At 39.9% G+C, this 230,686-nt stretch carries 204 protein-coding genes (1 of these 204 cut by a window edge); 67 read left to right on the forward strand and 137 right to left on the reverse strand.

Translation table 11 applies throughout. From position 1 onward, the window contains the following. Window positions 1-313: 313 nt before the first annotated feature. From CLV48_RS12720 to mutY, 5 genes are all read right to left on the reverse strand, one after another. Window positions 314-1,789 carry a glutamate synthase subunit beta gene (locus CLV48_RS12720; RefSeq protein ID WP_106567675.1) on the reverse strand — a complete coding sequence of 492 codons (1,476 nt, stop codon included), beginning with the start codon at window positions 1,787-1,789 and terminating at the stop codon, window positions 314-316. Window position 1,790: 1 nt separating this feature from the next. Then, entirely contained in the window at window positions 1,791-6,284 is a 4,494-nt protein-coding gene (gene gltB, locus CLV48_RS12725; RefSeq protein WP_106567676.1) for a glutamate synthase large subunit, read from the reverse strand. A gap of 405 nt (window positions 6,285-6,689) precedes the next feature. After that, the gene (gldE, locus tag CLV48_RS12730; protein ID WP_106567677.1) at window positions 6,690-8,039 is read right to left on the reverse strand and encodes a gliding motility-associated protein GldE; all 1,350 of its coding nucleotides are present in this window, start codon (window positions 8,037-8,039) and stop codon (window positions 6,690-6,692) included. Between the two features lie 62 nt (window positions 8,040-8,101). After that, entirely contained in the window at window positions 8,102-8,548 is a 447-nt protein-coding gene (locus CLV48_RS12735) for a single-stranded DNA-binding protein (RefSeq protein WP_106567678.1), read from the reverse strand. Between the two features lie 51 nt (window positions 8,549-8,599). After that, window positions 8,600-9,673, reverse strand: a complete 1,074-nt coding sequence (gene mutY / locus CLV48_RS12740; protein WP_106567679.1) for an A/G-specific adenine glycosylase — start codon at window positions 9,671-9,673, stop codon at window positions 8,600-8,602. A gap of 161 nt (window positions 9,674-9,834) precedes the next feature. Here mutY and CLV48_RS12745 point away from each other — a divergent pair, with 161 nt between their 5' ends. From CLV48_RS12745 to CLV48_RS12785, 9 genes are all read left to right on the forward strand, one after another. After that, window positions 9,835-10,143, forward strand: a complete 309-nt coding sequence (locus tag CLV48_RS12745) for an HU family DNA-binding protein (protein ID WP_106567680.1) — start codon at window positions 9,835-9,837, stop codon at window positions 10,141-10,143. Window positions 10,144-10,164: 21 nt separating this feature from the next. Further along, window positions 10,165-10,983 (forward strand): tetratricopeptide repeat protein, encoded by an 819-nt coding sequence (locus CLV48_RS12750; protein WP_106567681.1) that lies wholly within the window; start codon window positions 10,165-10,167, stop codon window positions 10,981-10,983. A 182-nt stretch (window positions 10,984-11,165) separates the two neighbouring features. After that, window positions 11,166-12,737: an Rne/Rng family ribonuclease gene (locus tag CLV48_RS12755; RefSeq protein WP_106567682.1), complete on the forward strand. Its 1,572-nt coding sequence runs from the start codon at window positions 11,166-11,168 to the stop codon at window positions 12,735-12,737. Between the two features lie 176 nt (window positions 12,738-12,913). Beyond that, a complete protein-coding gene (locus CLV48_RS12760) occupies window positions 12,914-13,522 on the forward strand; it encodes a DUF3267 domain-containing protein (protein WP_106567683.1) in 609 nt (202 codons plus the stop codon). Between the two features lie 49 nt (window positions 13,523-13,571). Continuing rightward, complete coding sequence (locus CLV48_RS12765) at window positions 13,572-13,952, forward strand: nuclear transport factor 2 family protein (RefSeq protein ID WP_106567684.1); 381 nt, start codon at window positions 13,572-13,574, stop codon at window positions 13,950-13,952. Between the two features lie 66 nt (window positions 13,953-14,018). Continuing rightward, complete coding sequence (locus CLV48_RS12770; RefSeq protein WP_106567685.1) at window positions 14,019-14,387, forward strand: iron chaperone; 369 nt, start codon at window positions 14,019-14,021, stop codon at window positions 14,385-14,387. 64 nt (window positions 14,388-14,451) lie between these two features. Beyond that, window positions 14,452-14,976, forward strand: a complete 525-nt coding sequence (locus tag CLV48_RS12775) for a GNAT family N-acetyltransferase (RefSeq protein WP_106567686.1) — start codon at window positions 14,452-14,454, stop codon at window positions 14,974-14,976. A gap of 15 nt (window positions 14,977-14,991) precedes the next feature. Further along, window positions 14,992-15,555, forward strand: a complete 564-nt coding sequence (locus tag CLV48_RS12780) for a DUF4256 domain-containing protein (protein WP_106567687.1) — start codon at window positions 14,992-14,994, stop codon at window positions 15,553-15,555. 194 nt (window positions 15,556-15,749) lie between these two features. After that, the gene (locus CLV48_RS12785; RefSeq protein WP_106567688.1) at window positions 15,750-17,675 is read left to right on the forward strand and encodes an SMP-30/gluconolactonase/LRE family protein; all 1,926 of its coding nucleotides are present in this window, start codon (window positions 15,750-15,752) and stop codon (window positions 17,673-17,675) included. A 148-nt stretch (window positions 17,676-17,823) separates the two neighbouring features. Here the strand turns inward: CLV48_RS12785 and CLV48_RS12790 are convergent, their stop codons facing one another. From CLV48_RS12790 to CLV48_RS12805, 4 genes are all read right to left on the reverse strand, one after another. Then, the gene (locus tag CLV48_RS12790; protein ID WP_106567689.1) at window positions 17,824-18,744 is read right to left on the reverse strand and encodes an RraA family protein; all 921 of its coding nucleotides are present in this window, start codon (window positions 18,742-18,744) and stop codon (window positions 17,824-17,826) included. Between the two features lie 31 nt (window positions 18,745-18,775). After that, entirely contained in the window at window positions 18,776-19,990 is a 1,215-nt protein-coding gene (locus tag CLV48_RS12795) for a cupin domain-containing protein (protein WP_106567690.1), read from the reverse strand. 99 nt (window positions 19,991-20,089) lie between these two features. Continuing rightward, the gene (locus CLV48_RS12800) at window positions 20,090-22,342 is read right to left on the reverse strand and encodes an outer membrane protein assembly factor BamB family protein (RefSeq protein ID WP_106567691.1); all 2,253 of its coding nucleotides are present in this window, start codon (window positions 22,340-22,342) and stop codon (window positions 20,090-20,092) included. A gap of 413 nt (window positions 22,343-22,755) precedes the next feature. After that, window positions 22,756-23,667 (reverse strand): lysophospholipid acyltransferase family protein, encoded by a 912-nt coding sequence (locus CLV48_RS12805; protein WP_106567893.1) that lies wholly within the window; start codon window positions 23,665-23,667, stop codon window positions 22,756-22,758. Between the two features lie 242 nt (window positions 23,668-23,909). Here CLV48_RS12805 and CLV48_RS12810 point away from each other — a divergent pair, with 242 nt between their 5' ends. Then, window positions 23,910-24,659 carry a 4'-phosphopantetheinyl transferase family protein gene (locus CLV48_RS12810; RefSeq protein ID WP_106567692.1) on the forward strand — a complete coding sequence of 250 codons (750 nt, stop codon included), beginning with the start codon at window positions 23,910-23,912 and terminating at the stop codon, window positions 24,657-24,659. A 120-nt stretch (window positions 24,660-24,779) separates the two neighbouring features. Here the strand turns inward: CLV48_RS12810 and CLV48_RS12815 are convergent, their stop codons facing one another. Together CLV48_RS12815 and CLV48_RS12820 are read right to left on the reverse strand one after the other, a co-directional pair. Further along, window positions 24,780-25,373, reverse strand: a complete 594-nt coding sequence (locus CLV48_RS12815; protein WP_106567693.1) for a gluconate 2-dehydrogenase subunit 3 family protein — start codon at window positions 25,371-25,373, stop codon at window positions 24,780-24,782. A gap of 4 nt (window positions 25,374-25,377) precedes the next feature. Continuing rightward, the gene (locus tag CLV48_RS12820) at window positions 25,378-27,084 is read right to left on the reverse strand and encodes a GMC oxidoreductase (protein ID WP_106567694.1); all 1,707 of its coding nucleotides are present in this window, start codon (window positions 27,082-27,084) and stop codon (window positions 25,378-25,380) included. Between the two features lie 68 nt (window positions 27,085-27,152). On the opposite strand from CLV48_RS12820, the gene CLV48_RS12825 reads away from it, so the two are divergent. Together CLV48_RS12825 and CLV48_RS12830 are read left to right on the forward strand one after the other, a co-directional pair. After that, a complete protein-coding gene (locus CLV48_RS12825; protein WP_245889551.1) occupies window positions 27,153-28,055 on the forward strand; it encodes a Nif3-like dinuclear metal center hexameric protein in 903 nt (300 codons plus the stop codon). Window positions 28,056-28,158: 103 nt separating this feature from the next. After that, window positions 28,159-28,761 carry a nitroreductase family protein gene (locus tag CLV48_RS12830; RefSeq protein WP_106567696.1) on the forward strand — a complete coding sequence of 201 codons (603 nt, stop codon included), beginning with the start codon at window positions 28,159-28,161 and terminating at the stop codon, window positions 28,759-28,761. Window positions 28,762-28,826: 65 nt separating this feature from the next. On the opposite strand, the gene CLV48_RS12835 is transcribed toward CLV48_RS12830, so the two are convergent. Continuing rightward, window positions 28,827-29,357, reverse strand: a complete 531-nt coding sequence (locus tag CLV48_RS12835; RefSeq protein ID WP_106567894.1) for a DinB family protein — start codon at window positions 29,355-29,357, stop codon at window positions 28,827-28,829. A gap of 79 nt (window positions 29,358-29,436) precedes the next feature. Here CLV48_RS12835 and gldD point away from each other — a divergent pair, with 79 nt between their 5' ends. Next, window positions 29,437-30,015: a gliding motility lipoprotein GldD gene (gldD, locus tag CLV48_RS12840; RefSeq protein WP_106567697.1), complete on the forward strand. Its 579-nt coding sequence runs from the start codon at window positions 29,437-29,439 to the stop codon at window positions 30,013-30,015. A 116-nt stretch (window positions 30,016-30,131) separates the two neighbouring features. Here the strand turns inward: gldD and CLV48_RS12845 are convergent, their stop codons facing one another. Beyond that, complete coding sequence (locus CLV48_RS12845; protein ID WP_106567698.1) at window positions 30,132-31,913, reverse strand: sodium:solute symporter family protein; 1,782 nt, start codon at window positions 31,911-31,913, stop codon at window positions 30,132-30,134. A gap of 213 nt (window positions 31,914-32,126) precedes the next feature. On the opposite strand from CLV48_RS12845, the gene CLV48_RS12850 reads away from it, so the two are divergent. Then, entirely contained in the window at window positions 32,127-33,152 is a 1,026-nt protein-coding gene (locus CLV48_RS12850) for a phosphotransferase enzyme family protein (protein ID WP_106567699.1), read from the forward strand. Window positions 33,153-33,426: 274 nt separating this feature from the next. Here the strand turns inward: CLV48_RS12850 and CLV48_RS12855 are convergent, their stop codons facing one another. Together CLV48_RS12855 and CLV48_RS12860 are read right to left on the reverse strand one after the other, a co-directional pair. After that, window positions 33,427-35,487, reverse strand: a complete 2,061-nt coding sequence (locus CLV48_RS12855) for a protein-disulfide reductase DsbD family protein (RefSeq protein WP_106567700.1) — start codon at window positions 35,485-35,487, stop codon at window positions 33,427-33,429. Window positions 35,488-35,617: 130 nt separating this feature from the next. Continuing rightward, entirely contained in the window at window positions 35,618-37,006 is a 1,389-nt protein-coding gene (locus CLV48_RS12860; RefSeq protein ID WP_106567701.1) for a dipeptidase, read from the reverse strand. A gap of 86 nt (window positions 37,007-37,092) precedes the next feature. Here CLV48_RS12860 and CLV48_RS12865 point away from each other — a divergent pair, with 86 nt between their 5' ends. From CLV48_RS12865 to CLV48_RS12890, 6 genes are all read left to right on the forward strand, one after another. Next, the gene (locus CLV48_RS12865) at window positions 37,093-38,607 is read left to right on the forward strand and encodes a zinc-binding dehydrogenase (protein ID WP_106567702.1); all 1,515 of its coding nucleotides are present in this window, start codon (window positions 37,093-37,095) and stop codon (window positions 38,605-38,607) included. A 22-nt stretch (window positions 38,608-38,629) separates the two neighbouring features. Continuing rightward, a complete protein-coding gene (locus CLV48_RS12870) occupies window positions 38,630-38,920 on the forward strand; it encodes a nucleotidyltransferase family protein (protein ID WP_106567703.1) in 291 nt (96 codons plus the stop codon). Further along, on the forward strand, window positions 38,913-39,158 hold the full coding sequence (locus CLV48_RS12875; protein ID WP_106567704.1) for a HepT-like ribonuclease domain-containing protein: 246 nt from the start codon (window positions 38,913-38,915) through the stop codon (window positions 39,156-39,158). The genes CLV48_RS12870 and CLV48_RS12875 overlap by 8 nt, the downstream gene beginning before the upstream one ends. Window positions 39,159-39,246: 88 nt before the next feature. Further along, a complete protein-coding gene (locus CLV48_RS12880) occupies window positions 39,247-40,341 on the forward strand; it encodes a glycoside hydrolase family 130 protein (protein ID WP_106567705.1) in 1,095 nt (364 codons plus the stop codon). A 170-nt stretch (window positions 40,342-40,511) separates the two neighbouring features. Then, window positions 40,512-42,218: a GMC oxidoreductase gene (locus tag CLV48_RS12885; RefSeq protein ID WP_106567706.1), complete on the forward strand. Its 1,707-nt coding sequence runs from the start codon at window positions 40,512-40,514 to the stop codon at window positions 42,216-42,218. 11 nt (window positions 42,219-42,229) lie between these two features. Continuing rightward, window positions 42,230-42,823, forward strand: a complete 594-nt coding sequence (locus CLV48_RS12890; RefSeq protein WP_106567707.1) for a gluconate 2-dehydrogenase subunit 3 family protein — start codon at window positions 42,230-42,232, stop codon at window positions 42,821-42,823. 104 nt (window positions 42,824-42,927) lie between these two features. On the opposite strand, the gene CLV48_RS12895 is transcribed toward CLV48_RS12890, so the two are convergent. Continuing rightward, on the reverse strand, window positions 42,928-44,133 hold the full coding sequence (locus CLV48_RS12895; protein WP_211299941.1) for a glycoside hydrolase family 18 protein: 1,206 nt from the start codon (window positions 44,131-44,133) through the stop codon (window positions 42,928-42,930). A gap of 338 nt (window positions 44,134-44,471) precedes the next feature. On the opposite strand from CLV48_RS12895, the gene CLV48_RS12900 reads away from it, so the two are divergent. Beyond that, window positions 44,472-47,060, forward strand: a complete 2,589-nt coding sequence (locus tag CLV48_RS12900; RefSeq protein ID WP_245889552.1) for a PVC-type heme-binding CxxCH protein — start codon at window positions 44,472-44,474, stop codon at window positions 47,058-47,060. A 47-nt stretch (window positions 47,061-47,107) separates the two neighbouring features. Beyond that, a complete protein-coding gene (gene solA / locus CLV48_RS12905; protein WP_106567708.1) occupies window positions 47,108-48,268 on the forward strand; it encodes an N-methyl-L-tryptophan oxidase in 1,161 nt (386 codons plus the stop codon). Between the two features lie 5 nt (window positions 48,269-48,273). On the opposite strand, the gene CLV48_RS12910 is transcribed toward solA, so the two are convergent. The 4 genes from CLV48_RS12910 to CLV48_RS12925 form a co-directional block, all read right to left on the reverse strand. Next, complete coding sequence (locus tag CLV48_RS12910) at window positions 48,274-51,600, reverse strand: VCBS repeat-containing protein (RefSeq protein WP_245889553.1); 3,327 nt, start codon at window positions 51,598-51,600, stop codon at window positions 48,274-48,276. A gap of 8 nt (window positions 51,601-51,608) precedes the next feature. Next, on the reverse strand, window positions 51,609-52,070 hold the full coding sequence (locus tag CLV48_RS12915) for a hypothetical protein (protein WP_245889554.1): 462 nt from the start codon (window positions 52,068-52,070) through the stop codon (window positions 51,609-51,611). Between the two features lie 284 nt (window positions 52,071-52,354). Further along, on the reverse strand, window positions 52,355-53,992 hold the full coding sequence (locus CLV48_RS12920) for a RagB/SusD family nutrient uptake outer membrane protein (RefSeq protein WP_106567711.1): 1,638 nt from the start codon (window positions 53,990-53,992) through the stop codon (window positions 52,355-52,357). Window positions 53,993-54,010: 18 nt separating this feature from the next. Next, the gene (locus CLV48_RS12925; protein WP_106567712.1) at window positions 54,011-56,953 is read right to left on the reverse strand and encodes a SusC/RagA family TonB-linked outer membrane protein; all 2,943 of its coding nucleotides are present in this window, start codon (window positions 56,951-56,953) and stop codon (window positions 54,011-54,013) included. A gap of 721 nt (window positions 56,954-57,674) precedes the next feature. Here CLV48_RS12925 and CLV48_RS12930 point away from each other — a divergent pair. Together CLV48_RS12930 and CLV48_RS12935 are read left to right on the forward strand one after the other, a co-directional pair. After that, window positions 57,675-59,309, forward strand: a complete 1,635-nt coding sequence (locus tag CLV48_RS12930; protein ID WP_106567713.1) for a carboxylesterase/lipase family protein — start codon at window positions 57,675-57,677, stop codon at window positions 59,307-59,309. Between the two features lie 95 nt (window positions 59,310-59,404). Then, a complete protein-coding gene (locus CLV48_RS12935) occupies window positions 59,405-59,974 on the forward strand; it encodes an ATP-binding protein (protein WP_425430712.1) in 570 nt (189 codons plus the stop codon). Between the two features lie 7 nt (window positions 59,975-59,981). Here CLV48_RS12935 and CLV48_RS12940 read toward each other — a convergent pair whose 3' ends face one another. Beyond that, window positions 59,982-60,917, reverse strand: a complete 936-nt coding sequence (locus tag CLV48_RS12940; RefSeq protein ID WP_106567715.1) for a proline iminopeptidase-family hydrolase — start codon at window positions 60,915-60,917, stop codon at window positions 59,982-59,984. Window positions 60,918-60,945: 28 nt separating this feature from the next. Then, window positions 60,946-61,842 (reverse strand): sterol desaturase family protein, encoded by an 897-nt coding sequence (locus tag CLV48_RS12945; RefSeq protein ID WP_106567716.1) that lies wholly within the window; start codon window positions 61,840-61,842, stop codon window positions 60,946-60,948. A gap of 147 nt (window positions 61,843-61,989) precedes the next feature. Here CLV48_RS12945 and CLV48_RS12950 point away from each other — a divergent pair, with 147 nt between their 5' ends. Then, on the forward strand, window positions 61,990-63,096 hold the full coding sequence (locus CLV48_RS12950) for a Gfo/Idh/MocA family protein (protein WP_106567717.1): 1,107 nt from the start codon (window positions 61,990-61,992) through the stop codon (window positions 63,094-63,096). Window positions 63,097-63,141: 45 nt separating this feature from the next. Here CLV48_RS12950 and recG read toward each other — a convergent pair whose 3' ends face one another. The 6 genes from recG to CLV48_RS20655 form a co-directional block, all read right to left on the reverse strand. Further along, on the reverse strand, window positions 63,142-65,235 hold the full coding sequence (recG, locus tag CLV48_RS12955; RefSeq protein WP_106567718.1) for an ATP-dependent DNA helicase RecG: 2,094 nt from the start codon (window positions 65,233-65,235) through the stop codon (window positions 63,142-63,144). A 101-nt stretch (window positions 65,236-65,336) separates the two neighbouring features. After that, a complete protein-coding gene (locus tag CLV48_RS12960) occupies window positions 65,337-65,783 on the reverse strand; it encodes a hypothetical protein (RefSeq protein WP_106567719.1) in 447 nt (148 codons plus the stop codon). Next, window positions 65,780-68,047, reverse strand: a complete 2,268-nt coding sequence (locus tag CLV48_RS12965) for an aminotransferase class III-fold pyridoxal phosphate-dependent enzyme (RefSeq protein WP_106567720.1) — start codon at window positions 68,045-68,047, stop codon at window positions 65,780-65,782. The genes CLV48_RS12960 and CLV48_RS12965 overlap by 4 nt, the downstream gene beginning before the upstream one ends. A gap of 188 nt (window positions 68,048-68,235) precedes the next feature. After that, window positions 68,236-68,799 (reverse strand): hypothetical protein, encoded by a 564-nt coding sequence (locus tag CLV48_RS12970; RefSeq protein ID WP_106567721.1) that lies wholly within the window; start codon window positions 68,797-68,799, stop codon window positions 68,236-68,238. A 156-nt stretch (window positions 68,800-68,955) separates the two neighbouring features. Continuing rightward, a complete protein-coding gene (locus CLV48_RS12975; RefSeq protein ID WP_106567722.1) occupies window positions 68,956-69,399 on the reverse strand; it encodes a styrene oxide isomerase in 444 nt (147 codons plus the stop codon). 164 nt (window positions 69,400-69,563) lie between these two features. Continuing rightward, window positions 69,564-69,899 (reverse strand): hypothetical protein, encoded by a 336-nt coding sequence (locus CLV48_RS20655; RefSeq protein ID WP_211299945.1) that lies wholly within the window; start codon window positions 69,897-69,899, stop codon window positions 69,564-69,566. Window positions 69,900-70,331: 432 nt separating this feature from the next. On the opposite strand from CLV48_RS20655, the gene CLV48_RS20840 reads away from it, so the two are divergent. Further along, window positions 70,332-70,457, forward strand: a complete 126-nt coding sequence (locus CLV48_RS20840; RefSeq protein WP_281261109.1) for a hypothetical protein — start codon at window positions 70,332-70,334, stop codon at window positions 70,455-70,457. A gap of 251 nt (window positions 70,458-70,708) precedes the next feature. Here the strand turns inward: CLV48_RS20840 and CLV48_RS12990 are convergent, their stop codons facing one another. The 5 genes from CLV48_RS12990 to dapF form a co-directional block, all read right to left on the reverse strand. Next, window positions 70,709-71,488, reverse strand: coding sequence for a S1/P1 nuclease (locus CLV48_RS12990; RefSeq protein WP_170069027.1), 780 nt, complete (start codon window positions 71,486-71,488; stop codon window positions 70,709-70,711). A gap of 121 nt (window positions 71,489-71,609) precedes the next feature. Next, on the reverse strand, window positions 71,610-72,797 hold the full coding sequence (locus tag CLV48_RS12995) for a M20 metallopeptidase family protein (protein WP_106567725.1): 1,188 nt from the start codon (window positions 72,795-72,797) through the stop codon (window positions 71,610-71,612). Beyond that, on the reverse strand, window positions 72,784-73,323 hold the full coding sequence (locus CLV48_RS13000) for a hypothetical protein (protein ID WP_106567726.1): 540 nt from the start codon (window positions 73,321-73,323) through the stop codon (window positions 72,784-72,786). Before CLV48_RS13000 ends, CLV48_RS12995 begins: the two co-directional genes overlap by 14 nt. Window positions 73,324-73,333: 10 nt before the next feature. Then, the gene (secA, locus tag CLV48_RS13005) at window positions 73,334-76,714 is read right to left on the reverse strand and encodes a preprotein translocase subunit SecA (RefSeq protein WP_106567727.1); all 3,381 of its coding nucleotides are present in this window, start codon (window positions 76,712-76,714) and stop codon (window positions 73,334-73,336) included. 113 nt (window positions 76,715-76,827) lie between these two features. Then, window positions 76,828-77,607: a diaminopimelate epimerase gene (gene dapF, locus CLV48_RS13010; RefSeq protein ID WP_106567728.1), complete on the reverse strand. Its 780-nt coding sequence runs from the start codon at window positions 77,605-77,607 to the stop codon at window positions 76,828-76,830. Between the two features lie 191 nt (window positions 77,608-77,798). On the opposite strand from dapF, the gene CLV48_RS13015 reads away from it, so the two are divergent. The 4 genes from CLV48_RS13015 to CLV48_RS13030 all read left to right on the forward strand — a co-directional run bounded on the left by CLV48_RS13015 (window position 77,799) and on the right by CLV48_RS13030 (window position 80,792). Continuing rightward, the gene (locus CLV48_RS13015; RefSeq protein WP_106567729.1) at window positions 77,799-78,584 is read left to right on the forward strand and encodes a superoxide dismutase; all 786 of its coding nucleotides are present in this window, start codon (window positions 77,799-77,801) and stop codon (window positions 78,582-78,584) included. Between the two features lie 103 nt (window positions 78,585-78,687). Continuing rightward, window positions 78,688-79,593, forward strand: coding sequence for a DUF4382 domain-containing protein (locus tag CLV48_RS13020; RefSeq protein ID WP_106567730.1), 906 nt, complete (start codon window positions 78,688-78,690; stop codon window positions 79,591-79,593). A gap of 134 nt (window positions 79,594-79,727) precedes the next feature. Beyond that, complete coding sequence (locus CLV48_RS13025; protein ID WP_106567731.1) at window positions 79,728-80,195, forward strand: pyrophosphohydrolase domain-containing protein; 468 nt, start codon at window positions 79,728-79,730, stop codon at window positions 80,193-80,195. 12 nt (window positions 80,196-80,207) lie between these two features. Then, window positions 80,208-80,792, forward strand: a complete 585-nt coding sequence (locus tag CLV48_RS13030; protein ID WP_106567732.1) for a DJ-1/PfpI family protein — start codon at window positions 80,208-80,210, stop codon at window positions 80,790-80,792. A 169-nt stretch (window positions 80,793-80,961) separates the two neighbouring features. On the opposite strand, the gene CLV48_RS13035 is transcribed toward CLV48_RS13030, so the two are convergent. The 70 genes from CLV48_RS13035 to CLV48_RS13385 all read right to left on the reverse strand — a co-directional run bounded on the left by CLV48_RS13035 (window position 80,962) and on the right by CLV48_RS13385 (window position 144,646). Further along, window positions 80,962-82,128 carry a lycopene cyclase family protein gene (locus CLV48_RS13035; RefSeq protein ID WP_106567733.1) on the reverse strand — a complete coding sequence of 389 codons (1,167 nt, stop codon included), beginning with the start codon at window positions 82,126-82,128 and terminating at the stop codon, window positions 80,962-80,964. 234 nt (window positions 82,129-82,362) lie between these two features. Next, a complete protein-coding gene (locus CLV48_RS13040) occupies window positions 82,363-82,563 on the reverse strand; it encodes a helix-turn-helix transcriptional regulator (RefSeq protein WP_106567734.1) in 201 nt (66 codons plus the stop codon). After that, window positions 82,560-83,003 (reverse strand): hypothetical protein, encoded by a 444-nt coding sequence (locus tag CLV48_RS13045; RefSeq protein ID WP_106567735.1) that lies wholly within the window; start codon window positions 83,001-83,003, stop codon window positions 82,560-82,562. The genes CLV48_RS13040 and CLV48_RS13045 overlap by 4 nt, the downstream gene beginning before the upstream one ends. Before the next feature lie 319 nt (window positions 83,004-83,322). After that, on the reverse strand, window positions 83,323-84,210 hold the full coding sequence (locus CLV48_RS13050) for an NAD-dependent epimerase/dehydratase family protein (protein ID WP_106567736.1): 888 nt from the start codon (window positions 84,208-84,210) through the stop codon (window positions 83,323-83,325). A 106-nt stretch (window positions 84,211-84,316) separates the two neighbouring features. After that, on the reverse strand, window positions 84,317-85,219 hold the full coding sequence (locus tag CLV48_RS13055) for an OmpA family protein (protein WP_106567737.1): 903 nt from the start codon (window positions 85,217-85,219) through the stop codon (window positions 84,317-84,319). Between the two features lie 249 nt (window positions 85,220-85,468). Continuing rightward, on the reverse strand, window positions 85,469-86,296 hold the full coding sequence (ygiD, locus tag CLV48_RS13060; RefSeq protein WP_106567738.1) for a 4,5-DOPA-extradiol-dioxygenase: 828 nt from the start codon (window positions 86,294-86,296) through the stop codon (window positions 85,469-85,471). A 498-nt stretch (window positions 86,297-86,794) separates the two neighbouring features. Continuing rightward, complete coding sequence (locus tag CLV48_RS13070; protein WP_245889555.1) at window positions 86,795-87,577, reverse strand: glucose 1-dehydrogenase; 783 nt, start codon at window positions 87,575-87,577, stop codon at window positions 86,795-86,797. A gap of 97 nt (window positions 87,578-87,674) precedes the next feature. Next, window positions 87,675-88,505: a helix-turn-helix transcriptional regulator gene (locus CLV48_RS13075; protein ID WP_106567741.1), complete on the reverse strand. Its 831-nt coding sequence runs from the start codon at window positions 88,503-88,505 to the stop codon at window positions 87,675-87,677. Window positions 88,506-88,589: 84 nt separating this feature from the next. Then, window positions 88,590-90,869 (reverse strand): cation:proton antiporter domain-containing protein, encoded by a 2,280-nt coding sequence (locus CLV48_RS13080; RefSeq protein WP_245889556.1) that lies wholly within the window; start codon window positions 90,867-90,869, stop codon window positions 88,590-88,592. Between the two features lie 206 nt (window positions 90,870-91,075). Then, entirely contained in the window at window positions 91,076-91,801 is a 726-nt protein-coding gene (locus CLV48_RS13085; RefSeq protein ID WP_106567743.1) for a LytR/AlgR family response regulator transcription factor, read from the reverse strand. Continuing rightward, window positions 91,767-92,531 (reverse strand): sensor histidine kinase, encoded by a 765-nt coding sequence (locus CLV48_RS13090; protein WP_106567744.1) that lies wholly within the window; start codon window positions 92,529-92,531, stop codon window positions 91,767-91,769. Before CLV48_RS13090 ends, CLV48_RS13085 begins: the two co-directional genes overlap by 35 nt. After that, window positions 92,528-93,610, reverse strand: coding sequence for a hypothetical protein (locus tag CLV48_RS13095; protein WP_146140096.1), 1,083 nt, complete (start codon window positions 93,608-93,610; stop codon window positions 92,528-92,530). Before CLV48_RS13095 ends, CLV48_RS13090 begins: the two co-directional genes overlap by 4 nt. Before the next feature lie 416 nt (window positions 93,611-94,026). Continuing rightward, entirely contained in the window at window positions 94,027-94,305 is a 279-nt protein-coding gene (locus CLV48_RS13100) for a GNAT family N-acetyltransferase (RefSeq protein WP_106567746.1), read from the reverse strand. Window position 94,306: 1 nt separating this feature from the next. Next, window positions 94,307-95,179, reverse strand: coding sequence for a pirin family protein (locus tag CLV48_RS13105; protein WP_106567747.1), 873 nt, complete (start codon window positions 95,177-95,179; stop codon window positions 94,307-94,309). A 40-nt stretch (window positions 95,180-95,219) separates the two neighbouring features. Then, window positions 95,220-96,098 carry a pirin family protein gene (locus CLV48_RS13110; protein ID WP_106567748.1) on the reverse strand — a complete coding sequence of 293 codons (879 nt, stop codon included), beginning with the start codon at window positions 96,096-96,098 and terminating at the stop codon, window positions 95,220-95,222. 81 nt (window positions 96,099-96,179) lie between these two features. Then, on the reverse strand, window positions 96,180-96,767 hold the full coding sequence (locus tag CLV48_RS13115; protein WP_106567749.1) for a Crp/Fnr family transcriptional regulator: 588 nt from the start codon (window positions 96,765-96,767) through the stop codon (window positions 96,180-96,182). A 400-nt stretch (window positions 96,768-97,167) separates the two neighbouring features. Further along, on the reverse strand, window positions 97,168-98,094 hold the full coding sequence (locus CLV48_RS13120) for an alpha/beta fold hydrolase (RefSeq protein ID WP_106567750.1): 927 nt from the start codon (window positions 98,092-98,094) through the stop codon (window positions 97,168-97,170). 380 nt (window positions 98,095-98,474) lie between these two features. Then, on the reverse strand, window positions 98,475-98,999 hold the full coding sequence (locus CLV48_RS13125; RefSeq protein ID WP_146140097.1) for a hypothetical protein: 525 nt from the start codon (window positions 98,997-98,999) through the stop codon (window positions 98,475-98,477). A 562-nt stretch (window positions 99,000-99,561) separates the two neighbouring features. Further along, a complete protein-coding gene (locus CLV48_RS13130; RefSeq protein WP_106567752.1) occupies window positions 99,562-100,431 on the reverse strand; it encodes a DUF5777 family beta-barrel protein in 870 nt (289 codons plus the stop codon). Beyond that, on the reverse strand, window positions 100,418-100,996 hold the full coding sequence (locus CLV48_RS13135) for a YceI family protein (protein WP_106567753.1): 579 nt from the start codon (window positions 100,994-100,996) through the stop codon (window positions 100,418-100,420). Before CLV48_RS13135 ends, CLV48_RS13130 begins: the two co-directional genes overlap by 14 nt. Next, window positions 100,974-101,462 (reverse strand): QcrA and Rieske domain-containing protein, encoded by a 489-nt coding sequence (locus CLV48_RS13140; protein WP_106567754.1) that lies wholly within the window; start codon window positions 101,460-101,462, stop codon window positions 100,974-100,976. The genes CLV48_RS13135 and CLV48_RS13140 overlap by 23 nt, the downstream gene beginning before the upstream one ends. A 117-nt stretch (window positions 101,463-101,579) precedes the next feature. Next, window positions 101,580-102,410, reverse strand: a complete 831-nt coding sequence (locus CLV48_RS13145) for an anti-sigma factor (protein WP_211299946.1) — start codon at window positions 102,408-102,410, stop codon at window positions 101,580-101,582. Next, window positions 102,410-102,943 carry an RNA polymerase sigma factor gene (locus CLV48_RS13150; RefSeq protein ID WP_106567755.1) on the reverse strand — a complete coding sequence of 178 codons (534 nt, stop codon included), beginning with the start codon at window positions 102,941-102,943 and terminating at the stop codon, window positions 102,410-102,412. Before CLV48_RS13150 ends, CLV48_RS13145 begins: the two co-directional genes overlap by 1 nt. 329 nt (window positions 102,944-103,272) lie before the next feature. Continuing rightward, complete coding sequence (locus CLV48_RS13160) at window positions 103,273-104,214, reverse strand: alpha/beta fold hydrolase (protein ID WP_106567757.1); 942 nt, start codon at window positions 104,212-104,214, stop codon at window positions 103,273-103,275. Window positions 104,215-104,485: 271 nt separating this feature from the next. Then, entirely contained in the window at window positions 104,486-105,064 is a 579-nt protein-coding gene (locus tag CLV48_RS13165; protein WP_106567898.1) for a dihydrofolate reductase family protein, read from the reverse strand. A gap of 353 nt (window positions 105,065-105,417) precedes the next feature. Next, a complete protein-coding gene (locus CLV48_RS13170; protein ID WP_106567758.1) occupies window positions 105,418-106,860 on the reverse strand; it encodes an alpha/beta hydrolase in 1,443 nt (480 codons plus the stop codon). Between the two features lie 202 nt (window positions 106,861-107,062). Next, window positions 107,063-107,596: a hypothetical protein gene (locus tag CLV48_RS13175; RefSeq protein WP_106567759.1), complete on the reverse strand. Its 534-nt coding sequence runs from the start codon at window positions 107,594-107,596 to the stop codon at window positions 107,063-107,065. A 182-nt stretch (window positions 107,597-107,778) separates the two neighbouring features. Then, window positions 107,779-108,759 (reverse strand): hypothetical protein, encoded by a 981-nt coding sequence (locus CLV48_RS13180; RefSeq protein WP_146140098.1) that lies wholly within the window; start codon window positions 108,757-108,759, stop codon window positions 107,779-107,781. Between the two features lie 178 nt (window positions 108,760-108,937). Then, window positions 108,938-109,345 (reverse strand): putative toxin-antitoxin system toxin component, PIN family, encoded by a 408-nt coding sequence (locus CLV48_RS13185; RefSeq protein ID WP_106567761.1) that lies wholly within the window; start codon window positions 109,343-109,345, stop codon window positions 108,938-108,940. Continuing rightward, window positions 109,335-109,550, reverse strand: a complete 216-nt coding sequence (locus CLV48_RS13190) for a hypothetical protein (RefSeq protein ID WP_106567762.1) — start codon at window positions 109,548-109,550, stop codon at window positions 109,335-109,337. Before CLV48_RS13190 ends, CLV48_RS13185 begins: the two co-directional genes overlap by 11 nt. Before the next feature lie 191 nt (window positions 109,551-109,741). Continuing rightward, entirely contained in the window at window positions 109,742-110,752 is a 1,011-nt protein-coding gene (locus CLV48_RS13195) for a virulence RhuM family protein/type II toxin-antitoxin system death-on-curing family toxin (RefSeq protein WP_106567763.1), read from the reverse strand. 35 nt (window positions 110,753-110,787) lie between these two features. After that, entirely contained in the window at window positions 110,788-111,120 is a 333-nt protein-coding gene (locus CLV48_RS13200; RefSeq protein ID WP_106567764.1) for a hypothetical protein, read from the reverse strand. Between the two features lie 137 nt (window positions 111,121-111,257). After that, window positions 111,258-111,533, reverse strand: coding sequence for a hypothetical protein (locus CLV48_RS13205; protein WP_146140099.1), 276 nt, complete (start codon window positions 111,531-111,533; stop codon window positions 111,258-111,260). An 84-nt stretch (window positions 111,534-111,617) separates the two neighbouring features. Next, window positions 111,618-111,752 (reverse strand): hypothetical protein, encoded by a 135-nt coding sequence (locus CLV48_RS20845; protein WP_281261110.1) that lies wholly within the window; start codon window positions 111,750-111,752, stop codon window positions 111,618-111,620. After that, complete coding sequence (locus CLV48_RS13210) at window positions 111,749-112,075, reverse strand: hypothetical protein (RefSeq protein ID WP_146140100.1); 327 nt, start codon at window positions 112,073-112,075, stop codon at window positions 111,749-111,751. Before CLV48_RS13210 ends, CLV48_RS20845 begins: the two co-directional genes overlap by 4 nt. A 159-nt stretch (window positions 112,076-112,234) precedes the next feature. After that, window positions 112,235-112,894: a DNA alkylation repair protein gene (locus tag CLV48_RS13215; RefSeq protein WP_106567899.1), complete on the reverse strand. Its 660-nt coding sequence runs from the start codon at window positions 112,892-112,894 to the stop codon at window positions 112,235-112,237. Between the two features lie 67 nt (window positions 112,895-112,961). Then, a complete protein-coding gene (locus CLV48_RS13220) occupies window positions 112,962-113,387 on the reverse strand; it encodes a VOC family protein (protein ID WP_106567767.1) in 426 nt (141 codons plus the stop codon). A gap of 95 nt (window positions 113,388-113,482) precedes the next feature. Next, a complete protein-coding gene (locus tag CLV48_RS13225; protein WP_106567900.1) occupies window positions 113,483-114,253 on the reverse strand; it encodes a helix-turn-helix domain-containing protein in 771 nt (256 codons plus the stop codon). A 166-nt stretch (window positions 114,254-114,419) separates the two neighbouring features. After that, complete coding sequence (locus CLV48_RS13230) at window positions 114,420-114,818, reverse strand: type II toxin-antitoxin system VapC family toxin (protein ID WP_106567768.1); 399 nt, start codon at window positions 114,816-114,818, stop codon at window positions 114,420-114,422. Then, on the reverse strand, window positions 114,815-115,057 hold the full coding sequence (locus CLV48_RS13235) for a hypothetical protein (protein ID WP_106567769.1): 243 nt from the start codon (window positions 115,055-115,057) through the stop codon (window positions 114,815-114,817). The genes CLV48_RS13230 and CLV48_RS13235 overlap by 4 nt, the downstream gene beginning before the upstream one ends. A 56-nt stretch (window positions 115,058-115,113) precedes the next feature. Continuing rightward, entirely contained in the window at window positions 115,114-115,458 is a 345-nt protein-coding gene (locus CLV48_RS13240) for a hypothetical protein (protein WP_146140101.1), read from the reverse strand. Between the two features lie 336 nt (window positions 115,459-115,794). Then, window positions 115,795-116,631, reverse strand: a complete 837-nt coding sequence (locus CLV48_RS13245; RefSeq protein WP_106567771.1) for a DUF6671 family protein — start codon at window positions 116,629-116,631, stop codon at window positions 115,795-115,797. Between the two features lie 11 nt (window positions 116,632-116,642). Continuing rightward, on the reverse strand, window positions 116,643-118,019 hold the full coding sequence (locus CLV48_RS13250) for a dihydroorotase (RefSeq protein WP_341272826.1): 1,377 nt from the start codon (window positions 118,017-118,019) through the stop codon (window positions 116,643-116,645). Window positions 118,020-118,448: 429 nt separating this feature from the next. Further along, the gene (locus tag CLV48_RS13255) at window positions 118,449-119,315 is read right to left on the reverse strand and encodes a hypothetical protein (RefSeq protein WP_106567773.1); all 867 of its coding nucleotides are present in this window, start codon (window positions 119,313-119,315) and stop codon (window positions 118,449-118,451) included. Window positions 119,316-119,336: 21 nt separating this feature from the next. Beyond that, window positions 119,337-123,293, reverse strand: a complete 3,957-nt coding sequence (locus tag CLV48_RS13260; protein WP_106567774.1) for an Eco57I restriction-modification methylase domain-containing protein — start codon at window positions 123,291-123,293, stop codon at window positions 119,337-119,339. Between the two features lie 3 nt (window positions 123,294-123,296). Continuing rightward, entirely contained in the window at window positions 123,297-124,277 is a 981-nt protein-coding gene (locus tag CLV48_RS13265; RefSeq protein WP_106567775.1) for a restriction endonuclease subunit M, read from the reverse strand. Beyond that, window positions 124,268-124,477, reverse strand: a complete 210-nt coding sequence (locus CLV48_RS13270; RefSeq protein ID WP_106567776.1) for a helix-turn-helix domain-containing protein — start codon at window positions 124,475-124,477, stop codon at window positions 124,268-124,270. Before CLV48_RS13270 ends, CLV48_RS13265 begins: the two co-directional genes overlap by 10 nt. 627 nt (window positions 124,478-125,104) lie before the next feature. After that, window positions 125,105-125,623 carry a luciferase domain-containing protein gene (locus CLV48_RS13275; RefSeq protein WP_201767568.1) on the reverse strand — a complete coding sequence of 173 codons (519 nt, stop codon included), beginning with the start codon at window positions 125,621-125,623 and terminating at the stop codon, window positions 125,105-125,107. 59 nt (window positions 125,624-125,682) lie between these two features. Beyond that, window positions 125,683-126,573: a dioxygenase family protein gene (locus tag CLV48_RS13280; protein WP_106567777.1), complete on the reverse strand. Its 891-nt coding sequence runs from the start codon at window positions 126,571-126,573 to the stop codon at window positions 125,683-125,685. A gap of 4 nt (window positions 126,574-126,577) precedes the next feature. Continuing rightward, window positions 126,578-126,961, reverse strand: coding sequence for a DoxX family protein (locus CLV48_RS13285; protein WP_106567778.1), 384 nt, complete (start codon window positions 126,959-126,961; stop codon window positions 126,578-126,580). Window positions 126,962-126,989: 28 nt separating this feature from the next. Beyond that, complete coding sequence (locus CLV48_RS13290; RefSeq protein WP_106567779.1) at window positions 126,990-127,445, reverse strand: hypothetical protein; 456 nt, start codon at window positions 127,443-127,445, stop codon at window positions 126,990-126,992. An 8-nt stretch (window positions 127,446-127,453) separates the two neighbouring features. Next, complete coding sequence (locus CLV48_RS13295; RefSeq protein WP_106567780.1) at window positions 127,454-127,822, reverse strand: nuclear transport factor 2 family protein; 369 nt, start codon at window positions 127,820-127,822, stop codon at window positions 127,454-127,456. Window positions 127,823-127,913: 91 nt separating this feature from the next. Then, window positions 127,914-128,180: an ArsR/SmtB family transcription factor gene (locus CLV48_RS13300; RefSeq protein WP_106567781.1), complete on the reverse strand. Its 267-nt coding sequence runs from the start codon at window positions 128,178-128,180 to the stop codon at window positions 127,914-127,916. Window positions 128,181-128,568: 388 nt separating this feature from the next. Beyond that, window positions 128,569-128,787, reverse strand: coding sequence for a hypothetical protein (locus tag CLV48_RS13305; protein ID WP_106567782.1), 219 nt, complete (start codon window positions 128,785-128,787; stop codon window positions 128,569-128,571). Between the two features lie 47 nt (window positions 128,788-128,834). Further along, complete coding sequence (locus CLV48_RS13310; protein ID WP_106567783.1) at window positions 128,835-129,038, reverse strand: dodecin family protein; 204 nt, start codon at window positions 129,036-129,038, stop codon at window positions 128,835-128,837. Between the two features lie 29 nt (window positions 129,039-129,067). Continuing rightward, window positions 129,068-129,841 (reverse strand): hypothetical protein, encoded by a 774-nt coding sequence (locus tag CLV48_RS13315; protein WP_106567784.1) that lies wholly within the window; start codon window positions 129,839-129,841, stop codon window positions 129,068-129,070. Between the two features lie 17 nt (window positions 129,842-129,858). After that, window positions 129,859-130,269 (reverse strand): DUF4332 domain-containing protein, encoded by a 411-nt coding sequence (locus tag CLV48_RS13320; RefSeq protein WP_106567785.1) that lies wholly within the window; start codon window positions 130,267-130,269, stop codon window positions 129,859-129,861. Between the two features lie 334 nt (window positions 130,270-130,603). Beyond that, entirely contained in the window at window positions 130,604-131,401 is a 798-nt protein-coding gene (locus CLV48_RS13325) for a hypothetical protein (protein WP_211299947.1), read from the reverse strand. Window positions 131,402-131,564: 163 nt separating this feature from the next. Next, window positions 131,565-132,710, reverse strand: a complete 1,146-nt coding sequence (locus CLV48_RS13330; protein ID WP_146140102.1) for a hypothetical protein — start codon at window positions 132,708-132,710, stop codon at window positions 131,565-131,567. 140 nt (window positions 132,711-132,850) lie between these two features. After that, window positions 132,851-133,672 (reverse strand): hypothetical protein, encoded by an 822-nt coding sequence (locus tag CLV48_RS13335; RefSeq protein WP_106567787.1) that lies wholly within the window; start codon window positions 133,670-133,672, stop codon window positions 132,851-132,853. Continuing rightward, a complete protein-coding gene (locus CLV48_RS13340; RefSeq protein ID WP_106567788.1) occupies window positions 133,669-134,367 on the reverse strand; it encodes an OmpA/MotB family protein in 699 nt (232 codons plus the stop codon). The genes CLV48_RS13335 and CLV48_RS13340 overlap by 4 nt, the downstream gene beginning before the upstream one ends. 9 nt (window positions 134,368-134,376) lie before the next feature. Further along, entirely contained in the window at window positions 134,377-135,450 is a 1,074-nt protein-coding gene (locus CLV48_RS13345; RefSeq protein WP_106567789.1) for a MotA/TolQ/ExbB proton channel family protein, read from the reverse strand. Window positions 135,451-135,631: 181 nt separating this feature from the next. Further along, window positions 135,632-136,108, reverse strand: a complete 477-nt coding sequence (locus tag CLV48_RS13350) for a hypothetical protein (protein ID WP_106567790.1) — start codon at window positions 136,106-136,108, stop codon at window positions 135,632-135,634. 105 nt (window positions 136,109-136,213) lie between these two features. Continuing rightward, the gene (locus tag CLV48_RS13355; protein ID WP_106567791.1) at window positions 136,214-137,326 is read right to left on the reverse strand and encodes a tyrosine-type recombinase/integrase; all 1,113 of its coding nucleotides are present in this window, start codon (window positions 137,324-137,326) and stop codon (window positions 136,214-136,216) included. 326 nt (window positions 137,327-137,652) lie between these two features. After that, a complete protein-coding gene (locus tag CLV48_RS13360) occupies window positions 137,653-139,452 on the reverse strand; it encodes an acyl-CoA dehydrogenase family protein (protein ID WP_106567792.1) in 1,800 nt (599 codons plus the stop codon). 62 nt (window positions 139,453-139,514) lie between these two features. Then, complete coding sequence (locus CLV48_RS13365) at window positions 139,515-139,871, reverse strand: four helix bundle protein (RefSeq protein ID WP_106567793.1); 357 nt, start codon at window positions 139,869-139,871, stop codon at window positions 139,515-139,517. Window positions 139,872-140,011: 140 nt separating this feature from the next. Continuing rightward, window positions 140,012-141,187, reverse strand: a complete 1,176-nt coding sequence (locus CLV48_RS13370) for an acetyl-CoA C-acyltransferase (RefSeq protein WP_106567794.1) — start codon at window positions 141,185-141,187, stop codon at window positions 140,012-140,014. A 72-nt stretch (window positions 141,188-141,259) separates the two neighbouring features. After that, window positions 141,260-141,631, reverse strand: a complete 372-nt coding sequence (locus tag CLV48_RS13375; protein ID WP_106567795.1) for a four helix bundle protein — start codon at window positions 141,629-141,631, stop codon at window positions 141,260-141,262. A 114-nt stretch (window positions 141,632-141,745) separates the two neighbouring features. After that, window positions 141,746-144,151, reverse strand: coding sequence for a 3-hydroxyacyl-CoA dehydrogenase/enoyl-CoA hydratase family protein (locus tag CLV48_RS13380; protein ID WP_106567796.1), 2,406 nt, complete (start codon window positions 144,149-144,151; stop codon window positions 141,746-141,748). A gap of 18 nt (window positions 144,152-144,169) precedes the next feature. After that, window positions 144,170-144,646, reverse strand: a complete 477-nt coding sequence (locus tag CLV48_RS13385) for a MarR family winged helix-turn-helix transcriptional regulator (RefSeq protein ID WP_106567797.1) — start codon at window positions 144,644-144,646, stop codon at window positions 144,170-144,172. Window positions 144,647-144,937: 291 nt separating this feature from the next. Here CLV48_RS13385 and CLV48_RS13390 point away from each other — a divergent pair, with 291 nt between their 5' ends. Both CLV48_RS13390 and CLV48_RS13395 read left to right on the forward strand, forming a co-directional pair. Beyond that, the gene (locus CLV48_RS13390) at window positions 144,938-145,129 is read left to right on the forward strand and encodes a hypothetical protein (RefSeq protein ID WP_106567798.1); all 192 of its coding nucleotides are present in this window, start codon (window positions 144,938-144,940) and stop codon (window positions 145,127-145,129) included. 44 nt (window positions 145,130-145,173) lie between these two features. Further along, a complete protein-coding gene (locus CLV48_RS13395; protein ID WP_146140103.1) occupies window positions 145,174-145,905 on the forward strand; it encodes a hypothetical protein in 732 nt (243 codons plus the stop codon). Window positions 145,906-146,004: 99 nt separating this feature from the next. On the opposite strand, the gene CLV48_RS13400 is transcribed toward CLV48_RS13395, so the two are convergent. The 9 genes from CLV48_RS13400 to CLV48_RS13440 form a co-directional block, all read right to left on the reverse strand. Next, the gene (locus tag CLV48_RS13400) at window positions 146,005-147,762 is read right to left on the reverse strand and encodes an AMP-dependent synthetase/ligase (RefSeq protein ID WP_106567800.1); all 1,758 of its coding nucleotides are present in this window, start codon (window positions 147,760-147,762) and stop codon (window positions 146,005-146,007) included. 454 nt (window positions 147,763-148,216) lie between these two features. Continuing rightward, on the reverse strand, window positions 148,217-149,872 hold the full coding sequence (locus CLV48_RS13405) for an Ig-like domain-containing domain (RefSeq protein ID WP_245889557.1): 1,656 nt from the start codon (window positions 149,870-149,872) through the stop codon (window positions 148,217-148,219). Between the two features lie 71 nt (window positions 149,873-149,943). Beyond that, window positions 149,944-150,846 (reverse strand): class I SAM-dependent methyltransferase, encoded by a 903-nt coding sequence (locus CLV48_RS13410; RefSeq protein WP_106567802.1) that lies wholly within the window; start codon window positions 150,844-150,846, stop codon window positions 149,944-149,946. Then, the gene (gene mnmG, locus CLV48_RS13415; protein ID WP_106567803.1) at window positions 150,846-152,711 is read right to left on the reverse strand and encodes a tRNA uridine-5-carboxymethylaminomethyl(34) synthesis enzyme MnmG; all 1,866 of its coding nucleotides are present in this window, start codon (window positions 152,709-152,711) and stop codon (window positions 150,846-150,848) included. The genes CLV48_RS13410 and mnmG overlap by 1 nt, the downstream gene beginning before the upstream one ends. A 92-nt stretch (window positions 152,712-152,803) precedes the next feature. Further along, on the reverse strand, window positions 152,804-153,226 hold the full coding sequence (ybeY, locus tag CLV48_RS13420) for an rRNA maturation RNase YbeY (RefSeq protein WP_106567804.1): 423 nt from the start codon (window positions 153,224-153,226) through the stop codon (window positions 152,804-152,806). Between the two features lies 1 nt (window position 153,227). Continuing rightward, window positions 153,228-153,626 carry an ATP-binding protein gene (locus tag CLV48_RS13425; protein ID WP_106567805.1) on the reverse strand — a complete coding sequence of 133 codons (399 nt, stop codon included), beginning with the start codon at window positions 153,624-153,626 and terminating at the stop codon, window positions 153,228-153,230. Window positions 153,627-153,651: 25 nt separating this feature from the next. Then, window positions 153,652-154,428, reverse strand: a complete 777-nt coding sequence (locus CLV48_RS13430) for an exodeoxyribonuclease III (protein WP_106567806.1) — start codon at window positions 154,426-154,428, stop codon at window positions 153,652-153,654. A 35-nt stretch (window positions 154,429-154,463) separates the two neighbouring features. Next, window positions 154,464-154,826, reverse strand: coding sequence for a hypothetical protein (locus CLV48_RS13435; protein ID WP_106567807.1), 363 nt, complete (start codon window positions 154,824-154,826; stop codon window positions 154,464-154,466). Beyond that, window positions 154,819-155,175, reverse strand: a complete 357-nt coding sequence (locus CLV48_RS13440; RefSeq protein ID WP_106567808.1) for a carboxymuconolactone decarboxylase family protein — start codon at window positions 155,173-155,175, stop codon at window positions 154,819-154,821. The genes CLV48_RS13435 and CLV48_RS13440 overlap by 8 nt, the downstream gene beginning before the upstream one ends. A gap of 79 nt (window positions 155,176-155,254) precedes the next feature. Between CLV48_RS13440 and CLV48_RS13445 the strand changes: the two genes are divergently transcribed. Together CLV48_RS13445 and CLV48_RS13450 are read left to right on the forward strand one after the other, a co-directional pair. Next, a complete protein-coding gene (locus tag CLV48_RS13445; RefSeq protein WP_106567809.1) occupies window positions 155,255-155,950 on the forward strand; it encodes a ComF family protein in 696 nt (231 codons plus the stop codon). A gap of 134 nt (window positions 155,951-156,084) precedes the next feature. Next, the gene (locus CLV48_RS13450; protein WP_106567902.1) at window positions 156,085-157,233 is read left to right on the forward strand and encodes a glycoside hydrolase family 5 protein; all 1,149 of its coding nucleotides are present in this window, start codon (window positions 156,085-156,087) and stop codon (window positions 157,231-157,233) included. Between the two features lie 4 nt (window positions 157,234-157,237). Here the strand turns inward: CLV48_RS13450 and CLV48_RS13455 are convergent, their stop codons facing one another. The 5 genes from CLV48_RS13455 to CLV48_RS13475 form a co-directional block, all read right to left on the reverse strand. Beyond that, window positions 157,238-158,056, reverse strand: a complete 819-nt coding sequence (locus CLV48_RS13455) for a TPM domain-containing protein (protein ID WP_106567810.1) — start codon at window positions 158,054-158,056, stop codon at window positions 157,238-157,240. Window positions 158,057-158,062: 6 nt separating this feature from the next. Beyond that, on the reverse strand, window positions 158,063-158,497 hold the full coding sequence (locus CLV48_RS13460; protein WP_106567811.1) for a TPM domain-containing protein: 435 nt from the start codon (window positions 158,495-158,497) through the stop codon (window positions 158,063-158,065). Window positions 158,498-158,502: 5 nt separating this feature from the next. Further along, window positions 158,503-159,093, reverse strand: coding sequence for a LemA family protein (locus tag CLV48_RS13465; protein ID WP_106567812.1), 591 nt, complete (start codon window positions 159,091-159,093; stop codon window positions 158,503-158,505). A gap of 50 nt (window positions 159,094-159,143) precedes the next feature. Beyond that, entirely contained in the window at window positions 159,144-162,440 is a 3,297-nt protein-coding gene (locus CLV48_RS13470; protein WP_106567813.1) for a PAS domain-containing protein, read from the reverse strand. Between the two features lie 132 nt (window positions 162,441-162,572). Next, entirely contained in the window at window positions 162,573-163,829 is a 1,257-nt protein-coding gene (locus CLV48_RS13475) for an aspartyl protease family protein (protein ID WP_106567814.1), read from the reverse strand. A 208-nt stretch (window positions 163,830-164,037) separates the two neighbouring features. Here CLV48_RS13475 and CLV48_RS13480 point away from each other — a divergent pair, with 208 nt between their 5' ends. Continuing rightward, window positions 164,038-164,508 (forward strand): Fur family transcriptional regulator, encoded by a 471-nt coding sequence (locus tag CLV48_RS13480; RefSeq protein WP_106567815.1) that lies wholly within the window; start codon window positions 164,038-164,040, stop codon window positions 164,506-164,508. On the opposite strand, the gene CLV48_RS13485 is transcribed toward CLV48_RS13480, so the two are convergent. Both CLV48_RS13485 and CLV48_RS13490 read right to left on the reverse strand, forming a co-directional pair. Next, a complete protein-coding gene (locus tag CLV48_RS13485) occupies window positions 164,501-164,941 on the reverse strand; it encodes an SRPBCC family protein (RefSeq protein ID WP_106567816.1) in 441 nt (146 codons plus the stop codon). The two genes, CLV48_RS13480 and CLV48_RS13485, sit on opposite strands and share 8 nt — an antisense overlap. A gap of 24 nt (window positions 164,942-164,965) precedes the next feature. Next, a complete protein-coding gene (locus CLV48_RS13490; protein WP_106567817.1) occupies window positions 164,966-165,574 on the reverse strand; it encodes a cytochrome c oxidase subunit 3 in 609 nt (202 codons plus the stop codon). A 143-nt stretch (window positions 165,575-165,717) separates the two neighbouring features. On the opposite strand from CLV48_RS13490, the gene mfd reads away from it, so the two are divergent. The 3 genes from mfd (at window position 165,718) to CLV48_RS13505 (ending at window position 173,282) form a co-directional block, all read left to right on the forward strand. Then, a complete protein-coding gene (gene mfd / locus CLV48_RS13495) occupies window positions 165,718-169,071 on the forward strand; it encodes a transcription-repair coupling factor (protein WP_106567818.1) in 3,354 nt (1,117 codons plus the stop codon). 180 nt (window positions 169,072-169,251) lie between these two features. Continuing rightward, window positions 169,252-170,475 carry a gliding motility lipoprotein GldJ gene (gene gldJ / locus CLV48_RS13500; protein ID WP_106567819.1) on the forward strand — a complete coding sequence of 408 codons (1,224 nt, stop codon included), beginning with the start codon at window positions 169,252-169,254 and terminating at the stop codon, window positions 170,473-170,475. 356 nt (window positions 170,476-170,831) lie between these two features. After that, entirely contained in the window at window positions 170,832-173,282 is a 2,451-nt protein-coding gene (locus CLV48_RS13505) for a S9 family peptidase (protein WP_245889558.1), read from the forward strand. 500 nt (window positions 173,283-173,782) lie between these two features. On the opposite strand, the gene CLV48_RS13510 is transcribed toward CLV48_RS13505, so the two are convergent. Beyond that, entirely contained in the window at window positions 173,783-175,522 is a 1,740-nt protein-coding gene (locus CLV48_RS13510; protein WP_106567820.1) for a hypothetical protein, read from the reverse strand. A 182-nt stretch (window positions 175,523-175,704) separates the two neighbouring features. Then, window positions 175,705-176,133, reverse strand: coding sequence for an energy transducer TonB (locus tag CLV48_RS13515; protein WP_106567821.1), 429 nt, complete (start codon window positions 176,131-176,133; stop codon window positions 175,705-175,707). 464 nt (window positions 176,134-176,597) lie between these two features. On the opposite strand from CLV48_RS13515, the gene CLV48_RS13525 reads away from it, so the two are divergent. Further along, on the forward strand, window positions 176,598-177,539 hold the full coding sequence (locus CLV48_RS13525) for a histidine phosphatase family protein (protein ID WP_106567823.1): 942 nt from the start codon (window positions 176,598-176,600) through the stop codon (window positions 177,537-177,539). Between the two features lie 319 nt (window positions 177,540-177,858). Here the strand turns inward: CLV48_RS13525 and CLV48_RS13530 are convergent, their stop codons facing one another. Further along, the gene (locus CLV48_RS13530) at window positions 177,859-178,347 is read right to left on the reverse strand and encodes a GNAT family N-acetyltransferase (protein ID WP_106567824.1); all 489 of its coding nucleotides are present in this window, start codon (window positions 178,345-178,347) and stop codon (window positions 177,859-177,861) included. A 585-nt stretch (window positions 178,348-178,932) separates the two neighbouring features. Next, on the reverse strand, window positions 178,933-179,940 hold the full coding sequence (locus tag CLV48_RS13535) for an SMP-30/gluconolactonase/LRE family protein (RefSeq protein WP_170069028.1): 1,008 nt from the start codon (window positions 179,938-179,940) through the stop codon (window positions 178,933-178,935). A gap of 468 nt (window positions 179,941-180,408) precedes the next feature. Between CLV48_RS13535 and CLV48_RS13540 the strand changes: the two genes are divergently transcribed. Continuing rightward, window positions 180,409-185,226, forward strand: a complete 4,818-nt coding sequence (locus CLV48_RS13540; RefSeq protein ID WP_106567826.1) for a RecQ family ATP-dependent DNA helicase — start codon at window positions 180,409-180,411, stop codon at window positions 185,224-185,226. A gap of 107 nt (window positions 185,227-185,333) precedes the next feature. After that, window positions 185,334-187,625 (forward strand): acyl-CoA dehydrogenase family protein, encoded by a 2,292-nt coding sequence (locus CLV48_RS13545; protein ID WP_106567827.1) that lies wholly within the window; start codon window positions 185,334-185,336, stop codon window positions 187,623-187,625. Window positions 187,626-187,705: 80 nt separating this feature from the next. On the opposite strand, the gene CLV48_RS13550 is transcribed toward CLV48_RS13545, so the two are convergent. Then, window positions 187,706-187,960 (reverse strand): Kazal-type serine protease inhibitor family protein, encoded by a 255-nt coding sequence (locus CLV48_RS13550; RefSeq protein ID WP_106567828.1) that lies wholly within the window; start codon window positions 187,958-187,960, stop codon window positions 187,706-187,708. 149 nt (window positions 187,961-188,109) lie between these two features. Here CLV48_RS13550 and CLV48_RS13555 point away from each other — a divergent pair, with 149 nt between their 5' ends. The 5 genes from CLV48_RS13555 (at window position 188,110) to CLV48_RS20765 (ending at window position 191,357) form a co-directional block, all read left to right on the forward strand. Next, on the forward strand, window positions 188,110-189,171 hold the full coding sequence (locus CLV48_RS13555) for an HNH endonuclease domain-containing protein (protein ID WP_106567829.1): 1,062 nt from the start codon (window positions 188,110-188,112) through the stop codon (window positions 189,169-189,171). Then, entirely contained in the window at window positions 189,168-190,025 is an 858-nt protein-coding gene (locus CLV48_RS13560; RefSeq protein WP_106567830.1) for a bifunctional class I SAM-dependent methyltransferase/HIT family protein, read from the forward strand. Before CLV48_RS13555 ends, CLV48_RS13560 begins: the two co-directional genes overlap by 4 nt. A gap of 70 nt (window positions 190,026-190,095) precedes the next feature. Next, on the forward strand, window positions 190,096-190,704 hold the full coding sequence (locus CLV48_RS13565; RefSeq protein ID WP_106567831.1) for a hypothetical protein: 609 nt from the start codon (window positions 190,096-190,098) through the stop codon (window positions 190,702-190,704). Between the two features lie 135 nt (window positions 190,705-190,839). Next, the gene (locus CLV48_RS20760) at window positions 190,840-191,046 is read left to right on the forward strand and encodes a hypothetical protein (RefSeq protein ID WP_245889559.1); all 207 of its coding nucleotides are present in this window, start codon (window positions 190,840-190,842) and stop codon (window positions 191,044-191,046) included. A gap of 164 nt (window positions 191,047-191,210) precedes the next feature. Further along, on the forward strand, window positions 191,211-191,357 hold the full coding sequence (locus CLV48_RS20765; RefSeq protein WP_245889560.1) for a hypothetical protein: 147 nt from the start codon (window positions 191,211-191,213) through the stop codon (window positions 191,355-191,357). A 96-nt stretch (window positions 191,358-191,453) separates the two neighbouring features. Here the strand turns inward: CLV48_RS20765 and CLV48_RS13575 are convergent, their stop codons facing one another. Continuing rightward, entirely contained in the window at window positions 191,454-191,891 is a 438-nt protein-coding gene (locus CLV48_RS13575) for a MarR family winged helix-turn-helix transcriptional regulator (RefSeq protein WP_106567832.1), read from the reverse strand. Window positions 191,892-192,053: 162 nt separating this feature from the next. On the opposite strand from CLV48_RS13575, the gene CLV48_RS13580 reads away from it, so the two are divergent. Next, window positions 192,054-194,078, forward strand: a complete 2,025-nt coding sequence (locus CLV48_RS13580; RefSeq protein WP_106567833.1) for an IPT/TIG domain-containing protein — start codon at window positions 192,054-192,056, stop codon at window positions 194,076-194,078. Window positions 194,079-194,187: 109 nt separating this feature from the next. Here the strand turns inward: CLV48_RS13580 and CLV48_RS13585 are convergent, their stop codons facing one another. From CLV48_RS13585 to CLV48_RS13595, 3 genes are all read right to left on the reverse strand, one after another. Continuing rightward, window positions 194,188-195,378, reverse strand: a complete 1,191-nt coding sequence (locus CLV48_RS13585; RefSeq protein WP_106567834.1) for a redoxin domain-containing protein — start codon at window positions 195,376-195,378, stop codon at window positions 194,188-194,190. Window positions 195,379-195,539: 161 nt separating this feature from the next. Next, a complete protein-coding gene (locus CLV48_RS13590; protein WP_106567835.1) occupies window positions 195,540-196,403 on the reverse strand; it encodes a sugar phosphate isomerase/epimerase family protein in 864 nt (287 codons plus the stop codon). Window positions 196,404-196,415: 12 nt separating this feature from the next. Beyond that, on the reverse strand, window positions 196,416-197,729 hold the full coding sequence (locus CLV48_RS13595; protein WP_106567836.1) for a Gfo/Idh/MocA family protein: 1,314 nt from the start codon (window positions 197,727-197,729) through the stop codon (window positions 196,416-196,418). Window positions 197,730-197,918: 189 nt separating this feature from the next. On the opposite strand from CLV48_RS13595, the gene rbsK reads away from it, so the two are divergent. From rbsK to CLV48_RS13615, 4 genes are read left to right on the forward strand one after another with little or no spacing between them, the layout of a single operon-like run. Continuing rightward, window positions 197,919-198,833, forward strand: coding sequence for a ribokinase (rbsK, locus tag CLV48_RS13600; protein WP_106567837.1), 915 nt, complete (start codon window positions 197,919-197,921; stop codon window positions 198,831-198,833). Between the two features lie 22 nt (window positions 198,834-198,855). Then, window positions 198,856-200,424: an ADP-ribosylglycohydrolase family protein gene (locus CLV48_RS13605; protein ID WP_106567838.1), complete on the forward strand. Its 1,569-nt coding sequence runs from the start codon at window positions 198,856-198,858 to the stop codon at window positions 200,422-200,424. 7 nt (window positions 200,425-200,431) lie between these two features. Next, window positions 200,432-201,463 (forward strand): nucleoside hydrolase, encoded by a 1,032-nt coding sequence (locus tag CLV48_RS13610; protein WP_106567839.1) that lies wholly within the window; start codon window positions 200,432-200,434, stop codon window positions 201,461-201,463. Between the two features lie 8 nt (window positions 201,464-201,471). Further along, the gene (locus CLV48_RS13615) at window positions 201,472-202,470 is read left to right on the forward strand and encodes a GRP family sugar transporter (RefSeq protein ID WP_106567840.1); all 999 of its coding nucleotides are present in this window, start codon (window positions 201,472-201,474) and stop codon (window positions 202,468-202,470) included. A 274-nt stretch (window positions 202,471-202,744) separates the two neighbouring features. Here CLV48_RS13615 and CLV48_RS13620 read toward each other — a convergent pair whose 3' ends face one another. Genes CLV48_RS13620 through CLV48_RS13630 form a run of 3 tightly spaced genes read right to left on the reverse strand, consistent with a single transcriptional unit; the run spans window position 202,745 to window position 206,478 of the window. After that, window positions 202,745-203,782 (reverse strand): ABC transporter ATP-binding protein, encoded by a 1,038-nt coding sequence (locus CLV48_RS13620; protein WP_106567841.1) that lies wholly within the window; start codon window positions 203,780-203,782, stop codon window positions 202,745-202,747. A gap of 23 nt (window positions 203,783-203,805) precedes the next feature. Beyond that, window positions 203,806-205,437 carry an ABC transporter permease gene (locus tag CLV48_RS13625; RefSeq protein ID WP_106567842.1) on the reverse strand — a complete coding sequence of 544 codons (1,632 nt, stop codon included), beginning with the start codon at window positions 205,435-205,437 and terminating at the stop codon, window positions 203,806-203,808. A gap of 9 nt (window positions 205,438-205,446) precedes the next feature. Continuing rightward, on the reverse strand, window positions 205,447-206,478 hold the full coding sequence (locus tag CLV48_RS13630; protein WP_106567843.1) for a Fe(3+) ABC transporter substrate-binding protein: 1,032 nt from the start codon (window positions 206,476-206,478) through the stop codon (window positions 205,447-205,449). A 139-nt stretch (window positions 206,479-206,617) separates the two neighbouring features. Between CLV48_RS13630 and CLV48_RS13635 the strand changes: the two genes are divergently transcribed. The 3 genes from CLV48_RS13635 to CLV48_RS13645 all read left to right on the forward strand — a co-directional run bounded on the left by CLV48_RS13635 (window position 206,618) and on the right by CLV48_RS13645 (window position 210,062). Next, entirely contained in the window at window positions 206,618-207,550 is a 933-nt protein-coding gene (locus tag CLV48_RS13635) for a hydrogen peroxide-inducible genes activator (protein ID WP_106567844.1), read from the forward strand. A 67-nt stretch (window positions 207,551-207,617) separates the two neighbouring features. Next, window positions 207,618-208,742, forward strand: a complete 1,125-nt coding sequence (locus tag CLV48_RS13640) for a BamA/TamA family outer membrane protein (protein WP_106567845.1) — start codon at window positions 207,618-207,620, stop codon at window positions 208,740-208,742. Between the two features lie 141 nt (window positions 208,743-208,883). Then, window positions 208,884-210,062, forward strand: coding sequence for a DUF4221 family protein (locus tag CLV48_RS13645; protein WP_106567846.1), 1,179 nt, complete (start codon window positions 208,884-208,886; stop codon window positions 210,060-210,062). Between the two features lie 24 nt (window positions 210,063-210,086). Here CLV48_RS13645 and CLV48_RS13650 read toward each other — a convergent pair whose 3' ends face one another. Next, window positions 210,087-211,127, reverse strand: a complete 1,041-nt coding sequence (locus CLV48_RS13650) for a dipeptide epimerase (protein WP_106567847.1) — start codon at window positions 211,125-211,127, stop codon at window positions 210,087-210,089. Window positions 211,128-211,217: 90 nt separating this feature from the next. Between CLV48_RS13650 and CLV48_RS13655 the strand changes: the two genes are divergently transcribed. Together CLV48_RS13655 and CLV48_RS13660 are read left to right on the forward strand one after the other, a co-directional pair. After that, window positions 211,218-212,696 carry a M14 family metallopeptidase gene (locus tag CLV48_RS13655; RefSeq protein ID WP_106567848.1) on the forward strand — a complete coding sequence of 493 codons (1,479 nt, stop codon included), beginning with the start codon at window positions 211,218-211,220 and terminating at the stop codon, window positions 212,694-212,696. 152 nt (window positions 212,697-212,848) lie between these two features. Continuing rightward, window positions 212,849-213,580, forward strand: coding sequence for an SIMPL domain-containing protein (locus tag CLV48_RS13660; protein WP_106567849.1), 732 nt, complete (start codon window positions 212,849-212,851; stop codon window positions 213,578-213,580). Window positions 213,581-213,652: 72 nt separating this feature from the next. Here the strand turns inward: CLV48_RS13660 and CLV48_RS13665 are convergent, their stop codons facing one another. Next, window positions 213,653-214,075: a nucleoside-diphosphate kinase gene (locus tag CLV48_RS13665; protein WP_106567850.1), complete on the reverse strand. Its 423-nt coding sequence runs from the start codon at window positions 214,073-214,075 to the stop codon at window positions 213,653-213,655. A 192-nt stretch (window positions 214,076-214,267) separates the two neighbouring features. Here CLV48_RS13665 and CLV48_RS13670 point away from each other — a divergent pair, with 192 nt between their 5' ends. The 4 genes from CLV48_RS13670 to CLV48_RS13685 are packed head-to-tail and all read left to right on the forward strand — an operon-like array spanning window position 214,268 to window position 217,324. After that, complete coding sequence (locus CLV48_RS13670; RefSeq protein WP_106567904.1) at window positions 214,268-215,308, forward strand: DHH family phosphoesterase; 1,041 nt, start codon at window positions 214,268-214,270, stop codon at window positions 215,306-215,308. Then, on the forward strand, window positions 215,295-216,230 hold the full coding sequence (locus CLV48_RS13675; protein ID WP_106567851.1) for an FKBP-type peptidyl-prolyl cis-trans isomerase: 936 nt from the start codon (window positions 215,295-215,297) through the stop codon (window positions 216,228-216,230). The genes CLV48_RS13670 and CLV48_RS13675 overlap by 14 nt, the downstream gene beginning before the upstream one ends. Window positions 216,231-216,239: 9 nt before the next feature. Next, window positions 216,240-216,785, forward strand: a complete 546-nt coding sequence (locus tag CLV48_RS13680) for an FKBP-type peptidyl-prolyl cis-trans isomerase (RefSeq protein WP_106567852.1) — start codon at window positions 216,240-216,242, stop codon at window positions 216,783-216,785. Next, window positions 216,785-217,324, forward strand: coding sequence for an FKBP-type peptidyl-prolyl cis-trans isomerase (locus tag CLV48_RS13685; protein WP_106567853.1), 540 nt, complete (start codon window positions 216,785-216,787; stop codon window positions 217,322-217,324). Before CLV48_RS13680 ends, CLV48_RS13685 begins: the two co-directional genes overlap by 1 nt. Before the next feature lie 476 nt (window positions 217,325-217,800). Here the strand turns inward: CLV48_RS13685 and CLV48_RS13690 are convergent, their stop codons facing one another. Next, the gene (locus CLV48_RS13690) at window positions 217,801-218,391 is read right to left on the reverse strand and encodes a methyltransferase family protein (protein WP_106567854.1); all 591 of its coding nucleotides are present in this window, start codon (window positions 218,389-218,391) and stop codon (window positions 217,801-217,803) included. A gap of 132 nt (window positions 218,392-218,523) precedes the next feature. Between CLV48_RS13690 and CLV48_RS13695 the strand changes: the two genes are divergently transcribed. Together CLV48_RS13695 and deoC are read left to right on the forward strand one after the other, a co-directional pair. Continuing rightward, window positions 218,524-219,735, forward strand: coding sequence for an NAD(P)-dependent oxidoreductase (locus CLV48_RS13695; protein WP_106567855.1), 1,212 nt, complete (start codon window positions 218,524-218,526; stop codon window positions 219,733-219,735). Between the two features lie 2 nt (window positions 219,736-219,737). Continuing rightward, window positions 219,738-220,397, forward strand: coding sequence for a deoxyribose-phosphate aldolase (gene deoC, locus CLV48_RS13700; protein ID WP_106567856.1), 660 nt, complete (start codon window positions 219,738-219,740; stop codon window positions 220,395-220,397). A gap of 10 nt (window positions 220,398-220,407) precedes the next feature. On the opposite strand, the gene CLV48_RS13705 is transcribed toward deoC, so the two are convergent. After that, the gene (locus CLV48_RS13705) at window positions 220,408-221,577 is read right to left on the reverse strand and encodes a Na/Pi symporter (protein WP_106567857.1); all 1,170 of its coding nucleotides are present in this window, start codon (window positions 221,575-221,577) and stop codon (window positions 220,408-220,410) included. Between the two features lie 330 nt (window positions 221,578-221,907). On the opposite strand from CLV48_RS13705, the gene CLV48_RS13710 reads away from it, so the two are divergent. From CLV48_RS13710 to CLV48_RS13730, 5 genes are all read left to right on the forward strand, one after another. Beyond that, window positions 221,908-223,038: a hypothetical protein gene (locus CLV48_RS13710; protein ID WP_106567858.1), complete on the forward strand. Its 1,131-nt coding sequence runs from the start codon at window positions 221,908-221,910 to the stop codon at window positions 223,036-223,038. A gap of 301 nt (window positions 223,039-223,339) precedes the next feature. Then, the gene (locus CLV48_RS13715) at window positions 223,340-223,783 is read left to right on the forward strand and encodes a nucleoside deaminase (protein ID WP_106567859.1); all 444 of its coding nucleotides are present in this window, start codon (window positions 223,340-223,342) and stop codon (window positions 223,781-223,783) included. 108 nt (window positions 223,784-223,891) lie between these two features. Beyond that, on the forward strand, window positions 223,892-224,494 hold the full coding sequence (locus CLV48_RS13720) for a superoxide dismutase (RefSeq protein WP_106567860.1): 603 nt from the start codon (window positions 223,892-223,894) through the stop codon (window positions 224,492-224,494). Between the two features lie 222 nt (window positions 224,495-224,716). Then, window positions 224,717-227,149, forward strand: coding sequence for a TonB-dependent receptor (locus CLV48_RS13725; protein WP_106567861.1), 2,433 nt, complete (start codon window positions 224,717-224,719; stop codon window positions 227,147-227,149). 68 nt (window positions 227,150-227,217) lie between these two features. Next, window positions 227,218-228,537, forward strand: a complete 1,320-nt coding sequence (locus tag CLV48_RS13730; RefSeq protein WP_106567862.1) for a serine hydrolase domain-containing protein — start codon at window positions 227,218-227,220, stop codon at window positions 228,535-228,537. Here the strand turns inward: CLV48_RS13730 and CLV48_RS13735 are convergent, their stop codons facing one another. Both CLV48_RS13735 and CLV48_RS13740 read right to left on the reverse strand, forming a co-directional pair. Continuing rightward, the gene (locus CLV48_RS13735) at window positions 228,538-230,232 is read right to left on the reverse strand and encodes a capsule assembly Wzi family protein (RefSeq protein ID WP_106567905.1); all 1,695 of its coding nucleotides are present in this window, start codon (window positions 230,230-230,232) and stop codon (window positions 228,538-228,540) included. It abuts the gene before it with no gap. Window positions 230,233-230,240: 8 nt separating this feature from the next. Further along, window positions 230,241-230,686, reverse strand: the 3' portion of a protein-coding gene (locus CLV48_RS13740) for a hypothetical protein (RefSeq protein ID WP_106567863.1). It continues 220 nt past the right edge of the window; 446 of the gene's 666 nt are visible here — the last part of the coding sequence; the start codon falls outside the window, past its right edge; it ends in the stop codon at window positions 230,241-230,243.

A 230,686-nucleotide genomic window follows, 5' to 3' on the forward strand; every position in this document is an offset into this window, starting at 1 on the left:
CTTTTTTCATTTTTGCAATCTGTGTGTTAAAGGTAAGAAATTGTCTGCACACAGATCGGGTATTCGCCTACCGCGGGTTCCTCAAATTCCCCGTGCGATTTCTTCTAAATCACACAGAGAATTTCGAGGTATAACTTTAACTTCGTAAGTAGTGAAACCAACTTACACAGTTTTTGTCATAGTCCCTTTTTATTGAAAAAGGAACAGGTCATCAACCTGCTCCTTTAATTTGTCTGGCTGTCTGCTTTAGACAGCCCATCACTAAACTTACTATCACGCTTACTCTTTTATCTTAGGCTTATTGCTTTCTCAATTAATCCTGAAGTGTTCCTTCTTCAATTTCATAATATCCTTCATCTTTTCTAGGAAGGTTGGATTCTCCCATTAGGAATTCGTCCACTTTGACTGCTGCTTCTCTTCCTTCTGAAATAGCCCAAACTACCAATGACTGGCCTCTTCTCATGTCACCTGCCAGAAACACTTTCTTATTGGTACTTTGGTATTCTTTTGACTTGGGAAGTGAATTTTCCATTTTTTGCACCCCAAATGCTTCCAAAAGGCCATTTTGGGCAGGACCGGTATAACCAATTGCAATAAAGGCAAGGTCACAGGGAACAGTCCTTTCCGAACCAGGAACTTCTACAAATTGCATCCTTCCATTTTCTTCCTTCCACTCCAAGTCCACCAAAACCAAACCGCTTACCTCTCCATTCTTATTGCCAACAAACTCCTTGGTAAGGACAGAAAATACCCTTTCTGCTCCTTCTTCATGGGAACTGGAAGTTTTAAGCGTCATAGGCCATTCTGGCCATGGATTGAGAACAGTTCTTTGCTTTGGTGGTTTTGGTAACAATTCAAGTTGTATGATACTTTTTGCACCATGGCGGTTAGATGTTCCTATACAGTCGGAACCAGTATCCCCTCCACCGATTACAATTACATGTTTATCTTTTGCTGAAATGGGATTTTCCTTGATTTCACCACCGATTACCTGATTTTGCTTCCCAAGGAATTCCATGGCAAAATGAACACCCTTGAGGTCTGAACCCTTGATTTTAAGTTCACGAGGTTGTTGCGCACCGGTAGCCAATACTACAGCATCGAAATTCCTGAGTATATTTTCAGCCTTGATATTAAACCCAACGTCAGTTCCAGTAGTGAAAATCACTCCCTCCTGCTCCATGACTTCGATCCTTCTATCAATAACCCATTTCTCCAATTTGAAATCAGGAATTCCATATCGCAAGAGTCCTCCGGCTTTATTGTCTTTTTCAAAAACCGTCACTTCATGACCGGCCTGATTGAGTTGATCTGCTGCCGCCAAACCGGCTGGACCTGAACCAATTACCGCCACAGATTTACCGGAACGCTGCTTGGGAGCCTTGGGGACCACGAGGCCCAACTCATAGGCTTTTTCTGCTATACTTTTTTCAATCAGTTCAATCGCCACCGGATCTTTGTTGATCCCAAGTACGCAGGAAGCCTCACAGGGCGCTGGGCAAATCCTCCCGGTAAATTCAGGAAAGTTGTTAGTGCTTCGGAGAATATAAAATGCTTCCTCCCAGTCATTCCTGTATACTGCATCGTTAAACTCCGGTATGATATTGCCCAGCGGACATCCCTGGTGACAGAATGGTACGCCGCAATCCATGCAGCGGGCAGCCTGTTGGTTTAGCTTTTTAGCATCAAAAGGCTTATAAATTTCCTTGTAATCATGGATCCTTTCTTCAGGATTGCGGGAATCTGGCAATTCCCGGTTGAATTGTAAAAACCCTTCTTTCGCTCCCATATTAAGATATCAATGTTTTTGACTGTTCTACTGCTCTTTTTCTCAATACTTCCTTGTAATCTCTAGGAATTACTTTTATGAATTTATGACGGTACTCATCCCATTGCTCAAGAAACTCTCCTGCCAAGACACTATGGGTTAAGGCAACATGCTTGATAAGCTCTTCTTTGATGCATACAAAATCATCTTCATTCAATGGATCCAAATCCACCATTTCCTGATTGATCAAGTGGATATAATCCTTAAGGATGTAAGCAATACCACCACTCATTCCAGCTGCAAAATTTCTTCCTATTTCTCCAAGGTTGATCACAAGTCCACCAGTCATATATTCACAGCCATGGTCTCCAATTCCCTCTACAACGGCCTTCAAACCAGAGTTTCGGACGCAGAAGCGCTCCCCTCCTTTTCCATTGATATAGGCTGATCCGGAAGTTGCTCCATAGAAGGCCACATTGCCGATGATGATGTTTTCATGTGCGACAAACTGGGCATTGCGGCTTGGGTAAATGATCAGTTTACCTCCGGACAAACCTTTTCCAAAGTAATCATTGGATTCACCCTCCAACTCAAAGGTTACTCCTTTTGTCAGGAATCCCCCGAAAGTCTGACCTGCTGAACCACTGAATTTGTAATGTATGGTGTCTTCAGGAAGACCAGGACTGCCATAAATTTTCGAAATTTCATTCGACAGCATCGCCCCTACTGATCTATCTGTATTATTTATTTTGAACTCTTCCTTAACCGCATTTGCCTGCTCCAATGCAGGAATCGCTGATTGGATAAGCTTACGGTCCAAGACATTTTTAAGATCAAACTCCTGATCAATTTGTTTGGATATACCTACATGGTCAGGAACCTCTACTTTATGGAAAATCGGAGAAAGGTCTACCTTATCCCACTTCCAATGATCCAGGTGTCCTGATGCCTTGAGTACATCGCTTTGGCCAACCATTTCATCAATGGTAGCAAATCCCAAAGAAGCCATAATCTCCCTAAGATCCTGCGCCAAAAACATGAAATAATTTACAACGTGGTCAGGATCCCCTGTGAACAACTTCCTGAGTTCAGGATTTTGGGTAGCGATACCGACAGGACAGGTATTGAGGTGGCATTTTCTCATCATGATACAACCCTCTACCACAAGGGCACCTGTAGAAATCCCCCATTCTTCTGCACCCAAAAGGGTCGCAATGGCAATGTCCCTTCCTGTTCTCAATTGACCATCTGTCTGGAGCACTACCCTGCTTCTCAAATTATTCTTGACCAAGGTCTGATGGGCTTCTGATAATCCCAATTCCCAAGGTAAACCTGCATGCCGGATCGAACTCAATGGGGAGGCACCTGTACCTCCATCAGCACCGGATATTAAGATGACATCAGACATGGCCTTGGCCACACCAGCGGCTACAGTTCCTACTCCCGCCTGAGACACCAACTTGACATTAATCCTTGCCTTTCTGTTGGCATTTTTGAGGTCAAAAATCAATTGGGCCAAGTCTTCTATAGAATATATATCGTGATGTGGAGGAGGTGAAATCAATCCCACTCCAGGAGTAGAATGCCTTACCCTACCGATCCAATCGTCTACTTTATGACCTGGAAGTTGGCCTCCTTCCCCAGGCTTGGCACCCTGGGCCATTTTGATCTGTAATTCTTCAGCGTGGGTCAGGTAATTACTAGTCACCCCAAAACGTCCCGAAGCTACCTGCTTAATGGCAGACCTTTCCCAGTCTCCATTAGGTTTTCTTTCAAATCGGATTTCATCCTCTCCACCTTCTCCACTGTTACTTTTAGCACCAATCCTGTTCATGGCAATAGCCAAAGTGGTATGGGCCTCATGAGAAATGGATCCAAAAGACATAGCTCCCGTAGCAAAACGCTTAAGAATAGATTCTACAGGTTCTACTTCTTCAATAGGGATGGATATTCTTTTCTTGAATTCAAAAAGGCCTCTCAGCGTAAGGGCATCCCTGCTTTGATCATTGATCTTTTGGGCAAATTTCTTATAGAGCTGATAGTCGTTGAGCCTAGTGGATTTCTGAAGCAAGTGGATGGTTTCTGGGTTAAACAAGTGCTTCTCGCCTCTTCTCTTCCATTGATAGACCCCTCCAGTCTCTAATATGGGGCGCTCAGTATGGTATGCCGCCCGGTGTCGGATCAATACCTCTTCAGCAAGTTCATCAAATGAAATACCGGATATCCTGCTAATGGTACCCTTGAAACAACGGTCAATTACTTCCGGCCCCAGTCCGATGGCTTCAAATATCTGTGCGCCTTGGTAAGATTGAAGGGTACTGATCCCCATTTTGGAAAGCACCTTCAACAACCCTTTGCCTATGGCGTTTTGGTAGTTCAAAAACAACTGCTTTTGGCTGATTTCTTTTCCAAAAGCTCCTTCTTCATTCAAATGCAGCAAAGATTCCAAGGCCAGATATGGATTTATGGCTGATGCACCGTAACCGATCACTGTTGCAAAATGATGCACTTCACGGATATCTCCTGCTTCTACTACCAAACCTGCCCTGGTTCGGATTTTCTTTTTTACCAAATGGTGATGAACTGCGCCGATCGCCAAAAGGGAAGGAATGGGAGCCTTATTTTCATCACTGTTTCGGTCTGACAGGATAATGATGTTCTTTCCTGCATATACTGCCCCTTCTGCTTCCCTGCACAATTGGTTAAGGGCCTCCAAAAGGCTACCTGGTTTGTGAACCGCTTCAAAGTGTGCATATAGGGTAACTGTTCTGTAACCTTGGTCTTCCAAATGCTTTATTTTTTCCAAATCCTCATTCAACAGCACAGGCTGGGATATATGGATCTGTCGGGTATGCCTTGGGCTTTCAGCCAGAATGTTATGGCTTTCCCCAATCCTGGTAAAAAGTGACATTACCAGCCTTTCCCTTATAGGGTCAATTGGCGGATTACTTACCTGAGCAAATAACTGCTTGAAATAATTGGAAATATGTTGGCTTTGCTTGGACAGAACTGCCAATGGTGTATCTGCTCCCATTGAACCTACTGCTTCATAGCCGCTTTCTCCCATTGGAGCTAGGATAACTTTAATTTCCTCAGAGGTATATCCAAAAATTGTCTGCCTTTTTTTGATTTCCTCAGTCGAATATGGATATTCCAGTTTTTCCGGATCAGGCATCATACGCAATTTCAGCCTTTCTTCCCGGACCCATTTGTCATAAGGTTTATTATCACAAACAGCCGATTTGATCTCCTCATCAAATGAAATTTTTCCCTTTTCCAGGTCTGCCAATAACATCCTTCCGGGACTAATACGCCCTTTCTCCAAAATTGTGGCTTCCCTGATCGGTAATGCTCCTGCCTCTGAAGAGAGAATGAGGCGATCATCATTGGTAATAAAGTACCGCAATGGGCGAAGGCCGTTCCTATCCAAAGTAGCACCTATGGATTTTCCATCCGTGAATATCAGTGCTGCCGGTCCATCCCAGGGCTCCATAAGGGCTGCATGGAATTTATAAAAGGCCTTACGGTCTTTGTCCATCATGTGATTATCCTGCCAGGCTTCAGGCACTAACATCATCATCACGTGAGGAAGTGGTCTTCCACTTAATGTCAATAGCTCCACCAATGCATCCAAATTGGCTGAATCAGAATTATGCTTGTTGGTCACCGGCATTACCATGGCAAGTTCCTGATCGGTAAAATGCACAGACCGCATTAGAGTCTGCTTGGATTTCATCTTGTTAAGGTTGCCCCGGATGGTATTGATTTCTCCATTATGCGCCAAATAGCGAAATGGCTGGGCAAGTCTCCAATTTGGGAAGGTATTTGTAGAAAACCTGGAATGGACGATGGCCAATCCTGAGGTGATTTTGTTGTTCTGAAGGTCTTTGTAAAATGGAAGTACCTGATCAGTCCTTAACTGACCTTTATATATAAGTGTGAATGCTGAAAAACTGGCAAAATAAAATGCAGAATTGACACCTGGTATCGAACTGTTGATGGTTCGGGAAGCATAATTGCGTAAAACATAAAGCTTCCTTTCCAGATCGATTCCTGTAAGTCCATCCTTATGACTTACAAACACCATTTCGATATTAGGCATTACTTCCAGGGCACCGGAACCAGGCACAGTTTCATCTACAGGTACATTCCTGTAACCCAATAGCCTAAATCCCAACTCTTCTATAATAGCATTGAGCTGAGCTTTGGATTTTTTATAGAGTTGCTTGTTTCTGGGGAAAAAGGTCATGCCCACTCCATAACTTCCCTCTTCTGGTATTTCAAAACCAGCCCGCAGGGTAATTTCTTTTAGAAATAGATGGGGAATTTGAATGAGAATACCTGCTCCATCTCCTGTCTTAGGATCAGCACCACGACCACCCCTGTGCTCCATGTTGCTGAGCATGTTCAAAGCATCACTGATGGTCTCATGACTTTTTACTCCTTTGACATTTACTACGGCTCCAATCCCACAGGAATCGTGTTCAAAAGCATCACGATAAAGTCCTTGATTCATTATGAGTAAGTTTAATAGGTTTATCAATTTTGGTTGCAAAAATTACAAAAAAATTTCCTTTTTTTAAAATTGAAGCAATAAACAAGCGCTTTAGGTGAATAGTTTACATATAAAAGGATGCTATTTTGATTTTTAGAAAAATTAAGTGCTGCTTGATTTTTAAAGCATTTTTCTCAAATTGTATGAAATTATTTGAAAATGAGGTTTAGAATAAAACCAAAAATTACAAGAAATGCATGATTTGTAGATAATCCAGTTTCTGGAAAATTTTTTCTATTCTTGGTTAATTTTTTTTGAAGGTGGGGAAAAATTTTTCAAAAAATCGATTTCAGCTCTTCAATTTACAAAAATCAGTGTTTTGTAAAATGTTGCATTTACAGAATTTTATTCTGTGACAAAAAACAATCAATCTTCATTATGGCCAGGTATTTCCTCCTTGTCAGAAAGGAGGTGGACCTTCACTTTTTTGATCCTCCTGGCATCTACCGCTAGGATAGTAAATTCAAAATTCTGGTACCTGATTTTGGAGCCATTCTTTGGAAGATTGGAATTGATTTCCAAAAGCAACCCTCCAAGAGATTCACTTTCACCTTTGACTTCATCAAAAATCTGTTGGTCAATATCCAATCTTTTACAAAAATCATTCAGGGAAACCTTGCCCTCAAACACAAATGTCCTATCATCGATTTCTTTGAAAAAGTAATCATCCGCATCATCAAATTCATCATTGATTTCACCTATGATTTCTTCAATCAAATCTTCCAGTGTCACCAGACCAGAAGTCCCACCATATTCATCGACCACAATGGCCATATGCACACGCCTTTTCTGAAAATCTTTCAATAGGGTATCAATCTTTTTGTATTCAGGAACGAAGAAGCCCTTACGGATAAGATTTTGCCATTCGAAATTTTCATCCTGATCGATAAATGGCAAAAGGTCTTTGATGTAGAGTATTCCCTCTATATGATCTATAGTTTCTTTATAAACAGGGATTCTGGAATAACCACTCTTATTAATTCTGTCCATAAGTTCGTGGAAATCTGTTTCATACTCCACTGCGGTTATGTCCATTCTGGACTGCATCACTTGCCTCACCGACAAGGTTCCAAAATTTACAATTCCTTTTAGAATGTCTTTTTCTTCTTCAGTGGTATCCTCTGTAGTGATTTCCAATGCTTGGTGCAATTCATCCACTGAAAGGGAATATCCCCTTTTCTCTATCCTTTTTTCAATCACATTGCTTATAGACATCAAAAAGTAAGAAAGAGGTTTTAAAAGCAATGAAAAGAAATAGATAATAGGGGCCATCAAAAGCGAAAATTCAACCTTTGCTTTGGTGGCATAAACCTTAGGAACAATCTCTCCAAAAAAAACAATGGCAAAGGTAACTCCTATGGTCTGTGCCAAAATGATAAGGATGCCTGTAGCATTCAAACCAAAAATACTCCAGGTAAAAAATGTGGTCAGGGTGACAATGGCTATATTGATCAGGTTATTTAGGATCAACACTGTACTCAGAAGGTTCTTGGGAGATTCCACCAATTGAATAGCTTTTGCCGCCCTCTTATCTCCCCTATCATCCATTTGGGAAAGATCCTCGGCATTAAGGGAAAAAAATGCAACCTCAGAGCCTGAAACCATACCTGAGGCCAGTAGCAGGAAAACAAAAATCAATATGTTGGCAATAATATAGCCAGCCGAAACCTGATTGATTTCGGCCAGCATCATAAGGCTCGGGTAGGGATCGTCCATCAATTTTTGAGATGATGATTACAAAATTAATGAATTCCTGAGCATTTTATCAAAATTTATGATCAGAAGGGCAAATCATCCTCTTCACCAGGGCTGTCCATCACTGGAACGGCAGCAGGCTTGGGTGAGTTGCCGGAATAAGCAGATGTGCCTTGAGAAGGTGACCCTGCACCTTCAGGTCTTCCACCCAACATTGTAAAATTAATTACCCTGATTTTGACTCTTTTCCTGTTGTTACCTTGTTCGTCTTGCCAGGAATCTGATTTGATCTTTCCCTCCACATACAACTGCATACCCTTTTTCAGATACTGCTCCGCAATTTTTGCTTGTCCGTCCCAAAGCTCAAGATCATGCCATTCGGTATTTTCAACCCTATTGCCGTTTCTGTCCTTGTAAGCCTCAGTAGTTGCCAATCTCAAATTAGCGACCACCTTATCGCCTTCCAAATGCTTTACCTCAGGGTCAGCGCCCAAATTTCCTACTAATATTACCTTATTTACTCCGGCCATAATCTGTAATGTTTAAATGTTTGACAAAAAGTTTACGATTAAATTTAAGGATTATTTTTCTTCGTTCAAATATTTCAAAATCAACCGGGGTTTGGCAAGTGCTTCTAGTTTTTCAGCATCTACCAATTGATATCCTCTGCTGGAAACCCAAGCTTCCAATTCAGTTCTGGCTGACTCTTTCACTTCGAACCTTACAAATTTGGCAAAAATTCTTTGATGTGTCAGTATATGTTTAAATGTATGCTGATCTATTACGACATCAATTGTCCCAATTTTATCCAATTCCTCAAAAAACAGATGATTTCCCTCTTCCAGTTCTCTGTTTTCACTGTATTCCACTAATGGAAAATCAAATAACCCTTGCCATATATCTCCTTCTCCACGCTGTCTTATTACGGTATCTCCACCACAAATAATATGGGCATATTGAAAATACCGCTCTTTTACTTTAACCTTTTTACTTTTGAAGGGAAGTACGGCAACCATACCTTTATTAGATGCAAAGCAGGATTGGTTGAGGGGACAAGAAGCGCAATCGGGGCTTTTGGGAATACACTGCAGGGCACCAAATTCCATAATCGCCTGATTGTATTCACCTGGATTTTGTTTTGGTATCAACCCATTGGCGAAATTTTCAAAAATCTTCTTCCCGCCTGTACTGGCAATATCCTCAGCAATACCAAATACCCTGCTCAAAACCCTAAATACATTTCCGTCCACTACAGCCACGGGTTCTCCAAAAGCAAAGGAGGCGATGGCAGCAGCTGTATAATTTCCCACGCCCTTGAGCTTGACAAGCTCCTGAAAACTTTCTGGAAACACTCCTCCATAAATAAAGTGAATATCCTTTGCACAGGCATGGAGGTTTCTCGCCCTACTGTAATAACCTAGGCCTTGCCATAATCTCATGATTTCTTCTTCAGGAGCCAGGGCCATATCCTGTATGCTGGGATAATTTTCCAAATATCTTTCGAAATAAGGCAGGCCCTGGGCCACTCTGGTCTGCTGCAGAATGATTTCTGAAAGCCAAATGATATATGGGTTTTGGGTATTTCTCCAAGGCAAATCCCTTTTATGGAGGCTATACCACTCTAATATTCTATCGGAAAATACTTCAGGACTCAAAATCTACGTTAATTCTAAGGTTAAGACAATGTTAAACATTTCAATCTAATTTTGGGCATTTTGTTTTTATATTGAATTGCTTCGTATAAATTTGCAGTCCCAAAAATAGTTGGTTAATAGGTCGTTAAGCTTATTCGATAATAATTTAAATTCATCAAACAGTGACTAAAGCAGAAGTAATCACCAAGATTTCGGAAAAAACTGGAATCCAGAAAGACGATGTAACTCAAACCATTGAGGCATTCTTCAAAGTGGTAAAAGATTCCATGGCGGAGGGAGAGAATATTTATGTAAGAGGTTTTGGCAGCTTCATCAACAAAAAGAGAGCTAAGAAAATCGCTAGAAACATCTCCAAAAACACGGCTATTGTGATTGACGAGCACTATGTGCCGGCATTCAAACCATCTAAAGTGTTTATTGAGAAAATCAAAAACAGCAAAAAAATTAAAGATTTGGCGCCTCAGGATTAATCCTGAGTGCCTTTTTTTTGTATGAAAAAATCCCAGATCATCGTTCTTGTACTTGCTGTGGCCGTCATTGGCCTCCTGTATTTACTTCCACGAGTTGTCGTAGACAATGAGGAAGGAAGTTCAGGAATCGCGGATGAAGCTGTTAAGACAGCTCCTGCTGTAGAAGAAATGCATGATGCCCCAATTTCAGCTGAAGCTAGAGAAACTTTAAATTCTATTGCTTTAAGGTTGAAAAATGAGGTAGATAGGGAAAAATTCGTAGCTTTGGCAGATACCTTAGCAGCACTCTATACTCAGGCAGGTAGATTCGACTCTGCTGCCTATTTTATGGAGCAAGCTGCCTTAAAGGTTGAAACAATTGAGAGATGGGAAAAAGCGGGTATTGCTTATTATGAGGCGTATACCTTTGCCATGAGCGAACAAAAAGTAGCTTTTCTGGCCGATAAAACCAGGAGTTACCTTAACAAAGTTTTGGAAAAAGATCCAAAACGACTGGATTTGAAAACCAAAGTGGCCATGACCTATGTGTCATCTTCCAACCCCATGCAGGGAATAACGATGCTGAGGGAGATTTTGGAGGAAGACCCAACCAACGAGGATGCCTTGTTCAACATGGGCGTTTTGTCCATGCAGTCCGGTCAATACAAAAGGGCTGCAGAACGGTTCGAAGAATTGGTTCGGTATTATCCGGAAAATCTTCAAGGTCAGTTTTACTTAGGGGTAAGTTATTTCGAGTCCAAACAAAACAACAAAGCCAAAAAGCAGTTTCAGCAAGTTCAAAGCATGACAACAGACCCGATGGTTCTGGCAAGTGTAGAGAGCTATCTGGAAAGGCTGTAAATAATTGTTCCACTTTAAATCTTTAAAACTATGCCTTGCGGTAAGAAAAGAAAAAGACATAAGATCGCTACGCACAAGCGTAAAAAAAGACTTAGAAAAAACAGACATAAGAAGAAGTAATTCACTTCTTCTTTTTGAGTTTTTTCACCAAACGTTCATTTAAATAATAAAACCAGACACGATTGAGCACAGAATTAGTTATTGATTCTGCTCAAAATGGTAGCCGGATTGCCCTACTGAGAGATAAAAACCTGGTAGAACTCCATTCTGAAGGAGGAGAAAACCAGTTTAAAGTCGGTGATATTTATTTAGGTACGGTCAAGAAGATAGTCAATGGGCTCAATGCAGCATTCATTGATGTAGGCTATGAAAAGGATGCCTTCCTGCATTATCAGGACCTAGGACCCCAGATCAATAGCCTTAACAAGTACATCAAACTGATCCGTAACAATAACTATCAGAGCTTTAATCTTAAGGGCTTTGAAAAGGAAGGAGACATTGAAAAACTTGGAAAAATTTCCAATGTCCTTGCCAAAAACAACCAAGTCTTGGTGCAGGTGGTCAAAGAGCCCATCTCCACCAAAGGCCCCCGGTTATCCTGTGAGCTCTCCATAGCCGGTCGCTACCTGGTCTTGGTGCCTTTTGCAGACTCTGTAAGCGTGTCCAAAAAGATACGCAGTGCAGAAGAAAGGAAAAGGCTAGTTCGCTTAATTACCTCCATCAAGCCTGCCAATTTTGGAGTTATCATCAGAACTGTTGCTGAGGGTCAGTCCGTCACAGAACTGGACAAAGATCTACGCAATCTGATGACCTCCTGGGAAGATGGCATGAAAAAACTGAACAAAGCCAAGGGTCGCGACAAAGTTATCGGAGAAATGAGTATGGCCTCCTCGATTATCAGAGACCTACTCAATGAATCATTCGACGCAATCACCGTAGAGGATGAATTGATCTATGATCAAATCAGGTCTTACATCAGATCTATTGCCCCTGAAAAGGAAAAAATTGTTAAGCTTTACAACGGAAAAGCGAAGCTCTTTGAAAATTTTGGAATCGAAAAGCAAATCAAAAGCTTGTTTGGACAGACGATTAGTCTTCCGCAGGGAGGTTATGTGATAATTGAGCATACTGAAGCCCTCCACGTCATCGACGTAAATAGTGGAAACAAGTCCAATCAGGAAAGTGACCAGGAAAACACTGCATTGAAAACCAACCTGGTTGCAGTAAAAGAAATTGCAAGACAACTTCGCCTCCGTGACATGGGAGGTATCATCGTCATTGACTTCATCGACATGAAAAAAGCCGATAACAAAAAGGTCGTATATGATGCGATGCGAGATGCGATGAAAGATGACAGGTCCAAACATACCGTCCTGCCGTTGACCAAATTCGGTCTTATGCAGATAACGAGGCAGCGCGTGAGACCTGAGGTCAACATTGTCACGAAAGAAACCTGTCCATCCTGTGGTGGTACAGGCAAAATTCAGGCCTCCATTTTAGTGGCCGACCAGTTAGAGAAAGATCTCGACCATATTGCTACGATCCAAAACGTTTCAAAAATCCACATCGGATTACACCCTTATCTCTATGCCTACTTCACACATGGCATCATTTCAAAACGGGTAAGGTGGTTTTTCAAATACTTTAAGTGGGTAAGACTGATCAAAGATTCCTCCCTCCCGGTGACGGAGTACAAATTCCTGGACGACACAGGAGAAGAAATAGAACTTCAAGTTAAAAGCGAGACCGAATAGGTCCCGCTTTTTTTTTGGTTTAAAGGGTATATTGTTTTTAGTAAATTAGTTATATTTTTAAATAATCTCTCATCAGCCAACACTATGGAACACGTTTTTACAGATGGTAGAAATAGTGCAAAGGCCGCTCAGAGAATATTATGAACTCGATAATTATTACTTTTCCAATCTATTAAATGAACAAAATCGATAGAAATAGCAACAAATTCCCAAATGAAAATTCAAATGAAGAAGCTATTGAACAAGTAAATAAGCAATTCGAAGAATATACCATGGAAATGGGAAAAGCTAACTGGATTGCTATTCTTTTGGCTTTCCCGATTAGCCTATTGCTACTAATACCCTTTGTCCTCATTTGGGATTTTGACACCTTAAGATCAGGATGGAACATGTTTACAAGCAATTACTTCCTCTTCTTGATTAGTGGAGTAATCATCCATGAATTGTTGCATGGTTTAACATGGGCATATTTTGTTCCCAATAAATTTAGATCCATAAAATTTGGCTTCAAATGGAAATACTTAACGCCTTATTATCATTGCAAAGGAGCATTAAAAGTCAAACATTACAGAATTGGTGGCGCCATGCCCCTTATTGTAATGGGAATTATCCCCGCCATCATCGGTTTAATCATGGGTGATGGAGGTATTTTGAGTTATGGACTGTTTTTTACCTGTGCAGGAGGTGGAGATATTATCGCTCTTTATATGCTCAGGAAATTTAATGATGATGATTACCTCTATGACCATCCCGAAAAACTGGGATTTTTAAAGGAAATAGCATAACTATTGCCTATACGCTTAGGTCCTTATACCTTCGACAAAAGCCTTAACTATGAAGGAACGTGAACAACTTATCCAGAACTATATTCAGGCCTACAACAACATGGACCTTGAAGAGATGTTGGCAACATTGACTGAAGATATCGTCTTTGAAAATATCCAAAATGGTGAAATTTCCATGAAACTGGAGGGAAAGGCATCATTTCGGGAACAAGCTTTACTGGCCATTTCCTACTTTTCAGAGAGAAAACAAACCATCACTCATATTTCCCATTTGGAAGAAACAAGTGAAACTGAAATTCAATACTGGGCTGTACTGGCCATGGATTTTCCGAATGGATTGAAAAAGGGCCAGACAATCGAACTGCTGGGGAAATCAGTTTTTGAATTCAAGGAAGGAAGAATATGCCGGCTAACAGATATAAACTATTAGAAAATGGAATGTTTTTTTGATTAAAAAAGCTAACTTGTCTATCTCCCCAAGTCCTCAAATCTAGAAATGGTAAAGCCTTACAACATAGATACCTATATTCAATCCTTTCCTGAAATAGCTCAGGAAAAACTGAGTGAAATCCGGGAAATATTGAAGTCTGTTGCGCCTAATGCTACAGAAGAACTCAAATGGGGAAAGCCGGTGATGATTGAAAAAAGAATTCTTTTTTCCTATTCTGCCTATAAAAATTTCATCAGCTTTATGCCCACTGGCCCAACATTGGCACATTTCAAGGAAGAATTAAAGGATTTCAAAATCGGTAAGGACACGGTTCAGTTTCCCTATGATCAAGACTTGCCCAAAGACCTTATCCAAAAGATTGCCCGGCAGAGGTACAGGGATGTTATGGAAAATGACGCAAAATGGATGTATTGAGGCAACCCTAATAAGCTAAGCCCCTTTCATCAAGTTTTTTGCTAAAGGATTTAAATTCGGAATAATGGCTTCAATTGATATTGTAAAAGTTGACATCAAAGACCTTAATACTTTGCAAACTATTGCAAAGCAGACATTTATTGATGCCTTCGAAAAAGACAATTCACCGGAGCACTTCCAAAAATATTTGGATCGAGCTTTTTCCTTAGAAAAATTAACGACAGAGTTACTTGAACCTAGGAGTGAATTTTATTTTGCCAAAAATGGAGAACATGTTTTGGCTTACCTTAAACTCAATTTCGGGTCAGCCAAAAATGAGTTACAAGATGGGGATGCGGTAGAAATAGAAAGAATTTATGTGTCCCAAGCTTTCCAAGCTCAAAAAATCGGTGAATTACTTTTACAAAAATCTATTCAAATCGCAAAGGAAAGAATGACTGCTTATCTTTGGCTGGGGGTTTGGAGTGAAAACCCAAATGCCATCCGTTTTTACAAAAAACATGGATTTGTGCCTTTCGGTGAACATATTTTCCAATTGGGGGATGATGCCCAAACTGACATACTTATGAAGTTGGAATTGAAAGATTGATCTTTAATTTAAGCCATGAGCCAAAACAAAATGCTTACAACCGAGGAAAAGGAGGGTTTGCTGGAAATCCTTGAAAGCCGCTTTCTGAAAAACATGAACCGACATCCCAATTTGGTCTGGGAAAATATTGCTCTAAGGTTAAAGCATTCTACTCCGAAATTATTTTCCCTTTATGCTATGGAATCAACAGGTGGAGAACCCGATGTGGTAAGCTTCAATGAAGAAACAAAGGAATACCTTTTTATGGACTGCTCAGCCGAAACTCCCACCGGCCGGAGAAGCGTTTGTTATGACCAAGAAGCCCTAGATTCCAGAAAAGCCAATAAACCACATAACAGTGCCCAAGGAATGGCTGAATCCATGGGGGTAAAACTATTGACAGAAGAAGAGTATTTTAGCTTACAGACATTAGGAGACTTCGATACAAAGACCTCTTCCTGGCTGGATACCCCTGCGGACATTAGGAAAAAAGGAGGCGCTATCTTTGGGGACAAGCGCTTTGGAAGAACTTTTATCTATCATAATGGTGCGGACTCGTATTATGCCGTAAGAGGTTTTCGCTGCTATTTATGGGTTTGAGGCAACCGTTAGAGTACAATTCGGATTTAATTAAAAATCTTTTTGAATCATTTGATTCTTCTTACTGACCAAGATGGGCTGATTTTCTCAAAATCGTGCCGATTAAACAATTGATCTCTGTCTTGTCAACTTCAATGCTGATTTTTCAATTTTTATTGAGTAATTTTTACAAGATTAACCAAACCTAATAACCTATGATCCAAAGAATTTGCATCCAATTGTATGTTGGAATTTTCCTTGTTTTCCTGCTCTCAAGTTGTTCTCCTTCGGGAAATGAGTGGGAAAAGAAGAACCGCGAACTGATCAAAAAATATGGACTTTCCGAAAGAACAATTGAGGGACTTCCAGCCGAAACCGTAAAACCTAACCTAGAACCGGGCCAGATTAAAAACCTCTCCTCTTTCGAACCTGTAGCTTTACATCCTGGAGTAATGGCAAGGATTCTGTGGGCTAAAGGTGCCATGATGGCAATTCTTGAACTCCGGCCGGATGCCTCCATTCCAGAAGAGGTGCTCGGAGAAGAATGTTTTTTATTTGTTGTAGACGGCTCACTTGTATCGGAGGTTAATGGAACCGCCTTATCCATGAGCTCCAGAAAAAGAGAACCCCAGGACGGCATTCACAGCATCACTCCCAAAATGGATTTTATTTATTTGAAAAAAGGCAGCAGGATGGGTATCCAAGCTGGTGCACAAGGAGCAAAAATTTATCAGATTTTTAGCCCACAAAAGTTGGATTATATCCGCAAAACAAATTTTGACAATCCAAGCTCCGGATTAAAAGAAACCTGGCCATTACATGCTCCAAATATTGAACCGAATAAGGTTTATGATCTTTATGATATCCCATTGTCAGAACTTGCCCCTGGGGCTTTTACAAGGATAATTAGTGGCAGCAATTTGTTGTTGAGTTTTATTGCTATGCCGCCCAATTCCTCTTTTGACCTTCATATCCATCCAGAAGAACAAATTTTGCTCACACTTCGTGGATCTTTGGAAGCAATTCTTCTGGAGGATTCAAAACCTATGAAAAGCAATGATTTGGTCCTCATTCCCGGAAATTTTGTTCATGGGGTAAAAATTGGGGAATTAGGTGCTGATGCCTTGGATATATTTTGGCCTTCACGGTCTGATTATTTGGACAAGTCGGCTCAAAGTCTATCAAGATTCCATGAATTTATTCCCCAAGATGCCAAATTGGAACTGCTGATCGATGGAAAAAAAACCCAACCAGAACTCTTTTTCAGTGAGGGTCCGAAATGGATGAATGGCAAACTCTATTTTTCAAACATGTACTTTGATCAGGATTGGAATGGTGATCCTCAAAGGAGTTCAATAGTAGAAATGCTTCCTGATGGAAGTTACAGGAATATTACTCAAGGAAAAATGCAGGCCAATGGACTTTATCCTTATAAAAACAACAACCTGATTGTATGTGACATGATGGGGCATCGCGTTGTGGAAATGACAACTTCAGGTCAAGTACTTAGGGTACTAGCAGACCAGTATGAAGGAAAACCCATTGATGGACCTAATGATATCATCACTGACACAAAAGGAGGATTCTATTTTACCGACCCCCAGTTTACCATGGAGGCAGAAAAATTCCAACCGGGAAGAGCAGTCTACTATGTTTCAGCCCAAGGTAAAATCACAAGAATTACTGAACCCAATGAATTTGCCATGCCAAATGGAATACTTTTATCACCGGATGGCAAGACCCTTTATATCAACAATTGTTTTGATAAAGAAACTTGGTATCCTGTGCAGAGCAATAAGGAAAATTATATCTGGGCCTATGATGTCAATGAAGACGGTACAATCAGCAATGGGCGTCAGTTTGCCCAAGTATTGTTGACAGAGGATGTACTGGAGAGAGGGGGCCGATCTTCAGGAGCAGATGGTATGGCAATTGACAAAGAAGGGAATATCTATGTAGCCACCTATTACGGAGTACAGATATTTGACAATAAAGGAAAGTTTGTGGGAATGATCAACTTACCTTCCTTCCCGGTCAGCCTTTGTTTTGGGGATCAGGATATGAAATCCCTTTATATCGTGAGCTACAGCAAAGTCTTTAAAATTAGAACCAATAAAGAAGGCTACGTGAATTATTTGTAGCGTAAACATGTGGGTTGGTATCGGGGCGGTTTGCCCCGATACCATTCAATTCTACTTTGCCCGAGATATTCCTTAGAAATTTTACACCAAAGCCCTCATTTTTCACGAACTCAAAACACCCAACAATCAATAAACGAATCGCCTAAAACTACCAGGTCCTCTTACTCATGATCTGATCCAGTTCCTGTCTTGTCATGGTACCAAGCTCAGGATGTTTTTCCAGCCATTTGAGAAAGGCAGTTTTGATTTCATCTGTCCATTGGCTGTCAATTTCGCCGGTGCTGTAAATGTTATTTCTCACCATTTCAAAGCCAAATTTGTCTTTGCGCACCACAAATTCAGCAACTGAGATAACTTGCTCAGCCAAATGTGCCGGAACAAAAAGTACCCCTTCGATGGTAGCAATCACCAAATCACCCGGAAGCACTATCGCACCACCTATCCGGATTGGTGTATTAAGTCCCATTAGGACCATTTCTTCGGTAAAAGAAGGGTGAAAATCCCGAACAAAGGCGTTGAACCCCGGCATATTCCTGATTTCCTGTAAATCTCTGGCTGCTCCGTCGAAAACAACCCCATTTCCTGATTTGCTGAATATGGAATTGGCTAAAGTAGATCCCATGATGGGTCCTCCAGCAATTTTGCCAAAAGCATCGGCTACATACAGGTCTCCTTCCACAAGGGTATCTATGGGCCAGGAATTGGTATTGCCTTTTCGGCCTTCTTTGGCACCCCTTTCTTTAATCTTTTGCTCCACATCCGGTCTGCTGGGCAAATACATGGCAGTGACAGCACGTCCTGTCATTAAGGTTTCATTTACCATTTTCCACCCACTTTCGTATTGATTGTGATACCCCTCATTTCTAAGTGCATTCCAGGCATCATCGATCATGATGTGTTTGGCCCTCTCCAATAGATCATCAGGAATTCTAGGCCTCCCGTCAGGGAAACGCTCCCCTTTCCACTCTGAGGTCAGGAAAATCATTTCTTCCCTGGAAATGGTTTGGGCAGAAAGCCAACCTGTTAATAAAACAAGATTGAAAATCAGGACAAATACTTTAGTGTTCATGTTTTTGAAGTTCTATTTTTAAAAGTTTGGGTCAATTTTGATTATCATCCCCCATTACATCATAACCTTTCCATTTGAATTCCCTGGCAAGCCCTGAGGCGGCGGGCCAGGCTATATCATGTTGCTTGCTTGCTACCCACTTCCTTCTGTTTTCTTCAGTATCAAAAGAAATCATGATCTGATAGTTGTAGGTGGTAGGTTCAGCCTGAATTTCCTTGGACAGATTTTCAGGGAACAAGCGTAGCAACTTGGAACCCAGGTACCCTTGCTGCACCACCATTGCAGGGACATATATGGAATAATACATTTCCTCAAAAGCCTTCGCATTTTCTTTATCCACCACAAACTCCATCTGAAGCACCATAGCTTTGGGTTCTATCAAAGGCTTTGTTATGGCAAGACTTTTTTGTTGAGGTGCCGCAATCCCTATTACCAAAACTTCAAGATCCTCGTTTCCATCGGTGGAAAAGCTTAAGGTTTCTCCTAATGCTCCCCAGAAAGCATCATGGGCTTTAAAATTTAAGGTTTCCTGCCCTATACTGAGCACTCCTTTTCCTTTGGTAACGTAATAGACCTCTTCGAATCCCTCAAGTTTCCGGGTGATACCTTTCCCTCCGACGGGAATGACAACATGGTCAACATGATTCCAATCGGTTTGAAACACCTCAGGTCCCAGAATCCTGCGGTACAAAACCCCCTCTCCAGAATATGCAGGATTACCGGTCCTTAACTTTTCTTTTTCCAACCTGCCATTGACAAAGGTAGGTACAGGGTCAAGGCTAACCCCGACACGGGCATCACCCAAATCAAAAGCATCAGTTCTTCCTTTGGTGCGGCTTACCGCGAAGTTGAGCCAGGTCAGACTTGCATCTGATGGGTTGAAAATGGCATGGGAATCTCCCATTTTGCAGGGAACCACAGCAGGTCCTTTGATTTTAGCAGTACGTCCATTGACTGTAAATTCTGCCTCTCCATCCAGGATAACAAACATTTCCTCGATGGAATGGTGAAAATGATGACCTATCCCAGACTTCCCCTGAATTTGGCCGGCATGAAGGTAAAGAAAGTTGGTGGCCAAATCATTTCGTCCTATCAGTTGGGTAAAACCCATTTTACCAGCGCCTTCATGGACCGCAGATAATTCTCTATATTTTGCCGGGTCATTGGAAATGATCCTTTCCTTTATGGTTTGGGCTGTTGACTGGACTGCCAAGGCCATGATCAGTAAAATGAATAGCTTTTTCATAGGTTCTATGGGTTTGGTTTAATTTATCAAAATTCCAAGACTTATCAATGGGATTATGGAATGGGCTTCGCTTAGACTTCTTTACTTGAGAAGAACTTATTATTTACGTTCTGGCAAAGCATAAACCACATATCCTTTAGGCAAGGCTCCTGGTTTTTTGGAATGATTGTAACTGTCTCTTGCAAAATTAGATGTGGCGTTGATGACCAGGTATTGCCTGCCGTCCAATACATACATACTCGGTTGTGCATTGACCTCATGGCTAAGGGTTTCCTCCCATAATATCTCGCCATTATCCGCATCAATAGCATATAATTTCCCGCCTTTTGCAGTAGAAAATACTATTCCCGTGGAAGTAACAATCATCCCCTTCCTTAGAACACCACCTGGAGCCCCCTTGCTTTGATCTCCCTGCACATAAAGCGAATCCTGTCCAACAGGTCTTCTCCATGCAATGGTTCCTTCATTCAAGTCATAAGCGACTAGAGAAGACCATGGCGGTGCAGCCAATCCCGGCCAATCCAGCCCATAGTCAGTGGTGTATCTAACCGGAGGATGGTCCACTCCCTCAGGGTAATCGGACATGGGAGCTACCTTGCTTTCATCAGGTATAATAGTGGCACCTCCCGATGCTACAACCGGTCCATCTGGCATTCTAGGTTCCAGGTTTCTCCGGAAATTCATTGTCGCTGGATTACCGCCAATGTACCGGTACATCGCTTTCAAAATTTCTTCGTCCACATGGACAAATCCAGGCATTTGGCCCTTGCCATTGATCACTGTGTTTCTGAATTCATCATAAAACAAGTATTGTCCTGCATTTCGAAGGGCCGGTGCAGATCCACCTGCCATATCTTTACCATGACAAGTCTGACAGGTTGAATTATATAACGTGTGCACCCTTTGAAGGTCATTGGAAGACAAATCAATTTTTGGCGGCTCAACTTTATTAAGTCTGTATATAGATGCATGTTCCTGCGTCAGGATGTACATCATGCCATTTGTCGGGTTGGAAGCTGTATTTCCATAATTTGCACCTCCCAATGCCCCTGGCATGGTAATGTTTTCATGTTTATCGGATAAAGGAGTATAAAGACCTGATTTTGCTTCATCCACTCTTTTGTACCAAAACTGTTTGATGCTGTCCGGGAAATAGGGGTTCAGGGTTTCTTTGGTCACTTCGTTTCTCGTGAATGTGGGAAGTGAAGGAATGGGTTGCGTAGGCCAGGCTTCTTCTCCGGGCATTTCGCTTGGAGGGAAGGGTTTTTCTTCTATTGGGAAAAGAGGTTCTCCAGTGACCCGGTCAAATACAAAAACAAATCCATGTTTAGTGGCTACGGCCACTGCATCAATTTTCTTCCCCTTATGCTTAACCGTCAACAACTGTGGAGCAGAAGCCAGGTCATAATCCCACAAATCATGGTGAACAGTCTGAAAATGCCAAAGTCTTTTTCCCGTTCTTGCATCTACCGCAACTAAGGAGTTACCAAATAGGTTACTTCCTATCCTGTCCGCACCATAGTAATCATAAGTGGGGGAACCTACGGGCAAGTAGGCAATCCCTCTTTTACTGTCCACAGAAATTTCACTCCATACATTTACACCTCCTACATATTGATAGGCATCTTTCGGCCAAGTTTCATATCCGAATTCCCCAGGCTGGGGCAGGGTATGAAATATCCATTCCATCTTTCCCGTTACCACATTGTATGCCCTCACATGACCTGGGGCAGAGAAGTAATTCTCTCCCGGTGCAGATCCAATAATCAGAAGGTCCTCAAATATAACCCCAGGCATCATGGGCTGGATTCTACGGATGGAACTTGGTTCACGTCCAACTCCTTCCCTCAAATCTACATAGCCATTCCTTCCAAAACTTAGTATAGATTCCCCTGTTTCGGCATTGATGGCCTGAATGGTATTATTGATGGTAAAGATCAGGCGCTTGTCTTTTTTGTCTTTGCTTTCCCAGTAATTGATACCTCTTCTGGTCAATCCGTTCAAATTGGCATGAATCCAAATTTCTTTACCGTTCCGGACATTTACAGCAATCAAAGAGGAGTTTTTGCCCATCACATACATCACCGTATCTACAATAATAGGACTGAAAAAATAGGGCGTTTCGTCTTCAGTAGGATATATCCACGCTACTTCCAACTGATTTACATTCTCCTTGGTAATATAATTTGCCTCAAAATATCTAGACTGTTCGGGGGAGCCCCCATAATGTGTCCAAGTGGAAAACCCGGAATCTGGACTTCCTTTTTGGCAGGAAGTAAGCAAAAAGATAATTACTAAAGCATTTAAATTTCCAACAAAGGGTAGTTGCAATGCTTTTAAAAATAGGTTCATTAGGTAAGGGGTTTAGTAGGTTCTGGCTTCTTAATCCCAAGACCGAATGACAGCTTTTGAAATTTGGTTTCAATTCCAGGACATTCAGAATAGGCAGGTCTGGGGAAAAATCAACTGCATGAATTTATACCCATGCCCCTTTTTTTACAATAAAATCGCATGGTAAATCAACCACTCATAAATTTTTATTCTAAAACTTACCTTATTTTTAGAATAATTGTGGGGTGAAGCAGAAAAAATCTGCCATCAGAAAACAACATCAGGTCAACTGTACTGCCAAATTGGAGAATTGTAATTGTAAGGCTCAATCAAATTTTTTAACAAAACCTAGTATAAAAATATAATTATTGAGCCTATCTGTCAGCAATTGGTCCTATTCAGTGCAATCTTTATCGCTCACCAAATCCAGCCGGTCAAGCAGGCTGTGTCTTCCAACGTTCATGCATCCAAACCCATTGGGTGGGATCGGCTTCAATCAACCTTTCAGTAGCTTTGGAAAGAGTCTGTGTATTTACCAATATATCTTCCTGCTCATTACCAGTATCCAAAATAGATACCTCAGGGTAGACTCTTAACTGCTGAACATGATTTTCATCAAGATGGATTCCCACAGGCACTACCTTAGCTCCGGTGCGAAGGGCAAAAAGTGCTGCACCTATAGGAGTAGAGGCAGGAATGCCCATAAAATCCACAAAAACGCTTTTTACCTTGGTATCCTGATCAATAAGCATGGCCACTACCCCGCCGGATTTAAGGTTACGAACAACCTTAAGGGTATCCTTTCCCCTTTCAATTGCTTCAGCACCTCTTCTACGTCGGTTTTCCATCATCAATTGGTTTAATCGGGGATCTTTCTGCTGGGTTCCAATTATTTGAGGCTTATAATCCATCAAAGCCAAATATGTCCCTACCAATTCAAAGGCACCAACATGTGCAGTCAGGACAATCACGCCCTGCTGGGCCCTGAGTGCTTCTTCCAGGTGTTCCTGACCTGAGATTTGCACTACTTTTTTAAAGTCCTCTATTTCAAACATGTTCACGGATCTAAAAATATCTGCAGCATTTTTTCCGATCATGACAAATACTCTTTTGGCCATTTTTTCGATTTCCTTTTCGGAAATACTGCCTCCGTACACCAATTGAAGATGCCTAAGGGTCTTCTTTCTGGCATCTCCTACCAGGTAATAGGCCATTTTACCTAAAAATCCACAATTAGAAAGCATCAGTCTTCTAGGTGTGATGCTACAGAAAAATAGCAAAGCTTTCACCAGACGATAAAGCAAATAATACTTGATCTTTTTAAAAATTGGCCTCTTTTTGGACATCGTTAGTAAATTATTTAAACAAAAATAATGGGATTTTTGAATTTCCGGCCTGAGATATGGAAACTGCATACTTCCAGATATGGAAAATGACGCAAAATTCGGGTACAATGGAAGTATTCTTTAAAAAACATATTTTAAAATTGGGTCGGAATGAAATGAATTCTATTGAAAATAAAGCGAGAAGTTTCGAATATTCCAGTATTTAGTCAAATTCGCCTCAATGATATGAGTTATTAAAAAGTATGAAAACTCCAAATTGGAAAAATGAATTGCCTATAAAACCTATTTCTAAAAATCAGGTGGATATCTGCCGCGGGCCTTTATCATTGAGCGAAAAAGAAAGAGATTTATTTTTGGAAATACTCTCACCAGAAGAGAAAGAGAAGGCATTTAGATTCCATTTTGAAAAAGATAGAACCGCTTATATTGCCTCAAGAGGAATGTTACGGCTATTTCTCTCTCATTACATGGAAGAAAAACCTGAATCCATCCAATTTGAGTACAATGACTTTGGAAAACCTTTTTTGAAGAATGGCATTTATGACAAAAAACTTCATTTTAACCTTGCCCATGCTGGAAATCTCGTGTTATTTGCTTTTACTTCCGATCAGGAAATAGGCATAGATGTAGAATTTATAAGGGAGGATTTTTCTATAGATACAATTGTAAATAATTACTTTTGTTCCCAAGAAATACAAGAAATTCAAAAACTAGATCCCTCGGCTGCATTCACATTATTTTTTAAATTTTGGGCAAGAAAAGAAGCCATTCTCAAAGCGATGGGAAAAGGATTATCCTTCCCTTTGGAAAAATGTAATGTATCCCTTGTCCGAGGCCTTGATTTTTCAAGGGTCATCCTTACAGATACTCAAGAGGTTGATAAAGTCTGGTATGTAATGGATCTTTTATATGAAGATAAATATACAGCTGCATTGGCATTAAAAAAGCCCGAGGTGGAACTTTCATTTTGGGATTTTCCAATGGGAATGTGACAAAAAAGAGGCTGTATCATAAGCCAAATGAAGGCCCTGAAAATTGGCTATATGAAATTAGATCCAGATACTTACCAGAATAAAAAAGGGGCATATCAATCATGATGTGCCCTTTTTTAATTACAAACTCCAGGTATTACCGATTTCTGAAAGGGGAACACAGCCTCTATACTCTCCTGGAACAGGATCATAATTGAGGTGCTTCACACCGATTTCTTCTGAGGAAAAATAACCCCATAAAGTCATGGATTTCAAACTTCGGTAAAATCCAACGGGTTTTTGCTCTCCAACGGCTGTTCCCCAAACTTTGGGATTGAACTTGGGAGACTCAGCCTCCTTATTTTTAAAAACAGCCATTCTTTCTTCCATATTCAAATCTGCAAAGACTTTGCCATGGCGCTGTTTACACTCCTCATTGAATTTTTTAATCTCATTCACCACATTTTCCTGCGCTTTGGTATCATAGGTCTTGGCAAAAACCAAATCCAAAAAGATATCTGTCTTCACATCCAAAGCCCCTGGGGTTTCTGTTCTTGGCAACAAAGTATCCACAAAGGCAGAAATAAACTTAGCCTGATCTTCACTTAGAAAAACAGGCGCCCAATCCAAGCGGTTTTGTTGCTTACAGGATTGTAAAAGAGAGAAAAGTGAAGGCACTGCAATTGCAGATCCAGCTAAGAGGGCTGACTTTTTTAATGCGTTTCTCCTATTCATAGCATCAAAGGTTAAATTTTTTCAATTCAGTAACAGCATGATGAGCTGCCCTGGCAGTCAAAGCCATATAAGTCAAAGATGGATTGACACAGGAAGAGGATGTCATACAGGCGCCATCAGTAACAAATACATTTTTACAGGCATGCACCTGGTTGGTGCCATTCAAAACAGAAGTTTTGGGATCTCTTCCCATTCTGGCTGTACCCATCTCATGGATACCATATCCTGGCTCATGCTGGTTGTCGAAATCCACAATATCCTTTAAGCCGACCCTTTCCAACATTTCTTTGGCATCTTCTCTGATCTGCTTATTGAGCGCTTTTTCATTTTCCTTCCATTCACAGTCAATGGAAAGTGTGGGTTGCCCCCATTTGTCCAGAACATCTTTATTGAGATAAACCTTGTTGTCATGATAAGGTAGACATTCAGCAAAGCCTGTGATAAAAAATTCCCAAGGTCCTGGCTTCATCAAACTGTCTTTGAAGTCTCCTCCAAAGTTCTCCAAATTGGCTCCTGCACCCCATCCACTTCTTCCACCTCCTCCTTGGAATCCAAAGCCACGGACAAATTTATCCGACCTGGTTTTTTCATCCAGATTGACATAACGCGGGATATAGATACCGTTGGGTCGTCTTCCTTTGAAATATTGATCCTCAAAACCATCCACTACCCCCATGGCTCCAATACGGTAAGTATGATCCATCAGGTTATGGCCCAGCTCACCGCTGTCATTCCCTAGTCCATTTGGGAAGCGGCCAGAAGTAGAGTTAAGCAAAATTTGGGTAGAACTCAGTGCTGAAGCATTGCAAAAGATAATACGGGCAAAATATTCCATTACCTCATTGGTCTCTGCATCTATGATTCTTACACCGATAGCCTTTCCTTTTTCCTCATCGTAAATGATAGATTGTACGATTGAAAAAGGCCTGATTGTCAAATTGCCTGTGGCATTGGCTGCGGGTAAGGTAACCGCATTGCTACTGAAATAAGCCCCGTAAGGACATCCCCGGTCACAGCGGTTGCGGTATTGGCACTTCCCTCTTCCATTCAAGGGCTCGGTCAAATGTGCCACCCTACCAATAATCAGATGTCTACCGGGATATTCTTTTTCCAATCTGCCTTTGACATGTTTTTCCACACAATTCAATTCCATTGCAGGTAAGAAATGACTATCCGGCAAATGAGAGAGACCTAAAGACTCCCCACTGATTCCGGCAAATTTTTCAACATAGGTATACCAAGGCTCTATGTCTTTATATCGTATGGGCCAATCCACACCATGTCCGTCTTTGGCATTTGCCTCAAAGTCTAGGTCTGACCATCTGTAACATTGCTTTCCCCAAAGAATAGACCTTCCACCCATTTGGTGTGCCCTCACCCACATGAATGGCTTGACTTCGGTGTAGGGGTTTTCCAAGTCATTGGCATGGAAATGCTCGTTGGTTTCACCAATAAATCCGGATCTACCTCCTTTATAATGCTTCTTTTGGAGCTCAGGAGAAATGCCACCCCTCAATTCCATATCCCAAGGATCAAGGTTCATTGTGGGATAATCTTTGACATGCTCAACCAAGCGCCCTCTTTCCAGAACTAGTGTTTTTAAGCCGTTTTCACAAAGCTCTTTCGCCGCCCAGCCACCGCTGATGCCTGATCCTATGACAATGGCATCATAGGTCATATTTTGTTTTGCATCAATATTAAAATTGGCCATATTGTTTTACGTTTAAGGCAATTAATATAAGTATATAGCAGTGAAATAGCATGGGACAGTATCAAAAAATGGATGAAAATTTAGCAAGGAGAAAATTCTTGATTCAAACGGCCGTTATAATGGGAGCTGTAACTGCCCCTGTATTCCCTACTTTAGCTTCCATTAGATTGGAAAATAAAGACCTGACCATCAAAGAAGTGATTGAAATACTGATCAAGGATATTCCCGGAGCACCTTTTGAAAGAACGGTGGATCAGTTAAGATCAGGAAACATGGATCAAAAGGTCACCGGAATTGTCACTACCATGTTCCCTACCTTAGATGTAATTGAGCAGACGGCCAAAATAGGGGCTAACCTCATTGTGGCACATGAAACTCTCTACTATAATCACCAGGATGATACAGATTGGCTGGAAGAGGATGAAGTATTTCAACTCAAAAAAGCGCTTATCGAAAAAAACCAAATTGCCATCTGGCGCTTCCATGATTATTGGCATAGAAGAAGGCCTGACGGAATAGCAGAAGGTAATCTCAAAAAATTGGGCTGGGAAAAATATTACAATCCCGAATCACCAAGGCTTTTAAACTTACCGCAGCCTCAGCCTTTAAGAGACATTCTTGCGCACATCAAACAACAGTTTGAGATCCCTCAGGTACGTCTCGTGGGAGATCTGGACCAAGTTTGCAAAAGCATTTATCTGGCCTTTGGGGCAATAGACAGCAGGATGATCATTGCTGCCATACAAGAATACCAGCCTGACCTGATCCTCAGTGGTGAAACAAGGGAATGGGAAACCGTGGAAAGGGTCCGGGATGGCAGGCTGTTGGGAAAAAATACCGCCTTGATGATTTTGGGACATGAACTCAGTGAAGCCCGCGGAATGGAATTTGCAGCAGAATGGATTCAAGAGAAAATACCGAACATCAAAGTAAGTTATATTGCTTCTGGAAATCCTTTTCAGTTTGTTTGAGGCAATTTGCATTAATTCCGTCAGGTTTTTTCAGTAAATTCATTGAAACCATTTTTAGCCTTTTTGCATTTTAATAGCATTAGCTTAAACTGAAACAATCTTTATGGAAAAGCCTGATTTCAATATTGAAGAAGTCAATAAAATTATCCGTGGACGCAGGTCCATGTTTGTGGCACAATTCAAAGAAAACGACCCTGTAGATGATACCATCATTGAGGAAATATTGGAAAATGCCAACTGGGCACCTACCCATAAACTAACAGAACCTTGGAGATTTACTGTTTTCACAGGAGAAGGCCTGAAAAAACTGGGTGATTTCCAAGCTGAACTGTACAAAGAAAGGGCCACTAAAAGCGGCAACTTCATGGAGGCCACTTACCAAAAACTCAAAGAAAATCCGCTAAAAGCCTCCCATGTAATCCTGATCAAAATGAAAAGAGATCTGAAGGCCAATCTTCCGGTGATGGAAGAAATAGCAGCGGTAGCCATGGCAGTACAAAACATGTACCTGACAGCCACTGCCCACGGATTAGCCTGCTATTGGGGTACAGGAGGCATGACCTTTTGGCCTGAAGCTAAAGAATGGTTGGAATTAGGTGAAGAAGACTTGATGATGGGATATTTCTATGTGGCCAAACCTGCCACTGAAAGATGGCCCGAGGGAAGGAGAAAACCTGTTGAAGAAAAAACCCAATGGGTGAGATAACCTAAATATTAAAAAACATCAGGCATTGGGTCAAACCATTGCCTGATGTTTTCTGTTAATTACGATTACATTGCCCTGAATCTTGGAGGCTCAATACCATGAGAACGCATATAAGAAATGGCCGCACCACGGTGATGGGTAACATGGTCATCAATCAAAGCAACTACCTGTCTTCTTGTCCCTCTCATACCAAAAATATCTATAGTTTCTGCTAGCTGTTGTGCAGACAAAGCGGCAACTGTAGATCTGGTATAATCATAACAAGCAGTTACAAATGATTTCAGTTCGGCTTTGCTTACCGGTTTTGCACCCAAATCAAAGGTAGGCTGGGCTCCATTTAGAAAATTTTGGCTGATGCCTGCCGAAGCAGATGCCAAGTGAATAATTTGCTCTCTAAAACTCATTGCTGATTCATGAGGTTTAAAATCCAATAAATCATCTGGCATTTTATCCACAACTTCAAGAGTGAACTGTTTTCCGTTTTCCCATTTAGCAGAAAACTCTTCCATGGTAGTTTGGGCAGATAAATTTGCCTGAAGACCCAGACCAATCATTAACACAAAAGCTAATGTGAATACTTTTCTAATCTTTTCCATAATAAATTGATTTTGAGGTTCTTTTATAAATATCCAATTTCTAAGCCTCAATTCAAACGATTTTGATAAATTTGAGACCATGTCAATGCATTCTAACAAGTTTATTTTCATTTTGTTCCTCCTTACTTCCTGTACAGGAGACTTTCTTCCTAAACCCTTGGGATACAATAGGATTGATTTGCCGGAAAGAGTATTTGTTGATTTAGAGGAAGGCAAGCCCTATTCTTTTCAGCATTCCATTCATGCTTTGGTGGAGGCAGACTCATTCAATCTTCAGGAAACATCCTGGATCAATCTCAATTACCAAGGCCTTGGAGGAAAAGTACATTTCACCTACCTAGAACTGGACACAAAAGGGAAAGACATCAAAATTGTTGTAAATGATGCCATTAACTTAACTGCAAAACACCAAATTAAAGCATATGGCATTGAAGAATCAATACTTAGGACACCAAAAGGTTACACTGGGGTAGTGGCTGAACTGAGCGGAGAAGTTCCTACACAGTTCCAGTTTTTTGTAACAGATTCAACCAAACACTTTCTAAGGGGAGCGCTCTATTTCGACACTGCTATGAAAAACGACTCCCTGGCTCCTGTCATAGAATATATCAAAGTAGACATGGCGCACCTGATCAACACCTTAGAATTTAAAAATTAAGGGCTTTGTGGAACCTGCCTATAAAATAAAACCTACCAGAAAATTACCCAATTGGATTAATTTCCTGGTAGGCTTTGAATATATACTAAATTGGCACCTAAATACTGAATTTAACTTTAACTCATTTTAAGTTTTTTCCAGTTTCGGATAATAATCCATCCCCCTGCCAAAGCTACAAGACTGGCAATACCTGCTGAAAGTAATTGGTCATATATCCAGAATCCTACCGAAAACAAAGCGGCGTAAACCATAATCGATCCTGTCAACATCATTCCGATTTCCATTGGCAGCTGACCTTGCTCCTGTTGTTCTTCAGGATATTTGTTCAATAGATTTTTCCATCCAATAGCTGCCGGTTTGACTTTTCTGTAGAAAGACAACAGAATTTCTTCCTTCTCAGGCTTGGTCATTAGGGTCACCAAAATCCAACCCACGGTAGTAATACCTACTCCGTAAAGTAGCTTTAAATAGGATAGGTGTTCTGGAATATCGATTATGCCGAACCTTGGATTGATACTTTCAAAGAAAACTGCTACAATAAATGAAATAATCATCGCGGCGATTTCAGTATAAGCGTTGATCCTCCACCAAAACCACCTAAGAATAAATATCAGGCCCGTTCCGGCACCTATCTGTAAAAGTATATTGAAAGCTTCCAAAGCAGATGAAAGAGCCAAGGCCAATACTGCCGCAAAAACCATCAACAAGACAGTGGATATCCTTCCAACGGCCACCAATTCTTTATCACTTGCATCAGGTTTCAGAAATCTTAAATAAAAATCATTCACCACATAAGAAGATCCCCAATTCAGATGTGTGGACAAGGTAGACATTACAGCAGCTATCAGGGAAGCCAAAACTATGCCGATCAATCCGGTTGGCAAGAAAGTAAGCATGGCAGAGTATGCCAGGTCATTGCCTAATTTATCTACAGGAATATGCGGAAAGGCTTCTTGCATATCCGAAACCTGTGGAAAAATGATCAAAGAAGAAAGTGCAATGATAATCCAAGGCCAAGGCCTCATGGCATAATGTGCAATATTGAAGAACAAAGTTGCTCCCATGGCATTCTTTTCATCTTTGGCCGAAAGCATCCTTTGGGCGATATAGCCTCCACCTCCTGGCTCTGCCCCTGGATACCAAGTAGCCCACCATTGAATTGCCAAAGGCATGATCAATAAAGGAATTACCAGATTCCAATCATTGAAATCAGGAAACAGGTTGAGTTTGTCAGCAACATTGGGGTGAGTCAGCAAATTGTTCAATGAACCTATTTCCGGCATGTCTAACACATATATGGCCGCACCGATCGCACCAGCCATTGCTATAAAAAACTGAAAGAAATCCGTTAGCAAAACTCCCTTTAAACCTCCCAAGGAACTATAAATAACAGTTACCACCGAAGCCAAAAGTAAGGTTTCATAGGGCTTCAATCCCAACATCACCCCTCCGATTTTGATAGCTGCCAAGGAAACTGTTGCCATAATGACCACATTGAAAAACACCCCAAGGTAAATCGCTCTAAAGGCCCTTAAAAAGGCCGCAGGTCTGCCTCCATACCTTAATTCGTAAAATTCCAGATCTGTGGTCACCTCAGACCTCCTCCAGAGTTTGGCATAGACGAATACCGTCAACATACCAGTCAATAGGAAAGCCCACCAAACCCAGTTGCCTGATACCCCATTGGTCCTCACTATATCAGTCACCAAGTTTGGAGTATCTGCTGAGAAGGTCGTTGCAACCATAGAAACCCCTAATAACCACCAGGGCATATTGCGGCCTGAAAGAAAGAATTCCTTTGCCGAAGATCCTGCCTTTCGGGAAGTCAACACCCCTATCAGCATGGAAATCACGAAGAATGCCAAAATAATGGCCCAATCAATTAGGGAAATATGCATAGGTATTTGGGTTAGTACTAGATGTAAAGTTTTTTAAATTTTTTAATTTACTCCATGTAACTTGTTGAATAAATTTTTCTAAAGTAAATAATTATTCAAGAATTGCAAAACAGGACTTACCAAAATCAAAACATTTGCATTTAGATGAAAAAATGCTTGGGAACCTAATTCCAAGTATTATGCTAGATTTACGGGAATTTTGAGAAGGCTTTTATGCAACTATTAAATTGGTTAGAAAAAATTAAACTCCTTTATGGACTTGAAATCCAAGAGAACCAAATCAGACCGTTTGGTGATGGCCATATCCATCAAACATATCTGGTTGATTTAGGAGATAAAAAATTGATCTTGCAGCGCTTTAATTATCAGGTTTTTCAATATCCTGAAAGGATTTCTCATAATCATGACATCCTGATACGGGAAATTGATCCGCAGAAATTGCCTTTCATTTTGCCACTTCCCATACCCAATATTCATAGCGAATTATTTTCTGTGATCGAAGGGCATTATTTCAGGTTAGCCCCATATGTAGAAGGCAAATGTGTGAATGAGGTAAATTCCGCCCATCAAGCCTATTTGGCGGCAAAAGCTTTTGCTCAGTTTATCGTAGCTGGAATACATATCAAGTCCTCCTTACTGCAAGAATCCATACCCAATTTCCACGATCTTCAATTGCGTTATCAGCAACTTTTGCAAGCAGTGAGCAGCACCCAAAGACAGGTAACAGGTGAGCTAAAGGAATTGGTAGATTTTTATCTCGGTCAAAAACCTCTTGTCGAGGAATACAATTTTTGGAAAAGTCTTCTTCCTCTTAGAATGACCCATAGTGATACCAAAATCAATAATCTGATTTATTCTGATGATTTTTCCAAAGTCAATGCCGTCATTGACCTGGATACCATCATGGCCGGTTATGTGTATTACGATTTCGGGGATTTGGTACGGACTGTAGCCTGTACAGAAGGCGAATCCTCGCAAAATTGGGAAAATATCAAGGTGGACATGCCCAAATATGCAGCCTTATTACAAGGGTTTCAGGAAGTAGGAGATGGTGTTTTTACTTCAGAAGAAATACAATCCCTTCCTTTTGGCGGCCAAATGATGACCTGCATCATGGGCTTCCGTTTTTTGGCCGATTACCTTAATGGTAATATCTATTACACCATCCACTATGAAGAGCAGAACCTTCACCGGGCCAAAAATCAGATGCTGTTACTGAAAGCCTTGCAGGATATGTAATCCGGACTGTCAAATGATTTCTAGTTCTTAACGGCATTTGACAGACATTTTAGGTGTTATCTCAAGAATTTAGAAATTAACACTTACAAAGCAGGAAATGACATCTTGTGTACTGCATCATTCTGAGACGAAACCTGCGGAGTCAAAGTATCTCACATATGATAGGAGACTCCCCGAAAAAATCGGGACAGGCTTTCTCTTCACTCAGAGTGACGAACATTTCTGTCATTGCCTATTGCAAACAGGCAATTGATTCCGGATTTCTTACCAAAACTTACCTTCTTCCGAACTCTGCCTTCGCCTCTTCGAGGAAATTCACAAAGTTTTGGATATTGGTATCATAAGCTTTGGGTCTGACCAATAACTCTTCATTATGATCCAAAATCACATAGTAAGGCTGCGCATTGTTGTTGAATCTTGTAATCTGGAAATCTGCATTCTGCTTACCGATGGTAGATTTTACTTTTCCATCATAGTCAGAAGTGTACCACTCAGATTCAGGAAGTTCATGGCGCTCATCTATATATAGGGCCACCATCACAAAGTCTTCCTTCAAACGCTGCAAGACCTGTGAATCCGACCACACTCTTGCTTCCATTTCTCTACAGTTCACACAACCATGTCCAGTGAAATCAATAAATAAGGGCTTGCCAGCTCTCTTGGCTGCTGCCAAAGCCTGATCATAATCAAAGTACCCTTGAATCCCATGTGGAAAATGCAGGAAATCGGCATATTTCGGTACATCATCCAATTGGTTTTCAGAAGAAGCTACAGAATACCTGTTTTCAAAAATATTGAAATCATGTGTAGACATTGGAGGCAGGTAACCACTCAAAGCTTTCAATGGCGCTCCCCACAAACCAGGAATCAAATACACTACAAATACAAATGTGGTTATGGCCAGCATCAATCTTGGCACACCGATATGTTGCATAGGTGAATCATGGGGCAACCTGATTTTGCCCAATAAGTAGAAGCCAAGCAAGGTAAAAATCACCACCCAAATGGCGATATAAATATCCCTGTCCAACAAGCCCCAATGGTAAACCTGATCAGCTACAGATAGGAATTTGAAGGCCAATGCCAGTTCGAGGAAACCCAAGACCACTTTTACAGAATTCAGCCAGCCTCCGGACTTAGGAAGCGAATTCAGCCATTCCGGGAAAATAGCAAATAGAGTAAAGGGAATAGCAAATGCCAAAGAAAAGGCAAACATTCCCAAAATTGGTTTCACCAAAGCACCACCTGCCGAACTGATCAGAATCGATCCTACAATAGGGCCCGTACAGGAAAATGACACCAAAACCAAAGTGAAAGCCATGAAGAAAATTCCCGTCATGCCACCCTTGTCTGCTTTCGCATCCATTTTATTGACAAAGCCACTTGGCAAGGTCAGTTCAAACATTCCCAGGAAGGCAAAGGCAAAGAAGATAAAGATCAGAAAGAAAAAGACATTTGGAAGCCAATGGGTTGAAAGCCAATTGGCAAACTCAGGGCCCTGAATGGCAGCTACTGCCGTACCGGCTATGGTGTAAATACCGATAATGGAAAAACCATAAATAAATGCATTTCTAATTCCACTGATCCTCGATTTTGCCCTTCCGGTAAAAAAGGTAACGGTCATTGGGATCATAGGAAAAACACAAGGGGTCAGCAAAGCCGCCAAACCCGCAAGGAACGCAATCAGCATAAAACCGATCAGGCCCCCTTGCTCTCCCTCTTCATCCAAGCTGATATAACTTCTTTCTGAGGCGGATGCTTCTTCTGCTACTTCCTCTTCTCCGCTTTCATTTTCAATGTTTTGTATTTCTTCAGCAGGTACTTCGCCAGCTGATTCACCAGCTGCTGTGGTCCCAGGTAATGCTTGAGCTGCTAATGAAAAATCTTCCTCAAAAGGAATACATTTACCATCTATATCTGTACACATTTGATAATTTACAGATCCCTTTGCGAGGATAGTTTCAGCTGTTATCCTGATGGTCTGTTCAAAAGTACCCGTGCCCACAAAATAGGTCACTTCCCCTTCCCAAATTTCATCAAATTTCTTTTTGGAATTTATGGCTTTTAAGCCCCCTACCAGGACAAATCCTTCTTTCTCTTTCAACTCCAATTCGGTCAACATCGGACCCAAATCCGGATCAAAATCATTGGAATAAATGTACCAATCCCTGGGTACTTGTGCTTTAAAAATGATCTTAACCTCATCCCCTACCTTTAAGTTCTTTTCTGATAATTGAATAGTCCACTTGGGCGGTGCTATTATCTGAGCAAAAGTCAGATTAGAGAAAAGAATTAACAGAGAAAGGATAACACTGATTTTGAAGTATTTTGACATCTTGGTGATCGGCTTAACTAATTTGTAATAATCGAACTTTTTGAAAAATAGTTCAGTAATACCGGTTACACAAAAGAAAACCGAGGCCTAAAAACTTTTTAATCTGTTTTTGGCCTCGGCCCTTCCATGATTATTGTGCTAATTCATTTTTAAAGTGCTTGAAGAACAAAGCGATGGTCTCGATGCCCATAAGATAGTTCTTCACCCCATAATGCTCATTGGGCGAGTGGAGCGCATCCGTATCAAGTCCAAAGCCCAAGAGGATAGGATCCAATCCCAATTCCTGCTGAAACAGGGCGCAGATCGGAATGGAACCACCTTCTCTGGTTGGGATGGCTTTTTTACCGAAAGCCTCCTGAATAGCCAAATCAGCTGCTCTGTATCCCGGAGTTTCAGTAGAAACTACCGCCGCTGCACCGCCATGGTGAGGGGTCACTTTCACTTTCACGGATTTTGGTGCAATGGCTTTGAAATGATCCTCGAATAACTTAGCGATCTCCCTGTGGTCTTGATTAGGTACCAATCTCATGGATATTTTGGCGTGGGCCTTGGAAGGCAATACCGTTTTGGCACCTTCGCCGGTGTAACCTCCCCAGATGCCGTTGACATCCAAAGTCGGACGGATACCTACTCTCTCAATGGTGCTGTAACCTGCCTCTCCATGCACATCGGCAATGTCCAATTCTTTTTTGTAGGCCTCAAGGTCAAAAGGCGCTTTGTTAAGGTTGTCTCTGTATGCTTTGGAGTACTCCTCCACCTTGTCATAGAATCCCGGAATGGTGATGTGATTGTTTTCATCATGCAATGAAGCAATCATCTTGCAAAGGATATTGATCGGATTGGCCACTGCACCTCCATAGGTACCGGAATGTAGGTCTCTGTTTGGTCCGGTCACTTCAACCTCCATATAGGCCAAACCTCTCAGGCCAACAGTCACGGAAGGATGCTCCAAGGAAATCATATGGGTATCGGAAACCACCACCACGTCTGCTTTTAGCTTTTCCTTATTTTCCTTTACGAAGATGTCCAGGTTGGCAGAACCTACTTCCTCTTCCCCCTCGATCATGAACTTCACGTTGCAGGGCATGGCATTTTCAGCCATCATGGCTTCAAAAGCCTTCACATGCATGTAAAACTGTCCTTTGTCATCGGCAGAGCCACGGGCAAATATAGCCCCTTCAGGATGTCTTGGAGTCTTTTTGATCACCGGTTCAAAAGGCGGGGAGTCCCAAAGCTCATAAGGGTCCGCAGGTTGCACATCATAATGCCCATAAACCAAAACAGTTGGCAAAGAAGGATCGATGATTTTTTCACCATAGACGATGGGGTATCCAGCTGTTTGGCAAAGCTCCACTTTATCCGCTCCGGCCTTTTCCAGACTTTCCTTGACAAAGTCCGCAGCAGCAAAAACATCGTTTTTGAATTTGGGGTCCGCACTGACGGAAGGAATACGCAACAAGTCAAAAAGTTCGTTCAGGAATTTTTCCTGATTGTCCTGAATATATTGTTTTACTGACATATATGGGTTAATTCTGTTTTTTTTAAGATGGGGTTAAAATTACGTTATATCTCAAGAATTGCCTATTTTACCGAAAACTTTTATCCATGAAAGCCATTCTTTGTACCGAATACGGAGGCCCTGAACTCCTCAAATATACCGAAACCGAAGATCCTTCCCTTGGTGAAAAAGAGGTGCTCATAGAGGTGGCGGCCTGTGCTGTCAACTTCCCTGATGTGCTCATCATTCAGAACAAGTACCAGTTTAAGCCCGATCTCCCTTTTTCTCCGGGTGGTGAAGTAGCCGGTGTAATTGCCTCGGTTGGCCCTGGGGTAAAGCATCTTCAGATAGGACAACGCGTTTTAGCACTTTGTGGTTGGGGAGGATTTGCCGAAAAAGTGAAAGTATCCGCTGATCGGGTATTTCCTGTTCCCTCTTTTATGGATGATATTACCGCCGCATCTACCCTATATACGTTTGGAACGGCATACCATGCCCTTAAAGACAGGGCAGAACTCAAAGTAGGTGAAACCCTCTTGGTGCTTGGTGCCTCTGGTGGCGTGGGATTGGCAGCCGTGGAACTCGGAAAAGTGATGGGTGCCAAGGTGATCGCAGCGGCCTCGACGGCCGAAAAACTGGCCATCTGCCAAGAAAAGGGTGCTGAACACCTGATCAATTATGAAACAGAAGACCTCAAGAAGAAAATCAAGGAAATCACTGCTGGCAAAGGCGTGGATGTGATCCTGGATGTGGTGGGCGACAAATATGCCGAACCTGCCTTAAGAAGTATGGCATGGAAAGGGCGCTACCTGGTGGTAGGTTTTGCTGCAGGGGAAATTCCCAAGTTGCCCTTCAACCTGGCCCTGCTGAAAGGCTGTTCCGTGATGGGCGTATTTTGGGGCAGGTTTTCTTCTGAAGAACCTAAACTAAGTCAACAAAACCTGATGGAGTTGGTGGGCATGATCCAAGCAGGAAAAATCAAGCAGCACATCTATAAAACCTACAGTCTGGAAGAAACCTCTCAGGCCCTCAAGGACATGATGGAAAGGAAAGTGATGGGGAAAGCGGTAGTGGTAGTCAAAGAGAGGCGAGAGACGAGAGACGAGAGAGTAGAAAGAGGGATTTCGGAGGGCGGATTTCGGAAAGGGGAAGGCGGAAGTGGAAAAGTAGTATTTAGGTCAGTGGATGATTTGAAGGCCTATGTAGGGAAGAGTTTGGGAACGAGTTCCTGGACTAGGGTCAGTCAGGAGGTGATCCAAAAATTTGCAGAGACCACAGAGGATTACCAGTGGATCCATGTCGATACTGAAAAGGCCAAGGCCCTGATACCAGGAGGAAAAAACCTGGCCCATGGGTATTTGACCTTGTCTTTGGCCCCAAAACTCCTGTATGAAATTTTACCTTTGGAAGGGGTGCAAATGGCATTGAATTATGGTGTCAACAAAGTACGTTTTCCAGCTCCGGTTTTTTCAGGTGATCAGGTAAGGCTGAAAGCCCGTTTGACCAATTTAGAAGATAACCCGGATGGAAGCATTAAGTTGTATATCGAGGCAGAAATGGAATCGAATGCCAGTAACAAACCCGTATGTGTGGCCGAAATGATCTCTATGGTGAGATTTTGATGATTTTCATTAAATTTAAGGTATGAAAACGCTTCAGGAGATAAACCACATTTTAGAAAAAGAGAAAACCTTACTTTTCAAAAAGTATCCAATTAAAAGCTTGGGGATTTTTGGCTCTTTTGTCAGAAATGAGCAAACTCCTTTAAGTGATGTTGACCTTCTAGTAGAATTTAATGCAACTATTGGAAGCAAGTTTATTGATTTAGCTGACGAATTAGAAGATTGTCTTGGCATCAAGGTTGATCTTGTTTCAAAAAATGGGATAAAAGAAAAGTATTTTTTGGCCATCAAAGATGAGTTGGCCTATGTCTAAAAGAGATGACAAACTTCTCCTTGGAGATATCTTGGAGGCAGCTACCAAAATTTTGAAGTATACTCAGGGAATGAATTATGATACTTTCATAAAGGATGAGAAAACGATTGATGCCGTAATAAGGAATTTTGAAATTATTGGTGAAGCTTCATCAATGCTTAGTGATAGTCATAAACAATCAAAAAACACCATCCCTTGGAATAGACTTAAAGGATTTCGTAACAGATTGATCCATTAATACTTTGGCGTCGATTACTTGATTTTGTGGACTATTGTGCAAGATGAACTTGAGATTTTACTAAAAGCAATCAAAAGAGAAAATCCAAATGAATAAAATCCTTATTGCCCTACTTTTTATGCTTAGCCTGCCATCCTTAGCCCAACATAAGCCTTGGATGATGGGGCCTTTTGAAAGGCCAAAGGATGCAAAACCTATTATTTCTCCAACAGATCAAACTTCTTGGGAGGACCCCATGAGTGGAAGAAGCGTCTTTTGGGAATCTATGGCCACTTTCAATCCAGCGGCCATTGTCAGGGATGGAAAAATCCATGTGTTGTACAGGGCAGAAGAAAAACTGGGTGAAAAGGAAATCGGAGGGCATACCTCCCGCTTGGGTTTGGCCATCTCTGAAGAGGGGAAAACCTTTCATCGGCTTACAGAACCCATATTTTTCCCTGATCACGACAGTCAAAAAGAGTTTGAATGGCCGGGAGGGACAGAAGACCCAAGGATAGTGGAAACTGCTGATGGATTATACGTACTTACCTATACGCAATGGAACAGGGAATATCCCCGCTTGGCAGTCGCCACTTCCCGTGACCTGAAAAATTGGGAAAAGCATGGCCCAATTTTTAAGGATTTTAAAGATGGAAAATACCACAATCAGGAAACCAAATCAGGAGCAATAGTGACAGAATTTAGGGATGGGAAACTGGTGGCAGCCAAGCTCCATGGCAAATATTGGATGTATTTTGGAGTGCCCCATATCTGGTTGGCCACTTCGGATGACCTTATACACTGGGAACCCATAGAAACCATAGATGGGAATCTTGCTCCTGTACTGAGTCCCCGACCTGGTTATTTTGATTCTTGGTTGGTTGAAGCAGGACCACCGCCTTTATTGACAAAAGATGGGATTGTGGTTCTTTACAATGCCGGGAATCAGCAGCACATTGGCGTAAAAAATCTTGGTAACCGTCTCTACACTGCTGGACAGGCCTTGTTCAGTAAAGAGGAACCTTGGAAACTTTTGGACCGTACGGATGAACCTTTCTTAAAACCGGAATTGCCTTTTGAAAAATCAGGGCAATATGTGGACGGAACTACCTTCGTGGAAGGACTTGTGTTTTTTGAAGGAAACTGGTACCTATTCTATGGAACGGCAGATTCTATGGTGGGAGTAGTGGTTTGGAAACCTTAAGTGAAAAATAAATTCTGCCACAAATTCAAATCGATAAAACAAAAAGATTACCGTCTGTCAGCTAAGCTCCTGTACTTTAATAAAAGCAAGTAAGATCACTTTTTTTGGATTGCATTTTTCGCTAGCTTTTAACCTCTTAAGATCGATTAACCTAATTAAACCCAATTTCAATGAGTAACCTCAACATCAAAGCGGTCGCAGAAAATACCTATGATGCCATCGTAGTAGGTTCAGGGATTTCCGGTGGATTTGCAGCCAAGGAACTCTGCCAAAAAGGCCTCAAAACCCTAGTTCTTGAACGTGGCCGATTGGTCACCCACATTCAGGACTATCCCACCATGAACATGGATCCTTGGGATTTTGAAAACCGGGGCAAACTAACCCATTCCGAGCGGGAAGATTTTTATGTTCAGGCCCGTTCAGGATTTGTCAATGAAGACAATAAACATTTTTACCACAATGATAAAGCAGATCCCTATATCGAAGAGCAACAGTTTGACTGGATCCGTGCAGATGTAACAGGAGGTCGTTCTTTGCTTTGGGGAAGACAATGCTACCGCTGGTCAGATCTCGATTTTGAAGCCAATGCCAAGGAAGGCATAGGGATAGACTGGCCTATCAGATACAAGGATATTGCACCCTGGTATGATTATGCAGAGCGCTATGTAGGGGTTTCAGGCGAAAAAATGGGGCTCCCTCATTTACCTGATGGACAGTTTTTACCACCCATGGAAATGAACTGTTTGGAAAAACATGTCAAGAAAGAAATTGAATCCAAGTTCCCTTTCAGATACATGACCATTGGTCGTGTGGCCAACCTTACTGTTGAACATAATGGAAGAGGTGCCTGTCAGTCTCGAAACCGCTGCCATAGAGGCTGTCCTTATGGCGCATACTTCAGCTCGATTTCTGTCTCCCTTCCCGATGCTGCCAAAACAGGAAACCTAACCCTAAGACCTAACTCAGTGGTGCATTCCGTCATATATGATGAAACAAGCGGAAAGGCAAAAGGAGTAAGGGTAATCGATAGAGAAAGCAAAGAAATGATTGAATATTATGCAAGAATCATTTTCCTGAATGCCTCTGCACCGGCCACGGCCGCCATCATGTTGAATTCTATTTCCGATCGCTTTCCAACAGGAATTGGAAATGACTCGGGTGAATTGGGCCATAATATCATGGACCATCATTACCGCTTAGGTGCAATCGGAACTTATGAGGGTATGGAAGATGATTATTACAAAGGCCGTAGGCCTAATGGAATTTACATCCCAAGATTCCGAAATATAAACGAACAAACCAAGACAGATGCCTTCCTGAGAGGCTATGGATATCAAGGAGGTGCTACCCGTGCCAATTGGAGCAGAGGAGTCAACAATAAAGAATTCGGAGCTGAATTCAAGGACAGCATGATGCAGGCCGGACAATGGTCTTTTAGAATCGGTGGCTTTGGAGAAGTGCTGCCTTACCATGAGAACAGAATGTATCTACATTCCAGCGAAAAAGATGAATGGGGCATTCCCAAAATGGTCTTTGACGCAGGATATAAAGAAAACGAGTTAACCATGCGTAAGTATATAATGTCAGATGCAGCGGAAATGCTGGAAGCTGCGGGATTGAAAAACGTACAAACATTTGACAACGGTGGCGCATTGGGAATAGGCGTTCATGAAATGGGAACTGCAAGAATGGGACGTGATCCCAAAACCTCTGTCCTTAACGCATATAATCAAATCCACTCTGTGAAAAATGTATTTGTTACGGACGGGGCATGCATGACTTCTTCAGGAACACAAAATCCATCCATTACTTACATGGCTTTGACTGCCAGAGCGGTGGATCATGCCATGAAAGAAATCAACCGTGGAAATCTTTAAATCTTAGAACCATGAACAGAAGAGACGCCTTAAAAAGCACCGCTATGATATTGGGTTATGCGATTACCGGTTCTGCGGTAACTGCCCTGATGCAATCCTGTGGAAGGGGAGAAAAACTCTCCTGGACACCACAATTACTTAGTCAGGATCAGGCTAAAATACTCGCTGCTTTAGTAGATAGAATTCTTCCCCGTACGGATACGCCTGGGGCACTGGACGTGGGAACCGATGAATTTATCGATAAAATCCTTGTTTCTGCCTTTCCCGAGAAAATCCAAAAAGGTTTTGCCTCAGGTTTGGATTCCTTCAACACCACTGCCAAATCCTTGCTGGGAAAAGACTTTACCAAACTGGATAACAGCAAAAAAGATGAAGTCATCAAGCATTTTGAAGAAAAATCAGAAGCCCTTCCTGGTGCACTTTGGGCATATAACTTTGCCGAAGGAGATGAATTTCCTTTTTACCGAATGATGAAAGAACTGGCTCTGCTGGGATATTTTCATTCTGAAAAAATAGGTAAAGCTTACCTGGCTTATGATCCGATTCCCGGACCTTTCAAAGGGTGCATTGATTATAGTGATGTTGGAAAGGCTTGGACAGAGTAGGTCCTAATCCCAAAGTAAAATATTTTGATTTCAGAATTTGCTCTTTCTTCCTTTAGCCACTTCAGATAAGAAATTTGAAATCTCTTTTCTGAAGTGGCAGGGCCTTATTTCCGGGCTTCTTTGTAGATGGCATCCAAAAGACTTCCTGGTTCCTTGGTGTCGTTCCCTAATTCCCAGAACATAATTCCTCCAAGTTGCTTATTAATGGCGTATCTGGTCTTAAGAGCTACAGAAACAGTATCATCATAGGATACCAATAAACTATCTACTGCCTGATACATATAGGGGGCTTTAGCTTTCTCATCCCAAAATCTGATAAAATTGCTATCTGCTTCGTATCTATCGCGGATCTGATGGTAGGCCAACCAGCCAGTGTGGATTTCACTGCTCCGCTGATATAAACCTTGGTTGGTAGGAGGCACTCCTTTCCAAACCCTTCCATAAAAAGCCGAGCCAATTACAATTTGAGCTGGGTTTACACCTTTGCCAATAAGAAAATCTACAATCTTTTCCACAGACTCTGGATCATTATCTGGGGCAGCATTGGTTGCAAAGAGACTATCCAGATGGGATTGGAAGGGTGTGCCTTCAATGTCCTTGTTGCTCACATACCCTAAAGGTGTATGATGCCCTGTATATATGGATTCCCCTGAAACTTGGTCATAAGTCATCACATTCATATAATCTGCATATTTCATGACTTCGTCCACTTCGATAAAGTCATAATACCTTTTCCAACCTGCGGAAGCAAAGGTCAGGATTTTTGGACTATCGAAAGTATCCAACATCTCCCTAAGCCCTTTCATCAAAGCAGTAAAATTCTCCGTATCCTCTGGCCTGGCCATGGTACCTGCTCCAGAAATCCCTGGGTACTCCCAGTCCATATCCATGCCATCCAATTGATATTGCTCAATGAAGCTTTTTGCACTTTGAATGAATTTAGCACGGCCTTCCTCTGTAAGGGCCATATCAGAAAAACCATCTGCCCCCCAGCCTCCGCAGGCAATCATTACCTTCAAATTTGGATTTCTTGACTTCTGTCTGACTAATGCCTCCAACTTCGGGCCTGCCACATCAGGATTTCTAAACCTCATCTCCCCTTCAATGACTACAGTAAAGGAATAAATGATATGACTGAGTTTTTCAACTGGGATTTTCTCTGGCTGATAATCCCTTTCTGCTACGTAATAGGCCATTATGACCGGTTTTTGCTGATCATCCAATGAGGGTGAATTACAGGCCATCAAAAATGGAAAACTTATGGCGACCAATAAGAGGTGCTTTATTTTTAAAGGAATAGTAGCAAACATGTTGTTTAAATTTTTATGGAAACCAGAAATACTTATTAAAAAAAATACAAAATACCGGAAAAACAAATATTTTTATCACTTATGATGGCCAACTGATTTGATTTAACAATCAGCTGGTTATTAGGGGGCAATTAAAGAAAACACTCGTCCCAAACTAGATGACCTACCCATCTGTTAAATTACAAACGCAAATGATCAATAAAATTCTCAAAAAAAACTGTTTCGAATTTATAGGCACTTTAAAATCAACATTCATCATTTTTACATTTTTAATTTGTCTTAAGACAGCTTGTCAATCACCACAACAGTCTCCATTTGATATTTCTCCCGCAGATTCGATGGATCCGAAACGGCTTGTAGCCCCATATCCATCCATAAGCATTCCCGAAGGTGCTGACCTTGAATCCAAAATTTGGAAAGGCATAGATTTAAGTCCAAAGCCCCCCATAGTACCTGTCTCAGCAAATGAACAAAAGAAGACATTTGTACTTAAACCTGGATACAAAATGGAACCAGTGCTTTCTGAACCCCAAATCCGTGAACCGGCAGCAATTAGTTTTGATGGAAATGGGCGTATGTATGTGCTAGAACTAAGGACTTACATGCAAGATTTGGATGCAAAGGGAGAATTATTGCCCACTTCGAGAATTTCCCGTTGGGAGGATCTGGATGGGGATGGTGTCTATGAGACTGGAACTGTGTTTTTGGATAATCTGGTGTTTCCTAGGTATGTAGTACCTTTTGGCCCAAATAGCATCCTGTCCATGGAATCCAATGAGGATCATGTCTATCGATATACTGATACCAATGGTGACGGTAAAGCGGATAAGAAGGAATTGTTTGCCTCAGGTCTTGGTAGATCTGGTAATGTGGAGCATCAGACAAGTTTTTTGACCTGGACCATGGACAATTGGATGTACAGTACTTATAACAACAAACGGATACGTTGGACGCCAACAGGTGTCATACAGGAAGAAAGTGGCAACCCTTGGGGTCAATGGGGTGTTACCCAGGATAATTACGGAACCATTTTTTTCCAAGATGGAGCAGGAGGAGTGCCTCAAGGCTTCCAATTCCCAATTGTTTATGGAAATTTTCAGGTCAAAGGAGCCCTGAAAGAGGGCTTTCGTGTACCATATAGTCTTGTGAAATTAGCAGATTTTCAGCCTGGAATGCAGGAAACCAAACCTGATGGTTCCTTGTCCAATGTAACAGGAGCTGCTGGAAATGATGTATTCCGGGGAGACCGTCTTCCTCAGGATTTGGTAGGTGATTATATCTATGGGGAACCTGTAGGAAGAATTGTCAGAAGGGTGGTAACAGAAAAAATAGAAGGGTTGTCCTACCTTCAAAATAAGTATATCAACGAAGGTTCAGAATTTATTCAATCTACTGATCCCTTATTCCGTCCTGTAGATATGGCAACTGCTCCGGATGGCACTTTGTATATCGTGGACATGTATAGAGGTATTATTCAGCAGGGGGAATGGACACAGGAGGGAAGCTACCTGAGGACAAAGATCCAACAATATCAAATGGATGATATCGTAGGTAATGGTAGAATTTGGCGGCTATCTTATGAGGGTTTACCCCGAAATACCAAAAAACCAAAAATGTATGAGGAATCTGCAGAGGAATTGATCAAGCACTTGGAACATCCTAATGGCTGGTGGAGGGATATGGCCCAGCAAACCTTGATTCTTAATCAGGATAAAAGTATAGTCCCTGAACTGACCAAATTGGCAAGCAGTTCTTCCAATGAGTTGACTAGAATCCATGCACTTTGGACACTGGAAGGGCTGGGTGAACTTAAGGTTGACCTGGTCAAAAAATTCACACAAGACCCCAATCCGAACATTAAAATACAAGGATTGCGGGCTGCTGAAACCCTATATAAATACGGAGAAAAAAGTTTGACTGAGATTTATTTCGAAGCTGCCGCTGACAACAACCATGATGTGGCACTACAGGCATTGCTCAGTGCCCATGTTCTGAAAATGGATAAGATAGAAAAACTGATTTCAGATACCATGAATAAAAATCCATCTCAAGGAATTCAGGTAATTGGCAGGCAATTGTTAGATAGATTGGAGGAGGCTAAAAACTCATCTTCTAAACGGTTCGAAGAAACTGAGAGGAGGCTTTTCGTAAGGGGAAAGGCTATATTTGATAACTATTGTTCCACTTGTCATGGTCCAAAAGGCCTAGGTTCACCTACTGGGGATGGAAGGTTGATCGCCCCGGCATTTTCTGGTTCTCCTAGAATCCTAGGCCATCCGGAATATGCGGTGAAAGTGATGCTGCATGGATTGCAAGGGGCTGTTGATGCTCAGGAGTACGAAGGAATTATGATACCAATGAATGCCAATGATGATGAATATATCGCATCTGTGCTTTCCTATATCCGAAATGATTTTGGGAATAGTGGTAGCTTCATAAAACCAGATTATGTAGCCAAAATCAGGAAGGATACCGAAACGCGAAAATCCGTTTTCACCTTTGATGAGCTGATAGGTGAAGTTCCAAAAGCCCTGACTTTTCAGGACAACTGGAAAGTAAAAGCGAGCAGCACTGCCCTTCTGGGGGTAGGTTCTGAAAAGGATCCTGGATACGCTTTTTCTTATAAGGGTTGGAAATCAGACGTGTCCCAAGAACCTGGTATGTGGTTTATGGTACAATTGCCAATTCCACAAATGTTAACTGAGGTCCAATTTGATTCTGGAAAAGATGAATTTCCAAACCAATTTTCCATTTTAGTTTCTGATGATGGAAAGTCATGGAAAAAAGTAGCGAATGCTGAAGGCGTACCAGGTGTAAATACAGTGGCTTGGAAAGCCCAGAGAAAATCATCTTTTTTGAAAATAGAAATAGAATCTAAAGCTGAAAAAGCCTGGTCAATGAAAAAACTAACTCTGTTTTCAAGGTAAATCAGTCTCATCAAAGGCTTAATTCTAAGTTTGAAAAAATAAGCAGAATGCAAGGCAAGGTTTTTGATATAGCAGTCATTGGGTTGGGAGCCTTAGGTTGTTCCACACTATGGCAATTGAGCAAATCCGGAAAAAGGATTTTGGGAATTGACCAATTCGCTCCTCCACATACCATGGGATCTTCCCATGGAGAATCCCGTATCACGCGGCTTGCGGTAGGAGAAGGGATGGATTTTGTTCCTGTTGTCATGCGCTCTCATGAAATTTGGAGGGAAATTGAAAAAATAAGCGGGAAGGAAATTATGACTTCCACAGGAGGCTTACTCTTTGACTCAGGGGGAAAAAGTTGGTCCAAACATGGGTCAGAGGGTTTTTTCAAAAGAACGGTCCATTTTGCCCAAGAGGCAGGAATTCCCCACGAGCTTTTTGATGCCAATGAGCTTAGAAAAAGGCATCCTGAATTCAATTTAGAAGAAAGTGGGATGGTTTATTATGAACCGAGCGCTGGGTTTCTTAGGCCTGAACTGGCCATATCCACCCAACTCCAATTGGCTGAGCAAAATGGGGCTATCATTAAAACCCACACCAGGGTATTGGGGATTACTCCCCTTTCAAGTGGCGCTGTATTGGTCAGAACCAATCAGGGAGAATTTGAAGCTGGAAGGGCAGTCATCAGTGCAGGGGCTTGGGTTAAGGACTTTCTGCCCGGGATGGTAAAATCCCACTTTAAAATCTGCCGTCAGATTTTGCACTGGCTACCAGTTAAAAATCAAGCTTTCGCTCTGGGAAATACACCGGTATACATGTGGGGATTTGGGCCTGATGCAGAAGATTTTATTTATGGATTCCCTTCCTTGGACGGCCAATCGGTTAAAATGGCCTCTGAGTCATTTGTTGAAAGATTTCATCCGGATACTTTATCTCGGGATGTTGGCCAAGAAGAACAACTGGAGTTTATAAAAGAGAAAATTGCAGGACGTTTCAACCATTTGGAGCAACAGGTTATCCAGTCCAAAGTTTGCATCTACACTGTAACCCCTGATTCCTATTTTGTGGTAGATGAAATCCCTGATTTTCCGGAGGTGATAGTCGCTTCAGCATGCAGTGGCCATGGATTTAAGCATTCAGCTGGATTGGGTGAGGCAATAGCAGCAAATATCCTTGGTAATGAAACAATATTTGACCTTAAACCCTTTGCATGGAAATAAAAAAACTAAGGTTGCTGAAATCTCAAAATTTCTATTTTATCATCATTCCTAATGAAGAGAGTCCATAATTCTTCCTTTACTTTGAGTTGAAGAATATGCTTGATTTGTCCGTAAATTCCTAAAGATCCTCTTTGGAACGGTACAAAATTCCCTTTCCCGTCCCCTTTGAACAAATTTCCCCAACTTCCCAGATAAGCTCCAAAGTAAGGTGCCGTTTCGATAAAATTTCCTCCAGTAATCAAATCCAACAAACCATCTCCATCCAGGTCTTGGACATGGATGGCTTGAATCGGGGCAAATTGGGCCTGAATAGGCAGGTTTATTATTTCAAATTTGCCATTCATGTTTAACCAAACTTGGGAGGAAAATTCTTTTGCTTCAAAATAAGCCCCCCCGTCCAAAGGAGTTTTTTTGAATACTTGTTCAATAGTTTTTCCGGCAAAATGAGAGTTTCTCACAAACTCTTTCTTCATTGCTGGTAACCTTTTCACCAATTCATCTCTGTTTGCCAAGGGAAAATATTGGTGATTCAAAGGATAAGCAATCACTTGGTCTAAACTTCCGTTATTGTCCAAATCTTTAACCCACATTTTAAGAGGACTCAAAGCATCAGATTTTAAGCGGGTGTTTTTCCCAATATTTCCAAGGATAAAGTCAGGAAACCCGTTTTTATCAATATCATGGACTCGTATGGTATTCCACCAGCCGTTTGTGTTTTCCAAGCCATAAAGGTGAGTTTGGTCAACTAGTTTAATGCCTTCAAATCCATAAATCTTCACTGGCATCCATTCTCCAATTACGATTAATTTTTTACTCCCGTCTTGATTTAAATCTACCCAAGAGGCGTCTTTTACCATCCCAGAAAATTGGATTTCAGGACCCCAAATTTTTGTCCAATCCTCAAATAGCCCATTCCCTATATTTTTCAATAGATAACTTTGAGGGACTTCCCCATATCTCCCAGCCCAATTCCTACCTCCCACAAAAAGATCCAAAAGCCCATCCTGATCAATATCCATAGGAATAAACTTTGCGACCTGAAGATTAGGATCAAGCGGTAAACTGATTCCTTTAGCCAATTCCCCATTGCCCAAATTCCTGTAAAATTTAGAATGTGAATTTGGAGATGAATTATGTATATTTCCCCCTCTGCCTACAATTAAATCGGGTAAACCATCCTGATCAAAATCCTCCCAAATGACAGTAATATCCTCAAAATCTGCATCCCGAGACAATTCCTCCGGGCATAAACCTTTGAACCTGCCATTTTTGTTTTGTAGATAAATCATTGGTTCTTGGCCACTTGCTCCCCCCAGAAACACATCTTCAAGACCATCTCCATTAAAATCAAAAATTAGTGCGGCTGGGCCTTCTCTTGATATTTTGTGGGGAAGAAGCGATTCTAGATTAAAATCATTATAATCATCTTCCTCGTGTACGAAGTCTAATCCTGATTCCTCGGTACTAATAATTTCCCAATTAACGGGTTTATTCAATTGGGTAAACTTAAAATTCCCATATGCATCAAATTGATTTAAAGTGAGGGTTTGATTGGCTTTGATTTTTTCCAATTTTTGGAAAGATTGGTCCGGCCAAATCACAACAAGAGAATCCAAAGTCTTTATTTGACCTAATCCTATATGGATTTCTGGGGCAGTGCTGGATTGGAATCCCCGGCTGGTATAATTTTCTTGGTATATACTTAAGTCACCGCTGTAAGCAATCACTTTGGCCCCTATTCCAAAAACATTGAGCCCATTTCCAGAAAATCTGACTTTAATGAAATTGCTGCCATTTCCCCAATCCATTTCTATGGTTTGGTTCTTAAAAATTTCCGCTTTTTTGTTGATATGATTGACAATCAGATCAAGGTCTCCGTCATTGTCCAAGTCAGCATACACTGCCCCATTTGAGATAGTCTTTTGGGAAATGCCCCAATTTTTGGATACATCCTGAAATTGCAGGTTACCAGAATTTTTAAAAAAATAATTCGGTACAAGGCCTTCAGGCATTTTTGCTGCAAGGTCTAAATTTTTTATCTGGTCGAGAGAGGTTGCCCCAGTTATAAAATTGATGTAATCCACATCATTGGGCCTGAGCTTTATTCCATTTGAAATAAAAACATCCTTTAGACCATCGTTGTCAAAGTCTGCTAACAAAACTGCCCAACTCCAATCTGTAGCATAAAGACCTGCCAATTGGGCTATTTCAGAATATGTCCCATCCGCATTGTTCAGTTGAAGCATATTCCTTGAAGCTTGCCTTTCATATCCAAAATTGAGCTTTAATTTAAAAATTTCATATGGATCTTCTCCAACGGACATTTTTTGGGTTTTTTCATCTTCGGGCAACATATCCAAGGTCATAATATCTATCCAAGTGTCATTGTTAATATCGGCGAGATCATTCCCCATGGAAAAGCGGCTTGAATAAGTTAGTGACTTGGATATGCTTTCTTTAAAAGTACCATCTTTTTGATTGATATACAGGTAGTCATTTTCATTGAAATCATTGGAAACATAAATATCAGGCCATCCATCCTTATTAAGGTCAGCTATACCTATTCCTAAACCATACCCGACTTGGCTAGAGAAAATACCGGCTTCATTGCTTACTGCTGAGAACTTTATTTCACCCTTATCCAGGTTATTCCGATAAAGTTTATCACCAGCTTGACCATTATCAATATACCTAAGTGCAGCCCGGCCAAAACTCCTTTCAGTATGGACTGCATGATTCAACAAATACATATCTAAATCACCATCTCCATCATAATCAAAAAAAGCAGCTTGGGTACTGAAACCTTTGAAATCAAGCCCGTAAAGTTCTGCGCTTTCTGTAAATGTCAAGTCTCCATTGTTGATATATAGTTCATTCTTACCCTCAAGTCCTTTATATCCGCTAACCCTACAGAGATAAATATCCAAAAATCCATCTCCATTGATATCCACCATGCTTACTCCGGTTTTCCAAGGACCAGGTGAAACAAGACCTGCTTTTTCAGTAATGTCTTCAAACTGAAGGTTTCCTTTGTTAAGATAAAGTTGATTGCCCTGTTGATTAGATGAAAAATAAATGTCCAATAAACCATCGTTATTGATATCTCCTACTGCTATTCCTGCACCATTATAGAAATAAAGGTATTCTATTATATTAAAAGATTCCTCTTCTACCAGTTCATTGGAAAAATCTACTCCTGAATAAGAAGGCTTTATCGATGTGAAAAGAGTTTCCTCTGTACTATCCACATTCTTTGAATGGCAGGCCCATAAAACCATCCCAATAAAAAAAGGGTTAATGTAAAGTTTTGCCTTATACTTGCTTCGTTCCAAGCTTTGGTTCAGTTTTGATTATAATCAGGACTTATGCTCTTTTCGTATTCGGATTTAAGTCTTTTTTCCACTTCTAGGTCTGTGAATACAGCCTGAACAAATTGCTCATCTTTGACAAATAAATTGATTCTTCTTTTGCCATCAATTTTATAATATACTTTGCCTTGAGTAGGGTGATTGATGAGTTTAAAATCTTCTCCATAATCTTTTTTATACTCTTCGAGAATCTCTTCCAACAGATTTTCTGCCCAATATTGACGGTTCCATGGTGCCCAGGCAATAAAAGAATAAGTTACAGGCATTTCAAATATCTTATAGTCAATGAAGGTGGGGAAAAAGCGCATACTTACTTCACTTGAAAATTTATCCTTGATCCTATGCTCTACACTGGTGGTACCCCCCGGGCCTTGTGTTATGATTTGTTCTTTGTTTAATTCGGTACAATGGTCAAAAAAATCTTGTTGTTTCATTCCCAAATAAAACCCAAAAAACAATTGATCATTTTCTGTTGTATTCTTTTGAATAATATTACAGGCTGTTAAGCTAAGCAAAAAAAGGAACACTATACTCTTATTTATTGGATTCATAGCAATGGAAATGGGTGGGCTGATGACTACAAGTGATTATTAACTTCCAAACTTAAATATTACGATTTTCTGTTGATTAGCACAAATTTCACCAAATTGTTTGACAAAAAAAGCAGGCTTAAACCAAAGTTTATTGCCTGCCTTTAATAAAATCAAACCCTATTTAATTAATTGTATCCTGGATTCTGTTTTAGCCTTGGGTTGGCTAGAAGTTGTGGCTCTGGAATTGGGAAAAGCTCCAAATGACTTCCAGGCTGATGAACTCTTTTTGGTCTATTCATTCCCTGGAATGGCCACCAAGCCTGACCATATTTCTTGAACCTGATAAGATCCTGCCTTCTGGTCATTTCTACAAACATTTCCCTCCCTCTTTCTGCTAATAAATTTTCCTCTGTCAAAGTGGTAAATGGATCGAGATTGCCGGCTCTTGCTCTAATCTGATTGACCAAAGCCAATGCTTGGCTTGTATTACCTAGTCTAAATCTTGCTTCAGCCAAGGAAAGTATGACATCTGATAACCTAAATATGACAAAATCATTACTCATATTATTGGTTCCGCCCATCTCAAATTCATATTTGCCAATCCTTGCTCCTGCCTGTCTTAATCCCTGTGGCCAAATTTCATTCAAGTATGGCATAAATGTCAATGGCGGTCCATCAGGGTCACCGTTTCTACCTGTAGCATCAAATGGTTCAACGCCAGGATCTACCAACCTACTTCCATCTGACCTGAACTGAGGACCTACCAGGAAGTTGCTTAACCTACCATCAATGGTTCCAACAGATTGTGACAATGCGAGACCCTTCCAAACAGGACCTTGAACTCCGGGGTTCTTTGAAGGGTCTATGTAAGAATTGTAAAATTCTTCAACAGTTTGGTATCCGTTCCAAGGTTGCTGGGTAAGATTATATGTCGACTGGCTGGCAATGTGTAATGTCATCATGACCCAGTTAAACCCTCCGGCAAAGACCTTGTCATATGGATATACAAAGATATTTTCTGTAGAACCGGCATTGTTGATAAGGAAATTGTCTTTATAACTAGGCATCAAGCTATATGGACCACTATTGATAATTTCCTCAGCATCAGCAGCTGCCAAAGCCCATTGTGGAGTACCTGTATACACCTCAGCATTGAGATAAAGCTTCATCCTGATAGTCAATGCCGCCCATTTGGTCATTCTTCCATAAGTAGTCCCGTCTTTTGCTGTCGGGAGCAATGGAATTACCTCATTCAATTCGGAAAGGATAAAATCGTAGGCTTCCTTCCTAGTCTTTGTACCTGGAGATTCCAAAGCGGTAAAGTCAGTTACCAAAGGAATATTGCCAAATGCATCCATTGCCCAATAGTAAAATAAAGCTCTCAGGGCTCTCAGCTCACCAATAAACGCAGCTGAATTGGGGTTATCCAATGACTGGAAAGAAAATATCAGACGATTGCAGGTATTAATGCCACCAAAAAGGAAATTCCAAGAATTCTGGAAAAAGGGATTATCAGGTAAAAATTCATGTTGGTGCAACTGTAACAATACCCCTCCATCAAACCAATCACCTCCTTTGGTTGAAATAACGATTTCATCAGAAGCGAGCTCATTGATGGACCAAAGACCAGAGTGGTTACCCAATCCCCCCAAAGAACTATAAGCCGCTCCAAGTGCAGAAATAAACTCTTCATTTGTTCTGAAGAAATTGTCTGCAGTAACCTGGCTGTAAACCTGTTCCTCAAGATCGACACAGGACGTGGTTGTTAAGCAACTTAATCCTAAGCCAATCAAGATGGTTTTTATGTTCAATAATTTTTTCATATCAACTTAATTTTTTGCTTAGAAACTTAAATTAACACCGATTGTAGTGATGGTAGTCGTGAAGTAAGTAGCTCTTCTTTCTATACCTGGTGCCAGTGGATCATTGGTCTCTGTATCTAGGTACCTAACCTCTGGATCTACACCTGTATAACCTGTAAACATAAATGGACTCTGAACTGATAGAAAAGCCCTAAGTCTAGTCACATTTCGGCCGGGACCGAGTAGAAAATTATAGCCTAAGGTAGCATTGTCCAATATGACAAAGTCCGCTTTTTCTACATGGCTACTGTTATATTCAGCTTTGGTAATCCTTGGATCATAATACTTGGTTTTGACAACATTGTAATTCTGAACAGTTGTACCTTCCAAGTTCTCATAGAATCCTCTGTAGCTATTAATTAAGTAGTGGCCCACTGAACCCCTAAAGAAGAAATTCAAATCCCATTGTTTATAAGAGAATGAATTGTTGATACCAAAGTTGAAAGTAGGATAAGCTGTGCCTAACTGTGCCCTGTCCTCATTACAATTACAGTATCCTCCACTGCCGTTTAAATCTTTCATTCTTGGGCTTCCATCTTCATTGACTCCATCAAAAATTGGCCCCCAAATCTGTCCTAGAGGTCCACCTTCCTGAATTCTAATCAATTGGGTCAAGTTTTGGCCTGGAGATCCAAAATTAGAGCGATAATTTACTTCTCCGAAACTCAGATCCCCGGAGGAAAGGCTTCTCAGGTTTGTACTCAAAGTAGAAAAGTTGACACCTGTAGTCCACCTGAAAAAGGATTTCTGGACAGCATTGTAATTAAGGGTGACTTCAAGACCTGAGTTCTGGATTTCCCCTATGTTCAAAACTGTAGTTGGAAACAAATTTGGTGGTACCGGCACATTGATAGGTAAAAGCATACCTGTAGTAACCCTTGTGTAATAATCAATAGCTCCATCCAACTTATTGTTGAAAATTACAAAATCAAGACCTACGTTATATTCATCTTTTGTTTCCCAGGCCAAATCCGGGTTGGGGTTTGAAATTGGACCAAATGAAGGTACAAACTGCCCGTTGTAGAAGAAGTTGCCCTGCCGGCCAAATCTAAGTAATGAAAGATAGGATTGATTAGGTTGCGTACCTGTTCTACCATAACTGGCTCTGAATTTCAATGCCGTAACTCCGGTAATATCCACTAAGTTGGCAATATTTACACCTGCGCTCACAGCAGGGAATAGACCCCATTTGTTATTGGCCCCAAAACGTGATGAGCCTTCATACCTTGCACTAATGGAAAGTAAATAAGTATCTTGATAGTTAAAGTTTGCTCTGCCAAAAAAAGCAACAAGTCTATTTTTATCAGCATAACTTCTGACCTCAGCAAGTCCGTTAGCAAAATCCAAAGCAGCTCCGATATTATTATATGTAAATGCATCGGTCAAGAAATTACCTGCTTGCATCCAACTGCCCTGATTGAAGAATTCCTGGAATGAATAACCACCAAGTAAAGCCATATTGACCTTGCCCAAATCCTGACCATAATTTACGGTAGTTTCAAAAAGGTCATTCAGTCTTGTGTCATTTTGGATAGTGGCCAATCCATTCCTTCCAAAACCACCTCCAAACTTAGCTGTCTTAGGGGAATAAGAACCTCTCCAATCTGTTTCCCTCTGAGTAGCATAAAATACAGCAGCAGAAAAGTTGGATGTAAAATTGTATTCACCTCTCAAGCTTGCCAAAATCCTACTGTCTCTACCATCAGCAATATTTTGTTCTGCTATAGATACTGGGTTGAACCAGTCAAAAATGTCTCTTTCGGTGTATGCTCCAAATCTTGCATCTTGTGGCAATGAACTTCTAACTGGCACAGTCGGGTTACTTACTATAGCATACCTGAATGAGTTTTCATTACCTAGCTCTCTATCGATGGAAGTAGTGGAGATATTGGTTGAAAATATAGCTTTATTTTTTAAGGCCCTCTGAGTCAAATTCAATCTGGCATTAAATTGGTTGAAGCCAGAATTGATCCCTACTCCTTGGGCATTACGTGAATTTACAGATACCCTATATGTAGTGGATTCAGTTCCACCTCCTAATGATAAATTGTGTACATGGGTATAAGCTGTTCTTGTGACTTCCTCTAGCCAGTTGGTATTCCCACCTAAGTCTACTGAATTTGGAACCCTCTTATACTCCTCTGCTGACATTACAGGGATTGTTCTTGCCACATTTTCTACTGCACCACTACCATTGTACTCGACTACAGTTCTTCCTGCTCTTCCGGATTTTGTCGTTACCAAAATAACACCGGCAGAACCCCTTGTACCATAGATCGCGGCAGCAGAACCGTCCTTCAATACATCTATAGACTCGATATCATTCGGATCCACTGTTGCCAATGATCCACCTATCACACCATCAATTACCACTAATGGTTCCGCATTTTCACCTACTGTGGATATACCTCTCAACCTTACGTTAAACCCTCTATTAGGATTACCTCCTGGCCTAGCAATATTCAAACCTGCTACTTTTCCTTGTAGCAATTGTCTAGGATCATTGACTGTACCTTGGTTAAAATTTTCAGCTTTGACACTTGTAACCGCGCTGGTAATTTCTTTACGCTCTTGGGTACCATAACCCACTACAATAATTTCATTAAGTGCCTGTACTGATTGAGCAAGATTCAGATTAATTACAGACCTATTGCCAACAACTTCTTCAATGGTTTGATATCCAATAAAAGAAATCACTAGTACATCGGCCGTGGAAGCCATGATGGAATAGTTGCCATCTATATCAGTAATAGTACCTCTTGTAGTACCCTTCACCAACACACTGACTCCAGGGATCCCTTCACCCGAATCTGAATCAGTAATCCTTCCTGTTATTTGTCCCTGTTGGGCAAAGGCAGCGCCTAGGCTAAAACTCAACAGGAAAAACAACAGGAACATAAAATTCCATAATTGTTTTTTCATAGGTTTAATGGGTTTAAATGTTAATAATATTTTGCTTTATCCCGCCAGAACAAAATAGGTAGCGTATCGAAAAATAATACTAAAAACAATATTTTCAAAATAAAATTTTTTCACAAAGGCTTTAAAAGATTATTACTTTCATTTTTTACATATTTTGTAAATTAAATGCGATATATTCGAAACAAAAATCAATAATTCAATTCAAAATATAATTTTGCATATAATTTGATTTACAGAATTTGTTTAACAAAGAAAATTCACTTCAAAAAAAAGATGTAGAGTGTTCCAAATTTTTAACAAAACCAGTAAAAAAAATGGATCTAGGCACTCTTTTGTTGTCCAAGCTGGCGAAATATTAAAATTTTTATATGGATGTGAAAAAACAAAGGAAATTTCAAAATTTCATTTAATGTAAATTATTAACATTTGGAAATCAAAATCTCACTTAATCGTCTAACATTTAATAAGATAAAATAAGCTTCAATTAAATCCAACCTGCTTACTTGAAGAGATGTACAAAGCTAAATCTGGAAAAAAGTAATAAGCTAGGCCAACTAATATGGGTGAGAACTCTGGAAAGAAGAAAACTACACTGTATGATTTTTAGGTCTAAGAATAAGACTTCCCCATCCAAGAGAAAAATAGACATTCATTGATAATTTGATTAATTTGATTTATCATTGTGTATATAATACACAATAAACACCAAACAACTATTCCAATGACAAAAGTCTTCCTTTCCTTTGGGTTTTTCCTATTTACACTCGCTTTGGTACTGGCACAAGGCAAAGATGGATTTCCCGTTCAGGCAAAAATCAAAAACGGAACCATTGAAGGGTTTTATGATACAAAAAGCGGAATTCAAAAGTATTTCGGAATACCATTTGCCAAACCGCCAATAGGAGACCTTAGGTGGAAGGCACCCCAACCAATTGAAAATTGGATAGGGGTAAAAGAAACAAAAGAATTTGGGCCAAGGCCAGTTCAGAAACTTATTTGGGGAGATATGAATTCCCGGTCAAATGGCGTAAGTGAGGATTGTCTATACCTCAATGTCTGGTCACCAGCTTCCAGAAATTCCAAAAACCTGCCTGTTTTGGTTTACTTCTTTGGTGGCGGATTCGTTGCGGGTGATGGTTCGGAACCACGCTATGATGGTGAAAACATGGCCAAAGAAGGAATTGTGGTAGTAACTATCAATTATAGATTGGGGGTATTTGGCTTTCTGGCCCATCCTGAACTCAGTGCAGAAGCTCCTTATAAAGCCTCTGGCAACTATGGTCTATTGGACCAAGCACTGGCACTCCAATGGGTACAGGAAAACATTGCTGCTTTTGGTGGAGACCCTAAGAAAGTAACCATCGCCGGAGAATCTGCCGGTTCCATTTCAGTCAGCTATCAAATGGCCTCTCCTCTATCCAAAAATCTCATCGCTGCGGCCATTGGTGAGAGTGGAGCCGGTATTACTGCCCTTGCACCGACATCCTTGAAAGAAGCGGAACAAGTAGGTATGGAATTTTTTGAGAAGTTTGGCATCAAAAGTATTGCAGAAGCTAGAAAACTCCCAACAAGGGATATTTATGAAATGTATAATGAATCAGGAAGGTTTGGCTTCCCTGTTGTACTGGATGGCTATTTATTGCCAAAAACACTGACAGAAATCTTCAATGCCGGAGAACAGGCCCAAGTACCTTTACTCCTAGGTTGGAATACTCAGGAAAACCCAGGTGCAGCATTTATGCAGGGTTTGTCTCTTTCAAAGGAAAACTTCATTATCAAAGTAAAACAGGCTTATCCAAATGACTATACGGAAGTTTTAAACTTATATCCCCATGAAACCGAAGAACAGGTCGCTTTTTCTGCGATGGATCTTGCTGGGGACAGGTTTATTTCTTATAGCACATGGAAATGGTTTGACCTGCATCGCAAAAATTCAGGCCAACCTGTATACCGCTACCTTTATGCTAAATTAAGACCCCCGCTAGTGGATGAAACTTTGGAAGCAGGATTGGCTGGAGGTACCTCCAGAAGGGCAAGCGATGCACCGCACAGACCCAAAGATCTTGGTGCACCTCATGCAGCAGAAATAGAATATGCCATGGGCAATTTGGACCGGATCAAAGAATTTGCCTGGACAGCTGATGATTACAAAACTTCTGAAACCATGTTTAAGTACTTCGCCAACTTTATCAAAACACACAATCCAAATGGCGTAGGACTTCCGGAATGGCCAAAGGCCTCAGCCAATGACGAAAATCCTCCTGTAATGGTGATCGATACAGCATCCAAAGCGATAAAAGCCCAAAACGATGCCAGATACAAGTTCCATGACCGTTTTTATGGGAATAATAAGTAAACGGATTTAATCCAGTGGATTTTAGAATGGGGTAGTAATACCCCATTTTTTGTTAATTACGCCAATAGATTAGCCTAATTTATATTAATTGCGCTATTTTATTAGCCTATAGTAATGTAAAAGGGGCTGATATAATTTTTAAATTGTTAAAATTACTGGCATGGCAGGTAGGATCTCAGGTAAGTACGGTAGAATTGGGAAACAGTCTCCATATCAGCAAGGATACTGTGGAACGCTATTTGGATTTGCTTTCCAAGGTATTTGTCATTTTTCCTCTAAGCGGATATAGTCAGAATCTCCGTAAAGAAGTCACCAAAAGTAAAAAATGGTACTTTCATGATAATGGTATCAGGAATGCCCTGATCAATAATTTTAGTCCCGTAGAATTAAGAAATGATTTGGGATTACTTTGGGAACAGTTTATTATCACTGAAAGGATAAAGAGAAACTCTTCCAAAGTGTATTATCCCCAATATTATTTCTGGAGAACTTACGATGGACAGGAAATTGATTTGTTGGAAATCAACAGCCATCAAGAAATTCAGGCTTTTGAATGCAAGTGGAGTGAAAAAAAAGCCAAAATCCCAGTTGCCTTTGAAAAAGCCTACCCCAATGCCAAATGGCAGGAAATCAACAAAACCAATTATTTGGATTGGATTGAATGACAAAAACTTAATTTGAAATCATTCCCAAAAATTCCCTAACCCCCTTCAAAGTTGCTCTTTTATTGTCATTTAAGGTGCTGTGGGCTGCATCCGGTATAACTTCAAATTTGGAATTGGGAACCAAACTGGCATAATGTTGTACTGTACTTGGTCTAGCTTCATCGTATTCACCTGTCAACATCAAGACAGGCACACTGATTGTAGGCAAGAATTCAAGCCGGTCATAATTTCTCAAGGTTCCAGTAGAGGTAAATTCACTTGGACCCCACATATAGAGGTATACATTCGCTCCTGATACCAAGTTGAGATGGCTCCTATCCACCTTCGGTCTTTCTTTACGGGTGACATAGAGGCTGTAATATAAATTTGTTGCCTCCTGATATTCCAGGGCATCATAGGTACCCATTGACTCATGGTAACGGATTACGCGTTGAACAGAATCCGGCAAAGTAGCAATAAGAGTATCTGCATCTGCGATCCAAAGATTTGTACTGAAAAGAGGGCTACTGAAAATGATGGCTTTTACCTCTTCCGGATATCTCAGGTAATAATCCATGCCCAGCATGGTCCCCCAAGAATGTCCATAAAGTACAAAGTCCTGCAAATTCAAGTGTTTTCTCAATCTTTCTACCTGATCTACATAATTCTCAATGGTCATCAAAGTAGTGTCAAGCAAAGTGTCGGATCTTCCCGACCCCAATTGATCCCAAAAAATAATCGGTCCATCATAGTTCAGTTCTTTCAAAGGCTCAAAACCTAAGCTGGTTCCTCCAGGTCCACCATGAAGTAAAAGAATAGGAGGCTTAGGGCCCGAACCAAATACCTCATACCAGATTCTTCCACCATTGACCTCGACAAAGCCTTCTTTGGAATCAATAATTTGCTTAGGAGAACATGAAAAAAACAGAATAAACAGGGCGATGATTATGTAGCTACTTTTCATGTTATACCATAAGGGATCCTGTGTAAAATTAAACTTTAACTCGCTCTTTTTCTTTAAATTTAGCTTTCATTTCCTGGAGCTCACTTGGCCTGGTAAATACCATCGCAAAGGCCTCCTTTAATGAACTGGAGTTTTTGACATCTCTGAATATATCTGCCCATTCGTGAAAATTTAGAGTAAGCGGATTGTAGGATTTCACCTGCTTGGTCAGTCCATAGGCTGGCCTTTCTTCCTCAGGCATAAAAGTCCCAAACATCCTGTCCCAAATGATGAACGTTGAACCATAATTCTTGTCCAAATATTTTTCATTGGAAGCATGATGAACCCGATGGTGTGAAGGTGTAGTAAATATATACTCTATCGGCCTGGGCAATTTATCAATATATTCCGTATGGATCCAAAATTGGTATAAAACCGCCAACTGATGAACTATAAAAAACATCACTGGGTGAAAACCGGCCAATGCCACCGGAATAAAGAAAATAATTTTAATATGCTGTGTCCAGCTCAAGCGAAAGGAAACTGACCAATTATATTTTTCAGAATTGTGGTGAGTGACATGGGTGGCCCACCAAAACCTGTTTTCATGTGAAATTCTGTGCGCCCAATACCTCCAAAAATCTAACCAAAATAAACAGACTACAAATGACCACCAAGTATTTGGAAAAGACCAGGGAACAAGGTTATAGAAAAATAAAATGACTCCAAATGTAATTACCTTTAATCCTGCACTCATGGCCACGTTTACCAAACCGATGACAGTAGCCGCTATAGTATCCTTGCCATCATAATAATCTTTCTTTTCCTTGTAAGATAGAAACCATTCCAAAGCAACCAGTCCGATCATTACCGGTGCAGCAAACAAAATGATATTGGGTAAATCGAGGGATAAGACTTGATCAAGGGTTAATTTTTCTTTTGACATATTGATTAATGAGTGACAAAAATTTTTTCGTAATCTTCCAATATACAGAAAATTTTAGGAGATTTAAAGGAAATCTTACATTTTATTCAGCTTTAATTGACCAAAAGAAATCCTTAAATTGTAAACATACCTTTCAATCCTACTCCTATGAGCACCAAAAACAGAAGAGACGCAATCAAAACCATGGCCTTGGGAGCTGGCCTGAGTTTGGTTTCACCTTTTAGCCTAATGGCTTGTAAATCTGAAGAAAAGAAAAAAGACAAGTTAGGTGTCGCTTTAGTCGGCCTGGGCTATTATAGCACTGACCTCTTGGCACCTGCCCTCCAACAAACGGAACATTGTTACCTGGCAGGAATTGTTACCGGGACTCCTTCCAAAGCAGAGGCGTGGAAAGCCAAATACAATATCCCGGACAAAAACATCTACAATTACGAGCAATTTGACCGCATCAAGGACAATCCCGATATCGATGTGGTCTATATAGTGCTACCCCCCTCTATGCACATGGAGTATACCATTAGAGCTGCTAAAGCAGGAAAACATGTTTGGTGCGAAAAACCCATGGCTGTTTCGGTAGAAGAATGTCAGGCCATGATCGATACCTGCAAGGCAAATAATGTTACTTTATCTATTGGCTACCGCCTCCAACATGAACCCAATACCCAGGCATTCCAGGAAATTGTAAAGAATGAAAAGCTGGGCAAGGTACTGGGACTTGATTGTGCAGCGGGGTACAGGGAAAACCGTACAGACCATTGGAAACAGAAAAGAGAAATGGGAGGTGGGGTAATCTATGATATGGGTGTATACTCCATTCAAGGAGCAAGGCTAGGCGCAAACATGGAACCCGTAGCAGTAACTTATGCAAAAGTCTATACAGAAAGACCTGAAATATACAAAGACGGATTAGGTGAAGTAGTAGAGGCAGTACTAGAGTTTCCAAATGGAGCCATAGGCAATATCAAAACCACCTTTTATGAAAATGTCAATTTCCTCAATATCCGTTGCGAAGATGGAACCATAGAATTGGCTCCCTTTCAGGCCTATGCTGGAAATAAAGGGAAAAGCCCGCTTGGTGAAATCAATTTCCCTTATCAAGTCCCTTGGCAACAGGCCAACCAAATGGATCAGGATGCCATGGCCATAATGGAAAACAGACCTTTGCTGGTACCAGGGGAAGAAGGCTTAAGGGATATCCGAATTGTTGAAGCCATTTTGGAATCTGCTGAAACAGGACAGCGGGTGGTGATTTAAGTGAAAGACCTTTCAGATTCCAATAACCTGAAAGGTCTTTTAAAATTATGAAATCCTGCTCCAATTGATTTCATGCTTTTTCTGTGCCCTGATTTGACGGACTACCATGGCATGTTCGGGCCGGACAAGTTCCGGATCATCCTGAAGCAATTGTTCTGCTGCATCTCTTGCCAAGGTGAGTATAGGAGCATCTTTGCTCAAATCTGCAATCAACAAATCCGCTAAACCACTCTGCTGCGTACCCATCAGGTCACCTGGGCCACGGAGTTTCAGATCCACATCCGCTATTTCAAATCCGTTGTTGGTTCTTACCATGGTTTCTAACCTCACCCTACTGTCTTTGGACAGTTCATATTTGGTCATGAGGATGCAATACGACTGATCTGCCCCACGGCCTACCCTTCCCCGTAGCTGATGCAATTGGGACAAACCAAAACGCTCTGCATTTTCTACAATCATCACAGAGGCATTGGGAACATTCACACCCACCTCGATCACAGTAGTCGCCACCATGATCTTGGTCTCTCCCTTGACAAAACGCTGCATCTCGAAATCCTTATCCCCTGCCTTCATATCGCCATGCACAATACTTACAGGATATTCAGGAAAAGCCCTACAAATACTTTCATACCCATCCATGAGGTTTTTAAGATCCATAGTCTCTGATTCCTGGATCAATGGATAGACCACATATACTTGTCTTCCTTCATGAATTTGCTTGCGCATAAAGCCAAAGACTTTCAATCGGTCTTTGTCATAACGGTGTACAGTTTGAATTGGCTTCCTTCCTGCCGGTAATTCATCTATTACCGAAATGTCCAAATCTCCATACAAAGTCATCGCCAAAGTCCTTGGAATCGGCGTGGCGGTCATAACCAACACGTGTGGATAAAAATGCTCATTCTTCGCCCAAAGCTTGGCGCGCTGGGCGACGCCGAAACGATGCTGCTCATCTACTATAGCCAAACCTAGGTTTCTAAACTGTACCACATCTTCCAAAAGGGCATGGGTACCAATGATGATGTGCAGGTCTCCTGAACGCAACATTTCATGGATTACATTTCTGGCAGATTTCTTTGTGGATCCAGTAAGCAGAGCAATATTTAAGCCCATCAGGTCTGCATATACCTTCAAACCTTCATAGTGTTGATTGGCGAGAATTTCCGTAGGGGCCATGAGACAAGCTTGAGCACCTGAACTGATAGCAATCAAAATACAGATAAAGGCTACCATGGTTTTTCCGCTTCCCACATCACCCTGGATCAGCCTGTTCATTTGTTTACCAGACTTCATGTCCCCATAGGCTTCCCTTACTACCCGTTTCTGGGCTTCGGTAAGTTGGAATGGCAAATGTTCTTTATAAAACTTCGTCAACAGCTCTGTTTGATTCAGTACCTGCCCATGGGATTTTTCGGTACGGGTCAGTTTGAGCTTCAATAGCCTGAGCTGAACGAAAAAGAACTCCTCAAACTTCAACCTGAACCGTGCTTTTTTTAGGATTTCAGGATTGTCCGGGAAATGGATCTGTTTGAGCGCATCCCGTTTAGGAATCAGGTTAAAACGATGCAAAATATCTAAAGGCAAAGTTTCCTGAATCTGTGGATAGGAAACATGTACCAAGCCTTCCATAATTTTGGAAATGCCTTTGGAGTCCAGGTATTTGGACCTTAATTTCTCCGTGGTTGAATAAACCGGCTGGAAAAAACTTTTTTCTTCCTGAACCTGGGAAAGAGGTTCCATTTCCGGGTGGGCAATACTGAATTTCCGCCCATAGCGGTTGGGTTTGCCATAAAATACAAATGGCACAGCCACCAGTAACTTTTTTTCTACCCATTGTAGCCCTTTAAACCAGGTGAGCTCCATTTCCCCTGTATCATCATAAATATGGGCTACCAATCTCTTCCTTCTGCCATCTCCTATGGTTTCTACCGAACGGATTTTGGCAATTACCTGCACATTTTCCAGGTCTTCGGTGATTTCCCGGATTTTATAAAACTTGGTCCTGTCTTCGTAGCGGAAGGGATAATGTTGGATCAGCTCCCCATAGGTAAAAATATTCAGCTCCTTGTTGATCAAAGCTGCTTTTTGGGGACCTACACCGCGGAGGTAATCAATTTTGGTATCAAAAAAACCGGACAAGAGGAATGATTTAAAATTCTGACAACATCAATTAAACCTTCATTTTCATAAAAGTAATAAATCAGACGAATGCAGCTTCAAAAAAAATAGATTTGAACACATTATTTAACCATCACATCTAGCTGCCTTCCCTCTTCCTTGGCTTTTTCATCTTGGGAAGTCCCCAAAGCAATGCCTATTGCCAAACCTAATGGAATGCCTATACCGATGAAGGCCATATTCCCGAAAGCAGCTCCAAAAACCACCCCAAAAGGAATCCCAAATACAGCCATTCCCAAGACCATCCACTTTTTTTGGTAGAAGCCTTTAGGAACTATTTTAGCTTCCTTTTCGACCAAATTTAAGATCATGGACTTTGCTTTCTGAAGCTTAAACAAAAACTGCTTTTCGTCTTTCTCTTGATTACAATTTCTGATTTCAGCATTGATCTGTTCAATAAGCGATTGATTTATTACCATCTTTTCCATGGCGACCAAATATGCAGACAGTGAACTCACATGCTGATTATCCTGAAGCGCTTGTGGGATATTCAATTTTTCAAATTTCATCTTTTCAATTTATATAAAATCCTTTCCATTTCCTCTACTACCTTCAAAGCATTCTCCTTTGTGAAAATCAAAGGGGGTTTGGTCTTCAAGACACTGTCCTTAGGACCATCTGTACTGATCAGGATATACTTTTCCCGAAGCTGGTTTTTGATCAATTTTGCCAACTGTTCATCTTCCTCCTTTGTTCCGGGTTTGACCAAGTCAACCCCCAAAAACAAACCCGAACCCCTGACATCTCCTATACAAGCATATTGTTGCTGCAATTGCACAAAAAGAGATTTATAATAGTTGCCCACTTCCAATGCATTTTCCTGCAATCCTTCCTCTTCCATAACCTCCAACACAGCCAAACCCATAGCACAGGAAACGGGATTCCCACCAAAGGAACTGAAAAACTCAACCCCTTTTTCAAATGAGTCCGCAATTTCCTGGGTACAGACCACTGCACCCATAGGGTGTCCATTGCCCATGGGTTTGCCTAATATCACCATGTCCGGCACTATCCCATGCTGCTCAAATCCCCAAAAATGATCCCCAACCCTTCCAAATCCTGTCTGTACCTCATCGGAAATACAAAGACCCCCATGTGCCCGAATTGCCGGATAAAGCTCCTGAAGATACCCTGGAGCCAAGGGTACCTGCCCTCCGCAGCCTACAATAGGTTCAGCAATGAATGCAGCGATAGGGTACTTAAATTGATTCACCAACTCTACTGCTTCGGTCGCATATTTCTTCCCTTGATTTCCAGGGTCATAGCTGTATTTTCCACGGAAGGCATCCGGAATAGGAACTTTCAGAATATAGTCCTTTTGGCCCTGTCCTTTTGGATTGCTGAATTTGTAATCCGAGATATCAATAGAGATCTGCGTATTGCCATGGTAACCATGTTCCATAATCATAATACCTTCCCTATTGGTATGCCACTTGGCCATGCGGATGGCAAGATCAGAAGCCGCACTGCCTGAATTCACAAAAAATACCCGGTTTAAGGAAGATGGGAATTTAGCCAAAAGCTTCTCTGCATATTGTGGCAATAAATCGTAAAGGTAGCGGGTATTGGTGTTCAGCTTAGCCATTTGCCTCTGTCCTGCTTCCACTACTTTGGGATGGGAATGGCCCACATGGGGAATATTGTTATAGGCATCCAAAAAGGTGTTTCCTTTGACATCATACATGTACTGAAAAGCAGCCCTTTCCATTTGGATGGGTTTAGAATAACTTACTGATAGGATTTTACTTAGGTATTGATAGCGATAGGACAGACTTTCATCTAAAGTTTTTACCGGTCGTGGGTTAAGACCTACTGCCAACCTAAATGCATTCTCTGCTCCTATTGGGTTAATCTTGAGCCAGGCATACAACATTTTCCAGGCATTGTCCTCGCTGATAGAAGCATATGCATTTTCCGGATCAACTCTCCGGGCATGTGCCGAATTGCATGCACTGATACAAAGCCGGCCTGCTATCAGGTAATACAATAATGCAAGCTCTTGTTCAGTCAGGGCAAGTTTGGAATGGTATCCTTTGAGCAATTCCAAGCACCAATCCAGGTAATTTTCCTTTTCATAAGCTGCGTAAGTCATGGCTACCGCAAGCTCATTGATCAGGGGAGAATAGGCCAAATCCCCAAAATCAATCAGGGAAATTTGCTGATCCTTATTTAAAAGGATATTCCATTCATTGGCATCATTGTAAATGATGGATTTCCGCAAATGGGGCAGCAATGGCCTGACTACTTCTTCATGTTGTTGCAAAAAGTACTTAACCGTATTTCGGTCTTTCGCAGAGGGAATATCCTCAAGGTATTTTTGGATGAGTTCAAGGTATTGTAGGTCCCATTCCCACTTTCTGGACGCGAGGACATAACTGCTTTTTTTGCCCAATTCAAGATCCAAATCGGCTAAAAATCTACCTAGGTCCTGATAATCCGCTGCTTCAGGGTTTAGGTTTCCAAAAAACTCCCCTTCCAGAAAAGTCAGCAATCTTCCGAGGAGTTTTTGGCCATCCCATTCCATCAATTTCACATACAGGCCATCTTCAAAAGGTACAGGATGGGGGACCCTACCCTTAAATTGATGTTGTAAGCTATGTAGAATATCAGTTTCTGTTTGGAGCAGATCAAATGTCTTTTCTGAATAAGGATAGGTTTTGAAAATCAACTTCCCCTCTTTGGTTTCGACCAGGTAGTTGGCATTGTCATAACCATTCAGCTTTTTGAAATTGAGAATTTCAACATTCAGGTAAGTTTTAATCAATCCAAGCATAGTAGGAATTTAGAATATTCTTCCAGCAATTTCCAAAAAATGTGAGTTCTTTGAAACATATTATTTCGATAGTTTTTTTGTACAAAATTTGGATGCAATAAATTAGTTAGCTTAAAAAAAGAGGTTTTCTTTTGAAAACCTCTAGAATTGAAATTGTTCTTTATTCCAATGATTTATGAAATTTCGTTTTATTTTCTAATTTCATTTAAAATATCTTTGGCACCATCCACACTGGAATGCAGGGCAGACTTGACTGATTCTACTGTTTCTCCTCCTATATCTTTAGCAGCATCTAAGGCAGCCACCACAGCATCTTTAGCCGCACCAATTGTATCCCCCCCTACTTGTTTGACACCATTAACAGCTCCTTTAACTGCTTCTACTGCCACTTCGGCAACATCTTCTCCTAGATCTTTTGCGGATTCAATAGCTTGTTTCACACTACCTTCAACAGCATCCTTTTGATTGACTCCAGAATCCATAGCACCTTGAATAGTTCCATTGACAATTCCTTTGGCGGAATTAACTACTGAAACACCAATATCTGCTACCCCCTGAAAAGCGCCAGAGACAATAGAAGCAGGCACTTGAATTCCCTTTACAGCGAGCTCTCCTGTGCCTTTAATCGTTGTAACAGCAAGGTTCTTTACGGAATTTGCCAATACACTACCAGTATCAGCCGTACCTTTGAAGGTTGCTTTAACTCCACCCTTAATTCCGTTAACTACATTTGAAATAATAGGTATACCCATAAAATATTATATTTTTGGTTTATAGATATTGGTAATATCTTAAAATAAAACGGAAAAGTCAAATTATTTGCGTCAAACATTATTGATTCAATTCAACTAAAAATACGAACCACTATTTATTGTATTTGAAAAATGTTTTTTTGTAAGCTAAATATTTCAACTATGTCTCAATCGCAAGTAAAGTCCCGAAAGCACCAAAACACTTACCGTCAACATGGCCAGAGATAGGCTAATTAGCATGAATGTCACCAAACCTTCAACCAATGCAGGGCCTTCTTTGCCTCCTGCCAAAGGCATCATTCTACCTGAACCAGTTGCCGCTGCTATAAGCACTACCAAATAATTGGCAAAAGAACCATAAATGGTTAACCAAAAAGTCAGATTAAGCATTCTTTGAGATAAATTTATTTTTGGCCAAATGATCCCCAAAACCAAAAGGAAAATCCCATTCATAATGCCTTCTAGGTGGGAGGATAATCCCATTCTGGGGTTTTCAAGGATTGGAACAAAAAGGCCTACAACCAAACCTAGAAAAAACAATAGACTTCCAAAAAACAGTAAACGGTTGGACTGTAAATGTACTTTAGGGGAAATGCTCATAATCAAAGGGTTATCAGGGTGGAACAAATATTCATTTTTTGTAAATAAAGTTACAAAAAATACTGTAAATCACTAATGATCAGAATTATATGGTTTTAAAGAAGGAAGAGTCAATAACGCATAGTTTTTGGCGATCTATGCAAAAAAATATACGGCCCGGACCCTTAAATACCTACTTTTGAATTTCTCTCCTTAGCAAAACCATTTTGATCGAAAGGTTTGGACTGCCAATCATTAGCCTTTAACTTCATTAATTCCTTAAAGCCTAACTCCATCAATAGTTGTGCTTTATTTCCATATTCCCCGATTATATCCTTAGGATGGTGACAATCGGAATGGAGACTAATTGGGACTTTCAATTCCTTTAGGTTTTTTAAACCAAACTTACCCGGATAAGTTTGGAAGCCATTTTCTAGTAAAGCCCTCGGGTATTTATTTCGACAATTTTCCCTGCCGGGGCTGTAACTTCCAATGTTTGAGGCATATAATTCAGATTTCAAGAAGCCTGCTTATCAAAGAAGAATTTGCTGTGGTTTTACATTTTGATTTTGGCCAAGTGCCTGAGGATTCTGGGACAATCATACCCCAGCATATGTAATATAATTTCAAAATACCTCCTAAGGGCTTTTTGAATGTTATTGCAAAAAAATTCATGAATCCCTTTTTCAAAAACCAATTGAGGACCATCAATCTCCCAGGGTTGTCCATCCTAAAAAAACCCACAAAATGAATAGATCCAAGGGGATAGTCTAAACTTAACTCGGTCTCAAAATTCTGGATAAGCCCAGACTTTTCTGGAAAATAGTCAATTCCCAAACTTTTATAGATTTCAATTTGTCCCGCATATTTGGCCTTTGCGTGGTCAACCGCCTTTTGGTAGACAGGCAAATCATTTTATCTATAGACCTCTTGTTCTCAATGTGAACAGGGTAATGGGAAGTAAAGCAAATGCGATAAATGTCAAAGGCTATGGTTTGTTTGATGTGTTGCTCGATTTCATCGACACCATCCCAATATTTCAAATGGCTGTGGTAATTGGTCTAGGTTATAAAGAATGATTCATGTTATGTTCATTAAATATTAATCCTTTGATCAGGATATATTTAATATCCTTGCTGATTGAATGCGCTTATCATTTTGAAAAAGTGAAAACCACCTTAAATGGCATAACCTGCAAAAAGTTCAAGGTCTTTATGCCCAGGACCAATAAAATATTGGAAATTCCTGTCAAAACCTTGCCCCAAGCCCTGCCTCACACAGGCAATAAGTGCATATTATCCGATAAGTACCAAAAGACAATTATAAGAATTTAAGATCCATAGATTTCTTCCAAAACCAGAGCGAGACGGATTCCGGCAGCAATCAACCTTTCCTCAACATGATGGTAATGCTTGTAAATATACTCATAACCAATTCTTCCGTTTGCCGGAATATCATACATGGCTGGCCTGATTGCAACTGCCTCTCTTAACCAGTCTGCAGGTGTTTTTGAGTTATAATGGCCAACCAATTCCGGACTGATTCTTTTTTGAAGCTCTGTAGCAATCTCTGAGTAACTCATCTTCTTGTTTTCGATGAGATCGGAATCCCAGACTGAATGGATATTGGTCTCCTTGTTGAAATAGCTTACTTTGACATCATTTCCTCCGCGGTCTCCTGGTTTGCCTACATGAAAAGGTTGATGTAAGTCTCCTACTATATGGATCAACATTCGAAGCTGATCCCTTTCTTCTTCGGCACTCAATCCCCCCTTTTTCAAGGTTTCTTTTATTTTTAGGAATGCAGAATAGGCATCTCCAGTGGGCTCTTGAATGGAAGGATCATATTCCCCATTTGCTGTAGTCACCCAATGCCAGGTGTAGGTATATTCATATTTTTTATCAGAGCGAATATTATCCATCCAAACACCCACACCTGAAATGGACTCTTTATTCAAAATGGCTTCAACTTTCTCTACAGTTTGTGGTTTCATCTGCCATTCTGCCAGTTTTCCAATTACATAGTGACCGATTGCTCCCCATGCAAAAGAACTGGACTGAGTACTAATGACCAATAAAATGGCCAATGTCAATTGTTTGGTAGTTTTCATATGTTGATAGATATAAGCTTGAAATACAGTGGAAATAAATTGAAACATTAAAGAAACAGGTACTATCCCCAATTATTACGCATTAGCATATTTCCACCTTATTTCACGCAAGTATATTTCATTAAGATTTTAATTCATTCACGGCAATGTAGGCCATCAAACCCGCCCCAATCTCCAAAGCATCTTCATCTATATCAAAAGTCGGAGTATGTACTCCAGATACGATTCCCTTGGCTTCATTTCTTGTTCCCAGGCGGTAAAAACAACCATCAATCTCTTGGGTGTAATAAGAAAAATCCTCAGCGGCCATCCAGATATCCAAATCCACAACATTATCAGCCCCTAGGTATTCTACAGCTGCATGCTGTGCCCTTTGTGTCAATTCTTCCGCATTCTTTAAGAAAGGGTATCCTTTTCTCACTTCAAAATCAATTTCACCCCCCATACCCTCAACAATTCCTTTGGCTATTTGTACCATATGTTTATGGGCTTTGGCTCTCCACTCTTCGTTAAGGGTACGGAAGGTCCCTTGGATTTTAACTTCGTTGGGAATGACATTAGTAGCACCCAAAGCTTCCACCCTTCCAAAAGACAATACAGATGGAATCTTAGGCGAGGCATTTCTGCTTACTACCTGCTGCAAGGCTACAATCATATGGGAAGCAATCAATACCGGATCCACCAAAGTTTCTGGCATTGCACCATGTCCCCCCTTGCCTTTCACTGTGATATAAAGTTCATCTGCGCTGGCCATATACATGCCCTTTCTGAAACCTACTTTTCCAACAGGAATCAATGGCATTACATGTTGACCAATAATACCTGAAGGTCTGGGGTTTTCCAATGCTTTATCTTTGATCATCAAAGATGCTCCACCGGGAATCAGTTCTTCCCCTGGTTGAAAAATGAGCTTGACTGTACCCTCAAATTCACCCTTAATTTCATATAGGATTTTGGCAGCGCCCAATAAAGATGCGGTGTGCACATCATGTCCACAGGCGTGCATCACTCCGGGATTTGTAGATTTATAAGGAACTTCATTTTGCTCAACTATGGGAAGGGCATCCATATCTCCTCGTAAAGCAATGGTTTTGATCTTGGGATTTTTTCCCTCTATAAGCGCTACCCAGCCTGTATCGGCTTTTTTCTCAATTTGGGTAATTCCGATACTTTTGAGTTTTTCCTCCACAAAAGCAGCTGTCCGGAACTCTTGAAAAGAAAGCTCAGGGTGGGCATGTAGATGCCTTCTATTGGCAATAAATTCGGATTTGTATGCTTTGGCTAATGCCTTGATTTTATCTTTCACCATCCTGTATCGGGTCTGGATTGACATAACCTTCTCTTTGGAACCTATCCTGAATGATCCTTGAAGCTGGGAATTGTGATCTCAATTGGTGATAATAAGACTGGGCCTCTATACGGTTGATGAATTTACCTACTTTGACCAAATACCTTGGTTGCTGATACTGCATATCCACTTTCATTTCTGGAAAAGCGGTGTAAAGTTCGTTTCTGGTCTTGAATGCCAAATCCCTATCCACCCCGCTATAAACCAATACAGTAAAGCCGCTCCAAGTCCTTTCAGAGCGGTTACCATCCCTAAACTTGTCCAATGCAACCCGCAAATCTGCATCAACTGCCAATTGGCTATCACCAGAAGTAGAGGTAACCTGACTACTTGTTTGCTCTCTTAAATCCGGAAAAGTAATGAGCGTTTCACTGAGGTCTTCCCGGTAATTGGCAAAGGAATCAGGTCCGGAACCCGATTTTCTCAATGGGGCACAGGAACTTATTAATAGTACCAATACAAGAATGCCCAGCAGTGTACTTTTCATTATCTCTTGTTTAATTCTCTATTATCACACATTTTCCAGACTCCACATCCTGCTCTACGCTTTTGTATTTCACATCTTTCAGAAGCTTACCATCTGCATACTGAACAGAAACTTTATCGTTTCTACCATAAGTCTTTTCAGATTTTCTTGGAGCCACTGCCTGTGGGGCTACTGTCCTGTTGGCTACTGCTGCGGCAGCCTGTCTGCTGGCACCAGGGTTCAGTGAACTTCCCACTTCTTCTTTGGAAGCACGGACATTGTTCTCTTCTCTCCTTTGGGTCTGGGCAGCCCTTACCTGACTTGGATCCTGGGTAGGAAGTTCTGCTTTTGATAGGAAAGAAATGGTATCCTCATTCAGCCTTCCAATAAAGCGCTTGAACATTTCAAAGGCCTCAAATTTATAGATCAACAAAGGATCTTTTTGTTCATAGACCGCATTCTGAACAGATTGCTTCAGGTCATCCATATCCCTTAGATGCTCTTTCCAGTTTTGGTCAATGATGGCCAAAGTGACATTTTTTTCAATGGCCCTGATAAGATCCCTACCTTCATTTTTGACTGTAGATTCCAGGTTGATTACCACACCGATCTGCTTAATTCCATCTGTGATGGGAACCATGATCTCTTTCACAGTAGCACCTCTCTGGGCATAAACATCTTTCAAAACCGGAAGTGCTTTGGTCAGGATGCGCTCATTTTTACTTACATAATTTTTATAAGCCGCATCAAAGAGCTCCTGTGTCAAAACCAGGGCGTCTTTGCTCTTAAAGTGATCTTCTGTAAACTGATGGTCAATCCCCAAAGAACTGTAGATATTCATCCTGAGGTTGTCCAGATCCTCGGTAGATTTGCCCATTTCAATAATGCCTTCACAGACATCATACATTACATTGAGAATATCCAGTTCCAATCTCTCTCCGAGAAGGGCATTCTTCCTCCTCTTATAGACTACCTCCCTTTGGGAGTTCATGACATCATCATATTCAAGAAGCCTCTTCCTGACCCCGAAATTGTTTTCTTCTACTTTCCTTTGTGCCCTTTCAATAGATTTGGTGATCATGGAATGCTGGATTACCTCCCCTTCTTCCAATCCCATACGGTCCATCAGCTTGGCAATCCTATCAGAACCAAACAATCGCATCAAATTATCCTCCAAGGATACAAAAAACTGGGAAGATCCCACGTCCCCCTGACGTCCCGAACGACCTCTCAACTGTCTGTCGACCCTTCGGGATTCATGACGCTCTGTACCGATAATTGCCAAACCACCCGCTGCTCTGGATTCAGCTGTCAATTTGATGTCTGTACCCCTACCGGCCATGTTGGTAGCAATAGTGACTGTTCCTGATTTTCCGGCCTCAGCGACAACATCCGCTTCTTTGGCATGTTGCTTAGCGTTCAACACCTGATGCTTGATCTTGCGGATTGTGAGCATCCTGCTCAAAACTTCCGATATTTCAACCGAAGTTGTACCCACCAGTACTGGCCTACCGGCATTGGTCAATTCTACAATTTCATCAGCCACAGCATTGAATTTCTCACGTACTGTTTTATATACTTTGTCTTCCCTGTCTTCCCTGATTATGGGTTTATTGGTAGGGATGACAACCACATCCAATTTGTAAATCTGCCAAAATTCCCCGGCTTCAGTCTCCGCTGTACCGGTCATACCAGCCAATTTGTGGTACATCCTGAAGTAATTCTGAAGGGTAATGGTCGCATAGGTCTGTGTAGCATCCTCTACCTTAACATTTTCCTTGGCTTCGATCGCCTGATGCAAACCGTCAGAATACCTCCTACCTTCCATCACACGGCCGGTCTGCTCATCTACAATTTTCACTTTTCCATCTACAATGATGTACTCCGTGTCCTTTTCAAACATACAGTAGGCCTTGAGCAACTGGTTGACGGTATGGATTCTTTGGGCCTTAACCCCATAATCCTTGATGATCTCCTCTTTTCGGATCAGTTTTTCTTTGTCATCCAAATCCGGATTTTTCTCCATTTCTGCAATGGCCATACCTATATCCGGAAGGATAAAGAAATTAGGATCCTCATTCTTCTGGGTAATGGCTTCAATACCTCTATCGGTCAGTTCTACAGAATTGGATTTTTCATCAATGGTAAACAACAAAGGCTCATCTGCCTCAGGCATCATTCGCTTGTTGTCCTGTAAGTAATAATTTTCAGTTTTTTGAAGGACAACCCTAATTCCAGGTTCGGAAAGGTATTTGATCAAAGGCTTATATTTAGGAATACCTCTGTAAGCCCTGAAAAGTGCCAGTCCGCCTTCTTTCTCATTTCCTTCAGAAATCAGTTTTTTAGCGGTAGTAAGGTATCCTTGGATCAATTTTCTCTGTTCATCCACCAAAGTTGATACCCTTGGTTTCATATCCATAAACTCATGCTCATCGCCTCTTGGCACTGGGCCTGAAATGATCAAAGGGGTTCTGGCATCATCTATTAATACGGAATCCACTTCGTCTATCATAGCAAAATGGTGCTTACCCTGAACCAGGTCGCCGGCATCCCTAGCCATATTATCCCTTAAGTAGTCGAAGCCAAACTCATTATTGGTGCCATAGATGATGTCGCAGGCATATGCCTTTCTTCTCTGATCTGAGTTAGGCGGATATTTATCGATACAATCTACCTTGAGACCATGGAATTCAAAAAGAGGGGCATTCCATTCGGAGTCCCTTTTGGCGAGGTAGTCATTGACAGTTACCACATGCACTCCCCTTCCGGAAAGGGCATTGAGATATGCTGGCAGGGTGGACACCAAGGTTTTACCTTCACCAGTGGCCATTTCAGCAATTTTCCCCTTGTGGAGCACCATACCACCAATTAACTGGACATCATAATGGACCATGTCCCATACAACTTCATTTCCTGCTGCTATCCAGCGGTTGTGCCAAATTGCTTTTTCCCCTTGAATCACCACATTGGGTTTTTTGGCAGCTAGTTCTTTGTCCCAGATTGTGGCTGTTACCTCCAACTGTCCATTTTCTTTGAACCTTCTGGCTGTTTCCTTGACCACTGCAAAGGCTTCAACCATCACTTTCTCAAGAACTACTTCCAAAGCTTCATCTCTTGACTTTTCTGTTTTATCAATTTCGTTGAAAAGTGCATCCTTTTCATGGACTTTTTCAGGATCTAAAGCATTGATCTGCTCCCTAAGTGAAGCTATTTTGTCATCAAAAGACTTCAGGTCAGCATTGATGAGGGATTTGATTTCTTCGGTTTTCGCCCTCAGCTGATCATCACTGAGTTCTTTTAACTTACTGAAGGCCTCATTGATCAAACCTACTTTTGGGGATAATTCCTTTATATCTCTATCGGATTTGGTTCCGAATATTTTGGCCAATCCTTTGGCAAGAATATCTAACATAAATTTATACAGTAAATAGGGCCTTAAAATTACGGCCTTTTTGTTAATTATAGTAATTCAACGGAAGATATGACAAACAGTACCTGGTTAAATCCGCTATTCTCTCCCAATTTTTAAATTTCAGCATGAATAATTCCCTTGAAAACCTGTTCTGCGGGTCCTACCAATACAATATTTTGAAAACTTCCATCTGCACTTTCCGAAAACCTTACTTTAAGATTTCCTCCAGGGGTTTTGATTTTCACTTCGTGAAGCTCATTCTGATAGCCAAATACCAAGGCACAGGCGGTCACTCCGGTACCACATGAAAGTGTCTCGGCTTCCACGCCACGTTCGTAAGTACGCACATAGATTTCATCAGAAGCTATTGGAGTAACAAAATTCACATTGGTACCTTTAGGTGCATAGGTCTCCGAATAGCGTATTTCTGCGCCTTCTTTTACCACAGGATAACTGGTCACATCCTCCACAAAACGCACATGGTGAGGTGAGCCTGTATTTACAAAGTAATCCTTGCCTGCATTGGCCAAACTGGTAACGGGACTCATGCCCAGTTCTATCCAATCTCCGGCCACTTTGGCATCATGTGGACCATCGATGGCCAGAAAATACGTTTCGTTTTCAATAATTCCTAAAAACCTCGAAAAGGCTACTGCACAGCGGGCACCATTGCCACACATGCTTTGTGAACCATCCGCATTGAAATAAATCATTTCAAAATCAAATCCTGATTTATTCCGGATTAAGATCAAGCCGTCTGCTCCAATGCCAAACCTGCGGTCACATAGATTTTGGACCAATCCCAGGTTGTGGACCGGAAAATTCTCAGCCCTGTCATCTATCATGACAAAATCATTGCCCGTCCCCTGATATTTGTAAAAAGCTATTTCCATATTGTCATAAGAGATCTCGATTTTATGCGGTTCAAAAACCAAACCAAGTTTAAATCGTTATGCAAACATAAACATCTTGTCAGGATTTCAGACTTATTGTCTGATATTCGGTTTCATAATCAGGATGAATTGGCTAACTTGGGGATTCTTGTGATAGATCAACCAAACAAACAACGGAAATCTACAACCTTATGAAAAAATCATCTTTTGATGTTTCCAGAAGAATATTCCTGGGTCAAAGCACTAAAGTAAGCTTGGCAGTAGGAATTGGAAGCAGTGTACTCGGGTCTGCTTTCTTGAGCGCTTGTGCTGGAGAAAAATCCAGTGAGGGGAAGGAAACTGGCAAGATCTTGTTGAGCACAGGTTTTGAACAAATGCCTTTGGCTTATGCTTTTGATGCCCTTGAACCCCACATTGATGCGATGACAATGGAAATTCACTACACCAAGCATGCAGCAGCCTACGCCAAAAACATGGCCGAAGCAGCCTCAGAAGAGGGTGTAGACGTAAGCAGGCCCTTGGAGGAAGTATTGATGAACATCTCTCAGTATTCCACCAAAATGAGAAATAACGGAGGAGGTCATTATAACCATGAGCTGTTTTGGAAAACCATGTCACCAAATGGAGGAGGACAACCTGGGGGAGACCTTGCAGAAGCCATCAATGGCGCTTTTGGTAGTTTTGAAGAATTTCAGAAGCAGTTTGAGGATGCCGCCAAAGGTAGGTTCGGCTCAGGCTGGGGGTGGCTCGTCTTGGATAAAAACAATCTCCTTAAAATAGGCTCTACTCCAAATCAGGACAATCCATTGATGGATGTTTCTGATTTGCAAGGCATTCCACTTTTGGGGATTGATGTGTGGGAACATGCCTATTACCTCAATTATCAAAACAGAAGACCTGATTATGTCTCTGCATTTTGGAACGTGGTCAATTGGGCAGAAGTCGAAAATCGATATGAAACCTTGATGAAAGGTTAATCGAAGCGGGGACTTGTCCCCGTTTTTTTTTTGTCTGATTAAAACTTCATTTTTTCTTCATAATCCCCCTCTTTATTTGGAGAGTAATCAAATTTTAAGATCGATGAAAACCATAAAAAGATTATTCGGATTGACGGGAGCATGCTTTGCCTTGTTAACTTTTGGCCTTATTTCCTGCTCCAATGATGATGCTATCAATGGTAAGGGACAAATAAAATTAAACATTACAGATGCTCCTATTGATCAAGAAGGAATCACAGGGGTATTTATTACTTTTATAGGTATAGAATTCCAAAAAGATGGAGGCCCTTGGCAAACTGCAGAGGAGTTTGAAGGACCAGTTACCATTAATCTTTTGGAACTTCAAAATGGAAGAACTGAATTGATGGGAGATTTTTCAGCCGGAGCAGGAGATTACTCAGGCCTTCGATTCATGTTGGATGCGACGGAAAGAGGTAAAAATGCTTCTAATCCCGGGTGCTACATTGAGTATGAAGATGGAAGGATAGAACCATTATTTGTTCCCAGCGGCGCGCAAACAGGTTACAAAGCTATAGGAGAGTTCTCTGTTCCTTTAAACGGGACGGTTGAAATCACAGCAGATTTTGACCTAAGAAAATCTGTCGTAAAAGCTGGTGCTTCTGGGCTATATTTATTGAAGCCAACCATCAAGGTCATTGTGAACAATCAAGCTGGTGGCATCAAGGGAAATATTACGAACAGGGACACAGAAAGCAATTATGTGGTTTACGCCTATGAATCAGGCACCTATACAGAGGCTGAAAGTGCCGATCCTGTAGGAGAAGATGTGAGATTTCCTAACGCAAAAAGCAATACAGGTGCCGAGGAAAACGGAGATTATATGTTGGCCTTTTTGGCACCAATGAATTACGACCTGATTGTCGTTGCAGTAAATTCTGAAGGGACTCCTACAGTAGTAAAAATTGTGCCTGACATCACTGTCAATAGCAGGGAGGTTACTATAGTTGATATTACTTTGGAAGAATAAATCAATTTAGAATCTATATTTTTTAAGGCCCAGATGAATTTTCTGGGCTTTTTTTATGTCCAAAGGATGGGTAAGCCTTTTTCCTTTTCCCATGAAATACATTTTATTTGTATAAACAATCCAAACCAATCAACATGCAAGATCCCAAAAGTCTTACGTCTGTAGCGGAATTCCACAAAACTTTCCAGCACCCCATTTTACCCCATCCCCAGGTACCAGATCCAAAAAGGTGTGAGTTACGGGTTTCTTTGATTGCCGAAGAGCTAAAGGAATTGGAAGAAGGCATTCACAATGGAGATATTGTAGAAATTGCGGATGCACTTTGTGACATTCAATATGTATTGGCCGGAGCAGTGCTGGAATTTGGACTGGCAGATAAGTTCAAAGCCCTATTTGATGAGGTTCAGCGCTCCAACATGAGTAAAGCCTGCAAAACTGAAGAGGAAGCCAAAGCTACTGTAAGCCACTACCAAAACCAGGGTGTGGATTGTTTCTATGAGCAAGTCGAAGAGCTTTTTTTGGTTTACCGCTCCGGTGACAGAAAAACCCTAAAATCCATTTTTTATTCTCCGGCAGATCTCAAAGGCATACTCTCCAAATAAGTTTAAATTATCATGTCCAAATTGCAGCTGGCCATATTGCTCTTTGATGATGTAGAGGTTCTGGACTTCGCAGGACCTTTTGAGGTTTTTTCTGTTACTTCCCAACTCTCAGGCTATCAAAGCCTGGAAGTAAAAACAGTGGCTAAAACCAAATCACTCGTCCAGGCTAAAAACGGGCTTAAGGTAATGCCGGATTTAGGAATAGATGAACTTATCCAAGTGGATATTTTGGTCATTCCTGGAGGTGATGGGAGCCGGGCAGTTATACAAGATGAAGAGCTGATGGGAAGGATCAATAGGATTATTGAAAATGCCAAAACAGTTTTTTCTGTTTGTAGCGGAGCCCGAATCTTAGCCAAACTGGGCTATTTGCAAGGACAACGCTTTACTACACACCATGAAGTATTCGAGGATATTTTAGCTTTGGAGCAAAGTGCTATACCAGAAAGAGATGCAAGGTTTGTGGATAAGGGAAAGTTTATGACTGCGGCAGGTGTAGCCGCTGGAATTGATCTTTCACTTTATGTGGTGGAAAAATACTTTGGCGAAAAGGCAAAGAAAAAAACAGCCCGGTATATGGAATATGGGGAGCAGTGAAAAAGGAAAGACGGATTTCGAAAATTAACTTTGTTTGTAAATGTTTTTTGTTTCAAAAATCCTCCTTCCGGATATTGTGGTTCAAAACCCACATAGCCTCCACTTTCGATCTTCACCTTTAGACATCTCCCTTATTTACTAACTTCTCAATCGGCAAAATTAACCACGCTCACTTTTTCCCAAAACCCAACAACTGCTTCATCCCCGAAAAGACAAAGGGGAATTGAGGAACACTGTTCCTGATTTTAAATTCTTCCCAAAACCCACTTTCATTGGCCAAAAATGCCAAGATCCTCTCAGGCTCTACCTGCTTGAAAAGACTGGAAAAAATCTGTTCACCGCCCAGGCTTTTGGTCAATAAGACGTCCAATAAAGTCCTGTCGTACCATTCAAACATTCTTTCCCTAAAGGAAGGAATGCAGACAGGGGGATGGTTTTGCTTGAGTCGTTCAATGATCAGCCCAATGTGTTTCTGCACAAACTGAAAGGTATATCCCGTACTGGGTTTGGTGTAACCTCCTGCTGTACCAATATTGACGATACGTTTATTTTTTCCCACATGTGCAGGAAAGCGGGCCAGTGACATGGGTATCACCCCAAATTCAGAGTGGGTAATTTCATATTCATTAATGCCCAATTTCTCCTGGATATAACTTTTAAGTGCTGATTCATAGGCTTCTTCTTGTAATACCCTTTCTGTGAATAAGGTATATTCCACCAAAGCGAGATTTTCGGAAGTTGGCAAAACGTACATAAAAGTAGTTCCATGAGTCTGTGGTAATGTAAAGTCCATAAGAGTCCCCACTTGTGGAATAAAAACAGGTTCTTTCGTCTTAATATACCAGCCCATAAAATGTTGCAACAAGGTATTTTCCTCAGTCATCCTGGGGTAAAAAAGTGAAGTCGAGTTGAATACATAATCCGCCAAATAGTTCCCCTTATCTGTCTTAACCTGTGCCCTTTCTTCCCGCTCGGTGATTTCCAAAATCTGCTCCTGCAAAAAACTGACATTGGCAAAGCCTTTGACAAATTCCAATATATGGGCGTAAAAATCACCAGACTGTATCATTTTATATCGGTAATCCTTCATCTTAAATTCCTTGGAAACCTGAGGGGAAAAAAACTGCAATGTTCCCCACTGATGGCAGACCAAAGATTCAAATGGCCCTTCTTCTTTTTCCCAAAAGCACCAGGTTCGGTCATTCTGGGACTTATTGGCAATATCGATTATAAGTATGTTTTTGTGTTTTAAGCTCTCTTCCTTCAAAAGGCGGTATAAGAAACTCAGTCCCGCCATTCCGGAACCTGCCACTATATAATCGTATGTATTGGACATGCTCTTTGGTAATAATTATAGTTTATAAATCAGCAATGAAAACTAGTTACTTTAAACACATTATAAATTTGCCTATAGTGACAAATCCCATCCAATAATACCATAAAAGAGACAGAGTGTTTAAATCCTCTTCCGATTATCTCCTCTGAAGAAATCCCAGAAAGTATTTCTATAATGCCCAGCACGCATTAATCTTCAAAGGATCAATCCTCGATATTTTTTATATAGCGGAACCTAATCCCCTTCTTCCAACTCAAAAATGGATTCCAGATTGACTTGGAAGACTTTGCAGATTTTTAAGGCCAAAACCGTGGATGGCACATATTTCCCCGCTTCAATAGAGTTGATGGTCTGTCGGGAAACGCCGACTTTTTCCGCAAGTTCTTGTTGGGTAAGGTCAAGTTTTGCACGTTCCACTTTTATACTATTCTTCATGGTTTGGAAACTTTCCACAGTTGATATCTGAAAGCAAGGTAGATGTAGGCACTTAATAAAAACATTACCAATGCTGCGGTGATGGGCGGACCCGAGATCATCTGTACTCCAAAATTCCCAATTAAATGAATCAATATGATGGCACCTAAACCCCACATTAACCAATAGAATCCGGTCTGAAAGGATTGGAGTCTAATCGTATTGATCATTTCGTCTTCTTCCTTCTCCTTGGTATTGATCAGAATTATCAATCCGATAGCCCAACTTGCGTAACAAAGATCAGCCACTAATTCCCCCTGAATCTTTATCTCTCCTTTAGACACCAAATCAGCGGTGACAAGCACTGCGATCAATAAAATGGGTAATGGGAAAAAAAGATATGCGACTTTTTTCCAAACAGTCCCAAAAAGTGGGACTTTGATGATATTCTCATTTTTCATGTTTGTAAAATTTAATTTACCAAATGTAAAGATTATTTTACATTTTGTCGCAAATAGTTGTCATTATTTTTCAACACCGCACATTGTTATTGAATTAAGTATTCCCTAAAAATATTTTATGTATATCCGCAATTAGACCAGTAACCAATTTAAATTGGGTCTTAAATCAACCTGATATTAATAGATATTGGATCCGCCTCGGGGGACAAGTTATTCATTGATATCGGTTTGAAATCTTAGGTTTATTCTATTGTGATTATTCTACTGGTATGAAAGCGGACAATCATAAAATCTTTAATAAAAAACAGGAAACTCAATTTCATTCTACATATTTCCTCCAATTATGCTGCTCTTTAAAGCCCAGGACTTCCTTGATTTTTCGGTTTGAATAAAGGGCCTCATGACCTTCCAATTCGCGGGTAAGCGGTACGCCTGGGAAATACCTTTCTGCCAATTCCTTTGCAGAAATAGTAGCTACATTGTGATCATTGGCAGCATTGAATACCTGATATCCCAAGCCATCTTTTTTCAAACAAAGATCCACTATTTGACCCAGGTCCCTTGCATCGATATAGTTAAAAATCATCCTTCGCCGAACTCCGGGATTTTCTATAAAAAATGGAAAAGATTCCGCGTATTCATGGGGTTCTATCACATTCCCTATCCTTAAAGCATAAATATCCACACCCGAACGGCGTTGGAAGCTCCGTGCTGTTTTTTCATTTAAGACCTTGGATAATGCATAACTGTCCATTGGGTTGACATCATATTCTTCTTCTATCGGTAGAAAATCAGGATTGGTTTTACCGTCTGAAAAGCAAACCCCATAGGTCGTCTCGGAAGATGCAATAATGATTTTTTTGATTCCCAATTTGACAGCAGCTTCTATGACATTGTAGGTACCAAGGGTATTGACCCGAAAAGTCTCATTATCAGGCTGAATCAATATCCTAGGTATAGCTGCAAAATGTACCACTGCATCAAATTTTGGCACTCCGGTACCCGGTTCCAATTCGTCAAACCCAGCATAAGAAGTCATGGCATTGAACATCTGTCCAGAATCTGTGATGTCTGCAATCAGATTATCCACTCCTGGATAATCCAGTGGCTTCAGGTCCACATTCATTACCCTATGTCCCTGGTCAAGGAGGTAGGGGACGACATGCTTGCCGGCTTTACCTGATCCCCCCGTAAAGAATATCCTCATGATTTCTTAGATTTTAATGTTTGAATTGTTTATGGCAAAGTTGTTCAATGCTTAAAAATAAGGAGATAATGCCTACAAAAAAAGCCGCTTTTTTGCGGCTTTCTAGTTAGTTCGATGTTAAAATCTTCATAAGTTCATCCAACTTTGGAGATAAGATAATTTCCGTCCGTCTATTGAGTGCCCTTCCATCAGCAGTATCGTTGGAAGCCCGAGGCATAAACTCACCTTTTCCTGATGCAGTGACTCTAGTAGGGGAGATTCCATGTTCATCAGTAAGAATACGGACAATAGAAGTAGCCCTGACCACACTCAAGTCCCAGTTGTCTCTAAATCGAGATGTCCTGATGGGTACATTATCCGTATGTCCCTCGACTAATACATCAATATCGGGATTTTTGGTCAGGACATCACCCAAAACCCGAATGGCCTGTTTACCTTTTTGCTCCACATCAGCACTTCCAGATCTGAACAAAAGTTTATCTGACATGGACACATATACTTTCCCGTTTCTAATTTCTACTGTCAGTTCATCTGAATTAAAACCAAGCAAAGCATTTCTCACTATTTCATTTAACCTTCTGGTTATGGAATCCTGCCGGGCTATGATCTGTTGCATTTCCCGCAGGGACTTTTCCCGCTCAGCCAATAATCTCTCTTTCTCATTCAGCTCAGCAGATTTTTGCTGTAAAGCTGTGTTGAATTGCTGGGCCTGGGACATGTTTTCATCAATCAACTTGTCATATTTTCCCTTCAATTCATCATATTCCCGCTGTAAAGCTTGATTTTGCCGGCTACTTTCATTGAGCCGTGAAGTAAGGTCTGCATTTTCGGATTCACTGATTTCCAGATTCGTACAAAGTTCATCTCTCTCAATGACCACTGCCTGTAATCTTTTTCCCTTGGGAAGTTTATCAGGAATTCGATCGCCACATCTGTAAATGGGAGCACATGAAGATACGGCCAACAAAAGCAAGCCGCCAATAAGTGCAAGGACTTTAAAATTGCTCATGGTAACGGTTGTTTTCAGGGGGAATTTCACAAGAATTACAAACGCAAATGCATGAATGCCTTAGGGAGTCTTATATCAGATCAAAGATTTTGATTTCTTTTTGGGTTCATTCATGCTCATCCGGGCCATTGAAATCCGGAATTTTGACAAATTTTCAATCTTTGGCCAAAACCATTTCCCTAATATACGTTCCCAAATAGATAAAGTTTTATGAGAGGAAACCATTGGATTGGGGCCGAAATGGTTTTACTAATGTCCGATTTTGAGGGAGGTCATCGTCAGAGAACCGGCAACAGCTTTGTCATTGAAAAATTGTACCTTTTCCTTTTCATCTTTCAATGCCAAAGTATAAAGTAAGGGTATATAATGTTCGGGAGTGGGGATTGCCAAATCAAATGCTTTTCCCTGTGACCTAAAATTGATTAACTCTTGGTGATTTCCATCAAGAATGAAAGATTTCATTTTGTCATTGGCCTCAATAGCCCAGTCAAACCCGAAAGTTTCATTCAGCCTTCTCCATTCCACCATTCTAAGGTTATGTACCATGTTGCCACTTCCTATTACCAAAACTCCTTTTTCTCGAAGGGATTTTATTTCCCGGGCAAGCTCATAATGGTACTGGGGCTTCTGACGGTAATCTATGCTCATTTGAATTACCGGTATATCTGCTTGGGGATATAAATGCTTGATGACTGACCAGGCCCCATGGTCCAACCCCCATTTATCATCCAGCCCAACTTCGGTTTTGCTGATCAAGGATTTGGTTTCCCTTGCCAATTCAGGACTGCCGGGCGCGGGATACTGAACGGCAAAAAGTTCTCTGGGAAATCCCCCAAAATCATGAATGGTAGGAGGATTTTGCATGGCTGTTACAAAGGTCCCTTTGGTTTCCCAATGGGCAGAAACACATAGAACGGCATTGGGCTTGGGGATATCTTTGGCTATATTCCTGAACCCTGCTACAAATTCATTTTCTTCGATGGCATTCATGGGACTACCGTGTCCCAAAAACAGCAGAGGCATTTTTGGGGTTTTGCCCATTGGGGCTATCATGCTATTCAATTCTTGAAGTTTCATGGCGGCTAGAGTTAATGGACCCGATGCAATGAGCGGGACCAGTTTTTTAAGAAATGATTTTCAGTTCATTAAAGGCTATTTTGTTGTCTATCGCCAGAAGGAACCGTTTTTAAAGCTGCACTTTTCGGTTTACCATTGGTAGGCAATTAACCTAACATTAGTTCACTTTCAAACCCGTGACGTAATTGCACGGTCCGTAAATACTTAGACTGTTGTAGTGTGTAATTTAGGAAATAAAGACTCCCTTTTTTTTGATATTCCTTTTTGCTTACTTCTGAGCCTAGTTTCAATGCTACATTTTCAAAAAAAGCATCCAGCTTGGTCCCATATACACATTCCGGTTTCAATGGTGGATTAAATTGACCTTGCATTTTTAACCCTTTTTAAATTTTGTGGTAGTAGCTGCTCAACAACAACCATTCCTTCCCCATTCTTTCAAAGAATTTTAAGTGCCACCCTGATGGGTGGCACCCGAAGTGGTAAGTTCTTTAATTCCTGTCAGGAATTACCATAAATATTAGATTCACCCCCATCTATGGCAATGGTCTGACCGCTGATATAACCATTGTCCTCGCTGAGAAGGAAGGCGACCAACTTGGCCACTTCTTCCGGCTGTCCCAACCGTTTGGTTGGGTTACGTTGCGCATATTCAGTTTCTGCAGCTTTTGGATCAGTTGGATTTACCTGTTTGAAGGCTTCGGCTACCATAGGTGTCAAGATTGCACCTGGGGCAATTGCGTTGGTAAGAATTCCGTCCCGACCAAATTCCAATGCTGCGTTTTTGGTCATTCCCGAAACAGCATGCTTGCTTGCTACATATGCCGTTTGGTTGAGTACACCTCGTATTCCGCCTACTGAAGCCACATTTACAATACGTCCAAATTTTTGCTTTTGCATGACAGGAATCACATAGCGCATCCCATAATAGACTCCCATCAGGTTGATATCAATTACCTTTTTAAATATGTTGATATCGTATTCGGTGATGCTCGCCTGCTTGCCTTCTATTCCGGCATTATTGTATAATCCATCAATTCTGCCAAAAGTTTTGACAGCTTCATCCACATAGTTTTTTACTGCTTCTTCGCTGGAAACATCTGCTAGTACTGTGATGATTTTTACTTCCGGAAAGTCTTTTTCGATCTCATTTTTGGTATCGATCAAACTTTTTTCATTGTAGTCTACCAAAACCAGATTTGCACCTTTTGATGCCAATTCTTTGGCTGCGGAATATCCAAGTCCCATTCCGGCACCTGTGATAATTATAACTTTGTTTTTCATTGCCTTAATTATTTATTCTGAGAAATAAATTGACAATACAAAGTTCTTTTAATTGATCAGGGAACGGGTAACAGTTTTTGGAAGAAGTGTTGTAAAATCAGGAAAGGAGTTTTTTCATCTCCTCCCTGAACTCTGAAGGAGTTTGGCCCGTACGTTTTTTAAATACATTCGTGAAGTAAGCCTTCTCATTATATCCAAGGTCAAAGCCGATTTCGGAAATGTTTTTTTCAGAATAGGTCAGCTGGTTTTTGGCTTCAATGAGTTTTCTGGTTTCAATAATTTCACTGACTGTTTGCTGAAGGATGTTTTTACAGATCAGATTGAGGTTTCTGGCAGACATAAACAGTTTTTCAGCATAAAATTCCACTCCAACCGGTCTATGATAATTTTCTTCCAAAATTTGTAAAAAGCTCTGCAAGGTAGAGTTCTTGGAATGATTCAAGCTGTTCTCATGAGGGTAAGTTTTGTTTCTTTCTGATTCAATCATAATGAACAGCGCTGCAAGCAAATGCCTTACCACACTTAAGTCTGGGTTTTCTTGCAGCATTTCCCCCTCGATGATCTCACAGATAGTGGTCAAGCGCTTGAAGCAATAGTTATCTGCCAGTTTGAGCATCGCATGGTTGTGATAATTGGCATAAAGCTGAAAGGTAATTTCGGGAATAAACTCACTTTTGAAGCGTAGCACCCACATATCACATTTTCCATTTATTAACTTTGGAATAGCCCGATGGACCTTTCCCTTGGTCACAAAACTGACAAGAGGGGCATCAAGGACAGTATTTTTAAAATCTATGAAATGTTCCAATTGGCCTTCTATCCCTATGACCAATTCCTCATAGTCATGTTGATGAGGCTCATCAGGAGAAGCACTTATTTTAGCGGCATCTCCACTGCCAACTTTAAAAATTTGGAAGAGCTGATTCATATCCCCAAGGTAGAGAAAAAACCTTTACTCACCCACTGGTGAATTCCGGTAAAAAATACTGCAAATATTCTGGTTATATTTCCATTAAACACTTTCCTTTAGAATTAATGTAGATGGAATATCAGAAAGCCAAAGGGTTTTTGAGTCAACCAGCTTCTTCCAGGTATCTATGCTTACCATCATCAGGTTTTGATTTAGCAGAAAGTCTTTATCTATAACTTTTTGTTGGATCAAATTGATGTGATTGGGTGCCTTATGCTCAATGGCACGGATTCTTTCTTTTAATTCTGGATTGTTTTTAATCTTTCCTTCCTGGTCCAAGATTGTAATTTGAGAGCCTGAATTACTAATGAGTTTTTGGGCAAAAAGAACTAGAAAAGCATCATTTTCGGTAAAAACAGGAATAAAAACCCTATCTGCACTAGAAAAATCTTTGTCAATTAACACGCCTATTGGGACTTTACTTTTACTGATTATATTTCGGGTTCTTTCATCAAAGGGGGAGTTTTCAAATAAACTTTCTTTTCCGGTTACCTGATTCAATAATTTTTCAGGATTGATAAATCGGGTTGTAAAGCCTAAAATTTTCCCCAACAAACTTCCTTCAAAAATTGATTGGCCCAAGCCAATAAGCAGTAAGTCATAATCACCTTTATTTGCCACTTCTGTGATATCAGAATCAATGTCATTGGAGGCCTTAAATAAGGTAGTAATTTTCTGATTTAGATTTTCTGATTCTTCTATAACCGGAGTAAAGCTTTCTTTTTCATACTCTCCCACATTATAATGATGCAGTTCATTTGTTGGAGTAAGGTGCATTGCGGTAACTGCGGCGTTTCCATTAAGTTTTTTGATAAAACTGTTAGCCAATCTCAATAGTGACCTGCCCCGCTCGGGATTGCCAAAGGAAATCAAAACTTTGAACTTGTTTATTTCACTAATTTCCTGAGGAATTTCAGGTGTTTTAGTTTTGAATGCCCAGTTAATCAAATCCAGAGCAGGCCCTGTCATAAAGGTAGTTACCAAGGCCATTATTACCATCATTGCAAAAATTTCAGGGGACAAAACCCCCAGGTCATAACCAATATTCAGAACAACCAATTCCATCAAACCCCTTGTATTCATCAATGCCCCAATAGTTAAGCTGTCTTTCCAATTTTGGCCGACAAACTTTGCCGCTATGGCACTGCCTATAAATTTTCCGACTATAGCTATCAGGATGATCAATCCGGTGACTTTCCACAAGTAGGGATCATTCAGTAATCCTATTTCTGTCCGTAAACCTGTAAAAACAAAGAACAAAGGTAAGAGCAGGACCAATGCAACATCCTCAACTTTTTCAATGAAGATGGTCCTGAATTTGATATTATCGGGCATAATAGCCCCTGCCATAAATGCTCCAAAAAGTGCATGAATCCCGATCACTTCAGTAGCATATGCGGAGATGATAAGAGTAAGAAAGAAAATGGCGACTATGGGTTTGCTTAGACTTTCTTTAGTCTGATATAGATTACCGATCCTGGACAAGAAAGGACGGACCACTTTTATCATCAAATAAACATACAATGCTGCCAGTGCGATAATGTACAAAGCACTCAAAAACGACCCTGCTTTTACAATGGCTATAACCGCCGCCAATAAACACCAAGCAGTAATGTCGTCAGCTGCAGCACAGGTAATTACCACCGTGCCCAGTCTGGTTTTATGTAATCCCCTTTCCTGGACAATTCTTGCCAGAACCGGAAATGCAGTGATGCTCATGGCAATTCCCAAAAACAAGGCAAATGAGATAAATTGAACCCCAATGGGTGCAAAGGACTGATAAATAAAATACGCAAATCCCATTCCCAGCGCAAAGGGAATAATTATACTCGCATGACTGATAACCACAGCATCGTGTGCTTTATTTTTCAGAACTTTAAGGTCCAGCTCCATCCCAATGACGAACATAAATAGGATCAAGCCTATCTGGCTCAGAAATTGTAAATTCCCCAAGGATTCTGTAGGAAAAAGCGTTGACGAAAATTCAGGAAAATGCATTCCGATCAATGAGGGCCCCAAAACAATTCCAGCTATTATTTCCCCGATAACTGTGGGCTGACCTATCTTTTTGCAAATCCAGCCAAAAAAACGGGCAACAACAATAATGGTCACAATTTGGGCCAAAAGAATAGATAGGGGATGTTCTAAATTGTAAATGAGTGAATCAATAAATTCTTGCCACTGGGTTTTTCCGGTCTCTGGAAGAACTATCCTTCTACCTTGCTCCAATTTTGCCCCCAACAATACAATCCAATACATCAGTGCAGTGAATCCGCCAATAACACCCACATAAAAAATACTATTTCTCAATCTTTGCATCATACATTCATTTGGATTTGTCTAAAACTGGTCTCCTAAGGTCAATGCAATTCCCAAATTTCTTTTCCCATGCTACATGGACCATAGCCGTATTGGGCTCCATTTTCCTAGATTGTCGGAAGTAAAGTTCAGAACTATTTTGAACTGATTCATTGATATGAAAAAAAGATTGTGAAAAATGTAACAAGCCGGAAAAAACTTGTAATGAATTAGATTTTGACCTTTAGAAGAAACTCATTTCTAAAATTTTCACCCAAAGTAAATCTCATTTCTCTGCCCTGTTCATTCGTCAGATTGCTGGTAATTTCGTCAAATGAAAAAAACTGAACTGCTTTGATGGAAAGGATTTCTCTCTTATTTATCCTACAAAAGCTGTTTTTAGGCAATATTTCTGTGAGTTTTTCAAATGTGATGTTTTTTATCAAAATTTCATTCCCATCAAAAAGCCTTGCGATCTTGTCTCGGCTGTCGATTTCAGAGGTTTTGATATAAGCTATTTTATCGAAATAAAGCAGTGCTTTACCCTTGTCGGTGTTTAACTGAATATAGGTCTTGGACTTTTGATCCAAAGGTATTGCCAGTTGCTTTTTTGCTTTGTCAATAGCCTGTTTTAAACGTTCTATATGAATAGGCTTTCTTATATAGTCTATGGCATTCAAGTCAAATGCCTCTGCCGCATAGTCTTTATAGGCTGTCGCAAAAATGACAGGTTTACCATCTAAAAGATTGGCAATCTGCAAGCCGTTCATTTCAGGCATTTCAATGTCCAAAATGCAAATGTCAAAGTCCATTTTGGGTACTTCCTTTAGGAAAATTTTTGGGTCATTGAATGCCTTGATCACTTCAAGGTCCGGAATTTGCTCGCATAGCATTTTCAGATAAGTAAGTCCGGGCAACTCGTCATCGAGCAGCAAGCATTTTAGCTTTGTGTTCAAGTAGATTAATTTTTAGATGTGCTATATATACGTCACCTTCAGTAAAACGGTCCAATTTGAAATTCTCTGAATAAATAATTTTCAGACGTTGTTCCAAGGTTTCTGCACCAATTCCCCCTTTCTCTTTTTTCATAGGACTTTTAGCTGATATTTTATTGGCAACTGTCAAAGAAAAAACACTTTCTCTGAACTCAAAAGTAACTGCAATGAAAGCATCAGAACTTTGCAAATCAGCATGTTTGAATGCATTTTCGATGAGATCAATAGAAATAAGGGGAGCCAAAAGCCTCTGTTCGAGCAAAGGTTCTGATTCATGGATTTTAGTTTTCACTTTCAATTCAAACAGTGGGCTGACCTTTATTTTATTTATTTCAATCAGGTTCAATGCAAAATCTATTTCTTCCTTGGGAGTTACAAATTTATTCCGGCTCTCATACAAGATGTAATCGAGGACGTTTGCCAATTTGTCGAGGGCATAATAGGTCTGGTAAGCATGGGACTGTATAGAGTTTAAAATATTTTTAAAAAGATGTGGATTAAGCTTGGATTCAAGGGTCTGCAATTCCAGTTTGTTTATTTTGCTTTCCAATAGCTGGAACCTGGCCTCTGACTCAATTCTCTTTTTTTCGGAAATCCTTAGCCGAATAAGCAGGTAAACCGCTGCAAACAGGAATATAACCACAAATATTGAGAGGATCAATTCAAAAGATATTTCTGTCAGGTCAGTCATCCATTTATTATTTTGTCTTCAATCAGCTGTTTGAAACTGAGAGCAACTTCTTTGTTTTTGTGGCTTTTCAAATGAAGTTCATCATACCAGTCCAGTTGAGATTTCGGGATATCCCTACAATCAATATGATAAACCTTATCAAATTTATTGGCTACAGCTATGAGCATCTCATTGTATTCGTAAATAAAAGTCATAACAATAGCCCGCTGAAGCTGGGGGTCCAGAATTCCTTTGATCATTAATGGCCTGAACAACCATTTACCAGAACCAAGTAAAGCATTGACAATAGGCTGAAGGGGATACCTCCAAGAGAAATTGTTCCCCTTTTTGGGATAAGGATACGCATAGCCATGTGTGATGCTTATCATATCTTTGAACTTGGTTGTATTCTCGTATAAGCCTTTAAACAACATCGTGTACTGTGCCTTCATGGTCCAGATAAACGCATAAAATTCCTTGTTGATGTATTTCTGAGCAGACAAAATAAGATTACTTTTTTCAACGTCGATTTCTTTAGGCAGTGTTTCCACAGTATACTTTTCCTGTTGATTGTCTTTATTGCTAACCATTACCGCCATCCTTTCATTTCCTACCAAATCATTGCCGCCTCCACTTATCAAGAAAACATCAGGGGCATGAATCGTCAGTCCTTCAACATATTGTCCTTCATAAATAATATTTGTAATCCAGTCTCCTCCAAAAGCATCTGAGAATATTAAATAATTGTCATTTTTCTTGAGCCAATCAATGATGTCTTTGACAAAAGTTGGGAAAAGAAACCAGGAATCACCTTCTGCATAAATTCTGATGTATTTTTTATCTGGTATTTGGTTTTCTACCCGCTTAAAATATTTCTTTTGCCGGATTTGGGTGCTTCTTCTGTTCAGTTTGCCTAACATGCCCGAATTAGCATTAGAGGTATCTAAAAGTCTGTCTTCATTTAAGTCATAAATGAGCCGGACACATTCACGAAAATCCCTGAAGGCTTCTTGTACATGATACTTGTTGTTTGATGATTTGTATGATTCTATCAATTCATCAAAATCTGTTGAATTAAACTCCAGTGGTTTATTCAACATTTTCTTTATTAAAGGTTTGTTAGCCGCATTCATGTCCTGATATTTTTAGCCCAATAACCATTGCCCGCTATGGGCAGACTGTGAATAATCCCATCTGTTTCAATCTCTCGGAATCCAGAATCATTTAAAGTTAAGGATAATAGCTTAAAAAGTATTCTGGCCGGAAGCTAATTTCAAAGTACCCCATTGGTGGGACTGACCCGATTCAAAATTCCAATTTGATTTCAATTATCAGATGATCCCAAAAAAACCTTCTTTTTTATGCACATCATTGGCTATACTGCAGCAGGCTGTGGAAAAGTGAAAATCCCATCTACCTTGTAACAAGTCAATGGGATTTTTCTATATCAAAAGGAAATAATCACTTAAATGGGTTGTTTAAGCAGGGGGGGGTTGATGGGTGAGCATGTGGGTGATTACAATAGGTCCCTTATTTCAGCCGTCTTGTCAAAAACACTTTTGGCATAAGGACAGAGCGGGATAATTTTTAAGTTGTTTTCCCTGGCAAAGTTCACTGCAGCCATCACCAATTGTTTGCCTACATTTTTGCCCTTAAATTCCGGATTAACCTCTGTGTGGTCAATAATAAATCTGTTTTCTCCGGCCCAAGAATAGGTCATTCTGCCTGCCTCCCTGTCCTCCTCAATGGCTTTAAAAAAGCCTTTACTTTCTCTGTTGAATTGTTCAATTTTCATGTCATGCTTTAGGGTAAGGTACAAAATCCACTTCTCCAGGAACCTTTGGGAAACGTTGGTTCAGCCAGTCTACTTTTGCTTGTTTCAAACGTTCCTTATCCGAAGAGACAAAATTCCAATCAATAAACCTTTGTTCAGGAAATGGCTGACCTCCAAAAATGTAAACTGTGGAGTTTTCGGCCATTTCGAAGGCACATAGTTTGGTGTCCTTAGCTATTAAGATTTGCTTGGGTCCATAGTTGTTTCCATCACTGAATATTGAGCCTTCCAAGATGTATAAGGCGCTTTCTCCGTACAGCATATCCCCTATTTCAATATCTTGGGGGTGGGTATTCTTGATTTCGATGAAATAAAGGGGGCTATGAACCGGCACCGGAGATTTTTTTCCAAATGCTTCCCCTGCGATAAGTTTGAAATGTATGCCGTTTTCCTCCCAACGGGGAATTTCATCTTCAGCAATATGGGTGAATGCAGGTTCAGTTTCTTCAAGTTCCTTTGGCAAGGCAACCCAGATTTGTAAACCATGTAAGATTTTTTCTGAATTTCTAAGGTAGTCAGGTGTTCTTTCAGAATGAACCACTCCTTTTCCAGCTGTCATCCAATTGATTGCCCCAGGTTTGATTTCTATTTCACTCCCTATACTGTCACGGTGCATAATGGATCCTTCAAACAAATAGGTCAAAGTAGAGAGCCCTATATGTGGATGCGGCAATACATCCATATTCTCCCGGTCATTTAATTTAACCGGTCCCATATGGTCTATAAATACAAAAGGACCTACTGCTCTCTTTTGTCTGAAAGGGAGCAATCGCCCAACCATAAAGTTGCCAATATTTGCTGCCCTCTCTTCGATGATTAATTCCACATTTGACATAGTATCTCCATATTTGGTTTGAATGCTGTTTGCCTGTTATTTACTCTTCCAGAAATCCGAATTTGCCAGCGTTAAAATCATCAATGGCCTGAGCGATCTCCTGCTGCGTATTCATTACAAACGGACCATAGGCTGCAATAGGTTCGTTGAGGGGTTCTCCACTTAGAACCAGGACCACAGATTTTTCCTTGGCCTCGATGAAGAAATCCGAGGCGTTGTTTTCAAAAAGGACGAAATGGTTGGTCGGAACTTTTTGCTGGTTATTGACCAAGATACTTCCTTCAATTACCAACAAACCGGTATTGTAATGGTCCGGAAAAGAAAACCCGGCTTTTCCATTCTCTTCTAATTTGGCATTCATCATATTAACAGGAGAAAAGGTGCTTGCACTTCCTTTAAGTCCCTGATATTCTCCGGCAATTATTTCAATTAGACCGGAGTTTTCCGGCAATTTAAACTTGCTAATTTGTCCATTGGATATTCCCTGGTACTTCGGTTTGGACATTTTATCCTTGGCAGGTAGATTCACCCATAACTGGACCATTTGAAATTCTCCACCCTCTTTGCTAAAATTTTCTTCATGGTATTCTTTATGTAATACCCCTGAAGCAGCTGTCATCCACTGCACATCCCCTTCTCCGATAATGCCCCCTCCGCCACTACTATCATGATGGGCCACTTTGCCTTTGTAGGCCACAGTAACCGTCTCAAAGCCCCTGTGGGGATGCACACTAACCCCTTTGGGTTTGTCAGATGGTGGAAAGTAAAATTTTGAATTGTAGTCCAACATGATAAAAGGATCCATCCTCTTCATGTCCAGGCGGTATGCACTCGGAATAAAGTTGTGTACCCTGAAACCGTCACCTACATAATGGGGTTCTCTTGGAGGGACTATTATTTCAATATTTCTTGTTGCCATAATTTCATGTATTTAAAATCTATGAAACAAAATTAAGAGATCCAGAAGCCCTGAACATTGATGTATGGTAAGAAATTACTGCTACCTCGAATTATGGCCGGCTAAGCCTTTCCTTACCCTACTTAGGCTCTCGGGGGTAATGCCCAAATAGGAGGCAATCATCCATTGAGGAATCCTGTGGCTCAGATCAGGGAATAGTGCTATAAAATCCATATACCTTGTTTCAGCACTGGACCCAATTAAAGCATTAATCCTTTTTTGCAATTGCCGGATATGGTTCTGTAATAAATAATCATTATACATTCTGAATTCCGAACTGATTTCGGAAGCCTGCTCAATAAATTTCTGGTCAAAAACCACGACAGTTGTATCTTCCAGTGCATCAATAAAAAATTCTGAAGGGTTGCCAAAATACAAACTTTCCCTTTCGCTCAAAAACCAGTTTTCAGATGCAAATTGGAGAATGTGCTCCTTGCCTGAACTGTCAATAGAATATAACCTCAATAAACCGCTTTCTACAAAAAACATATGCTTACAACTCTCTCCTGCTGCCAATAAAACTTCATTTTTTTTAAGATGCATTCTGGAAATCAGTTTCATTAAAATTTCGAGATGCTCCACTTTAACCAAAGCCTTGTTTTTCAGATAATTATAAAATTGATCTTCCATAGCTGTTCTGTTTTTTTAGTAATTTGGCAAATTCAAATGGCAAGAGCCAAATTGGGAGAATAAAAGCATGGGTTCACATTCCCCCAGGATAATTTAAGACTGTTTCAATGAAATGATTGGGACAAAATTTTACACGCTGCCCACATGTCTATATGATTGTCCCGGGAGGTGGATTTCCCAGTCAAAAAAAACTGGAAAAATTCACAATCAAGGGTTGAATTCCTGTACTTAATCAAAGCATTGGCTTTCTTCTTCCGCTCAAAGATCAAAGTCCTTCATCTTTTAACAGTCACTTGAAAAATGAAAAGCATTCATAGCATGACCAGTTTCAGTAGATTCCAATAAATAACAAACCAACATCTAAAAAAACCCTGATAAATTTTCACATTAATCAGGGCTTTTACTTAGTGGTCTTATTGTTAGTGGTATTTTTTATCTTTTCTCCAATGTAATTTAATGCTTTATCGTAAGTTTCTATTCCGTGCCCTACGTTCTTGTAAATTTTTACTTCATTCAATGTCTTTATTTGTCTTTTTGCATTATCAACTGATTTTTGATAAGGGAATAAAAGGTCTTTGTCGCCAACAAGCAAATAAGTTTCTACATTTACTTCTTCAAGTTGTTTGCCCATATAATACGGTTTTTGTGCCTTGTCTTTATATCGGCGAATTGCGAAAACCTCATAGTCCACAAGCATTTTTTCTGAAATGCCAGATAGCTTATGGTTTGGTTTTGAAAAGACTGCTTTGTCAAGAAATTTCAAAACATTTTTTTGCGTGGGTCTGATAATTGGCAAAAGATTAAAATATAGATTTTTTAAGCTCAGAGAGAAAGGTTGTAAGCAACCGGGATTTAATAAAAATGCTGCCTTAATCCTTTCAGGACTTACTATTCCTAATTTCATACAAACAAGTCCGCCAAATGATGCCCCTGCAACATAGGCCTTATCGATTTTTAGCTTATCAAAAACCTCAGTCGCCCATATTCCATAGTCCAAGGATTTAATGTCAGGTGTACAACCATCACTTAAATTTGGAAGCCCATTAGTTTCTACCATAAAAATTTTCATTTTATGATTTAAGTTGTCAAGTCCTTTGTCAAAGTCCCAAAATAATACGGTAGTTCTTGCTCCTGGAAAAATAACAAGGGTATCTAACTGCTCGTCTTTTGTGTTAAGTCCCCAGATGTGAGTCTTTCCGAGCGAGGTTTCAATTTCATATTGTTCATATTGTCTGCCGTTATTTAATTCCAATTGTGACGTCCAATTGATTAAATAGTTATGGTCAGCTGTTTTGTCTTTAAATTCTGATCTGCTGTATATTTTCATTTCTTTCTCTGTCGTAATTTAAAATGGACCATAACCGGATTCAGCTTGGAGATACCCGGGTAATCAGAACTATCCGTAACCTACTACCTCCTAACTTAAAGATAGTAAACATTTTGCTTACAATGAACTGCTCGATACATCCACCATGATGTTAGGCACATTTAAAATTGAATTGCTTTGTAGGCTATGTATAGCTCCTAATTAAAAAATACAAAAAGCCTTCCCTTGGCACAAAATTTATAAAATCCTCCAGTTTTTTAGCCCTTCAGAAACCATTAGAGTCTCGCTTCCCAAGCAGGTGCCGGGTAGCAATTCCTTACAAAAAATTAGGGATGCCCCTAAGAAGCATCCCTGGTAAAAAAATAAAATCAGCAACAAATTTACCTCGCAAACAAGCCCAAAATCAGATAGGTCGTCAAATCAGTCGTGCTGATGTCCTGGGTTGGATCATGAACTACAAGGAAACCCTCGTAGTTATTCACTATCTGATCGAATGAAAGGGTAGCTTGATGCTCAACCACTGCGGAACTCCCTTGTGCCATGACCATAGCCGACAAAACGTTGGCGTTAGGTGCTTCATTATAAGGAGTACCATTGGGCGTGTTCGCAGGATTTGCCGCATCATGAGCATGAATCATATACATTCTACCGGACAAGGTGTTGTTAAGGGTTATCGTAATTTTTGACATCCCATTAGGTTGCTCCTCTACAAGCATCCTTGCAGTCAAATTTCTGGGATGCTCTCCAACATAGGCCGTGGCTGGCCCTACCAATTGACCTTCGTTGAAACTATACTCAAAGGTTTTCATTCTTAGCATGGGTTGCTGATCATCCGAATCTTTGCAGGAGATCAGAAGTACCGTCATGCACAATAAAGCATACAGAGAAAGTTTTAAATTTTTCATAATGTTTTTTTTTAATTCGTTGGAGGGATATACGACCTCATCTGGCTCGTTGGATCTTCTGGATTGGAAAGTTTTTTATATTTTTTTGGGAAAACCCATAATTTTCTGATAATCAGGGGATAATGGTGTTGTTTTTATATTGGACAGGATTTAGATTATCGGTGCATGGTGGTTTCTTAAAGCCGCCTATATCATAGAATGGACAATAATTGAGTGAGGTTTCTCTTAAGTAATTCCAGATGTGAAACCATCAATTCCAAATTTCTGGTAAAAATTAGCCCTCCTTTTAACCGAAGGCTGATGTATCAAAAATTCCCACCAAATGCGGTATATGGAATATCCGCCATTGAAAATTTTCAAACCACATGTAAACCAAATTAAAAATCATGGAATTGTTTTACACATAAAAATGCCCCCATAATTGTCCAACTTTATGGGGGCGGTTAACTCACCAAACATACAAAACAAAAAAATATTCAAATAGCCAAGAGATCATCTTGTCCTCTAGGACAATAGGTTGGCTAAATTGGCCGAACCTGATCTTCATTGATACAATGGATATCTACCTTCCCATATGAAAAAGCCTGTTTACATTGAAGCCCAAGCGGAATTTTTCCCCTACGCGACCATTGCCACCCGCAAGCAGGTACTGATCGCTCAAGGCCGGGCTTGTGACAAAATACATTTGGAAGACATGGCCTCCTGCTTCCACATCTATCCCTAGCCCAACATTGTTGGTCAGGCCGTTGTTAAGATTAGGGATCCATTGCCCAGTAAGAGAGGTCTTGCCGGTCATTTTATATTTACTGCTCAGTCCCAAAGCCAAATAGCTTTTCTGGGTCCCTTCTATCTGGTAAACAGGCAGCGGGCTGTTAAAATAAACCCACATAGGGCTCAACTGTAGGCTAAGTTTTTCGGAAAATTTCCTGGCAACCATTACCTGCGCAACATAGGAAAACCTTTCTTGCAATTGGACACCTGGATCTGGAAGGAAATCATAATCGGAAGTATTGAGGCCCATTCCAGCCATTAGGGAGAGGGAAAAGGGCATGCGGTTGTTTTGTGTTTGCCTCAGGACATGATGGCGAAAGTACAGGTTATAGAACTTGTCCATACTTTGCCTGGAAAGGCCCAGGGAAAACCTATCTGTCAAGCCATACTCAAAGTTCAAGAGAATATTCGCTCCGTTGTCCAGTCCCCATAAATTCCTGGGACCATTATCCACTGTACCAAAGGTGTGCATGATGGCAAAATGCAGGGTGTTCTTCTCCAGCGCCTCCACAGTAGCCAAATTGATGTGGCGGGGAGCGTGGAAAATAAGTTCCTCCTCCATCTCCTCTTCTAAAAGTTTCCGTTCCAGTTGCGCATAAAGTGTCTTCACGCAACCAAACCATACCAGCAAAAGCATCAAAATATGTCTAATTGTATTCATTTTTTAGGATTGCTTTAATTTTCACATTTTGTGCCTCGGAAAGCTCATAAAAAAGCACTCCCGGAACTTCAATTCCATAATCGCTAAGCTTGAGGACAAACTCGGCCTCCAGCTTCAATTCCTTTCCGTCTTCGGATAATTGTAGCTTACCCGGTACCTTGATGGCCCTTTTGTGGCCATGGATTTTAAAATCCCCCATGGCCTGCACGGCTTGCCCATTCTTCAGTTTACGCAGATCTGTTTGGCTAAGGCTACCTGTAAATTCAGCAAAAGGGTACTTCTTTGTTTCCAGATAATTTTCCCGCATGTGTCTATCCCGTAGCTTGATTCCAGTTGTAAGTGTGTTGAGGTCCACATAGAAATCAAGGGAATTATCATCCAAATCGACCAATCCGTGTAGGTGATTGGAAGTACCTACAAATTCATTCAAAGACGCCTTGGAGTGGAATTCCACGGTCCCATTTTTTGTTAAGAACCGCTGTGCAATGGCTTGGGGGGGATGGATGCAAACAAGGCCCAAAACCAGCAACCAAACTGTAAGTTTACCTGGTGACAACAAGTACATTACCTTCAATTTTTGTGGCAAAAGTGGACAAAGGTCGGGTTGCCGGGCCGTTGAGTACATTGCCTTGCAGGTCAAACCTAGATCCATGGCAGGAGCATATGAATTGGTTTTGGTTCAGGGCCCAATTTCTGTCACATCCGCTATGTGTACATACAGAAGTTAGAGCACTGAAGCTGTTGCCATCGACATTGACCACCAACATCCTTGCCTCAAGCAGCAGGATCCACCCCCCCGCACTTTTCAATTGGTTTTGCTTCTCCAAATCAATGGTTACCTTCTCTTCTGTTACATTGATACCATTTCCTAAATTTTGGTCCTGATCCGGTCCCATGTCTTCCTCGCTGCTACAAGACGCAAAAAACGACATGCCAAAACTAGACATCACTGCCAAGGCTCCCATTTTCTGAAGAAATACCCTTCTTCCTTTTGGAAGCATTCCTCCCTTCATTTTTTCATGGTCTTTCATAAATGTAGAATTTGAAGTACATACGCAGTCCACCTTCAGTTTGGATTTTGAGCACAAAAAAAAAAGCTACCATAGGTAGCTTAAGTGAAAATTGAAATGATAATTGGATACAAATGCTTAGGCCACTTCACCCAAAGCCACGAGTTTTTCAAGAGTAGGGGAAAGGCTGCCACCTTTGGGTTCGATGGTGATGGCGAAGGCTCCAGCTGCTACGACTGCGTCCATCTTCTGCAAAATATTTTTGTCCTGTGGGTTAATTAGTCCTATTCCTATAGGTCCATCCTCTCCAATCGCCCAGAGTTGATAGTCTTGGTCAGCTCCCAGTAGTGCAAGATTTTGCACAGTCACGTATACCAAAGCTTTATCGGGGTTCCAAAAAACATTCAGCTTGGCATCTTCCTGGATTTCAAACGCCGTTCCCGATAAAGAAACCCTTTCGAAATCTCCTGCAAGCACTTCCTCCACTTGCTCAAATCGGGTCTGTTTGATATCCAGTTCTTCAGCCAAAACCGATCGCTCCATCATTAAGGCCAAGTAATCCTCCTGTGACTGATAATACCTTGTCGCAAAATATAGGGCGGCTGCCGAAGCTATCAATGCTGCCAAAGATGCTGCTACCGCCCAAATTTTCCAAGGAAAGCTGATATTCCGGTGGATGCCGCCGTCTGTAGTGGCATTCCTTTCCTTTTCTGCTGCGGGTAGTGCGGCGTCTGTTGGCTGCTCTCCAGCATAGAGCGTCTCCATGATCCGGTTCTTTACCCCTTCTGAGGGGTTTATTCCTGACCGATGATCAAAGGCGAACATGGATTGTTCCAGTTCCTCCAGCTCCTTCTGGATGGCAGGATAACGGGCGGCCATTTCCATGACTTCCTGTTGCTCCCTCTCATTGAGCTCTCCTAACAAGAACAGCTCTAATTTTCCGGACGATATGTATGCTTGAATATCCACTAAATCTTCTCTAATTTATTTTTCAACACGGCTAGTGAAGCACGAAGACGGGATTTGACCGTACCAAGGGGTATTCCAAATTCCTCAGAGATCTCAGAATGGGTATATCCCTTGAAATAGATGTACTTGATAACAAAGCGTTGGTCCTCATTGAGGTTATTCAACAGTTCCTTTACACCAATTCCTTCCACATAATCGGCTGTTCCTGCCTGATCTTCATAGGCATTTACGTAATCTTCGATTGGATTGGTCTTTTTGGAATTGGAAAATTCTTTTGAACGGGTTTTATCTATGGCTGCATTTCTGCAGATATTGGACATCCAAGTATAAATCCTGCCCTTTTCCACTTGATAGCCATCAATCTTGCGGATAATTTTGACAAAAGCATCATGAAATACCTCCTCTGCAATATCTCTGTCTGGAATTATTCTAAGGATTACCCCTAAAAGCGCACGGGAATATTTTTCATAAACATATTCTACCGTTGCCTTGTCATTGGCCCTTAGCCCTGAAACGATCTGGTCCTCTCTCAAATATTTCGAATTGATGGATAGAATGGCTTAAAGTCAAAAGTAACACCTTGGCATCAAAGTAACAACTGAAATAAAATCATTACAGGAAAAGAATTTTGTTTATTTCTCAAGGGGAGAATTTGGACTATTTGTTTCATTCTCCCTCAGGTAAAAAATTAGCCCCGAGGATGATTAATACCTGGGAATATAACATTTTGGGTTTGTTTTGTGGCGGTTTAATCCTCAGGATTTTTCCACTTACACGGAATATAAACCAACTTGCTGACAATACTGGCAACTGTGTCGCCTGCCACTGAACAAACCCGGTGTAAGCAGCTGGTATTTTCAAACTACTGCTTCTTTAAGAAGTCTCTAACGGTTTTGTTAAATCTCTTTGGGTCTTCAATGTAGGGGAAATGACCCACATCTTTCAGAATAACAAGTGTAGAGTTTCGTATCATTCTTTCAATTTCTTTCGCCCCATCAATTGAAAGTACACTGAAGTCACCATGCATGATAAGTGTAGGAGAATTGATATTCTTTAACTGTTCATGGATGTCGTAACGTCCTAAGCTATTCCAAACCATATCATTTGTTACATTAAAGTTTGAGCTCCAATTTTTATCAATACCAAGGGAAAGATGTTGACTAAGTGAAGAATTTTTAAAAAATGGTTTAAAGTAGATTTTTAAATAACGGTCCATAATTTCAGGATTGGTTTCAAAATCAATTTTTGAATTGAGATTTGAAAGTTCCTGACGGTCAAGTTCAGTTTGTCTTTCGGAAATTGTTTTCCTGAAGTAGGGAAAGTTGAGTTCCCAGCTGGCTGGAGCGGTGTCTATTAGTAGTAGTTTATTGACATTATCCGGGTAAGATACAGCATAGTACATTGCCAGAAGGCCTCCGAAAGAATGACCTAATAAGTTTAATCGATTGATTTCGAGTTGCTGACGTAGTATATCAAGGTCATTGACAAATTGAGAAATTGTTAGTCGGGTTGTATCCTCCACTCCTGAAGAACGTCCGCTGGCTCGTTGGTCATAGAATATTAATTGATAATCCTTAGCCAAAAGGTCAATTAATTGAGGCGCCAAATAATCATGGCTCATACCAGGTCCACCATGGATAATTATTAGCGGCTCGCCGGAACCAACCAATCGAACAAAAAGCCTTGCTCCATCCACATCAATATATTTGCTTTTATCTTGTAACCTTGATTGTCCAAATGAACAGATGATGGTGGAGAGTATAAGTCCTAAAATAAAAGTCGTTTTAAGGAGGTATTTTTTCATAATGCTGAGTTTTAATTGGGACTAACTTTCTTCAATGATGCTTGGAGCTATCGGCGTTTTCAGGCTTTGCATTCGGGCGGGTTTCGGAGCACAACCTGTCCCGCCTTAGCGGGAAAACTGGCAACCAGCACTGAACTTGAATAGAAGCACAAAGTTCCAGGTTTGAACAGCATGCCCCAGCATCTCGGGATCACACCGCCTGACACAAAACCCGTCTTATGCGGTCGGTTTTCCTTTCTCTTGTTCAATGTTCGTGTCATGATGTACCTTGTCAACCTTGTTGGTTATTATTGTTTAAATATTTCAAGACAACTCCACCTGTCGTAAGTGGCTGTGTGGAAACCAGTGTTAAATTGTTAGAAGCAATACCTTGTCTGAAAAGTGGTCGTCCATTACCTAAAATAACTGGAGCAATACCTATGCGATATTCGTCAAATATGTTGTCATTTATAAATGTCTCTGATAGGTTTGCGCTTCCGAAAACATAAATGTCTTTTCCGCCTTGCTCTTTTAGTTTGAGGATTTCATCTGAAGCGTTTTCACGAATAATTGTGGTGTTGTTCCAATCAGCCGATTTTAAGGTCTTAGAAAAAACTATTTTTGGTATACTGTTCATTAGTTTAGCAACTTCATGTTCCTCAGTTTCGGCTTCTGCTTTTGTCCAATAAGCAGCCATTCCTTCATATGTCACTCGTCCAAAAACGAGATAGTCAGCTGATTGAAGTTGATCAATGCTTAATTTTTCAAGTTCTTTTCCCCAAATAAGATTATGAAATGATAAGTCCCAATTTTGATTACCTTCAAAATAACCATCAAGGGTCATTACATTCCACATTATAAGTTTTCTCATTCGATTTTTAGCCATTGTTTTTGTCGTCTTTAAGCTTCTGACTAATGTATCTGTATATAATTGAAAATAAGTTAATTATAAAAATTTCATTTTCGCAATTTCTTCTTGTAATTCCGCCAATCCCTTAGCATACAAAATCAACTTTTTTTAAAGTAGGGGGAATGCCGCATAACGTTTGAGTTTGTGCAGTGGCGGGCATAGGAGGTCTTAGCAATGGATCGAAGCGGAATGCTAAGACCGATCCAGTTGCGCCCTGTCCCACGACACAGTTTAAGTTAAGAAACCGAAAAGTATTGAGACAGCTAACCCCGCCATTGCACAAACATTTTGCAGTAGCCAGTGCGCATCACCACCTACTCCTTTGTCTTAAATTTATCTGGTAACATTTGCTGGATGCATTCACTATTTGGTCTCGTGTAGGGCTTGTTAAAAAAGTCGACAACCATTTTGTCAAAACACTCGGGATTGCTTAATCCATCAAATGTGTGCGACATGGTTGGAATTGTAATAAGATAACCATTTGTTAATGTTTGCACAATTTGCTTTGCCATTGAAGGTGGTGTGACTGGGTCGAAATACCCGGACACTACCATGGTTGGAATATCAGATGTGAGGGGCTCAAAGAATTTATCTGGAATAATTCCCTTTGTCCAATTGCTACAGGCGTTCTTTTGTTGTTGGATTCGGTAGTCACCCATAAATGTCCCAACTGATAAGGAGTCTGCTTCTTCTTTTGTAATGTAAGGCACGTCTTCTGTACAGGTTATACACAGGTAAAGCCCTTCAGCGATAAAGTCATCGTATGAACTTTCACTTGGAAAGAGAGATATGAAGGGCTGCCAATTTCCTAAATATGATTGATGAATAATAAATGGAACTTGTCTCAGTCCAAGTGGTGTGTACATCAGTGAACGAATCTTTGTATGAAAAGAATACCAGGGAATGGTAATATTTTTGACTTCATCATTTTGACTTGTGAATTTATACTCAAAGAACTTTCCTTTTCCTCTTTCCATCAAGTCCTTGAATTCCGCCTTAAGGTTAGGGAAAGTCAGGTTGCATAAGGAATCGTGTTTACAATCTTCAAATAGATTATTGAGACTTGCGTCTGCATCCTGAGCAAAATAAAGTGGCATTCTTGAATATGTTGTTGTAGGAGACCACAGGACAGCACTTTCCACTGAATTTGGGAACAATTTCATGTACACTTGAGCCAACCGTCCACCGAATGACAAACCAAATAAACTTATCTTGTTGTATCCTAGCCACTTCCTTATTTCTTCAATGTCAATTGCCATATTTGTTGTCGTGTACTGAGTTAAATCAGCCAATCTCGATAAGGAATCATAGCAATCCTTTACATCTTCTATGGGGTACATTTCTGTAAACTGTTCCTCAAGACTCTCATTAAATTGTAACTGTCGGCAATGCAATGGATTTGAATCACCAGTCCCCCTTACATCAATTAAAACTATATCATGCTCCAGTCGATAGTAATTAATGCTATCAGCATAGAATGACGCACTGCTTGTTGCTGCCACCCCAGGTCCACCTTCAAAGTAAAAGATTGGTGATTTTGAATGACCTTTGTGAATCGCTGGAATCACAATAATATTCAAATCAATTTTTCTTCCAGAATTAGTCTGTCTGTTTTCGAAAACCGAAAATGTCCCACATAAAATTGTTGAGTCTAGATCACTGGAATTGCATCCTTTTAGTCTTTCATTGTTGTCACTTGAACAACTATAACACAGTATTGTGGTTAATAGAAAAGATATTAGTTCGATAATCTTCATCGCCTTTTATTTCGGAATTGAATATTTACCGCGCTTGGCTACAACGGGCAAGCATATGGCTTGTGGCGGTTTTAAGGGCAGTTACCTGTCTGCCTAAGATGAAGTTTAAAGAATACAGGAAAGCCTGAATTACAAACTCACCCGCCATAAGCTATATGCAGTGTTTGCATTCGTTGCTTTCTATTGTTTCTGTTAGGCTACCTTAATCTTCAGGCTCACCGTTTTCCTGTTCTTCGATGTTGTCAATAGTGTAAACGATATCTTCGGGATCTTTTTGCTCCTCTTTATAGAAATTGTGAATCCCAATCATATAGGCTACAATAATTGCCCATGTTTTTCTTTTGAGGTATAAGGCAATTTGACTGTATGTTGGTCTAGTACTAGGTTGAAAATGATATAAGACGATTAAAATAACAATCCCCTGAACAATTAAGATTAGAACGTTCCACTCATCTTTTGTGATCAAAACAACTTGATTAAATAGAACAAGAGCGGAGTATATATATAGTCCCCACTTTTTTGTTCGCCATAACCCTACCATACAAATTAAGCTCACGGTTGTTGTAAAACCTGCGTATGGAGGAAACCAAGTACCAATTTGGTTAGCAATTTCTGAGAAAATCATCGGAATCGACAACCCCACTCCAATGAACCCAAGAATACATATGACAGTAATTGCAGTTGGTCTTTTTATTATTCCGTTGTTGGGCTGATCTAAAATTCCTATCTGATTCATAATTTTCTTTTATTTGTTAATGTTCGCTTAGCAGCTATGAAGGCCAACGTTTAAGTGTAGCTGCCGTGCGGGCTTTGATACAATTCGCTGTCCGCCAGCACAAAATAAGCAAAGAAATACAACCGCTCAAGTTTGCACATCTTCCCGCATGGAAGCTACACAATGTTGGCAACCGTTACGATCTAATCTTTAATTTCTATATTGCCCCGTACCCATGGGTTTCCTGGTAAGTAGAAATTCATTCCCGTGCGTTGTTCAACATCCACCAGTTTATTTCTGACCTCTATAGGCCTCAGTCCAATAATTTGCCTGAGCTCATTGGTTACTGATAACGATGTCTTAGTAGGTGCAATCAAAAATCCATAGCCCGGCTCTTTTCGATCAGAAACAACTGTCCTGTGCCAATCATCAATCGTTGCGTATTCGTAAGGTGACATCTGACCATTTCTTAGAGCTTCAAATAATCTCGGTTTTAAAAATGTATAGAGAGTATCTTTCTTAACATATTCTGTAGATATGGAATTGTGATGACTTAGAATAGTTGATATCCAATAGCGATTTCCAATAAGTTTTTCTCCCGGATAACCTGCTGATTCTAAAATTTCTATGAGTTCAAATACTTGTCTTTCACTATGAGGGGCAAATTTCCTTTCGGCATACTTTTGTTGGGCTTTGTCTCCTATCTTCAATAAAGCCCCGAATGCTTTCCTTTGGTCTTTGGAAAACATTTTCTTTGCCTTATTCCGAATAGGCTGATTAAGACTTTCATTATGAACCTTTCGAAGACTGTCATAATCATTTACTATAGATTTCCATTCAGGCTCGTTATTTAACTGAGATAGATACTTATTCTTCTTAATCGCTTTCAATTCCCACCCGGCCGAAATTCCTTCTTTTACATAATGTAGGGCTTTCTGTTTATCATTTAAAAATAATGCAAGTTGAGCTGCAACCTGATAATCTCTCAAAAAGACAAATTCATAAGTATCAAATACATTTTCGTACTGGCTTAAAGCGGCTTTAAAGTTTTCTTCACCAATCAACTTTTCCGCTTCAATAATTTGCTTATGATATTGAAGGTAGTCTTTGGTTTCATCAATCTGTGCACTTTTAAGATTTGTGGACAAAAGAAGAATCAAATATGTTAAGATAAATGTCTTCATGGTTTTGTAATGGTTGCCAACGTGATTCAGCTTGGAGACGGCGGGCATTCGGAGCCGTTCGCTTCCAACCTACTTCTACCTTCATCAAGATACTGATTTTTATAGTTACTCGGAACCACCCGATGTATCCAAGGTGATGTTGTGGTCTTCCCGTTTAAGCGGGACAGGCTGTGATTTTTTATTCTTGAGAAATGAATTCAGTCCAAGAAACTATTCTTGTCTTTTCTATCTCCCCTAATACTAATAAATCAGAATCTCCTGTTACTAAGAAATCTGCTTTACCATCAATCGAAAGACTCAATAAGAAATTATCTTTTGGATCTCTACATTCATTGATTTTTGATTCCACCTTTATTAATTCCCCAAAAGTTTCAATTTGGGTCAAAAGTGTTTTGATATCTGATTTTTTAAAAAATCTTTTGAATTTGGGCCTTTCTGAAACCTCTAAAAACTCTTCAAGCAATTCTTGGGAAAATATCAGGGTTACTGCTCCAGATTCAAGAAGGACATCCAATTCCTTTTGTCTTTTGGAGATCAAAAAACTTATCCACAGATTAGTATCTAGAATTACCCTTCTATTTTTCATACCGGGCTTTGCGGACTGCTTCGACCTCTTTAGTAATTTCTTCTAAACTTGGGGCTTCATCTGACCTACTCCTGAATTTTTTCAATACTTCAGAAAAAGCATTCTCAGAATCCTCTTTCCTAATCCTTATCAAGTCCAAATTTGCCAAGTCTTTCAAAAGGGCTTTGGCTTTGGGATTCAAAATATCAATTCTAATAGTTTCCATTTTTTTTCAATCTTTCTTAAAGATACGAATATTTTAAATCGGAGATCGTTTTATCATGCACCACAACGTGATTCAGCTTGGAGACGGCGGGCATTCGAAGCCGTTCTCTTCCAGCCTACTTCTACCTTCTTAAAGATACTAAACTTTCTATTTACTCTGAACCGCCCGCTGGATCCAAGGTGATGTTGGACTCAGTTCTTTATTAGGTTTACTATCAGTTTAATCATCAAATCCATTTGCTCAGGTAAACTTTGCGCTACTGCCAATGCAAGAGCCACCAATGTATTTTCATTTATTTTTCTAATTCCTCTTTCATCCAAGTGATAATTGTTCTGCTCTAAGAACCAAACAAACAGAAATGAACCTATTCTCTTGTTTCCATCGCTAAAAGCATGTCCTTTGATGACAGAATATAACAACTGTGCCGCCTGCTCTTCAATAGTTGGATATGCCAATTCTCCAAATACTGTTTGGGAGATACTTCCCAATATTCCCCGGAATGAATCATCTTTCTCGTTTCCGAAAAGCTCTCCGGCTTCTCCTTTCTGAATCAATTCCCTTTTTAACTGGTATAAGGCTTTCTTGACATCATCATAATTGATAACATAAATGATTTCTTTTGAAAGGTTGTCAAGCTGAAGATCTTCTGAATCATACCTATTGAGCAATTCAAAAGATTTAGAATACTTTGAAATAATATCCAAAAATCCCTCAGTCAATACTTTTTGTGATTCGAAGGTTCTTTCTCTTAAAATATCAAGCTGATTTTCTAGCTGAATTATTTTTTGACCTTGCTTGCTCAATAATTCGCTGTTGATGGCATAACCCTGCACTAAGTAATCTTTCAATCTTTGGGTTGCCCATTTTCTGAATTCAATCCCAACTGGTGATTTTACCCGATATCCAACTGAGATCACTACATCCAAATTGTAAGCTGAAACTGCCCTTTTTACTTTTCTTTCCCCTTCTTTTTGAACTTGGCGGAAATTCCGCCAAGTTGACTCTTTTTCCAATTCTCCTTCTTTGTAAATATTTCGGATATGCTCACCAATCGTTCTTCTAGCTTTACCAAATAATTCAACAAGCTGCTGTTCGGTAACCCAAACCGTATCATGCTCCCCATCCAATATGATTTCAAATTCATTGCTACCTTGGGATGGTTTGAAAACCACTATTTCAGAATTGAAGTCAACTGTTTCCATATAGGAAGATAATGGATTTTGATAAAAATATTAGTTCATTGTTTCAAAAAACCTTTGATTTCAAAATTGCCAGGATCTTTAACAGCATATTCTATTAACACCTTTGATCCAATTTCCTTTTTATCGATTCTCTGCGAAAGTTTTTTCTTCTGAACATAAAACGAATCATCAACCTGATAGGATATCGTAATGATTTGGGTAAATCCCATTCCTTTAGGACCATACCCAAGTGCATTTTCTGTAATCACTGCTTTGGCCTCAGCCGTTTTTGTCCATGGAGCAAATGGCATTTCAAAATTATTCCATGCCAGGTATAGAAAAAATCCAAACCCCAATATTCCGATTATCCAAGGATTTTGCTTTGCCATTTTAGAATTGAGTCCAACGTTTTGGCACTTGGCGCAGTGGCGGATTTCGGAGCACAAAACTGTCAATACACCACAAAAGCTGATGCGAGGTAGAATGTTCAATTAACCACATAACCCGCCATTGAGCCAAACGCCTGTTATGCGGTCGGCTTTCTTGTCTTTCGTTGTTCATATTCACTTAAAAGTCTGTTTAGTATTCCTATTTTTTCATTGTCAACTGGTTCGGTTTGGCAAAGTTGGTCAACCATCATATTGATGTAGTAAAATTGATTGTCGGTTGTAATTTTTCCTTTCTCAATTACTTTGTCTATACGTTGGAAATAGGATTTAAAAATGTCTGTGTCATACTTGGTTTTGTCTTGCAGATACTTGTTGAATTTCAAGTCGCCCGTTTCTACCTGCATTTCTGTCAAGTCCCGAAACCATTGTTTTAGTCGTGTTAGTCGCCCTTTTTGATAATGTTCTTCAGTTTGTATTTTAAGTCCTTTATAGTGTTCTTAAGAGTCAAAGTCAGCAGTCTTGATTTGCAATCCCTTGTTGCCAAGGTAATAATCAAGTGTCGCCAATACCAAGTCTCGATACTTTGAAAGTTCCGCCTGTTTTTCGTCTTTATTGAGTTTTCCTTCCTTCATTTTCGTGCTTGGTCTTTATATTGTTCAACAAATTCCTTAGCGTCTCGAAGATTGTCAGGATACTTCGCATAATTCTGATAGTTCGTCACTCCATTTTTGGCTTCAACTATTTCGTATATATGTTGATAATAAAATCCATTTTCAATTAGAAACTTAACTGTTTCCCATTTTTTGTCTTCTGTCTTTTTAGGTGGTCTAAATCGGTGAGGCAAAAGTGTCATAGATTTTCCGCATTCAGGGCAAGGATATGTTTGTTCAGAACCACTGTCAAATGGTCTGTTAAGTGTTAATATACATTCTAAACAAACTTTTTTATGTCCCATTACTTTCTGTTGTTGTGTAGTCCTTTAAGCTGCCGCATAACGTTTTGCCGCTTGGCGCAGTGGAGGATCTTAGCACTAAAGTTCATACGAAGTAAAAATGTTTGTTTTAGCACAAATGTTCATACGAAGAACGTCAGCCGCCATTACGCCAAACTCTTGTTAGCGGCTGGCATTCGTGATGTCTGCCTTTAAATATTTTTGTTTTGTTCTGTTGTCCAATTTTTCTACTGCATATCGTAAACATTTTCTGTTCATTATTGAAGCAAATTTGTCAAGAAATTTTATTAAATATGTGCTGTTTTTTTTACCTGCTTCCCTAATCCAACTTCCAACTGCCATTTGCACATATTCGTCCTGGTCATTCACAAGAATTTCAGCAATTTTAAATGTGTCTTCAATATCGTTTTGTCTGATGAAGTAATAAGTACTTACAATTGCTGTCCTTCTTTCCATTGGCAGTTTTGACTTAGCTAATTTGTAAAGTGGTTTTCTGTCTTTGTTATGTAAATAGCCGCCAATTACGTAAGGCGCTGCTCTGTCAACAAGTCCCCAATCGTTAATCCATTTATGGTTTTCAATATAGGCGTTGTAAATTTCTTCTTTTTCCTTCTCTGTGATTTTTGTATTTCTTGCTTTCCAATCTAAAATTGAAACAGCTCCCAATCGTTGGTCATAATCACTATTTCTCAAAAGTTTAATCGCTTCTATTGTCGGCATATCCTTATGCTCCTTTGCTAAATCAAAAATTTGCTTTTTTGCTACCAAAGAATTTTCCCTTCTTAATTTTTTAAGCTTCTCTATGAATTCTCCGCTGTTCATAATCATTATATATTAACGAAAAAATGAAAAAGCGTTGGCGAAAAACCATTCGCCAACGCTTTTGGCTTTACGCATTTTCAAGTGCTTTAATGTCAAACTTTTTCATTCCCATATACACTTCCATTACTTTCTGTGCTTTTGTCGGGTCGCTTAGAAGTTTAGGAAGAACTGTTGGAACAATTTGCCAAGAAATTCCAAACTTGTCTTTCAACCAACCACAGTTGCTTTCTTGCCCACCGTCAGCAGTTAAGCTATTCCAGTAGTGGTCTATTTCTTCTTGTGTTTCGCAGTCCACCACAAATGAAACCGCTTCGTTGAATTTAAAGTTTGGTCCGCCATTTAGCCCCATAAACTTTTTGCCGTCCAACTCAAAGGTTACTACCATTTGATTGTCTGATGTGATTTTTGAGTTCTTAAAGATTGTGCAGTAGAACTTTGCTGCTGCTTGGGCTTGACCGTCAAACCACAAGCAAGGATAAATCCTATTTGTCATTACTTTGTTTTTTTATGTTAACCCTGAATTGAATTAACGATACAAAACTACTGTCACGGTCTGCCCTAAAATAGAACGAAACCGACAAAACGGTTTTATTCGCCTTTACCCAATTTTAAGTATTCTTTTGGTGTCATATTCGTAAATTCTTTAAATGCCCTTATAAAATGGCTTTGGTCGGCATAGACATTGTTAAAGGCTATATCAGAAAAAAGTTTGAATTGATGTTGGTTTAATTGTTGAAATGCAGAGTTAAATTGGGCAATACGTCTATATTGATTTGGCGAAAGGCCAACTTTATCTTCAAACATTCTTTGAAATGTCCGTTCAGTTACATAAAGCTCGTCTTGAACTTTCTTGAGAATTTCTTTTGATGGATTTTCGGCAATAAGATTGGTTGCGTATTTAATCAGCTTGTTGTCTGTTTTAATTTTTGTAGTTAGTGTAAATATGAAATCATCCAATATGGCAACCATTTCGTCAACTGTCTTGGAGTTAAGAAGTTTTTCCTGTAACAAGCTGGCATTTGGGGGCTGAATGAGATTTAGGTTTATGGGGTTGTCAGTAAGGTCTTGTGCTGAAAAGCCGAAAAGCGTTGTCAAAGCAAATGGCTTAAAGAAAAATGCTATGAGAGTAAAGTTTTCAGCGAATGTTATTTGTTCAGGAAGAATAGTCTGCCCAAAAAGTGTTAGATAGTTGGAACTGCTTTTTATTGTTCCTTTAGTCGTTTGAAAAAGTAAGGTCGGTTTGCCATTTGCAAAAAGAGGAAGCGAAAAAGGTTTTTTTACATCATTGTTCTCAACAACTAGAATACTGTCCACAAAGTCAGCAATTTTTTCTGTCGGTATGTAATTTTTTCCTGTCATTACGGAGTGTCTGTTATGCTTGCCGCTAACGGGATTCAGCTTGGAGACGGCGGGCTTCACGGAGCCATTCTCTTCAAACCTACTCCTAATTTTTTAAAGATACTGACTTTTATAGTTAATCGGAACCGCCCGCTGTATCCAAGGTGATGTTAGCGAAAGTTGTTTCTTATCTGGTAACCCAGTTTTCTAACCTAATACCAGAGATTCTTTGAAACTCTTTCAAGTTTTCTGTCACCATTATGAGGTCTTTTTCTATTGCTGTGCAACCAATCAAGAGGTCAAAATCACTAATCTGCAAGCCTATAGATCTTAATCGGGCTTTCTCTTTTCCATACAGGTAAATAACTCCAAAAATCGGAAGAACAACAACTTGATTAGCAAACACTTCAATTAAATCAAGATTCTTTTGAGGGTTTTTACTGTTTTCAGCTCCAAAAACTAATTCTGCCAAAGTAATTTCTGAAATAGCAAAACTCTCAGTACCTAGCTGTTCAAACTTTTCGATCAATCCATATTTCCCCCTTAAAAAATGGACGCAGATATTAGTGTCTAAAAGATACTTCATTCGAAACCAGGATTTTCTGTTTTTTCTATTCTGGATTCTCTAATTTCTTTAATGATTTCATCCGAATCTTTATCATCTTCCCATGCGCCAAAAAGCGTCCGAATTTCCACCTTCTCTTCTTTTACATCAAGAGACTCGGTCAACTTAATGATCAGTTTTTTCTTGGAAAGATTATCCAAACCTTTCAATAGACCAAAATACTTTTCTAATGTCTTGTTGTTTAAAGTGAGGTTTGCCATGATTTTTTTCTTCAATTTACGAAATTAATGGTTTGGTGGTCAAAAGATTTGGATAATTAAATACCCAACTCTCTTTTCTTTTTCTGAATCAAGTCTCCCATGTCACTCAAATCTTTTACAAAACCAGATGCTTTTATAAATTCATTTTCCGTATTAAACCAATAGACTTTTTCATCCCCTTTAACTTTTAATTTATACAAAGGAGGGTAAACAAACTGTATGAGAGAAAGGGATTCCACCTCCATCCAATTTATTTTTCTTTCGTTCTCACCATTTTTAATGGTTACATTTTGGCCTCCTAATTTTACTACCACAAATTTATCCTTAATAGCAATAAATAGTGGGAAGGAAATTATTCCTATCATTCCAAAAAATAATGTGGTAACGATATTTTGTTCCATTTTTTCACCATTTATCCAGAATAACTCCGGAAAGAACCAAGACAAAATGGACGTAATTGACATTATTATTCCCAAACCAAGAAATAGGTATTTCAGAAAGTAGTGAAATAGATTATTGCTTTCCATGGTTTTTCAATTTTCGCTAACGGTTTCGGGCTTGGCGAAGGTGGCGATTTACACCACAAATGTTGATGCGGAGAACCAATGTTTGATTAACCACAAATGTGTCTGCGGAGCACTGAACCGCCACTTTTGCCAAACCCGTGTTATCGGCTGTGGCTTTGTCTTTCGTTCTGCTATTTGTGTATTCTGTCCTGTGTGTCAATATTATCTCTTTTATGGATTACAACAGTCGCAATACGTTGGGTCTTCGGTTGTTTTTTTATTTGGATACATTTCTTCTTTTGTGAATTTGCACTGTTGGCAGACATAAATATAGCTTAGTGTTGAGTTTGTCGGTGAAATACATAAGCTACATTCAAGACCCTTTTTAGCATCTGTTATTCCAAAACCCGGTGTTTGACATTGAGGGCAAGTTGATTTAATTTTTTGCACCAGTTTTTGTGTTGCTTGTTCAATCACACTCATTCGTGTAGGGTTATACATAGCTCTCATATCCGTTTCTGCATAAACTGAATTGTATTTCGAGAAAAAATAGTTAAATGATTTCTGCAAAATTTCACTTTCGGTTATCCCTTTATAAATATCCGTATTTTCATCTTTTGATTTTCTAAGAATTAAACCGTGTGCTGGAAAACCAACCTGTTCTGCAAACTCAAAAAGTTCTTTTTGAGTTTGGATTTGTCTACCATTAAAATTAGTTGAAGTGCTTAATTCTCGAGCGATTACTTCTATGTTATTTTTTGTGTCAATAAAAATTAAAAATTCATCGTCAGCACTTATAAAAAACATAGATGGGTGTGGGCCAAATGAACCCTCACTTGCAATTCCTAAATCACAGTTGTTTGCTTTCATTGCCCGCAGACATTTTTCTCTTGCCGTTGAAATTGGGTCAAGTTCTCTCTCTACTTCACCTGTAAATGTTCCCAAAGCATCCGTATCAAAAGTTTCATCTGTAAAGCAATTTACACCCAATTCTTTTTCGAGAATAGGTGCAATCACTTGCTCTTTGTGGTGCTTGGTTGCGATGATTATTTTTCTGTTTTGAAACATTTCATTCCCAATTAATTTGATTTTGATAGTGATAATCCTCTTTTCGTTTCGTCAAAATTCCCCTTGTCATAAGTTAAATTACCATTTACAAATGTATGGGTCACTTTGGTTTGAAAAGTTGTTCCTTCTAATGGTGACCAACCGCATTTAGATAAAATGTTATTCTTGTCAACTGTCCAGCTTGAATTTAAGTCAACAATAGTGAGGTCTGCATAGTAACCTTCTCGTATGAAACCTCGGTTTTCAATGCCGTAAAGTATCGCTGGATTATGACACATTTTTTCGGCAATTTTTTCCAATGATATTAGTCCTTGTTTGAAAAACTCTAACATAATATTCAATGAATGCTGAATTATCGGTGCACCCGACATTGATTGAAAATATGATTTTTGTTTTTCGTCTAATGTATGGGGTGCGTGGTCTGTAGTTACGATGTCTATTCTATCGTCTAACAAAGCTTTTAAAAGTCCTTTTTTGTCCTTTTCAGTTTTTATCGCTGGGTTCCATTTTATTAAAGTTCCCAAACGCTTGTAGTCTTTGTCAGAAAACCACAAATGATGAACCGAAACTTCGGTTGTTACATTTTTCTCTTTTAGAGGAATGTCATTTCTAAATAAATGTGTTTCTGCTTCAGTCGTCAGGTGCAGAATGTGAAGTCGAGCTTTAAGTTTGTTAGCTATGTCAATTGCTCTTTTGGTTGCTTCATAACAAGCTTTTTCGCTTCTAATAATTGGATGAAATTCAATAGGCACATTTTCTCCATATTTTTCACGATATATGTTTTCGTTCTCTTCAACTATTTGTTCTTTTTCAGAATGAATGGCAATAATGGATTTGCAGTTCGCAAACAGTTTTTCCATTGTTTCTGGATTATCAGCAAGTAGGTTGCCTTTTTTTGTAAAGTAAAGTCCGTCATCTGAAACGCCTAACAGTTTTGATGTCTCGAGCTTAATTATTTCATCAAGGTTGTCTCCATTTACACCTAAAAGGAAGCCAAAATTGGCCAAAGATTTTTTAGATGCTATTTGATATTTTTCATTTAAGATGTCAATGGTTAATACATTCGGTAACGTATTTGGCATATCAATAAATGAAGTCACGCCACCAGCAATAGCGGCTTTACTTTCTGTGTAAAGGTCGCCTTTGTGTGTTAGTCCAGGCTCACGAAAATGAACTTGTCCGTCTATAATACCTGGAAATAAATACTTGCCTGTCCCGTCAACTATTTTTACATTTTTGTGGTCGATTAGTTGTCCGATTGAATGAATTAAACCATTCTCAATAAATAGGTCAGCAACGGTTATTTGTCCCTCATTTACTATGCTTATATTTTTGATTAGAGTTTTTTCTGTCATTGTAAATTGTCTGTCTGTTTCGGGTCTTGCCATTGCCGATAACGGTTCTCAGCTATACGCAGGCAGGGATTTTTACCACTAAACTACCTACGAAGAACTGAACTTTAATTTTACTACTTTCCTGTCCTACGAAGCACGAAACCCCTGCTTGCGTATAGGTGATGTTATCGCTTCGGTGTTCTTTTTCGTCCGCTGATTTGTCGGTCGTTTTGGTCGTGCGGTTGGGCAGACACACTCTTTGCCAAGTTTTGGTTTGCGTGTCGGCTGGTGCGACTTGGCAATGTGTGTGGCTGTGAAGCGTTGGCATCTTTGTCAGTTTATTTTTTCGGTGGTGTCCGTTTATGTGGTTCAACTGGAACTGTCTTTGGTCCTGGTTTTGGTGCATCAGGATTTTTTCTTGGTGTGGGTGATGGTGTTGACCTTTTGTGAGGTTTAACCGGAACTGTCTTGGTTGCCATAATTTTAAATTTTAGATTGTTTACTGATACTGTTAATGTAAGATTTTAAGTCTGTGTCGTCATAAAAAACTCTTTTCTCAAAGTTCTTTTTAATTCTTAAAAGTTTATCAAGGTTGATGTTTGCAATTCTTAATATTAGCTTCTTCGTTTCTTTTACTTTGTCTTTCTTGATGGTCATAAAGTCAAGATGAATGAAATAGCTTTCGTATGTGCTGTATAATGCCAAGAAGTAAACAAATGGTATGAATAAAATTGTGATTGTGCTTGGTAAAAGGAATGAAACAAGATTTTGAAAAGTTAAAACAGCATCAAAGTTTATAACGGTTTTATAGAGTGAATAGGAGAATATTGAAAGTCCTGCTATTGCGATAATATTTTGCAAAAACTTTGAAACAACTTTATGCTTTTCGTCCATTTCTGCAACTGCTTGTGTTAAGGCTAAAAAAACTAATACTGGCAAAATGATTATTTCGGTAAACAGACTGAAACTATAAAGGTTAACTACAAATTCAAGGACAATTGTCCATTTGATTGCTGAAAGGAAAATACCTTTAAAATATGAGTTGCTTTTAGCATCATTGATTTTGAAAACTAAGATTAAACCAACTGTAAAAAGCCAAAATAAAACATCTTTTAAATTGGAGTTTTGCCAAACTTCAAGATTTTTAAAGAGAATAATTATCCCGAACAAGTAAGCTCCGATTAAAGAAAAAATAATCAAAAACAAACGCTTTGTAAGGATTTGAATTATTGGAAAAAGTGATTTTCTGAGTTTAGAAAGCAATACAGCCAAAACAATTACAGCAATCCAAAGCAGAAGTGCTATTTCTCTGTTGTTGAATATCGCTTGTATATCAGCCCAAAAATTCATTGTTTATTTTCCCTTAATTTACTAAGCCATTGATTTTATCATACTTTCGATAAACTCAATTTCCTCCTTTGTTAATTTATACTTTGTGTACAATTGATTGTCAATTTCAACTGTCGATTTACTCCAGTCTATATCTGAATTATCAGTGAAGTTTTGAGTAGGCACAAAACGGAAAGTTTTAGAAGTCGCATCTTGACTTGCTTTTCCTAGACTGTGTTGAAATCTTGCAAATTTTGTAGTTAAGTATTTGCAAAGGTTTGTTGCAGATGATTGATTTAACTCTAGGTCAACACCAATTACTAAATAGGATTCCGTACAAATTGTATTTGGAACACCAACAAATGAATTAAGATTATCGTCATTTAATTCTGTTCCAATATTATTTGCTCTCGGAGTATAAACTTTGAATCTGTCTATCCATTCAGTATTTTTAGAAATCTCATCTCGTTCTATGTATCCAACTTGCTTACCTTTTCCATAACAAATAACAGGATTGGTTAATCCATTTTTTGATTCACGGAATTTTTCATCTTTGGTAAAATAACCTCTAAAGCCAAAAGGTCTTAATGATGAAATATGAGATTCAAAGGATTCAAAATCTTTATGAGAATTGATTTTATTAATCATTTCAATGCCAATACTATGACGAATTAGAATATCAGAATCTTCTGTTTTCAAGCTACGATTGTTCATTTTTGGAATTAAATCATCCCTGTAAGTAAAGACTTTTGTTAATTCTTTTGTGTTATCATAAGCTTTGTCCCAAAGGAAATAACAGATGCCTCCTCTCAGGTTTATGTTTTGAAAGATTAATTCTGGTTTCAGGAAATCGTGTAGTTCCGAAATGTGAGTATCATTCAGCATTTGGTCTCTAAATTCATTTAAACCTCGTCCTCCTGCAAACCATCTTGTAGGCATAATCATAGCAATATTGCTTGGGCTTAATTGCTTTGCTACATCTACAAAGAGATTGTAAATTGGTTTGGCACTTGCTTGAGCACCACCGTCACTTTGCTGATAAGGCGGATTGCCTACTATTACATTGAACTTCATTTTCTTGTTGTTTATTTTAATGGTTTCTTTTTCAATGAATTTGTTTTCACTGATTAAATCGTAAGAGGTGTAGTTCGTTTCAATTAGTTTTACATCTAATTCAAGCAACTTGTACACTTTTCTAGTAAACTCATACGCAATTTTTGATGTTGGTATTGAGTAGAATTTGTTAGCTACTTCTTTGCCAAACTTTTTATATACGGCATATACAAACTCGCCTTGTTTGGAAGCAATATCTAAAAGCATTGTATTCTTGTCAATGGCTTTGGCTGGCAAACCGTTTATGATTTTGTCGGTAACAAATTCGGGGGTTACAATTTCTGAATCTGACAAGCGACTAAATTTTTTCATTGCATTACTCGCTCTTTCTATTGGAGAAATTGCGGAATCATTGGCTAATGAATTAATGTTGTGAATTTTATAATCTAGTTCGCTTAAAATAAATGGGTTGATGTGCTTTTGAAACAAATCAAGTATGATGATTTCAAGGCTCAAATTTGAAGCTATTCGCAAATTATCAGCATTCCCTTTGATGTGGTTAATGGTTTCTTGTAAAGATTTAACTCTTGAATCTGTCAAAAATGCAAAGAATAAAATCCTTGCATAATACATAGCAAATTGACCTTTGTAATCATTTACTTCTTCATCATCTTTTGATTTGGATTTTGCATTTTCTTCATTTTCGTCCTCATCATTATCGGAAGTATCATCTATATCAATTTCGTCTCCTTCGCCTTTTGCTGGTGGAATTTCTAATCCTTGACGAGAACCAATTTTTCCTTGTCTTTCAATTTCAGCTTTGATTGCTTCAATATGCAATAAAGAATAATCAATTGAAATAGTTGTAGCTTCATCAAATACACTTCTACTACTTGAATATTTACGAACAGCATCCAAAATATCAGATGGCTCTATCTGTACAATTTTATTGTTATGCAAAACAATTATAGGGGATATTTCAAGTTCTTTTCGGATTCTGTCCTCTAACTTGCTGTTTCCGTTAGATTCAGTATTTACATTGTAAATCTGTGATTTATGTTCCTGCATTTGGAACATTCTATTTGGGTTAAAGTCAACCAACAAAGTTTGTGGTTTCATATTGAATTTGACCACATCACCATTCGGCTCTTTGAATATTTTTATGAACTGATTTTGTAAACGAAAAATTGCCTGATCATATTCTTGTGGTGAAGTTGTATCTTTTAGGTACAGCATAGTGTCCCATTCAGGAACGGTACTACCTGTAAGCATTCTGTTTACTGTCAATGTGATTGTTTTTACATTCTCACTTTCACATTTTTTAATTTTGGCTTGAACTGCTTGTGTGTCTTTGAAGTTTTTTTCGTTCTCAACTCCAGAGATATTTATGATTTCGTAATTGCTAAGATGTTTAAACTTGTTGTTATTGATTAATTCCTCCAATGCGTCACAAGATGCTCTGTAAGGCAAAACACAAACGATATGACGGCACATTTTGCCGTCTTTCAGTTTGTCGTAGTCCAAGAAACTCAATAAATTTTCATCTGTTTCTGAACCGTCTATAACTTTTAGCAAGTCAAGAATTTCCTTTTCGTACTTGAATTTTTTATGTAGTTTATTTTCCTTGTCTATGGTTATTGATTGTGGTCTGAAAAGTTCTGAAAAAGCATAGGTTACACCTTTCTTTTTCATTTCTTCCATTTTTTTACGGGAAGATTCATTGGGATTAAATGCAAAACGAATCATTTGGGGAAAGCCATAATAAGGATTATCCCATTCTTTGATTTCATCTTTATTTAGATTTTCTAAATCCCATTTTTCTTGGTCTTCTGCAATGTTTGTGAATTGATAGAATGCAATAATATCATCATTCGTGAACTCGCTATTCATCAAAATACGATAAGGAGTTCCAGAAAGATGAATGCGAATTTTTGCATTAAAAACTTTATTGGTAATTTCTAAATCGTCTAAAGTATTGTCATTGAGCTTTAATTCGCTTTTTATTTCTTTAGCACTTAAATTTTCCTCTTTTAAGACTTTTCCATATTCAGTTGCTCTTGCTCCAAAATGTGTTTCGTCAATAAGCAATAAGTCAATTTGATTTTCAAATATTTCTTTATGTTTTGATTTTATTTCGTCTCCTTGCAAGTCTTGTAAGGTCAGAAATAAAACGATTTTTTCTTTTGCCTTTTGTTTTTCGGCAATAATCGTATCGCTTGTTAGGAGAGAAGTACTATCTAAAAAACAATAGCCATCAAATTTAATATGGCTTTCAACCGTTTTTTTCCATTCTTCTTTTACATCAGCTTTTGCAGAAACTACAACCACAAGTTTAGCTCCCATTTCAACAGCACAACACATTGAGGTAAATGATTTGCCAAAACGCATTACTGCATACATCAACAAATTGGCTCTGCCTTTATTTAAAGCTTTTCGAAAATTATCTACTGTTTTTTGTTGATTGGGTCTTAGTGGATATTCTTCTATTCTTGTGTACGTATGTGTAATTGGAATATGACTTTCGTCAAAGCGATAATATTGATATTTTGATTCGTTGTTTTGATGTCCGCTTTTTATGTCTTCTATCGCTTCTTTTAGGTCTTCCTCTGTTGCGTTTTCAAAAAACTCATTTGAGTAGTATGGGATTCCTTTTAAAGCGTTAGGCTTTAATCGGCTTCTTTTTAATTCGTTTTCAAGAAAAAAATGAACTGCATAATCTCTGAAAAAAGTTTCGTCATCAACTTTTGCAACATCTCCAAATTTCTTTTCAAGGTTAGGGAAGTATTTACGCCATTCATTCAATCGCATTTCAATTGGTCGGTAGGTATCGCCAACTTTTAGATAATTCGGTATTGTTTCGGTTGTAAAAGCATAAATTTGGGGCTCTACTCTTCCAATGATTAAGTCATCAAGTATATCTACATTTATATTGTTTGTTTCTGGCATAGTTTACTTTTCTAAAAGAGATATAAATTTTATCGGCTTTTCTATATCCCAATCCATAATGTTGCAATAAATGCCATTGTGTGATTTTATATTTTGAGTTTCACAACCTTTGCATTTCTTTATTTCTGTTCTAGTTTCAAAAAAATCTGGAATTTCTATTGTTTCATCTTTACAACTGTTCGGAATAACACCTTTTAGACCGTCCATTTGCCAAATATTCCAAGAAATAATTTGTGCAATATTTTGAATGGTCTCAAGTGATGGTTCAGTCTCAAATTTATGTGTAAAGTTTTCAATGAATGTTATTAGTAATGCTTCACGAGCCAAAAGCAAACTATCTCCTTGCCATTCAAAACCGTATGTGTTTTTATATGCGGTTTCAACCGCTTTTAACCATTCATTTATTGAGTCCAAATTTTCATTTACCACTCTTAATTTTCTGTCTAAAATCCCGATTCTGTTCTCGATTTTAATAAACTCTCCTGTTGTCGTGTCATATCTGCTAACAAGATAAGGTGCTTCTCCGCAAGAAATCTCTAGACGTGTATCACGAACATAGTCTTGCCAAGTTTTACCTTTTGGAAAAACTATTTTTTCTTTTGTTGTTTCCCAAGATTTAGTTCCATTCTTCAACAAGATTTCTTTATTGAAAACATCATCTTTTCCAAACCAAGAATTGTCAACTAAGTTATTTTGTGCGTTACATATCCAAGAAGGCGTAAAAACTTCTGCCATTTCTTTGGAGCGAGATAATTGTAGAATTTTGTCTTTATGAACCCTAGGCATTATTACATTGCCTTTTTCTCCTGTGATTAATTCAGGTAATATTTCAGAATTGAATCTGTATGAATCTCCGAAGTGTTCGTAATTGTCTGTCGCCCAAAAAATATTTTTTTGAGTGGTCTGGTCACGAAGTAGTATTCCGAGAATGTCAGGATACTTCTCGATTAACTCATTTTCTAATATGTCGATAACTACTTGCACTTGTATACTTCTTCGTTAGTTTTTAAAAGGTCTTTTACATCAATATTTAGAATGTTCGCTATTTCATAGAGTACTTCAAGTCTTGGTTGTTGTCGATTTTGCACGTAACCGTTTACCATATTGTAGCTTTTGCCTAGCTGTTCGGCTAACCAAGTTTGCTTAATTCCTTTTTCTTCAAGTACTTCTTTAATTCTGTTCATTATTGTCTAAAGATGTCAAGTCACAAATTTAGTTTTTATTTTTTAATATCTCGTTTTTCAAGATAAAAAATGTTTGAATAATTGTCTAGTTGTCCTGTCTGTGCGTTGGCAAAAAATGGCTCTTTTGGTTTTTTTAGCGTTGGCTTGAGTGTCGGAAAAAACCAAATGTGCCATTTGCGGGTCGGCTTTTTACACTGAGCGATAACGGTTTGCAGCTACAAGAAGTTGGCGATTTCGGAGCACAAAACTGTCAACCTACCACTCACTTTATTAGATGCACAAAGTTACAATTTACCACTGAACCGCCAATTTCTTGTAGGTGCTGTTAGTGGCTGCCCTTCTTTTTTCTGTGTCGTGTCATTAAGGATTGGTCTGTCGTGTGTGCGGTGGCTTGCACTCTCTTTTGCTTTTGCTCTTCCATCAAAAAAATAAAAATGAGCAAAAGCAAATGTGAGTGCAACTGGGTTGGCATTAATAGCAGGGTCTGTCGGGTGTGCAGTAGGTTGTCTCCAGAAGCTAATGAACCCCTATCTCATTTCCTGCTTGCAAAGGAGGTGGATATTTATCAAGTCCGAAACTTTAGTCATATTACTCACTCGGTACAGCCGAGCGAGTGGGGGAAGATTCTTAATCCTTAAAGTGACCTCTAGCAAATTGATATGATCGGAAAATTATTTTTTTTATTACTAATACCTCTTCTTCATTTCTTGGTGCATAAACCATGATAAAATTTAATGGCAAATAACCCCTTTTAGCAATTGGATGCAACTCTCCCCAACCTTTTTCAATCACATATTTTGCATCATTTAACGGTAAACCAAGATGTATACTGCCATCAGGCACTGGATGAAAATGAGCAAATTCATTTTCAATCATAAAAGCATTACAATGGTTACACATTTTATCTTCTGACAGACACATCGCCTGTGCACCAGGTACCGATATCTTGCTATTTGCTTGTGCTATGTCCGGTAGAGAAAATGCCCAATTCATAAGCTCGTTCACAAGTTTTCTATCAGTCGGTTGTTGGTCTAATTGCATATGTGGGTTGCTCGGTGTCGTAATTGGTTTGATTCCGATTCTTAAAGGAAGCTCAAATTCTAAGTTTAAAGGCATTTTATCAGATTGTTTAGAGGTTTGACTCATTGTTATAATTAGTGTTATTAAAAGCACACAAAAGACTTTCATAAGTTGTAAGAAAATATTTATCCTATACGAAATCCCCTGTTGCTAAATGCGGGTAATAGTTCTTCAAATGTGTGTTCAATGTTTTCGTTTTCATCCATCAGGGCTAAACTGTATATCAAAGGCACATAATGGTCGGGGGTGGGTGCTGCCATTAATCCTAATTTTTGCTTTTCGTAATTCACTATGCTTTGAACGTCCCGTTTGTCCAACTGTTGTTTTATCCATTTGTCAAATTCTATATCCCATCCATAGGGTGTCATATTACCATTAAAAAAACGCTTACCTGCTTCTTTTATATTATGCACTACTGCTCCGCTTCCGATTACTAAAACTCCTTTATCCCTAAGTGGCTTGAGTTGTTTTGCTAAATCAAAATGGTATTGTGCAGATTGGTAGTAATCAATGCTCATTTCAAACACAGGCACATCGGCTTTTGGGAACATGTGTTTAAGCATGGGCCATGCTCCGTGGTCTAATCCCCACTCGGTTGTTTCTTTAACTTTCGGAATAAGTTTGGTTACTTCTTTTGCCGTTTCGGGCGAACCTGGGGCAGGATATTTTTGGGTATAATATTCGGGCGGAAAACCGTAATAATCATAAATGGTTTCGGGTGCGGTGCTCACATTTACAAGCGTTCCTTTGGTGCACCAATGGGCTGACACGACTAAGACGGCTTTTATCTCGTGCTCTTTCCTGATTTTTTCTCCTACTTGTGTCAAACTTGTTAAAAATGGATTTGCATTCAACCCAAGCGGTATGTCCATCGGGTTACCATGTGAAGTAAAAAGCACAGGCATTTTTTTTGTCGCAGGTAATGAATCAGTGATTTTAGAAAATGCTTGTAGTTTCATGGTTTGAGCGGCTAATGGGGCTAACGCTAAAAGTTTTAAAAAATCTTTTCGCTGCATGAAATTATTTTTTTGTGAATGAAGCGAGCATTTCAGGATTACGCAAATAGTTGGCAACCCATACCAATAACAGCATTATTGCTTGTGGAATGAACATTTCTCCGTGCTCCATGTGTGTAGTTATTGCACCACCGAGATGAGCAGAGAGCAAGAGAACTCCCAAAGAGGATGTTCGGGGAATCAGAAACAAAATTGCTGCGATGAGTTCGCCCATTCCTATTAGCATAAGTTTACCGTCCAAACCCCATTTAACAAAGTTCTTGGCAATTTCTGCGTCTGCACCTGCCATTAGTTTCATGGTTGCACTCATAATGAATAATGCGGACATGATCCCGACAAATATCCAGTTTATGACTTTTCTTTTTTTTGACATTGTTTTTGTTTCCATAATTGTTTTGTTTAGATATTAATTGATTTTAAAAAGGTAAATAATAAAAAACCGTAGCTGCAATTATGCCTGCCACTATTCCTGTGTTTATCATCTGCCACGCTTTTGCACGGTCTTTTTTTCTGAATTCGGCTTGTTGTATGGTATCGCTTTTTCCGAGATTGCCGAAATTAAAAATACCCTTTATTCCAAATGCAACGCAGAAACGGAAATACCACTGCTGAAAACTAACTGCGAAAGATGTAACTGGAACAAACAGTGTTAATCTCCACAGTCGGTTTTCAGGCAGCAGCAATAAGACCACTATGAGAATAATCGTAACTGCCAGCGATGACAAGGCAGCAATTTTTCGTCTTTTCATTTCGTCTTTTCCGATGTTGCAAACTCCGGGGATGTAATGATTATTCGTTTCATCGTTAGGATTGATGTTACTCCCAAACTCTGTCATAGAAAGAATTTGAGGATTTAGTGCAATTGTTTTCATAGTTCTTTTTATTTAGGTGAATTGTAATAAAACCGTTCGTGAATTATTTTTCCATCCTTCCATCTTTGAACTGCAACTTGTTCCATTTTTGAACGGTTTCCGCCTTTGTAGGTCATATCAAATGACCATTCCACCATTGTAGTATTGTCGCCAATTGCAACTGCTTTTACTTCGGCTCCATGAAACTGTTCAATTGATGCCATCATCTGTTCCTGTGCTTTTTTCTCGCGTTCTCGGTTAGCTGTTTTTCCCTCGCAGATAGGGTTTGCGTTTTCCTGCATTACCACATCATCATGGTAGTATTTTTCAAATGCTTCCATGTTCTGACCGCTCATTATCATGCGGTTCATTTCTTCTACTGTTTCTTTAAGGTTCATAACAATGTTGATTTTTTAGGTTAGTATTTCATTTATTTGAGTGCAAATATAATTGATATATTGAAATGTGTCTATATTATTATTAAAAAAATTATTTAACCAATTCCATTTTAAGTGTTTCAAAGTATTTTTCCAGCATTTTCTTGTTAACTGATAATAAGGAATGCTGTCCGTCTTTTTTAACACTGACTAACTCACAATCGTAAAGTATTTTAAGGTGGTGTGAAATGGTGGGTTGGGATAGGGTAAAATGGTCTTCCAGTTCACCGCAGCTTATTTCACCATTAGCCATAAGGATTTTTAATATTTTGTAGCGAGTGCCGTCAGCTAATGCTTTTGAAATTTTGAGGAGGTTCATCGTTTATATTTTTTGACAAAGATAAGTTTTAAAGCACTAAGTTGTCTATGGAGAACGGATTTTGTGCGTTTGGGCAAAAGCAAATGTGGTGCATACCAAAATAAAAAATAAAAAAGAATGCACCTCTTTTGCTTTTGCAGAAGGGATAGCCAAACGGCTTTGCCGAAATTTGTCCTGCTTTTTTGTCTGTCTGCCTGTCAAGTTACTGCGTCATTGTCTACGGAGAACGGTCGTTTTTTAGGGTTGCCACTAACGTTTTGCGTGTATGAGAAGTAGCGGATTAAAAAGCACTTCACTTTCAGTTTGGCACTGATTTTTCTTAGAAGCACTTACCTTTGATTTATCACTAAACCCGCTATTTCTTATACACGCTGTTAGCGGTTCGGGCTTATTTTTTTCCGAGTATTCCGCCCAACTTGTCAGTCAAGCCACCCAATGGGTTTGATGATTTTGCGGAACTATTATCACCCAATAGACTGTCTATCTGACTGCCTACTCCGGCAGGTAATTTGCTTTTGAGTTGAGATACGACAACATCCACAGCTATTTTAGCCACAGATTCTGACATTCCGGTTTTGGATGCCACCATTTTGATGATTTCGTTCATAGTAATACTTGTTTTAATTGTTAATTAAATTGTTTAAGAGTGATGATTTATCTTTTTACCTCAAAAGTGATTTTGACATTTGTGCGATATTCCACAATTTTTCCGTCATTAACCACTGCACTTTGTTCTTGCACGTAAAGAGAAGCAATGTTTTTAATACTTTTTGACGCTTCTTTTACCGCATTGTTTGCGGCATCTTCCCAACCCACTTTTGAGTTGGCAAGAATTTCTACTACTTTTAATACTGCCATAATTTTGTTTTTTTAAATGTTTGTAAGTTTTATTGTTGGTTGGTATTTTCTAACACATCTTCAACTTCCTTTAATTCGTTTGTAGAATTTACTCCTTGTTCTTTAGCTGCTTTGTTTTCGCAAAACTTACAGAGTTCGCTGATATTTTTCAGTTCTCTTGCTTTGGCAACACTTCCCTCAAAAATTTCGGTTGTCGCATCCTTATTTATTGAATGGCAGTTGTCGTAGAGATGATATTTGGTCCCGGATTTTGTCCAGTAAACCAAATTGTTACCCGTTAATTCTTCAACTCTTGCCGTTTGCTCGGTATATTGTTCAACAGAGGGTGGATTGAAATCTACCCCTGTAATACCCGCTATTATTAAAGCCACCCCGGCAATGCCACCTAAAATTCCTTTTTGTTTGGCATCTAAATTTTTATTTGTCAGTATAAAAATGATGAGTGGCAAAAAGGCAATGATGGCTACCACCAGCCCTAACTGACTTTGCATAAAAAACATTAATTTGTTTTTCTCTGAAGGAGGATCCAAGCGATTTGATTTTTTCCAGAGAATAGAACCTGTAACAGCCAATGCCAAATCTATCACTATCAAAATGATAATCCACGTCATATTAACGGGTTGCTTGAACAGCATAGAAATGGCCACAATTTGTGCACCAATAGCGAGCAACCACAGAATAGCTGCAATTACACGAAACCGTGTGGCTTTACCTTTGCTTTCCGCAGTAGGGACGAATGTGCTTGTTACCTGGGTAGAAGGAGGAATGTCTCCTCCTACCTTGGTAATTTTTTTCTTTTCCATTTTCAAAAAGGATTAATTTAATATTCTAATTCTCTGGGAAGTGACTTTGCTTCGGCTATCCATTTTTCCACTTCTTTTAAAGAGGGAGTTCTGCGGGTTAATTTTTTCGCTTCGTTTACTTCTTCCATTTTAGCAGTAAGGTTTTCTGCATTTCTTTGTGCAAGTTCCGGCACAGTATCAACGCCAGCTGCTTCCAGCAGTTCTGCAAATTCCTGTCCTACACCGCTTATCCTGAAAAGGTCAGCCATATTTGCAAATTTGAGGATTTGCTTTTCAGAAATTCCCGTAGCATCAGCCAGTTCCTTTCTTTGTTTTTTACTTTTTGTGCCGGCTAATAGTTTGTCGGTGTTTGTAATGCCGGCATTACGGAGTTTTTCGCCTAAAGCCGGTCCAATTCCTTCGATTTCTTCAATTTTGTAGTTTGCCATTTCTTTGTTTTTTAGTTAAAATAAATCCTACTCATCTGGCTTTTCGGTTTCGCCCCGTTTTTTGAAATGGTTACTGGCCTCCATTTTTCTACTCAGCTAATATAGAAAAAATATTTTGCTGTCTTTCTCTATATAGTCGGGTTGGTTTCATCCTAGCCTGACCGCTAACGTTTTCGGGCTTTGCGTTCGGGCGGGTTTCGGAGCACAAAACTGTCTGCCAGCACTGAACTTGAATAGAAGCACAAAACTCCAAGTTTGCACGTCACCCCGCCTGACGCAAAACCCGTGTTAGCGGTTCGGGCTTCTTTGTTCTCCGTATATTTAATTGTCAAAATCATTCAAGTTTCATTGAAGTCTTAGATTTTATTTCGTCTGCAATGTCTGGTCTGTATGGCTTAATCCATTTGTCAAATGTCTTTTGAATAAATGGCGAAACCCAATATTGTGAACCTTCTTCTGGTGTCATACCTACGTCAAGATAGTCAACATAGTCCGTTGACATCATATAATGGTCGTTTAAATAAAAGAGATAAGCAAAATGTTGAACAAAAACGGCTGTCAAGTCAGCAGAGAAAGTGTCTAACGCTTTAACTCTATTCGGTAAATAAATTTCATTGTCATTGAGCAACAAGTTGTAATAGTAGTTGTAATGTGTATGGTCGTTGCACCTGTCACGAACGTTTTTATAAAGTTTGTCCTTTAAGAGTAGGTCTGTAATTGGTTTTAGTTTAGCAGAGTCCTTTATGTATTTTGAAATCACCCGATATTCAGGGATTGTCTCTGTGCCTTTTCTCCAATTGTCAATATGCTCAACGATAAAATTGTCAATATTGAAATGGTCGTTCAAATATAGATTGGTATAAACATTTATTATAGTTGAGTCATAGTATTTTCTGAGTAAAGCGTAAGAGTCATTTATTCTTCCGTTTGATAAAATTTCTCTTATTGAATCAAGTGTTCCTATTACTGAACTAAATACGTAAGTGTCCAAATTCAATATTGCTTTTGTTCCTTGGCTCATAAATCCCATTGTCGTGTGAGCCAAAGAGTCATAAAAGTCCGCAAACTCTGAAAGTTGTCCGAATACTTTATGGTCTATATATTCTTTTCCTAAACGTTCCACTTTGTCCATTGTTTGTCGTCTTATAGCCTGACCGCTAACGTTTTGCCGCTTGCCGCAGTGGGGGATTTCGGAGCACTTCACTGTCAACCAAGACAAATGTTGATAGAAGCACTACACTTGATTTAACCACGTCAGCCCCCATTGCGGCAAACGGCTGTTAGCGGTAGTTATTCTATCCATTCTCAAGTTCTTCAATTGCTTTTTTTATGGGTGTCGTGTCAAATAAGGGTGAACCAATTTCAATCGCTCTCTTGTAAAACGGAAGAATGAATTTTGGAAAACTCTTTTTCTTAAATGGATTTTGTTCTTGCTCCATTTTCTTGTGTCGTAAACCACCAAACTTTAATAGCAAATTTGTAGCTCTGGCTATTTCATTCGGTTGTTTGCGGTCTGAAATTTTCTCCATTAAGTTGTGAAACTCAACATCACTTTGATGAATATCGTCTTTATTCTCGTATCGTTTAAGTTGGTCATCAATTTCTACGGTCTCAACATTAGGCATATTGAAAGTAATGTTATGTCCTGCATACATATCATACTGCTCGTCATACCAAATTCCTGAGTCGTGCCATTGTCCGTAAAACTGAACTGAATTTTTAATCTTGAAACCTTTTAGTCCGTCCACTGCACCTAAAATGGTAATGTCACAAAGATTTGGGAAATATCCCTTGACTACTTTGTCTGCCCTGTAACTTGCGAAAGAACTAAGGTAAAGGTCTTTAAATGTGCTGAAAAATATAATTACATTGTCAACTTTTGGATAGAAAAAGGTTTCTACGTTAAAAGAAGATTGTCCAAGACCTTCAATATAGATTGGTTCTGTGTCGTGTAGTATATACTCGTCTGCACTTAAAGCATATGCAGAATGAGAAAATGTATTTCTAATTTCTTTGAAATGGTTTTGCTTAAAGAAGTCAACAATGTTTGGCTTTCCTGCATCGTGTAGAAGTTCTAAAATACTGTCTTGTTTTTCTCCAATACCGAGTAGTCTGTCATACTTCTTTGTTTTCCAAAATAGGTATGATGAGCCTTTATAGCCTGTTTTGACTTTGCAAAGACTTCCAATGATGTTGTAGAAGTCGCTGTTTTCAAAAAAGGTCGAATAAAGTAAAGCAGCAATTCTTGTTTTCTCTTTGCCTGTGTGTCCTTGGTATAAATTTTTGTAAAACTCAATTGCGTCAAACCACTCATAAAGATTGGTCATTAACTTATGTGTCCCCATACCCCTATAATTTATTAAAGTCAAAACAAAGTCAAACTCGCTTCTTTGTTTCGCTTCGTCAAATAGGGTTTTAAGGTCGTTTGTTACATTTTCCATATGATGCACTGTCGTCTTTTTATAATTACCGCTAACGTTTTGCGGCTTGGCGTAGTGGCGGATTTTTAGCACAAAAGTTCAATCGAAGAACTGCACTTGAACCTACCAAAAAACTGTCATACGAAGCACTGCACCCGCCATTACGCCAAACCGCTGTTATGCCCAGTGTTTCTTTTAATCTGTTCATATTCTGATAGTTGTCTTGAGTTTAGTTTGCTTTTATAATTGTCAATAAAGTCCTGAACTTCTAAAAAGCCTGTTCCTTTTATTAGTTTTTCTTTATGACTGAGAGAATGACAAAGCAAGCAAAGTGCTTGGAAGTTTCCTTGTCTATTGTCTTTTGTGTTTCCGTTCTTATGATGTGTGTGTAGCCATTTTTTATCTTCTTGATTTGATAAGTCTATGTGGCAAGATTCACATTTAAAACCTACACTTTCTCTATATGCTTCGCTTATTTGATTCCACATCGAATGATAACCGTCTGATTTGAATAAGGAATTGTCTTGGTGTTCGAGATATTTTAAAACTGCTTCATACCAAGGTTGATTAGTGCCCCACCAAGATTTAAAAACTTGTTTACTACAGTTCTTACAGAGTTCCAATTTTTCAAGTGTTGTCTGATGATTTTCTCTTGATGTAACTTTTACAGGCATTTTATTGGCAAATACAAAGCCACCATATTCTTGACGAGTTTCACAATGAACAATGTGATACTTGGGTAGTTTCCTGCTACCTGTCCAATTTGTATAGAAAAATTGTTTGTAATAAAAAAGAAGCATTCTTTCTTCACCGTTTTTGTAAACAGCAAAACCATTTTCATCAATTTCAATTTTTGATGGGTCGTATTTTATTCCATCAATTTGAATTAGTTCAACATTTCTAAACATTTCAAACGTTAGTTTTCTAACTTTTGAAAGAAACTGTGCTGTTTTACCTTTTGTAAAGTCGTGAAGTTTAATCATTCGTTCACTTTATTAATTGCTTCAATTAACTTTTCGTTTGAGGTTACAATTCTAAATTCAACTCGTCTTGATAAATTATCATTTACAACTTTGTTGCTGTCAAGATGTACATAGTTTTTTTCTTCATTTAATGCTCTTGAGTAAGAGAATCCAATTGATGTGAAGAGGAAGTCCATTCTACTTTTTTCTTTTTCACTTGCTTCTTTATATACAGGTTGCTCCCTTAAATACTTCAACACTGAAGCGGCCCTTCTTGATGATAAATCAAGGTTGTATAAATAACTGTCCCCACCGTTTTTGGGAGGTTTTGTGTCTGCGTGGCCTTCAATTCTAATTTCCTTGATGTAGTCGAAATAAGTTGTGTCAGAAGTCAAAACATCCCAATACTTTGGGATGAAACTTGACAAAGATATTTTAAAACCTTGTGTTAGTTTATCATCATTTGTTTCAAACAAATTGTCTGAATTTGGTGAGTTAAATCTTATCGTTCCATCAGGTCCAAGTTCAATTTCGTGTTTCTCAATTTCTTCATTAAACACTTCTTGAAGTTTGTTGTATATCTCATCTTGAACAAATGTGTGTTCAATTACCTGCATAATATAGTTAATGGCAATAAACATAAATATTACCATTAATGCAGTCATCATATCTGCAATTGAAATCCAATTAGAATCGTCTTTTTTTCTCCCAAGCATTTTTTTCTATCACTTTTTGTTTAGACGATTTTCGATGTCCTTTATATATTCAAGGAATAGGGCATCCATACTAGCTAACATTTTGTTTAAACTTTCAACATCTATTGACCTTAATGTTCTTACGCTCTCAACAATGTTAGAAGCTGAATTTGAAACTGATTCAACACTTGTAGTCCATTTAGTGACATTTTCTCCAGTCATTTTTATAGAATCAGTAGTCTCATTCATTTTAGTAGAAAGCTTATTAAAGTTCTCAGTGACTTTCATAAGTTCAGAAGTTGCTCCTTGAACATCTTTCAAAACTTTTGAAAGATTTCCATTCTCATTAAATGCCGAATTAAACTCGTCAATCACCTTTTGAAGCTTACTTGATTGACCTGATATTTCATCTAATTTCGATACCCAGACTACAGTAGTGTCTGCAAATTTTTGATGTTGAGTAACAAGACTTTTATATGCTGTTTTTAATGCTTCAACATCTTCTTTGTGCTCTCTCTGCCAAGTAGAAAGTTCGTTTATAGTTTGAGTTAATTCTTCAAAGTTACTTTGGACTAAGTCTTCTATAAAAATTTTGAAAACATCATTAAAGTTGGTGATGACTTCTCTGAATGCGTCTACTATTGCATTGTATTGAGTTGTAGAAATTGCATTCTTAAATTCTTCAAAGTTTTGATTTAGATTTCTAAGTTCTATAAGTTCTGGGCTTTCAGGTTCAGCGATGTATTTAGTGTTAATGAAAATTTTAATAATCTTCGAGAATATTAGTGATAGCAATATGCCTACTATTGACGTGAACATTGCTGACTTTAAACCGTCAAGCAATAATTTAATACTGTCCTTTATATGGTCGGGAGTTGTATCAAAATTTAATAGTCCGTAAGCTATTCCGGTAAAAGTACCAAACAGTCCAAGTGTCACGAAAACATTTGGAATTGACTCTATAATGTAGAAGTTTGAAATGTGTTTGCGTATTGGTCTAAAAAATACACTTAGGATTGAGTAAACTGTCCAAAAGCCAATAAGCCACCAAGGAAGTTGTTTTAAAAGAAATTCAATTATTTCAGGTCTAATTAGTTGTTCCATTTATTCGGTTGTTGTCGTTTTTAACATTGGGCATAACGTTTTCGGGCTTTGCGTTCGGGCGGGAATACGAAGCCGTTTGGTTTTTGTCACGGCTAAAGTAACTTAAAAGTGATAAAGTTTGATTACAAACGTCCACCCGCCTGACGCAAAACCCGTGTTAGCACCAGTATTTTTTCTTTGTCTAAGGAATTGTCTCAATACCTGCAAACTTATAATCGTCTTTCACTTTTTTGAAATAAATTCCTAATTGCCCGCCTTCATGTCCAGGTGCTAATTCGTCTCGTTGATAAATGGTAAATAAAACTGTAATATCAGTCATTTTAGCGTTTTCTTTAATGAGTTTTACTGTACTTGACTTTGTCGCCCGAATAAAATTGTCTGATGAGTTTATTGATGTCAAATGATTGTCAAAAAATGACTTTCTGCTAAATATATAGGGTTCCTCAACTGATTTTTGTTGGTCTGAACAAATAATACAATATATTTCGTCTGTTGATATTTTCTTAAAGTCTGAGTAGTTAGGCTGATTAAATAATTTAAAAATATTCTTTACCTTTTTCATTAACTTCAGACTGTCAACTTCAGCTACAGATTGTCCCCAAATATTTGAAGTTAACAATAGTAAAGTTGCAGTTGTCATTATTTGTCGTGCTGTCATAATATTGGTGCTAACTTACTTATTACAACGTATTTATACCACCAAGCCTTCAATTCTTGCTGGCTTGATACTACAATTGCATTGTTTATTAAAACTAATGTTTTTTTATAAATCATCAAAAGGAGATCTTATTTCTGAGATTTTTTTCTTACTGACATGAGTATAGATCTCAGTAGTCCTACTGCTATTGTGACCAAGCAACTCTTGGATATACCTTAAATCTGTTCCATTTTCCAATAAATGAGTAGCATAACTATGTCTAAGCCAATGTAGAGTTGCCGGCTTATTTACCCTTGCTTTTTTTACAGCATATTTTAGCACCTGCTGTAAACTGCTGGCACTGTATTGGGCTCCTACTTTTTCTCCTTCAAATAAATATACTATTGGACGCTCGGCTTTATAATAGGACCTTAATAATTCTAAAAGTTTGTCAGATAGAGGAACCACTCTGTCCTTTTTACCCTTGCCTTGTTGGATAAAAAGCAACTTTCTATTTGGATCAATATGTTTCAATTGAATATTCAAAAGCTCAGTCCTCCTTAATCCGCACGCATATATCAGACTGATCATAGACTTATGTTTAATATTTGTAATGGAATCCAAAATCTTTTTCACCTCTTCCTTACTCAATACATTTGGCAAAACCTTTTCCTTTTTAGGCCTGTAAATAATATCTGGATTGATTTTTATCCCTTTTCGGTTGGCAAAAAATAATTTGATGGCATTGACAAATTGGTTTTGATAAGAACTGGAATAGGAATTTGCAAGGATATATTCAGAATTGAACTTTTCTAGATCTGAATTTTCTATCTCTTCTAATGGCTTGTTGTCTAAAAACCTAAAAAATACAGAAATAGCTTCCCTGTAGGTTTTGATGCTGTTTTCACTGTAACGCTTATTCCTCATCCATAGCTCAAAAAGTTGGATTTCTTTGGAATTAACCGCTGAAAGATTTGGTAATACTACGCTTACTTTATCCTGGGGTATCTCTACCTTCTTTAACCCACTGTAATCTAACCAGGCTTTTCCTTTAAAAAACTGAAGCATTTCTGACAACTTGCCTTCTTCATAAGCTACCCACCATACTTTCTTCTTGGTATCCCAAGTACATCCCGGAAATTGCTTGACCATTTCTTTTAATTCGAATTCGTAGGTAAACTCAATCCTGATCACAGGATTTTTGCCTATCCAGTCATTTTTCAAAACCAGCTTCCTCATAAAAATTCGATGCAAAAAATCTGGATGAATTTAACCTTTGATCGACTACCTTAAAAGTTCCCAAATAAACTTATCCGATTATTTTTCCTGCCGAAAAAGAAAAACCCCCGATTGCTCAGGGGCTTTTCTAAGAAATTAATGTTTCAGAAATATACCTTGAATCTTCAATGTCCTCTTATTCCGAAATCTTCCTTTCGCCTTCCGACTTCCTTGAGGCGTTATTACCTTTGCGACCGCTACGAGAAATAATCCAACTTAATGAAAACCTAAATGCCTTAACTTCTCAATGGTTCCAAACCTGACTTCTTCACTTGTCCCTTCTATCATCAAGAAAACGGATACTTTCCTTTTTCAATCATGTAGTCAGCGACTTGTCTTCTCAGCTCTTTGGTATTCACCAACTCGCCTTTGGTAAAGCGCTTCAAACCCATCAACATCACCTTCTGCTCGTCACCTTTTGCAAAAGCAGCAATGGCTTCCTTGGCAGCTGTCTGGATTTTTTCCACCGCCTCAAACAAATACACCTGGGCCATAGCAATCTGGTGTTTGCAAGCATCTTCTCCTCTTATGCTTACCAATTTCTCTGTTCTAAGAATGGCTGACTCAGCTGCGTAGATCTCAATCATGATATCGGCCAGGTTCATCATTACCTCCTGTTCTGACTCGATCTTATCTGCCAAAGCCATGGCTGCTTTACCGCCTACCATCAGGAATACTTTTTTCAGCTTTTTGATCACATCCTTCTCCGAAGCAAACAACTCTGAAGTATCAATGGTCTCAAAGCTCGGTACTGCAGTCAGCTCATTGGCTACGGCCATTGCAGGTTCGAAAAGATTAATCTCTCCCTTCATTGCTCGTTTCAAAAGCATGCCTACCATAAGCATACGGTTGATTTCATTGGTTCCTTCATAAATCCTGGAAATCCTGGCATCCCTATAAGCCTTTTCCATAGGGGCATCGGCAGAGTAACCCATACCGCCATATACCTGCACTCCCTGATCTACCACATAATCCAATACCTCCGAACCATGCACTTTGGCAATGGCAGCCTCAATGGCAAACTGCTCCAATGCTTTCAACTTGGCTTCAGCATCAGGCATTCCTTCTGAGGCCAATGCAGCCATCCTGTCTTCGATATCTTGACCGGCCCTGTAACACAATGCTTCACATGCATAGGTCCTCACTGCCATCTCGGCCAGCTTTTGCTTGATGGCGCCAAAGGTATTGATGGCTACGCCAAACTGTTTCCTTTCTCCTGCATATTTGATCGCCAGTGTGGCTACAGACCTACATCCTCCTAATACACCTGCTCCTAACTTGATTCGGCCAATATTTAGGATGTTCACCGCTATTTTGAATCCATTTCCCCTTTCTGAAAGCATGTTTTCTACCGGAACCTTGCAGTCGTTGAAGAATACCTGACGGGTGGATGATCCTTTGATCCCCATCTTTTTCTCTTCTTCATTCATGGTAATACCGCCAAAGGTTTTTTCCACTATAAAGGCAGTAAGATTTTTGTCATCGTCAATTTTGGCAAATACGATGAAGAGATCCGCAAAACCTGCATTTGAAATCCACATCTTCTGTCCATTGATCAGATAATATTTGCCATCTGCTGACAATACTGCTTTTGTCTTGCCGCTATTGGCATCCGAACCCGCATCCGGCTCGGTCAAGCAATAGCAGGCTGCCCATTCTCCGGTAGCCAGTTTAGGGAGGTACTTGTTCTTCTGAGCCTCATTGCCATAATACAGTATAGGCAAAGTACCGATGCCTGTATGTGCACCATAAGTGGTAGAGAAGGAACCTGCTGCACCGATGATGTCAGCAATCAGCATGGAGGTGTTGAAACTCATGCCCATGCCGCCAAACTCCTCCGGTACAGAAATACCCAAAAGGCCAAGTTCGCCAGCTTTCTTAAAAATACCGGGCACCAGATCAGGATGCTTCATGCTGTCTATTTCCTCGCTCTTGGGAGTAATCTCCGTATCGATGAAATCCTGACAGGCCTGAGCCATCATTTTTTGCTCTTCATTGAACTCTTCAAAGATGAAGATATCCTTGGCTTCCGTTTCCTTGATCAGAAACTCGCCTCCGTTGATTGATTTTTTTGTTGCAGTGTTCATATTTTTAGACTTTAGACACAAGACGCAAGACAAAAGACAAGCTCCATCCTACAGACTTGCGATTATTTTTTTTCAAATTTTTGGATTAGAGAATAAAGCATTTTTTGAATTTCTGTAAGCTCTGACGTGACATCATTAAATTTTTGTTCTTCTATATATCCTAATTCAAAAGCTACATAAAGCTGCGTTTCCAATTCGCAAATTGATCCATGGGCAATGCCCAAGAAATTTACAAACTCACCATCCGTTCTCCTTCCAGCACCTTCAGCGACATTGGAAGGAACCGAAACTGCGCTTCTTCTCATTTGAGAAGTAAGTCCGAATCTCTCTTCATTGGGAAAAATTTGAGAAATCTTGTAAATCTCAGTTGTTAACTTGATACCCCTTTTCCAAACATTTAGCTCTTTGTAGTTATGCATATTTAGAAAATTTAGGATAAACAAAAACTTTTAGAACCAGTCTCTTAATTCATGATTTACGCTAGACACAAAATGAAGCTAGATACAAGACTTTTGACGGAAGAGAATCTATCTTACATCTTGTGTCTAGCGTCTTGTGTCTATTTCAGAAGCTCAAATATCCCAGCAACTCCCTGTCCTCCTCCGACGCAAGCGGTCACCATGCCGTATTTCTTGTTCTGCCTGCGGAGTTCATTGAATAGTTGGACGGAGAGTTTGGCTCCTGTACATCCAAGTGGGTGCCCAAGGGCTACCGCACCACCGTTGACGTTTACTTTGTCGATATCTATATCGAGAGACTTGATCACCGCCAAAGCCTGCGCCGCGAAAGCCTCGTTCAGTTCGATCAGATCGATCTTGTCCAAGGTCAACCCTGCCTGCTTCAATGCCTTTGGCACAGCTTCCTTAGGACCTATACCCATGATGCGTGGCTCCACCCCGGCTACGGAGTAGGACATCATGCGGGCCACCGGCTCCAGGTTGAGCTGCTTTACCAAACGCTCAGACATCACCACCACAAATGCAGCTCCGTCTGAGGTCTGAGAAGAGTTACCTGCCGTCACCTGTCCACCCATCTTGAAAGCTGGCTTCAGGGATGCCAATCCTTCCAGGGAGGTTCCTGCTCGTGGCCCCTCATCGGTATCCACAACAAATTTTCTGGTCTTCCTTTTTCCCTTCTCATCCAGGTAGGTTTCTTCCACTTCTACTGGAACGATCTCCTCCTTGAACTTACCAGCAGCGATCGCAGCCAAAGCCCTGTCATGGGACCTCACGGAAAATTCATCTGCCTGCTCACGGGTGATTTCGTAATCCTTGGACAATTCCTCAGCAGTCAAACCCATGCTCAAATAGTAGTCAGGCGTCTGGGAGACAATCTTCCAGTTGAGTGCTGTTTTGTAGCCCATCATCGGCAAGAGGGACATGGACTCCGTACCACCGGCAATGATACAGTCGGCCATTCCTGCTTTGATTTTACCTACTGCCAAAGCGATGGCTTCCAGTCCTGAACCGCAGTAGCGGTTGATGATAAAACCAGGGTTTTCGATACCCAAAGCAAGGAGTGAAATCATCCTTCCCATCTGCATGCCCTGTTCCGCTTCCGGGATGGCATTGCCTACGATGAGGTCATCCACCATTTTGGCCTCCAGGCCAGGGGTGTTGGCCACCAGATGCTTGATCACATCTGCTGCCAGGTCATCCGGACGGTAGAACCTAAAGCCACCTTTTTTAGCCTTACCTACCGCCGATCTATATCCGTTTACTATGTATGCTTCCATGTTAATTTTTTCGTTTGAATGTTATTGATTGAAAAGAACCAAGAATCAAGAGCCAAGAATCAAGACCCGATTCTAGTAGGGGTTAGATTCCAGCGTTTGCATGAAACCATGGATCATTCTTTGGACTTCAGAGAGATCACCCTCCAGTTCGTCAAAAGTTTTTTGATCCAAAAGACCTACCCTATGGGCAATGATAGCCTGGGCTTCAAGTTCGAAGCTTTCACCTAAACTAATATCCAATGAGTTTAAAACAGCTTTAGAGGTATTTTTTGCTGTTCCCTCTGCAATGTTTGAAGGAATGGATACACTTGATCTCCTCATTTGTGAAGTAATTCCAAATTTTTCTTCATTCGGAAACTCAGTCGTGACCTGGTAAACCTTTACAGCCAAATCCACTGACTTTTCCCAAACTTTCAAATTTTTAAAATTATGCTTCCTTCTCATTTTTTTTAGTTTTTAGGTTACACTTTTTATTTACTCAAATCTGTCTTATCTCTTGTTTCTTGTCTCTTGCTTCTCATTTCTCGTCTCTCGCTTCTCGCTTCTCGCTTCTCGCCTCTAATTTCTCAACGGTTTTCCCTTAAACAGAATACTGTGTATCCTCTCAAGGGTCTTTTTCTCGCCGGTCAAGCTTAGGAAGGCTTCGCGCTCCAGGTCAAGTAGGTACTGTTCGCTGACTTCTGTAGGGGAAGAAAGGTCACCACCTGACATCACCCATGCCAGTTTTCTGGCGATTTTGGCATCATGCTCTGAAATGTACTTGCCGTACAGCATGCCTGTAATACCTGCTTCGAACAAAGCCAAGGAGGATTTTCCCAAAACTTTGATATTGGTCTGCTCCAAGGGCTGGGTATATCCTGCCTCATGTAGGGCCAAAACCTTCGCTTTGGCATCGGCCAAGAGGCGCTTACGGTTCAGAGTAATAGAGTCCTTGGTCTGCAGGTAACCTAAACCTCTGGCTTCGGCAGCGGAGGTAGAAACTTTGGCAGTAGCAATATTCATGAAGTACTCCTGCAACCTGTTCAGCTCCACGTCACCGGCTTTGATTTCATTGGAGAACCTGAGGGTCATTTCTTTGGTACCGCCACCAGCAGGAATCAGACCCACACCAAATTCCACCAAGCCCATATACAGTTCGGCATGTGCCTGCACCGCATCGGCATGTAAAGAAAGTTCGCAGCCACCACCAAGTGCCATATTATGCGGTGCGACCACCACAGGAATGGAAGAGTAGCGTGCACGCATCATGGTTCTTTGGAAACCTGCGATCATCAGGTTGATTTCATCGAATTCCTGATCACCGGCAAACATGAAGAGCATAGCCAGGTTGGCACCTGCAGAAAAATTACCTCCCTCATTGCCTATTACCAGACCTTTGTAAGATTTTTCTGCCATGCTGATAGCGGTATTGATGCCTTCGATCACTTCCTGACCGATGGAGTTCATCTTGGTGTGGAATTCCAGGCCAAGCACATCGTCTCCCATGTCGTAAATGGTCGTGCCGGCATTGCCCCATACTTTTTTGTTAGCCGCCTTCAGCGTATCGAGTATGATGAATTCCCCTGTACCAGGGATGGCTTTGTAGGATTTGCTAGGAATGTCATAATACTTTTTCTGACCTCCTTCTACCTTGTAGAAGTTCTCATGGCCTCCAGCCAGCATATCATGTACCCAAGCTGCGGCTTTTTCACCGGCTGCCTCCATTTTCTGAACCGTTTCCTTTACACCCAGGATATCCCAGGTTTCGAAAGGACCCAATTCCCAACCGAAACCTGCGGAAACTGCCTGATCGATTCTGTAGAGTTCGTCAGCGATTTCAGGAATCCGGTGGGACACATATTTGAACAGGTCATAAAAAGAAGCCCTGTAAAATTCTCCTGCTTTGTCATTAAAGTTGGCGAGGAACTTGATGCGCTGCTTGAGGTCATCGATTTCCTTGGAAGCTTCCAGAGCTTTGAATTTTGGCTTTTCGGCATCCTTGTATTCAAAAGTTTTGAGATCCAGTTCCTTCAATTCTTTAGAGCCATCCTTATGACGGATCATCTTGAAGTAGCCCTGTCCGGTCTTGTCTCCCCACCATTTGTTGTCGTAGAGCACCTTTACGATATTCGGCAACTGGAACTTATCGCGGGATTCGTCGTGGGTAAGTGTTTTGTAGAGGTTATTGGCCACATTCACGGTAGTGTCCAGACCTACCACATCCATGGTACGGAAAGTTGCAGATTTAGCGCGGCCGATAACCGTCCCGGTAAGTTTGTCCACTTCGGAAACGCTCAAGCCCATTTTCTCAATGGCATGCATGCCGGAGATGATGGCATAAACCCCGATACGGTTGGCGATAAATGCAGGAGTATCCTTACACAATACTGTTTCTTTGCCCAGGTACCTGTCCCCATAGTCCATGAGGAAATCGATGATTTCCGGATTGGTCTTCGGACCTGGAATGATTTCCAAGAGGCGCAGGTATCTTGGAGGGTTAAAAAAGTGGGTACCCGCAAAATGGGTTTGGAAGTCTTCAGATCTTCCTTCGCACATGAGGTGCATAGGAATACCTGAGGTATTGGAAGTGATCAGCGTACCTGGCTTACGGTACTGCTCCACTTTGTCAAAAAGGGATTTTTTGATGTCCAATCGCTCCACCACCACTTCGATCACCCAATCGTAATCTTTGATTTTGGGGAGATCATCATCAAAATTTCCAACAGTAATCCTGGAAACGGAAGAAGCATCATAGAGGGATGCCGGCTTTGCCTTCAGCGTGTTTTGCAGGGCAGTGTTGACGATTCGGTTTTTAACCGCTTTGTCCGTCAGGGAAAGGCCCTTCTTCATTTCCTCCTCATTGAGTTCGGCAGGTGCAATATCCAAGAGCAGAACCTGCACGCCGATATTGGCAAAATGGCAGGCGATTCTTGAACCCATGACCCCCGAACCTAATACGGCTACTTTCTTAATGGATCTTTTCATAAAATGTATTTTGGTTTTTTAAAGTCCGTACAACTCTTCGTTGTACGTATTTGGATGTATTGTTTCGGATTGCAAATTTTCTATCACGGTGTTGATTTTCTGGAATACCCTGAAAAAGAGATCCAGTTCTTCCTCTGTCACCTGTTCCCTGACCAGCAAATTGAATTCTTTGATGGTCTGCACAGATATTTCCTTTTTCCGCTTCCCTGTGGGGGTAAGGAAAATCCTTACGGAGCGCTTATCTATGGGATCGGGTTTCCGGAAAATCAGGCCCTTTTCCTCCATACTTTTAAGCATTCTGGTAAGGCTTCTCGCCTCCAAACCCATCAGCGGAGCTATTTTGGTTGCAGGAGTTCCCTCCTTTGAGTTGATATTGATCAGCACAAAACCAATAGCAGTGGTAAAATCGTGCTGCGCAGCCTTTTGGTTGTACATACGCGATATGGCATGCCAGGCACTCTTGATATGGTAATCGACTGTTTCTTCGCGTTTCATAGGTTTTCAAAAATGATACGCACAATTTAAGAAAAAGATTGTATGCATGCATACTATTTTCAAAAAAAGTTATGCATGCAGAGTAAATTTAAAATGGAGATAAGAAAGAATAAAAAATTTTATTTTAAGTAAAGAAATTTTTCGCCTATTTATGGAAATAAATTGGATAAAATACAGGTTTTATGAAAGAATATTTTTTGGACATTCTCTTATTCGAAAGGAATACGGATAAGGCAGATTTAGGCATCGTGAATAGTCAGCCGAATTTTTGCAGCTATTACTGCAGCTGTCGTGTACACTGCTGGATTAGCAGCAGGTGCAATAAAAATGGGAAGTGTTGCTGCAGGTCATAAAGCAGGTATCGCAGCACTAACCACAAAAACAACAATATTAGGTGGAAAAATGTATAGTGCTCTTTTTTACGGGTTAGGAAAGGGAATGATTGGAGCTGTAAAAAAATGGAATGAAAAATGGAAAGGATGAGGTCAAGAATCGATTTATGCTGCTGTAAAAGTTGCTTGGTAAAAATGAGAACATTAACAATGCTATTAGTTTTACAAATGTTTTTGAGTCAACTTATTGCTCAAACAAGCTTTCTGGAAAATGGAAATGATGTTAAAATGTTCGATAGAGGAGCGAGCCTAACATTAATTTTCCCTTCGTTTAATAGCTCAGGTTATAGTAATCTGAACCAGTTAGTCGTAGAAAATGGATATCCATTTATTCCAAAAGGAAATTTGAACTACGGTATTGGAGTTAGTTACAGATTAAAAAGATTGGAACCGGGTATTAATGGTCTCATTGGCTACCAATCGAGAACCAATGAAATGCTAAATTCTAGAATGTCTAGAACGCCTCTTACTGGTAATATATTATTACGTTATCACTTAGTAAGAAAAGGTTCATTTACTTTCTATCCATTAATCGGATATTCATTTACTGACACCAACTTGATTTTATCAAAAGAATCTTCATCTAATGATTTAGATAATTTATTGCGAAATCCAGGGACATCCGTAAATCTTTGGCATTCATCAGAAGGCTTACTAGTCGGATTTGGTGCCGATATTGCTGAACATTGGGTGGAATCTTCGGGAATATTTAGACTAAAATTTGCATATAGAATACCTTCTGGATCCTATCAATGGGAATCTGATTTTGCTAATCTAACAACTAACCTGAGGAAGGATTCATTCCCATACTTCTTTATTCAGTTGGAATTTGGCAAATTGGAAAAAAGGAGATCCATGGATGAATAAATATTGAAATCTATAAATAATTAAAAGGCTGGTAGTAATAATTGCCAGCCTTTTAAATACCCTCTAATTTAAATTGTTCAGTATGACGGATCAATTAAACTATGCATACATCTCCTCTATTTCCTTTGCATATTTTTCATGGATCACTTTACGCTTGAGCTTCATGGTAGGAGTAAGTTCTCCAGTTTCAACCCCCCAAGTAGTATTGAGCACCTTGAATTTCTTTATCTGTTCCCATTTACCAAAGTACTTATTCTGATTGTCCACCTCTCTCTGGAATTTTTCCTGTATTTCTGGTTTTTTAAGCATATCCGAATCCGTGGTGTATGGAATATCTTTGTGATTGCACCAATCCTTCAATCCCTGGAAACTCGGTACAATCAAAGCAGATGGGAAATTTCTGTTTTCTCCAACTACAATAATCTGTTCAATGATTGTAGACTCTTTGAATTTGTTTTCCATCGGCTGTGGTGCTATGTACTTACCTCCAGAGGTCTTGAACATTTCCTTTTTACGGTCGGTAATCTTGAGGTAATGGCCCTCATGCAGCTCTCCGATATCACCGGTATGGAACCATCCTTCACTATCGATCACTTCCGCTGTTAATTCCGGCTGCTTGTAATAGCCCTTCATAACATTGGGCCCTTTTACCAAAATTTCTCCATCAGCGGCAATTTTTACTTGGACATCCTTTACTATACGGCCTACCATGCCCATTCGTATGTCCCGATGGTTACAAATAGAAGCAGAAACTACAGGGGAAGTTTCAGTCAAACCATATCCCTCACATACCGGAATACCTGCTGCCCAGAATACCCTGGCCAGTCTTGGTTGCAGGGCAGATGCGCCGGAATTGATCTGCATCACATTACCGCCCAAGGCCTCCCTCCATTTACTGAAAATGATCTTATTGGCCATCTTCAATTGGAAATTGTACCAACCTCCCTGATTTTTATTCGGTTCGTATTTCAGACCTAAATTCAAAGCCCAAAAGAAAAGGGATTTCTTTACTCCGGTCAGTTCATAGCCTTTGGAAACAATTTTATCATACACCTTTTCCAATAGCCTAGGAACAGTATTGAAAACATGGGGTTGGATTTCCTTCAGGTTATCCCCAATGGTTTCCATGCTTTCGGCATAATAAATTGAAATACCCATGTAGATAAAACAAAAAGATCCTACCCTTTCATAGATGTGACAAAGTGGTAAAAAACTCAATGCTTTTCCCATTCCCTTTGGGGCAATAATTCTATCTTCAATAGCAAATAGGTTACTGATTACATTATTATGCGTAAGCATCACCCCCTTGGGTCTTCCAGTCGTCCCTGATGTGTAAATGATTGTAAAAAGATCATCTGATTTAACTTGCTCTTTTTTACTGTCCAAATCTGCCAGGTTGGCTCCTTCACCTTTGGCCATAAAGTCTTCCCAATAATCACATCCATCAATTTTATCAAAGGATAAAATCTGAACATCCATATCTTTGGATCCCTCAACCGCTTTTCCGAAAATCTCCTTGTCTCCAACAAATATTTTCTTTACTTCTGCATGGCGAAAAATATAATTGTAATCATCTGCGGAAATGGTTGGATACATTGGAACTGATATAGCTCCTATCTGTTGCAATGCCAAGTCTATAAAATTCCACTCGGGTCTGTTGTTAGATATAATAGCAACTTTATCATCCTTATCAATTCCAGAAGCCAAAAAAGCTAAACTTAAGTTGTCAACTATCTTTTTTAATTCTCTGGAAGAATAAGTTTTCCAATTCCCATTTATTTTTTGCGCCAAAGAAACATCCTTGTCATAGGTGGCTATTTGGTGGTTAATGAGATCAAATAATCTGGTGATTTGCATATTATTTCGGGTTAGGCCAATCAAAATATGAAAAAGCTTTCATTAATGCAAAACCCTCTTTTTTCAAGTAATCCACAACGCTATAACATTATTATTTTATTTAATTAAATAAAACTATAGAAGTTATTATGCTGTGGATTTGTTGATAAATATCCGATAAATAATGGTTCACACAGTTATCCCATTTTAATTTCTGACTATTCACTTTTTGTTCACAGTGCTTATGTATTGTAAAGTGTTGTAAATGAGATTTTTTTTGTTTCTAGTTTAAAATTTGTTCACAGTTAACAAAAAGTTATTTGTCTATAACTTAGCGGTGAATTGAATGTGCATAGTTGTGGAGTATTATAGACTTATCCTTTCTGTACTCTGAACAATTGCTAATTTTGATGTATGTCTGGGCATAAGTCTATTTTTATGCCCAAGTTATTGACCCTTTTCCACAAAATTTATCTTACTTATCTACAGATAAATTTTCTGTTTTATTATTTTCTGTGGCTTCTTTTTTATCAGAATTGGCTTTGATATTTATGCCTTGTTCTTTACGGGGATCTATTTCCAGTTCTAATGCCCAGCCTCCTCTTACAATTACATCTTTGCTGTTTTCAGCATTAGGATTCTCTGCATAGTAAACTGGCTCTGGATATAACCATTGCTTTAAATTTGATGTATCCCAACGTCTGTTTTTGTTTCTATCTATTATTGCCCTTATATAATAGGTTCCAGGCTCAATATTTTCAAATGAAGCCTCATTTTTATCAATTAGGTACCTTTCAGCAATAACTTCTTCCTTCTTGTCTGTTATCTGTACTATAATTGGAAATTCACTGCTATTTACTTTTACTTTGACTTCATCAGATAAAGTTTCTTTTTTTAATCTTTTGAACGTTGATTCCATTTTGTCTTCATTGAACTGTGATTCTATATCTATAAAAGTAGAATCTCCAGCATATACAATGAATGATTCGCTTTTGATGCTGTCGGGTAAAACCCAATTTAATGTCAATGATGTCCTGTCTGTACTGTCTTTAAAAAAGACCCAGTTCTTCTCAACTTTTATTATACTGGATGTATCATATTTGATGAGTAAAGAATCATAAATAATGCTTTGAATGGGTTTATTGAACTTAAAATTTGTTCTTAAAACATTGACAAAGTTTTTTTTGCCTTCTGTTTTTACCTCTAATGCTTCTTTTTTTCTATCGCTTTCTAAAAATTTTGCATAGAGGGTTGTATCTAAAACAAAGCCTACGGAATCTTTTAATTGTAATCTGACAGATGTACTGTCATTGAGAAGATGGGTATGGTATAGTCTTAATGTTTTATCATTTTGTCTGTAAAAAAGTGTTTTGTTGATATCATCGCTTTCAATGGATATTTCCAATGGATATTTACTCAGTATTATATCGAAGTTTGATCCTATTGTAGTCGTTCTATTGACCTTGAAATCTGACAAATCTGCTTTTGATAAGTAAAACTGTGCCCCTTCAATATTTTGGTTGATGTTTATGGTATCAGTTAAAAATGCGTATGCTTCTTGTTTTTCTTCTGCCTTCAGAGAGTTATTGGCATCATGCCATGCATACGCCAGATACTTTCCTTCTTTGATATTGGTCAATTTGAAGTTTCCAAGTGAATCAGCTGGTCCAATATAATATGGTGGAGCGGATAGGACATCTGTCGTATCGTTTACCTCATATAAGCCTACATAGACGTCTTTCATTAAAGTTTCTCTTTGCATAAAAAGATGCTCTACCTTGCCAGAAAAAGTGAGGCTGTCTATGTCCGGACCTGTTGAAAATACCAATCGTAAATTTTCTGGGGCATTTCCCTCTGTTATGTCTTTGATGGTTTTTTGGAAGTTGAATACATATGTTGTACTGTCCTCCAATTCCTGATTCAATTTGATTATAACCCTGTTTCTATTGGTGCTGACCTCCATTTCTTGTTTGTTGATCCTTGGGGTTACAATGATCTGCTTATTTGGATTTTCAACCTTGATGTATTCATTGAATTCTAATTCTATTATGCTTGGTTTTATATTGATTGACTCGTTTTCCGGAGTCATCAAAACTAATTTAGGTGGTTCTTCGTCTTTGGGTCCACCCATTGGTGTACTTTGTTTTGCGCAAGAATACAATGTAATAGTTAAAATAACTGATAATATTATGGGTAAATATTTCATGATTTCTTTAAAATGAACAATAAACTAGAATAATTATTGTTGTTTTCTTTTGCCCACTTATTTGATTGGAGACCATTTTTAAATCCTTTTATCAACTGGCTCAAAAAGGATTGTTGAGGTCTTACATACTTTTCTGAAAGCAAAGAAACATAATAGCTGTCAAATTTCATGGGGAGTATTTTTTCAATCCTTAGATTAAATTCCTTTGCCAGGTAATCTATACTATTTTGATTGAAATGGTATAAATGCCTTGGAACATCCCAGCCTGCCCAATATTCTCCATAAAGTAATGCATCTGAAGAATTATGATTTGGGACGGCTATTATTAGGCATCCATTTTCATCGAGGAGATGTATTAATTTTTTGATTGTTTTCCTCAGTTGATGGACATGTTCGAGTACATGAAACATACTGATGCAGGTATATAACTGATCACTGTTAAGTTTATCAATATCCGGGTATACTTTTAGGCCTTTGTTTTTTGCAATTTTCCTAGCAGTTTTATTCGGTTCTATTCCTGTGACTGTCCATCCGTTATTTTTGGCCGCATTTAAAAAATAGCCAGTTCCACATCCAATATCTAAAAGGTTACCTTTTTGTTCGCTGTATTTGTTTAGCCACTTGACCTTTTGCCTGATGGTGTATAGCCTGACAGATTTATAAATTAAACCGGTCAGGTTATTGGTTTTGTCCTGATGTGAAATGTAGTCATTTGATTCGTAGTAAGACTGGATATGGTTTTGGTCTGGTCTTGGGTTTGTAAAAATCAGTTCACAATTGCTGCACTGGCAAAGCCTGAATTTTTCTTTGCTGATGGAGTGATCTGTGATATCTGTTAGATTAAGAAAAAGCCCACTTTTACAAAGTGGGCATTTGGTCAATCTTTCTTTATGCTGCATTATCTCCCTAAATAGACGGTTAATATGGATAAGTCTGCGGGTGATACTCCGCTGATTCTTGAAGCTTGTCCTAGAGTTTCTGGTCTTATTTTATGAAGTTTTTGTTTTCCTTCTGATGAAAGAGCAGGTATGGCAAGGTAATCGAAATGCACTGGAATTTGGAAATTCTCCATACTGTTTAATTTCTCTACCATTTGTTGTTCTTTTTCTATATAGCTTTTGTATTTGATCTGTACTTCTGCCTGTTCCAGTACTTCCTTGGAATATTTGGATAAGTAAGCTTTGAGTTCTTCATCCAGTGCCATGATTTCCTTTAATCCCAATTGAGGTCTTTTCAGTAATTTCTCTACACTTATTTTTTCCTTTACCGTAGCAGTTTCGAATTCATCCAGTCCTTCATTGATGATATCAGGGGAAAGTCTCTTTTGTTTGAGATCATTGATTAGCTTAGCAGTATTAGATTTTTTATCAAGCATCTTTTCCAATCTTGTATCATCTGCCAGACCTATTTTATGGCCTAATTGGGTCAATCTCAAGTCTGCATTATCCTGCCTTAGTAACAACCTAAATTCTGCTCTTGAGGTGAACATCCTGTATGGTTCTTCAGTACCCTTGTTGATCAGGTCATCTATCAATACACCTATGTAGGCATCTGATCTTTTGAGTATGAATGGATCTTCTTCTTTTACTTTTAACGCTGCATTGATACCTGCAATTAAACCTTGGGAAGCAGCTTCTTCATAGCCAGTAGTACCATTGATTTGTCCGGCAAAGTAAAGGTTTTCTACCAAATGCGTTTCCAAAGTCAATTTCAATTGGGTAGGTGGAAAGAAATCGTATTCAATGGCATATCCAGGTCTGAACATTTTGGCATTTTCAAAACCTGGTATTTTCCTCATGGCCTTGTATTGTACATCTTCTGGTAGTGAAGTAGAAAAGCCATTTACGTAGATTTCAACCGTATTCCAACCTTCAGGTTCTACGAATATCTGATGTCTTTCTCTTTCTGCAAAACGGTTGATTTTATCTTCAATAGAAGGACAATACCTTGGTCCAAGTCCCTGAATTCTTCCATTGAACATGGGAGAGCGATCAAATCCCGTCTCTAAAGTTTCATGGACTTCCTTATTGGTATAAGTTATCCAGCAGTTTCTCTGTTCTGTTAATGGTCTTGTTTCATCGGAATAGGAGAATTTCTCTGGTACTTCGTCACCTTCCTGAATTTCCATTTTGGTATAATCCAGAGATCTGCCATCTACCCTTGGAGGTGTGCCTGTTTTCATCCTACCGGCTTCAAAACCCAATGAAACGAGTTGTTCTGTGATCCCTTTGGCGGCTGACTCTCCTGTTCTTCCTCCTCCAAATTGTTTTTCGCCTATGTGTATAATACCGTTTAGGAATGTGCCGTTGGTTAAAACCACACTTTTTCCTTGGATTTCTAAACCTATTCCGGTTTTCACCCCCACTACCCTGTTGTCTTTAACAACAATTCCATTGACCATTTCCTGCCAAAAATCCACATTGGGTGTTTGTTCCAATGCCAATCTCCATTCCTCTGCAAAACGCATTCTATCATTCTGTGATCTTGGAGACCACATTGCTGGACCCTTGGACCTGTTCAGCATTCTGAATTGTATCATGGATTTGTCTGATATGATACCTGATAATCCTCCAAGTGCATCGATTTCTCTAACTATTTGACCTTTTGCCACACCACCCATGGCTGGGTTGCAGGACATCTGAGCAATGGTATTCATATTCATGGTACAAAGCAGAACTTTTGCTCCCATTTTTGCTGCCGCATGTGCAGCTTCGCAGCCTGCATGCCCAGCCCCTACCACAATGACGTCATATTCTGGAAACATATATTTTCCTGTTTATAGTAGTGTTTCACGTGGAACACTGCTTGGCTTGATTAATTTTTGTTTAGGTACTTTTTAATGTTCCACGTGGAACATTAAGAATAATACGCCAATATGGACTGATCCTCCATTAGACGCATGATTTTTTTATCCTCTTCTTTTTTATCCTTATATCCCATTAGATGCAGGAGTCCATGACTCATTACTCTGAGCAGTTCCTTATCAAATGGAATATTTTCTTTTTCTGCATTTTCCCTTACCCTTTCTATGCTGATGAAAATATCTCCTTCAATTATCTTTCCATTTTCTGAATTATCAAAGGTGATGATATCTGTATAGGTCTTATGGTTGAGGTATTCTACATTTATCTGGTAGAGGTATTCATCTGAACAGAATACATAATTTAAATCTCCTATTTTCAGAGATTGCTTTAAAGCAATATTTCTCAACCAGTTTTTATGTTTTGTTTTATCCTTCAGGTTGAACTTTATGCCTTCTTCAAAAAAAGATATGGCCATATCAGAGGTAAAATGTTAAAATGACTATTCTTCCATCATCATCAAACTTAACCTCATCTGTAAGGTGCCGCATGATAAAAATCCCTCTTCCACCGGATTTCTCCAAATTCTCCGGAGCTGTAGGATCTGCCAAGTGCTCATAATCAAAACCACTTCCTTCATCTTTGATGACAAATTGTACCTGATTGTCATCCAGGTGCAATTCTAAATCCACGATTTTATTTCCATCCAACTTGTTTCCGTGTACAATTGCATTGGTTACACATTCTGTTACAGAAATCATGATATTTCCATAGATATCATCATTGATTGCGTACTTTTCTCTGGCATTGTCAATGAAACTTTCTATGATTTTAATGTTTTCTATCAGAGAAGGTATAGAAATTTTAATAGATTTCATCAAAATTTTATGGATATTTTGTTATTTAATTTTCCTTTTTATGGTCTATTTCTATCATGATCGGACAATGATCTGAATGGTGGACATCCGGATAAATGACCGAATTCTTAATCTTCTCCTTCATCGGTGAGGTGCTCATATGATAATCAATCCGCCATCCCAGATTTTTAGCCCTTGACCCCGCCCTGTAACTCCACCAAGTGTACTGATGGGCCTGCTGATTGAAAAGCCTGAAACTGTCATCAAACCCTGAAGCTGTGAACTTGTCCATCCAAGCCCTTTCTTCCGGTAGAAATCCTGAAGAATTTTTGTTTGCTACTGGATTATGGATATCTATCGGTTTATGACAAATGTTGTAATCCCCACTTAGAATCAGATTTGGAAATTCTTTGATCAAATCCTGGCTGAATCCATATACGTCATCCAGAAATTGATATTTGAAATCCTGTCTCACATCACCTGTAGTCCCTGAGGGAAAATATGCCGAAATGAAAGAAAAGTCTCCATAATCAGCACGAATGATCCTCCCTTCATCATCATATACCTGTAAACCCATACCGTATGCCACATGTTTGGGTTTTTCTTTGCTCAAAATCGCCACTCCGCTGTATCCTTTTTTTACTGCAGGATACCAGAAAACCTGATAACCCAAATCTTCAAAAATGGATTTATCAATCTGATTTTCCAAAGCTTTTACTTCTTGCAACCCAATAATATCTGGATCTACATCTCTCAACCATTCCGCAAATCCCTTATTCATTGCAGCCCTAATACCATTGACATTATAGGATACGATTTTCATCTGTTTTTGATGCTTTTCTTTTCTTTTTAATTCGTTTATTTGATTTCTATATCAAATTCTTTTTCGAAATATTCCAAAACCTGGATTTTTAATAGTTTTTCCTGCTCCAGGATATCAAAATGAGGCAATTTTTTTACGAGTTTCCAATGGGGCCATCCATCCTGATCGATAAAATCCAGTTTGTAAAAACCCGCATAACTTAGCACTTTGCAGATGGCAATGTGCATTAGGTCCTGCTTTTGCTCCTTGGAAAAATTCTTATTGCCCTGACCCAATTCCTGAACACCTATCAGAAATAGGACCCCATTAAGGTCATTTGGTTTTTTTCCTATCAGTTCCTCTATCCCCAGAAGTAATTTGCTCCAGCGCTTTTCCAGGTCAAGATCTTTTTTAAACATCTTTATTTCCTTCTTTTTCGAGTAAATCCCAATATTCTACAGCTCTTCTCAAATGGGGAATCACAATGGATCCACCTATGATAGTGGCTATGGAAAATACCTCAAATACCTCTTCCCTGTTCATTCCTGCCTCATATGACTTTCCCAAATGGTATTTGATACAATCATCACATCTTAAAACCATAGAACAGGCAAGACCGATCATTTCCTTGGTTTTTACATCAATAGCACCCTCCGCATAGGTATTGGTGTCCAAATTAAAAAACCTCTTAATGACCTTATTGTCGGAAGCCATGATCTTTTCGTTCATTTGGCTTCGGTAAGTATTGAATTCTTCTATTAAATTCATTAATTTTTAAGATCTTAATTTAACCTGCAAATATAGCAGGTATTTTCCTGTCATTCAGTTCTAACAAGCCTTTTTGAAAATGCGTTTCAGGATTTTTGAAGATTTTTTGTCACTGGTTTTTCCAAAAACCTGCTGCCTTTGCAAAAGAAGCCTCTTTGACTTCGAAAATGTACTCTGCAGATGGTGTGCTGCCAATCTTCCAATTGCCAATTATCACCTTAGACCTCAAAATAATGATTTATCTGTAAAAATCATGGGATTGACCAAAACCAATCTGGTTTTTGCATTTTTGAGGTTTACCAAAAAAGGCGAAAGCCAAAAACTTCTGCACTTTCTGAAATACCGCAATAAACCCGAAATAGGCGTGGAATTGGGGAAAATTTATGGCAATCTGCTCAAAAATCATGGCTTCATTTCTGCCTGGGACCAAATTACCCCAGTGCCACTTCATCCTGTCAAACAGAAAAGAAGGGGTTATAACCAAAGTGAACAATTTGCCATCGGACTGGCTGAAGCATTGGAAATTCCTGTCCGAAATGACCTGGAAAGGATTCATTTTACCGAAACCCAAACAAGGAAAAGCAGGTTGCAACGGTTGGACAATGTGGCGGAAGTTTTCCAGATTAAAAACAAAAATTTGGTCCATGGGAAAAGAGTGTTGTTGGTCGATGATGTGATGACCACAGGTGCTACACTTTCCACTTGTGCCAATGTCTTATGGGAGGCTCAGGCAAAGACAGTGGATTTGGCAGTCTTGGCAGCAGGTAAAAATTAAAAGTTTTGTAAACGATTATTTTGTTTACAAATAAAAAATGACCCATATTCCCCTAGAATCGACGATTTTATTTGGAACTTTTCTGAGTGAAAAGAATTGATTATCTTTTACTTGCTTTAGAAAATCCCCATACTATGAACCATTCAAGAAGAGAATTCCTGAAGAAATCTACTTTGATTTCTGCCGGTTTGGCCACAGCCCCACTCGCTGTAAAAAGTCTGAATGTTGACCTGGTTCAGAATGCCCTGCCTTATTGGAGAGGATTCAATCTCTTGGACTTTTTTTCACCTGAGATGGAAAAAGGCAGAAAGAATCCTCCTGAATTTTTGACCTGGATGGCAGATTGGGGATTTAATTTCGTACGGATACCGATTTCTTATCCCTCCTACTTGAATTTTGACAGATCTAAGCCCATACTGGCCTCTGATGTTATGAACTTTGATGAAGGGAAAATAGAGCAAATTGATCAGCTGGTAAATTTGGCGCATAAAAATGGTCTTCACGTCAGTCTAAATTTGCACCGGGCGCCAGGCTTTTGTATCAATGCAGGATTTATTGAGCCATATAACCTTTGGAAGGATCAAGAAGCATTGGATGCATTTTGTGCCCATTGGGAAATGTGGTCCAAAAGGTATAAAAATATAAATTCTGATAAACTCAGCTTTGACTTGGTCAATGAACCTTTTATGCGGGAAGATCCCAATGATCAGCATTCTCCGGGCGGTCCGGTACCAGTGGAAGATTATTACCGGGTGGCCAAAGCGGCTTTAAATACCATTAAATCCATCAGTCCTGAGCGATTGGTGATCGCAAATGGTAATGGAGGAGGCGGAATTGCAGTCCCTGAATTGGCAGATCTTGATTTGGGGCAGAGTTGTAGGGGTTACCATCCTATGAGCATTTCCCATCACAAAGCCTCTTGGGTATACAAAGAACCAGATTTGCTTCCAGATCCAATTTGGCCAGGAGAATTCAATGGTCGATATCATGGAAGGGAAATGATTGAACAATATTATGCACCTTGGGTTGAATTGCTTCAAAAAGGGGTGGGTGTGCATTGTGGGGAATGTGGGGCTTACAATAAAACACCCCATGCAGTTTTCCTACGTTGGTTTGAAGATGTATTGGATTTTCTAAATGAAAAACGGATTGGTTTCGGAATTTGGGAATTTTCCGGGGCTTTCGGAATACTGAACTCAGGAAGGACTGATGTTGACTATGAAGATTGGTATGGCCAAAAACTGGACAGGAAATACCTGAACCTGCTCATGAAGTATGCCTAAAACCTTACCAGCTTCCGCCGGCACCCCCACCTCCAAAAGATCCGCCACCAAAACCTCCGAAACCACCACCACTAAAACCTCCTCCTCCAAATCCACCAAAGGAGCCTTTTCCTGATCGGAAATCCCCATATTTACCCTTACTGCTTCCTTTGAGCATATTGGCCAGCATGATTGTGGTCCAAAGGTCAATTCCTCCTCCTTTTCCACCCATATGGTTGTCATTGTCTTTCCTGTTTTTGAGTAGGGGAAGAATTACAAATAGAAATATAAATAGCAGGAAAAAAACCAGTGCACCCCCATGTTCTCCTGAAGAAGATACTTTATCTGCCTTATATTCTCCTGAGGCCAATTTGAAAATCATGTCCGTGGATTTGTCCAGACCCTCATAATATTGACCCATTTTAAAATTGGGTACAATTAATTGGTTTACAATTCTTTTGGCGAGAATATCTGGTAATACCCCCTCCATACCATATCCTGTGGCAATAAAAACCTTCCTGTCCTCCATGGCGGCCAGTATAAGTACGCCGTTGTCCCTGTCTTTTTGGCCTATGCCCCATTTGTCTCCTAGCTGAAATGCATAGTCACTTATGTCATAGGGTCCAAGAGATCTTATCAACACAACGGTCACTTGGGAAGAAGTGGAGTCGTTGTAGGCAACCAACTTTCTTTCCAGTCTCTCTCTTTCATTGGCAGTAAGGGTATTGGAAAAATCATTGACCAATCTGGGAGGATTGGGCACTGGTGGAAAATCCCCCTGTGCCCAAAGACTCATGGTTATTAGGAAGCTGATAAGTAATGGAAGCAGGAATTTATTGTTCATGAAGGATTATCCAAAGGAGATTTCGTCAGGCAATTCATTGATGTCTCCATTTTCATCAAATGGAAAATGGGTTTTGAGCTGTTGTCCGCAAAGTGATATGCCTCTGCAAAGTCCCTCAGTAAAAGCTTGAACTTTGAAGTGCTGCAACATTTCTTCTTTGATTTGCTCCCAAAAATTTTCAGGAACAAGCCTATTGATACCATAATCTCCTAAAATAGCAAATTTGTGGTCTTCTACAGCCAAATAGAACAATACGGCATTTCTTTCCTGGGTTTTATGCATCTTAAGCATTTCGAAAACTTCCGCGGCCCTGTCCATTATATCTTCACCGCAATGGCTTTCGATATGGACCTGGATTTCCCCGGAAGTTTCCTTTTCGGCCAATTGTATCGCTTCTATTATTTTTTTTCTGTCAGTTTCGGAAAATAATCGTTCTGCCATGCCGTTTAGAATTGGACGCTTGGTGCATTTTCTGCCCCCTGTGCTGCTTCAAAGTATCCTTTTCTTTCAAATCCGTACCATCCCGCAAAGATGTTGTTTGGAAAAGTTCTTAAGGTAGAATTGTAAGTCTGAACCGACTGGTTGAAGTTTCTCCTTGCTACTGCGATGCGGTTTTCTGTTCCTTCAAGTTGTGCTTGAAGTTCAAGGAAGTTTTGATTGGCCTTCAGATCCGGATACCTTTCCACAGCTACCAATAACCTGCTCAGGGCACCGCTCAATTGATCCTGGGCCTGCTGGAATTGGGCAATTTTCTCAGGACTAAGTTCTTCCACACTCAGATTGATGGAAGTAGCCTTTGCCCTGGCCTCAATCACTCCTGTTAGGGTTTCCTGCTCAAAATCTGCATAGCCTTTTACAGTATTCACCAGGTTTGGGATCAGATCTGCCCTTCTCTGGTACTGTGTTTCTACCTCTGCCCAGTTACCATTGATTGTCTCTTCATTCTGGACAAACATGTTGTACACGCCTACAGCTTTTACATAAATGAAAAGGCCTATCAAGGCAATTACCAAAATGGGAATAAGTGCTTTTTTCATATCCAGGTTGTGTTCGATTAGTTATTGCAAAATTAAATGGTTTCAAATTTTTACGTAGGATTTCCATTTAGGATATCGCCTACATTTTCCAATGGTGAAATCAGGTTTCTCAAATAAATTTTGAATGTAGTGCCTTCTCCAACGGTACTTTCGACTTTCAGGTTACCATCATGTGCCCTTATTTGTTCGCGCACAAGATATAGACCTAGTCCTTTACCCTCTACATGTGAATGGAACCTTTGGTACAAACCAAAAAGTCTGTCTCCATACCGCTCAAGGTCAATTCCAATTCCGTTGTCCTTGAAAGTCAGTACAATAAAATTGTCTTCTTCCTCTGTACTGATATGTATAATAGGTCTTCTATCTGGATGTTTGTACTTGATTGCATTGGTAGTCAGGTTGATAAGGAAATTTTCCAAATGCGAATAAATGTAGTTGATCTCCGGAACTTTGGAGAATTCCTTGTGAATAATGGCTCGAGAATCCGCAATTTGCTTCGAAAGACTCTTCTCTACATTTGCTGTAAGTAGTTTGAAATTGATTTTTTCTACTTTTGGAATTTTGTTCTTTTTGATCGAAACTACTTCAATCAAATCTTCTAAAGTACTGTTTAATATAGAAGTTGAAACCTTTAGATTATCTATAACCTCTTTGTTTTCAGGGTTTTCAGGTTTAAATACGTCATATAACTCCAATAGGGAAGAAATATTTACAATAGGCGCCCTGAGGTTATGTGAAGTGATGTAAGCAAATCTTTGTAATTCTTCATTTTGGGATTTTAGGTCCCGGATCAACTGTTCCCTCTCTTCCTCTGCCAGTTTGGTTTCTGTAATGTTTTGGGTTACCAATAAGATTCTGTCTATTTCTCCTTGATCATTGAACAAAGGGACCCCGCTTTTAAGATAAAACTGCTTATCGGTAATCACCTCAAACATCACGGATTCCCCTTGAAACACTTTATCAAGATGTTTCCGTACCTCATTAGAAATATAACTTCCATATTTGGAAAGATGAGGGCTTCCTATCAGTTCTTTAGGGTTAATTCCCTTATCATGAAACTCTTTGCCTTCGGCATATACATATTTTAAATTTTTGTCCAATACTTCAACGGTACCTTTCGGAAAATTTTCCGCGATACTTCGGAAAAGCTGCTCGGAAGCAATCAGTCTTTTTTCATAATTGATCCTACCCATTTCTGCGCCTATCCTATCAGCAAGGACTTTCAGTAAACTGGACATATTGGTATTGTAGGGTCTGTCATTTTCATCCATTAAAACCAAAATACCCAATTTTGTACCATCCAAATCCGTAATGGGAACTCCAATGTAGCAGGAGATTTCTTTATCTTGAAGTGCAATATCTTTTGGATATAGGGTTTTTGCTCCAGATAGGATTATATGGGGCTCATCTTTATGAATGCAATCCAGACAAGGGCTGTTTTTTAATTCATAGATAAAAGGGTTCCCTTTTTTTCCTTTCTTATGGTATGAAATTACTTTTCCCTTGCCCAGTTCAAGATCCATTTCAGCAATAAAACAATAAGACATTTGCAGCTTAGTGGCCAAAAGTTCAGTTAATTCATCAAAAAATTCGAGACCGCTTAGTCTGGAAGTTTTTTCTGTCAATTGGGAAATAATGCTTTGTAAAAATTCCTGTTCACTGATATCCTCCAAAATCGCCTGAAAAGTTTTTCCACCATCCAGGGTTTTGGCGGTCATCCTCAAATGGAAAAGTTTGTTGTTGAAATGGCTCACATACGGGCCTTCATAATATCCTTCACCTTTGATCAAACTATCCTTATAGGCATTTCTTATAGGATTCAAACCTATGAAATCGAATAAATTTTTTCCGACCAAGAGACTTTTATCCTGGAGATCAATTTTTTCTAAAAAGCTCCTGTTTACCTCGAGTATGACACCATTGTGATCATACTGAAAAATCGGTAAGGGGTTTTCTTCAAACAAGGTCTTGTACCATTTCAGATTTAGAGATGATTCAAGTTCTTTGTTTTTGGTGTAAGTAAAATCAATAAAAAATCCTGCCCATATGGATTCATTCTGGTATTGCTTTAAGCGATTGGACGCACCATAAACCCATTTTTCTTTCCCGCTAGGAGTGGTTAGCCTAAAATAGGATTCAAATTTTTTATCCTGTAAATAGGCCTCCCTGTCCGCAGCATCCAAGAAATCCTTGTCCTCAGGATGAATGAGCGCAGCTAAGGACTTTTCATCTTTAATCACTTCTTCTGGTTCCAATTCCGTAAGTGCCCTGCACCCTTCGCTGACAAATAGGAACTGATGGCTGTGATCAGGAAAAGCCTTCATCAGGTACACCATACCTGGTACCACTCCGGTAAGTTGCTCTAAAACAGATTTTTTGGCCAATAAATCTTTTTCAATCTCCTTGAGTGCGGTCACATCTGAAATTACACCCAACCAAACCTTTCCCTGTTCCTCAATTTTTGAAATCTCCTCTTCAACAAAAATGTAATAATCATTTTTGTGAAGAATACGGTAAGTGAATTTCCCTAATTTTTCAAAATGGCTCCTATAAATATGCAGGTCTTCAGGGTGGATCAGATTTTCCCACTTTTCATGGGCCTTTTCTTTAAAAAATGATGGAAGATGACCGGTAATTTTTTCTAATGCCCCCCAAATTTCCAGTTTGTCTTCTTCCCTGTAGTACTCATAGTAAATTAAATCCTCTGGCTTTTCTAAAACTTCAGAATCGATTTCAACTTCTGAAGACACATTTAAGACTTCTATCAGAAAATAACTGCCATTGAGTGACTGCTTAGTAAGGTATAAATGCTTAGGGAAAATGGGCATTACCTCAGAACCAGCTTTTTGAAAGAACTGCTCAAGCAATTCCGGCTTAATGAAATCAAATTTTTTAGATAAGTAGTCCAATAATTCCTGACTGTTATGCAATTCCTTTTCAGGGCTAATTCCAGAATAAATCACTCCATTCTGCTCATTGACTAGCCAGGAAAACCGGATATTGTTTTTCCAATCTACCGGGGATAACAACGCATTGATCAAGTAGGAACTATCTTCTTGGGAAATCACATATCCTTCAATCTGTACCAATTTAAAAGTCTTGTCCTTTAAAACTATCGGGCAGATAATTTTGTCACCAGTTCCAAGTGCCTGAAACAAGTATTCAAATAATTCCGTAGGAAGTGTAGGAAGGATAGTGTTGAAAAAAGATTGCTCATAGAATTTATCTCCTCTTCCAAGAATATTTCTAATTTCGGATGAAATGTACAAAAGTTCAAAATTGCCATCTTGATACTTTTTGACCGTGAGCAGGATGTTTTGAAAATATTGATTTGAATTTCGGGACATATAAGAACTGCATCCTGATTAAAAACTGAATTAGAATTGAATAAGCCTTAATTCTACATTCCAAATATAGTGAATACTTAGAAAATCTGTGATTAAAAAATTTACCTAGTTTCTATGGGATGTCAAAGGATATCAAATCTGTCTTTTCAGTTTAAAATTAGTCTCAATCACCTCAAAATCATCAGGATTATTGCTCCTGTATCTTTTCATTTTCAAGTTGATATTCCGGTCTTCCTCTGACCTGAACAGTTTGATCAGATCGGATAACTCCCAAAAATCCGATGGTATTTTGTTGATTTCCAAGAATTCATCTTCTTTTTGGATGCCTGCTTTTTCAGCAGGAGAATTTTTTCTCAAATTACCAACGACAAATACTTTGTTTTCTGTGGGCAACATTTTGGGAGTAATTCCGCTCATATCAAATTCAAAAGGCTTTGAAAATGTCGACCCTTTTTTGAAAAATAACCTGTTTCTACGGTAATCCATGACGATTTTGGTTCTGCTAAGTAACTCGGAGCCTATGCTTCCCTGCCTCCCGCTTTCTTTGATTACATAACTGAACTCTGTTTCCTCCGGAAAAGAAGTAATGATATCGTTGAATTTCTGACCACCAAACTTTAAGGATTTTACTCTGCCCACGTATCCAAAGAGTTCTCCTCCTAAAGACCTTCCCAGATCACTTTCAATATATTTGGGTGGAAGTTTAATCTTATCAGAGGTTTCCATATTGAGCAGCAATCCATGATTGGCTCCTAAGTCAATCAGTAATTTTGCATCCAGTTCTTCTCCCAGCAATTGTTTAACTTTTCCAGTGATATAAGGTTTGCTGTTTTCGATTTTCATATTTGCTTTCCGGTAGCCAAATGGACGCCATTTCATTCCATCTGTTTCGTAGAAAGTAAGGATACTTTTGTCATAATCTACCTTAACGGGATTGTACTTGAAAAACTCATACCCAATTACCCCAAATACAGGTACACCTATGACCATTTCGAGTTCAAAAAAATCATCATCCAAAACCAATACTGTCTGCATTACCCCTTCCAGTAAACCCAGATCAAGGTAATTATTGGGAGACACATTGGCAGTAAGCACTGTACTTCCATCTGCGCCAACCAAATCCAGTTTACGGGTATAATTCATATTCAATTGGTCACCGATAGTCTTGCTGAAAAGGATATTGGTTTTAACTCCCGTATCTACCAAAAAATTTACCGATGGACCATTATTGATAGAGACAGGAAGAATAATGAGATTGTTGGAGGCATAAAAAGGGACTTCCAATTTTTTCTTGGGTTCCTTCATATAAAAACCCGGAACTTGTCCTTGCGCTACCAAGCACAACAGTAAAGAGAAGATAAATCCAGCTAACAATGACTTTGACACCATGAATGAAAGCTTTTTGAAGTTTGATTAGGGAATATAACAATAAAATCGATGAAACATATTCCTAATACTACATGAAGCCCTGACTTGTTGGCAAAATTTAAAAATAATTATCCTCTAAGCTTTATTTATCAGGAAAAGGGTCAAGCAAAATCATATTTTTTGAAAAAATCTAAAAATCCTGCATATTTAATTTTTGATTCCAACAATTATGGCAGAAAAATCAGTTGTAGAAAAAGCGAAAAAGATTTTTGAGAATTTCCTTGCCAGGCAGGGAAGCAGGAAAACTCCTGAGCGATTTTCTGTAATAGATGAACTCTATGCCCTGCCACAAGATGAGCATATAGATGTGGAGGGCCTGTTTTTGTTGATGAGAAACAAAGGTTATTCCATAAGCAGGGCAACCATTTACAATACCCTGGATTTGTTGGTAGAATGCGGTCTGGCAGTCAAGCATCAGTTCAAAGATAAGGTGGCATTGTATGAACAAGCCTTAACTTATAAACACCATGACCATCATGTTTGTAACCAATGCAGAAAAATCAGGGAATTTTCTGATGAACGAATAAATCTTATCAAGGAAGCCATGGGTAGAGAATTTCAATCTTCAATTACCAGCCATTCCTTGGTATTGTATGGAGATTGTAAGATTCCTGATTGCGAGAATTTAAGGATTATTTGATCCTGAAGATTTTTTTATATATGGGTTTTCTGTACAGGAACTGAAGATAAAGCACAGGGTACAAAAGAAGGGTCGTAATCCCAAAATGTCCTTCATATTCAATTTCATCTCTGATGAGGCTCTGCTTACCTTTCCGGATAATACGGTGCTTGTGTTTCCATTTTTTCAGGAAAAATGGCAATTCAATTCCTTCGTCGACAAAGTAAAACTCATTTCCGTTCGTTTGCTCAGCTGTAATTTCTGAAACCCATTTTTGTCTTGTAAATAAAAAATTCAATTCCAGAATAACCAGATCCCCCTTTGATGAACCATCAAAACGGAGCAACTTCACCGGTGGAAAAGGTGGACTGAGCTTAAGGAACAGGTTTTCATTGAACCCTTCTTTAACAGAAAGGTAATCTTGTTGGACCTGGGTGGAAATATTAATTTTCATTTGAATGAATTAACCCTGGAAGGTTCAGAATGTTAGAACGAAAATTAAAAAAAGCAAAAGCCATATAAGGTCCATAAAATGCCAATAAGTAGTGAAAAGTGAAATTCTCATTCTTTCATAGGGATTGGTCAACAGAATAAGATGCTGAATATCATCTTTTTCAGTGCGGCTATATCTGATCAACAAGATCAGTCCAAATACCATAGCTCCGATCAAATGGAAAATATGGATTCCGCTAAGGACATAAAGAAAACTTCCACTTGGAAGTCCCCGAAAATCAATGCCCATCATACCTAGCTCCCTCCAACCCCAGAATTGAAGCAGGGTAAACAGGATACCCAGTAAAAAGGTACTTAATAGACTGTTTTTAAGCTTGTTCAAAGATTCTTCTTTGAAATGTAGCAACATTTTGGAAACGGTATACCCGCTTATCAATATGACTAAAGTACTGATGATAAAAGATTTGGGCATTTTGAATCCTATTCCTTCAAGATTTCCTGTCTCAGTAGCTAAGAAAGCAACTGTCAAAAACAGAAAAATCAGTCCACTCCCAAACATTCCCAAGTACATAAGGGTTTGGTAGGGGTGCATTCTTTCGATTTTTTGAAACCAGGTTGTTTTGGTTTTTTCCATTTGGCAAAAATCCTTTAATCTGTAAACATATTAGAATGGACTAGGTTCAGGATTTTACTGACAATTTCATCATTTCTCAAAAAACAAGGAAACAAAATCATTTTCCTAAATTTACAGCCTGAAAAATTCATCTATCAACCGTTTTGGAAAAATCCGATTTCTTATCCCTCTATATCAACGACCCCTTTGTCAAGAACATAACGGAAAATCTGCAGCTTGTTGGCCAAAAGAAATTTCAGATCAAGGGCCTTTCTGGAAGTTTGGACATGATCATGTTCAGCGCAGTAGTCAAAGCTTTAGGTGGTTATCATTTGATAATCGCGCATGACAAAGAGGAGGCGGCTTACCTGAGCAATGACCTTCAGGAGCTGTTTAATGGACATGAAGTTTTGCTTTTCCCTTCTTCTTACAAAAGACCTTATCAGTATGATGAGGTGGAAAACGCCAATATCCTGATGAGGGCAGAAATCCTCAACAGGATCCTAGCAAAGGAAAAAGACCAAGAGATTGTAGTGAGCTATGCCGAGGCGCTTTACGAAAAAGTAATCAACAAGAGAGCCCTGAAGGACAATACCTTCAAAGCCAAAGTTGGAGAAAAAGTGGACCTTGAATTCATCGCCGAACTCCTTTCAACTTATGATTTTGAAAGAACTGATTTTGTCTTTGAACCAGGCCAATTTTCTATTCGGGGAGGGATTGTGGATATCTTTTCTTATGCCAATGACCTACCTTTCCGTTTGGAGCTCTTTGGAAAAGAAATAGAAAGTATAAGGACCTTTGATCCGGAAAGTCAGCTATCTGTAGAAAGCATCGACCATATCAGTATTATCCCCAACGTTCAGACCAAACTGCTTCAGGAAGTGAGGCAGTCATTTCTTGAATTTTTGCCAGAGGGCACCTTTATCTGGTTCAAAGATTATCATTATACATTGGACAGTCTGGACGAGAGTTTTCAAAAGGCAGAAAAGCAATTTTATCAGATTGTCAGAACCACTGAAAATGAAAAACTTCTGATCAAACCAAAGGATCTGTTTGATGATTCAGAAACTTTCTTGGGCATTATTGCCAATTATCCACAAATAGAGTTTGGGCATAAATTTTATTTCAAAAATGCAAAATCATTCCAATTTGAATCTCAGCCCCAGCCATCCTTCAACAAGAATTTTGAACTCTTGGTACAAAACCTGGTGGATAATGAGAAAAAAGGCTGGATGAATGTCATATGTTCTGAAAGTGACAAACAGATCAACAGACTGGAAAATATTTTTCAAGAACTCGATCCAACCCTTAAAGTGCAATCCATGCTTATCGGATTGAGGGAGGGTTTTGTGGATAAAAACCTGGAATTAGCCTGTTACACGGACCATCAGATTTTTGAGAGGTTTCACCGGTACAAAACCAAGCAAAAAGCAAGTAAAAGCAAAGCCCTGACCCTTAGGGAACTCAAGACACTTAACCCAGGGGATTTTGTGGTACATTTGGATTATGGGGTGGGCCGCTTTGCCGGACTTGAAAAAGTCGATGTAGCAGGAAATATGCAGGAAGCTGTTCGCTTGGTTTTCAGGGATGATGACCTACTTTATGTGAATATCCATGCCCTGCACAAAATTTCCAAATATTCCGGTCAGGAGGGTTCGGCCCCTGTGATGTCCAAATTGGGTTCACCGGAATGGGAAAACAAAAAGAAAAAGGTTAAAAGCAAAGTCAAGGATATTGCCAAGGAGCTTATTTCTCTCTATGCCAAGAGAAGAACTGCTCCTGGATTTGGATTTTCCCCTGACTCGGTTTTGCAGGTAGAATTGGAAAGTTCCTTTGTATTTGAAGATACACCGGATCAGGCATCAGCTACTGCGGAAGTCAAAAATGACATGGAAAAACCCTATCCTATGGACCGGTTGGTCTGTGGGGATGTGGGCTTTGGTAAAACAGAAGTTGCCATCCGGGCTGCATTCAAGGCCTTGAATGACAGAAAGCAGGTGGCGGTTTTAGTTCCTACCACCATTTTGGCTCTACAGCATTATCAGACTTTTATGGAAAGGCTAAAGGATTTTCCGGTAAAAGTGGATTACATCAACCGCTTCCGTACAAGCAAAGAAATCAAAGAAATCACCAAACAGGTAAGTACCGGTGAAATAGACATCCTTGTTGGAACCCATAGGATTGTGAATAAAGATGTAAAATTCAGGGATTTGGGTCTCTTGATCATCGATGAGGAGCAAAAATTTGGGGTGAAGGTCAAAGATCAACTCAAAGAACTCAAGGTAAATGTGGATGTGCTTACATTGACAGCTACTCCGATTCCCAGGACCCTTCATTTTTCCCTCATGGGAGCAAGGGATCTGTCTGTAATTGCTACTCCGCCACCAAACAGGCAACCGGTAACTACAGAAATACACACATTCAATGAGGAAATCATCCGGGATGCCATTGCTTTTGAGCTGCGCCGGGGCGGACAGGTGTTTTTTGTGCATAACCGGGTAGGAGAAATCGACTCCATTGCCAACTTGATCATGAGGTTGGTACCTGATGCCCGTGTGGCAGGCGCCCATGGACAAATGGACGGCAAAAAGCTCGAAAAGATCATGGTCAAGTTCATCGAAGGGGAATATGATGTGTTGGTTTCTACCAACATCATAGAATCCGGCCTCGATATTCCCAATGCCAACACCATAATCATCAACCGGGCACATATGTTTGGTTTAAGTGATCTGCATCAGATGCGGGGAAGGGTCGGCCGCAGTAATAAAAAGGCTTTTTGCTATTTGTTGACTACTCCTACTTCGGGATTGACTGCTGAGGCAAGAAAAAGATTACAGACCTTGGAGGAATTTTCGGATTTGGGAGATGGATTCAAAGTGGCCATGCGGGATTTGGACATCAGAGGTGCAGGCAACCTGTTGGGTGCAGAGCAGAGTGGCTTCATCACAGATCTGGGCTTTGATATGTACCATAAAATTCTGGATGAAGCAGTTCAGGAACTTAAGGAAAATGAATTTGCTGATTTGTTTGAGGTGGATCTTAAGGAAAAAGTTCAGGTATTGGTACAGGATTGCGTGATAGAAACGGACTTTGAATTATTGATACCTGAAAAATACGTTTCAAATATTTCTGAACGCCTCAATCTATACTCCAAATTGGACAATATCAAGATAGAAGAGGAGCTCCAACAATTTGCAAATTCGATTCAGGATAGGTTTGGTCCGGTGCCTGAAGTGGTCAATGACCTTTTCGAAACGGTGAGGTTACGATGGCTTGCAGAGCAACTTGGATTTGAAAAACTTTCCCTGAAGAGTGAATTCATGAAGTGTTATTTTGTGCCATCTACCAAAGAAAGTTATTATAAGTCAGATACTTTTGGAAAGATTCTTCGTTATATACAAACCCAGCCAAAATTCTGCAAAATCAAGGAGGTAAAGGGTAGACTGATCTTGAACATTTCAGGAGTGAAAAGCATTCAAACTGCTAAAAAATGGCTTCAGGACATTAAAAATTCATAGAAATTTAAAAAAAATTAATGTCGTGATAATTGCTTTTCCTGAAGACATATTTGTATTATTCTGGCTAAATCTGCAAAAAAGCCCTTTTTGTACGAATGGCCCAAAAAAAATTTTATTGGAAAAGAGATATGAATACATATATATTAGCGTTCTAAACGTGCACAAAAAAAGTATTGTTCAATGGTTTTTGGAAAAGGAAAATTAGGATTGATCGCAGCTATTTTGCTGATTGTTGGCGGAGCCATCCTTTCATCCTGTAACAAACAGACCGGTTACGGTAGGAGAACTGCGGCTAAGCCGGGTAAAGTGAGTCCTACAACCGGGGCAGCTTTTAGTTTTAACGACAAGGATACCACCAGTTTTAGGGTAACCAGAGTGGCCAAGCAGATTATTGGGCCTAACCTGAAATATATCCAAGGTGGTAGAGCCGTTTTGGGTTCCCAAGAGCAAGACGTTATGGCTTTTAGAGACAATGTAGAAAGAACAGTTACACTTGCTTCTTTCTACATGGATGAAACTGAAATCTCCAATAACGACTACAGGGAGTTTATTTTTAACATGAGGAAGAAAGTGAGCGCCGACTCCATTCTGAAGTTGGAACCATCCGAAAAAGTTTGGGCAGGTTCACTTTCCTACAATGATGTGTATGATACTTATTACTACAGGTTCCCAGGATTTAATTTTTATCCTGTCGTAGGCGTTACTTGGTCTCAGGCTACTGCTTATGCCAAATGGAGAACTGAGTATGTAAGTGATCTCATGCGTGAGAAAAACAAAATCGATTCAGCGCTCAACAAAAATCAGCTGATCGAGAGAGGTGTTTCTCTTCCTGAATACCGTCTGCCTTCAGAAGCAGAATGGGAATATGCTGCCAAAGCCATGATCGGTACCCAGTATATGGATGAGAACCAAGAATCTGGCAGGATTTATCCTTGGGATGGAAGGGGTGTCAGAAATCCTTACAATATCAAGAGAAAAGGCAGACAAGGTGACTTCTTGGCCAACTTCAAGAGAGGTAGAGGTGACTATGCTGGTATTGCAGGATCTGTGTCCAACGACGGCGACATCATCCCTGCCAACGTGTATGACTATCCACCAAATGACTTCGGATTGTACAATATGGCCGGAAATGTCAACGAATGGGTAAATGACGTCTACAGGCCATTGTCTTTTCAGGATTTTGATGATCTTAATCCTCTTAGGAAAGACGGTATTTTTGATGAATCAGAAACCTATTCCACCACGATGATAACGGATGAATTCCGTGTGTACAAAGGAGGATCTTGGAGAGACGTGACCTATTGGTTGGCTCCAGGTACAAGGAGATTCATGCACCAAGATTCTGCTACTAACCACATTGGTTTCAGATGTGCGATGATCGCTATCGGTCAGCAAGGTAAATAATCACCCAATTATAGAAATATTACAAGGGGCCTGGAATGGCCCTTTTTTTTTTTGGTGTATTTTGATAAAAATTCCTTGATTTCCTAAGGAAGGACAAAGGTTTTTCCAATTACCCACAACAATTTTTTAATGAAAACTTAAAAAAACCATTCATGCTTTAAGGGTTTCGGTTGGTTTAAATGGCTTCCGGGATCAATTTGTTTTTGGGATAGCCTCTTGCTTGAATCAGCCTTTTGGCCTGATTTCTTAACGCTCAGTCCTGAAGCCCGCCTTCTTTATTAACAGACCACTGAGCAGTTTTTTAGACCAAATAGCTAAAAATTGGGTTCACTTTTTTAAATAACCCTTAAATTACCATGAAACTAAATTACTATTACCTTATGATGAGAAAGTCATATTCCATATCCATTCTGGCTTGTGTGTTTTCTTTGTTGGTCTATATTCCAGCAAAGGCGCAGGAAGCTCTGGGCTACCAAACACCACCAAAAGCAATTGCAGATTTGGTCAATGCAGCCCCTACCCCACTGGTAAGCTTCAGCCGCTCAGGTGATTTTATGCTCGTACTGGAAAGGTCCGGCAATCCTTCCATTGAAGACTTGGCCCAGCCTGAACTGAGAATCGGTGGTATCCGAATCAATCCTTCAAGCAATGGTCCCAGCCGTACGGGTTCTTTTGAAAATGTTAAACTTAAAAACACCCGCAATGGACAAGAACAAGAATTCAAAGGTTTGCCTTCCAATCCAAGATTAGGAAGTTTTTCACTTTCCCGTGATGAAAAGTTCGTAGCCTTTACCAATACAAGTAATACAGGTATCAGCCTCTGGGTAGTTGACTTATCCACATTGGAAGCTAAGAAACTTACGGATAATATAGTCAATGGGGTTTATGGATCAAACATTACGTGGACGCCGGATAACCAAATTCTTTTCACCGCAATCAATCCCAAAAGAGGAGAAATGCCAAAGGCACCTCTTGCTCCAAAGGGACCCACTGTGCAGGAGACTTCGGGAAATGCTGCTCCTTCCAGGACTTATCAGGACCTTCTGACCAACCCTCATGATGAAGCACTATTGGAATATTTCATGGATTCCCAATTGATGCTTGTCAACCTGCAGGGTAATGTAAAACCAATAGGTAAATCAGGCTTGATCAAATCTATGGACCTTTCTCCAGATGGGCAGTACATAACCGTAGAGTTAGTTCAAAAGCCTTTTTCTTATCTGGTTCCTGCCTCAAGGTTTCCTTATGATGTAGAAATTTGGGATATCAATGGCAACCTTATCAAAACGCTTGCCCAGATTCCATTGGATGAAGTAAGACCAACTGGTTTTGATGCTACAGTGACAGGACCACGCTCCATCAATTGGAGGGCAGACAAGCCTGCCACCTTGTATTGGGTAGAGGCTCAGGATGGCGGAGATCCAAGAGTTAAAATAGAAGAAAGAGAAATCATTTACACTTTGGATGCCCCATTTACTGCACAGCCAAGCAAATTAGCCGGTATAGGTTACAGATTCAGAGGAATATATTGGTCTGATGATAATTTTGCATTATTGAATGAAGGGTGGTTTGCTTCCCGTCAACAAAAAGTGACCCGCTTCAATCCTTCAAGACCAACCGAAAAAGGCACTGTTATCATTGAGCGCTCTTCAGATGACATCTACAATGATCCGGGATCCCCGGTTTTCACTACAAATGCCTATGGAAGATCTGTACTTTTGAGAAAAGGGGATGAAGTCTTCATGACCTCAGAAGGGGGCAGCCCGGAAGGAAGCATGCCATATCTTTCTGCTTTTAACACCAAATCCAAAACAGAAAGAATCCTTTGGAGATCGCAGGCTCCTTATTATGAACGAGTGGCCAAAGTCTTGAATGCGGATGCAACAGAATTTGTCACCATAAAAGAAAGTACTGATATCCAGCCAAACTATTGGTTGGTCAATACACGTAGACGCATTGCTCCTATTCAGATTACCCAATTTGCCCATCCCTATGAATCCATCAAGGGTATCAAAAAGGAATTGGTGAAATACAAGAGAAATGATGGCCTTGACCTATCTGCAATTCTGTATACTCCTGAAGGTTATGACCCGTCAAAAGATGGTAGGTTGCCTGTCTTAATGTGGGCCTATCCAAGAGAATACAAATCCGCAGCAGTGGCCGCTCAGGTTAGGGGCTCGAAATATACCTTTACCAGGTTGAGTTGGGGATCTCCTATCTATTGGGTGACACAGGGCTATGCCATTATGGATCAGACTGAAATGCCTATAGTTGGTGAAGGAGATGAAGAACCCAATGATTCTTTTGTGGTGCAGCTGGTAGCCAATGCAGAAGCAGCGATAGACTACATTGTGGAGGCTGGTATCGGTGACAGAAACAGAATGGCCGTTGGAGGACATTCTTATGGGGCCTTTATGACGGCTAATTTGCTGTCCCACTCCAATTTGTTTGCAGCAGGTATCGCAAGAAGCGGTGCTTACAACAGGACTTTGACTCCGTTTGGGTTTCAGTACGAACAGAGAACTTACTGGGAAGCGCCTGAAGTATACAATACCATGTCTCCATTTATGAATGCCCATAAGGTGAAAACACCTATCCTTTTGATCCATGGAGAAGCAGACAACAATTCCGGAACTTTCCCTATTCAATCTGAGCGCTATTATAATGCCTTGAAGGGTCATGGGGCTACAACCCGCTTGGTATTCCTGCCTCATGAAAGCCATGGATATGCTGCCAAGGAATCAATCCTGCATACTTTGTATGAACAGCATGAGTGGTTGGAAAAGTGGGTGAAGAATAGACAATGAGAGGCGAGAGATTAGAAACAAGACGATAGACACAAGATGCAAGACTCAAGACCTTTGGATTCGTATCTGCAAATCCGAAGGTCTTTTTACTTCCTTTTATTCTTTTCGACAGTGATAAAAGTTATCCACATTTTTTTTGCTAAAGTCTTGGCTTTCTTCCCGTTGTGGACTTTGCGTGAAATATTACTCTTTGGTTCACGCAGCGGATGCCACGAACACGCAACGAACGCAACTTATCCACATAACAGCTCAGATTTGTCATGGCCTAAAAATCTGCTTTAAGCCTCATTTATCAGTGCTTGAAAAAACTATAAAGCAATTTTTTAAACCGCATAATATCATAGCACACCTAGTAGGGTTCTTGCAAATTACCCGGTTAATTAAGTCATGCTGATCCAAAATCAAAAAGTACTTCAATAGTGGTTAAACTTAATTCTACTATGTTTTAAAAGTCATTGTATTACTCTACACTTTTTGCCGTTTCCCGCAAAACTGATTTTTTACATATTAAGGATCAGGTTTTCTAATGACTGTTCATTTTCCAGATTCAATTTGGTACGAAGTCGATAGCGGGCTTTATAAACAGAGTCAGTAGAAACGCCAAGGATGTCTGCCATCTCTTTTGCAGAGTATTGCATTTTGAGGAGGGTAGCCAATCTTAATTCTGCTGTAGTAATGCCTGGAATGGATTGTTTAAGTTGGGTCATAAACCCTGGGTGTAACCTTTCAAATAACTTTCGGAAAGCAGTCCAATCTTCTTCTGTTAAGATTTTCATTTCATTGATCCGCTCCAGGTCATCCTGCACATCCACCCGGTTTTGAATTACTGACAATCGATTTTCAAACTCCTGTAACATTCTTGATTTTTCCATTAGGCTGGATTTGAGCATATCCAATTGGGCTTCAATGGCATTTTTTTCAGCCACCAATCGCTTACTTTCAGCCTCGGCAGAAAGTCGTTGTGCCTTCATTCTGTTTCTTGCTATTAAAAGAAAGCTTCCGATGATTGTAAATAATGAAATAACAATCATTAATAGGATATTCCTTCGCTGTATGATACTTTCTTTTTCTAATTCCGCCACACTTAGCTCCCATGAAGCTTTTTCATTATCCATCCGTAACCGGGTGATATTTTGACTGCTCAATATTGAAATATACCGGATCGCATCATTCAGTTCTTTATACTTTTCAAAGTATTCATTGGCAAGCCTATTGTCCAAATAAACCCGATAAAAATCAGATAGACTTCTGTAAGTTTCCAACAAGTAAAACTGTGTTTGCAGCAAATATTTGTTTTGCGAATTCAATAATAACTGTTCTGCTTGTTCAAGATAAAACAAAGACTCCTGTTTCATACCTTTGTTCAGGTACAACCTTCCAAGGTAATTGGATGCATATGAGGCCACATTGCGTTCCGTATTGAGGCAGGTTTCAATCGCATTTTTCAAAAGTTGCTCTGCTGCATCTGTCTCTCCTAATGCCAGGTACACATGGCCCAAGTAAGCATTATTAATTCCCCGCCACAAATCATCTTGGTACAAGGAAATTTTTTCATTGGCCAGCACAAGGTATTCCTTTGCCTCAGAGAAACTACTTTTTCTCAAAAATGCCTGCCCTATACCATTGGTGGCAACAATTTTTCTTCGTTTATCAATTTCAGACACTTCCAATTTGTATTCCAAAAACAATTTATAATAGCCTATAGTGGCATCATAATCGACTACTTGAAAGGCCATCTCACCCAAAAATTCATATTTGTCCGCCAATTTTATTCTCGGGATATATTCTTCCATCACTTCTATAGCATCTATACAATTTCCTAATGCTAGATCAATTTTAAAGAAGTCATGTAAAAGAAAGCCACTGTACCACCTAGCGTGGGCCAACAATAAGCGATCTCCAGATCGTAATCCATTTTCTTTTAGGGCAGAAACAGTCTGATCCAGGTTCATCAATTCAGATTTATCAAAGGTCCTATTTACCATGACTTCAAAAATCAGGAATCTTGTCCTTAGCCAGTGCTCATTTGGTTTTATCTGTGGACTTATGGTTTGGAGCAAATCTTCAAAAAATTCAAAGCCCATGTATTCATGGGTTTTAATTTTGTTTCTCATCAAATCCAAAAAAGGATCTTCTTTGGAAGATATGGCTTCGAAAAAATCGCTGGGAGCACTTTTTACACTGTTGCTCAAGAAAAAAAGTAACATTAAAACCAATAGGGCCTTCAATCTTTTACGCATTTCTCAATAAATGGTAATTCCTGTCTAAATTATATAAAAAAAGTTTGATAATGGCCAGAAATTTACCTGATAAATATAGAACCACTTTTCCGGCCACTATATCCATATTAAAAAATAGAAATAAAAAACTACCTGTTGACCCAACAGGTAGTTAGTAATTCACTTATGCAAAATATCATTTGTTATTTCAGACTGAATCTGATGGGTAATTGGTAGTATGTTTCAATTGTATTATTCCCTTGTGTAGCAGGGTTCCATTGTGGCATTCCTTTGATTAAATCCAAAGCAGCCTCGTCTAAAATGGGTTTAAAGCTCTTTTTAATGATGGCATCCATAATTTTCCCTTCTGAAGTAATTTTGAACATAACAACCACTGTTCCTTCCAAACCCTGCCGGATGGCTAGAGGAGGGTACTTTAAATTATCCGATATATAAGCTTCCAAGGCTTCCTGACCTCCAATAAATCCTGGAGGTACCATTTCCAAAAAGATAGATTCCTTAAATGGATCTGATTCAAGCATGGTTATCATTTTCTCTTCCCATTGGGCATTGACACTAAATGATAGCATAAATGTCAATAAAACAGCAGTAGTAAATTTGATGGTTTTCATATGGCATTGGTTTGTTTAAAAAAGAATTTTACATCTGATTAATTGCATTTTGTAAAATTACTTTTCCGCTTCCCCGAAGCCTAATTTTCCATTTGGACAAAAATCAGACATCTTGCCAAATGATAAAAAATGTGGATATGGACAAAATCTGGACAGGAATGAAAAAAAATGTGGGCTTTTTATAACCGACTTTTGAATACGCAGTGCCACACCCAAAGGAATTTTTTTGTTCCCTGCAACGAATGGCATGGAGTATACAATGATTCTTTCTGCCTTTGTGTCTTTGGGGCGATCCTATTCAACCACAACTTGTCCTGAAAGCTGGAATATTGACAAGAGAAAACAAAAGTAGTCCTCATGAAGAAAAAAATAGTCCAACATACGTTTATATTTAGTTGATTTTTAATATATTGTAGTATCTTTTTTTCAAAACATTTTATTTCCACCATTTAAAATTTTGACTTATGGAAAAGTTCAATCATTTTAATATCCAGCAAATTGCCCTGTTTTTTACGCTAATCATTCTAGTTTCCTGTACAAAGGATAATCCAGATTTTGATCCTCAGATTAGAACAGGTGAATTGGTTCATGGAGTTTATATCGTGGAATCAACTCCAATTACCACTAAGTTTAGAATAGATATAGGAGAAAAGGCAATTTTTTACCCTTCAGGAAGCCTGGGAGGCATTAATGTTTCTAAAAATGGAGTAATTGAACTCCAAAATCCGTTTGTAGGGATATTGTGGGTGGAGGTTGAAAGGAATGGAAATACTCAGAGAACAAACCTGCCCATTTATGTCGCTCAAAATGAAAAATTGGCAAAGGATGTAATTAACAATATGGTAAATTACCAAAACCAATCCCTTGTTTTTATAGCAAGACATGCCGATGCTTCAATTGGTCAGGATGCATTTGACCCTGAAAAAGAGGATTGGTGGAAATCCTGTGACCCTGGTCTGGCGAGGCAAATTGACGATGCCGGAGTACTTCAGGCAAGGAGAATAGGTCAAGGGATCAAAGCATTAAACATTCCGGTTAGACAAGGGATTAGCAGTGAATTTTGCAGGGCTTACCAAACCCTTGAGATGATGGACTTGCCCATCGAAATTTCCAAAAAAGCTGAACTAAACCTTCATTTGGAAAGTGTTGAAAACCCGTTAGATGTTCCGGAGATTTGGCCTGAAGTAAAGGCTATGATCGAGGAACAGGAAATATCCAATGAAATTCTGGTTGTAGTTTCCCATTGCAATTTGTTTGATAGAAATCCTTTCAATGAACAGATAGGCTGGAGTTCATTGCAGGGAGATGGATTTTTAATGGCGAAGAATTCTAATGGAAGTCTGGATTTCATAGGGCCAGTTCCAAATTTTCTTTGGACTGCTTTTCCCAATATGCCCAACCTATAACCTAAACTTAAAAGAGAAAAGAATGAAATCAAAAGTTATCCACAATATAACTTCAAGTGAAAAGGAATCTGCTCCAATATCCAAATTAATTTTTGTCTAAAATCTCGCTTCTCGCCATGTTGTCAAAATCATTCCCTTCTTCAAACCTTTGAGTATTTGAGCCTTTGTGGCCATGTAACTGAACCACAAAAGATACAAAAGAGAACAAAAGTTATCCACAATACAATTCTGAGCTGTAATTGCCTAAATATCTGCGTTTAACCTCATTCATCATTGGGTAATTTCTTTAACTTGAATAAAAAAGTTATCCATGATAATCTTACAAACTTTTGTACATGATGTAGGCATCCACCAATCCCAACTTTTGATGTCTGAAGGCTTGGGGAATAGTGCCGATGATGGAGAAACCAAAACTTTTCCAAAGCTTGACGGCAGATGTATTGGTACTGACGACTATGTTGAACTGCATGCCCAAGTATCCCTTTGCCCTGGCAAAATCAATGGAGTGTTCACATAAAAGTCTGCCTATGCCTTTTCCTTTTTCTTCAGGATGGACCATGTAGCCTGCATTGGCAATATGGCTTCCCAAGCCAGGTTGGTTTGGCTTGATGTAATAGCTTCCAACTATCTTTCCTGACTTATCCACAGCCACAAAAGTATCCATAATGTCGGCAAACCAAAGTTTTTTCAGGTCGCACTTGGGAGTTTCGGGCACAAATGAAAAGGCATCCCCTCCGGCAATCACATCTGAAAAAATCTCCCAAACCCCATCATAGTCTCTTTCAATATCTGCTTTTTTAATTTCCATTCTAATTCATCCAATTTCCAATATCCATCAATATCTCTCAATATCTCTACCTATTTCAAATTATTTCCATCTATTTCAAGTGATCCCGATCGGGTTCAGTTTATCCTCCAATATCCAATATCCATCAATATCCATCAATATCCATCAATATCCATCAATATCCATCAATATCCATCAATATCTATCAATATCTATCAATATCTCTACCTATTTCAAATTATTTCTATCTATTTCAAGTGATCCCCATCTGGTTCAGTTTATCCTCCAATATCCAATATCCATCAATATCTATCAATATCTCTACCTATTTCAAATTATTTCTATCTATTTCAGGTGATCCCCATAGGGTTCAGTTTATCCTCCAATATCCAATATCCATCAATATCTATCAATATCTCTACCTATTTCAAATTATTTCTATCTATTTCAGGTGATCCCGATCTGGTTCAGTTTATCCTCCAATATCCAATATCCATCAATATCTATCAATATCTCTACCTATTTCAAATTATTTCCATCTATTTCAAGTGATCCCCATCTGGTTCAGTTTATCCTCCAATATCCAATATCCATCAATATCTCAACCTATTTCAAATCTATTTTCAAAATATAATCATCCGCTGTCATAAAGAAAGTCTTTTCATCTGTGGAAAAGGCACAATTGGAAGTAGCCTCACCTGTCCTCAGTCTGGCCAGGACTTTTCCATTGGGATCAAAAACCCAAACCCCTCCGGGCCCTGTGGCGAAGATGGTTCCCGACCTGTTGATTTTCATCCCATCCGGAAGGCCTTTGAAACCTTCTTTTCCTACAAATTCGGTGGCATCAAAAAACAATGTCTTATTGTGGATAAGTCCATCTTCCAGTACTTCATACCTGTACCAAACTGCCATTTTTGGATCAGAATTGGCCACATATAGGTATTTTTCATCCCGACTGAATGCCAGTCCATTGGGACGGGAGATGGTATCGAGCAGCACCAACTCCCCGGAGGTTTTCAGGCAATAGATTCCCTGAAAGTCCAGTTCCTTTGCAGGGTCATTCATATTGAATTCCAGTCCATAAGGAGGGTCTGTGAAATACATATTTCCGGCTTTGTCAAAAACCACATCATTGGGGCTATTGAAACGTTTGCCCTCATACTTATCCACAAGGGTAATGAATTCGGATTTTGGCTGATCAAGGGGGCTGTCCATACGTGCCATGCGCCGGTCTCCATGTTGACAAAGTACCAAGCGGCCCTGTGGATCCAAGGTCAGACCATTGGCCCCTACTTCGCCACCACGAGGGGTATCGTCTGTATATCCCGAGGGTTTGAGGTAGAGACTGAGTTCGCCTTTGGCGTCAATGCGGAAGATAGAATTGTTGGGGATATCTGTGAATATCAGGCTTTGCTGTTCTTCCAGCCACAACGGTCCTTCCGTCCAAGCAAATCCCTGTGCCATGATATGATAAGGCGCTTCAGGATGGATCAAATCCAGGATCTGATCATCCAGGATTTCTATAAAAGCATCATTTTTCATGGAGCTGGGTTTGGAGGTGCAGGAGAGCAAGAACAGATTTATCCACAAGCTGACAATTACCAATCTTATCATGGTCGGAGGTGGTTTTTAGTGATGATTTCACCTAAATTAAATATAATTGTGTAAACAGTAAATATTTTAGAATTAGTTTAAACTCGAATTCTAAGACATTTAAAAAGTAACGTTAATTAGCGAACTTGAGATAAATGATAAAAAGTTGTTGGTTAAAAATCGTGATATATTGAAAACGAAATCGTCTAAGTAGTGCGGGGAGGAATGAATTTCGTCCGGGCCGGCGCTGGCCTTGCGGGGAGAAGGATTCGAAATTCTTGATTTTTTTGGTTACTTTTTTTATCAAGAAAAAAAGTGACAAAAAGAAAACGTTAAAATCCAGTCATTCAGGTTTAATTGTAATTTATGTTTTGATCCCAAATATGGGTAAGTTAAATAGAAATATGCATTAGGTTTTCTACGCCAAGGCGCACAAGTTGTTACGAGTTCTAATGCAAATTCCGGGTTTATGGATAATTTGAAGTACTCATGAAAGATCCCAATCAAAACATTTGCTTTTTAGACCTTGAGGAAGACCCTCAAAGTGGAAAATTGTTGGATTTCGGTGCTGTGAAGACCGATGGGGGTACTTTTCATGGAACCAACCTTAAAAAATTTGAAGAGTTTTTAGGCAGCTCACCCTTTGTATGTGGACATAATCTTTTTGGACATGACCTCCCCCTTCTCCAGAAAAAAGGGATCCGCTTCCCTGCTGTTATCGACACCTTGTTTTTATCTCCTCTGATATTCCCAAAGAAGCCTTATCACCATTTGGTAAAAGATGACAAACTTCAGAGCGATAGCCTCAGCAACCCACTCAATGATGCTATCAAAGCCAAGGACCTGTTCTTCGATGAGCTGAGTGCTTTTTTGGATTTGGATAAAGCATTACAGAAAATTTTTCATGGCCTACTGTCTCAAACAGAAGCATTCAAAGACTTTTTCAAATATTTGGGATTTAATCTTGCTGTGGAAAATCTTCCGCAACTTATCCATGGTCATTTTGCAGGAAAAATATGTGCGGGAGCGGATGTGGATAAGTATGTCCGAGAGCAACCTATTGCCCTTGCCTATGCGCTTTCACTGATCAATTGCGGGGACAGGTTTAGCATTACCCCTCCATGGGTATTGCAACGCTTTCCCGATACGGACAGGTTAATGACCATGCTTAGGGGAAGACCCTGTATCTCCGGTTGTGCTTACTGCTCACAAACATTTGACATACATTCAGGACTGAAGAGGATTTTTGGTTTCGGGCAATTCAGAACCTATGGAAATGAGCCTTTGCAGGAAAAGGCCGTAAAAGCGGCGGTAGATGGAAAATCCCTACTCTGCATCTTTCCCACAGGAGGAGGGAAGTCCATTACTTTTCAGCTGCCGGCCCTTATGTCGGGAGAAAGAGAAAAAGCCCTTACCCTTGTGATTTCACCCTTGCAATCCTTGATGAAGGACCAAGTGGATAACCTGGAAAAGATGGGCATCACAGAGGCCGTTACCATCAATGGACTTTTAGACCCTATCGAAAGGTCCAAGTCTTTTGAAAGGGTAGAAGACGGTTCGGCTTCTTTACTCTACATTTCACCGGAATCTCTGCGCTCCAAAAGCATTGAAAGGCTACTCTTAGGAAGAAAAATCGATAGGGTGGTGATCGATGAGGCCCATTGTTTATCTTCCTGGGGACAGGATTTCAGGATTGATTACCTCTACATTGCTGATTTTATCCGGAAACTTCAGGAAACCAAAAACCTTTCTGAACCCATCCCGGTCTCTTGCTTTACAGCCACTGCGAAGCAAAAAGTTATTGAAGATATCCGCAATTACTTCCGCGAAAAACTTTCCCTCAACCTGGAAATTTTCCGGTCGGGTGTGTCCAGGACCAATCTGCGCTTTGAAGTGGTCGAAAGGAATAAGGAAGAGGAAAAATATCTCGCACTCCGCGACTTGCTGGAGGCCAAAGCCTGCCCCAGCATCATCTATGTTTCACGGACCAGAAAGGCATTTGACTTAGCGCAAAGGCTGAACAAAGACGGTTTTCCTGCACGTGCCTACCATGGCAAGATTGACAAAACCGAAAAAAGCCAAAACCAGGATGCCTTTATTTCAGGAGAAGTCAACATCATGGTGGCCACCTCTGCTTTTGGTATGGGTGTGGATAAAAAGGATGTGGGTTTGGTGGTGCATTATGAAATCTCAGATTCCCTGGAAAACTATGTGCAGGAAGCCGGACGTGCAGGAAGGGATGAAAATATCGAAGCGGAATGTTTTGTCCTTTTTGATGAAGAGGACCTCAGCAAGCATTTTATCCTGCTGAACCAAAGCAAAATTACCCTCAAAGAAATCCAACAGGTCTGGAAAGCGATCAAAAATCTCACCCGTTACAGAAGTCAGGTGTCAAACTCTGCCCTGGAAATTGCCCGTCAGGCAGGTTGGGATGACTCCATGCGGGAAATCGAGACAAGGGTGACCACAGCAATTGCCGCCTTGGAGGATGCCGGATACCTCAAACGTGGACAAAACATGCCCAAAATCTTCGCCAGCAGCATTCAGGTCGCCAATGCACAGGATGCCATTCTAACAATAGAAAGCTCTCCGAGATTTTCCCAAAACCAGAAAGTCCAGGCTGTCCGAATCATCAAAAAGCTATTTTCTTCCAAAAGCAGACAAAAACAACTAGAGGATGAAGCAGAGGCAAGGATTGACTATATCGCTGACCACTTGGCTATGGTCAAAGAAGAGGTGATTGAAATCATTCACCTGTTGAGAGAGGAAAAAATCCTGGCCGATTCCAAAGACCTACAGGCATACATCCGAAGATCAGATGCCATCCAAAAGCCCATGGACATTGTGGAAAACATTGGATTGCTGGAAAATTACCTTTTGGGCCAAATCCAGGCAGAAGCCCGGATTTTCCAGGTCAAAAGCCTCAATGAAGGTGCCGCGCTGGAGGGTTTAAGGGGGATAACACCCACCAAAATACGCAGCGTAATCAATTACTGGGCCATCAAAAACTGGGTAAGCAAGCAGTTTTCCACATCCTCCAAAAACCATGTGGAGCTGAAAGCCAACTTATCCACAGAAGTGCTGAAAGAAAAATTCCGCAAAAGGCATGACCTGGCCCGCTTTATTGTGGATTATCTGTACCGAAAGGCGGCATTGGCAGCACCTGACCTACCATTGTTTTCCTGGGAGATGCCTGTGGATTTCTCCGTACTGGAACTGAAAGAAGCCTTCGCCTCTGAAGCAGGACTCTTTGAAAGGAGCTGTAGTCCCGCCGAAGTGGAAGATGCCCTTTTCTACCTTTCCAGGATGGATGCCCTCAAAATCGAAGGGGGCTTTTTGGTGCTCTACAACCGCCTGACCATAGAGCGCACCGAGAGGGACAATAAGGCCCGGTACAAGCAGGAAGATTACCAGAAGCTAGAACGGTTTTATGAAAACAAGGTGCAGCAGATCCACATTGTTGGGGAATATGCCAAAAAGATGATTTCGGACTATCGGGATGCACTCCAATTTGTAGAGGATTACTTTCAGATGAATTACCCGGCTTTTCTCAATAAATATTTCAAGGGCAATCGCCAAAAGGAAATCAGCCGTAATATTACTCCTGCCAAATTCAGGAGGCTTTTTGGGGACTTATCCCCAGCCCAACTGAAGATCATCAACGACCAACAATCCAAGAATATCGTAGTAGCTGCCGGACCTGGAAGTGGAAAAACCAGGATACTTGTCCACAAATTGGCCGCACTCTTGCTTATGGAGGATGTCAAGCATGAACAATTGTTGATGTTGACCTTCTCTAGGGCTTCGGCCACGGAGTTCAAAAAGCGGTTGATGGGACTGATAGGAAATGCCGCCCTTTTTGTGGATATCAAAACTTTCCATGGCTATTGTTTTGATATCTTGGGGAAGGTGGGCAGTCTGGACAAAACCAAAGATGTCATCGTGCAGGCTACCCAAATGATCCGGGAAAATAAAACCGAGCCTAAGGAAGTCACCCGCACCGTCCTGGTCATTGATGAGGCACAGGACATCAGCGGGGAAGAGTTTGCCTTGATTGAGGCACTGATGGAACAGAACGAAGACATGCGGGTCATTGCTGTGGGGGATGATGACCAGAACATCTATGAATTCCGGGGTTCAAGTGCAGTGTACCTTGAAAAATTCATCACTGAAAAGCAGGCCCTCAAATATGAGTTGGTGGAAAACTACAGGAGCAAATCCAACCTGGTCGATTTCTCCAATCAATGGGTAGCAACCATAAGCCAAAGGTTGAAAAACACCCCCATCATGGCCCATCAGACTGAACTTGGTGTTATCAGGTTACAGCAGCACCAAGGCAGCCACATGATCTGCCCTTTGGTAGATGACCTGATTTCCAGTTCACTTAAGGGCAGTGTAGGCGTTCTGTGCAGAACCAATGAGGAGGCATTAGGCATCCTTAGCCGTCTTTTGCAAAAAAACATTTCCGCCAAGCTGATTCAAAGCCATGAGCAATTCCATTTGCTGCAACTCTTTGAAATCCGATTTTTCTTCAATTCATTATCCCTAGGACCCGGTCAGTTTACGATCCCGGAAGAGAAATGGAAAAGGTCCAGGCAGCAGCTGGAAACTGCTTTTGGCCATAGTCAAAAATGGGAATTGGTCAATCGACTTTTGGCTGATTTTGAACAGATTTTTCCCAAAACCAGGTACCGGACAGACCTGGAAGAATTTATCCGGGAGTCCAAAATAGAGGATTTTACCGATCAGGAATATGGTACTGTTTTGGTTTCTACGATCCACAAAGCCAAGGGCAAGGAGTTTGACCAGGTGTATATGATGCTCAACCAATCCGATTGCCGGGATGACCAAGAGCGCCGCCTTTTGTATGTGGGAATGACCCGGGCCAAGTCGCTACTGTCCATTCATTACCGTGGAAATTACCTGGATGGCCTCACAGCGGATGCAATGGAAAGGATTGAGGCTCCAGCAATTACCAAGGATCAAGGCCCTTTGATATTGCAACTTGGGATGAAGGATATTAATTTGGGTTTTTGTGCCTTTCGACAAAAACTTATTCACAGCCTAAGGACTGGGGGCTTGTTAAGTTTGGAAGGAAATGATTGCTTGAATGATCAGGGTCAACCTGTTCTTCGTTTTTCCCAGGCTTTTCAGCAGACTTTGGCCCAGTATATAGAAAAAGGCTATACCGTACAGCAGGTATCCGTCAATTGGCTGGTCTATTGGCACAATCCGGAGACCGAAAAAGATGTTTTGGTGCTGATGCCGGAGTTGGTGCTGCATAAAGAAAACACGAAACAGATTTAATTAGATATCCTAGTTAATTAAAGATAAGGCTAAAGGCCATCCTGCTTTTTGATTTTGAACCTTGAATATCAGTATTCAGTATACCTTATTAAACCAACCTATAACCCATGATCCATTCAGATTTTATCCATCATAACCCCAAGCTCCATATTTTTCTTCCACTTTACTATACGCTCTGGGCTGATAGTATCCTGACACCCACTGAAATCAAAGAAATGGAAGCCTTGATAGAAAGGCAGGAATGGTTGGGTGTAGAAGAAAAGGCTTGGCTGCTGGAGAAATTGAACCCCACGCAACCGCCCAAGCCCAAAGTCCTTAAAGCGATCCGAAAAGAGATCCAGTCTTTGGAAATCAAAGAACTGGAAAGTCTCAGCAGCATTGGAATAGCACTTGTCCGTAAGTATGATCCAAAGCTAGCATTCAGCCAAAAAACAGTACTTGATTTTCAGAATACCGAACGTGCTCTCGGTCTCCTAGGAAAGGAAGCCGGCTATGCTTTCAAATCGGGCCATCAGACTATTACCACAAGCCATGTAGCGGAACAAAACTTTGACATCAATGAGATGGCCAAAATTCTGGATGGCAAGCAGGCAGTGTTGATCCGAAAAGTAAAAACCATCATTGCTGATCCAACTTTTGCTTACAGGGAGTTTGACAGCCTAAAGGAACAGCGGGAACAAACGCTGGTTTGGTGTCAGGAACTTGCCAAACAGGGCTTTGGGGCATGGGCTTTTCCCAAATTTGCTGGAGGTAAGCAAGACATGGAGGGTTACTTTACCATCATGGAAACCCTCTCTTACCATGACCTGAGCATGGTCATCAAATTTGGGGTGCAGTTTGGACTATGGGGTATGAGTATCTTTTTCCTAGGCACGGACAAACACCATCAAAAATACCTCAAAGATGTGGGCAGTCTAAAATTGCCCGGCTGTTTTGCCATGACGGAAACCGGACACGGATCCAATGTGAGAGGCCTGGAGACTACAGCCATCTACAATCACAGCAAAAAGACCTTCACCATCCATACCCCCAATCCGGATGCCAGAAAGGAATACATCGGAAATGCTGCCATGCACGGTCAAATGGCAACCGTTTTTGCCAAGTTGATGATCGATGGCGAGGACTTTGGGGTAAATGCTTTCATTGTTCCTCTAAGAGATTCCCAAGGTAATATGGAGCCCGGTGTAAGCATAGAAGACTGTGGCCGGAAGATGGGACTTAATGGGGTTGACAATGGAGTGATTTATTTTGATCAGGTAGAAATTCCAAAGGAAAATATGCTGGACAGGTTCTCCTTTGTCAATGAAGCAGGTGAATTTGAAAGCCCCATCAGTTCTGACAACAGGAGATTTTTTACTATGCTCGGTACTTTGGTGGGGGGTAGGATAGGGATACCAAGGTCTGCCCTATCTGCTTCCAAAACAGGGTTGACCATTGCTATCCGACATGGGGAGAAGCGAAGGCAGTTTGGTCCTGAAGGAGGGGAAGAGGTACCTATCTTGAATTACAGAATGCATCAAAGGAGATTGATGCCGCCATTGGCAAGCAGTTATGCACTCCACTTTGCTTTGCGCTACCTCACTGAGCGGTTTTTAAACAGAACAGAGGAAGATGCCCAGGAGATTGAGGCTTTGGCTGCGGGGTTAAAGGCCTACACGACCTGGTTTACAACAGCGACTTTGCAGGAATGCCGGGAAGCCTGCGGAGGAAAAGGATACCTCTCAGAAAACAGAATCGATGCTCTCAAAAATGATACAGATGTATATACCACTTTCGAAGGAGATAATGTAGTCTTGATGCAGTTGGTGGCTAAAAATAGACTCACGGAATTCAAGCAGGAATTTGGTGACATCAACATGTTTACCATCTTTAATTATGTCGTTAGTCAGGCCAAAACCTCAATTACGGAAAAGAATCCTTTGATCGTAAGAAATACAGATCAGGCCCACCTCTTGGACATGGACTTCCACCTGAATGCCTTCAAATACAGGGAGAGAGCTATCTTGGCGAGTGCAGCACAAAGGATCAAAAGGCATATTGACAATGGAATGGATTCCTTTGATGCCTTCAATGTAGTCCAGCACCATTTGGTCAATGTAGGGCAGGCTTATATTGAAAGAATCATCTTGGAAGAATTCCAAAAAGCAGTAAGAGAAGCTGCCGGCAAAGGTGTGCAGGATGCACTGACCCAACTTTGCCAGTTGTATGCTTTGCATACGATAGAGAAAAATAGCGGTTGGTACCTGGAACAAGGGTATATGGAAGGTGTCAAAACCAAGGCGATCAGAAAAGAAGTCAATCAACTCTGTTGGGAAATCAGAAAAAATGCTTTGGCTCTTACCGATGCTTTTGATATTCCTGAAAGCTGCATTGCCGCGCCCATAGCCAAGAGAAATTGATCTGCCAATAATCCATGATATCGACTCTTCTCCTCCTGCAAATGTGCCAGGAGAGGTAGCGTTATCCGGGGAAAATGCCTTTATTCCCCACAGGCCCCTTCTTCAAACTTCAAAATACCTTTGGCACCGGCTTCACAAGCATTGCCGTAGGTTTTTCCATCGCAGCCACAGACGGGTTGATAGATGGCTGGACACATGATATCTTCCCTTATTTTACTGCTATCAAAGCAGTCTTTGGCCAATAACACCTCTGGTTCAGTTTGTACATTTTCACACATAAAAGCTGAGGAAAAAAGGAATGGAAGAACAAATAGAAGGTTCAGTGTTTTTTTCATGGTCTTGGTATTTTCTGTAAGACGAATAAAAGGGCTTAAGGTGCTACAGGCAATAGGTTATTTTTTTCTTAAAATTATCCGATTAAAATTAGTTGTGGGGTTGGGGAATGATTTGACAATTAGTATTTTCAAAGAAATGAAAATGAATAATGGAATTTCCCAAGGATTCAAACCTTCCTACTCATCTATTAGCTTCTTGTTTTGATAGCACATCTGCTACCTATAAGTACTATTGGTTTTTGAGTATTCTAGATTGTCTTAATGGTGGAATAAGGATAATTGAAAAAAGAGAACTCTTCGCTCGGATGGTTGCCATACCTTGGTATACAGTGAATTATTTTCAGGTTTCTTTTGGTAAGCAGGACGTGATTCATAGAGCAGTAGAGAATATAAAAAGAATTGAAAATATTTCCATTGAGGAGCACAAAAATGTAATTGTAGAGAAGTTAGTTCAATCTCAAAATCAAGAAACTCAAAAGACACTGAATCATTTTAATAATCAAGTTCCCCATTGGTTTTTGGCTCCTTGGTTAAAAGGAGAAAAATTGATATCAAGAATATACTCTAGATCTCAAGGCTTTGAAAATGATTGTTTATATGCACTTTACCCAAATCATGTTGAAATAAACTCGAATTGGATACCTTACTTAATCCAAAATATACGCTTTTTAAGAGACTTTTGCTTTTGGAATCTCGCCATTTTCTTACAAAAAAGGAATCCTGGCTTACCTGATGTTCCAAGTAAACTTATAAAGCCTCCTTCAAGAATCCCATTAACCAATCAAAGGAAGAACTTTTGGAATCTTTTCTTTGATGAAGTTGGAACAATGAAGTGTATTTATACTGGCGAAAATCTAAATAAGTCAAATTACGTAGTCGAACATTTTATTCCTCACAGATATGTTTGTCATGATCTTATTTGGAATCTTGTACCGGCAGATTCAACATTTAACTCCACCAAAAGTGACAAAATACCTGTGTTAGAAGACTTCTTTGATGATTTTTATGAAATTCATAGAAAGGCCATTGAAATTGTATCTGTAAAAGATCCCAAATCAAATTACCTTTTTGAATACTTAGATATTTTTCAAGGTGTCCAGGATATAAAAAAATTATCAGAATCATTTGAAAAAGAAAAATTCAGAAAAACTTTTAATCCAATGGTTTTAATGGCAATTAATAATGGGTTTCAATCTTTAGCCAAATCATGAAAAATAAATTTTCCCATCTCACTGCTAAAGAAAGAGAAAAACTTTCTTATCCAGCAAGATTGCTTTTGGATAAGACGTTGCTTAGGGGAAAGATCCTAGATTTTGGTTGTGGTTTTGGAAAGGATGTGGAAATTCTCCAATCCAAGGGTTTGGATATCCAAGGGTATGACAGGCATTATTTTCCAACTTATCCACAAGGTAAATTTGATACCATCATCTGTTTTTATGTTCTGAATGTGTTGATGCTGGAAGAACAAACCAAGGTTTTATTGGAAATTTCGCAAATATTAAAACCAGGAGGAATAGCCTATTTTGCTGTCAGAAGGGATGTGAAAAAATCAGGTTTCAGAAACCACAAAATACACCAAAAACCCACTTATCAATGTAACGTCATACTTCCATTTCAATCTGTTTTTCGAAATGAAAACTGTGAAATTTATGAATATCAACATATTAATCATCTGATTCATGAAGATGGTCAGTCGTGTATTTTTTGTAACCCTTCGAAGGATATGGAATTGATTGCAGAATCGGCATCAGTTTATGCTATCTATGACAAATATCCAGTTGGTAATGGCCATGCTTTGATTATTCCCAAGAGACATGTGGAAAACTTTTTCGATTTAAGCTTGAAAGAACATGCAGCTTTGTTTTTTGTGCTTAACCATATAAAAACCCAACTTCAAAACCTTTTTAATCCAGATGGATTCAATGTGGGAATCAACATAGGAGAAAAAGCCGGTCAAACCATCCCCCATGTGCATATTCATTTAATTCCAAGGTATGCAGGGGATATTGATGATCCTGAAGGAGGTGTCAGGGGGGTTATTCCTCAAAGAAGGAAGTATAAGTAAATTTAATAGTGTCAATTTTTTGTTTCTTTAAAGCCACAACCCCACACCTAAAAAATCAGTATAACACACTATGAAGAAATTTTTGATATTTTCTCTTTTTGCCCTGTTGATACAGTCCTGTATCACTTCTCGCATCAACTCTCACAAACTCGTAGACCAAGCCGAACGCTATAATAAACTACTTTTGCTGATCACTGACTCTGAGCAGGATTTCTATGAATGGAATCAGGAAAACTTTGACTATGTGATCTACAGTAGGTTCAACCACCTAGATACCGATTATGAAAGGAAAGTCATTGGCAATGCCCTGCAAAGGAACATAAGACCTACCATCATCGTCCCTGCCGACAAAGCCTTCACGATCCATAGTGAGGTGAGCTATGCAGACTTTATGAACACCCTCAATTACTTAGAATATGATGCGGTATTGTTGGTTCAGATCAAGGGCTTATGGAAGGAGCAAAGAATCAGAGAAGGGGACAGTTATTTTGTACCACGATCAGAATTTCATGTATTTCTAATAGATAAACAACGCTTCAAAAATCAATACCTCGCCAAAATAAATGTGGATGGTGGAAGCGGATGGAATAATTTTGAAGAGATATTCAGCCGCTTTTCCAGAGAACTCGCCAAGGACCTCAGCGACAAAGGATTTATCCTAAGACCTGCTGTATTGTGATCCAAGGATTCATTCCTGATTTAAATACCACAGCATCAATCTGGCAATGCTTCACGACTTTTACATCGCTACAAAAAATTTATGCCTGATTTTGCAAATTGTATTTTACAATTTGTAAAATCAAATCTTCAAATAATGAATCCAACAAGTCCTTTTCCCACTACAGGCTATTATGGTCCCAAGTACTTTTGTAACAGGAAAATTGAAACCCAAAATATCCTATCCATGTTGACTGGTGGTGAATCTAGTCTTTTGCTTGGTTTCAGAAGACTTGGGAAAACAGCCTTGATACGTCATGTTATGGGAAAAATTACCCAAAGGTTGGATAGGAATTTACCTTAATATCTTATACAGAAAATGAAAAGGAATTTTTGAATTCGCTTGCTTCAGGTCTTTTACAGTCCATACCTGAAAAAAGTCCGTTTGGAAAAAATGTTTGGAACTTCATCAAATCCCTAAGGCCAACGATTAGTTTTGATGCACTTTCTGGTATCCCATAAGTCGGATTGGATGTAAAAGACACCCCAAAACAAGTAAAGGACATCTTTCAGTTTTTGGTTCAACAGGATATCCCAATAGTAGTTGCCATTGATGAATTTCAGCAGACAGGTAACTATCCCGGAAAAACACGGATGCCTGGCTTAGGGGATTGATATAGTCACTACCCAACGTGCGTTTCATTTTTGCTGGCAGTCAGCAACATTCCTGCTGGAATTTAATTTTTTAGGAAAGCAAATGGCCTCGGTAAATCAGAATTTTTGGGAATGGGACTTCAGACTTTCCAAGAGTTTGTTCATCAGCTGTTCCAGTTTGCTTTTGTCCTTTTCGGCCCAATTCGCAAAGACGGCATCCAAACTGGATGAAATCAAAGAAGCCTTGGACTGTAATGATTTTCCCGGATAGGTCAATTGAATCCCCACCTTGCGTTCATCTTTCTCACTTCTTTCCCTTTTGACCAAGTTCATTGCCTCTAAGCGCTTCAATAAAGGTGTAAGTGTTCCCGAATCCAAAGAGAGTCTCTCTCCTATTTGGGATACCATTAGCCCATCCTCTTCCCAAAGACAAAGCATGACGAGGTATTGTGGATAGGTCAAGCTCAAGGACTCCAAAGGTTCCCGGTAAGCTTGCGAAATCAGTCTGGATACTACATAGAATGGAAATCCAGGTTCTTTCTCTAGATTGGCCATAATTTTTGATTGTAAACAATTAAATTTATGAAAATTTATATTCGAAAACAAGGGAATTAATACCTCATTTGTTGATTTTTCTCAGGAACAAGGTTTGCTTTCAATTTTAGTTGTAGATAAGGATAAAATCATTTAGCTTTAAAAGTTTACACAAAGTTTAAAATGAGACAGATCCTAACATTATTTTTCTTATTAAGTATACTCCTTTTGGGTTGTGAAAATGAATATGATGATCCTAAAAAAGACCCAACCATCAAGACATTGGAAGCCGAAGTAAACGCAGCTGGGTCTGTTATGCTTAAAGGTGAATTGACTAGTCCATCCAATATCAGAGAACATGGCTTCCTTGTATCTGAAGATAGCGATTCATGGATAAACCCTATCAATAATATAAGGTTGGGAAAACCGAAGAAATCGGGTCCCTATCAGTACGAATTGGGAAGGACAAGTCAAGCAAATAGAACTTACTATTACAAAGCTTATGTAGAAACTGATATACAAATTATATATGGAAGTGTAGTATCATTTGTTTCACGTGGTCTCAAGGACCCCGTAATCACCAGAGTGTCGCCAGAAAAAGGTCATTTGGAGGACTGGATCAATATTTATGGTAGAAATTTTGGAGATGATCCTTCAAAAACCTTAGTGCGTTTTGGAGAAGTCGCTACATTTTATTGGTTAGTGGTCTCAGACACCTTTGTCAAAGCCCAGATTCCCGCAAATGTCAAATCTGCGGACTTTAATGTCAACGTAATCAATATTTCTTATGGAACTGATAAAATTGCAACTTACCCATATTCACTTTATAAACCTGAAATCCATGAGGTGGATCCTAAAATTGTAAAAATAGGTGAGCCTTTTAAAATCATTGGAAACCATTTTGATTCAATACCTCAAAGAAATACTGTCTTTGTTGGTAATATGAAATTAGAAATCTTGGGCGCAAGAAGGAAGGAATTAACAGTAAGCTTACCCAAAGAGCTGAAAACGAGCGATCACCCAATTCGGATAGAGGCACAATTACAAGAAGCACTATCAACTTTTAATTTAAGCTTGGCTGAACCCATTATCACAGAAATCCCGGATTGTGCAGTAACTTGGGATGAAATTTTAATAAAAGGTGAAAATTTTAATCCTGATGTGTTTTGGAATCATGTAAGTATTGAAGGTCAAGAAGCGCAAATTATAGGTGGCAATGAGAAAGAAATTCTGGTAAGGGTTCCAAGGGGTCCTTTTCCCAATGGTAATGCTAGGATTACTGTGAAGGTAGCGGACAAATTAAATACTTTTTCCAAACCAATGTGCATTAATGACGACTGGTTGATGGTTTCCAATAAACTTCCTTTTCATTTTTATGGGAATGCAGGAGCATTTTCACTTAACCAAAAAGGTTACGTTATTTCCAAATCCGCAGATTTCAATGACCCAAAGGATTACCTTTGGGAATATAATCCAAGCAATGGTTCCTGGATCAAAAGCAGTCCGCCTTTTGAAAAGGCCTATACCGGTAATGTAACAACAAGCAATGGGAAGGCGTTTCTTTATACAGGCCAAGATGCGGACAACTTTTGGGAATTTGAACCTTCAACTAAAACATGGACCAAAAAGGCAAACTTCCCTGGTGAAAAAAGGGCTGCGCCAAGTATGTTCGCATTCTCAGGAAGAGTTTTTCTAGGACTGGGAAGCTACTCGGAAGGCTTGAACAATATCGACTATTTGGATCTTTATGAATACAATACAAGCACTAATTCATGGCTAAAATTGACAAATCCTCCAGCTGGTTTGACAGGAAGTAACAAGGCCTCAGCAGTTACTTTGGATGGATTTGTGTATATTTTTGGAGGGGCAAAAGACACAGGAATGAACAAACTTTTTAGATATGACCCATCAAATAATAGCTGGACCAATCTCGCGGCTTTACCTCAAGCAATCAATATGCAGACTGGATTTGCTTTCAAAGGTAAAATATATTGTGCAACCGGAACTCCAATTGGTGGAGGAGCAACCCCGGATGTTTGGATTTATGATCCATCAAACAATACCTGGCAAGCAGGCCCCATTGTAGGGAAAATTGGGAGATACCGGGCATTTTCTTTCGTAATCAACGATGAAGTATTTTTGGGCGGTGGAGATGGAAATGGGTTTAATGAATCATTCATTGAAGAATTTTTTAAATTGAAGAACTAGTCTTTCTCCAACATTTAAAAAAAAACCGCTGAGTTCAATTCATGCTCAGCGGTTTATAATACCCATAGCCTTCGTTAAAAAAAGGCACATGGACAGAATTTTTTCCTGATTAATAATACCTTCCAATCATAGGATGGTCCACAATGGCCCGGCGAAGCTCCAAGTTTTTGATGGTTCCAGGTACTTTGTATGCCACATTTCCTCCAGGCTCAATCAATAGGGTCAAAGGTAAACTTCCATCCCATCCATTTTTTACCACATCGATTACGGCATATTTATCATCTGTATCAATGAGGTAATTGCTCACTGCAGAATATTTGGACTTGAGAAATTTGAGGACTTTTTCTTCTTGGTCGGGATTGTCCATACTCAATGAAACAAATCGGAAATCCCTTGCCCCATACATGCGCTGAATTTCAATGAAATCAGGATATTCCACCACACAAGGTCCACACCAAGTTGCCCAAAAATTGATTAGCAATAATTGGTCTGTATCGTTATGCAGCAATTCCGATAATCCTGTGGTAGAGATCTTTTCAACTGTGACAGGTTTCTTTTTCCATTCTTCATTGGTTTTGATGGCATACTCATTTTTCCATGCCCACTTGGTAGAACATCCGAAAGCAGGTGTGATGGCCTTATCAGCTTCCAATGCCTCTCCTGCCAATGTCCTGTCAATTGCATTTCTGATATCCTCTGCATTGGCAGTTCCCGGTTTTTCAGAACTGTCCATCCTGCCCGAATAAGTCAGCTTCCTTTCCTTGTCAAAAACAAAAACTTGCGGAGTTACCGCAGGACCATATGCCAAAGAATATTCATGTGTGTCGCCATCATAAAGATAAGGGAAGTTATAATCCATGTCTCTATATCGGATCTGCATGCTGTGGTAATCATCATTCAAGTCGGTGTAGCCTAATTCTTCCGGTAAAATTCCGATGGGACTATTTGCAGAAATGGCTACAAATGCCACTCCCTTGTTGCTGTAATCATTGACCACTTGTTTAAATCGCTCTTCATAGGCCTGGGCTGTTGGGCAGTGATTACAGGTAAAATTGATCACTAATACATCTGCATCTTTGAAGTCATCAATGGATACATATTTTCCATCCACATTGGGAAGGTTGAAATAGGGCGCCTTGTCCCCTATAGCCAATTTTCCTACAGGCTGTTCTGACATTTCCTGTGGATTTGGAATAAATTCTCCGTTAGGTTTTGCCCCTTCCATACTTTGCTGGGGGCCACAGGATGCCAGAATAAGTATTCCTGCCATCATTAGTGTGGATAAATAATTTATTTTCATAGTGTTGGGTGTTTGTTTACCAAATGATAGTATCCATGCCGATACTTTGCTGTATCATTAATTTCGTTCCAAGATTACTTTGTGGTCCATTTTTGTAGATCAGCTAAGCTGTTGTTTAGTTATCCAGAGCTATTAGTGATTTTTAACAACTTTCCGATTATTTATTTTACATAAGCAGCAGAATTCAGGAAATCAAAACTCCTTTTCACACTTTCAATAGGCTCGAAATTGTACCTTTCTACTTCAACATAATAATCCTTCATGCCCTGCTTGTATGCTGCTTTGAAAATAGCCTCAAAATCCATAGTTCCGCTGGCCCCGATTTCCTCTTCATCTTTGATATGTAGTACTGGGAATCTTCCTCCATACCTTTCCAAGTAAGCAACAGGGTCCTGACCTCCTTTTTGGCTCCAGTAAACATCCAGTTCAAAGCAGACCAGTTTGGGATCTGTATTTTCTATCATATAATCCATCATGATTTTTCCTTCGATGGCTTCAAACTCCCTGGCATGGTTATGAAAGCCAAAAAGCATTCCTGACTTTTTGGCGATTTCCCCAATGCTATTGTAATAATCAATCCAGGTGTCCAGTTCTTTTAAAGTGGTAGGTATGGGCATAGAGGGCTTGATTAGGTATTTGGCGCCCATGGTCTTATGGTCTTCCACTGCTTTTTTCCACCAGTCCAAAGCCTCTCCCTTTTTGGCGGGATCATAGGTTCTTGGGCCACCAACATGGGCTGACTTTAATTTCATGCCAAGGTTTTCTATGTATTTCCTGAAAAATACAGGATCCATACCATAGACCTTTCCTTCTGAATAACTTGCTGTTTCCAGGTTTTTATACCCTATAGATGACACATACCTTAAGGTATTTTGCGGGTCATCTCTCATGGCCTCCCTTAAAGAATAGAGCTGTATCCCTATGGGTTTTTTGGCCATTTTCTCTGCCCATAATGACTGGGGTTTCAATAGGGTTCCCAAAGCAAGGGCGCTTGATATTTTCAGAAAATCTCTACGATTGTTCATAGTATGCCAGGTTTAAAGTGAATATCCGTTTTCATAGTTGTAATGCAGGAGTTCAAGGGCCTGCTTGTCATTTGGGAAAGTCTGTTTGACAGGATCCCAGTCCAAAGGCCTTCCCAGTTCGTGGGCTATATTTCCAATAGTACAGATCACACAGGTGCTATGGCCTACTTCTACCGGAACGATTGGATCCTTCCTTTTGATAACTGAATCGATGAAATCCCAATAATGGGGAGGATAACCCAAATTAGGCCTTTCCATTGTAGGATTAAGGGCCAGATCCGAAGCTTCAAACTGTCCCCTGGATACCTTAATCCAGCCTTTATCTCCAATAAATTTAACACCTTGCCTGCCTTCATCAAAGGGGCCGACCACCATTTCTACACCATTGGCATAATGAAACGTAAGTGGATGGGTTCCATTTCCCGGTACCACCTTGACCGGACCACTTCTGTCCATTCCCAAACCCCATTGGGCAATGTCAAACATATGTGCTCCCCAGTCGGTCATATACCCTCCACCTGTTTCCTTGAATTGCCTCCAAGCACCCCATAATTTTTCATTTTCTTCAGGTACAAGTGAAATGCCTGGATTCAATTGTTCATTATAGTGAAGGTATGGCAACGGCCCCAACCAGGCCTGCCAGTCCAATCCTTTTGGAACTTCCTGTTTGTCGAGATCATAAGCCCGAGGGTGTTCAGGTTGACCCACATGCACCAGGACTTTTTGGACTTTTCCGATTTTGCCTTTTAGTACCATCCTTGCTGCATGCTGGAAATTCAGGTCAGAGCGCTGTTGACTTCCTACCGCCAAGACTGTTCCATTGGACCTAACTGCCTCTACCAGCTTCTGCCCTTCATAGATGGTTAAAGTCAATGGTTTTTCCAGATAAATATCCTTTCCTGCCTTGCAGGCATCTATGGCCATTAAGGCATGCCAGTGGTCAGGTGAAGCAATTACCACAGCATCTATATCTGCTCTTGTCAAAAGCTTCTTATAATCTGAATAAACATCAATGTTTGAATTCTTTTTGCCCCATTCTTCTGCAAGCCGCTTTGCCCGGATCTGAAACCTTTCCCTTTTTATTTCATAAACATCCGCACATGCCAACACTTCCACTCCGGGAATCCGCATCATCCCGTTCAATATGCCCATAGCCTGTCTTCCTACGCCTATAAATCCCAGCCTAATTTGGTGGATATCTTCAGCTCCTGAAAAGGAATTGGTTTTTGCTGAGCTCAGGCCGGGAATAAATGATAGGCCCGCTGCACTGAGCAAACTGGTTCCAAGAAATTTTCTTCTTGAAAATGTAGGGTTATCTTTTTTCATTCTACAATGGGTTTATGGTCAATTTCATCCAAAGGAACTTTAAACCGTTAATCCGCTGATTATTTGTTTCTTTTGAATAATATCAGTATAATATTACTCGAAATTGGCCTTTCTTGAAAATTTCAAATCGTAAAAATCAGGATTCATGGCGCTTAGTTTGATAAAAGGCAGGTAAGGCAGATATAAGGTATGCAGGCAAAACCTAAAATTTTGGTAATTGGCAGCGCCAACATGGATATGGTCATCCAATCCGATCACTTTCCCGTTCCCGGGGAGACGATCATAGGCGGAGAATTCTCTCTGGTCCCGGGTGGAAAAGGAGCCAATCAAGCTGTTGCCGCGGCAAGACTTGGTGGTGATGTCTGTTTCATAACCCGATTAGGGAATGATATTTTTGGAAGTCAGAACCTGCTCAATTACCAAAAGGAGGGAATCGATACCAGTCATATCCAACAAATCCCGAATGTTCCATCAGGAGTAGCATTGATTACAGTAGATAAGTCCGGGGAAAATACCATCATATTGGCTCCAGGAGCCAACAGTCAGCTTTCTCCTTATGACATTATTGCATCCCAACAAAAATTTGAAGAAGCCGATTTGATACTACTTCAATTGGAAGTCCCTATAGAAACTGTCTGTGCTGCAGCGGAACTGGCAAAAAAATTGGATAAAAAAGTAGTCCTCAACCCTGCCCCTGCCCTAGGTTTACCTGATTCCCTCTATGAAAATTTGTTCTTAGTTACACCCAATGAAACGGAAGCAGAATATTTGACAGGAATAGCAGTTAAAGATGAAAAATCAGCGAAAAAGGCGGCCAGATATTTTCTTGAAAAAGGGGTTAAGGAAATTATAATCACACTTGGTGCCAAAGGGGCCTACCTCTATACCTCTGATTTCAAAGGGATTTTGCCAACAGTCAAAGTACAGACTAAGGACACGACTGCGGCAGGGGATACTTTCAACGGAGGACTTGCCGTCGCCCTTGGAAATAGCCTCCCACTTAAAGATGCAGTAAAATTTGCTATGAAAGCTGCGACGCTTTCTGTACAAAGAATGGGGGCCCAGACTTCTATTCCTTTTTTACATGAGTTGCCCATGACATGATATCATCCTATCCCAATCAAATATGAAATCAAGCCTTTTCCTTACATTCATCATTGCCGCTTCCTTGTGGTTAAATTCATGTCAGAAGTCCCAACCCTCATATGAATTATATGAAGAGGGACAGGAAATTTCCATACCTAAGGCAAAACTTCAGGACAAGATAAAAGGAGGTTGGGCCGGTCAGGTGATCGGCTGTACCTATGGTGGTCCTACCGAGTTCAGGTTCAACGGCACCATGATTGGAGATCATATTCCTATCCCTTGGGATGAAAATCAAATGCTGTGGTGGTATGAAAATGTGCCCGGACTCTATGATGATGTATACATGGACTTGACCTTTGTGGATATTTTTGAAAAGTATGGATTGGATGCCCCTGATTCCCTTCATGCCCTTGCTTTTGCACATGCAGAATACCAATTGTGGCATGCCAATCAGGCGGCCAGGTATAATATTTTGAACGGTATGATGCCTCCTGCTTCGGGGTTTTGGAAGAACAACCCCCATTCCGATGATATCGATTTTCAGATTGAAGCTGATTTTGCCGGTTTGATGGCCCCAGGAATGGTCAATGCTGCAGCTGATATCGGTAACCGTATCGGACATATCATGAATTATGGGGATGGGGTATATGGGGGTATTTATGTAGCTGCCATGTATGCCCTGGCTTTTGTTCATGATGATATGGAGTTTATTGTCGAGGAAGCATTGAAAACCATACCCAAGGAGAGCGAATTCCACCAATGCATAACAGATGTGATCCAATGGTACCGCCAATATCCTGATGATTGGAAACGTAACTGGTTTGAAGTGCAGAAAAAATGGAGTTTCGACAGAGGTTGCCCGGATGGGGTTTTCAAAGCCTTCAACATCGATGCAAAAATCAATGCAGCATACATCGTTATTGGCTTGCTTTACGGAAAAGGGGATTATGGGAAGACAATTGATATAGCGACCCGCTGTGGGCAGGACTCAGATTGTAATCCTGCCAATGCTGGTGGTATTTTGGGGACCATGATAGGGTATAGTAATATCCCGGATTATTGGAAACAGGGAATTGACAAAGTGGAGGACATGAATTTCAAATTTACTGACATGTCCCTTAACAAGGTTTATGAGGTAGGGATGAAGCACGCCCTTGAGATGGCATCCCGAAACGGAGGAAGAGTTGAAGGTGACAATGTTGTTCTTCCTTACCAAAAACCCAAAACGATGCCATTGGAAATAGGTTTTGAAGGAATTTATCCTACCAGAAGGATGAATCTTTCCAAAAACCTCAATACGGCTAATCAGGAAATTGCTTTCAAAATCAAAGGTAAGGGCCTTGTAATTACAGGAGAGGCAGTCAAAGATGCTTCTAAGGAACATGATAACCTTTTAATAAATGTCTGGATAGATGGAAAACTTCATGAAGAAGTGAAGATGCCTACGAGTTTTCAAAGCAGAAAACATGAAATTTTCTGGTTTTATGATCTTGGGGAAGGAGAGCATGAAATAAGGCTTGAAGCTAAATATATCCCCCAAGGCTATCAGGTCAATGTCAGGGAAGCATTGTTATATTCTTCTATCAATCCTGGGAATCAAAATTATTAAGTAAGATATGAGACAGAATAACATGTATTTTTCAATTACTCTTGGCCTCTTTCTGGGATTGTCATGCACATCCCCCAAACAAGAATCAGGACTTGAACAAATCGTGGAAAATCCAAAAATCAGATTGATCTATGATACTGATGCCAATAATGAGTTGGATGACCAATTCGCTTTGATGTACCTTCTGGTCAATGGTCCCACCTTTGACTTGGTAGGTGTAACCGTAAATGCCACAAAAAGTGGTGGTAATATTGATCAGCATTATGAAGAAGCCAAGCGTATTCTTCAACTGGGACAACGTTTTGGGCAAATTCCGCTCTTGAAAGGTGCCGATGCTTCCTTTGAAACAATTCGGATGCATGTGAAAGAGACTGATTTTGATGGAAAAGAAGGAGTTGATTTTATAATTGAACAAGCCAATAAATCCCATGAACAGGAATTGATCCTTCTCGCTGTGGGCAAATTGACCAATGTGGCTTTGGCCTTGGAAAAGGACCCCTCCATTGCATCCAAAATTCGGGTGGTATGGTTAGGTTCCAATTATCCCAAACCTGGAGAATACAATCAGGACAATGACACAGTTTCTATGAATTATGTGCTGAATTCTAAAGTTCCTTTCGAAATGGTAACCGTAAGGTATGGGGAGCCTAGTGGTACCGATGCGGTAAAGGTTACACAAATAGAGATCAACGAAAAAATGCCGGGGATGGGACCTCAGATAGAATTGCCAATTGTAGGGCGTCACGGAGGTGAGTTTTTCAATTTTGGAGATTATGCGGTAAGCCTCTTTGAGCATATAGACTATTACTCAGATCCACCTGCCAGGGCACTTTTTGATATGGTGGCAGCAGCAGTTCTAAAAAATCCGAAATGGGGAGATAGTCGAGAAATCCCTGCCCCTATCCTTATCGATAACCAATGGGTAGAAAGGCCAGTCAATCTAAGAAAAATCACCGTTTGGGAAAACTTTGACCGGGACGCAGTCATTCAGGATTTTTATCATACCCTCGAAAATTATCAATTGGTCAACCCTAAATAAACCTCAACATGTATATCATTGAATCCTATTCCCTTGCGGTTCTGTTCTGTATCATCACCATGTTTTGTTGGGGATCTTGGGCCAATACCCAAAAGTTGGCAGGAACCCAATGGCGCTTTGAGCTCTTTTATTGGGATTATGTCATAGGAATTGTTCTCTTGTCTCTCTTGTTTGGTTACACCTTGGGAAGTACAGGGGATGGAGGAAGAAGCTTTGCAGAAGACCTATTTCAGGCCGACCGTAAAAGTTATTCTTTAGCCTTTATCGGAGGGGTCATATTCAACCTGGCCAATATTCTGATTGTAGCTGCCATTGCCTATGCGGGCATGTCTGTAGCCTTTCCTGTAGGCATAGGATTGGCATTGGTCCTTGGGGTTATTGTCAATTATGTTTCTACCCAAAAGGGAGATCCAGTATTGTTGTTTACCGGTGTTACCCTGGTAGTCATTGCAATTGTCATGGATGCTTTGGCATATAGGAAATTGGCAGGTACCGAACGAAAAAATCCCAAAGTAGGCTTAATGTTGGCTTTGGTTGGAGGATTCTTGATGTCCTTTTTCTACTTTTTTGTGGCCCAGTCTATGTCTCTGGATTTTTCCAATCCTGAGGGAGGAAAATTCACACCCTATGGAGCGGTATTTGTATTTGCTATCGGGATATTGATGAGCAACTTTGTTTTCAATACCATCTTGATGAAAAAGCCCATTGAAGGATCAAAGCTTTACGGCGCAGATTATTTCAAAGGTAGCCTTCCGGTCCATTTGGTTGGGATTTTGGGAGGGATAATCTGGTGTTTGGGAATGTCTTTCAGCATCATTGCGGCCGAAAAAGCGGGCCCTGCTATCTCTTATGGCTTGGGTCAGGGCGCGACCATGGTGGCTGCTTTCTGGGGAGTGTTTATCTGGCGTGAATTCAAAAATGCCCCAAAAGGCACGAACCTGTTGCTGGCAGGGATGTTTGTCCTATTCATTCTCGGATTGGGAATGATTGTGTATGCTGGGGTATAATCCTGAAATGTCGATCGTTTAGAGCCTGATTAAAAATAAAACTTCTCACCCCAAAGCAATAGATGCCTCATGATTTCGGCATGACAAAGAGATGCCCCAGCCAATCGTGACCAGAAATCAAAAGAAATCGAATCCTAAGGAAAATCTTTATTCCAAAAAATTAATCGTTCAATTCCCTATTTCGAAATTGTACTGGATTTGGCCCTGAGTACTCGTCTCTCGCTTCTTATCTCTTGTGTCTTGTTTCTAGAGTCTCGTTTCTAAACTCTCGCCTCTAAAAAGCTTCTTCCACATCATACTTCCACAGGTAGAAACAAGCCCGGTCAATGCCGTCAAATGATCGTCCCGGATTGGTCCGGATGGTGACTCTTTGTCCTTCATCATCCGCCAACTTGACCATCTGATGACTTCCGAAATAGGAAATTTTTACGATTTTACCTGTCAACTGCTGCCCATCTCTCTGAACTACTTCCCCATGTTCAGGCCTAAAAAGGAGTTTTACTTTTCCTTTGAATTTTTTTGCTTCTGGATCTGTGATAAAACCAAAGGATGTATGAAATCCCTCTTCTGTCGGGATCGCCATCATTTCATTCCTCTTTCCAAAAAAATTGGCTACGTAGGGGTTGACAGGATTTTCATAGAGCACTTTGGGAATATCAATCTGCTGGAGATAACCTTTGTGTAAAATGGCAATCCTGTCAGCAGTGGATAAAGCATCTTTGGTATCGTGGGTTACAAAGATGGCCGTGATGCCGGTTTTCTTGATGATCTGCCTGATTTCTTCCCTTACCTGATCTTTCAGCATGGCGTCCAGGTTACTAAAAGGCTCGTCCATCAACAGGATTTTCGGATTTGGAGCTATAGCCCTGGCCAAGGCCACCCGCTGCTGCTGTCCACCGGATAATTGATGTGGATATTTGCTGAAATCTTCCTTCAGACCGACCAATTTTAGGGTTTCTCGAGAGGTACTGTCTACTTCTTCTTTCGATCCTTTCAGGCCAAATTTCACATTTTCCAAAATGGTTAAATGGGGAAATAATGCATAATCCTGAAATACCATTCCCACCTGTCTCTCATGGGCAGGAACGGACTTTTTACCTTCTACAATTTTCTGTCCTGAAAGGGAAATGATTCCCGAATCGGGGTGCTCCAACCCTGCAATCAACCTAAGCAAGGTAGTTTTTCCAGAACCACTTTCTCCAACTAAAGCCAGGATTTCACCTTCTTTTACATCAAAGGACACACCCTTGATGGCAAATTCCATGGCCTGGTTGTATTTCTTATTGACGTTTTGGAGTGTTAGGATACTCATCAGGTCGATTTCTTGTGCTTTAATTATCTTTTTTCAATCAGCTTGTTAAGGAAGATAATGGGTATGATTCCTGTCAGAATGATGATCAGTGCAGCATTGGACGATTCCGCAATCATCTCGTTAGTCGCCATGTCAAATGCCTTGGTCGCCAAAGTCTGATAGTTGAACGGACGGAGGATCAAAGTTAAAGGTAATTCCTTTAATACGTCCACAAACACCAGTATAATCCCCGATACCAAGCTGGTTTTGATCAGGGGTAGATCTATTTTCCAAAGTGTTTTGGTGCTTCTGATTCCCAAAAGCCGGCTGGCTTCATTGACATGGATACCGATTTTCTGGAATCCTGCCTCCACAGGATTATAGCCTACAGCCATGAACCTGACTATGTAAGCAAAGACCAGGGCAAATAAAGTTCCCGAGAAAAACAGTCCCGCAGTTTTTGAGCTAAAGAGCGTGCCATAAATCCATTTGTCCAACCCGATAAATGGAATCATGATACCTACTGCAATTACGGCACCCGGTATAGCATAACCTAATGTAGCTACTTTGGTAATATTTTTTACCCATTTGAAAGGACTTAGCCTTAGGGCATACAACATAATCACAGAGAAAACCACAATCAATAATCCACTTACTGCGGCCAATCCAAAACTCCTGTAAATCAATAAGAAAAAATCCTTATTGACGACTTTATCCCAAGTCATACTGACCCAATTGAGCAATTGTAAAAAGGGAATGAAGAAACTCAACAAGAAAATGCTAAGGCAAATCCCCGAATAGAGAATTTTCTTACCGATAGTGGGATGGATCCTTGCTGTAGGTTTTTGCAAGCCATTGACCGCAGCATATTGTCTATTGCCTCTTTGAATAGATTCCAAGAATAAAATCACAAAAACAAAGACCATCAGAATGGCTGCCAGGTAAATAGCAGTATTGGAATCACCCATAGAAAACCAAGCACGGAAAATGCCCGTCGTAAATGTATTTACACCAAAGTATTTCACAGTTCCATAATCATTGAGAACTTCCATGGATGCCAAAGCAATTCCGGCCACAATAGCTGGACGTGCCATGGGGAGGGCTACTTTGATAAATGTCTTCAGTCTATTGGCCCCCAGTAAAAAGGAGGCTTCCTGTAAGGTTTTGGATTGCTGCAAAAATGAAGAACGTGTAATGAGAAAAACATATGGGAAAAGGGTAATGGACAAAATGAAAATAGCTCCCGGAAGGTTCATGATGTCAATCAGGCTTCCTTTGAAATGAATGTCAAAAGTGTTGCGAAGGAAAACCTGTATAGGTCCGGTGTAATCAAGGATACCCACATAGGTATAGGCCATGATATAACCAGGGAACCCTAAAGGAAGGATCAATAGCCATTCGAAATATTTTCTGCCTGGGAATTCATAATTGGAGACAAGCCATGCCGTGCTGACACCCAGTAAAAAAGTTAGGGCTGCAACACCTAAAAGCAAAAATATAGTATTCTGAAAATAGCCAAAAAGGAGGGTGTTGGCAATATGTGACCAACTCCCTCCCGGGCTATCAAATAATTTAATCAAAATGGTGATTAAGGGAGTAGCTACCAATAATAATATCAATAACGAGTAGCCTGTCCACTTATTCCACCAGTAATAACTGCGTTTGACTGCTTTCAAGATTATTTATTATTTCCAGCCTACCTTGTCAAAGATGACTACAGCATCGCTGTTGTTTTCGCCCAAAACGGAAAGATGAATATCATCTGCTTTGAAATTTCCCCACTTTTTCAGTAGATCCGAGAATTCAGCATTTGGGTTGACCGGATATTCAAAGTTGATATTTGCCAGGAATTCCTGGGCTTGAGCGGAAGAAAGAAATTCCAGCAATTTGACAGCATTGTCTTTATTTGGTGCATATTTTGTTACACCCGCGCCGGAAATGTTGATATGTGTACCTCTGTCTTCTTGGTTAGGGAAGAATATGGCGATTTTTTCTGCTGCCTTTCTCTCCTCTTCATTGGCATCATTCAACATAATTCCAATATAATACGTGTTGACAATTGCCACATCACCTTCCCCTGCAGCCACAGCTTTCACTTGGTCTCTGTCAGATCCTTTAGGTTCTCTAGCCATGTTGGACAAAAGACCCGCAGCCCAAGTTTCTGCACCTTCTTTTCCATGATGGGCAATAATGGATGCCAAAAGAGATTGGTTATAGATGTTTTCAGAAGACCTGGTTAGTACCCTTCCCTTCCACTGGGGTTCTGTAAGAGACTCATAACTGTTCAATTCCTCAGGGTTCACCCTTTCCGTGCTGTAAGCTAAAATCCTTGCCCGGTAGGTCAATCCAAACCAGTATCCTTCCGGATTGCGGAATTTTGAAGGAATATTATTGTTTAAAGTTTCAGAGTTGATGGATTGCAACAATCCTTTGGTCTCTGCTCTGTACAGTCGGCCTGCATCTACAGTGATCAAAACATCAGCAGGAGAGTTTGCTCCTTCCAGTTCCAATTTTTGGATCAATTCGTCAGCTGATGCGGATACCACATTTACCTTAATACCGGTAGCTTCCGTAAACATGTCAAATAGTTTTTGGTCAGCTTCGTAATGTCTATGGGTATAAACATTGACTACTTCTTCTTTTTCTCCTGAGCCACAGGAAAACAAAATCAAGCCAGTAATGGCCAATAGGGCGGATTTGAGAATGTTTTTAAACATATCAAAGTTGTTTTAGACGGGCGAAATTAGGCATTATTTAAATCAAATCTAAATAAAAAGAAAAAGATTTTTATCTTTGTAACCTAAGGCACATGTTGGGTCGCCTGTAATTCCGAAATTTGTTTTTTTAAGGATAATAATGACCATTCAGCAATTAGAATATATCATTGCAGTTGATAAATTCAGGCATTTCGGGCAGGCAGCCGAATCCTGCTTTGTCACTCAACCTACCTTAAGCGCTCAAGTGAGCAAGCTGGAAAAAGAACTGGAAGTCATTCTCTTTGATCGCTCCAAAATGCCTGTAATCCCTACAGAAATTGGGGCACAGATCATAGATCAGGCCAAAAAGGTGGTTTCAGAAAGCAAAGGAATTTTTGAGCTGGTAGCCCAATTGAAAGGGGATGTCAGTGGTGTTATCAAAATAGGGATCATTCCTACTTTGGCCCCATACCTCTTGCACCGCTTTATAAAGAGTTTTTTGGAAAAATACCCCAATGTCAAATTGCAGGTTGAAGAAACCGTGACTGAGGAGATCCTTAGAAAATTGAAAAATGATGAGCTGGACTTGGGGATTGTAGTGACTCCCCTTAACGAAAACGGAATTTTGGAGAAACCAATTTTCTATGAGAAGTTTTTTGCTTATATGTCCAAAAACCATCCTTTGCTCAAAAAAGAAAAAATAAAAGTTAATGACCTCAATACAGAAGATTTGTGGATGTTGCAACAGGGCCATTGTTTTAGGGACCAAGTGCTCAACATCTGCAACCAATCCAAATTTGAACGAATGAATTTTCACTATGAAAGCGGTTCTCTTGAAGGACTCCGCAACATGGTCAATGAATATACAGGAATTACGCTTTTACCCGAACTTGCAACAATGGACTTGAGGGACGAAGAAAAATCAAGGTTGAGAAGGTTTGATGGTGTAGAACCCATTCGGGAAGTCAGTATAGTTTTGACCAGGAGTTTCCTTAAAAAGAAATTGGTGGAGCTGCTTTTCAAAGAAATAAGTGAATCCATTCCCCATGAAATGACATCCAGGGCACACGGAAAGGTGGTCAGGTTCAAATAATTTTTTGGTTTGATCCAAACAATTTGGATAGGTGAATTGATTATTTTCGTAGCTGTCTAAAAATTGCATGATCAAAAGGCTTTTGTTTGTTTTTTTGATGCTGGTGACGCATCAAGGTTTTTCACAGGGTTTTGTAAAGAAATACCTCAATGGGATTTTTAATGATACAACAGATATCTCACGTCCCCAATTCCTAATTTATCCTACATTGGCCTATGCGCCTGAAACGAGCTGGGAGATTGGTTTTTCATCACTTTATGTTTACTATGCCAATAGAGATACCTCCAACCGATTGAGTGAAATCAATGGATTTACTTTTGTCACTTTGGAAAACCAGTTTGGTATCTGGTTTGACCATGCTATTTATTCAGACCTAAACAAATGGTTTTTTCTCGGCAGGATCAGGTTACAGAGTTTTCCGCTCAAATACCATGGTATCGGAATGGGAACTTCCAAGGATTATCTGGCATTGGTGGACGCCAATCAGGTGATTATAAAAGAAAGAATTCTTAGAGAAATCAAACCCAATTTCTATGCAGGAATAGAGATGGATTTTCAGAAGATGTCAAGGGTCACCTTTAAACCGGGAGTGAATGATCCTGTTTTTGAATTGCCATTGGGCAATGAAGGCTCTACCAATTTTGGACTGGGATTGGGTGCCGTATATGATGACAGGCACAATGTGCTGAATGTGAGAAAAGGAAACTTTGCCGAACTTGCTTTTCTGCATTACCCGTTAGGCTTGAGCACCTTTGAATTCAATACGCTTGTCCTAGATACCAGGTTTTTCAGGCCTTTGGGAAAAAACAATGTCCTGGCCTGGCAACTTTTAGGCGAATTCAACTCTGGAGATGTACCTTTCAATCAATTGGGTTTGCTTGGGGGAGATGCCATGATGAGAGGTTACTATATGGGTAGGTTTAGAGACAAAAATCTCTTGGCAACACAGTTGGAATTCAGAATGCTGCCCCTTCCCTTCAACTTTACTAATAGAATTGGTGCAAGTATTTTTGCCGGGAGCGGAACTGTTTTTCCGGATTTTTCCAAAGCAAGCATACATAGGGCTGTATTTGCCGGTGGCGGGGGACTTAGGTTTTTATTGTTCCCCAAAAAAGATATTTATACCAGATTTGATGTCGCTTTCACAAAAGAAGGAAGCGGGTTTTATTTGTTTATTGGAGAAGCTTTCTGATTGAGATTTCGAAAGGCCGATTTCGGAATTTTGAGTAATGAACCCGAATTTTGAATTTAAATAATTAGGTCAATTCGTTTTTTAGTTTTATTTTGGGTTGACAAGTTGCTGTTTGATTTTTAGTTCAAAAATTTTTGAGAAATGATAAGACAAAATTCGAGCCTTAAACAAGTCATTCCAGTTGCTTTACTGGCATTTTCCATTTGGGCATGTTCCGGAAAAGAGTCACAGGAACAAGCTGGAAAATATTCCGAATTGAAGTTTGCTCTCGATACAGTAATGATCGACCCAGGGGAGGAGATCCTGCACATTCAGGACAATTTATGGGTTTCTGATATTTCCAAAGACAGCAAGTACCTCTTCAATTACAACAGGAAGGATGCCGTAATGGAAAAAATAGACTTGGATAAACTGATTCTGGTTGAGAAAATAAAATTTGAGAAAGAGGGACCTGATGGGCTAGGTAATTTCATATCTAAATTTACTGTTGATGCCGAAGAGCACTTTACAGTATGGTCCTATGGCTTAAGCAAGGTTTTTGACCAAAATGCTAAATTGGTCAAGGACATGAAAATCGAAAAAATATTGGAAGGGACTTTCTCCACATACGATGCACAACCTTTGGATTTTTTTAAGATTCCGGGGGACTCCAATCGCCTGATAGGCTTTTACATCAAATGGGATGATAAAAGTTATTTGATTGTTGACATAGACCTGAAGGAAGAAAACTTCAGTATAATCGGGCTTCCTGAATTGAAAAGAATTCAAGATTTCTCTACAGATCTCCTATACGATGGTCAATGGGCCGGAGCCATGGGTACAGGAGCATTTTCATTGGCCAATGGGAAAAAAATATTAGTTTCTAACAATTCCTTCAATGAAGTATACATCTATGATTCCGCAGAGGACAGTCTATACTTAAAGGAACTTGAAGGGCAATTGTTAGGAATTAAAAAATCATACATCCCTCCTAAGCAGGTAGAAGTCTCCTCCAGTCAACATTGGGAGGTAGATAAAAAACAAAGAGAGGATATTTATTTTGGAAGGATCCTCTGGGATGCTAAAAACCAACGTTACCTAAGGTTATCCTTCAAAGAAAAGTTTGGAGAGGAGATCTTTGAGAATCGGGGCTACCTGGCGATCGGAGCAGAAGTTTTCTTAAGTGTATTTGATAAGGATTTCAATTTATTGGCTGAATCTGCTGTACCACAGTTGAACAAAAAGCCAGGTCGGCATTTTGTCAAAAACGGGCAAATCTGGATTTTCGAAAATATTGACGATGAAATGGCTTTCTTGAGGCTTCAAATTTTGGACAGGTAAATTAAGTATGGATACACCCATTCTTCATTCATCACCCTTCATTCTACATAATTTATCAAGAAGAACCGCTCCAATCCCCTTGCTCTCTGGGAATCTAACCTCACCGGGACTAATTTCTACACCAATTGCTATATCTTTTGACAAAAGCATCGCCCCATCCATATCCACATAATCCAGCAAGGGAGCAATATGTGCGATGGCCGTAATACCCACAGAAGATTCTGTCATGCAGCCAACCATCGTTTTCATGCCCAATGACTTGGCTTCATGGATCATCCTTAATCCTGGTGTAATACCTCCAGCCTTGACCAATTTCACGTTGATACCATGGAATAGACCATGACATTTCTTCACATCTGACTCCACGATACAGCTTTCATCAGCGATCACAGGAAGTTTGGAATATTGATATACTTCCTTCATCCCTTCCAGGTCATCCTTACCCAAGGGCTGTTCCATAAATTCCACATTCAGTTTGGCCAATTCTTCTGAATATCGGATAGCCTGTTCCGCTGTCCAAGCACAGTTGGCATCTATCCTGAAGGTTGAAGACGTGTGTTTTCTAAGTTCTCGGATGATCTCCAGGTCATGTTCGGTGCCTAATTTAATTTTGTACAGGGGCCAGTCCACTTCCTTCATCTTGGCCACCATTTTCTCTATGGAATCTATGCCTATGGTAAAATTAGTAAGTGGAATATTTTTAGGATTCAGTCCCAGGTATTCATATAGTTTCTTACCCTGTTTTTTGGTGAAAATATCCCAGGCTGCCATGTCCAGGGCACATTGTGCAAAAGGATTGTCTTCAAAAATTCCCTTTCCCAAATCCCATAGTTCTTCCGGGCTATGCCAGCCCCCTTTTTCCACCAAATCTGTAGCTGATTCCAGCTTGTTGCAGATATTCTCAGCAGTCATACCGTAGAAGGGGTTGGTGGTGGTTTCCCCCAATCCAAAATAGCCATTCTCCTCCAACTTCACAATGATCGTATCCTGCACATCACGGCTTTGATGGGCAATAGTGAAAGTGTGCTTTAAAGGTAAATCAAGGACAGAAAAGGACAGCTTCATGGAGATTATTATAGTTTTGGTACAAAAGTAAATTTATTTTTTTGTTGAAGTTCCTAACTTAGACGGATAATTTATATCCACAACCAAAACATGAAAAGACTGATCCCTTCTATTTTCCTAGCCACCGTCTTCGGTATATTTTTCATTTTGGTATCCTGTCAGCCCAAATCCTCAACACCTGTAGCGGAAGTGGCCGAATTGGAAAAAGCCTATGACTTGTACAAAGAGCAATCCATAGATCATAGGAGGTTTAAATACAATGATGTAATCCATCTGGTTACCAAAAGGAAGCAGGGTTTTCTGGTGGAGGAAATAGGAAGGTCCGTAGAAGGGAAGTCCATCTATCAGATGACCTTAGGCCAAGGTCCAACAAAAGTTTTGCTATGGTCGCAGATGCATGGCAATGAAAGCACTGCTACCATGGCATTGTTTGACCTGTTCAATTTCCTTGAAGGGGAAAATGACGGCTTTGAACCTATCCGTGAAAAGCTTTTGGAGAGACTGACCCTACGCTTTATTCCTATGGTCAATCCTGATGGCATGGACCAATGGATCAGGCGAAACTCATTGGATATTGACCTGAACCGCGATGCCATCGCATTGGCTTCCCCTGAAGCGGTCATTTTGAAAAATGCCAGGGACTTTTTCTCTCCGGATTTTGGGTTTAACCTTCATGACCAGCAAATCTACTATACCGCTGGAGAGACCTCTACTCCAGCCACCATTTCTGTCCTCGCTCCTGCCTATAATTACGAGACGGAAGTAAATGATATCAGAAAGCGGGCCATGCAAGTCATAGTAGGGATGAACAAAGTCATACAGCAAATAGCGCCAGGACATGTGGGCAAGTATGATGATGCCTTTGAACCGAGGGCTTTTGGGGATAATTTCCAAAAATGGGGCACCAGCACCATCCTGATTGAGTCTGGAGGCTATCCCAATGACCCTGAAAAGCAGGAAATCCGCAGGCTGAATTTCATCATCATGCTGCATGCCCTTTTGGAAATTGCAGAGGTCCAATACACCCAATACAGTTTGGACGACTATTACAGCATTCCTGATAATTCCATCCGCTTGATGGATCTTGTTGTCCGGAATATTTCCCAAAGCAAAGAGCAGCATGCGTATGAAATTGATCTAGGAATCAGAAGAAGGGAATCAGATGCCCATGGGTCTTTCTTTGTAAGTGGGGTGGTAGATGACCTGGGTGATTTATCCATATTCTATGGTTTTGAAGAACTGGATGCCAAAGGCTTGGAAGTAGTAGAAGGCAAAGTATATGAAACACCTTTTGCCAACGTTAGGGAAATTACTTGGGACAAGGCAATGGGACTTCTCCGTGAAGGCTACCTGGGCGCAAAAGTACAAGAAGCTGTGGACAGGGAACTGCATAGTTTGCCGCTGATAGTATTGAAAAATGGAAACTCGATTTCTATGGGCATCCGAACAGGAGGCAATCCCAATTTCTTCCTGGCCCAGGGTGGTAACCTTCGCTATGCCATTGTCAATGGCTACCTGATTGATCTGAATGACAATAGCCCCCAAAAACTGATGCAAAGGGTGCAATAAGATGCAGGTTTTTGATCAATTTATTGTTGCTTTGCAATTGAATTGCTGAGAATTACACTGAACCCAAGAATAATAGAAATTTCTTTCAGATGCAGCAGGATTTTTGTTACATTTAGAAAAGTTAAAACCTCTACTTTTAAGCTAAATTAACTATGAAGAAAAATCTTACAGCGGTCATTTTTTCTTTGGCTATTGTAATTGCTGCTGCCATTTTGGGCAGTGCTTTTCTGAACAGAAATAAAAAATCCGGCACCGTAGATGTTACAGGTTTGGGACAGAAAAATTTTACTTCCGATCTCGTGGTTTGGGAGGGGAATTTCAGCCGGGAAAATCTGGATATCAAGGTGGCATATGCGGAACTTGAAAAGGATAGAAAAGCGGTAACGGATTATCTGGTGGCCAAAGGTATTCCAAAAGATCAGATCATTTTTCGCGCCGTTAATACCAATCCCCTTTACAGACAAAATTACAGCAGCGCGGGTAATTATATGGGACAGACTTTTTTGGGTTATGAACTTAACCAAAGTCTTCAGATCGATTCCAAGGAGGTGGATAAGATTGACCAGATTTCAAGAGAAATCACAGAGTTATTGTTGCAGGGGGTAAAATTTTATTCCCAACCTCCGAGGTATTATTATACCGAACTGGAAAGTCTAAAAATAGAAATGATATCCAGGGCAACTGAAGATGCAAGGTTGAGGGCAGAAAAAATTGCTGAGAATTCGGGTGCTAAGCTGGGGAAACTGATTGCCGCAAATATGGGGATATTCCAGATTACCGGTCAACATTCTACAGAGGATTATTCTTGGGGAGGTACTTTCAATACTACCTCCAAAGAAAAGACGGCCTCCATTACCATGAGGTTGAGTTATTCCGTAAGATGATTTTGAAGTATCAAGAAAAACAAAAACCCGCTTTTTATACTGCGGGTTTTTTTATGTCTATAAGAGAAGGAATTATCTTACCCTGTCAAATTGGTTGAAATAGAAGTTTCCTTCAATTTCAGCATTCTCATCAGAGTCTGAACCATGAACAGCATTTGCTTCGATGGATGTAGCGAAGATTTTTCTGATGGTTCCTTCAGCAGCATTTGCAGGATTGGTAGCACCGATCAAAGTTCTGAAATCTTCTACCGCATTGTCTTTCTCCAGGATAGCTGCAATGATCGGTCCAGAGGACATATACTTGCAAAGATCTGCATAGAAAGGTCTTTCCTTATGTACTGCATAGAATTTTCCTGCGAGCTCAGGAGTAAGCTGGGTCGCCTTGATGGCTACAATCTTAAAGCCTGCTTCCTCGATCATTTTCAAAATTGCTCCTGAGTTGCCTGCAGCAAAAGCATCAGGCTTGATCATGGTGAATGTTCTGTTTCCTGCCATTTCTTTGGAATTTATATCTGTTTTTTAATTTGGCTGCAAAAATAGGGGAATTCATTTAAAGTCCATAGAAAGGTATGGAATTCTCTCTTATCTCTTTCAAAATTAGCTGATTAACCAAATTGGGAAAATTCAAAAATATTATAGACATTTGCAGACTATATTCCTTTCAGGGGAATGTACAAAAGCAACCAAATGCAGGAATTAGAGTTATTTAAAGATAGATTATCATCCCCCCACAAAGTTGTCATTACCACCCATCATAAGCCAGATGCAGATGCATTGGGATCTTCTTTGGGAATGGCCAACTACCTCAAAAAAAAGGGACATGATGTCACGGTAATTACACCTTCAGATTATCCCCAATTCCTTTCTTGGATGAAGGGAAATGACCAAGTCCTCAACTTTGAAAATCCAGAGCACAGGGAAAAAGCAATTGAAATGGTGATGAATGCTGATACCATTTTCTGTCTTGATTTTTCCTGTCTCAAAAGACTTCATGAACTTGCATCCTTTGTAACCAAGTCCAAGGCTTTCATTGTAAACATTGACCATCATCAGGACCCAAAGGACTTTGCTGATTTTAGGTATTGGAGTACAAAAGCTGCAGCTACCTGTGAACTGGTCTATGAACTCATTGTAGCCCTAGGGGACCAATATTACATAGATAAAGATATTGCAGATTGTCTTTATGCAGGTATCATGACGGATACAGGAGGTTTTAGGCATCCAAATACCACCAAAAATGTTCACCTTATTACCGCAGAACTCATTGAATTGGGTGCGGACAACACAAGGATATCCAGATTGATTTATGATACCAATTCGGTTAACCGTCTGAAGTTTATTGGATTTGCCATTACCAGAAGGCTGACTATTTTGGAGGATTTAAAGACGGCCTATTTTTCTATAGGAAAAAAGGACCTCAAGAAATACCAATCCCAGACCGGAGATACAGAAGGGCTAGTCAATTATGCCCTTTCCTTGGATGGTATAAAAATTGCCGCACTCTTTACAGAAAGGGAGGACGGAGTAAAAATTTCTTTCCGTTCCACTGAGGAAATAGCTGTTAATAAGTTTGCGGCGGACTACTTTGATGGAGGAGGGCACAAAAATGCATCCGGCGGAAGATCTTCTCTTCCTTTAAAGGAAACAACCGAAAAATTCGAAAAATTAATAAAAGAAAATCAAAAAACGCTTTTCAATCAATTAGAACCCATCCATGAAAAAAATTAAATCACTATTATTTGCGGTTGCCCTTATGGTCATTGCATTCAGTGCCATGTCATGCAACAAAACCAAGACCACTTCTGATGGTATAGAATATACTTACATCAAAGAGGGTAGCCAGGCACCAAAAAACGGAGAATTTGTATTGTATCATTTGATTGTTAAAACTGACAAAGATTCAACATTCATCTCAACCTATGACCAAATGATGCCTGCATATCTGCAGTTCAATGACTCCATCCCTAGGAAATCGGGTATGGATGAAATATTTCTTGGATTGAAGAAAGGTGACAGTATAGCATTTGAGACGACCGCCAAAAAAATATTTGCTGAAAATATTCCGTTTTTCCTGAAGGATGAACAAAAAATTAAAGTAAGAATTGGCGTATTAGATGTTCTTGATTATCAGGGAGTCGAGGCCTATTTCAATTCACTACAGGAAGCAGAAATGAAAAGACAGGCAGAAGGAGCAGTAAAGCAGTTGGAAATCGATACCCAAATCATCCAAGATTACATCGCTGAAAAAAATATCAATGCCATCAGGACAGAGTCAGGTCTATATTACGTCATAGAATCAGCAGGATCAGGACCGCAAATTGAAGAAGGTGATTTGGCCTTTGTTCATTATGCGGGATATTTGTTGGACGGTACTCTATTTGATACAAGCATCAAATCACTTGCTATGGCAAATGGTGTTTATAATGAACAAAGAGACCAATATAATGGATATGCTCCTTTGGAAGTAAGGGTAGCTATGGGCCAGGTAATCAAGGGATGGGACGAAGGTCTTGCCTTATTGAAAAAAGGCGATAAAGCAAAATTTATCATTCCGTCTCCATTGGCATATGGGGACAGAGATTCAGGTGGCCCAATTCCGGCAAACTCTATTCTGATCTTTGACGTAGAAGTCACTGATGTTCAAAAATAATCTATACCAATGAAGTACTTAAATTTTGGGATTTTAGCTTTATCGTTATTCTTATCTTCATGTATTTCCGACAGTGAAAATACCCAAATCATCTTTGAGAGAGATCTTCAAAGAATCGAGGAGTTTGTACGTGAAAATCCTATCCCTTCTGTGAAGGAGTTTTCTGATCCTGGTTTGGGAATCCGGATCTTCTGGCAAGAGGTTTCCAACAGTGGAAGAAAAGCATTTCTAGGTGATACAGTGGTGGTGGACTATGTCGGTAAATTGTTGAACGGCAATGTGTTTGACACCTCAATTGAAAGTGTTGCAAGGGAGAATAACATATTCAACCCAAATAGGCCTTATGGGCCATTTAGATTTGCATTCGGACTTGAACCGGTAATCCAAGGTTTTCTCTTTGGTATTTCCCAAATGGAAGAAGGGGATAAAGCTACTGTAATTATGCCCTCCCTTTATGGATATGGTCGTGATGCAGCACAGGGTATCCCTAGTATTTCTGTATTAATGTTCGAGTTGGATTATATCAAACTCAAAACTCCTGAAGACGAGGAATAATGAAAAGATTAAGTACTTTATTTTTGGTATTGGTAGCCATTATCGGGTTATCTTGTGAACCCCGCAATCCCTTTGGACCAACCTATGATCTAGAAGGAAATCTCGCCAGGGACGGCAAAATCATCGATGAGTTCTTGAAGACTGCTCAGATTGACAGCATAAGAAGGATTCATGATCAAAATGGCGTAATTATAATCGTACAAGAAGAAGGGACTGGTTCAAAGCCTGGAGAATTCCGCTTGATCTATACCAATTATATTGGAAGATTGCTGGATGGTACCGTGTTCGATACCAACCTGGAATCAGTAGCCAAGGCCAACGATGTTTGGGATGAAAACCGTATTTACAGGACTTTCCAGTTTACCTTAGGTTCTGGGGAAGCTATACAAGGTTTCAATATTGGGTTCAGGCAGTTAAGAAGCGGATCTAAGGCCGTTTTGATCATTCCTTCTCCATGGGCTTATAGGGATCAGGAAAGGGATGGTATTCCAGCAAATTCCATTTTGATGTTTGAAGTTGAATTTCTGGGAATTGAGTGAGCAGGGTAGTTTAGAAGATCCTGTATATAGCATTCACTTCTTTTTGATAAATTAAATACAAAAGAGGCTGCCATCATTTTATAAGGCAGCCTCTTTTCTTTGATGTTTATTCAAGCTTTTGATTCTCTTCACAGAATAAACGTCATAAGTCTTTGAAATATACAATATTAATCCGGGTTGAAATCCATGGACTGAAATGTCCTGATTCTAAGGATTTAACATTTAGGAAAATGTTAAGAAAAAGAGTTGATATTTATTAAAAGGACATCCTGAACCGGAGCTGTGGAGGTGAAGGATCTCCTAAACAATAGGTGTATTTCTCAGCTGGATCTGGTCAACGTGGTGCGCAATATTGTAGTGTCCTACCTGTTCATAACCTTAAATGTTGAGACCTCAGAATGAGGCGGCATTAGAGATATTATTTTTCTGGAGACAAATAATTTAAAATCTGCCAAAGAGGCAAAACCTTTGAATAATTAAGCTCTCAATTTCCTTGGGATTAATGACGGAACTTCATTTTTATACTGGGTATAACTTTTACCATAAAGTTGAGTAAGCTTTTTTTCTTCAAAATAAATTCCAAAAGGCAAATAAGTCAGCAAGCAGAGAAGATGCATAAAGGATGAAAGCAAAGGTTGGTAAAAGAAAAACCCTAGAAAGATCAAAACCAATCCTGCATATAATGGATGCCTAATGTATTGATATAAGCCCTTTTGAATAAACTCTTGTTTTTCAATGAGGTCATCATTGGGGCGGAATCCTATAAATGAACTCAGGGAAAAATGCCTGAATGATTTTACACAGATAATTGTGCCAAAAGCAGCAAACATATAGCCCAAATAAGTGGTAAAATCAGTAACGGCCATGAGGGAACTTTTTTCTATTGTTGCACCGTAAACCAGAATGGCCAATAAACCGACAACAGATAATAGAGAATATAATAAGCGGTACCAAACATAGGATTTACCTATTTTATTTTTTAGCCATTGTTTGAAAAAAAGGCTTGCCAAAAGGGTATGTAAGCTGTAATATAATCCCCAAAAGAGGACAAGAAGTAGGTAGGGCATTTTGGAATATGTTTTTAGGTTTACCTTTACATACCACAAAGTAAACAAGTCTTGTTTAAAGGGATTACTTTTATGCTCAGGAGTTTTTTGATTGCTTGTCTTTTTCTAATTTGACAGTTCAAACCCAAAGTAATGAAAATAGGATTAATAAGAGAGGGTAAAATCCCTCCTGATAAGAGAGTGCCCTTTACTCCTGAGCAGGTAAGGAGACTTTTAGAGCTACATCCCAATGAACTGGAATTCAAAGTGGAGGCGAGCCCTATCAGATGTTATTCCGATGCTGAATTTTCAGACTTGAATATTGAAGTCGCTCAGGATATGTCTGATTGTGATGTGCTTATGGGGATTAAGGAGGTGCCTATAAATCTACTTATTCCTGACAAAACATATATCTTTTTCTCCCATACGATTAAGAAGCAAGCCTACAACAGGAAACTTTTACAGGAAGTACTCCGAAATAACATCAAACTCATTGATTATGAGGTATTGAAAAATGAAAAGGGAGAGCGTACTGTAGCTTTTGGAAGATGGGCAGGAATAGTAGGTGCCTATAACGGTCTTTGGACCTATGGTAAAAAAACAGGTCTCTATGATATCAAAAGGGCTTTTGAATGTTTTGATAGGGATGAATTGGACATTGAACTCAAAAAAGTTCAGCTTCCACCAATTAAAATTGTAGTGACAGGAACGGGAAGGGTCGGCAAAGGGGTTTTGGAAGTACTTGAATCTGTAGGTATCAGACAAGTTGGTCCTAAGGATTTTTTACACCAATATTTTGATGAAGCGGTGTTTACGGTTTTATCTTCATCGGATTTCAATAGAAGAAAGACGGATGGTGGCTTCGACAGAGAGGAATTTTTCACATGTCCTGAAAAATATGAAAGCCACTTTTTGAAGTATGCAGAAGTCAGTGACATCCTATTGGCTGCCGCTTATTGGGACAGCCGGGCACCAAGATTATTCGAAATAGAGGACATTAGCTCAGAAGATTTCAATATTTCAGTAATTGCAGATATTACCTGTGATATCAATGGTTCAGTTCCTACCACAGTCAAGGCTTCAAATATTCAGCAACCCGTTTTTGATGTAGATAGAGAAAATTTTGAAATCTTGCAGGCTTTTGGAAAGCAGAACAGTATTTCTGTAATGGCCATAGACAATTTGCCGACTGAGCTGCCGAGAAATGCTTCTGAGGAATTTGGACGGCAATTGATAGAACATCTTATCCCGGAACTTTTGAAGCCAAGTTCAAAAATTTTGGATAAAGCAACCATAACCAAGGATGGGGATTTAACTTTGGAGTTTATGTATTTAAAGGATTTTGTGAATGAAACAGTAGAATAAGTATGAAAAATATTGAAAGGTATATAGAGCAGACGATTTTGAAGCCTCTGACCGTCGATGCTGATATTGAAGGTTTGGTTCAGGATGCCAAAAAATTCGGGTTTGTGGGTATTTGTGTGCCTCCATTTTGGGTGAAAAAAGCCAAAAGGGAAATAGGAGACGCTCCTATACAATTGGTGACAGTGGTAGGCTTTCCCCTAGGCTATAACATGACAGAGACCAAAGTTTATGAAACCGAGCAAGCCATAAAGGACGGTGCAGATGAGATTGATGTAGTTTGGTCCATCACTGCATTTAAGGCAGGGATGAACTGGCCAAAAATTGAATTGGCGAGGTTGGCCAAGCTTTGTCATGAACATGAGCGTATCCTGAAAGTAATAATAGAGACGGCGTACCTTAACGAGGAAGAGATCATCCAAGCCTGTAAAATCTGTGCTGAAGCGGGGGTAGATTATGTTAAGACTTCTACCGGGTTTGCTCCGGAAGGGGCTCAGGAAGGCCATATCAAACTGATGAGAGAAAATTTGCCCAGCAGTGTAGGTATCAAGGCAAGTGGCGGTATCAAAACTTATGAACAGGCGGTGAGAATGATCAAGGCTGGCGCTGATAGGATAGGGACCAGCTCGGGGGTACAGATTGTAGAAGCATCAAGGGAGGGTTAAACACTCCCTTTTATTTTTTGATTTCAGTTTTTTGATACCGATCTGCATGGCCCATTTCCCTGATGTCCTCATTTTTATTGAAATAGATCAATAAGAATGGAATGATGAAAAATGTCAATAGAATGTAGGCAAAACCCACTAATCTTGTTCGAGTAGACTCATTTCCCAGGTAGGTGGCAATTTTTACGGGGATATTCCTAATTGATGGAAATGGCATAAAGAGCATTGCGCCTATCATATTGAAAAGGAAATGTACCACAGCTAAACTGATAGCAGCATCTGTTTTATAAATCGCAGCTATGGCAGCTGTAATGGTAGTTCCGATATTTGCACCTATGATAAAAGGAAAAGCTTTCACCAGAGATACTTTCCTATTGGCCACAGCAGGCACTATGATGGAAGTAGTCACTGTACTGGATTGAACAGCGGCAGTGAAGAATGCCCCATACAAAAAGGAGAAGAAGGGTTTTTGAAAAATGTGCTTGTTGATTTTATTCACATTGGCAGACATAAATGACTTCAACACAAACTTGGAAAGCAGCTTGATAGAGGTAAATACCATTATTACTGCAAACAGCAGCAATAGAAATGGTTGGCCAATTAGGTTGGCAATCCACAATGTCAATGGTCTAGTAAAGAGCACATTATACTGGTAGTTACCGTCATATTCTCCCCCACTATCAAAAAATGTAGCGGTAATAAAGGAAGCTGTTTCACTTAGGAAACCAAAATAAACTTCCAAGGGAAATAGGATTAATACAGTAAGGATATTGAAAATATCATGGAGCACCCCTGCGGCCAAAGCTTTTTTGAACACATTTCTCTTCATAATAAAAGAAAATGCAACCAAAGTACTGGTAATCGTTGTACCAATATTTGCTCCCATCACCAAGGGAACAGCTTGCCCTAATGTCAATGAACCTGATGCGACCACAGCGACAATCATTGCAGTTACTGTAGAACTGCTTTGGATCAAAGCAGTCATCAATAATCCCACAAAAAGACCGATGAATGGATTGTTTGTTGCCCGGAAGAGAGAGGAGGCAAAATCACTGTTGAGACGGATCATGCTCACCGTTAATAAATCAATGGAGAGCATAAATAGCAATAGCCCCAAAACTGTAATTAAGACTGAAAATAACCTGTTGGGGCCTTTTGGGCCTGTTTTACTACTGCTCATCTATGCCAGATCACATGCATGGGAATAATGCCTGTCTTTTATACTGCAAAATAAATGTACAGCAGCTGAATTAACAGTCCTTAAATGTGAAGATTTTGTTAACATTAGCTGCATTGATTGGGGCTTTTTTTCTCTCTTGTGTCAAAAAATGAAAAAAAATCGACCATTTTTGCCTAAATTTGATTGGTATTTATGGCAAATGCTTGCTTTTTTCTCTTAAAAACGAAGAAATGGCAGGTTTTATTTTCTAATTAACAATTTGTTAACATTAAAACGGATTAATCTTCTTTAACTTTGCATCGGCTTTAGCTAAGAAACTTACCTCCCTTTATGGCCAAACTTAAAGACCAAAACATCAATCAGGACGCACTGTCCAAAGTTGCCTATTCACTTTTTGATTTTACCAAAAAAGAAAAATCCTTTCTCGTAGTTATCTGTATTTTGATTTCGATTGCAGGTATAATCAGTCCATTTACCTATTTGGCAATGTGGTTCGGGTTTGCCCTGGCGGCTTACTCTGCGATAGCCAATGACAGTATTCAGACCATCGGAACATTTATCGCCTCCAATTCGAGAACCAGATGGTATTGGCTGTGGTTGTTTATGGGCTTGATATTCGTAGCTACGGTGACCTATAGCTGGTTTATTTACAATGGTGATGTGAGTTACCAAAGGTTACAGGTTCCTGGTTTGGACAAATCTCCTGACAACTTTGTGTTTCTACAGCTAGCAGCACCAATTGTCTTGCTTGTAATGACAAGGCTCAGAATGCCTGTTTCTACGACATTTCTATTATTGAATGTATTTACCTACAAAGCAAATACCATATTAGATGTGATGAAAAAAAGCTTTATGGGCTACCTTTTGGCTTTTTTCATTGCGATCATAGTTTGGTTCGCTATCGAAAAATTGGTGAAGAATTTTTTGAAAGGAAAGGCAAAACCACATTGGTATGTCTTTCAATGGTTCACCTCTGGAACACTTTGGGCTGTTTGGATAATGCAAGATGCAGCTAACATTGCTGTTTTTCTTCCACGTCAATTGAGTGTCTGGGAATTCTTAGGTTATGCAGGTTTTATTTTCATTGGACTAGGTTTCTTGTTCTACATGAAAGGAGATAGGATACAGTCAATTGTCAATGAAAAAACCCGTGTGACTGATGTTAGGGCCGCTACATTGGTGGACTTTGTATATGCAATTATCCTGTTCTATTTCAAGATGCTTAACAATGTACCCATGAGTACCACTTGGGTGTTTATCGGTTTGTTAGGTGGTAGAGAATTGGCTATAGCGCTTTCTAAATCCAAAAAATTGAGCAAGAGAAAAGCAAGAATTTACCGTGCATATACATTGGCAAGAAAGGACATTTTTAAAGCCACCATTGGCCTTATAGTTTCCCTAATCCTGGCTTTGATTATCAATGAAGGAGTCAGAAATGAAATTTTTGATCTTTTCAGATAATATATAAACCAACCCCATGCCTCTCAAGCATGGGGTTTTTATTTTCTGAAATCCGTCTTTTGACTTCTGCCTTCGAATCGATCCTTCCAACCTTTCTTGCTTATCTACAAGAAATAAGACCAGTCAACATAGGCTTCCGCTTCCAGAACATCCCCTAAATCCCAACAAGCAATCGAGTCTTGTCTCTTGCTGTCTCTTATTTCTGAAATTAGGATTTCCCACTTGACAGAAATGCAGTCCAATCTCAAGCTTCTCTTCTCTCGCTTCTCCTTTTTTGCTATTTTTGAACAAAATACTTTCCATGGAACTCTTTTCTGATGCCTACTTTATGAACGAGGCCTTTAAACAGGCCAAACTGGCTTTTGAGGAAGAAGAGATTCCTGTAGGAGCGGTAATTGTATGCAGAAATAAAATAATTGCCCGGGCTTATAACCAAACAGAAAAGCTCACTGATGCCACAGCCCATGCTGAAATGATTGCTATCACCGCAGCAGCCAATGCCCTAGGAGCAAAATACCTTCCTGAATGTAAGCTATATGTCACCCTCGAACCCTGTGTCATGTGTGCCGGAGCCAGTTTCTGGTCACAGTTGGGAGAGCTACATTATGGTGCCTCAGATCCCAAAAGAGGGTTTTCGCTTATACAGGAGAGAATATTACATCCTAAAACCAAAGTGACAAAAGGATTAATGGCCAAAGAATCCAAGAATTTATTGGATGAATTCTTTAAAAAGTTAAGAAATTAAATCCTTTTTGCAGGATACAGAACCATTTTCCCACCAATTGGGTTAATTATTTGTAAATTCTTTCGGAATTTTAATTTTCATGTTTCACCATAAACGCAAAAGATAAAAATGGCTTTTGAACTACCAAAACTACCTTATGATTTTAATGCGCTTGAACCACATATAGATGCGCGCACAATGGAAATCCATCATGGAAAGCACCACAATGCTTACGTTACCAATCTGAACAATGCCATTGCCGGGACAGATTTGGAAAACAAAAGTTTGGAAGAATTAATGCTTGTCGCTGGCTCTAATACCGCAGTAAGAAATAACGGTGGAGGTCATTATAACCATAACCTATTCTGGACTATCCTTTCTCCTAATGGTGGAGGAGCTCCGACCGGGGAATTGGCAGATGCCATCAATGCCAAATTCGGCACTTTTGAAGCATTCAAAGAGGAGTTCAATAAAGCAGCTGCTACCAGATTCGGTTCTGGTTGGGCATGGCTATCGGTGACAGCCAATGGTTTGGCCGTAAGCTCTACTCCAAATCAAGATAATCCTTTGATGGATGTAGTTGAAGTAAAAGGTACCCCTATCTTGGGCCTTGATGTATGGGAGCATGCTTACTACCTACATTATCAAAACAGAAGACCGGATTATATCGGGGCTTTCTGGAACGTGATCAATTGGGCTGAAGTTAGCAAAAGATACGCTGCTGCTAAGTAAGCTATACAACAGAAACAGTAACGATACAGGCCTTGGGGATTTTTTCCCAAGGCTTTTTTTGTACGCATAGCGTACGATTCATGTGTTCGTAAATGATACACCTATGAAATAGATCATTATTATAAAACCCAGTAAATCAGTTAATTATAATGAATTTTTTGAACTGGCACTGGATTTTCATAGGAGTTGGCACAGAACATTGAAATCTAAACCAACTATTTTATGAAAATCTCAACCCAAGTATTTGTAGTGCTTTTGACCTTCTTTTTAGGAATGAGCAACTTGGCAGCTAAGGAGTTTTCCCAGATTACAGGCCGGGTAGCAGACGGGAAGGGTGATTTCCTTCCTTTTGCCAATGTAGCATTGGTCGAAACCGAGTCTGGTATATTACTGACCGGTGCTGTAACTGGAGATGACGGAAAGTTTCATATAGAATCAGCTAGGTCAGGAAAAGTTCATCTGGTAGTTTCTTCAATAGGATTTGAAACCTTCAAGACGGAGCCTTTTGATATCAAACCGGGAACCAATAAGGATTTTGGGATGATTACCATCAAAGAAGAAGCAGGGAAACTTTCAGAAGTAACTGTAAGAGCGACAAGACCGGAGATCATCGTAGAGGCGGACAAAACCATCGTGAATGTCGAAGGCTCTGTTTTGGCAGATGGCAATACAGCATTGGAAGTGATAGGAAGGTCCCCAGGAGTATATGTAGATGAAAATGATCAGATCAATTTGAATGGAAGACCTGGTGTAACCGTGATGATCAATGACCGGCAGACTTACATGAGTGCTGCTGACCTTGCTCAATTTTTAAGGTCTATTCCTGCTGAAAACATAAAAAGTATTGAAATCATAAACAACCCTCCATCCCGGTTTGATGCGGAAGGAGGTGCTGGTATTATTAACCTTAGGTTAAAAAAGAACAATATTGACGGCATGTTTGGCAATGTGAGTTTGGGGGGTATTTACAATGGAATTTTTGGACCTAATGCAGGCTTGTCCCTTAACGTCAAGAAAGGCAAATGGACCAATCAGGCCAGTCTGAACTACAATGAATTCAATTTTGTAAATGAACTTGATATCAGCAGGAATTTTCAATTAGAACAGGGAGTATCCAATTTCCACCAAAATGGTAATATTACAACCTACAATAAGAGCTTATTTTTCAATGGTGGAAGTGATTACGAAATCAATTCAAACCACAGCGTGGGTATAACTGTCCAGGCATCTGAATATAATGGGGAAAACATTGGTAGGTCCCTTACAGAAATCAATAATCCAGGAACGGAAGATGTGTTTTTCTTGAGATCCCGCAATGATTCTGATTCAAGAAACAGAAGGGTATTCGGAAATTTCCATTATGTGGGTGTACTGGATTCATTGGGTACCAAGTTGACATCAGATTTGGATTATACCAGGATGGTTTCTTCTTCTAATTCGCTTTTGACAAATAACAATTGGGTCAATGAGAATGAGCCACTTTCCACGAGAGACTTTATCCTCACATTAAATGATATGGACTATTCCATTTTCACAGCGAAAGTTGACTTTATTAGACCATTAGGTAAAGGAAGGGTGTTTGAAAGTGGGCTTAAAGGAAGTTGGGTAAAATCAGACAACAATCTGGATTTGAGTAAGGCGGTTGAAGACGAACCTTTCCAGCCTGATCCCAATAGCAACAGGTTCATCTATGAAGAAAATGTATTGGCAGCTTATGCTTCCTACAAAAGTAAGTTTGCTGAGAATGTAAGCTTTCAGGCAGGATTGAGGACAGAGTACTCCGATATTACCGGTAATTCTGTTACTTTGGATCAGGTAAATAAGCAAAATTACATCGACCTTTTCCCGAGTTTAAGTGTTCAGCAAAAAGTCAGCAAGGATTATCAAATTATCTACAATGCCAATAGGAGAATTACAAGACCCAACTACAGACTGTTGAACCCATTTGTGTATTACATAGATCCATTGACCACTGAAGAAGGAAATCCCAATCTCCGTCCTCAATATGCCCATAACCTTGAAATGAACCATGTAGTAAAAGGTGCGTATCAGTTCACCGTTGGTTATTCCCTGACCAATGATGTATTCCAGCAAATTTTTACCCAAGATGAAGAGTCCAGAACCACTACTACTTATACTGCGAATTTGGATAGAGCGAAGACCTGGAATTTTAGGGCCATGATTCCTGTGGAAATCCGCTCTTGGTGGAATACCAGCAACATGGTTCAAGTTACCAATTCTGCTTGGAAATCCCAGATTGGAGATGCCCTGTTGGATGTTTCCCAGACCTCTTACACGTTGAGAACCCAGCATAACTTCAATTTACCGGCCGGATTCAGGGCAGAATTGATGGGGATGTATATCGGTCCTGCACAATACGGACAGGCCACAATTAAAGGTTTTGGATGGGTAGATTTGGGAATCACCAAAAGCTTGATGAAAGACAAGATGACCCTTACTTTAAATGGAACAGATTTGTTTGCCAGTCAGGTTATCCGAGCCAATGTGCAGTTTGATAATATTGATACCCAGTTCAGACAATATCGAAATACTCAAGGGGTAAGATTCACCCTCAGGTATAAGTTTGCCAAAGGAGAAAGCTTCAGGGTATCCAATAGAAGTGGAAGTACTGAAGAAAGAAACAGGTTGGATTAAACTAAGGACTCCTCCCAAAAATCGGGAGGAGTTTTTAGCTTTGTAGGATTGGAGCTAAATTTACTTTTATGAAAAAGGCGATTGTAATGTTTACCCTAATTGGAGTCACTATGGCTTCAGTTATTGCACAAGACTTTAATAGGGCCAAATTGGATGAGTTTTTTGATGTTTTGGAAGCCAATGACAGAGTGATGGGCTCGGTGTTACTTTATTATCGTGGGGAGCCCATTTACCAGAAGTCCTTTGGTTACGCAGATCGTAGCGAAAAAATTCCCTTAACCAAAGAAAGTAAATTTAGGGTAGGCTCTATTTCCAAAACCTTTACCTCTGTACTTGTTTTCAAGGCCATAGAAGAGGGAAGGCTCAATTTGGTACAAAGTATTGAAGGCTTTTTCCCAGAGTTGCCCAATGCCGAAAAAATAACATTGAGTGATCTGCTAAGCCACAGGAGTGGTATTTATAGCTTTACCTCAAGCCAGGATTACCTGACCTGGAACACAGTCCCTAAGTCAAGAGAAGAATTGTATCAGATAATACTTGCAGGAAAGAGTGAATTTGAACCTGGCACAAAAGCCAATTATTCTAATCCGAACTATGTGCTTTTGACCTGGATTTTGGAGGATACCTATCAGGAGTCTTACCCCTATTTATTGCAAAAGTATGTTTTAGGTCCCCTTGGTCTGAACAACACCTACATCGGTGAGGAATTTTCACCTGACCAAGGGGAGGTTTTATCTTACAGATTTTTGGGAGAGTGGCAACAGGAAAGCATTACTGATATGTCCATCCCTTTAGGTGCCGGAGCACTTGTTTCCACGCCCGGAGATTTGACGGTTTTTATTAGAGCATTATTTGAAGGGAAATTAATCAGTGAGGCCAGTCTCTCCCAAATGACAGAATTGAGGGACAATTACGGACGCGGAATATTTAAATTTCCTTTTTATGATCATTTTGCCTATGGCCATGATGGGGGCATAGATGGGTTCATGGCTTCTTTAAGTTACTTTCCAGAGAAAGACCTCGCATATTCACTGACCTTGAACGGGGCCAATATGGATCCTAATCAGATTTCTATTGCTGTGTTGAGCGCATTTTTTGGAAAGGATTTTGACATTCCACAATTCTCCGATGATTCCTTTACGGAAGAGGAATTGGATGCTTTTGTCGGGGTTTACGGGGCTCCCGGTTTTCCTTTGGATATTACCATCAGAAGACAGAAGCTGGCACTCATGGCACAGGCCACCGGCCAACCTGAATTTTTATTGGAGCATGATGAGGGAACTACTTTTGTTTTCCGATTGGCCAATCTTTCTATTGAATTTCAGCCGGAAAATGATCAGCTGACTTTGTCCCAATCGGGGATGAAATTCGTATTGAAGAAGAAATGATTATTTGAAAATATAGCTAATTCCTACAGTAGCAACGAAGTTTTTTCTATCCAGTCCCGGAACAAAATACTGGTCGGGCTGATTTTCCAAAAACCACTTGTAATTTAGGGTATTGACATACTGGAAGTTGACATGAGCGAGAAGGTTTCCAAATCTCCAATCTGCCACCAAAGAAGGTACAAGGTCAACATATTTATTTCTCCAGTCTTTGGATTCCTCATAGCGGAAATAATAGAAATCATTGTTATACACTATTCTTTCAAAATGAAAAGCTATTCGACTGAAATCCTTTACCCAAGCCAATTCCACCCAGTTGACATTAGCAGCAGGTCCGTACCCTACTCCAAGTACCTGTCCATTGTGGGTATATCCGTGACGGACATGGTTATGTATATACCATGTGTCCAGGTTTCTTATACTTTCCCTTATGGTTTGTCCTGTTTGGGTCATTTCTGCACTGATTTGCAGGAATTGTCTATCCTTTTTTAGTGGCATCAAGTTGCTGAAACCAAAAGTAAATCCTCTGTTTCTCTCAGGGGTGATAATAAAATCTGAGAACCTTCTGCTGTTTCCATTGGTTCCATATTCACCGTAAAATTCAAAATGTCCTTCTGGGCTAATCCATCTAAAAAAGCCAGAACTGAATTGTTGTCTTTTATCCCTAACAGGATTGCGTACATTGTTTAATCCTTTCTGGCCATTGAAGAAAGGCACATAATCACCGAACCTGTCCATATCTTCTAAATAGACATTATTGGTAGCGGCATAACCAAGAAAAAGTCCAGGGACCCATTTGGGTTTGTAACTCATTATAAATCCGGAAAGAAATCGTTGACCATTTTCCCGTTTGGGTATCAAAACATGATTTCCCTGAATATGATAACCTGGATGTGGAGGCAAAAAGCCAGAGGCATTTAATAAGCCACCAATCAACTGTCCCTCGAAGTGACCTATAGGACTTTCTATAGGCTTAAGCGTATTGGCTGTAAAGTGAAGGAATCCTTGGGCATTATTACTTAGTATAAGTGAATTGCGCCGGGAAGGGCCCCACCAGAGGTTTTCCGTGGAAACCCCAATAGAGAAACCACCAGGATTAAATCGGATACTGGATTGACCTGCAAGAATGCGGGTGTAAGGTCCCGTTCCAAATCGCTCAGGCATATCAATCCGGTTCATATATTCATAGTAATATAGGATTGTGGCTTGGTGTTCTATGGGGAAACCCAGATATTCTTTGTTTTGGGCATAGAGAATTTCGGGTTGCAATTGAACCGTAAGCTTGCCTTCCTTTAAAAATATTCCTGCACTGACCAAACTCTGGAAGCCTCTATTTGGGATCATTGCCCCATTGTTCAAGCCGAATGCATAATCAGAATTATACTGGGTACGGATGGAGACGGGCATTACGATTAGATGGTCTTTTTTGTTTTTGCCAAATACCTGATGCACCTCAGAATGTGCTAAATCCGTAAAAGTACTGTCCAAATCCAATCCATTTTCTCGGTCAAATGCATATGCAGGATGCAAGGGCCTGATGGCAAAGGAAGCATGTTCATTAAGCCTGCCCAATAATTGTTGCCTTCTCATGTATTCTTCCAAGACCGGGGTATTGAGTGGAACTGTCTGTGCATCTAGGCGATTGCTTAAAATCAGCAAGATGATTGTGAAGATAATATGGAGATTTGTTGATTTCATTTTCCTGCTCATATCACTACCATTGCTGTTACTTCAATTTTTCCTACTGACCAGCTTTCATCGCAAAGTGGGTCAGGGCTATTCACCTGTTTGAGTTCATCACCCAAAGTGATCTGCACACTGTTATTGAAATGAGAAATCAAGCGGCTTATCCTGTACACGGTCGTATAGTTCTGAAATGCTCCAAAAAGACAAAGGCCAGGAAGATCAGTTCGTATGGCTCCGGTTTTTGGGAAGTTCTGCCTAAAATAATCCTGTGGAAATGATTGCCTCAAGCAAAAAGTAGATTCACAGGGCGAGTTGGAGAAAGTCGTCCGGAAAACCTCATCCTGATCTACCTTCAAGTACCAAAAATCAGGTCCGCTTATTCCATCATCAGGATTTCCATCCCAACTATCATGCACAAAAAGTTCTACTTCAATTTTTAAAATGTTGTGATTGGGTAAATCGGGAA

Origin of the sequence: Cecembia rubra (assembly GCF_003014575.1) — a bacterium.
GTDB lineage: Bacteria > Bacteroidota > Bacteroidia > Cytophagales > Cyclobacteriaceae > Cecembia_A > Cecembia_A rubra.

Bases quoted from the DNA above. Each gene is read 5' to 3' on its own strand.
- CLV48_RS12720 (WP_106567675.1), bottom strand. From the start codon at position 1,789: ATGGGAGCGAAAGAAGGGTTTTTACAATTCAACCGGGAATTGCCAGAT.
- gltB (WP_106567676.1), bottom strand. From the start codon at position 6,284: ATGAATCAAGGACTTTATCGTGATGCTTTTGAACACGATTCCTGTGGG.
- gldE (WP_106567677.1), bottom strand. From the start codon at position 8,039: ATGGACGATCCCTACCCGAGCCTTATGATGCTGGCCGAAATCAATCAG.
- CLV48_RS12735 (WP_106567678.1), bottom strand. From the start codon at position 8,548: ATGGCCGGAGTAAATAAGGTAATATTAGTAGGAAATTTGGGCGCTGAC.
- CLV48_RS12750 (WP_106567681.1), top strand. From the start codon at position 10,165: ATGAAAAAATCCCAGATCATCGTTCTTGTACTTGCTGTGGCCGTCATT.
- CLV48_RS12760 (WP_106567683.1), top strand. From the start codon at position 12,914: ATGAACAAAATCGATAGAAATAGCAACAAATTCCCAAATGAAAATTCA.
- CLV48_RS12765 (WP_106567684.1), top strand. From the start codon at position 13,572: ATGAAGGAACGTGAACAACTTATCCAGAACTATATTCAGGCCTACAAC.
- CLV48_RS12770 (WP_106567685.1), top strand. From the start codon at position 14,019: ATGGTAAAGCCTTACAACATAGATACCTATATTCAATCCTTTCCTGAA.
- CLV48_RS12775 (WP_106567686.1), top strand. From the start codon at position 14,452: ATGGCTTCAATTGATATTGTAAAAGTTGACATCAAAGACCTTAATACT.
- CLV48_RS12780 (WP_106567687.1), top strand. From the start codon at position 14,992: ATGAGCCAAAACAAAATGCTTACAACCGAGGAAAAGGAGGGTTTGCTG.
- CLV48_RS12785 (WP_106567688.1), top strand. From the start codon at position 15,750: ATGATCCAAAGAATTTGCATCCAATTGTATGTTGGAATTTTCCTTGTT.
- CLV48_RS12790 (WP_106567689.1), bottom strand. From the start codon at position 18,744: ATGAACACTAAAGTATTTGTCCTGATTTTCAATCTTGTTTTATTAACA.
- CLV48_RS12795 (WP_106567690.1), bottom strand. From the start codon at position 19,990: ATGAAAAAGCTATTCATTTTACTGATCATGGCCTTGGCAGTCCAGTCA.
- CLV48_RS12800 (WP_106567691.1), bottom strand. From the start codon at position 22,342: ATGAACCTATTTTTAAAAGCATTGCAACTACCCTTTGTTGGAAATTTA.
- CLV48_RS12805 (WP_106567893.1), bottom strand. From the start codon at position 23,667: ATGTCCAAAAAGAGGCCAATTTTTAAAAAGATCAAGTATTATTTGCTT.
- CLV48_RS12810 (WP_106567692.1), top strand. From the start codon at position 23,910: ATGAAAACTCCAAATTGGAAAAATGAATTGCCTATAAAACCTATTTCT.
- CLV48_RS12815 (WP_106567693.1), bottom strand. From the start codon at position 25,373: ATGAATAGGAGAAACGCATTAAAAAAGTCAGCCCTCTTAGCTGGATCT.
- CLV48_RS12820 (WP_106567694.1), bottom strand. From the start codon at position 27,084: ATGGCCAATTTTAATATTGATGCAAAACAAAATATGACCTATGATGCC.
- CLV48_RS12825 (WP_245889551.1), top strand. From the start codon at position 27,153: ATGGATGAAAATTTAGCAAGGAGAAAATTCTTGATTCAAACGGCCGTT.
- CLV48_RS12830 (WP_106567696.1), top strand. From the start codon at position 28,159: ATGGAAAAGCCTGATTTCAATATTGAAGAAGTCAATAAAATTATCCGT.
- CLV48_RS12835 (WP_106567894.1), bottom strand. From the start codon at position 29,357: ATGGAAAAGATTAGAAAAGTATTCACATTAGCTTTTGTGTTAATGATT.
- gldD (WP_106567697.1), top strand. From the start codon at position 29,437: ATGTCAATGCATTCTAACAAGTTTATTTTCATTTTGTTCCTCCTTACT.
- CLV48_RS12845 (WP_106567698.1), bottom strand. From the start codon at position 31,913: ATGCATATTTCCCTAATTGATTGGGCCATTATTTTGGCATTCTTCGTG.
- CLV48_RS12850 (WP_106567699.1), top strand. From the start codon at position 32,127: ATGCAACTATTAAATTGGTTAGAAAAAATTAAACTCCTTTATGGACTT.
- CLV48_RS12855 (WP_106567700.1), bottom strand. From the start codon at position 35,487: ATGTCAAAATACTTCAAAATCAGTGTTATCCTTTCTCTGTTAATTCTT.
- CLV48_RS12860 (WP_106567701.1), bottom strand. From the start codon at position 37,006: ATGTCAGTAAAACAATATATTCAGGACAATCAGGAAAAATTCCTGAAC.
- CLV48_RS12865 (WP_106567702.1), top strand. From the start codon at position 37,093: ATGAAAGCCATTCTTTGTACCGAATACGGAGGCCCTGAACTCCTCAAA.
- CLV48_RS12870 (WP_106567703.1), top strand. From the start codon at position 38,630: ATGAAAACGCTTCAGGAGATAAACCACATTTTAGAAAAAGAGAAAACC.
- CLV48_RS12875 (WP_106567704.1), top strand. From the start codon at position 38,913: ATGTCTAAAAGAGATGACAAACTTCTCCTTGGAGATATCTTGGAGGCA.
- CLV48_RS12880 (WP_106567705.1), top strand. From the start codon at position 39,247: ATGAATAAAATCCTTATTGCCCTACTTTTTATGCTTAGCCTGCCATCC.
- CLV48_RS12885 (WP_106567706.1), top strand. From the start codon at position 40,512: ATGAGTAACCTCAACATCAAAGCGGTCGCAGAAAATACCTATGATGCC.
- CLV48_RS12890 (WP_106567707.1), top strand. From the start codon at position 42,230: ATGAACAGAAGAGACGCCTTAAAAAGCACCGCTATGATATTGGGTTAT.
- CLV48_RS12895 (WP_211299941.1), bottom strand. From the start codon at position 44,133: ATGTTTGCTACTATTCCTTTAAAAATAAAGCACCTCTTATTGGTCGCC.
- CLV48_RS12900 (WP_245889552.1), top strand. From the start codon at position 44,472: ATGGATCCGAAACGGCTTGTAGCCCCATATCCATCCATAAGCATTCCC.
- solA (WP_106567708.1), top strand. From the start codon at position 47,108: ATGCAAGGCAAGGTTTTTGATATAGCAGTCATTGGGTTGGGAGCCTTA.
- CLV48_RS12915 (WP_245889554.1), bottom strand. From the start codon at position 52,070: ATGAAACAACAAGATTTTTTTGACCATTGTACCGAATTAAACAAAGAA.
- CLV48_RS12920 (WP_106567711.1), bottom strand. From the start codon at position 53,992: ATGAAAAAATTATTGAACATAAAAACCATCTTGATTGGCTTAGGATTA.
- CLV48_RS12925 (WP_106567712.1), bottom strand. From the start codon at position 56,953: ATGAAAAAACAATTATGGAATTTTATGTTCCTGTTGTTTTTCCTGTTG.
- CLV48_RS12930 (WP_106567713.1), top strand. From the start codon at position 57,675: ATGACAAAAGTCTTCCTTTCCTTTGGGTTTTTCCTATTTACACTCGCT.
- CLV48_RS12940 (WP_106567715.1), bottom strand. From the start codon at position 60,917: ATGAAAAGTAGCTACATAATCATCGCCCTGTTTATTCTGTTTTTTTCA.
- CLV48_RS12945 (WP_106567716.1), bottom strand. From the start codon at position 61,842: ATGTCAAAAGAAAAATTAACCCTTGATCAAGTCTTATCCCTCGATTTA.
- CLV48_RS12950 (WP_106567717.1), top strand. From the start codon at position 61,990: ATGAGCACCAAAAACAGAAGAGACGCAATCAAAACCATGGCCTTGGGA.
- CLV48_RS12960 (WP_106567719.1), bottom strand. From the start codon at position 65,783: ATGAAATTTGAAAAATTGAATATCCCACAAGCGCTTCAGGATAATCAG.
- CLV48_RS12965 (WP_106567720.1), bottom strand. From the start codon at position 68,047: ATGCTTGGATTGATTAAAACTTACCTGAATGTTGAAATTCTCAATTTC.
- CLV48_RS12970 (WP_106567721.1), bottom strand. From the start codon at position 68,799: ATGGGTATACCTATTATTTCAAATGTAGTTAACGGAATTAAGGGTGGA.
- CLV48_RS12975 (WP_106567722.1), bottom strand. From the start codon at position 69,399: ATGAGCATTTCCCCTAAAGTACATTTACAGTCCAACCGTTTACTGTTT.
- CLV48_RS20840 (WP_281261109.1), top strand. From the start codon at position 70,332: ATGGGAAGTAAAGCAAATGCGATAAATGTCAAAGGCTATGGTTTGTTT.
- CLV48_RS12990 (WP_170069027.1), bottom strand. From the start codon at position 71,488: ATGAAAACTACCAAACAATTGACATTGGCCATTTTATTGGTCATTAGT.
- CLV48_RS12995 (WP_106567725.1), bottom strand. From the start codon at position 72,797: ATGGTGAAAGATAAAATCAAGGCATTAGCCAAAGCATACAAATCCGAA.
- CLV48_RS13000 (WP_106567726.1), bottom strand. From the start codon at position 73,323: ATGAAAAGTACACTGCTGGGCATTCTTGTATTGGTACTATTAATAAGT.
- secA (WP_106567727.1), bottom strand. From the start codon at position 76,714: ATGTTAGATATTCTTGCCAAAGGATTGGCCAAAATATTCGGAACCAAA.
- dapF (WP_106567728.1), bottom strand. From the start codon at position 77,607: ATGGAAATAGCTTTTTACAAATATCAGGGGACGGGCAATGATTTTGTC.
- CLV48_RS13015 (WP_106567729.1), top strand. From the start codon at position 77,799: ATGAAAAAATCATCTTTTGATGTTTCCAGAAGAATATTCCTGGGTCAA.
- CLV48_RS13020 (WP_106567730.1), top strand. From the start codon at position 78,688: ATGAAAACCATAAAAAGATTATTCGGATTGACGGGAGCATGCTTTGCC.
- CLV48_RS13025 (WP_106567731.1), top strand. From the start codon at position 79,728: ATGCAAGATCCCAAAAGTCTTACGTCTGTAGCGGAATTCCACAAAACT.
- CLV48_RS13030 (WP_106567732.1), top strand. From the start codon at position 80,208: ATGTCCAAATTGCAGCTGGCCATATTGCTCTTTGATGATGTAGAGGTT.
- CLV48_RS13035 (WP_106567733.1), bottom strand. From the start codon at position 82,128: ATGTCCAATACATACGATTATATAGTGGCAGGTTCCGGAATGGCGGGA.
- CLV48_RS13040 (WP_106567734.1), bottom strand. From the start codon at position 82,563: ATGAAGAATAGTATAAAAGTGGAACGTGCAAAACTTGACCTTACCCAA.
- CLV48_RS13045 (WP_106567735.1), bottom strand. From the start codon at position 83,003: ATGAAAAATGAGAATATCATCAAAGTCCCACTTTTTGGGACTGTTTGG.
- CLV48_RS13050 (WP_106567736.1), bottom strand. From the start codon at position 84,210: ATGAGGATATTCTTTACGGGGGGATCAGGTAAAGCCGGCAAGCATGTC.
- CLV48_RS13055 (WP_106567737.1), bottom strand. From the start codon at position 85,219: ATGAGCAATTTTAAAGTCCTTGCACTTATTGGCGGCTTGCTTTTGTTG.
- ygiD (WP_106567738.1), bottom strand. From the start codon at position 86,296: ATGAAACTTCAAGAATTGAATAGCATGATAGCCCCAATGGGCAAAACC.
- CLV48_RS13070 (WP_245889555.1), bottom strand. From the start codon at position 87,577: ATGAAAAACAAAGTTATAATTATCACAGGTGCCGGAATGGGACTTGGA.
- CLV48_RS13075 (WP_106567741.1), bottom strand. From the start codon at position 88,505: ATGAATCAGCTCTTCCAAATTTTTAAAGTTGGCAGTGGAGATGCCGCT.
- CLV48_RS13080 (WP_245889556.1), bottom strand. From the start codon at position 90,869: ATGATGCAAAGATTGAGAAATAGTATTTTTTATGTGGGTGTTATTGGC.
- CLV48_RS13090 (WP_106567744.1), bottom strand. From the start codon at position 92,531: ATGACTGACCTGACAGAAATATCTTTTGAATTGATCCTCTCAATATTT.
- CLV48_RS13095 (WP_146140096.1), bottom strand. From the start codon at position 93,610: ATGTTGAATAAACCACTGGAGTTTAATTCAACAGATTTTGATGAATTG.
- CLV48_RS13100 (WP_106567746.1), bottom strand. From the start codon at position 94,305: ATGAAAATTGAACAATTCAACAGAGAAAGTAAAGGCTTTTTTAAAGCC.
- CLV48_RS13105 (WP_106567747.1), bottom strand. From the start codon at position 95,179: ATGTCAAATGTGGAATTAATCATCGAAGAGAGGGCAGCAAATATTGGC.
- CLV48_RS13110 (WP_106567748.1), bottom strand. From the start codon at position 96,098: ATGGCAACAAGAAATATTGAAATAATAGTCCCTCCAAGAGAACCCCAT.
- CLV48_RS13115 (WP_106567749.1), bottom strand. From the start codon at position 96,767: ATGGAAGATCAATTTTATAATTATCTGAAAAACAAGGCTTTGGTTAAA.
- CLV48_RS13120 (WP_106567750.1), bottom strand. From the start codon at position 98,094: ATGAAAATATACAGCAGATCAGAATTTAAAGACAAAACAGCTGACCAT.
- CLV48_RS13125 (WP_146140097.1), bottom strand. From the start codon at position 98,999: ATGAAAAATTTAAAACTTTCTCTGTATGCTTTATTGTGCATGACGGTA.
- CLV48_RS13130 (WP_106567752.1), bottom strand. From the start codon at position 100,431: ATGAATACAATTAGACATATTTTGATGCTTTTGCTGGTATGGTTTGGT.
- CLV48_RS13135 (WP_106567753.1), bottom strand. From the start codon at position 100,996: ATGTACTTGTTGTCACCAGGTAAACTTACAGTTTGGTTGCTGGTTTTG.
- CLV48_RS13140 (WP_106567754.1), bottom strand. From the start codon at position 101,462: ATGAAAGACCATGAAAAAATGAAGGGAGGAATGCTTCCAAAAGGAAGA.
- CLV48_RS13160 (WP_106567757.1), bottom strand. From the start codon at position 104,214: ATGAAAAAATACCTCCTTAAAACGACTTTTATTTTAGGACTTATACTC.
- CLV48_RS13165 (WP_106567898.1), bottom strand. From the start codon at position 105,064: ATGAGAAAACTTATAATGTGGAATGTAATGACCCTTGATGGTTATTTT.
- CLV48_RS13170 (WP_106567758.1), bottom strand. From the start codon at position 106,860: ATGAAGATTATCGAACTAATATCTTTTCTATTAACCACAATACTGTGT.
- CLV48_RS13175 (WP_106567759.1), bottom strand. From the start codon at position 107,596: ATGAATCAGATAGGAATTTTAGATCAGCCCAACAACGGAATAATAAAA.
- CLV48_RS13180 (WP_146140098.1), bottom strand. From the start codon at position 108,759: ATGAAGACATTTATCTTAACATATTTGATTCTTCTTTTGTCCACAAAT.
- CLV48_RS13185 (WP_106567761.1), bottom strand. From the start codon at position 109,345: ATGAAAAATAGAAGGGTAATTCTAGATACTAATCTGTGGATAAGTTTT.
- CLV48_RS13190 (WP_106567762.1), bottom strand. From the start codon at position 109,550: ATGGAAACTATTAGAATTGATATTTTGAATCCCAAAGCCAAAGCCCTT.
- CLV48_RS13195 (WP_106567763.1), bottom strand. From the start codon at position 110,752: ATGGAAACAGTTGACTTCAATTCTGAAATAGTGGTTTTCAAACCATCC.
- CLV48_RS13200 (WP_106567764.1), bottom strand. From the start codon at position 111,120: ATGGCAAAGCAAAATCCTTGGATAATCGGAATATTGGGGTTTGGATTT.
- CLV48_RS20845 (WP_281261110.1), bottom strand. From the start codon at position 111,752: ATGAAGGAAGGAAAACTCAATAAAGACGAAAAACAGGCGGAACTTTCA.
- CLV48_RS13210 (WP_146140100.1), bottom strand. From the start codon at position 112,075: ATGGGACATAAAAAAGTTTGTTTAGAATGTATATTAACACTTAACAGA.
- CLV48_RS13215 (WP_106567899.1), bottom strand. From the start codon at position 112,894: ATGAACAGCGGAGAATTCATAGAGAAGCTTAAAAAATTAAGAAGGGAA.
- CLV48_RS13220 (WP_106567767.1), bottom strand. From the start codon at position 113,387: ATGACAAATAGGATTTATCCTTGCTTGTGGTTTGACGGTCAAGCCCAA.
- CLV48_RS13225 (WP_106567900.1), bottom strand. From the start codon at position 114,253: ATGACAGGAAAAAATTACATACCGACAGAAAAAATTGCTGACTTTGTG.
- CLV48_RS13230 (WP_106567768.1), bottom strand. From the start codon at position 114,818: ATGAAGTATCTTTTAGACACTAATATCTGCGTCCATTTTTTAAGGGGG.
- CLV48_RS13235 (WP_106567769.1), bottom strand. From the start codon at position 115,057: ATGGCAAACCTCACTTTAAACAACAAGACATTAGAAAAGTATTTTGGT.
- CLV48_RS13240 (WP_146140101.1), bottom strand. From the start codon at position 115,458: ATGGAACAAAATATCGTTACCACATTATTTTTTGGAATGATAGGAATA.
- CLV48_RS13245 (WP_106567771.1), bottom strand. From the start codon at position 116,631: ATGTTTCAAAACAGAAAAATAATCATCGCAACCAAGCACCACAAAGAG.
- CLV48_RS13250 (WP_341272826.1), bottom strand. From the start codon at position 118,019: ATGGCAAGACCCGAAACAGACAGACAATTTACAATGACAGAAAAAACT.
- CLV48_RS13255 (WP_106567773.1), bottom strand. From the start codon at position 119,315: ATGAATTTTTGGGCTGATATACAAGCGATATTCAACAACAGAGAAATA.
- CLV48_RS13260 (WP_106567774.1), bottom strand. From the start codon at position 123,293: ATGCCAGAAACAAACAATATAAATGTAGATATACTTGATGACTTAATC.
- CLV48_RS13270 (WP_106567776.1), bottom strand. From the start codon at position 124,477: ATGAACAGAATTAAAGAAGTACTTGAAGAAAAAGGAATTAAGCAAACT.
- CLV48_RS13275 (WP_201767568.1), bottom strand. From the start codon at position 125,623: ATGAGTCAAACCTCTAAACAATCTGATAAAATGCCTTTAAACTTAGAA.
- CLV48_RS13280 (WP_106567777.1), bottom strand. From the start codon at position 126,573: ATGCAGCGAAAAGATTTTTTAAAACTTTTAGCGTTAGCCCCATTAGCC.
- CLV48_RS13285 (WP_106567778.1), bottom strand. From the start codon at position 126,961: ATGGAAACAAAAACAATGTCAAAAAAAAGAAAAGTCATAAACTGGATA.
- CLV48_RS13290 (WP_106567779.1), bottom strand. From the start codon at position 127,445: ATGAAAACAATTGCACTAAATCCTCAAATTCTTTCTATGACAGAGTTT.
- CLV48_RS13295 (WP_106567780.1), bottom strand. From the start codon at position 127,822: ATGAACCTTAAAGAAACAGTAGAAGAAATGAACCGCATGATAATGAGC.
- CLV48_RS13300 (WP_106567781.1), bottom strand. From the start codon at position 128,180: ATGAACCTCCTCAAAATTTCAAAAGCATTAGCTGACGGCACTCGCTAC.
- CLV48_RS13305 (WP_106567782.1), bottom strand. From the start codon at position 128,787: ATGAACGAAATCATCAAAATGGTGGCATCCAAAACCGGAATGTCAGAA.
- CLV48_RS13310 (WP_106567783.1), bottom strand. From the start codon at position 129,038: ATGGCAGTATTAAAAGTAGTAGAAATTCTTGCCAACTCAAAAGTGGGT.
- CLV48_RS13315 (WP_106567784.1), bottom strand. From the start codon at position 129,841: ATGGAAAAGAAAAAAATTACCAAGGTAGGAGGAGACATTCCTCCTTCT.
- CLV48_RS13320 (WP_106567785.1), bottom strand. From the start codon at position 130,269: ATGGCAAACTACAAAATTGAAGAAATCGAAGGAATTGGACCGGCTTTA.
- CLV48_RS13325 (WP_211299947.1), bottom strand. From the start codon at position 131,401: ATGGACAAAGTGGAACGTTTAGGAAAAGAATATATAGACCATAAAGTA.
- CLV48_RS13330 (WP_146140102.1), bottom strand. From the start codon at position 132,710: ATGGAAAATGTAACAAACGACCTTAAAACCCTATTTGACGAAGCGAAA.
- CLV48_RS13335 (WP_106567787.1), bottom strand. From the start codon at position 133,672: ATGATTAAACTTCACGACTTTACAAAAGGTAAAACAGCACAGTTTCTT.
- CLV48_RS13340 (WP_106567788.1), bottom strand. From the start codon at position 134,367: ATGCTTGGGAGAAAAAAAGACGATTCTAATTGGATTTCAATTGCAGAT.
- CLV48_RS13345 (WP_106567789.1), bottom strand. From the start codon at position 135,450: ATGGAACAACTAATTAGACCTGAAATAATTGAATTTCTTTTAAAACAA.
- CLV48_RS13350 (WP_106567790.1), bottom strand. From the start codon at position 136,108: ATGACAGCACGACAAATAATGACAACTGCAACTTTACTATTGTTAACT.
- CLV48_RS13355 (WP_106567791.1), bottom strand. From the start codon at position 137,326: ATGAGGAAGCTGGTTTTGAAAAATGACTGGATAGGCAAAAATCCTGTG.
- CLV48_RS13360 (WP_106567792.1), bottom strand. From the start codon at position 139,452: ATGAACACTGCAACAAAAAAATCAATCAACGGAGGCGAGTTTCTGATC.
- CLV48_RS13365 (WP_106567793.1), bottom strand. From the start codon at position 139,871: ATGCATAACTACAAAGAGCTAAATGTTTGGAAAAGGGGTATCAAGTTA.
- CLV48_RS13370 (WP_106567794.1), bottom strand. From the start codon at position 141,187: ATGGAAGCATACATAGTAAACGGATATAGATCGGCGGTAGGTAAGGCT.
- CLV48_RS13375 (WP_106567795.1), bottom strand. From the start codon at position 141,631: ATGAGAAGGAAGCATAATTTTAAAAATTTGAAAGTTTGGGAAAAGTCA.
- CLV48_RS13380 (WP_106567796.1), bottom strand. From the start codon at position 144,151: ATGAAAAGATCCATTAAGAAAGTAGCCGTATTAGGTTCGGGGGTCATG.
- CLV48_RS13385 (WP_106567797.1), bottom strand. From the start codon at position 144,646: ATGAAACGCGAAGAAACAGTCGATTACCATATCAAGAGTGCCTGGCAT.
- CLV48_RS13395 (WP_146140103.1), top strand. From the start codon at position 145,174: ATGAGAACATTAACAATGCTATTAGTTTTACAAATGTTTTTGAGTCAA.
- CLV48_RS13400 (WP_106567800.1), bottom strand. From the start codon at position 147,762: ATGCAAATCACCAGATTATTTGATCTCATTAACCACCAAATAGCCACC.
- CLV48_RS13405 (WP_245889557.1), bottom strand. From the start codon at position 149,872: ATGGGTGGACCCAAAGACGAAGAACCACCTAAATTAGTTTTGATGACT.
- CLV48_RS13410 (WP_106567802.1), bottom strand. From the start codon at position 150,846: ATGCAGCATAAAGAAAGATTGACCAAATGCCCACTTTGTAAAAGTGGG.
- mnmG (WP_106567803.1), bottom strand. From the start codon at position 152,711: ATGTTTCCAGAATATGACGTCATTGTGGTAGGGGCTGGGCATGCAGGC.
- ybeY (WP_106567804.1), bottom strand. From the start codon at position 153,226: ATGGCCATATCTTTTTTTGAAGAAGGCATAAAGTTCAACCTGAAGGAT.
- CLV48_RS13425 (WP_106567805.1), bottom strand. From the start codon at position 153,626: ATGAAATCTATTAAAATTTCTATACCTTCTCTGATAGAAAACATTAAA.
- CLV48_RS13430 (WP_106567806.1), bottom strand. From the start codon at position 154,428: ATGAAAATCGTATCCTATAATGTCAATGGTATTAGGGCTGCAATGAAT.
- CLV48_RS13435 (WP_106567807.1), bottom strand. From the start codon at position 154,826: ATGTTTAAAAAAGATCTTGACCTGGAAAAGCGCTGGAGCAAATTACTT.
- CLV48_RS13440 (WP_106567808.1), bottom strand. From the start codon at position 155,175: ATGAATTTAATAGAAGAATTCAATACTTACCGAAGCCAAATGAACGAA.
- CLV48_RS13445 (WP_106567809.1), top strand. From the start codon at position 155,255: ATGCGTTTCAGGATTTTTGAAGATTTTTTGTCACTGGTTTTTCCAAAA.
- CLV48_RS13450 (WP_106567902.1), top strand. From the start codon at position 156,085: ATGAACCATTCAAGAAGAGAATTCCTGAAGAAATCTACTTTGATTTCT.
- CLV48_RS13455 (WP_106567810.1), bottom strand. From the start codon at position 158,056: ATGAACAATAAATTCCTGCTTCCATTACTTATCAGCTTCCTAATAACC.
- CLV48_RS13460 (WP_106567811.1), bottom strand. From the start codon at position 158,497: ATGGCAGAACGATTATTTTCCGAAACTGACAGAAAAAAAATAATAGAA.
- CLV48_RS13465 (WP_106567812.1), bottom strand. From the start codon at position 159,093: ATGAAAAAAGCACTTATTCCCATTTTGGTAATTGCCTTGATAGGCCTT.
- CLV48_RS13470 (WP_106567813.1), bottom strand. From the start codon at position 162,440: ATGTCCCGAAATTCAAATCAATATTTTCAAAACATCCTGCTCACGGTC.
- CLV48_RS13475 (WP_106567814.1), bottom strand. From the start codon at position 163,829: ATGGTGTCAAAGTCATTGTTAGCTGGATTTATCTTCTCTTTACTGTTG.
- CLV48_RS13480 (WP_106567815.1), top strand. From the start codon at position 164,038: ATGGCAGAAAAATCAGTTGTAGAAAAAGCGAAAAAGATTTTTGAGAAT.
- CLV48_RS13485 (WP_106567816.1), bottom strand. From the start codon at position 164,941: ATGAAAATTAATATTTCCACCCAGGTCCAACAAGATTACCTTTCTGTT.
- CLV48_RS13490 (WP_106567817.1), bottom strand. From the start codon at position 165,574: ATGGAAAAAACCAAAACAACCTGGTTTCAAAAAATCGAAAGAATGCAC.
- gldJ (WP_106567819.1), top strand. From the start codon at position 169,252: ATGGTTTTTGGAAAAGGAAAATTAGGATTGATCGCAGCTATTTTGCTG.
- CLV48_RS13505 (WP_245889558.1), top strand. From the start codon at position 170,832: ATGAAACTAAATTACTATTACCTTATGATGAGAAAGTCATATTCCATA.
- CLV48_RS13510 (WP_106567820.1), bottom strand. From the start codon at position 175,522: ATGCGTAAAAGATTGAAGGCCCTATTGGTTTTAATGTTACTTTTTTTC.
- CLV48_RS13515 (WP_106567821.1), bottom strand. From the start codon at position 176,133: ATGAAAACCATCAAATTTACTACTGCTGTTTTATTGACATTTATGCTA.
- CLV48_RS13525 (WP_106567823.1), top strand. From the start codon at position 176,598: ATGGAAAAGTTCAATCATTTTAATATCCAGCAAATTGCCCTGTTTTTT.
- CLV48_RS13530 (WP_106567824.1), bottom strand. From the start codon at position 178,347: ATGGAAATTAAAAAAGCAGATATTGAAAGAGACTATGATGGGGTTTGG.
- CLV48_RS13535 (WP_170069028.1), bottom strand. From the start codon at position 179,940: ATGATAAGATTGGTAATTGTCAGCTTGTGGATAAATCTGTTCTTGCTC.
- CLV48_RS13540 (WP_106567826.1), top strand. From the start codon at position 180,409: ATGAAAGATCCCAATCAAAACATTTGCTTTTTAGACCTTGAGGAAGAC.
- CLV48_RS13545 (WP_106567827.1), top strand. From the start codon at position 185,334: ATGATCCATTCAGATTTTATCCATCATAACCCCAAGCTCCATATTTTT.
- CLV48_RS13550 (WP_106567828.1), bottom strand. From the start codon at position 187,960: ATGAAAAAAACACTGAACCTTCTATTTGTTCTTCCATTCCTTTTTTCC.
- CLV48_RS13555 (WP_106567829.1), top strand. From the start codon at position 188,110: ATGGAATTTCCCAAGGATTCAAACCTTCCTACTCATCTATTAGCTTCT.
- CLV48_RS13560 (WP_106567830.1), top strand. From the start codon at position 189,168: ATGAAAAATAAATTTTCCCATCTCACTGCTAAAGAAAGAGAAAAACTT.
- CLV48_RS13565 (WP_106567831.1), top strand. From the start codon at position 190,096: ATGAAGAAATTTTTGATATTTTCTCTTTTTGCCCTGTTGATACAGTCC.
- CLV48_RS20760 (WP_245889559.1), top strand. From the start codon at position 190,840: ATGAATCCAACAAGTCCTTTTCCCACTACAGGCTATTATGGTCCCAAG.
- CLV48_RS13575 (WP_106567832.1), bottom strand. From the start codon at position 191,891: ATGGCCAATCTAGAGAAAGAACCTGGATTTCCATTCTATGTAGTATCC.
- CLV48_RS13580 (WP_106567833.1), top strand. From the start codon at position 192,054: ATGAGACAGATCCTAACATTATTTTTCTTATTAAGTATACTCCTTTTG.
- CLV48_RS13585 (WP_106567834.1), bottom strand. From the start codon at position 195,378: ATGAAAATAAATTATTTATCCACACTAATGATGGCAGGAATACTTATT.
- CLV48_RS13590 (WP_106567835.1), bottom strand. From the start codon at position 196,403: ATGAACAATCGTAGAGATTTTCTGAAAATATCAAGCGCCCTTGCTTTG.
- CLV48_RS13595 (WP_106567836.1), bottom strand. From the start codon at position 197,729: ATGAAAAAAGATAACCCTACATTTTCAAGAAGAAAATTTCTTGGAACC.
- rbsK (WP_106567837.1), top strand. From the start codon at position 197,919: ATGCAGGCAAAACCTAAAATTTTGGTAATTGGCAGCGCCAACATGGAT.
- CLV48_RS13605 (WP_106567838.1), top strand. From the start codon at position 198,856: ATGAAATCAAGCCTTTTCCTTACATTCATCATTGCCGCTTCCTTGTGG.
- CLV48_RS13610 (WP_106567839.1), top strand. From the start codon at position 200,432: ATGAGACAGAATAACATGTATTTTTCAATTACTCTTGGCCTCTTTCTG.
- CLV48_RS13615 (WP_106567840.1), top strand. From the start codon at position 201,472: ATGTATATCATTGAATCCTATTCCCTTGCGGTTCTGTTCTGTATCATC.
- CLV48_RS13620 (WP_106567841.1), bottom strand. From the start codon at position 203,782: ATGAGTATCCTAACACTCCAAAACGTCAATAAGAAATACAACCAGGCC.
- CLV48_RS13630 (WP_106567843.1), bottom strand. From the start codon at position 206,478: ATGTTTAAAAACATTCTCAAATCCGCCCTATTGGCCATTACTGGCTTG.
- CLV48_RS13635 (WP_106567844.1), top strand. From the start codon at position 206,618: ATGACCATTCAGCAATTAGAATATATCATTGCAGTTGATAAATTCAGG.
- CLV48_RS13640 (WP_106567845.1), top strand. From the start codon at position 207,618: ATGATCAAAAGGCTTTTGTTTGTTTTTTTGATGCTGGTGACGCATCAA.
- CLV48_RS13645 (WP_106567846.1), top strand. From the start codon at position 208,884: ATGATAAGACAAAATTCGAGCCTTAAACAAGTCATTCCAGTTGCTTTA.
- CLV48_RS13650 (WP_106567847.1), bottom strand. From the start codon at position 211,127: ATGAAGCTGTCCTTTTCTGTCCTTGATTTACCTTTAAAGCACACTTTC.
- CLV48_RS13655 (WP_106567848.1), top strand. From the start codon at position 211,218: ATGAAAAGACTGATCCCTTCTATTTTCCTAGCCACCGTCTTCGGTATA.
- CLV48_RS13660 (WP_106567849.1), top strand. From the start codon at position 212,849: ATGAAGAAAAATCTTACAGCGGTCATTTTTTCTTTGGCTATTGTAATT.
- CLV48_RS13665 (WP_106567850.1), bottom strand. From the start codon at position 214,075: ATGGCAGGAAACAGAACATTCACCATGATCAAGCCTGATGCTTTTGCT.
- CLV48_RS13670 (WP_106567904.1), top strand. From the start codon at position 214,268: ATGCAGGAATTAGAGTTATTTAAAGATAGATTATCATCCCCCCACAAA.
- CLV48_RS13675 (WP_106567851.1), top strand. From the start codon at position 215,295: ATGAAAAAAATTAAATCACTATTATTTGCGGTTGCCCTTATGGTCATT.
- CLV48_RS13680 (WP_106567852.1), top strand. From the start codon at position 216,240: ATGAAGTACTTAAATTTTGGGATTTTAGCTTTATCGTTATTCTTATCT.
- CLV48_RS13685 (WP_106567853.1), top strand. From the start codon at position 216,785: ATGAAAAGATTAAGTACTTTATTTTTGGTATTGGTAGCCATTATCGGG.
- CLV48_RS13690 (WP_106567854.1), bottom strand. From the start codon at position 218,391: ATGCCCTACCTACTTCTTGTCCTCTTTTGGGGATTATATTACAGCTTA.
- CLV48_RS13695 (WP_106567855.1), top strand. From the start codon at position 218,524: ATGAAAATAGGATTAATAAGAGAGGGTAAAATCCCTCCTGATAAGAGA.
- deoC (WP_106567856.1), top strand. From the start codon at position 219,738: ATGAAAAATATTGAAAGGTATATAGAGCAGACGATTTTGAAGCCTCTG.
- CLV48_RS13705 (WP_106567857.1), bottom strand. From the start codon at position 221,577: ATGAGCAGTAGTAAAACAGGCCCAAAAGGCCCCAACAGGTTATTTTCA.
- CLV48_RS13710 (WP_106567858.1), top strand. From the start codon at position 221,908: ATGGCCAAACTTAAAGACCAAAACATCAATCAGGACGCACTGTCCAAA.
- CLV48_RS13715 (WP_106567859.1), top strand. From the start codon at position 223,340: ATGGAACTCTTTTCTGATGCCTACTTTATGAACGAGGCCTTTAAACAG.
- CLV48_RS13720 (WP_106567860.1), top strand. From the start codon at position 223,892: ATGGCTTTTGAACTACCAAAACTACCTTATGATTTTAATGCGCTTGAA.
- CLV48_RS13725 (WP_106567861.1), top strand. From the start codon at position 224,717: ATGAAAATCTCAACCCAAGTATTTGTAGTGCTTTTGACCTTCTTTTTA.
- CLV48_RS13730 (WP_106567862.1), top strand. From the start codon at position 227,218: ATGAAAAAGGCGATTGTAATGTTTACCCTAATTGGAGTCACTATGGCT.
- CLV48_RS13735 (WP_106567905.1), bottom strand. From the start codon at position 230,232: ATGAAATCAACAAATCTCCATATTATCTTCACAATCATCTTGCTGATT.